The sequence below is a fragment of the Halorubrum wangae genome (assembly GCF_051194135.1).
Lineage (GTDB): Archaea > Halobacteriota > Halobacteria > Halobacteriales > Haloferacaceae > Halorubrum.
This window is the reverse complement of the sequence record NZ_JBLZNH010000003.1, coordinates 167,061-386,349: the sequence shown is the minus strand read 5'-3', so window position 1 is coordinate 386,349 and position 219,289 is coordinate 167,061. Positions and strand designations below refer to the sequence as shown.

Annotated in this window: 222 protein-coding genes, 4 tRNA genes and 1 pseudogene (2 of these 227 only partly in view); 117 read left to right on the top strand and 110 right to left on the bottom strand. The window is 66.2% G+C overall.

Annotated features, from left to right (window positions below):
• Positions 1-319: the final stretch of an anthranilate phosphoribosyltransferase gene (locus ACNS84_RS11975; RefSeq protein WP_435075094.1), read on the top strand. The gene continues 785 nt to the left of window position 1, outside the view; 319 of the gene's 1,104 nt are visible here — the last part of the coding sequence; its start codon lies beyond the left edge, outside the window; it ends in the stop codon at positions 317-319.
• Positions 320-486: 167 nt separating this feature from the next.
• Positions 487-636, top strand: a complete 150-nt coding sequence (locus ACNS84_RS11970; protein ID WP_170938266.1) for a DUF7563 family protein — start codon at positions 487-489, stop codon at positions 634-636.
• 33 nt (positions 637-669) lie between these two features.
• Here ACNS84_RS11970 and ACNS84_RS11965 read toward each other — a convergent pair whose 3' ends face one another.
• The 3 genes from ACNS84_RS11965 to ACNS84_RS11955 all read right to left on the bottom strand — a co-directional run bounded on the left by ACNS84_RS11965 (position 670) and on the right by ACNS84_RS11955 (position 2,639).
• Positions 670-1,503 carry an NAD+ synthase gene (locus ACNS84_RS11965; RefSeq protein ID WP_435075093.1) on the bottom strand — a complete coding sequence of 278 codons (834 nt, stop codon included), beginning with the start codon at positions 1,501-1,503 and terminating at the stop codon, positions 670-672.
• 150 nt (positions 1,504-1,653) lie between these two features.
• On the bottom strand, positions 1,654-2,259 hold the full coding sequence (locus ACNS84_RS11960) for an NUDIX hydrolase (protein ID WP_435075092.1): 606 nt from the start codon (positions 2,257-2,259) through the stop codon (positions 1,654-1,656).
• Positions 2,256-2,639 carry a hypothetical protein gene (locus ACNS84_RS11955; RefSeq protein WP_435075091.1) on the bottom strand — a complete coding sequence of 128 codons (384 nt, stop codon included), beginning with the start codon at positions 2,637-2,639 and terminating at the stop codon, positions 2,256-2,258. The genes ACNS84_RS11960 and ACNS84_RS11955 overlap by 4 nt, the downstream gene beginning before the upstream one ends.
• A gap of 107 nt (positions 2,640-2,746) precedes the next feature.
• Between ACNS84_RS11955 and ACNS84_RS11950 the strand changes: the two genes are divergently transcribed.
• The 4 genes from ACNS84_RS11950 (at position 2,747) to ACNS84_RS11935 (ending at position 6,171) form a co-directional block, all read left to right on the top strand.
• The gene (locus ACNS84_RS11950) at positions 2,747-3,703 is read left to right on the top strand and encodes a DUF5787 family protein (RefSeq protein WP_435075090.1); all 957 of its coding nucleotides are present in this window, start codon (positions 2,747-2,749) and stop codon (positions 3,701-3,703) included.
• Positions 3,704-3,743: 40 nt separating this feature from the next.
• Positions 3,744-4,151 carry a CBS domain-containing protein gene (locus ACNS84_RS11945; protein WP_435075089.1) on the top strand — a complete coding sequence of 136 codons (408 nt, stop codon included), beginning with the start codon at positions 3,744-3,746 and terminating at the stop codon, positions 4,149-4,151.
• Positions 4,152-4,302: 151 nt separating this feature from the next.
• Complete coding sequence (locus ACNS84_RS11940) at positions 4,303-5,679, top strand: LLM class flavin-dependent oxidoreductase (protein WP_435075088.1); 1,377 nt, start codon at positions 4,303-4,305, stop codon at positions 5,677-5,679.
• Positions 5,680-5,796: 117 nt separating this feature from the next.
• On the top strand, positions 5,797-6,171 hold the full coding sequence (locus ACNS84_RS11935; RefSeq protein WP_435075087.1) for a tautomerase: 375 nt from the start codon (positions 5,797-5,799) through the stop codon (positions 6,169-6,171).
• Between the two features lie 64 nt (positions 6,172-6,235).
• On the opposite strand, the gene ACNS84_RS11930 is transcribed toward ACNS84_RS11935, so the two are convergent.
• Entirely contained in the window at positions 6,236-6,709 is a 474-nt protein-coding gene (locus tag ACNS84_RS11930; protein ID WP_435075086.1) for a deoxyuridine 5'-triphosphate nucleotidohydrolase, read from the bottom strand.
• Between the two features lie 264 nt (positions 6,710-6,973).
• Between ACNS84_RS11930 and ACNS84_RS11925 the strand changes: the two genes are divergently transcribed.
• Entirely contained in the window at positions 6,974-8,959 is a 1,986-nt protein-coding gene (locus ACNS84_RS11925; protein WP_435075085.1) for an aconitate hydratase, read from the top strand.
• A 157-nt stretch (positions 8,960-9,116) separates the two neighbouring features.
• Here the strand turns inward: ACNS84_RS11925 and ACNS84_RS11920 are convergent, their stop codons facing one another.
• The 9 genes from ACNS84_RS11920 to ACNS84_RS11880 form a co-directional block, all read right to left on the bottom strand.
• Entirely contained in the window at positions 9,117-9,770 is a 654-nt protein-coding gene (locus ACNS84_RS11920; protein WP_435075084.1) for a 30S ribosomal protein S7, read from the bottom strand.
• Complete coding sequence (locus ACNS84_RS11915) at positions 9,767-10,195, bottom strand: 30S ribosomal protein S12 (RefSeq protein WP_004048726.1); 429 nt, start codon at positions 10,193-10,195, stop codon at positions 9,767-9,769. The genes ACNS84_RS11920 and ACNS84_RS11915 overlap by 4 nt, the downstream gene beginning before the upstream one ends.
• A gap of 219 nt (positions 10,196-10,414) precedes the next feature.
• Complete coding sequence (locus ACNS84_RS11910) at positions 10,415-11,269, bottom strand: hypothetical protein (protein ID WP_435075083.1); 855 nt, start codon at positions 11,267-11,269, stop codon at positions 10,415-10,417.
• Positions 11,270-11,336: 67 nt separating this feature from the next.
• Positions 11,337-11,756, bottom strand: a complete 420-nt coding sequence (locus ACNS84_RS11905) for a NusA-like transcription termination signal-binding factor (protein ID WP_435075082.1) — start codon at positions 11,754-11,756, stop codon at positions 11,337-11,339.
• Positions 11,756-12,970 carry a DNA-directed RNA polymerase subunit A'' gene (rpoA2, locus tag ACNS84_RS11900; RefSeq protein WP_435075081.1) on the bottom strand — a complete coding sequence of 405 codons (1,215 nt, stop codon included), beginning with the start codon at positions 12,968-12,970 and terminating at the stop codon, positions 11,756-11,758. The genes ACNS84_RS11905 and rpoA2 overlap by 1 nt, the downstream gene beginning before the upstream one ends.
• Complete coding sequence (locus tag ACNS84_RS11895; protein ID WP_435075080.1) at positions 12,963-15,884, bottom strand: DNA-directed RNA polymerase subunit A'; 2,922 nt, start codon at positions 15,882-15,884, stop codon at positions 12,963-12,965. The genes rpoA2 and ACNS84_RS11895 overlap by 8 nt, the downstream gene beginning before the upstream one ends.
• A gap of 6 nt (positions 15,885-15,890) precedes the next feature.
• On the bottom strand, positions 15,891-17,720 hold the full coding sequence (gene rpoB / locus ACNS84_RS11890) for a DNA-directed RNA polymerase subunit B (RefSeq protein WP_435075079.1): 1,830 nt from the start codon (positions 17,718-17,720) through the stop codon (positions 15,891-15,893).
• 1 nt (position 17,721) lies between these two features.
• Positions 17,722-19,287: a DNA-directed RNA polymerase subunit B'' gene (locus ACNS84_RS11885; RefSeq protein ID WP_435075078.1), complete on the bottom strand. Its 1,566-nt coding sequence runs from the start codon at positions 19,285-19,287 to the stop codon at positions 17,722-17,724.
• Complete coding sequence (locus ACNS84_RS11880) at positions 19,284-19,511, bottom strand: DNA-directed RNA polymerase subunit H (protein WP_435075077.1); 228 nt, start codon at positions 19,509-19,511, stop codon at positions 19,284-19,286. The genes ACNS84_RS11885 and ACNS84_RS11880 overlap by 4 nt, the downstream gene beginning before the upstream one ends.
• 260 nt (positions 19,512-19,771) lie before the next feature.
• Between ACNS84_RS11880 and ACNS84_RS11875 the strand changes: the two genes are divergently transcribed.
• Positions 19,772-19,844, top strand: a tRNA-Asp gene (locus ACNS84_RS11875).
• 29 nt (positions 19,845-19,873) lie between these two features.
• Positions 19,874-19,946, top strand: a tRNA-Asp gene (locus tag ACNS84_RS11870).
• 574 nt (positions 19,947-20,520) lie between these two features.
• On the opposite strand, the gene ACNS84_RS11865 is transcribed toward ACNS84_RS11870, so the two are convergent.
• The 3 genes from ACNS84_RS11865 to ACNS84_RS11855 all read right to left on the bottom strand — a co-directional run bounded on the left by ACNS84_RS11865 (position 20,521) and on the right by ACNS84_RS11855 (position 23,558).
• Positions 20,521-21,525: a histone deacetylase family protein gene (locus tag ACNS84_RS11865; RefSeq protein WP_435075076.1), complete on the bottom strand. Its 1,005-nt coding sequence runs from the start codon at positions 21,523-21,525 to the stop codon at positions 20,521-20,523.
• On the bottom strand, positions 21,526-21,957 hold the full coding sequence (locus ACNS84_RS11860; RefSeq protein WP_435075075.1) for a histone: 432 nt from the start codon (positions 21,955-21,957) through the stop codon (positions 21,526-21,528).
• A gap of 143 nt (positions 21,958-22,100) precedes the next feature.
• Positions 22,101-23,558 carry a single-stranded DNA binding protein gene (locus tag ACNS84_RS11855; protein ID WP_435075074.1) on the bottom strand — a complete coding sequence of 486 codons (1,458 nt, stop codon included), beginning with the start codon at positions 23,556-23,558 and terminating at the stop codon, positions 22,101-22,103.
• A gap of 342 nt (positions 23,559-23,900) precedes the next feature.
• Between ACNS84_RS11855 and ACNS84_RS11850 the strand changes: the two genes are divergently transcribed.
• Positions 23,901-23,973: transfer RNA gene (locus tag ACNS84_RS11850), tRNA-Arg, on the top strand.
• A gap of 244 nt (positions 23,974-24,217) precedes the next feature.
• Here the strand turns inward: ACNS84_RS11850 and ACNS84_RS11845 are convergent.
• A complete protein-coding gene (locus tag ACNS84_RS11845; RefSeq protein WP_435075170.1) occupies positions 24,218-26,059 on the bottom strand; it encodes a cation:proton antiporter domain-containing protein in 1,842 nt (613 codons plus the stop codon).
• Positions 26,060-26,433: 374 nt separating this feature from the next.
• Here ACNS84_RS11845 and ACNS84_RS11840 point away from each other — a divergent pair, with 374 nt between their 5' ends.
• Complete coding sequence (locus ACNS84_RS11840; protein WP_435075073.1) at positions 26,434-27,111, top strand: DUF309 domain-containing protein; 678 nt, start codon at positions 26,434-26,436, stop codon at positions 27,109-27,111.
• 9 nt (positions 27,112-27,120) lie between these two features.
• Here the strand turns inward: ACNS84_RS11840 and azf are convergent, their stop codons facing one another.
• The 4 genes from azf to ACNS84_RS11820 all read right to left on the bottom strand — a co-directional run bounded on the left by azf (position 27,121) and on the right by ACNS84_RS11820 (position 31,642).
• Positions 27,121-28,008, bottom strand: a complete 888-nt coding sequence (azf, locus tag ACNS84_RS11835) for an NAD-dependent glucose-6-phosphate dehydrogenase Azf (RefSeq protein WP_435075072.1) — start codon at positions 28,006-28,008, stop codon at positions 27,121-27,123.
• A 128-nt stretch (positions 28,009-28,136) separates the two neighbouring features.
• The gene (locus tag ACNS84_RS11830; protein ID WP_435075071.1) at positions 28,137-28,487 is read right to left on the bottom strand and encodes a cell division protein SepF; all 351 of its coding nucleotides are present in this window, start codon (positions 28,485-28,487) and stop codon (positions 28,137-28,139) included.
• A gap of 128 nt (positions 28,488-28,615) precedes the next feature.
• The gene (gene mutS, locus ACNS84_RS11825; protein ID WP_435075070.1) at positions 28,616-31,417 is read right to left on the bottom strand and encodes a DNA mismatch repair protein MutS; all 2,802 of its coding nucleotides are present in this window, start codon (positions 31,415-31,417) and stop codon (positions 28,616-28,618) included.
• A gap of 33 nt (positions 31,418-31,450) precedes the next feature.
• Entirely contained in the window at positions 31,451-31,642 is a 192-nt protein-coding gene (locus ACNS84_RS11820) for a hypothetical protein (RefSeq protein WP_435075173.1), read from the bottom strand.
• Between the two features lie 153 nt (positions 31,643-31,795).
• On the opposite strand from ACNS84_RS11820, the gene ACNS84_RS11815 reads away from it, so the two are divergent.
• Both ACNS84_RS11815 and ACNS84_RS11810 read left to right on the top strand, forming a co-directional pair.
• Positions 31,796-32,593 carry a ZIP family metal transporter gene (locus ACNS84_RS11815; protein WP_435075069.1) on the top strand — a complete coding sequence of 266 codons (798 nt, stop codon included), beginning with the start codon at positions 31,796-31,798 and terminating at the stop codon, positions 32,591-32,593.
• A 74-nt stretch (positions 32,594-32,667) separates the two neighbouring features.
• The gene (locus ACNS84_RS11810; protein ID WP_435075068.1) at positions 32,668-33,336 is read left to right on the top strand and encodes a DsbA family oxidoreductase; all 669 of its coding nucleotides are present in this window, start codon (positions 32,668-32,670) and stop codon (positions 33,334-33,336) included.
• 1 nt (position 33,337) lies between these two features.
• On the opposite strand, the gene ACNS84_RS11805 is transcribed toward ACNS84_RS11810, so the two are convergent.
• From ACNS84_RS11805 to ACNS84_RS11790, 4 genes are all read right to left on the bottom strand, one after another.
• Positions 33,338-34,180 carry a phosphatase PAP2 family protein gene (locus ACNS84_RS11805; protein ID WP_435075067.1) on the bottom strand — a complete coding sequence of 281 codons (843 nt, stop codon included), beginning with the start codon at positions 34,178-34,180 and terminating at the stop codon, positions 33,338-33,340.
• Positions 34,181-34,182: 2 nt separating this feature from the next.
• Positions 34,183-36,033, bottom strand: a complete 1,851-nt coding sequence (locus tag ACNS84_RS11800; RefSeq protein ID WP_435075066.1) for an ABC transporter substrate-binding protein — start codon at positions 36,031-36,033, stop codon at positions 34,183-34,185.
• 83 nt (positions 36,034-36,116) lie between these two features.
• Positions 36,117-37,307 carry a hypothetical protein gene (locus ACNS84_RS11795; protein ID WP_435075065.1) on the bottom strand — a complete coding sequence of 397 codons (1,191 nt, stop codon included), beginning with the start codon at positions 37,305-37,307 and terminating at the stop codon, positions 36,117-36,119.
• A gap of 85 nt (positions 37,308-37,392) precedes the next feature.
• A complete protein-coding gene (locus tag ACNS84_RS11790) occupies positions 37,393-37,695 on the bottom strand; it encodes a DUF7091 family protein (protein WP_435075064.1) in 303 nt (100 codons plus the stop codon).
• A 317-nt stretch (positions 37,696-38,012) separates the two neighbouring features.
• On the opposite strand from ACNS84_RS11790, the gene ACNS84_RS11785 reads away from it, so the two are divergent.
• From ACNS84_RS11785 to lpdA, 7 genes are all read left to right on the top strand, one after another.
• Positions 38,013-38,939: a replication factor A gene (locus ACNS84_RS11785; protein ID WP_435075063.1), complete on the top strand. Its 927-nt coding sequence runs from the start codon at positions 38,013-38,015 to the stop codon at positions 38,937-38,939.
• Positions 38,940-39,590, top strand: a complete 651-nt coding sequence (locus tag ACNS84_RS11780; protein WP_435075062.1) for an RPA family protein — start codon at positions 38,940-38,942, stop codon at positions 39,588-39,590.
• Between the two features lie 128 nt (positions 39,591-39,718).
• Positions 39,719-40,150 carry a DUF8146 domain-containing protein gene (locus tag ACNS84_RS11775; protein ID WP_435075061.1) on the top strand — a complete coding sequence of 144 codons (432 nt, stop codon included), beginning with the start codon at positions 39,719-39,721 and terminating at the stop codon, positions 40,148-40,150.
• Positions 40,151-40,459: 309 nt separating this feature from the next.
• Positions 40,460-41,563 carry a pyruvate dehydrogenase (acetyl-transferring) E1 component subunit alpha gene (gene pdhA / locus ACNS84_RS11770; protein WP_435075060.1) on the top strand — a complete coding sequence of 368 codons (1,104 nt, stop codon included), beginning with the start codon at positions 40,460-40,462 and terminating at the stop codon, positions 41,561-41,563.
• Complete coding sequence (locus ACNS84_RS11765; protein ID WP_435075059.1) at positions 41,564-42,550, top strand: alpha-ketoacid dehydrogenase subunit beta; 987 nt, start codon at positions 41,564-41,566, stop codon at positions 42,548-42,550.
• 48 nt (positions 42,551-42,598) lie between these two features.
• On the top strand, positions 42,599-44,206 hold the full coding sequence (locus ACNS84_RS11760; protein ID WP_435075058.1) for a dihydrolipoamide acetyltransferase family protein: 1,608 nt from the start codon (positions 42,599-42,601) through the stop codon (positions 44,204-44,206).
• Positions 44,206-45,633 (top strand): dihydrolipoyl dehydrogenase, encoded by a 1,428-nt coding sequence (gene lpdA / locus ACNS84_RS11755; protein ID WP_435075057.1) that lies wholly within the window; start codon positions 44,206-44,208, stop codon positions 45,631-45,633. Before ACNS84_RS11760 ends, lpdA begins: the two co-directional genes overlap by 1 nt.
• A 44-nt stretch (positions 45,634-45,677) precedes the next feature.
• Here the strand turns inward: lpdA and ACNS84_RS11750 are convergent, their stop codons facing one another.
• Positions 45,678-45,875, bottom strand: a complete 198-nt coding sequence (locus ACNS84_RS11750) for a heavy-metal-associated domain-containing protein (RefSeq protein WP_435075056.1) — start codon at positions 45,873-45,875, stop codon at positions 45,678-45,680.
• A 130-nt stretch (positions 45,876-46,005) separates the two neighbouring features.
• On the opposite strand from ACNS84_RS11750, the gene ACNS84_RS11745 reads away from it, so the two are divergent.
• Both ACNS84_RS11745 and ACNS84_RS11740 read left to right on the top strand, forming a co-directional pair.
• Positions 46,006-46,620, top strand: a complete 615-nt coding sequence (locus ACNS84_RS11745) for an AsnC family transcriptional regulator (protein WP_435075055.1) — start codon at positions 46,006-46,008, stop codon at positions 46,618-46,620.
• A gap of 153 nt (positions 46,621-46,773) precedes the next feature.
• Positions 46,774-49,407, top strand: a complete 2,634-nt coding sequence (locus tag ACNS84_RS11740) for a heavy metal translocating P-type ATPase (RefSeq protein ID WP_435075054.1) — start codon at positions 46,774-46,776, stop codon at positions 49,405-49,407.
• Positions 49,408-49,576: 169 nt separating this feature from the next.
• Here the strand turns inward: ACNS84_RS11740 and ACNS84_RS11735 are convergent, their stop codons facing one another.
• The gene (locus ACNS84_RS11735; protein ID WP_435075053.1) at positions 49,577-50,626 is read right to left on the bottom strand and encodes a rhodanese-like domain-containing protein; all 1,050 of its coding nucleotides are present in this window, start codon (positions 50,624-50,626) and stop codon (positions 49,577-49,579) included.
• 115 nt (positions 50,627-50,741) lie between these two features.
• Complete coding sequence (locus ACNS84_RS11730; protein WP_435075052.1) at positions 50,742-51,029, bottom strand: PadR family transcriptional regulator; 288 nt, start codon at positions 51,027-51,029, stop codon at positions 50,742-50,744.
• 316 nt (positions 51,030-51,345) lie between these two features.
• Here ACNS84_RS11730 and glmM point away from each other — a divergent pair, with 316 nt between their 5' ends.
• The 3 genes from glmM (at position 51,346) to glmU (ending at position 55,557) form a co-directional block, all read left to right on the top strand.
• The gene (gene glmM, locus ACNS84_RS11725; protein WP_435075169.1) at positions 51,346-52,686 is read left to right on the top strand and encodes a phosphoglucosamine mutase; all 1,341 of its coding nucleotides are present in this window, start codon (positions 51,346-51,348) and stop codon (positions 52,684-52,686) included.
• Between the two features lie 272 nt (positions 52,687-52,958).
• Positions 52,959-54,272: a M99 family carboxypeptidase catalytic domain-containing protein gene (locus ACNS84_RS11720; RefSeq protein ID WP_496923255.1), complete on the top strand. Its 1,314-nt coding sequence runs from the start codon at positions 52,959-52,961 to the stop codon at positions 54,270-54,272.
• 103 nt (positions 54,273-54,375) lie between these two features.
• Complete coding sequence (gene glmU, locus ACNS84_RS11715) at positions 54,376-55,557, top strand: bifunctional sugar-1-phosphate nucleotidylyltransferase/acetyltransferase (protein ID WP_435075050.1); 1,182 nt, start codon at positions 54,376-54,378, stop codon at positions 55,555-55,557.
• A gap of 388 nt (positions 55,558-55,945) precedes the next feature.
• Here the strand turns inward: glmU and ACNS84_RS11710 are convergent, their stop codons facing one another.
• Entirely contained in the window at positions 55,946-57,655 is a 1,710-nt protein-coding gene (locus ACNS84_RS11710; RefSeq protein WP_435075049.1) for an asparagine synthase-related protein, read from the bottom strand.
• 27 nt (positions 57,656-57,682) lie between these two features.
• A complete protein-coding gene (gene glmS / locus ACNS84_RS11705) occupies positions 57,683-59,491 on the bottom strand; it encodes a glutamine--fructose-6-phosphate transaminase (isomerizing) (RefSeq protein ID WP_435075048.1) in 1,809 nt (602 codons plus the stop codon).
• A gap of 367 nt (positions 59,492-59,858) precedes the next feature.
• Between glmS and ACNS84_RS11700 the strand changes: the two genes are divergently transcribed.
• Positions 59,859-60,731: a DsbA family protein gene (locus ACNS84_RS11700; protein ID WP_435075047.1), complete on the top strand. Its 873-nt coding sequence runs from the start codon at positions 59,859-59,861 to the stop codon at positions 60,729-60,731.
• A gap of 444 nt (positions 60,732-61,175) precedes the next feature.
• Here ACNS84_RS11700 and ACNS84_RS11695 read toward each other — a convergent pair whose 3' ends face one another.
• The 7 genes from ACNS84_RS11695 to ACNS84_RS11665 all read right to left on the bottom strand — a co-directional run bounded on the left by ACNS84_RS11695 (position 61,176) and on the right by ACNS84_RS11665 (position 69,080).
• Positions 61,176-63,056: a glycosyltransferase family protein gene (locus ACNS84_RS11695; protein WP_435075046.1), complete on the bottom strand. Its 1,881-nt coding sequence runs from the start codon at positions 63,054-63,056 to the stop codon at positions 61,176-61,178.
• Between the two features lie 137 nt (positions 63,057-63,193).
• The gene (locus tag ACNS84_RS11690) at positions 63,194-64,282 is read right to left on the bottom strand and encodes an ATP-grasp domain-containing protein (protein ID WP_435075045.1); all 1,089 of its coding nucleotides are present in this window, start codon (positions 64,280-64,282) and stop codon (positions 63,194-63,196) included.
• Positions 64,283-64,674: 392 nt separating this feature from the next.
• Positions 64,675-65,700 carry a DUF354 domain-containing protein gene (locus tag ACNS84_RS11685; RefSeq protein ID WP_435075044.1) on the bottom strand — a complete coding sequence of 342 codons (1,026 nt, stop codon included), beginning with the start codon at positions 65,698-65,700 and terminating at the stop codon, positions 64,675-64,677.
• A 9-nt stretch (positions 65,701-65,709) separates the two neighbouring features.
• The gene (locus ACNS84_RS11680) at positions 65,710-66,996 is read right to left on the bottom strand and encodes a nucleotide sugar dehydrogenase (protein WP_435075043.1); all 1,287 of its coding nucleotides are present in this window, start codon (positions 66,994-66,996) and stop codon (positions 65,710-65,712) included.
• A complete protein-coding gene (locus ACNS84_RS11675) occupies positions 66,989-68,377 on the bottom strand; it encodes a nucleotide sugar dehydrogenase (protein ID WP_435075042.1) in 1,389 nt (462 codons plus the stop codon). Before ACNS84_RS11675 ends, ACNS84_RS11680 begins: the two co-directional genes overlap by 8 nt.
• Positions 68,374-68,955, bottom strand: a complete 582-nt coding sequence (locus ACNS84_RS11670; RefSeq protein ID WP_435075041.1) for an acyltransferase — start codon at positions 68,953-68,955, stop codon at positions 68,374-68,376. The genes ACNS84_RS11675 and ACNS84_RS11670 overlap by 4 nt, the downstream gene beginning before the upstream one ends.
• A complete protein-coding gene (locus ACNS84_RS11665) occupies positions 68,952-69,080 on the bottom strand; it encodes a hypothetical protein (RefSeq protein ID WP_435075040.1) in 129 nt (42 codons plus the stop codon). The genes ACNS84_RS11670 and ACNS84_RS11665 overlap by 4 nt, the downstream gene beginning before the upstream one ends.
• Before the next feature lie 306 nt (positions 69,081-69,386).
• Between ACNS84_RS11665 and ACNS84_RS11660 the strand changes: the two genes are divergently transcribed.
• The 3 genes from ACNS84_RS11660 to ACNS84_RS11650 all read left to right on the top strand — a co-directional run bounded on the left by ACNS84_RS11660 (position 69,387) and on the right by ACNS84_RS11650 (position 72,695).
• A complete protein-coding gene (locus ACNS84_RS11660) occupies positions 69,387-70,463 on the top strand; it encodes a DUF1616 domain-containing protein (RefSeq protein ID WP_435075039.1) in 1,077 nt (358 codons plus the stop codon).
• Positions 70,463-71,032 carry a metal-dependent hydrolase gene (locus ACNS84_RS11655; RefSeq protein ID WP_435075038.1) on the top strand — a complete coding sequence of 190 codons (570 nt, stop codon included), beginning with the start codon at positions 70,463-70,465 and terminating at the stop codon, positions 71,030-71,032. The genes ACNS84_RS11660 and ACNS84_RS11655 overlap by 1 nt, the downstream gene beginning before the upstream one ends.
• Positions 71,033-71,180: 148 nt before the next feature.
• Complete coding sequence (locus ACNS84_RS11650) at positions 71,181-72,695, top strand: pectate lyase family protein (RefSeq protein ID WP_435075037.1); 1,515 nt, start codon at positions 71,181-71,183, stop codon at positions 72,693-72,695.
• A gap of 85 nt (positions 72,696-72,780) precedes the next feature.
• Here the strand turns inward: ACNS84_RS11650 and ACNS84_RS11645 are convergent, their stop codons facing one another.
• Positions 72,781-73,464, bottom strand: a complete 684-nt coding sequence (locus ACNS84_RS11645; protein WP_435075036.1) for a helix-turn-helix domain-containing protein — start codon at positions 73,462-73,464, stop codon at positions 72,781-72,783.
• A 166-nt stretch (positions 73,465-73,630) separates the two neighbouring features.
• Here ACNS84_RS11645 and ACNS84_RS11640 point away from each other — a divergent pair.
• From ACNS84_RS11640 to ACNS84_RS11625, 4 genes and pseudogenes are all read left to right on the top strand, one after another.
• Positions 73,631-74,653 (top strand): annotated as a pseudogene (locus ACNS84_RS11640) (glycosyltransferase family 2 protein); the annotation flags it as partial.
• A 267-nt stretch (positions 74,654-74,920) separates the two neighbouring features.
• Complete coding sequence (locus tag ACNS84_RS11635) at positions 74,921-76,558, top strand: right-handed parallel beta-helix repeat-containing protein (protein ID WP_435075035.1); 1,638 nt, start codon at positions 74,921-74,923, stop codon at positions 76,556-76,558.
• Positions 76,559-76,619: 61 nt separating this feature from the next.
• Positions 76,620-77,840: a glycosyltransferase gene (locus ACNS84_RS11630; protein ID WP_435075034.1), complete on the top strand. Its 1,221-nt coding sequence runs from the start codon at positions 76,620-76,622 to the stop codon at positions 77,838-77,840.
• A 222-nt stretch (positions 77,841-78,062) separates the two neighbouring features.
• Positions 78,063-78,326, top strand: a complete 264-nt coding sequence (locus tag ACNS84_RS11625) for a hypothetical protein (RefSeq protein WP_435075033.1) — start codon at positions 78,063-78,065, stop codon at positions 78,324-78,326.
• A 176-nt stretch (positions 78,327-78,502) separates the two neighbouring features.
• Here the strand turns inward: ACNS84_RS11625 and ACNS84_RS11620 are convergent, their stop codons facing one another.
• The 3 genes from ACNS84_RS11620 to ACNS84_RS11610 form a co-directional block, all read right to left on the bottom strand.
• Complete coding sequence (locus tag ACNS84_RS11620) at positions 78,503-81,223, bottom strand: oligosaccharide flippase family protein (RefSeq protein ID WP_435075032.1); 2,721 nt, start codon at positions 81,221-81,223, stop codon at positions 78,503-78,505.
• Positions 81,224-81,349: 126 nt separating this feature from the next.
• Complete coding sequence (locus ACNS84_RS11615; protein ID WP_435075031.1) at positions 81,350-82,315, bottom strand: hypothetical protein; 966 nt, start codon at positions 82,313-82,315, stop codon at positions 81,350-81,352.
• Positions 82,316-82,415: 100 nt separating this feature from the next.
• Positions 82,416-83,459 carry an AAA family ATPase gene (locus tag ACNS84_RS11610; RefSeq protein WP_435075030.1) on the bottom strand — a complete coding sequence of 348 codons (1,044 nt, stop codon included), beginning with the start codon at positions 83,457-83,459 and terminating at the stop codon, positions 82,416-82,418.
• A gap of 115 nt (positions 83,460-83,574) precedes the next feature.
• Between ACNS84_RS11610 and ACNS84_RS11605 the strand changes: the two genes are divergently transcribed.
• Complete coding sequence (locus tag ACNS84_RS11605) at positions 83,575-84,489, top strand: glycosyltransferase family 2 protein (RefSeq protein ID WP_435075029.1); 915 nt, start codon at positions 83,575-83,577, stop codon at positions 84,487-84,489.
• Positions 84,490-84,544: 55 nt separating this feature from the next.
• On the opposite strand, the gene ACNS84_RS11600 is transcribed toward ACNS84_RS11605, so the two are convergent.
• The 4 genes from ACNS84_RS11600 to ACNS84_RS11585 all read right to left on the bottom strand — a co-directional run bounded on the left by ACNS84_RS11600 (position 84,545) and on the right by ACNS84_RS11585 (position 89,195).
• Positions 84,545-85,852, bottom strand: a complete 1,308-nt coding sequence (locus tag ACNS84_RS11600; protein WP_435075028.1) for a helix-turn-helix transcriptional regulator — start codon at positions 85,850-85,852, stop codon at positions 84,545-84,547.
• 349 nt (positions 85,853-86,201) lie between these two features.
• Positions 86,202-86,807, bottom strand: a complete 606-nt coding sequence (locus tag ACNS84_RS11595) for a DUF7344 domain-containing protein (protein ID WP_435075027.1) — start codon at positions 86,805-86,807, stop codon at positions 86,202-86,204.
• Positions 86,808-87,070: 263 nt separating this feature from the next.
• Positions 87,071-88,060, bottom strand: a complete 990-nt coding sequence (locus tag ACNS84_RS11590) for a Gfo/Idh/MocA family oxidoreductase (RefSeq protein ID WP_435075026.1) — start codon at positions 88,058-88,060, stop codon at positions 87,071-87,073.
• Positions 88,053-89,195, bottom strand: coding sequence for a DegT/DnrJ/EryC1/StrS family aminotransferase (locus tag ACNS84_RS11585; RefSeq protein ID WP_435075025.1), 1,143 nt, complete (start codon positions 89,193-89,195; stop codon positions 88,053-88,055). The genes ACNS84_RS11590 and ACNS84_RS11585 overlap by 8 nt, the downstream gene beginning before the upstream one ends.
• 252 nt (positions 89,196-89,447) lie before the next feature.
• Between ACNS84_RS11585 and ACNS84_RS11580 the strand changes: the two genes are divergently transcribed.
• Positions 89,448-90,035, top strand: a complete 588-nt coding sequence (locus ACNS84_RS11580; protein WP_435075024.1) for a DUF7344 domain-containing protein — start codon at positions 89,448-89,450, stop codon at positions 90,033-90,035.
• Positions 90,036-90,266: 231 nt separating this feature from the next.
• Positions 90,267-90,476 (top strand): hypothetical protein, encoded by a 210-nt coding sequence (locus tag ACNS84_RS11575; RefSeq protein WP_435075023.1) that lies wholly within the window; start codon positions 90,267-90,269, stop codon positions 90,474-90,476.
• 127 nt (positions 90,477-90,603) lie between these two features.
• Here the strand turns inward: ACNS84_RS11575 and ACNS84_RS11570 are convergent, their stop codons facing one another.
• The 4 genes from ACNS84_RS11570 to ACNS84_RS11555 all read right to left on the bottom strand — a co-directional run bounded on the left by ACNS84_RS11570 (position 90,604) and on the right by ACNS84_RS11555 (position 97,128).
• The gene (locus ACNS84_RS11570; protein ID WP_435075022.1) at positions 90,604-93,777 is read right to left on the bottom strand and encodes a PAS domain S-box protein; all 3,174 of its coding nucleotides are present in this window, start codon (positions 93,775-93,777) and stop codon (positions 90,604-90,606) included.
• Positions 93,778-94,001: 224 nt separating this feature from the next.
• Positions 94,002-94,550 carry a helix-turn-helix transcriptional regulator gene (locus ACNS84_RS11565; RefSeq protein ID WP_435075021.1) on the bottom strand — a complete coding sequence of 183 codons (549 nt, stop codon included), beginning with the start codon at positions 94,548-94,550 and terminating at the stop codon, positions 94,002-94,004.
• A 71-nt stretch (positions 94,551-94,621) separates the two neighbouring features.
• On the bottom strand, positions 94,622-95,434 hold the full coding sequence (locus ACNS84_RS11560; RefSeq protein ID WP_435075020.1) for a phosphatase PAP2 family protein: 813 nt from the start codon (positions 95,432-95,434) through the stop codon (positions 94,622-94,624).
• The gene (locus tag ACNS84_RS11555; protein ID WP_435075019.1) at positions 95,431-97,128 is read right to left on the bottom strand and encodes an ABC transporter substrate-binding protein; all 1,698 of its coding nucleotides are present in this window, start codon (positions 97,126-97,128) and stop codon (positions 95,431-95,433) included. The genes ACNS84_RS11560 and ACNS84_RS11555 overlap by 4 nt, the downstream gene beginning before the upstream one ends.
• Before the next feature lie 773 nt (positions 97,129-97,901).
• On the opposite strand from ACNS84_RS11555, the gene ACNS84_RS11550 reads away from it, so the two are divergent.
• From ACNS84_RS11550 to polC, 4 genes are all read left to right on the top strand, one after another.
• A complete protein-coding gene (locus ACNS84_RS11550) occupies positions 97,902-98,228 on the top strand; it encodes a DUF5783 family protein (protein ID WP_435075018.1) in 327 nt (108 codons plus the stop codon).
• 95 nt (positions 98,229-98,323) lie between these two features.
• Positions 98,324-98,704, top strand: coding sequence for a NifU family protein (locus ACNS84_RS11545; RefSeq protein WP_435075017.1), 381 nt, complete (start codon positions 98,324-98,326; stop codon positions 98,702-98,704).
• Positions 98,705-98,888: 184 nt separating this feature from the next.
• Complete coding sequence (locus tag ACNS84_RS11540) at positions 98,889-99,308, top strand: PPC domain-containing DNA-binding protein (protein WP_435075016.1); 420 nt, start codon at positions 98,889-98,891, stop codon at positions 99,306-99,308.
• A gap of 16 nt (positions 99,309-99,324) precedes the next feature.
• Entirely contained in the window at positions 99,325-104,373 is a 5,049-nt protein-coding gene (polC, locus tag ACNS84_RS11535) for a DNA polymerase II large subunit (RefSeq protein WP_435075014.1), read from the top strand.
• Between the two features lie 336 nt (positions 104,374-104,709).
• Here polC and ACNS84_RS11530 read toward each other — a convergent pair whose 3' ends face one another.
• Positions 104,710-105,354 (bottom strand): bifunctional 4-hydroxy-2-oxoglutarate aldolase/2-dehydro-3-deoxy-phosphogluconate aldolase, encoded by a 645-nt coding sequence (locus ACNS84_RS11530; RefSeq protein WP_435075013.1) that lies wholly within the window; start codon positions 105,352-105,354, stop codon positions 104,710-104,712.
• A 196-nt stretch (positions 105,355-105,550) separates the two neighbouring features.
• Between ACNS84_RS11530 and ACNS84_RS11525 the strand changes: the two genes are divergently transcribed.
• From ACNS84_RS11525 to rpsJ, 6 genes are all read left to right on the top strand, one after another.
• A complete protein-coding gene (locus ACNS84_RS11525) occupies positions 105,551-107,740 on the top strand; it encodes an elongation factor EF-2 (protein ID WP_435075012.1) in 2,190 nt (729 codons plus the stop codon).
• A 192-nt stretch (positions 107,741-107,932) separates the two neighbouring features.
• The gene (locus ACNS84_RS11520) at positions 107,933-108,055 is read left to right on the top strand and encodes a hypothetical protein (protein ID WP_435075011.1); all 123 of its coding nucleotides are present in this window, start codon (positions 107,933-107,935) and stop codon (positions 108,053-108,055) included.
• Entirely contained in the window at positions 108,052-108,645 is a 594-nt protein-coding gene (locus ACNS84_RS11515) for an amino acid-binding protein (protein WP_435075010.1), read from the top strand. Before ACNS84_RS11520 ends, ACNS84_RS11515 begins: the two co-directional genes overlap by 4 nt.
• On the top strand, positions 108,642-109,628 hold the full coding sequence (locus ACNS84_RS11510) for a homoserine dehydrogenase (RefSeq protein ID WP_435075009.1): 987 nt from the start codon (positions 108,642-108,644) through the stop codon (positions 109,626-109,628). Before ACNS84_RS11515 ends, ACNS84_RS11510 begins: the two co-directional genes overlap by 4 nt.
• A 221-nt stretch (positions 109,629-109,849) precedes the next feature.
• Positions 109,850-111,115 (top strand): translation elongation factor EF-1 subunit alpha, encoded by a 1,266-nt coding sequence (gene tuf, locus ACNS84_RS11505; RefSeq protein ID WP_435075008.1) that lies wholly within the window; start codon positions 109,850-109,852, stop codon positions 111,113-111,115.
• A gap of 3 nt (positions 111,116-111,118) precedes the next feature.
• Positions 111,119-111,427, top strand: coding sequence for a 30S ribosomal protein S10 (gene rpsJ / locus ACNS84_RS11500; protein ID WP_004048854.1), 309 nt, complete (start codon positions 111,119-111,121; stop codon positions 111,425-111,427).
• Between the two features lie 69 nt (positions 111,428-111,496).
• Here the strand turns inward: rpsJ and ACNS84_RS11495 are convergent, their stop codons facing one another.
• Complete coding sequence (locus ACNS84_RS11495; protein ID WP_435075006.1) at positions 111,497-112,057, bottom strand: rhomboid family intramembrane serine protease; 561 nt, start codon at positions 112,055-112,057, stop codon at positions 111,497-111,499.
• A 62-nt stretch (positions 112,058-112,119) separates the two neighbouring features.
• Entirely contained in the window at positions 112,120-112,392 is a 273-nt protein-coding gene (locus tag ACNS84_RS11490; RefSeq protein ID WP_435075005.1) for a DUF7967 family protein, read from the bottom strand.
• Positions 112,393-112,620: 228 nt separating this feature from the next.
• Here ACNS84_RS11490 and ACNS84_RS11485 point away from each other — a divergent pair, with 228 nt between their 5' ends.
• Genes ACNS84_RS11485 through ACNS84_RS11470 form a run of 4 tightly spaced genes read left to right on the top strand, consistent with a single transcriptional unit; the run spans position 112,621 to position 118,411 of the window.
• On the top strand, positions 112,621-113,745 hold the full coding sequence (locus ACNS84_RS11485) for a lysylphosphatidylglycerol synthase transmembrane domain-containing protein (protein ID WP_435075004.1): 1,125 nt from the start codon (positions 112,621-112,623) through the stop codon (positions 113,743-113,745).
• A gap of 22 nt (positions 113,746-113,767) precedes the next feature.
• The gene (locus ACNS84_RS11480; protein WP_435075003.1) at positions 113,768-114,949 is read left to right on the top strand and encodes an alpha-1 4-glucan-protein synthase; all 1,182 of its coding nucleotides are present in this window, start codon (positions 113,768-113,770) and stop codon (positions 114,947-114,949) included.
• Positions 114,950-114,988: 39 nt separating this feature from the next.
• Positions 114,989-116,119, top strand: coding sequence for an extracellular solute-binding protein (locus ACNS84_RS11475; protein WP_435075002.1), 1,131 nt, complete (start codon positions 114,989-114,991; stop codon positions 116,117-116,119).
• Between the two features lie 18 nt (positions 116,120-116,137).
• Positions 116,138-118,411: a DUF7846 domain-containing protein gene (locus ACNS84_RS11470; RefSeq protein ID WP_435075001.1), complete on the top strand. Its 2,274-nt coding sequence runs from the start codon at positions 116,138-116,140 to the stop codon at positions 118,409-118,411.
• A 361-nt stretch (positions 118,412-118,772) separates the two neighbouring features.
• Here ACNS84_RS11470 and ACNS84_RS11465 read toward each other — a convergent pair whose 3' ends face one another.
• The 3 genes from ACNS84_RS11465 to ACNS84_RS11455 are packed head-to-tail and all read right to left on the bottom strand — an operon-like array spanning position 118,773 to position 121,772.
• On the bottom strand, positions 118,773-119,576 hold the full coding sequence (locus tag ACNS84_RS11465) for a dolichyl-phosphate hexose transferase (protein ID WP_496923254.1): 804 nt from the start codon (positions 119,574-119,576) through the stop codon (positions 118,773-118,775).
• Positions 119,577-119,631: 55 nt separating this feature from the next.
• Complete coding sequence (locus ACNS84_RS11460; protein ID WP_435075000.1) at positions 119,632-121,227, bottom strand: GMC family oxidoreductase; 1,596 nt, start codon at positions 121,225-121,227, stop codon at positions 119,632-119,634.
• Positions 121,224-121,772, bottom strand: a complete 549-nt coding sequence (locus tag ACNS84_RS11455; protein WP_435074999.1) for a gluconate 2-dehydrogenase subunit 3 family protein — start codon at positions 121,770-121,772, stop codon at positions 121,224-121,226. Before ACNS84_RS11455 ends, ACNS84_RS11460 begins: the two co-directional genes overlap by 4 nt.
• 114 nt (positions 121,773-121,886) lie before the next feature.
• On the opposite strand from ACNS84_RS11455, the gene ACNS84_RS11450 reads away from it, so the two are divergent.
• The 5 genes from ACNS84_RS11450 (at position 121,887) to prf1 (ending at position 128,479) form a co-directional block, all read left to right on the top strand.
• The gene (locus ACNS84_RS11450) at positions 121,887-123,497 is read left to right on the top strand and encodes an ABC transporter permease (protein ID WP_435074998.1); all 1,611 of its coding nucleotides are present in this window, start codon (positions 121,887-121,889) and stop codon (positions 123,495-123,497) included.
• Positions 123,498-123,588: 91 nt separating this feature from the next.
• Positions 123,589-124,521, top strand: coding sequence for an NAD-dependent epimerase/dehydratase family protein (locus ACNS84_RS11445; protein WP_435074997.1), 933 nt, complete (start codon positions 123,589-123,591; stop codon positions 124,519-124,521).
• A gap of 459 nt (positions 124,522-124,980) precedes the next feature.
• Positions 124,981-126,789 carry an arginine--tRNA ligase gene (gene argS / locus ACNS84_RS11440; protein ID WP_435074996.1) on the top strand — a complete coding sequence of 603 codons (1,809 nt, stop codon included), beginning with the start codon at positions 124,981-124,983 and terminating at the stop codon, positions 126,787-126,789.
• Positions 126,790-126,865: 76 nt separating this feature from the next.
• Positions 126,866-127,126 carry a glutathione S-transferase N-terminal domain-containing protein gene (locus ACNS84_RS11435; RefSeq protein WP_435074995.1) on the top strand — a complete coding sequence of 87 codons (261 nt, stop codon included), beginning with the start codon at positions 126,866-126,868 and terminating at the stop codon, positions 127,124-127,126.
• Positions 127,127-127,228: 102 nt separating this feature from the next.
• Complete coding sequence (gene prf1, locus ACNS84_RS11430) at positions 127,229-128,479, top strand: peptide chain release factor aRF-1 (RefSeq protein ID WP_435074994.1); 1,251 nt, start codon at positions 127,229-127,231, stop codon at positions 128,477-128,479.
• Between the two features lie 34 nt (positions 128,480-128,513).
• On the opposite strand, the gene ACNS84_RS11425 is transcribed toward prf1, so the two are convergent.
• The 4 genes from ACNS84_RS11425 to ACNS84_RS11410 form a co-directional block, all read right to left on the bottom strand.
• A complete protein-coding gene (locus ACNS84_RS11425; RefSeq protein WP_435074993.1) occupies positions 128,514-128,951 on the bottom strand; it encodes a metal-dependent transcriptional regulator in 438 nt (145 codons plus the stop codon).
• Between the two features lie 43 nt (positions 128,952-128,994).
• Positions 128,995-129,480 (bottom strand): ferritin-like domain-containing protein, encoded by a 486-nt coding sequence (locus tag ACNS84_RS11420; RefSeq protein ID WP_435074992.1) that lies wholly within the window; start codon positions 129,478-129,480, stop codon positions 128,995-128,997.
• A gap of 458 nt (positions 129,481-129,938) precedes the next feature.
• Positions 129,939-130,241 carry a DUF7344 domain-containing protein gene (locus ACNS84_RS11415; protein ID WP_435075167.1) on the bottom strand — a complete coding sequence of 101 codons (303 nt, stop codon included), beginning with the start codon at positions 130,239-130,241 and terminating at the stop codon, positions 129,939-129,941.
• A 208-nt stretch (positions 130,242-130,449) separates the two neighbouring features.
• The gene (locus ACNS84_RS11410) at positions 130,450-131,106 is read right to left on the bottom strand and encodes a helix-turn-helix domain-containing protein (RefSeq protein ID WP_435074991.1); all 657 of its coding nucleotides are present in this window, start codon (positions 131,104-131,106) and stop codon (positions 130,450-130,452) included.
• Between the two features lie 154 nt (positions 131,107-131,260).
• Here ACNS84_RS11410 and ACNS84_RS11405 point away from each other — a divergent pair, with 154 nt between their 5' ends.
• The 3 genes from ACNS84_RS11405 (at position 131,261) to ACNS84_RS11395 (ending at position 132,554) form a co-directional block, all read left to right on the top strand.
• Positions 131,261-131,902, top strand: a complete 642-nt coding sequence (locus ACNS84_RS11405; RefSeq protein WP_435074990.1) for a helix-turn-helix domain-containing protein — start codon at positions 131,261-131,263, stop codon at positions 131,900-131,902.
• 122 nt (positions 131,903-132,024) lie between these two features.
• A complete protein-coding gene (locus ACNS84_RS11400) occupies positions 132,025-132,372 on the top strand; it encodes a HalOD1 output domain-containing protein (protein ID WP_435074989.1) in 348 nt (115 codons plus the stop codon).
• The gene (locus tag ACNS84_RS11395; protein ID WP_435074988.1) at positions 132,369-132,554 is read left to right on the top strand and encodes a hypothetical protein; all 186 of its coding nucleotides are present in this window, start codon (positions 132,369-132,371) and stop codon (positions 132,552-132,554) included. Before ACNS84_RS11400 ends, ACNS84_RS11395 begins: the two co-directional genes overlap by 4 nt.
• A gap of 102 nt (positions 132,555-132,656) precedes the next feature.
• On the opposite strand, the gene sufD is transcribed toward ACNS84_RS11395, so the two are convergent.
• From sufD to ACNS84_RS11375, 4 genes are all read right to left on the bottom strand, one after another.
• Entirely contained in the window at positions 132,657-133,871 is a 1,215-nt protein-coding gene (gene sufD, locus ACNS84_RS11390) for a Fe-S cluster assembly protein SufD (RefSeq protein WP_435074987.1), read from the bottom strand.
• Position 133,872: 1 nt separating this feature from the next.
• Positions 133,873-135,303 (bottom strand): Fe-S cluster assembly protein SufB, encoded by a 1,431-nt coding sequence (gene sufB / locus ACNS84_RS11385; protein WP_435074986.1) that lies wholly within the window; start codon positions 135,301-135,303, stop codon positions 133,873-133,875.
• A gap of 52 nt (positions 135,304-135,355) precedes the next feature.
• Positions 135,356-136,273, bottom strand: a complete 918-nt coding sequence (locus tag ACNS84_RS11380) for an ABC transporter ATP-binding protein (RefSeq protein ID WP_435074985.1) — start codon at positions 136,271-136,273, stop codon at positions 135,356-135,358.
• A gap of 134 nt (positions 136,274-136,407) precedes the next feature.
• Complete coding sequence (locus tag ACNS84_RS11375) at positions 136,408-139,191, bottom strand: DNA-directed DNA polymerase (protein ID WP_435074984.1); 2,784 nt, start codon at positions 139,189-139,191, stop codon at positions 136,408-136,410.
• A gap of 102 nt (positions 139,192-139,293) precedes the next feature.
• Here ACNS84_RS11375 and ACNS84_RS11370 point away from each other — a divergent pair, with 102 nt between their 5' ends.
• From ACNS84_RS11370 to ACNS84_RS11360, 3 genes are all read left to right on the top strand, one after another.
• Positions 139,294-139,467 (top strand): DUF7331 family protein, encoded by a 174-nt coding sequence (locus ACNS84_RS11370; protein WP_435074983.1) that lies wholly within the window; start codon positions 139,294-139,296, stop codon positions 139,465-139,467.
• A 161-nt stretch (positions 139,468-139,628) separates the two neighbouring features.
• The gene (locus ACNS84_RS11365; RefSeq protein ID WP_435074982.1) at positions 139,629-140,102 is read left to right on the top strand and encodes a DUF7322 domain-containing protein; all 474 of its coding nucleotides are present in this window, start codon (positions 139,629-139,631) and stop codon (positions 140,100-140,102) included.
• Positions 140,103-140,128: 26 nt separating this feature from the next.
• The gene (locus ACNS84_RS11360; protein ID WP_435074981.1) at positions 140,129-140,575 is read left to right on the top strand and encodes a DUF7346 family protein; all 447 of its coding nucleotides are present in this window, start codon (positions 140,129-140,131) and stop codon (positions 140,573-140,575) included.
• 14 nt (positions 140,576-140,589) lie between these two features.
• Here ACNS84_RS11360 and rad50 read toward each other — a convergent pair whose 3' ends face one another.
• The 4 genes from rad50 to ACNS84_RS11340 all read right to left on the bottom strand — a co-directional run bounded on the left by rad50 (position 140,590) and on the right by ACNS84_RS11340 (position 145,406).
• On the bottom strand, positions 140,590-143,277 hold the full coding sequence (rad50, locus tag ACNS84_RS11355) for a DNA double-strand break repair ATPase Rad50 (RefSeq protein WP_435074980.1): 2,688 nt from the start codon (positions 143,275-143,277) through the stop codon (positions 140,590-140,592).
• Positions 143,274-144,665 carry a DNA double-strand break repair protein Mre11 gene (mre11, locus tag ACNS84_RS11350; RefSeq protein ID WP_435074979.1) on the bottom strand — a complete coding sequence of 464 codons (1,392 nt, stop codon included), beginning with the start codon at positions 144,663-144,665 and terminating at the stop codon, positions 143,274-143,276. Before mre11 ends, rad50 begins: the two co-directional genes overlap by 4 nt.
• Positions 144,666-144,795: 130 nt before the next feature.
• Positions 144,796-145,074 (bottom strand): DUF7966 family protein, encoded by a 279-nt coding sequence (locus ACNS84_RS11345; RefSeq protein WP_435074978.1) that lies wholly within the window; start codon positions 145,072-145,074, stop codon positions 144,796-144,798.
• Between the two features lie 68 nt (positions 145,075-145,142).
• Positions 145,143-145,406, bottom strand: a complete 264-nt coding sequence (locus ACNS84_RS11340) for a MarR family transcriptional regulator (RefSeq protein WP_435074977.1) — start codon at positions 145,404-145,406, stop codon at positions 145,143-145,145.
• Between the two features lie 161 nt (positions 145,407-145,567).
• Between ACNS84_RS11340 and pan1 the strand changes: the two genes are divergently transcribed.
• Entirely contained in the window at positions 145,568-146,785 is a 1,218-nt protein-coding gene (pan1, locus tag ACNS84_RS11335) for a proteasome-activating nucleotidase Pan1 (RefSeq protein WP_435074976.1), read from the top strand.
• A gap of 97 nt (positions 146,786-146,882) precedes the next feature.
• On the opposite strand, the gene ACNS84_RS11330 is transcribed toward pan1, so the two are convergent.
• The 12 genes from ACNS84_RS11330 to ACNS84_RS11275 all read right to left on the bottom strand — a co-directional run bounded on the left by ACNS84_RS11330 (position 146,883) and on the right by ACNS84_RS11275 (position 159,603).
• Complete coding sequence (locus tag ACNS84_RS11330) at positions 146,883-147,014, bottom strand: hypothetical protein (protein WP_435074975.1); 132 nt, start codon at positions 147,012-147,014, stop codon at positions 146,883-146,885.
• A gap of 88 nt (positions 147,015-147,102) precedes the next feature.
• On the bottom strand, positions 147,103-148,278 hold the full coding sequence (locus ACNS84_RS11325; protein ID WP_435074974.1) for a DHH family phosphoesterase: 1,176 nt from the start codon (positions 148,276-148,278) through the stop codon (positions 147,103-147,105).
• An 81-nt stretch (positions 148,279-148,359) separates the two neighbouring features.
• Positions 148,360-149,286, bottom strand: coding sequence for an NAD-dependent epimerase/dehydratase family protein (locus ACNS84_RS11320; protein ID WP_435074973.1), 927 nt, complete (start codon positions 149,284-149,286; stop codon positions 148,360-148,362).
• The gene (locus ACNS84_RS11315; RefSeq protein ID WP_435074972.1) at positions 149,283-149,744 is read right to left on the bottom strand and encodes a DUF5791 family protein; all 462 of its coding nucleotides are present in this window, start codon (positions 149,742-149,744) and stop codon (positions 149,283-149,285) included. The genes ACNS84_RS11320 and ACNS84_RS11315 overlap by 4 nt, the downstream gene beginning before the upstream one ends.
• A 42-nt stretch (positions 149,745-149,786) precedes the next feature.
• Complete coding sequence (locus ACNS84_RS11310; RefSeq protein ID WP_435074971.1) at positions 149,787-153,056, bottom strand: DUF7286 family protein; 3,270 nt, start codon at positions 153,054-153,056, stop codon at positions 149,787-149,789.
• A 2-nt stretch (positions 153,057-153,058) separates the two neighbouring features.
• Entirely contained in the window at positions 153,059-153,766 is a 708-nt protein-coding gene (locus ACNS84_RS11305) for a DUF7284 family protein (RefSeq protein ID WP_435074970.1), read from the bottom strand.
• Positions 153,763-154,203: a DUF7285 family protein gene (locus tag ACNS84_RS11300; RefSeq protein WP_435074969.1), complete on the bottom strand. Its 441-nt coding sequence runs from the start codon at positions 154,201-154,203 to the stop codon at positions 153,763-153,765. Before ACNS84_RS11300 ends, ACNS84_RS11305 begins: the two co-directional genes overlap by 4 nt.
• The gene (locus tag ACNS84_RS11295; RefSeq protein ID WP_435074968.1) at positions 154,184-154,672 is read right to left on the bottom strand and encodes a DUF7283 family protein; all 489 of its coding nucleotides are present in this window, start codon (positions 154,670-154,672) and stop codon (positions 154,184-154,186) included. The genes ACNS84_RS11300 and ACNS84_RS11295 overlap by 20 nt, the downstream gene beginning before the upstream one ends.
• Positions 154,673-154,729: 57 nt before the next feature.
• Positions 154,730-156,550 (bottom strand): type II secretion system F family protein, encoded by a 1,821-nt coding sequence (locus ACNS84_RS11290; protein WP_435074967.1) that lies wholly within the window; start codon positions 156,548-156,550, stop codon positions 154,730-154,732.
• A complete protein-coding gene (locus tag ACNS84_RS11285) occupies positions 156,547-158,472 on the bottom strand; it encodes an ATPase, T2SS/T4P/T4SS family (RefSeq protein ID WP_435074966.1) in 1,926 nt (641 codons plus the stop codon). The genes ACNS84_RS11290 and ACNS84_RS11285 overlap by 4 nt, the downstream gene beginning before the upstream one ends.
• Before the next feature lie 33 nt (positions 158,473-158,505).
• Positions 158,506-159,018, bottom strand: coding sequence for a DUF7311 family protein (locus tag ACNS84_RS11280; RefSeq protein ID WP_435074965.1), 513 nt, complete (start codon positions 159,016-159,018; stop codon positions 158,506-158,508).
• Positions 159,019-159,078: 60 nt separating this feature from the next.
• Complete coding sequence (locus ACNS84_RS11275) at positions 159,079-159,603, bottom strand: DUF7310 family coiled-coil domain-containing protein (RefSeq protein WP_435074964.1); 525 nt, start codon at positions 159,601-159,603, stop codon at positions 159,079-159,081.
• A gap of 75 nt (positions 159,604-159,678) precedes the next feature.
• Here ACNS84_RS11275 and ACNS84_RS11270 point away from each other — a divergent pair, with 75 nt between their 5' ends.
• Both ACNS84_RS11270 and ACNS84_RS11265 read left to right on the top strand, forming a co-directional pair.
• Entirely contained in the window at positions 159,679-160,758 is a 1,080-nt protein-coding gene (locus ACNS84_RS11270) for a tubulin/FtsZ family protein (RefSeq protein WP_435074963.1), read from the top strand.
• Between the two features lie 80 nt (positions 160,759-160,838).
• On the top strand, positions 160,839-161,537 hold the full coding sequence (locus tag ACNS84_RS11265) for a phosphoglycerol geranylgeranyltransferase (protein ID WP_435074962.1): 699 nt from the start codon (positions 160,839-160,841) through the stop codon (positions 161,535-161,537).
• A 33-nt stretch (positions 161,538-161,570) separates the two neighbouring features.
• Here the strand turns inward: ACNS84_RS11265 and ACNS84_RS11260 are convergent, their stop codons facing one another.
• On the bottom strand, positions 161,571-162,173 hold the full coding sequence (locus ACNS84_RS11260) for a riboflavin synthase (protein WP_435074961.1): 603 nt from the start codon (positions 162,171-162,173) through the stop codon (positions 161,571-161,573).
• 140 nt (positions 162,174-162,313) lie between these two features.
• Here ACNS84_RS11260 and ACNS84_RS11255 point away from each other — a divergent pair, with 140 nt between their 5' ends.
• The gene (locus tag ACNS84_RS11255) at positions 162,314-162,586 is read left to right on the top strand and encodes a DUF7533 family protein (protein ID WP_435074960.1); all 273 of its coding nucleotides are present in this window, start codon (positions 162,314-162,316) and stop codon (positions 162,584-162,586) included.
• Positions 162,587-162,601: 15 nt separating this feature from the next.
• Here ACNS84_RS11255 and ACNS84_RS11250 read toward each other — a convergent pair whose 3' ends face one another.
• The 5 genes from ACNS84_RS11250 to ACNS84_RS11230 all read right to left on the bottom strand — a co-directional run bounded on the left by ACNS84_RS11250 (position 162,602) and on the right by ACNS84_RS11230 (position 167,054).
• A complete protein-coding gene (locus ACNS84_RS11250) occupies positions 162,602-163,924 on the bottom strand; it encodes a M24 family metallopeptidase (RefSeq protein WP_435074959.1) in 1,323 nt (440 codons plus the stop codon).
• Positions 163,921-165,765, bottom strand: coding sequence for a UvrD-helicase domain-containing protein (locus ACNS84_RS11245; protein ID WP_435074958.1), 1,845 nt, complete (start codon positions 165,763-165,765; stop codon positions 163,921-163,923). The genes ACNS84_RS11250 and ACNS84_RS11245 overlap by 4 nt, the downstream gene beginning before the upstream one ends.
• 88 nt (positions 165,766-165,853) lie before the next feature.
• On the bottom strand, positions 165,854-166,012 hold the full coding sequence (locus ACNS84_RS11240) for a DUF7563 family protein (protein ID WP_008002314.1): 159 nt from the start codon (positions 166,010-166,012) through the stop codon (positions 165,854-165,856).
• 88 nt (positions 166,013-166,100) lie between these two features.
• The gene (locus ACNS84_RS11235; RefSeq protein WP_435074957.1) at positions 166,101-166,283 is read right to left on the bottom strand and encodes an HVO_0416 family zinc finger protein; all 183 of its coding nucleotides are present in this window, start codon (positions 166,281-166,283) and stop codon (positions 166,101-166,103) included.
• A 105-nt stretch (positions 166,284-166,388) separates the two neighbouring features.
• Positions 166,389-167,054 (bottom strand): plastocyanin/azurin family copper-binding protein, encoded by a 666-nt coding sequence (locus tag ACNS84_RS11230; protein ID WP_435075166.1) that lies wholly within the window; start codon positions 167,052-167,054, stop codon positions 166,389-166,391.
• 161 nt (positions 167,055-167,215) lie between these two features.
• Between ACNS84_RS11230 and ACNS84_RS11225 the strand changes: the two genes are divergently transcribed.
• From ACNS84_RS11225 to ACNS84_RS11215, 3 genes are read left to right on the top strand one after another with little or no spacing between them, the layout of a single operon-like run.
• Positions 167,216-167,566, top strand: coding sequence for a helix-turn-helix domain-containing protein (locus ACNS84_RS11225; RefSeq protein WP_435074956.1), 351 nt, complete (start codon positions 167,216-167,218; stop codon positions 167,564-167,566).
• Between the two features lies 1 nt (position 167,567).
• A complete protein-coding gene (locus ACNS84_RS11220; RefSeq protein WP_435074955.1) occupies positions 167,568-167,867 on the top strand; it encodes a DUF7521 family protein in 300 nt (99 codons plus the stop codon).
• Positions 167,864-168,139, top strand: a complete 276-nt coding sequence (locus ACNS84_RS11215; RefSeq protein ID WP_435074954.1) for a DUF7521 family protein — start codon at positions 167,864-167,866, stop codon at positions 168,137-168,139. The genes ACNS84_RS11220 and ACNS84_RS11215 overlap by 4 nt, the downstream gene beginning before the upstream one ends.
• Positions 168,140-168,159: 20 nt before the next feature.
• Here ACNS84_RS11215 and ACNS84_RS11210 read toward each other — a convergent pair whose 3' ends face one another.
• A complete protein-coding gene (locus ACNS84_RS11210; protein WP_435074953.1) occupies positions 168,160-168,702 on the bottom strand; it encodes a CDP-2,3-bis-(O-geranylgeranyl)-sn-glycerol synthase in 543 nt (180 codons plus the stop codon).
• A 106-nt stretch (positions 168,703-168,808) separates the two neighbouring features.
• Here ACNS84_RS11210 and ACNS84_RS11205 point away from each other — a divergent pair, with 106 nt between their 5' ends.
• On the top strand, positions 168,809-169,648 hold the full coding sequence (locus tag ACNS84_RS11205) for a proline dehydrogenase family protein (RefSeq protein ID WP_435074952.1): 840 nt from the start codon (positions 168,809-168,811) through the stop codon (positions 169,646-169,648).
• Positions 169,649-169,782: 134 nt separating this feature from the next.
• Positions 169,783-170,487 carry a DUF502 domain-containing protein gene (locus ACNS84_RS11200; protein WP_435074951.1) on the top strand — a complete coding sequence of 235 codons (705 nt, stop codon included), beginning with the start codon at positions 169,783-169,785 and terminating at the stop codon, positions 170,485-170,487.
• A 114-nt stretch (positions 170,488-170,601) separates the two neighbouring features.
• Here ACNS84_RS11200 and ACNS84_RS11195 read toward each other — a convergent pair whose 3' ends face one another.
• The 3 genes from ACNS84_RS11195 to ACNS84_RS11185 all read right to left on the bottom strand — a co-directional run bounded on the left by ACNS84_RS11195 (position 170,602) and on the right by ACNS84_RS11185 (position 173,297).
• Positions 170,602-171,531 carry a branched-chain amino acid transaminase gene (locus ACNS84_RS11195; RefSeq protein ID WP_435074950.1) on the bottom strand — a complete coding sequence of 310 codons (930 nt, stop codon included), beginning with the start codon at positions 171,529-171,531 and terminating at the stop codon, positions 170,602-170,604.
• Positions 171,532-171,780: 249 nt separating this feature from the next.
• Positions 171,781-172,518, bottom strand: a complete 738-nt coding sequence (gene ribB / locus ACNS84_RS11190) for a 3,4-dihydroxy-2-butanone-4-phosphate synthase (RefSeq protein ID WP_435074949.1) — start codon at positions 172,516-172,518, stop codon at positions 171,781-171,783.
• Positions 172,518-173,297, bottom strand: coding sequence for a DUF120 domain-containing protein (locus ACNS84_RS11185; RefSeq protein WP_435074948.1), 780 nt, complete (start codon positions 173,295-173,297; stop codon positions 172,518-172,520). The genes ribB and ACNS84_RS11185 overlap by 1 nt, the downstream gene beginning before the upstream one ends.
• 258 nt (positions 173,298-173,555) lie before the next feature.
• Here ACNS84_RS11185 and ACNS84_RS11180 point away from each other — a divergent pair.
• The 6 genes from ACNS84_RS11180 to ACNS84_RS11155 all read left to right on the top strand — a co-directional run bounded on the left by ACNS84_RS11180 (position 173,556) and on the right by ACNS84_RS11155 (position 175,989).
• Positions 173,556-173,627 (top strand) — tRNA-Ala (locus ACNS84_RS11180).
• Positions 173,628-173,793: 166 nt separating this feature from the next.
• A complete protein-coding gene (locus tag ACNS84_RS11175; RefSeq protein ID WP_435074947.1) occupies positions 173,794-174,177 on the top strand; it encodes a hypothetical protein in 384 nt (127 codons plus the stop codon).
• The gene (locus ACNS84_RS11170) at positions 174,174-174,809 is read left to right on the top strand and encodes an SWIM zinc finger family protein (RefSeq protein ID WP_435074946.1); all 636 of its coding nucleotides are present in this window, start codon (positions 174,174-174,176) and stop codon (positions 174,807-174,809) included. The genes ACNS84_RS11175 and ACNS84_RS11170 overlap by 4 nt, the downstream gene beginning before the upstream one ends.
• A 235-nt stretch (positions 174,810-175,044) precedes the next feature.
• A complete protein-coding gene (locus ACNS84_RS11165) occupies positions 175,045-175,494 on the top strand; it encodes a ribbon-helix-helix domain-containing protein (RefSeq protein WP_435074945.1) in 450 nt (149 codons plus the stop codon).
• Positions 175,487-175,714, top strand: coding sequence for a hypothetical protein (locus tag ACNS84_RS11160; protein WP_435074944.1), 228 nt, complete (start codon positions 175,487-175,489; stop codon positions 175,712-175,714). Before ACNS84_RS11165 ends, ACNS84_RS11160 begins: the two co-directional genes overlap by 8 nt.
• A complete protein-coding gene (locus ACNS84_RS11155) occupies positions 175,711-175,989 on the top strand; it encodes a hypothetical protein (protein WP_435074943.1) in 279 nt (92 codons plus the stop codon). The genes ACNS84_RS11160 and ACNS84_RS11155 overlap by 4 nt, the downstream gene beginning before the upstream one ends.
• A gap of 245 nt (positions 175,990-176,234) precedes the next feature.
• Here ACNS84_RS11155 and ACNS84_RS11150 read toward each other — a convergent pair whose 3' ends face one another.
• The 3 genes from ACNS84_RS11150 to ACNS84_RS11140 form a co-directional block, all read right to left on the bottom strand.
• On the bottom strand, positions 176,235-176,609 hold the full coding sequence (locus tag ACNS84_RS11150) for a hypothetical protein (RefSeq protein ID WP_435074942.1): 375 nt from the start codon (positions 176,607-176,609) through the stop codon (positions 176,235-176,237).
• 432 nt (positions 176,610-177,041) lie between these two features.
• A complete protein-coding gene (locus ACNS84_RS11145; protein WP_435074941.1) occupies positions 177,042-177,728 on the bottom strand; it encodes a recombinase family protein in 687 nt (228 codons plus the stop codon).
• The gene (locus ACNS84_RS11140; RefSeq protein WP_435074940.1) at positions 177,721-177,882 is read right to left on the bottom strand and encodes a hypothetical protein; all 162 of its coding nucleotides are present in this window, start codon (positions 177,880-177,882) and stop codon (positions 177,721-177,723) included. Before ACNS84_RS11140 ends, ACNS84_RS11145 begins: the two co-directional genes overlap by 8 nt.
• 163 nt (positions 177,883-178,045) lie before the next feature.
• On the opposite strand from ACNS84_RS11140, the gene ACNS84_RS11135 reads away from it, so the two are divergent.
• Genes ACNS84_RS11135 through ACNS84_RS11105 form a run of 7 tightly spaced genes read left to right on the top strand, consistent with a single transcriptional unit; the run spans position 178,046 to position 182,115 of the window.
• The gene (locus tag ACNS84_RS11135) at positions 178,046-178,339 is read left to right on the top strand and encodes a hypothetical protein (RefSeq protein WP_435074939.1); all 294 of its coding nucleotides are present in this window, start codon (positions 178,046-178,048) and stop codon (positions 178,337-178,339) included.
• Positions 178,326-178,661 (top strand): hypothetical protein, encoded by a 336-nt coding sequence (locus ACNS84_RS11130; RefSeq protein WP_435074938.1) that lies wholly within the window; start codon positions 178,326-178,328, stop codon positions 178,659-178,661. Before ACNS84_RS11135 ends, ACNS84_RS11130 begins: the two co-directional genes overlap by 14 nt.
• Positions 178,658-179,449, top strand: a complete 792-nt coding sequence (locus tag ACNS84_RS11125; RefSeq protein WP_435074937.1) for a hypothetical protein — start codon at positions 178,658-178,660, stop codon at positions 179,447-179,449. The genes ACNS84_RS11130 and ACNS84_RS11125 overlap by 4 nt, the downstream gene beginning before the upstream one ends.
• Positions 179,446-180,123 carry a hypothetical protein gene (locus ACNS84_RS11120; protein ID WP_435074936.1) on the top strand — a complete coding sequence of 226 codons (678 nt, stop codon included), beginning with the start codon at positions 179,446-179,448 and terminating at the stop codon, positions 180,121-180,123. Before ACNS84_RS11125 ends, ACNS84_RS11120 begins: the two co-directional genes overlap by 4 nt.
• Positions 180,120-180,728 carry a hypothetical protein gene (locus ACNS84_RS11115; RefSeq protein WP_435074935.1) on the top strand — a complete coding sequence of 203 codons (609 nt, stop codon included), beginning with the start codon at positions 180,120-180,122 and terminating at the stop codon, positions 180,726-180,728. Before ACNS84_RS11120 ends, ACNS84_RS11115 begins: the two co-directional genes overlap by 4 nt.
• On the top strand, positions 180,728-181,288 hold the full coding sequence (locus tag ACNS84_RS11110; RefSeq protein ID WP_435074934.1) for a hypothetical protein: 561 nt from the start codon (positions 180,728-180,730) through the stop codon (positions 181,286-181,288). The genes ACNS84_RS11115 and ACNS84_RS11110 overlap by 1 nt, the downstream gene beginning before the upstream one ends.
• A gap of 2 nt (positions 181,289-181,290) precedes the next feature.
• On the top strand, positions 181,291-182,115 hold the full coding sequence (locus tag ACNS84_RS11105) for an ATP-binding protein (protein ID WP_435074933.1): 825 nt from the start codon (positions 181,291-181,293) through the stop codon (positions 182,113-182,115).
• A 347-nt stretch (positions 182,116-182,462) separates the two neighbouring features.
• Here ACNS84_RS11105 and ACNS84_RS11100 read toward each other — a convergent pair whose 3' ends face one another.
• Positions 182,463-182,738: a hypothetical protein gene (locus ACNS84_RS11100; RefSeq protein WP_435074932.1), complete on the bottom strand. Its 276-nt coding sequence runs from the start codon at positions 182,736-182,738 to the stop codon at positions 182,463-182,465.
• A 236-nt stretch (positions 182,739-182,974) separates the two neighbouring features.
• Between ACNS84_RS11100 and ACNS84_RS11095 the strand changes: the two genes are divergently transcribed.
• From ACNS84_RS11095 to ACNS84_RS11040, 12 genes are all read left to right on the top strand, one after another.
• Positions 182,975-183,283 carry a hypothetical protein gene (locus tag ACNS84_RS11095; protein WP_435074931.1) on the top strand — a complete coding sequence of 103 codons (309 nt, stop codon included), beginning with the start codon at positions 182,975-182,977 and terminating at the stop codon, positions 183,281-183,283.
• On the top strand, positions 183,283-183,804 hold the full coding sequence (locus tag ACNS84_RS11090) for a hypothetical protein (protein WP_435074930.1): 522 nt from the start codon (positions 183,283-183,285) through the stop codon (positions 183,802-183,804). Before ACNS84_RS11095 ends, ACNS84_RS11090 begins: the two co-directional genes overlap by 1 nt.
• Positions 183,805-184,530 carry a hypothetical protein gene (locus ACNS84_RS11085; protein ID WP_435074929.1) on the top strand — a complete coding sequence of 242 codons (726 nt, stop codon included), beginning with the start codon at positions 183,805-183,807 and terminating at the stop codon, positions 184,528-184,530.
• 63 nt (positions 184,531-184,593) lie between these two features.
• Positions 184,594-184,827 (top strand): hypothetical protein, encoded by a 234-nt coding sequence (locus tag ACNS84_RS11080; RefSeq protein WP_435074928.1) that lies wholly within the window; start codon positions 184,594-184,596, stop codon positions 184,825-184,827.
• Positions 184,828-184,921: 94 nt separating this feature from the next.
• Entirely contained in the window at positions 184,922-185,293 is a 372-nt protein-coding gene (locus tag ACNS84_RS11075) for a hypothetical protein (protein ID WP_435074927.1), read from the top strand.
• 1 nt (position 185,294) lies between these two features.
• On the top strand, positions 185,295-185,639 hold the full coding sequence (locus ACNS84_RS11070) for a hypothetical protein (protein WP_435074926.1): 345 nt from the start codon (positions 185,295-185,297) through the stop codon (positions 185,637-185,639).
• Positions 185,636-186,391: a hypothetical protein gene (locus tag ACNS84_RS11065; protein ID WP_435074925.1), complete on the top strand. Its 756-nt coding sequence runs from the start codon at positions 185,636-185,638 to the stop codon at positions 186,389-186,391. Before ACNS84_RS11070 ends, ACNS84_RS11065 begins: the two co-directional genes overlap by 4 nt.
• 97 nt (positions 186,392-186,488) lie before the next feature.
• Positions 186,489-187,115, top strand: a complete 627-nt coding sequence (locus ACNS84_RS11060) for a hypothetical protein (protein ID WP_435074924.1) — start codon at positions 186,489-186,491, stop codon at positions 187,113-187,115.
• Entirely contained in the window at positions 187,115-187,723 is a 609-nt protein-coding gene (locus tag ACNS84_RS11055) for a hypothetical protein (RefSeq protein WP_435074923.1), read from the top strand. The genes ACNS84_RS11060 and ACNS84_RS11055 overlap by 1 nt, the downstream gene beginning before the upstream one ends.
• Entirely contained in the window at positions 187,720-187,932 is a 213-nt protein-coding gene (locus ACNS84_RS11050; protein ID WP_435074921.1) for a hypothetical protein, read from the top strand. The genes ACNS84_RS11055 and ACNS84_RS11050 overlap by 4 nt, the downstream gene beginning before the upstream one ends.
• Positions 187,929-188,144, top strand: coding sequence for a hypothetical protein (locus tag ACNS84_RS11045; protein WP_435074920.1), 216 nt, complete (start codon positions 187,929-187,931; stop codon positions 188,142-188,144). Before ACNS84_RS11050 ends, ACNS84_RS11045 begins: the two co-directional genes overlap by 4 nt.
• Positions 188,137-188,412: a hypothetical protein gene (locus ACNS84_RS11040; protein ID WP_435074919.1), complete on the top strand. Its 276-nt coding sequence runs from the start codon at positions 188,137-188,139 to the stop codon at positions 188,410-188,412. The genes ACNS84_RS11045 and ACNS84_RS11040 overlap by 8 nt, the downstream gene beginning before the upstream one ends.
• 10 nt (positions 188,413-188,422) lie before the next feature.
• Here ACNS84_RS11040 and ACNS84_RS11035 read toward each other — a convergent pair whose 3' ends face one another.
• The 3 genes from ACNS84_RS11035 to ACNS84_RS11025 all read right to left on the bottom strand — a co-directional run bounded on the left by ACNS84_RS11035 (position 188,423) and on the right by ACNS84_RS11025 (position 190,489).
• Positions 188,423-189,172, bottom strand: coding sequence for a hypothetical protein (locus ACNS84_RS11035; protein ID WP_435074918.1), 750 nt, complete (start codon positions 189,170-189,172; stop codon positions 188,423-188,425).
• Between the two features lies 1 nt (position 189,173).
• Positions 189,174-190,181, bottom strand: coding sequence for a hypothetical protein (locus tag ACNS84_RS11030; RefSeq protein WP_435074917.1), 1,008 nt, complete (start codon positions 190,179-190,181; stop codon positions 189,174-189,176).
• Positions 190,182-190,252: 71 nt separating this feature from the next.
• The gene (locus ACNS84_RS11025; RefSeq protein WP_435074916.1) at positions 190,253-190,489 is read right to left on the bottom strand and encodes a hypothetical protein; all 237 of its coding nucleotides are present in this window, start codon (positions 190,487-190,489) and stop codon (positions 190,253-190,255) included.
• Positions 190,490-190,518: 29 nt separating this feature from the next.
• On the opposite strand from ACNS84_RS11025, the gene ACNS84_RS11020 reads away from it, so the two are divergent.
• A complete protein-coding gene (locus tag ACNS84_RS11020; protein WP_496923253.1) occupies positions 190,519-190,854 on the top strand; it encodes a DUF8156 family protein in 336 nt (111 codons plus the stop codon).
• 20 nt (positions 190,855-190,874) lie between these two features.
• Here ACNS84_RS11020 and ACNS84_RS11015 read toward each other — a convergent pair whose 3' ends face one another.
• Positions 190,875-191,687 carry a hypothetical protein gene (locus ACNS84_RS11015; protein ID WP_435074914.1) on the bottom strand — a complete coding sequence of 271 codons (813 nt, stop codon included), beginning with the start codon at positions 191,685-191,687 and terminating at the stop codon, positions 190,875-190,877.
• Positions 191,680-191,892: a hypothetical protein gene (locus ACNS84_RS11010; protein ID WP_435074913.1), complete on the bottom strand. Its 213-nt coding sequence runs from the start codon at positions 191,890-191,892 to the stop codon at positions 191,680-191,682. Before ACNS84_RS11010 ends, ACNS84_RS11015 begins: the two co-directional genes overlap by 8 nt.
• A 111-nt stretch (positions 191,893-192,003) precedes the next feature.
• On the opposite strand from ACNS84_RS11010, the gene ACNS84_RS11005 reads away from it, so the two are divergent.
• From ACNS84_RS11005 to ACNS84_RS16105, 6 genes are all read left to right on the top strand, one after another.
• On the top strand, positions 192,004-192,201 hold the full coding sequence (locus ACNS84_RS11005; protein ID WP_435074912.1) for a ribbon-helix-helix domain-containing protein: 198 nt from the start codon (positions 192,004-192,006) through the stop codon (positions 192,199-192,201).
• Positions 192,201-192,479 carry a hypothetical protein gene (locus ACNS84_RS11000; protein WP_435074911.1) on the top strand — a complete coding sequence of 93 codons (279 nt, stop codon included), beginning with the start codon at positions 192,201-192,203 and terminating at the stop codon, positions 192,477-192,479. Before ACNS84_RS11005 ends, ACNS84_RS11000 begins: the two co-directional genes overlap by 1 nt.
• Positions 192,476-192,613, top strand: coding sequence for a hypothetical protein (locus ACNS84_RS10995; protein WP_435074910.1), 138 nt, complete (start codon positions 192,476-192,478; stop codon positions 192,611-192,613). The genes ACNS84_RS11000 and ACNS84_RS10995 overlap by 4 nt, the downstream gene beginning before the upstream one ends.
• Positions 192,610-193,617 carry a tyrosine-type recombinase/integrase gene (locus tag ACNS84_RS10990; protein ID WP_435074909.1) on the top strand — a complete coding sequence of 336 codons (1,008 nt, stop codon included), beginning with the start codon at positions 192,610-192,612 and terminating at the stop codon, positions 193,615-193,617. The genes ACNS84_RS10995 and ACNS84_RS10990 overlap by 4 nt, the downstream gene beginning before the upstream one ends.
• A 272-nt stretch (positions 193,618-193,889) precedes the next feature.
• Positions 193,890-194,003, top strand: a complete 114-nt coding sequence (locus tag ACNS84_RS16110; protein WP_496923252.1) for a GIY-YIG domain-containing protein — start codon at positions 193,890-193,892, stop codon at positions 194,001-194,003.
• Entirely contained in the window at positions 194,000-194,176 is a 177-nt protein-coding gene (locus tag ACNS84_RS16105; RefSeq protein ID WP_496923251.1) for a GIY-YIG domain-containing protein, read from the top strand. Before ACNS84_RS16110 ends, ACNS84_RS16105 begins: the two co-directional genes overlap by 4 nt.
• A gap of 46 nt (positions 194,177-194,222) precedes the next feature.
• Here the strand turns inward: ACNS84_RS16105 and ACNS84_RS10985 are convergent, their stop codons facing one another.
• The gene (locus ACNS84_RS10985; RefSeq protein WP_435074908.1) at positions 194,223-194,750 is read right to left on the bottom strand and encodes a hypothetical protein; all 528 of its coding nucleotides are present in this window, start codon (positions 194,748-194,750) and stop codon (positions 194,223-194,225) included.
• 425 nt (positions 194,751-195,175) lie between these two features.
• Between ACNS84_RS10985 and ACNS84_RS10980 the strand changes: the two genes are divergently transcribed.
• The 7 genes from ACNS84_RS10980 to ACNS84_RS10950 all read left to right on the top strand — a co-directional run bounded on the left by ACNS84_RS10980 (position 195,176) and on the right by ACNS84_RS10950 (position 202,940).
• Positions 195,176-195,586, top strand: a complete 411-nt coding sequence (locus ACNS84_RS10980; RefSeq protein ID WP_435074907.1) for a hypothetical protein — start codon at positions 195,176-195,178, stop codon at positions 195,584-195,586.
• Positions 195,587-196,074: 488 nt separating this feature from the next.
• On the top strand, positions 196,075-196,929 hold the full coding sequence (locus tag ACNS84_RS10975; protein ID WP_435074906.1) for a hypothetical protein: 855 nt from the start codon (positions 196,075-196,077) through the stop codon (positions 196,927-196,929).
• Between the two features lie 83 nt (positions 196,930-197,012).
• Positions 197,013-197,144, top strand: a complete 132-nt coding sequence (locus ACNS84_RS10970; RefSeq protein WP_435074905.1) for a hypothetical protein — start codon at positions 197,013-197,015, stop codon at positions 197,142-197,144.
• A gap of 60 nt (positions 197,145-197,204) precedes the next feature.
• The gene (locus ACNS84_RS10965; RefSeq protein WP_435074904.1) at positions 197,205-197,831 is read left to right on the top strand and encodes a MaoC family dehydratase; all 627 of its coding nucleotides are present in this window, start codon (positions 197,205-197,207) and stop codon (positions 197,829-197,831) included.
• Positions 197,828-199,327 (top strand): acetyl-CoA hydrolase/transferase C-terminal domain-containing protein, encoded by a 1,500-nt coding sequence (locus tag ACNS84_RS10960; protein ID WP_435074903.1) that lies wholly within the window; start codon positions 197,828-197,830, stop codon positions 199,325-199,327. Before ACNS84_RS10965 ends, ACNS84_RS10960 begins: the two co-directional genes overlap by 4 nt.
• A 200-nt stretch (positions 199,328-199,527) precedes the next feature.
• On the top strand, positions 199,528-200,577 hold the full coding sequence (locus tag ACNS84_RS10955; RefSeq protein ID WP_435075165.1) for a TAXI family TRAP transporter solute-binding subunit: 1,050 nt from the start codon (positions 199,528-199,530) through the stop codon (positions 200,575-200,577).
• A gap of 44 nt (positions 200,578-200,621) precedes the next feature.
• Positions 200,622-202,940 carry a TRAP transporter permease gene (locus ACNS84_RS10950; protein ID WP_435074902.1) on the top strand — a complete coding sequence of 773 codons (2,319 nt, stop codon included), beginning with the start codon at positions 200,622-200,624 and terminating at the stop codon, positions 202,938-202,940.
• A 30-nt stretch (positions 202,941-202,970) separates the two neighbouring features.
• On the opposite strand, the gene ACNS84_RS10945 is transcribed toward ACNS84_RS10950, so the two are convergent.
• Positions 202,971-204,218: an acyl-CoA dehydrogenase family protein gene (locus tag ACNS84_RS10945; RefSeq protein ID WP_435074901.1), complete on the bottom strand. Its 1,248-nt coding sequence runs from the start codon at positions 204,216-204,218 to the stop codon at positions 202,971-202,973.
• A gap of 142 nt (positions 204,219-204,360) precedes the next feature.
• Here ACNS84_RS10945 and ACNS84_RS10940 point away from each other — a divergent pair, with 142 nt between their 5' ends.
• The 3 genes from ACNS84_RS10940 (at position 204,361) to ACNS84_RS10930 (ending at position 207,533) form a co-directional block, all read left to right on the top strand.
• Complete coding sequence (locus ACNS84_RS10940) at positions 204,361-205,554, top strand: MFS transporter (protein WP_435074900.1); 1,194 nt, start codon at positions 204,361-204,363, stop codon at positions 205,552-205,554.
• A gap of 91 nt (positions 205,555-205,645) precedes the next feature.
• Positions 205,646-206,920 carry an MFS transporter gene (locus tag ACNS84_RS10935; protein ID WP_435074899.1) on the top strand — a complete coding sequence of 425 codons (1,275 nt, stop codon included), beginning with the start codon at positions 205,646-205,648 and terminating at the stop codon, positions 206,918-206,920.
• 160 nt (positions 206,921-207,080) lie between these two features.
• Positions 207,081-207,533 carry a universal stress protein gene (locus tag ACNS84_RS10930; protein ID WP_435074898.1) on the top strand — a complete coding sequence of 151 codons (453 nt, stop codon included), beginning with the start codon at positions 207,081-207,083 and terminating at the stop codon, positions 207,531-207,533.
• A 43-nt stretch (positions 207,534-207,576) separates the two neighbouring features.
• On the opposite strand, the gene ACNS84_RS10925 is transcribed toward ACNS84_RS10930, so the two are convergent.
• The 4 genes from ACNS84_RS10925 to ACNS84_RS10910 form a co-directional block, all read right to left on the bottom strand.
• Positions 207,577-208,974: an MmgE/PrpD family protein gene (locus ACNS84_RS10925; RefSeq protein WP_435074897.1), complete on the bottom strand. Its 1,398-nt coding sequence runs from the start codon at positions 208,972-208,974 to the stop codon at positions 207,577-207,579.
• A 92-nt stretch (positions 208,975-209,066) separates the two neighbouring features.
• The gene (locus tag ACNS84_RS10920; protein WP_435074896.1) at positions 209,067-209,492 is read right to left on the bottom strand and encodes a hypothetical protein; all 426 of its coding nucleotides are present in this window, start codon (positions 209,490-209,492) and stop codon (positions 209,067-209,069) included.
• Positions 209,493-209,575: 83 nt separating this feature from the next.
• Positions 209,576-210,877, bottom strand: coding sequence for an RNB domain-containing ribonuclease (locus ACNS84_RS10915; RefSeq protein WP_435074895.1), 1,302 nt, complete (start codon positions 210,875-210,877; stop codon positions 209,576-209,578).
• Between the two features lie 71 nt (positions 210,878-210,948).
• On the bottom strand, positions 210,949-211,314 hold the full coding sequence (locus tag ACNS84_RS10910) for a DUF7562 family protein (protein ID WP_435074894.1): 366 nt from the start codon (positions 211,312-211,314) through the stop codon (positions 210,949-210,951).
• Positions 211,315-211,411: 97 nt separating this feature from the next.
• On the opposite strand from ACNS84_RS10910, the gene ACNS84_RS10905 reads away from it, so the two are divergent.
• Both ACNS84_RS10905 and ACNS84_RS10900 read left to right on the top strand, forming a co-directional pair.
• Positions 211,412-211,891, top strand: a complete 480-nt coding sequence (locus ACNS84_RS10905) for a cation:proton antiporter regulatory subunit (protein WP_435074893.1) — start codon at positions 211,412-211,414, stop codon at positions 211,889-211,891.
• Positions 211,892-211,952: 61 nt separating this feature from the next.
• Positions 211,953-213,188: a cation:proton antiporter gene (locus ACNS84_RS10900; protein ID WP_435074892.1), complete on the top strand. Its 1,236-nt coding sequence runs from the start codon at positions 211,953-211,955 to the stop codon at positions 213,186-213,188.
• 92 nt (positions 213,189-213,280) lie between these two features.
• Here ACNS84_RS10900 and ACNS84_RS10895 read toward each other — a convergent pair whose 3' ends face one another.
• From ACNS84_RS10895 to ACNS84_RS10885, 3 genes are all read right to left on the bottom strand, one after another.
• Positions 213,281-213,733 (bottom strand): DUF302 domain-containing protein, encoded by a 453-nt coding sequence (locus ACNS84_RS10895; RefSeq protein ID WP_435074891.1) that lies wholly within the window; start codon positions 213,731-213,733, stop codon positions 213,281-213,283.
• A gap of 52 nt (positions 213,734-213,785) precedes the next feature.
• Entirely contained in the window at positions 213,786-214,073 is a 288-nt protein-coding gene (locus ACNS84_RS10890; RefSeq protein ID WP_435074890.1) for a DUF5789 family protein, read from the bottom strand.
• Between the two features lie 357 nt (positions 214,074-214,430).
• Complete coding sequence (locus ACNS84_RS10885) at positions 214,431-215,552, bottom strand: aminopeptidase P family protein (protein WP_435074889.1); 1,122 nt, start codon at positions 215,550-215,552, stop codon at positions 214,431-214,433.
• Between the two features lie 96 nt (positions 215,553-215,648).
• On the opposite strand from ACNS84_RS10885, the gene ACNS84_RS10880 reads away from it, so the two are divergent.
• Both ACNS84_RS10880 and ACNS84_RS10875 read left to right on the top strand, forming a co-directional pair.
• The gene (locus ACNS84_RS10880) at positions 215,649-215,789 is read left to right on the top strand and encodes a hypothetical protein (protein ID WP_435074888.1); all 141 of its coding nucleotides are present in this window, start codon (positions 215,649-215,651) and stop codon (positions 215,787-215,789) included.
• Positions 215,790-215,906: 117 nt separating this feature from the next.
• Positions 215,907-216,137 carry a DUF7543 family protein gene (locus tag ACNS84_RS10875; RefSeq protein WP_435074887.1) on the top strand — a complete coding sequence of 77 codons (231 nt, stop codon included), beginning with the start codon at positions 215,907-215,909 and terminating at the stop codon, positions 216,135-216,137.
• 36 nt (positions 216,138-216,173) lie between these two features.
• On the opposite strand, the gene ACNS84_RS10870 is transcribed toward ACNS84_RS10875, so the two are convergent.
• Positions 216,174-216,560 carry a VOC family protein gene (locus tag ACNS84_RS10870; protein ID WP_435074886.1) on the bottom strand — a complete coding sequence of 129 codons (387 nt, stop codon included), beginning with the start codon at positions 216,558-216,560 and terminating at the stop codon, positions 216,174-216,176.
• 26 nt (positions 216,561-216,586) lie between these two features.
• On the bottom strand, positions 216,587-218,020 hold the full coding sequence (locus tag ACNS84_RS10865) for a TiaS agmantine-binding domain-containing protein (RefSeq protein ID WP_435074885.1): 1,434 nt from the start codon (positions 218,018-218,020) through the stop codon (positions 216,587-216,589).
• Between the two features lie 211 nt (positions 218,021-218,231).
• Here ACNS84_RS10865 and ACNS84_RS10860 point away from each other — a divergent pair, with 211 nt between their 5' ends.
• Entirely contained in the window at positions 218,232-219,203 is a 972-nt protein-coding gene (locus ACNS84_RS10860) for a transcriptional regulator (protein ID WP_435074884.1), read from the top strand.
• A gap of 23 nt (positions 219,204-219,226) precedes the next feature.
• Here ACNS84_RS10860 and ACNS84_RS10855 read toward each other — a convergent pair whose 3' ends face one another.
• On the bottom strand, positions 219,227-219,289 hold the end of the coding sequence (locus ACNS84_RS10855; protein WP_435074883.1) for a nucleotide-binding protein. The gene runs 1,353 nt beyond the window's last position; 63 of the gene's 1,416 nt are visible here — the last part of the coding sequence; its start codon lies off the right edge, out of view; it ends in the stop codon at positions 219,227-219,229.

Sequence of the window (219,289 nt, the reverse complement as noted above, 5' to 3'; positions counted from 1 at the left end):
TGAGGGAGAGGGCGACGAAGACGGCAGCGACGGCGCCTCGTTCGCCGACTTCGATATCGAGACCGCCGAGTACGGGATGGACCTCGAAGAGGCCGACCTCGCGGTCGACGACGTCGCCGCCGACTCCGCGGCGATCACGGAAGAAGTGCTGGCCGGCGAGCGCGCCGACGCCTTCGCCGACGCGGTCGCGGTCAACGCCGCGCTCCGGATCTACGCCCGCGAGGACGCCGACTCGATCGAGGCGGGTCTGGAGACCGCTCGCGAGGTCATCGCCGACGGCTCTGCGACTGCCGTCCTCGAGGAACTGCGCGCGTTCTAAGCGTCGCGGCGGAGCCGCTCCGAGTCTTCGAACCCGACGCGCTGCGGTCGTTTTGGGGGTAATTTGGGCCGGAGTTCGGCAAGCGTACTTACGCGTTCGTCACCAACTGCCATACGCACAGAACACCATGATTCACGACGCCATCTCACACCGAGGGAGTCCCCGCGATGCCGACGTGTGAACACTGCGACGCGCACGTCTCGGACCGCTTCGCCCGCGTGTTCTCGGACGCCCGCGGTCGGATCCACGCGTGCCCGAACTGCTCGGCCAACGCCGGTATCGCAGAGGTCACGAAACAACGGGCGCACGACGCCTGAAGGCGCAGATTTTTTCGCTTCGCTCGACGCCGCCTATCGCTCCGGAGCCGGCGGCATCGCCCGCTTGTGGGCGCTCCCCTCGTGGAGGTCCACGACGCGGTCGACCGCTTCGGCGGGCACGTCGAGTTCGCGGACCGTCGCCGCCCGGGAGAGTCCGCCGTCGACGTGGACCGCGAGGATGGCGTCGACGGTGTCGTAGTCGAGCCCCATCTCGTCGGCGTCGGTCTGCCCCTCCCACATCTCCGCGGTCGGCTCCTGCATCACGAGGTCCCGCGGGACGCCGACGTGTGCGGCCAGCTGGCGGACCTGCTGTTTATAAAGATTCCCGATCGGGTTGCAGTCGACCGCCTGGTCGCCGTACTTCGTGAAATATCCGGTCATCGCCTCGGCGCGGTTCCCCGTGCCGAGCACTACTCGGTTCTCCGCGTTGGCGACGAAGTAGTTCAACACGGCGCGCGTCCGGACGTACACGTTCCCCGCCGCCGTCCGATCGTCCGCGGCCTCCGGGAAGGCGCCGAAGAAGGACTCGGCGATCGGCTGGATCTCGACCACGTCGTACTCGATACCGAGGTCGTGGGCGACGCGCTCCGCGTCGCTCATGACGTCCGGATCGTTGACCTCGGAGGGCATGGTGAGCCCGTGGAGGCCGTCCTCGCCGAGCGCCTCCACGGCAAGGTAGGCGGTCAGCGTCGAATCGATCCCGCCTGAGATACCGAGGGTGGCGCCCTCCGCGCCCGCGTCGTCGACGACGTCCGCGATGAACGAGACGATGCGCTCACGGGTCGCCTCGAGTTCCGACTCCGAGAGTCGGAGGTCGAGCGGCGGGTCGTCCGAGAGCAACACCGACTGGTCCGAGGTCTGGCTCATGCGGATTGATAAGGGTCGAGGCGACTAATATCTCCGCTTTACCGTGATGAACTGGACGTTCGTCGGGTTTCAGCGGGTATCTCTGCTTGCCGATTCGCCGGGTCGTCGCGTTTGACGCCGCGTCCCGTGTTTAAAAGGCGACCAGCGCGCTCACAGCAGGCCCTCCCGGTCCGCGAGCAGCAGTCCCTCCAGCGTCGCGTCGTTCGTCGGAGGCGCGCGCGCGAGTTCGAGCGCCTCGTCGACCGGGACCGTTCGGGGCGAGAGGAACTCGTTGCTGTCGTGGTCGACGCCGACGGGATCGAGCCCCTCGGCGAACACGTACCCGCGCTTGTGACGGAGCACCCCCGTCGAGCACCACACCTCTTGCAGCAGCGAGGTGGAGGAGGGGGCGAACCCCGTCTCCTCGGCGAGCTCGCGCGCCCCGGCGGCGGTGTACGATTCGCCGCGCTCGACGATCCCCGCGGGCAGCTCCAGTTGGGTGTTCCGGACCGTCGGCCGGTACTGCTCGACGAACAGCACGTACCCGTCGGCGACCGCGATGACGACCGTCGCGGGCGACAGCTCCGCCCAGTAGTACTTCTTCTCCGACCCGTCGGGCTGCTCGACCAGGTCGTATCCCCCGACGAACCAGCCGGGGTCGTACTCGACGGCGACCTCCCTGACCGGCCACTCCGGATCGCCGGGCAGCGAATGGTTTCGGCCGTCGGCGAACGCCGGGAGGTCGCGGAGGTCGTCGGCCGGCGCGTCGTCGCTCACGGGCGCATCACCTCCACTCGATAGACCGTGCCCTCGTACTGCACGCGGACTCCACTGTCGGTCGCGGCCTCGGGCAATCGGCGCGTCAGGGCGTCCACCTCGTCGAAGGGCGTGTGCGTGAACGACTCCTTGATCCCGTACGTGTCGGTCTGGTACGGGTCGGACCGCCCCTCGTCGCTCGCGAGCGCGCTCGTCAGGAACGGGTATCGGTGAGCCGAGTCGTTGTTGACGTCCACCGCCGGGGCCTCGGTCTCGATCGGCTCGGCGGTCAGGTAGTAGGGATCGCCGCTGCCGAGGTAGCTCGGGAGGGCGCCCAGCGCGAGGAGGGCGACGACGACCAAGGCGATGGCAACGAAGAGGTTCCGGGTGACCCGGCGCATGGTCGACGTTGGCGCCGCCCGGGAATACCGGTTTCGACCGCGGCGGTTCCCCGCGGGGACGCTCCCCGCGCCGACGCGCTTTACTCGTCGGCGCTCCTTCGCTTCCCATGGAGTTCCGGTTCGAGCTGGCCCTGTGTGCCGCGCTCGAATCGCCGGATAGCGTCATCGCTCGGCAGCTCGGCGCCGGCGTCACGAACCCCGGCGGTCGGATCGTCGACGTCTGCGTGCTGGAGCCCGGACCGGGGTTCGACCGGCGGGCGGCGATCACGCCCGAGCAGATCCCGGCTCCCGCGATCGAAGCGGCGGTCGGTCCCGGCGAGGCGGTTCCCGTCGCGACGGCGTTCGACCTTCCCCCGGACCGAGCGGCCGCGGTCGTCGAGCGCGCGGTCGACATCGGTTACCTCGAACGCGAGCGCCGCAGCGGGCGTCCGGTCGTTCGCGCGACGGCTCGCTACCCCGACGACTGGGTCGGATCGCTGACGGCGATCGAGAACAAGCCCGACCTCGGGACCCCGGGAGACCTCGCGGCGCAGTTACGGTTCGACGCGGCGCTCGGCCTGTTCGACGAGGCGATTCTTGCGACCGAATCGTACGTCACCCGCGCGCATCTCAACCGCATCCCGGACGCGATCGGCGTCTGGCGGTTCGACCCCGAGACGGGGGAGCGCGAGGTCGTCCGGGAGCCGACGCCGCTCGCCCCGGACGCGCCGGGCGTCGAGATCTGCGAGGAGCGGTCGCTCCGCACCGACGTTGCGCTCGTCGATCCGGCGGCGAAGGCCCGAAAACGGCGCCGGATCGCCGAGCGCGCGTACGGCAAGGGCTGGCGGCCGTCGCCGCCGGCGTGTGCACACGCGACCGGGACCGCCGACGGACGGCCCTACTGCGACCGCTTCGATCGGGTGGTGGACCCGGGTCGGGACTGCGGCGCGGGCTGCGACGCGTACGCCCCCGCCGATCCGCCGGCGCTCGGCCGCGACGCGCTCCGCGACGACCGAACCGCGTGGAAGGCCACTCCCGACGGCGACGGGCCGCGCCGGCAGTCGGGGCTCTCGCGGTTCCTCTGACTGTGGGAATCCTTATATCCCGAGCGACAGACCCTCACGTATGAACGATATCGACGACGTGTTCGTCGCGCGACTGATGACGAGCAAACTCCACACGGTCACGCCCGACACGCTGGTCGAGGACGCCGCCGCAGTGCTGCTCGACAACGACGTCAGTTCGGCGCTGGTCGTCGACGACGACGGCTCTCTGGTCGGCATTCTCACCACCACTGACTTCGTCGACATCGTCGCGAAGAGCCAGCCGAAGGCCGAGACGACCGTCGAGCGGTATATGACGCGGGATCCGGTCACGGCCGGCGCGCAGGACTCCGTCTCGGCGGTCGCCTCCCTCATGATCGAGCACGGCTTCCACCACGTGCCCGTCGTCGATGGCGACACGCCGATCGGAATCATCACGACCTCCGACTTCGCCGCGTACGTCTCCTCGCCGGACGCCCCGTCGCCGTAGGTCGCTTTCGCCGCTCACCCCCCCGCCCTCACCGCTCGCCCGCCGGCACCGTTCGTCGGCCCCTCCCGCCACTCGCTTTCTCGCGTCCGCGACGCCGACAAGTGGCGCCCCTTTCTGTGAAGTATTACCCCGGCATCCCGTATCCGCGTCCATGTCCGACCATCTGCATCTCAACCTCTTCACCATGGCCTCCGTCGAGCACGTCTCGCCGGGGTCGTGGACCTACCCGGGCGACCGGTCGCCGGAGTACACGGACCGCGAGTACTGGACCGAGGTCGCCCGGACCGCCGAGCGCGGTGGCTTCGACGCGGTGTTCTTCGCCGACGTGCGCGGGGTCTATGACGTGTACGGCGACGACCGCAGCACGGCCGTCGAGAAGGCGGTTCAGACGCCCGCGAGCGACCCGCAGCTCGTCGTCCCCGCGATGGCGGAGGTCACCGACGAACTGGGGTTTGCCGTGACGCGCTCGACGACGTACACCCACCCCTACCAGCTCGCGCGGGAATTCTCCACGCTCGATCACCTCACCGACGGCCGGATCGCGATCAACGTCGTCACCTCCTACCTCCAGTCGGCGGCCGAGAACCTCGGGCTCGACGAGCGGATGGACAAGGAGACGCGCTACGACCGCGCCGACGAGTTTCTCGACGTCTGTTACAAGCTCTGGGAGGAGTCGTGGGCCGACGACGCGGTCGAGGTGGACCGCGAGGCCGGGCGGTACACCGACCCGGAGAAGGTCTCGGCGATCAACCACGACGGCGAGCACTTCACGGTGCCCGGCCCGCACGGCTGCGAGCCCTCGCCGCAGCGGACCCCGGTCGTGTATCAGGCGGGATCCTCGGACCGAGGCCGGGAGTTCGCGGCCGCGAACGCCGAGGCCGTCTTCGCCAGCCAGCCGACCGAGGAGGGCGTCCGCGAGTACATGACCGACGTGAAGTCGCGCGCGGCCGACCACGGCCGCGACCCCGACCACCTGAAGTTCTTCATCGGCGTCGTCCCCGTCGTCGGCGAGACACAGGCGCTCGCGGAGGCGAAGTACGACGAGTACACGCGTCACGTCGACGTCGAGGCGACCCTCGCGCTCCTCTCCGGGTTCCTCGATATGGACCTCTCTGCGCTCGACCTCGACCAGAAGGTCGAGCATATCGAGACGGACGCGATCCAGGGCACGATGAACGCGTTCACGAAGGCCCAGCCGGACCGCGAGTGGACCGTCCGCGAGGTTGCTGAGTTCTGCGGACTGGGCACGACGTCCCCCACGATCGTCGGCACTCCCAAGGTGATCGCCGACGAGTTGGCGTACTGGCACGAGGAGGTCGGCGTCCACGGGTTCAACGTGAAGGAGGTCGTCCGGCCCGATTCGCTGACGGACTTCGTGGACCTCGTCGTCCCCGAACTGCGCGAGCGCGGACTCGTCCCCGACCCGAGCGACGGCGGGGACGCCCCCCGCGGCGACGGCACCCTCCGTGAGCGACTGCTCGGCCCGGGCCAGCCCCGACTCCGCGACGAACACCCGGCGAAGCAGTAGTCCCCTCCCGTTCCGCAACCGAAACGAGGTCGTCCCTCGCGTGCCCTCTGCCGCCGCGACCTTCGGTCTCGGACGCGCCGGCGACAGACCCAAGGTCCCGTTCGTTGACGGTGCGGTATGCCGCTGTTACAGTTCTCGACGACGCGCTCGCTCTCGCCGGCCGAACGCGAGTCGTTCGTCGCGTTCGTCACCGAGCGATACACCGAGGAGATGGCGACCACGGCGGGTCACGTCGCGGTGACGATCACCGAACACGAGCCGTCGGCGATGGCCATCGGACGAGGCGTCGACGGGCCGTTGCTGTTCCTCGACGCGGAGATCCGGGAGGGGCGACCGTTCGAGTACAAGCGGGCGTTCGCGCTGGCCGTGATGGAACGCGCGGTCGCGGAACTCGACGTCCCCGAGCCGAACGCTAAGGTCGTCTTCACCGAACACGCCGGCGAGGATATGATGGGGCTCGACCGCGTCGGTGGGGACTGGGAGGGGGCGTAACCCGGCGGGAGGTGTCCGGTCGATCATCGTCCCGTCGTCGACGGTGCCTTCGCGAGTCGCCTCCTCAGAGGTTCTCCGCCTGATACGTCCCCTCGTACGTCCCGTCGTGGTCAGCCTCGGCGAGCACCAACTGGGCGATCCGCGCCCCCGGTTCGATCTCGATCGCGTGGCCCACGTCGAGGCGCCCCTCGCCAACGCCCTCGTAGCCGGCGTCCCAGACGGCGGTGTCGAGGGTACAGGAGTTCCGAAGCAGCGTCGATCGCGGGAGTACGAACCCGATCCGCTCGCTCGGGATCCGCACCGGTTCACCGTATCGAACCACGTACGTTCCGGGCTCCAGTCGGTAGGCTCCGTCGCCGATCGGCACCGACTCGCGGTCGCCGACTCGCTTCCCATCGCGACCGATTCGCCCGGGCGCTGTCTGTTTGAAGATCTCCCCCACGGTGAGGTCGACGCCGTTCGGCTGTCGCTGCGCCTCGTCTAGGTCGACGTCGCCGGCTTCCAACGCCGCCGCGACCGCCGCTCCCGAATCGAACATACCCGACCGAATTCGCGGCCGAGACTAAACGATGTCGCACGCCGTCGCGACGCGGACCGCCCCGCCGTCGACCCTCTCAGTTGCGGTGAATTCGGCCGATAACTGCCTTTATCAGCCTTATACTCTCGTTACGTCACTTACTCTCACGGAGGCCACAGTCCGCGAGTTTACCAGCAATAATTGCTTCTTGATCGAATTCTACACGGTCGATCTTTCGGAAAACTCGCGGGTTTTATATCCACGGGAGGGCGACGTGAGCATGATATGGGACAAACGATTACGGAGAAAATCCTCGAGGACCACCTCGTCGAGGGCGAGCTAACGCCCGGCGAGGAGATCGGAATCGAGATCGACCAGGTGCTGACGCAGGACACGACGGGAACGATGGTGTGGCTCCAGTTCGAGGCCTTGGAGCTGGACGAGATCCAGACGGAGCTCGCCGCGCAGTACTGCGACCACCAGACGTACCAGTTCGACTTTAAGAACACCGACGACCACCGCTTCCTCCGCTCTGCGGCCGGCACGTATGGCGCCTACTTCTCTCGGCCTGGCAACGGCATCTGCCACCAGGTTCACAAGGAGAACTTCGCCGCGCCCGGCAAGACGCTGCTCGGGTCCGACTCGCACACCCCGACCCCCGGCGGGCTCGGCCAGCTCGCGATCGGCGCGGGTGGGCTCGACATCGCCGTCGCGATGGGCGGCGGTCCCTACTACGTCGAGATGCCTGAAGTCGTCAACGTCCACCTCGAAGGCGAGCTCCCCGAGTGGGCGACCGCCAAGGACATCGCGCTCCACCTCCTCGGCGAGCTGACCGTCAAGGGCGGCGTCGGCAAGATCTTCGAGTACACCGGCCCCGGCGCCGAGAAGCTCACGATCCCCGAGCGGACCACGATCACGAACCTCGGCACCGAACTCGGCGCCACCTCCTCCATCTTCGCCACCGACGAGAAGACGAAAGACTGGCTCGCGCGCCAGGACCGCGAAGAGGAGTACGTCGACCTCCAGCCCGACGACGACGCGGAGTACGCGGAGACGCTCGAGGTCGACCTTACCGACCTCGAGCCGCTCGTGGCCGCCCCGTCGATGCCCGACAACGTCGCCCCCGTCAGCGAGTTCGAGGGCACCGACGTCGAGCAGGTCATCGTCGGCTCCTGTACCAACGGCGCCTACGAGGACATCCTCCCCAGCGCGAAGATGCTGGAGGGTCGCGAGATCGCCAAGCAGACCGAAATGATCGTCGCACCCGGCTCCAAGCAGGCCTCCGAGATGCTGGCCCGCGAGGGCTGGACCGCGGAGATGATGGCGGCCGGCGTCAACTTCTCCGAGGCGACGTGTGGCGCGTGTATCGGTATCGGTCACGTGCCCGCCTCCGACTCCGTCTCGCTGCGCACCTTCAACCGTAACTTCGAGGGCCGCTCGGGCATCGAGGACGACTCCGTCTTCCTCTGCTCGCCCGAGGTCGCCACCGCGGCGGCCATCACCGGGAAGATCATCGACCCCCGCGACCTCGCGGAGGATCTCGGCGACCTCGAGGCACCCGGCTTGGAAATGGGAACGAAGTACAGTCCCGGCATGGGGAAGGACGACTCCGACATCATCTCGCCCGACGAGGCCATCGACGACAGCCTGATCAAAGGCCCGAACATCGGTGACGTCCCGCTCAAAGACGGGATCGACGTGGACGGCGGCGAGGCGCTCCTCAAGATGGGGGACAACATCACCACCGACCACATCATCCCCGCGACGGCGGACATCCTGAAGTTCCGGTCGAACATCGAGAAGCTCTCCGAATTCACGCTCTCGCGCGTCGACGACACGTTCGCGCAGCGTTCGCTCGACGCCGACGGCGGCGTCCTCGTGGCCGGTGAGAACTACGGACAGGGATCCTCGCGCGAACACGCGGCCCTCTGCCCGATGTTCCTCGGTATCGAGGCCGTCTTCGCGCAGAGCTTCGCCCGCATCCACAAGGCGAACCTGTTCAACTTCGGCATCGTTCCGCTGGCGATCGACGCGGAGACGTACGAGCAGATCGAGCAGGGCGACGACCTCGAAATCGTCGACGACGTGCCCGCGGGCGTCTCCTCCGGTCAGGAGGAGTTCACCGTGAGCGTCAACGGCGACTGGGAGTTCACCGCCGACCTCGACGCCTCCGACCGCGAGCGCGAGATTCTCGCGGCCGGCGGCAAGCTCTCGTGGGTCAAACAGCAGCACACGGACGGCGGCTCCGGCGCGGCGCCGGCCGACGACTGAGGCGACCCGCGGCTCTGCGGCTCTGCGGCTCTCTCTCTCACATTTCATCGACGCTGAGCGCAAGCGCCGTCGCTATCCGATGTGCAACTCGGTATCGCGGCCGCTCGCGGGACAGATCGGTCGAAAAAACGCGACCCGCTTGCCTCGCGACTCGGCGTTAGCGGGCGGCGGCGGCGACGCGTTCGCGCTCTTCCTTCTGCGAGATGGAGTAGGAGCGGTCGGCGTCGTAGTCGGCCGCGGCGATCAGCTCGTTAGCGAGCGCCTCGGCGGCGGAGGTGGTCGACTTGTACGTCGCGCTGGCGACGGCGTCGGAGATGAACAGCAGCGCCTGGTCGACGCGACGCTGGGGTGCGACGTCGACTGCCTTCGGGACGGAGATGCCACCGTATTTCAGGCGAACGGTCTCCTCCCGGGGCGCGGCGTTCTCGACGGCCGTCACGAGGATCTGCACCGGGTTCTCCTCGGTGCGCTCGTGGACGATGTCGAAGGCGTCGCGAACGATCCGCGTCGCCTGCTGCTTCTTGCCCGTGTTCTCATCGGTCTGCATCAGCCGGTTGATCAGCCGCTCGACCAGGGAGATCTCGGACTTCTTGAACTGCTTGGACGCGTGGCGGCCCATCGTGTGGGCGATGGGGGTCACGGTCATGTAGCGCTTCGTCGAGGGATCCTCGTACGCGATCTCGGTGACGTCCCAGACGCCGAACAGCTCGGCGTTCTCGTTGGCGGCCTCACTGGCCGCGGGCGCGTCCGGATCCGGCTCGTCGGCGGCGACGTCCGCGTCGGACTCCGCCTCGGCTTCCTCCCCGCTCATCTGACGGGCTTCTCCGCGTTGCCGCGAACCAGTTCGATCATCGAGACGCCGTTGACCTTCTCGACTTTGTAGTTGACGCCGGAGAGGTCGCCCATCGCGCGACCCTTGGCCCCACCGATCCCAGCGATTGTGACCTCGTCGTGCTCGTCGATGAACGAGATAGCACCGTCACCGGGACAGAACGCGGTGACCTGCTTCCCGTTCTTGATGAGCTGAACGCGGACGCACTTTCGGATCGCTGAGTTCGGCTGCTTTGCCTCAATTCCGACCTTCTCGAGAACGATGCCGCGAGCCTGCGGGGCGCCCTCGAGGGGGTCGGACTTCTTTTTGAGCCCGCGCTCTCGCCGAGCGTACTCGGAGTCGGACCAGCGGCGCTTCTGCCGGTCCTGTTTGAGCTTACGGGCCGCGTATTTGCCGTTCGCCATCGTACATCCACTTCCGAACGGAGCTACTTAAGCGTCGTCTTTCGGCGCGACGAAACGGCCTCAGATCGTACGAGCGGGGCCTCTCGTCCGTTCTGAGGGTGTTTCTCGCGGCGAGACTATCTGAAACAACCGACGCTCGTTCCCGCTGAGCCGGTAAGCCGGCGTGAGCGGCCGTCGTTCGTCGCTGTCAGCGTTCGCGGTGTCGCCGCCGTCTCCGGCTCACTTGTTGGTCGCTTCTCGGGCGTCAGCGACCCAGTCGGGTTCGGTAATCTCCGCGCCGGGGTCGCGGTAGTCGATGTCGACGTCGACCGTCGCCTGCTGTCCGTCGTGTTCGCCGCTCCACGACTGCTCGAGCCGCGGAACGACGCCCGCTTCGTACACGTGCGCCGTCGCGGACGCGGTCTCGACCGTCTCGGGGATGTTTCGATCGGCGGTGAACTCGTCGGCGGTGAACCGGGCAGTCGGCTCGCCGCGAACCCGTCCCTCGCCGTCGCTCATCACGGTCCATTGGTTCAGCCCCTCGTACTGCGTCTCCCCCGACTCGGTCTCGCTCTCGATTCGAATTCCAGTCAGCGCCTCCTGGCGGAGCGAATCCTCGAGATCGGCCGCGGAGCGGTCAACCGACTGGCCGTCGTACTGCGTCTCCCCGTCGGCCCGCCGCCGGAACAGTAGCTCGTCGCCGGCGACATACAGCTCCGTGACCTCCGTTCCCGACTCTCTCGACAGTTCCTGTTTCACGTACTGCCGACCGTTCTCGAGGTCGTACCCGGACTCGTAGGTCTGTGAGGGGAGCCACGGGGTCGGCTCCGCGTCGCCATCGTGGCTCGTCTCCGCCGTCGAGAACAGCGTGAATCCCCCCGCCTCGACGAACGTCGCAACGTGCGACTCGGCCAGCGCGTCAAGCGCAAGCCCGTCGCCGTCGCGCCACTCCGCGTCGGCGAACGGCCGATCGGGGCCGTCATCGGACGAACCCCCGGTCCCGTTGCCGCCGCTGGCCCCATCGTCGTCGGAACAGCCGGCAACCCCGACCGCAGCACCGACCCCGATTCCCGCGAGAAAGCGTCTCCTGTTCATGCGTAATGACACAGCGCGGCGAACAAAAGAACGCGGGTTCACGTCCCCCGCGCCGAGCGACCGCGGCTTACGTCAGCTGGATGTCGTCGACGTCGTGGTGGCGTTTCGCCAGCGTCCGAGCCGTCTCGATGTTGGCGCCGTCGGCGCCGATGGCGACACCGCGGTCCGGCTCCGGTACCTCGACGTACGCGACACGGTCGTTCTGTTCGGATATCGTCACGGCGTTGACCGCCGCGGGCGCGAGCGCGCTCGCGACAAACGCCTCCGGCGTGTCCGCGTCCTCGACCAGTTCGACCGACTTCCCGAGCCGGCGTTCCGCCTCTTCGACGGTCTCGCCGGCCTGCCCGATGGCGGCGGCCATCTCGCCGACGGGGATGAGGAACACGAGTCGGTCGCCCTCCACGAGGCAGTCCTTCGGCGAGACCCCGGTCAGCTCGTCAAAGCGACCGATGTAGCGCCGCGCCTCGTCGGAGAGCTCGACCCGCATCAGTCGTCGCCCACGACGCGCGACCCCATCCGCAGGTCGACGTCGCCAGTACCGAGCGAGATCGGTTTCCCGGCGATGACGTTTTCGATGACGCCGTCGAGTTCGTCGTACTCGCCGTGGATCGCCGCGTCGAGCAGGTGGTTAACCGTCACCTCGAACGCCGCGCGTGCGAGCACGGAGTCCTTCGAGCCCGAGATGCCGTGGCGACCGATCGATTCGATCTCGCCGTTGTTCGTCATGATGTCGGCGACGAGCATCAGGTGACGGACGTTCACGTCGTCGAGCCCCTGCTCTTCGAGCGTGTTCTTCGTCTCGTCGATGATCGTCTCGCGGGCCGCCTCGACGCCGAGGTTGCGATAGATCTCGTGGATGTTGTTACACGTCGTCCGCGACGCGTCCACACCCTCGATGTCGAGGGTGTCGCCGAACGCCGACCCCTCGGTGTAGAGGACGAACTCCTCGTCGCCATCGATCTCCTCTTTCCGGATGACGACACGTTCGATCTCTTCGATCCCTTTGAAGACGATGTCGCGGAGCTGCTCGACGAGCTGGAGTAGCTCGCGGTAGCTGGGCTCGCCCGGGCCGAATTCGATGACGGTGCCCGACTGTCGGGTGTCGACGCCGAGCGAATCCTCGATGGTCTCGGCGATGATCTCGGCGACCTCGGAGGGGTCCGAATGGGTCGGCCACCGCTCCAAGAGCGTGTCGTCGTTCAGGTCGATCCGGACCAGCATGTCGGCGACGTTCGTCGACACGTCACCGAGCGCGAGGATGCGCGTCGCCTCGATGGACCAGACGACCTCGTGGGCCTTCTCGCGGTCCGTCGCGTACTCGCCGTCGAGGTGGACGGTCATCATCGGCGTGTCCGGCGTCTTCCGGGCGTCCACCAGCTCGATGAGCCGGGGGAGCCCCTGCGTGACGTCGATCTCTGCGACGCCGGCGTAGTGGAACGTGTTCATCGTCATCTGCGTCCCGGGCTCGCCGATCGACTGCGCGGAGACGGTGCCGACGGGATCGAGCGGGTCCACGCGCGTCTCGATGTAGCGGTTCTCGACGCCGGTCGCGACCTCGGTGGCCTGCTCGACCGTGATCTCTCCGGTCTCTTCGCCCTTCTTTTCGAGCGCCGCGTACACCTCGTCTTTGAGACGGGTCGGAAGCTCGGTCGCCTCCACGACCGCCTCCATGTCGTCGGTGACGTGTTCGTACTCAGTCATCCGACTCCACCCCCGAGGCCTTGTTCAGGCCGGGTCCGGCGTGTTCCGAGAGGTTCGTCGGCGGCGTACGCTCGCCGAGGAACCGCTCCTTCTCGTCGTCGGACTTGAACTCGGAGTCGACGACGCGGTCGACGATGTCGTCGACGTCGATGCCGTCGCCCTCTCCAGAGGAGACCTTTACCGGCGAGGTGCCGTCCTCGCCGAACTCGAACTGGACGATCCGGCCCGAGGTGTCCCGGACCGTGCCGTCGTACTGCGCCTCCAGCTCGGAGAGCGCGTTGATGAGGCGGCGCTGCAGGTAGCCGGACTTCGAGGTCCGGACTGCCGTGTCGACGAGCCCCTCTCGACCACCCATCGCGTGGAAGAAGAACTCCTCGGGCGTGAGCCCGCCGCGGTAGGAGTTCTCCACGAAGCCGTGCGCCTCCGCTGAGAGGTCGTTCTCCTTGTAGTGCGAGAGCGTTCGGTCTTCGTAGCCGCGGTTGATCCGCTCGCCACGAACCGCCTGCTGGCCGACGGAGCCGGCCATCTGCGTGAGGTTCAGCATCGACCCACGCGCGCCGGAGCGGGCCATCACGACCGCCGGGTTGTCGTCGCCGAAGTGCTGGTCGGCGATCTCCCCGGCCGAGTCGCGGGCCTTTCCGAGCGTCTGCATGATCTTCATCTCCAGCGTCTCGTCGACGCCGCGACCCGGCAGCGATTCAAGCTCGCCGGCCTCGTACGTCGCGATGAGCTCCTGCACGCGCTCGTAGGCGCTCTCGATCGCGTCGTCGACCTGCTCTTCGGCCTCCGGCGGGATCGACTCGTCGTCGATTCCGATCGAGAAGCCGAAGTGCATGATCGCGCGCATCGCCAGCGATGCGATCTCGTTGATGAACACGCGCGAGCGCGTCTCGCCGTACTCCTTGGTGAGGGTGTCGACGACCTCGCCGCCGAACGCGCCGACCGCGTCCTCGTCGATCGTCCCCTCGATCAGCTGGCCGTTCTCGATGACGACGTCGTCGCCGGTCGACGACGTGAAGTGCAGCGAGAGGTCGTCGGGCAGCAGCTCGGAGAACAGCGTCCGGCCGGTCCAGAACTCGCGGCCGTCGTCGTCGACGCCGTCCGCCTCGGGCAGCTCGTCCACTCGAGTCGCCCGGAGCAGGTCCAGCGCCTGTGTCTCGGTGAACTCGGGGTTCGAGTGCGTGAGCAGGTACGTCCCGGAGATGTGGTCCTGGATCGCCCCGATGATGTTCCCGCCGAACCGCGGCGAGAGGATCTGCTCTTGGACGCGCATGAGGACGCGCGCCTCGGCGCGAGCCTCCTCGTTCTGGAGCGCGTGCATGTTCATCTCGTCGCCGTCGAAGTCGGCGTTGTACGGCGGACAGACGACGGTGTTGAGCCGGAACGTCTTGTACGGCATCACCACGACCTCGTGGGCCATGATGGACATCCGGTGCAGCGAGGGCTGCCGGTTGAAGATCACGATGTCACCGTCGACGAGGTGGCGATTGACCTCCCAGTCGGGATCGACCTTCTCGGCGAGTTCCTCGCAGTTCTTCTCGGTCACCTTCAGGCGACGCCCGTCGGGTCGTCGGACGTAGTTCGCGCCGGGGTGCGCCTCGGGCCCGTTACGGACGTACTGGCGCGCTTCCTCGACGTTGCGCTCGGTGACGTTGAGCGTCTGCGTCATTTCCTTGGCGACCCGGTCCGGGACGCCGACCTCGTTCAGGGAGAGGGTCGGGTCCGGGGAGATAACGGTCCGGGCGGAGAAGTTGACGCGCTTCCCGGACAGCGAACCGCGGAAGCGGCCCTCCTTCCCCTTCAGTCGCTGACTGAGGGTCTTGAGCGGACGGCCGGAGCGGTGTCGCGCCGGCGGCGTCCCGCTGATCTCGTTGTCGACGAACGTGGTGACGTGGTACTGAAGCAGCTCCCAGAGGTCCTCGATGATCAGCTGCGGGGCGCCAGCCTCGCGGTTCTCCATGAACCGCTGGTTGATCCGGATGATGTCGACCAGCTTGTGGGTGAGGTCGTCTTCAGAGCGCTGGCCGTTGTCGAGCGTGATGGAGGGGCGCGTGGTCACCGGCGGGACGGGGAGGACCGTCAGGATCATCCACTCCGGACGGGAGTCCTGTGCGTCGATGCCGAGAACCTCGAGGTCCTCGTTCGGGATGTCCTCGAACCAGTCGCGGATGTCCGAGGGCATCAGCTTGTTCATGTCCTCCTCCGTGAGGTCGATATCGAGCGCCTTCTCGATGGCCCGGCGGTCCTCCTTACGCGGGCGGAACTCGCCGGCCATGATCTCGTTGATCCGGTCCAGGGCGATGTCCGTCTTCTCGGCCAGTTCCTGGGGGGACGTGCCCGGATCGTCCTCTTCCTCGTCGGGCTGCATCGCGGCCGCGATGCGCTCGGAGTAGTCGCCCGAGAGCACGTCTTGGACCTCGTAGTACGTGGTCGGCTTCTCGTGTTTGATGTCCGCCTGCGGCTCGCCGCAGAACGGGCAGGTCGACGCCTTCCGAGCCTGTCGAACGGCGGCCTTCAGCACGTCGTGCTCGTCGTCGCCGAGCTCTTTGGCGCGCTCGTAGCGGTCGCGGAACTCGTCGCGCTGCGTCTCGTCCAAGGCAAGCCGACCGCACTCGCGGCACGTCGAGCGGAGCAGCCGCCGGATGAGCTTCGTGAAGCCCACGTGGATGACGGGCGCGGCGAGTTCGATGTGGCCGAAGTGGCCGTTACAGGAGCCGGAGTGGGAGCCGCAGGTTCGACACTCCAGACCGGGGTCGATGACGCCGAGCCGCGGGTCCATCAGCCCCATGTCGATCGGGTAACCGTCGTCGTCGTAGGTGTCGGCCGTGATGACCTTCGTCGCCGACATGTCCCGGTACGTCTCCGGGTCCATGAGGCCGAAGTCGATGCCGCCGAGCACTTTCGGTGTTTGCATTGACATTTAAATTGCGTCCTCCAGTTCGAGCTTCGGTCGAATCCCAAGCGCGATCATCTCGTCGAGGAGGAGCTTGAACGCGTAGCTCACCTCGAGCTCGTGGATGTCGTCTTCGTCGCCCGTGACGGGGTCGTACACGCGGCGCTGCTCGCGGTCCTCGACCGCGACGAGCCCCGTCTTCGCGGAGACGTGCACCGTCTCGGCGTCGGAGGACTCCAAGAGCCGCTCGTTGAGCACCATCGACGCGCCGTGGCCGATGATCGTGTCGCGCTCCATCTCCCCGACACGCAGGCCGCCCTCGCGGGCGCGCCCCTCGGTCGGCTGGCGCGTGAGCACCTGGACCGGTCCGCGCGAGCGGGCGTGGAGCTTGTTCGACACCATGTGGTACAGCTTGTGGTAGAAGATCGTCCCGACGAAGATCTCCGCGTCGATCTTCTCGCCGGTGACGCCGGAGTACATGACCTCCTTGCCGGAGGACTTGAACCCGTGTTCTTCGAGCCCACCGCGGAGCTCCTCTTCATCCTCGCCCTGGAACGGCGTTCCGTCGACTCGCGAGCCGCGCAGCGAACCGACCTTCCCGCCGAGCATCTCCAGCACGTGGCCCACTGTCATCCGCGACGGCAGCGCGTGCGGGTTCATGACAAGGTCGGGGACGACCCCCTCCTCGGTGAACGGCATGTCCTCCTGCGGGGCGAGGTGGCCCACGACGCCCTTCTGACCGTGTCGGGACGCGAACTTGTCGCCCAGTTCGGGGACACGCTGGTCGCGCACCTTCACCTTCGAGAGCTTGGAGCCGTCCTCGCCCTCCATCAGCGTCACGGTGTCGACGACGCCGGACTCGCCCGAGCGCATCGTCACGCTCGTCTCCCGACGCTTCTGCGGCGAGAGCCCGCCCATGTCGTCGGGCTCCTCGAGGAAGCGCGGCGGACTGGTCTTGCCGAGCAGCACCGAGGACTCGTCCACCTTCGTCTCCGGGTTGACGAGACCGTCCTCGTCGAGGTGCGTGTACGCGTCCTCGCCGCGTGCGCCGCGAACGTCCTGTTCGGGGATTTCGAAGCGATCCTCCTGGCCGCCGGGGTAGCGGCGCTCCTCGCCCTCGTAGGTCCGGAAGAAGTGCGAGCGGGTGAGCGCGCGGTCGACGGAGCCCTGGTTCATGACCAGCGCGTCCTCGATGTTGAACCCCTCGTAGCTCATCACGGCGACGACGAAGTTCTGCGCCGCCGGCCGCTTGTCGAAGCTGATCTGGTCGGACGTCTGCGTCTTCACCATCGCCAGCTGCGGGTAGTGCAGGAGGTGCTGACGCGTGTCCGGCCGGATCCGGTAGTTGGCGGAGGGGAGTCCGAGCGACTGCTTCATCATCCCTGCGCCCATCGTAATCCGGGGGCTCGCGTTGTGCTCGGGGTACGGGATCATCCCCGCACCGATACCGAACACGAGCTGCGGATCGATTTCGAGGTGCGTGTGGTCCTCGGTCACGTCTTCCTCGTCGACGGCGACAAGGATGTCCTCCTCCTCCTCGGCGTCGATGAACTCGACGTAGCCGCGGTCGATGAGGTCCTCGAACTCGATGTCGCCGCGCTCGAGCGCTTCGACCTCCTCGTCGCCCAGCAGGGGCTCGCCGTTCTCGACGACGATCAGCGGTCTGCGGGCCCGCCCCGCGTCCGCGTTGACGATCACTTCCTGGGTTCGGTCCTTGACCGAGACGTTCACCATCTCCGAGACGTCGCCACGGCGGCGGGCCTCGCGGATCTGTTCGGCGAGGGCCTCGGGGTCCGGATGGGTCCCGACGAGGCTCCCGTTGACGTACACCTTCGCTTCGCGTTCTGCCTGTGCCATATTAGTCGTCCGCCGTCTGTCGATCGACGCCCTCGATGCCGGGAATCCCCTCGACACCCATCGACGCCAGTTCTCGTTTCAGCCCCTGTTCGTCCTCGACCGTCTGCGACAGCTCCATCGACTGCGCGAAGTTCTTCACGAGTCCGCAGTTCGGTCCTTCCGGCGTCTCGGACGGGCAAATGCGACCCCACTGGGTCGCGTGGAGGTCCCGCGCCTCGAAGTGCGGCTGCGACCGCGACAGCGGCGAGCGCAGGCGCCGCAGGTGCGAGAGCACGCCCATGTAGTCAGTCCGGTCGACGAGCTGGGAGACGCCCGAGCGTCCACCCACCCAGTTGCCCGTCGCGATCGGATGTTCGAGCCGCTCGGTCAACACGTCCGAACGGACGACCGTGTTGACGGTGAGCTGGCGGTTCCGCATATTCGCGCGCTCAAGCTGGTACTTCACGTCGCGTGCCAGCTTGTTCAGCGCGGTCCGGAACAGGTCGCGCATCAGGTCGCCGGAGACCTTCAGGCGCTTGTTGGCGTAGTGGTCTTTGTCGTCGGACTCGCGGCGGTTCAAGGCGAGCTCGAAGCACGCCTCGGCCATCCGACAGAGATAGTACGCCTTGTTGATGCGCACGTCCTCCTCTTCGACGCCCTCCTCGTGGAGGTGCGGGAGCAGGTAGCGGTCGATGACGTAGTTCGCCCGCTTGAGCTGGTAGTTCTTCCCCTGACCGGAGGCGACGCGCTCACCGAGGGTCTCAATGGCCTCCTCGGTCGTCTGCACCTCGGCCTCCTCTAAGTTCTCCAGCATGAACTTCACGATCTCGGGGTCGTCCGAGACGCGGTGGACGATCTCCTCATCCGACTCCAGGCCGAGCGCACGGACGAGCGTCACGAAGTCGATCGAGCCCGAGACGGACGGGAACGACACTTCGAGCAGTCCCTCACGGTTGCGCTCGCACAGCACCAGCGCGCGGTAGCCGCGGCGTTGGGAGAACGTCTTGGCGACCTGAATCTCGTCGCCGTACTTCGAGTCGTACTCGGCGAGGATCTTGTTCGGCGCCAGGTCCTCCGAGGTCATCAGCACGCGCTCGGAGCCGTTGACGATGAAATAGCCGCCGGGGTCGACGGGGTCTTCGCCGATGTCGATGAGCTCCTCGTCGGAGAAGCCGGCCATGTTACACTTGTCCGACCCGACCATGATCGGCATCCGTCCGACCTTCGTCTCGGTCGTGTCGACGACCTGTTCGGGCTCGTCCTCGCCGCCGCGGACGATGGACATCTCCATGAACACGGGCGCCGAGTAGGTGATGTTCCGGAGGCGGGCCTCCTGGGGATACAGCAGTTCCTCGGAGCCGTCGGCCTCTCGGACACGCGGCGTGACCATGCGCACGTCGCCGAGTTCGACGTAGACGGGCTCTTGCCCCTCCTTGTCGCCGATGTCGGTCTCGATCGTCTCCTTCTCGTCGACGACCTCCTGCATGCCGCGGTCCAGGAAGTTGTTGAACGAACGGAAGTGATGTTCGGCGAGCCGTTCGTCTGAGAAGTACTCGCGTGACACCACGCGTCGGTCTTGCCTGTTCATGAGACGACTAGTCGGTACACGACCGCTTCCTCAGTCGTGCGGGAGTTTCGAACGATTTTCACCACGTCACCGACCTCGGCCTCGTCGGGGATCGCGGGATCCGTACGTTTGATCTTCGGTAGGTTCGTCCGTTTCACGTCGTACTCCGCCAGAACCTCGTCGATTTCGTCCTCGTCGAGCAGGACGTGGTTCGGGACGAGTTCGTGTTGGCTTACGTCTACCATGGGTGGTGGTTATTGAGAGAAGCTATCACGAGATACTACAGATTGCTATATGGGCCAACATCATAAGGCTTGCCAACCGAATCCGCCGTGCGCGGCTCACGACGACGGGGCGTGCGATACTCTCACTCATGCGGCTATCACACAAAAGACTACCGCCGTGATCGACGACGACGCCCGCCGATCGCCCTGTCATCAGTCCCCATCGTCGCCGGCGATGACAAGCCTTATTTGCCAGACAGGGGTACGAATGAGTGCGACAAGCCCGGATGGTGTAGTGGCCCATCATACGACCCTGTCACGGTCGTGACGCGGGTTCAAATCCCGCTCCGGGCGTCCCCCTATTCGGGGCGCTGTCGCTGTTTGCCCGGATGGTGTAGTGGCCCATCATACGACCCTGTCACGGTCGTGACGCGGGTTCAAATCCCGCTCCGGGCGTTTTTGTCACCGACTACGAGCGAGGAGTGAAGCAACGAGCGAGCCCGGCGTCGACGAATTCAGACAAGAGGTTTTGAACCCTATCGGTCGCGCGCAGCGACCAGCGGGAGCGAGCACGTCCGATTTCGGTTCAAATCCCGCTCCGGGCGTTTTTGTCACCGACTACGAGCGAGGAGTGAAGCAACGAGCGAGCCCGGCGTCGACGAATTCAGACAAGAGGTTTTGAACCCTATCGGTCGCGCGCAGCGACCAGCGGGAGCGAGCACGTCCGATTTCGGTTCAAATCCCGCTCCGGGCGTTTTTGTCACCGACTACGAGCGAGGAGTGAAGCAACGAGCGAGCCCGGCGTCGACGAATTCAGACGAAGGGATTTTGAACCCTATCGGTCGCGCACAGCGACCAGCGGGAGCGAGCACGTCCGATTCCGGTTCAAATCTCGCTCCGGGCGGTCTATCTCAGCTACTCGACGAGCCGTGAGCACCGCGAGTCGGTCGTCGACCCCGCTCTCGTCGCCTCTCCTCACCTTTGCTTCCCTTACTCGGTACGCAGTTCGCTCACCGCGGTCGACCGTCGGTCACAGTCCGAGTAGTTCCCGCATGTCCGCCACCAGCGACTCCGTCTTCGCGTTCGGCTCTTCCTCGTCCGTGACCGGCGTTCGCCCGTCGTACGTCTCGTGGACCATCGACACGCCCTCGGCGAGGGTGTCGAGTCCGTAGCCGCCCTCCAACACGTAGGCGTCGGCGGCGCCGACGTTGTCGGTGATCCTCTGGATCTGGTTCGTCATCATCGCGTACCCCTCCGAGGAGACGCGCATCCGCGAGATTGGGTCGTGGCGGTGGGCGTCGAACCCGGCCGAGACGATCAGCAGGTCCGGGTCGAATCGCTCGATGGCCGGTGCGATCGCCTCCTCGATGGCGTAGCGGTAATCGGCGTCGCCGGCGCCGGCGGCGAGCGGGAGGTTCACCGTGGCTCCCTCACCGTCGTCGCGCCCGATCTCTTCGAGGTCGCCCGTGTCCGGGTAGAGTCCGTCCTCGTGGATCGACGAGTAGAGCACGTCGCCTCTGTCGTAGAACACGTCCTGGGTGCCGTTCCCGTGGTGTACGTCCCAGTCGAAGATCGCTACTCGATCCGCGGCGCCCTCGTCGAGAACGGTCTGTGCCGCGACGGCGGCGTTGTTGAAAAAGCAGAACCCCATCGCGTCGTCGATCACCGCGTGGTGTCCCGGCGGTCGACCGAGCGCGAACGGGGTGTCTCGTCCGTTGGCCCCGTCGAGTGCGGCTCGGGCCGCCCACTGAGAGAGCCCGGCGGCGGTGAGCGCGGCGTCCCACGTCCCCTCGCTCGCGACGGTGTCGGGGTCCCAGCTCCCACCGCCGTCGTCGACGAACGACTCGAACTCGTCCACGTACGTCGCGTCGTGGACGGCGACGACCTCTTCGCGGGTGGCCGGGGGCGCTTCGACGTACTCGACCCCGTGTCGCTTGGCGAGTCCGCGGCGGATCGCGCGCAGTCGGTCCGGATTCTCCGGATGTCGTTCCCCCGTGTCGTGCGCGAGACACCGCTCGCTGTAGCCGAACTGCATCTACTCAAACAGCGCGAAGTACGTCTCGATATCCTCGGCCTGTACGGTCCGTCGGTCGGCGTGTTCTGCGAGCGTCGCGGCCGCGCTCGCGACGTTGTCGGCGTAATCTTCGAGGATGTCGGCCAGCGCGATTCGGGCGTCGACGCCGACTCGGTATCGGTCGTCGATCCGGAGTCGCGCGATGCGATCGATCGGCGCGACGGGAAGCGTGAGGTCCTCGCGGGCGATCACCTGCTCGACGCCGAAATCCGACGCCATCAGCGTTTTCCGTCCGTCCTCGGTTGCCCGTTCGGCCGCACCGATCGCCAGCTCCGCGCCGTGCGTTTGAATGCGCCGGGCCAACTCCTCGGCGGCGTCGGCGCTGACGCGGAGTTCCCCGGCGTTCCGCCGGATGATCCCGTCGACCGGCGCGAACGGCAACTCGACACTCATACACACAGTCGCGTCCGTGTGCCGTATAACGCTTTCCGTTACCGCCGTCTCCGCGCTCGAGCGCTGGCGTCGCGGCGCCTCGACGCGTCGCTCTCCGTCCGTTCCGAAATCCAACCCGCAGCCTCGGGCGGTGCCCACGACGACTAGAACACGTCTTCCGCCTGAATGGTGCCGTCCCGCTCTGCGCCGCGCACGGTGACCTCCTCGCCGAGCCGGAGGCTCGCGTCAGTCTCGACGCTCTTCGTCCGTTGACCGTCGTCCAGCACGACTGGGTCGCCGGTCTGTACGACAGTCCCCGTGAACTCGACCTCATCCGCGGTCGCCGCCGCGGTCGCCGCGCCGCCGGAGGACTCCGCCGCCACGGCGTCGCCGCCTGCCGCCGTCGACTCGTCATCCCCGTCGCCGGCCGCGCCGTCGGCGAACGCGCCGAGTCCGGCCTCGTCGCCTCCCCGACTGCGCTCGTCCGTCTCTCCCGTGCCGCTCGACGCCTCCGCCCCCTCCTCGAGGACGGTGACCGTCGAACGCCAGTTCGCGGACGCCTCCAAGTCGTCCTGCCAGCCGTCCTGGACCTCCACGTCGGTGAAGACGACGCGGTCCGCCAGATCGATGTCGCGGTCGGCCTTGTCGCCCCACAGCGCGACTCGGATCTCGCCCGTGTCGTCTTTGATCCGGACGTTCCGAACCTGGCCTTCGCTCCCGTCGTCGCGGTCGAACGTACGAACCGGGTCCGTCTCGATGATGCCGCCGCCGATGTCGACGGTCTCACCGATCTCCAGATCGGCGATGTCGGTCGTTTCGGGCACGTACTCGACGTCTTCGTCGACTCGCTCGACGGTGCCCCGATCGCCGACGTGGAGTTCGAGGTCGCCGTCGCGCTCGCGGACGTAGCCGTCGCCGACTTCGACGACCTCGCCGGCCTCGAACTCGTCGGCGAGGTCGGCCTTGTCGTCCCACAGCGTGACGCGCACGCGGCCCGTCTCGTCGCCGACTGTAAGGTTGGACACGCGTCCTTCGCTCCCGTCGTCGCGGTCGAACGTCCGGACCGAGTCGGTGTCGAGGACTTGTCCGACGAGGTCCACGTCGGAGGCGCCGAGCGAGAGGTCCTCCACCCGGTAGGTGTCGAGCACCTGCACGTCGACCTCGGCGTCCTCGTCCGGCTCGACCTTGTCGGCGCTGACCTCGAGGCCGCTGTACCCCTCCTTCGGTCGGCCCATGACGCGGAGCACCTGTCCGACCTCCAACTCATTCACGGCCGCCGCGGCCATGTCGTCCCAGAGCGCGACCCGAACGGAGCCGGAGGCGTCAGCGACGTCGACGTTACAGACGCGGCCCTCCTCGGCGTCCTCGCCGTCGCGCTCGAACGTTTTGACGTCGCCGATGGAGGTCACCTTCCCGAGGAACTTCACCTCGCTCATGCCGGGTTCGATGTCGGCAATCGTGTCGGCCTGCTCGTCGCGCAGCTCGTGGGCGATAAGCATCGCGGCCGTCTCCTCGTCGGCGAGCCCGCCCATCTGCTCGACCTTGTCCTCGACGGCCGCCTCGAACTTCTCGAACTCGACGTCGGTGTCGAGGTCCCCGTAGACGTCCTCTATCACTCCCATACGCGTACCTCCTCGGTTGTCGAGTCCGCGGATAAGCGTTGTCCTTGCGGGGGTCTCGGGGCGGCGCGCGCGTCCTTCGCCGCTCCGCTCTGGGGTGCCGTCGGTCGTCGAGCCCGCGTCGTCGCCGACGGGGATCGGTGTTCCGTCATACCGGTCCCTCGGGCTCCTCGATACAAAAGCTGTGCAATCTCAGTGCGCGGGCGTCTGTGTCGCTCTCACGGAGAGACTCCCCGCGGTCGGTCGACCTCATAGAGGCGCGTCGGCTCGCGTCGCGTGCGACCGTCCGTCACGCGGGCTGCGGACCGTAACCGTCTTAAGTTTCACCGGGGTACGATTGATTGAGTCCTGGTAGGGTAGTGGACTATCCTCTTGGCTTGCGGAGCCAGGGACCGGAGTTCAAATCTCCGTCAGGACGCTCACTTTGCGGCTGCCTCACCACGTTCGGCAGCCGCTGCGTTTCGTCCCTGACGTGCCCTGCGCTCGCGAGCGAGCGCGGACTCCGTCAGGACGTTTTCGGACACAACACCTGTCGAGCACCGCGAGCCGCGCGTGGATTCTGTGCGACACGCTCGCTCGTTCGCGGTTTCGCAGGTATCGCGGCGCGCAACTGCGAGCGACGAGGCCGGGGAGGTTTGAGGCGCGGTCGGTCGATCGGCCCGTTAGTCGTGGGGGTGGAACCGCTTCATCGCTCGCTTGACTGCGCTCGCGTCGCCGATGAAGGTGACATGGTCGCCGTACTCCAGCACGCTGTCCGCCGACGGCACCCGATTCTCTCCGTTGCGGCTGACGACGGCGACGAACGTCCCGTCTGGGATCTGCGCGTTGAGCTCCCGGATCGTCTTTCCGGCGAGGTTCTCCGCGGTCACCTCGACCTCTTGCACGTCGTGACCGTCGCCTAACTCTTTCATCCAGTGCGTGATCGCCGGCCGCTCGATCTCGTCGTCGATGGCCACCGCCGTCGCCGTCGGCGAGTCGATCGCCTTGACGCCGATGCTGTCGAAGGCGCCGACGTTGTCGGTGTCGTTCACCCGAGCGTACAGCGACTCCACGCCGAACTTCGTACTCACGAGTTGGCACGCGAGCAGGTTGATGTCGTCGCTGCCGGTCACCGCGACCACCCGTTTGGCGTCCTCGATGCCGGCGCGGCGCAGCGTCTCCGTGTCGCTGCCGTCGCCCTCGAACGTGGTGAATCCCGCCGCACGCGCCCGTTCGACCACTTCGTCGTCGATCTCGATGATGACGACGTACTCGCCCCGTCGCTCCAGTCGTGTGGCGAGCGCCCGGCCGACCCGACCGCCGCCGATGATTATCGTGCGCATTGGTGACACTCCGAGGACGTCGCCGATCTGTCGCGCGAGTCCAGCCTCGATCGCGACCGTCGCGAAGATGACGGCGAACACGGTCCCGACCAGCAGTTCGCCCTGGTTGACGCTTCCGGCGAGTTCCAGTTCGATCGCGAACAGCGTGGCCACGCTCGCCGGGATGATACCCCGCGGTCCCACGCTCGCGATGAACAGCCGCTCGGGCCAGGTGAACCGCTCGACTCCCGCCGTTGCGATGAAGGCGCCGAGGGGCCGGAGCACGAGCATGATCACGAGGACGAGCGCGATCGCACCGAGACCGAGTTGCAGTATCGCCTCGACGTCGATCAGCGCGGCCAGCGAGATGAACACGAACGAGAGGACGACGAGCGTCGTGTTCTCCGCGAACCGCTCGATCTCCTCTCTGTTGTCGATGTCGAGGTTCCCGAGCAGGATACCGCTCGTCGCCGCCGCCGCGATGCCCGCTTCGGCCGCGACGGCCTCGGCGGCCGCGAACGCGCCCACCGCCGCCGCCAACACGAGGAACTGGGACGACTGCACGTCGCGCTCGGGGACGAGCTCGCTGTTCAACAGGTAGTAGATCACCACGGTGGCGAACACCCCCGCGAGCACGCCGACGCCCAGTCGCTCGACGAACGAGAAGAGGGTCGCCGGAACCCCGAGGTCGTCGAGCAGCAGCGTCTCGAAGATCACCACCGCGACGATCGCGGCCGTCACGTCGTTGACGATCCCTTCCGTCTCCAGCGCGGTGGCGACGTGGTCCCTGACGCGGACGACGTTGAGTATCGGCGTGATGACCGTCGGTCCGGTCGCCACGAGCAGCGCCCCGATCAGCAGCGCGATATCCCAGTCGGCATCCTCGAAGAATCTGACCGCGGCCGCGGTCCCGAAGAACATCACGACGGCGCTGATCGTCACCAGCCGGAGCGACACTCGCGACGCGCCTCGTATCCGCTCGATCCGCAGAGCGAACGCTCCTTCGAAGACGATGATCGCGACGCTGATCCCGACGATGATCTCGAGGCCGGCGCCGAACGTCTCGAGGGTTACGAGCCCCAACACCTCCGGTCCGAGCACGACGCCGATCAGGAGATAGAAGATGACGCTCGGCACTTCCAACTTGTGAGCGACGAGCTGGACGACGAGTCCGGACACGAGTATCGCCGCGATGACCGGCAGTAGGCTCGACACGTCTGTTTGACGTACGTCCGCTTCCCTCGTTAGTGTATTGGTATACCGACACATGATTCACCAACTCACCGCTCCGTCCACCCACTCACCGTGGCACGAGACCGACCCTCCAGACGCACCGTCCATTCCGACCGCTACGCCGGCCCCGACCCCGCCGCGCCCCTTTCGTCACCGCGGACCGCCGCGGTCATTCCGGCGCTGCCCGTCCTGACCGTCGCGGTCGTCTCGTTCCCGATCACGGCCGCGTTTGCGCTGGCACACGTCGTCGACGTCGTCGCCTCTGCGGCGCTCCAGCGGCGGGATTCGAGCCTCGTCGACCGGCGGTCTCGTCTTTTTTATGTTCTCGTCGCCGACGATCGGGTATGCCCGATCGCGACCCGGACTCCCGCGACGTCGACGCTCTCGGGACGGATTCAGGGGGTGACCCCTCCGTTTCCGCGGCCGTCGCCGCCGGCGCCGCCCTGTTCAACGAGGGTCACGTGCTCGCGGCGCACGACCCCTGGGAGGCGGCGTGGCTCCCCCTCGACGAGGGCGACGACGAGCGCCTGCTCCACGGGCTGATCGCGGTCGCCGCGGCGACCCACCACGCGACCGAGCGGAACTGGTCCGGCGCGGCCGGCTGCGCCGCCAACGCCGTCGAGTACCTCGCGGCCGTCGACGACGCGGCTCGCGGCGTCGACGTCCCGAGCGTGCTGGCGTGGTGCCGGCGCCTCGCGGCCGACCCCGAGACGATAGAGCGCGCCGACCCGCCGGTGTTTCTGGTCGACGGAGAGGCGCCGACGTTCGCGGATCTGGACTTCTCGGCCGCGCTCCTCGCCGCGCCCCCGCTCGCCGTCGCAGTCGGTCACAGTGACGAGGCGACGGTCGAGCAAGCCGCGGCGCTGGCGCGCGAGGAGCGCGGCACCGGCCGGACGCAGTTCGCGGAGCTCATCTTCGCGTTCCTCCGCGAGCCCGACGCTCGTCCGCAGGTGGCCGCACGGCTCGCGGATCACGTGGAACGGGCGACGCGCAAACACCGCGACGTCGAGGGTCTCTTTTAACTACTCTCGTCAGGCGCCGTCGGTTGGCGTGTCTGGGTCCGGCGGGAAGTTCGGCTCGGCGGGCGTGTCCTCCGCGGCCGGGCGGTCGGGCTTCTCGTCGTCGGCCGCCCCGGCGTCGTCCTTCGGATCGCCCTCGAAGGTGTAGTCCGCGGAGTTGTCGGCGGGGTCGTAGCCGAGCGCCTCGCGGGCGCGCTCGATCGAGTAATAGCGCCGGTCGTTGTTCGAGATGCCGTAGACGATCTCGTAGCCGTAGTCGGCCTGGAGACAGCGGTCGAACAGGTGCGCGCAGTCACGGTGCGAGAGCCACATCGCCTGCCCGCGCTCGTACTCTCGCGGCGGGTGGTCCTTCGTAAGGTTCCCGATGCGCACGCAGACGACGCTCATGCCGTGTTCGTCGTGGTACAGGCGGCCAAGCGTCTCCCCGGTCGCCTTCGAGACGCCGTAGAGGTTTCCGGGTCGAGGGAGCTCGGTCCCGTCCAGTCGGTAGTCGTCGTCCGGGCGGTACAGATCCGGGGTCCGGTCCTCGGTCTCGTAGCCGCCGACGGCGTGGTTCGAGGAGGCGAACGCGAACCGCTTGACGCCGGCGTCGACGGCCGCGCGCATGACGACCTGCGTCCCGTCGATGTTGTTCCGGAGCACGGAGTCCCACGGCGCGGTCTTCCGCGGGTCGCCGGCGAGGTGAATCACCGAGCCGACGCCCGCCATCGCCTCGCGAACCGCCTGCTCGTCGGTGATGTCTGCGACGTATTGGTCCGCGTCGGTGACGCCGTCGGGCACCTTCGTGGCCGGGAGCGGCTCCCTGTCGAGGAGTCGCCACTCGTAGTCGTCGCCGATGCCGCGGAGGATGGCCTGTCCCACCCGTCCGCCGGCGCCCGTTAGCAGGACCGGCTCGTCCATTCGGTCGTATGTGGGCGGGAAGCGGGCATATAATACACGGTTCGACCGCGAACCAGACGATCAGGAGGAACGCGTGGGTCGGCCCCTCGACCGGCCTAAAACTCGGACGGCTCCGCGGAGGCTCCCGATTACAGCTTCTTCCGCGACACGGAGACGCCCGTCGGCGTGATGACGATCTGGTCGTCGCCCTTCTGGACGATATCGCCGTCGACTTCTTGGGCGACCTGCCGCAACTCGTCGATGATGTGTTCGACCGTTCGGTCCGACGTGGAGTGACGGGTGATGTCGGCGATGACGAAGTCGCCGTCGTAGACGGCGTCTTTGATCGGGATGATGTCGCTCTTGTCGCTGATCTCTGCGATATGTACCTGCATTCCGGTGTCCGCGTGCGCCTCGGCGAAGTCGTCGAGGTTGAGCTCGACGTAGTCGTCGACGGAACGGTTTCCGCCGCCGCCGAGGATCTTGCTCATGATGCCCATACGTATTACACGTTGAGGTCGGACATTAGTTCTTACGTCAGACGCTCAAGTCGCGCCGGTCGCCCGCCGCCCGCGCCGACTCGTTCTCGCGCTCCTCAGCGCTCTCCGCTGAGCGCTCCCGCCGCTTCTCAGCGACCCTCGTCGAGCCGCTCCTGCCACTCCTGCACCCGCGCGAGCAGCTCGACCGGCGCGGTCGACGCGATGTCGACGTCGCTCAGCTCGTCGAGGACGGCGCGGGTCTCGGGGTCGACCGGATCGCTCTCCGGGGACGCCCCGGAATCGCCGGTCGTGGGTCCTGTCGCCCCCGTCGTCGACTCTGCCGCTCCCGTCGTCGATCCCGCTTCGGTCCGGGTCGGGTCGTCCGCCGGGTCGGTCCCCTCCCCGTCCGCCTCGATCGGCTCGGCGTCGCCGTCGTCCGCGAACGACCCTGACGAGAGGTCGAAGACCACCTGCTTCGTCCCGCCGCCGGTCCCGTCCGCGCCTCCGGTTCCATCCTCGGCTCTCCCGCCGCCGCTCCGCGACCCCCTCGCTTCGATAGCCTTCTCTGCTCGGAGCCGGTCGAGGACCACGTCGGCGCGAGAGACGACCGGCGCCGGGACGCCGGCGAGGTCGGCGACGTGAACCCCGTACGAGCGGTTGGTCGGCCCGTCGCGGACCGTCCGGAGGAACGTCACCTCGCCGTCGCGCTCGTCGACGGCGACGTGAACGTTGGCGACTCTGGGGAGATGGTCCGCGAGCGTCGTCAGCTCGTGGTAGTGGGTGGCAAAGAGGGTCCTCGCGCGCACCTCGTTGTGGAGGTACTCGGTCGCGGCCCACGCGATGGAGATGCCGTCGTAGGTGGCGGTGCCACGGCCGACCTCGTCGAGGATGACCAGCGAGTCGGCGGTCGCCGAGTGGAGGATGTTCGATAGCTCCTGCATCTCGACCATGAACGTCGAGCGCCCCTGCGCCAGCTCGTCGAGCGCGCCGACGCGGGTGTAGATACCGTCGACGAGCCCGACGGTGGCCGCCCGCGCGGGCACGAACGAGCCCGCCTGCGCGAGCAGTTGGATCAGCGCCGCCTGCCGCATGTACGTCGACTTCCCGCTCATGTTCGGGCCGGTGACGATCAGGAAGCTACGCTCCTCGTCCAGTCGGAGGTCGTTCGGCACGAAGTCGGTCGTCCGCTCGACCACCGGATGGCGACCGGCCTCGACGTCCAGCCGGCGCTCGTCGGTCAGTTCGGGTCGACTCCAGTCGTTGCCGGCGGCGTGGGTGGCGAGCGACGCGAGCGCGTCGACCTCGGCGACGACTCGCCCGACGTCCTGTAGCAGCTCGGCGTCGGCGGCGACTCGCTCGCGAAGCTCCTCGAACAGTTCGTACTCCAGTTCGCCACGGGTTTCCTCCAACCGGAGGACCTCCCGCTCTCGCTCTGCCAGCTCGTCGGTGACGAACCGCTTGGAGTTCTTCAGCGTCTTGATCTCCCGGTAGTGCTCGGGGACCTGGTCGGCGACCGACTTCCCAACCTGAATGTAGTAGCCGTCCGTCTTGTTTCGGTCGACCGTGACGTGGCTGAGCCCGTACTGGCGCTTCTCGCGCTCGGCGAGGCTATCGAGCCACTCGTTCGCCGCCTCGTGGCTCTCGATCAATTCGTCGAGCTCGTCGTCGTACCCCTTCCGGAGCAACCCTCCCTGCGTCTTCGTCTTCGGCGGGTCCTCGGCGAGCGCGTCGGCGAGCTCCTCGTGAAGGGCTCGGGCGCGCTCTCGGTCGAGGCCCTCCAGCACCGCCGCGACCGGCGAGTCCGCGAGCGGGGTCCCCTCGACCGCGTCCAGCATCGCCGGCACCAGCGCGAGGGTGTCACGCACCGAGAGGAGTTCTCGCGCGCCTGCGCTCCCGCTCGTCGCCCGCGCGGCGAGGCGCTCGAGGTCGTACGCCTCGCCGAGCGTCTCGCGGAGACGGTCGCGTGCGAGGGCTTCCGCCGCCAGCGCCTCGACTGCGTCGAGTCGCCGATCCAGCGCCGTCCGGTCCTGCCGCGGTCGCGTGAGCCACTCTCGGAGCAGTCGCCCGCCGGCCGCGGTGACCGTGTGGTCGATAGTCTCGAACAGCGATCCCTCGCCGTCGCCTCGCATCGTCTCCGTGAGCTCGAGGTTGCGCTGGGTCGTCGCGTCGACGTCGACGTGGTCCCCGTCGCCGTACGCCGTGAGTCGGGTCATCGACGCCAACACGCCGGCGCCCGTCTCCTCGACGTAGCCGAGGACCGCGCCGGCAGCGCGCAGCGCGAGATCCGAGTCGATCCCAACGCTGTCGGCGGTCTCGCGGCCGAACTGCTCGCGAACGGCGTGTTTGGCTCGCCCCGGAGCGAACGACTCCGCGTCGAACACCGACACCGAGCCCGACAGGTCCTCCCGAACCGCGCTGAGCAGCCGGTCGTCGTTGCGGACGCGGGGGCCGGGGAGCACCTCCGCCGGGTCGAACCGGTAGAGCTCCGCCCGGAGGCCGCTCTCGTCGTCGGCCTCGGTGACGAGGAACCGCCCCGTCGTGACGTCCGCGAGCGCGAGGCCGTAGGGGCCGCCCTCCTCGCCCTCGCGGACGACCGCCGCGAGGTACCGCGCGTCGTCGTCGGCGGTTTCGAGGAGGGTGCCGGGCGTGACGACGCGAGTGATCTCGCGGGCGTGGCCGTCGTCCGTCTCGTATTGGTCGGCGACGGCGACACGGTAGCCACGCTCGACGAGCGCCTTCACGTAGGGCGTCAGCTCCGAGAGCGGGACGCCGGCCATCGGGTACGACGAGCCGTGCGAGGACTTCTGTGACACCGTCAGATCAAGCTCGTCGGCGACCAGTTCGGCGTCGTCCGCGAAGAACTCGTAGAAGTCGCCGCACTGCATCGCGAGGATGTCTGCGTCGGTCTCCGCCTTGAGATCGAGGAACTCCCCGACGATCCCCGTTACCATATATCCGTACTGCCGCCGTGGGCGGCTAAAACCCTACGGGTGTCGGTCCGGTGGCCGGTCCTCCAGTACGTGGTTCCGACGCGTCACCGTGCGGTGGATCAGCCCAGCGATTCCGAAGAGCACCGCGAAGAGGATGGCGTACGCGTACCCGGAGACGGATGCGAAGGGGACGGTTCCAGGTGCCCCACCGGAGGGCGAGCCGTCTACGGAGAGCGGATCGACCACGCCGCCGGAGGACGAGTCGACGTCGGCACAGCCCGCGACCTCGGCGTACCCGCCCGGAAACGCGTGTATCTCGGGAATCGCTGACTCCGACGTCCCGAGATCCGTCGCGGACGCCGGTGTTATGTACCGGAGCAGCGAACACTGCTTCGACTGATGGTCGCCTTCGACGCCTTCGCGTTCGTGTTTCTCGCCGGCCTCCTCACGGCGTTCGCGACCGGCATCGGCGCGCTACCGTTCTTCGTTCTCGACTCGATAAGCGACCGCGGGAACGTGGCGCTGTGGGGATTCGCCTCGGGCATCATGCTCGCCGCGTCGCTGTTCGGCCTCGTTCAAGAGGGGCTCGCCGAAGGGACGCCGGTCGAGATCGGGATCGGACTGGCCGCGGGGGTTGCCCTCGTCGTCGTCGCGCACGAGGTGCTGTTAGACGCCGACATCGACCCGCGAGAGTACGAGGAGGCGGACTTCAAGAAGCTCGTCCTGATCCTCGGCGTGCTGACCGTCCACAGCTTCCCCGAGGGGGTCGCCGTCGGCGTCTCCTTCGCCGACCTCGGGCTGGCCGGTGGGACGGAGCTGTTCGGCTTCACCGTTCCGCTGCTCGCCGTGTTCATGACGGTCGCCATCTCGATCCACAACGTCCCGGAGGGGACCGCCATCTCGATCCCGCTGCGGTCGATGGGCGTCTCGAAGTGGAAGATGGTGTGGTGGTCGGTGTTCTCCAGCCTGCCGCAGCCGATCGGCGCGGTACTCGCCTTCGCGTTCGTGCGGTACGCCCGCGATTTCCTCCCGTACGGCTTCGGCTTCGCCGCCGGCGCGATGATCTACCTCGTCGCGACCGAGTTCATCCCGGAGGCGCTCGAGACCGGCGCGGGACTCCCCCGCGGCGGGAAGCCCGTGCTCGTCGGCGGGATCGCGCTCGGCGTCGCGCTGATGATCCCCCTCGCGTTCATCTGATCGACGGCGGCGTCCCATGTCGCGGCGATCGCCGCCGCCGAACGTCCTTTGCCGCTCCCGGACGAAACGGGGGTATGTCGAACGCTCACTCCGACGACACGCCCGGCGCCGACCCGGACGCCGCGACCGAGTCGATCACCGTCTACTCCGACTACGTCTGCCCCTTCTGCTACCTCGGTCGACGGTCGCTCGCCGAGTATCAGGAGACGCGCGAGGAACCGCTCGCGATCGACTGGCACCCGTTCGACCTCCGGGCCGGCAAGCGGAACCCCGACGGCTCGATCGACCACGAGGTCGACGACGGCAAAGGCGACGACTACTACGCGCAGGCCCGCGAGAACGTCCGTCGGCTCCAGGAGAAGTACGGCGTCGACATGGTCCAGGAGATCGCGACCGACGTCGACTCGCTGCCCGCCCAGATAGTCTCCGTCCACGTGAGAGAGACCGCCCCCCAGTCGTGGCACGCCTTCGATGACGCGGTGTTCGAGGCGCTGTGGCAGGACGGCCGCGATATCGGTGACCACGACGTCCTCGTCGACCTCGCAAGCGACGTCGAGGGGATCGACGGCGAAGCGGTCGACGCCGCCCTCGCCGACGAGGACCTCCGCCAGCGCGTGACGGACCTGTTCGACGCCGCGCGACAGCGGGGGGTCACCGGGGTGCCGACGTTCGCGTTCGACGGCCACGCCGCCCGCGGCGCGGTGCCGCCGGAGCAGCTCGAACGACTCGTCGAGGGCGCCTGAGCTACCCGCCGCCGACTCGTTTTTCCCCGACTTCGCCGGCGACCGCGTCCGCTCCGTCGACGATCCGATACGAGAGGGAGACGCAGCCGAACGCCAGAGCGATCCCGCCGATCACGTCGGTGAGCCAGTGGATCCCGAGATACATCGTCGCGATCACCACCGACGTCGAGAGCCAGAGCGCGACCGGCGTCCACCGCGGATACGCCCCGCGGGTCAACACGGCGAAGGTCGCGACGGTCACCGACAGCGACGTGTGGAGCGACGGGAAGACGTTCGCCGCCTCGTTCACCTCGCTCGTCAGCGCCATGAACTCGGGGTTGTACGTGAACAGCAGCGATGTCACAATGTCGGGCATGAGGTTTCGGGGGCCGTGCGCGTACACGACCGTGTATATCACGAGCCCGATCGAATAGTTGAGCGCGTACGCGACGATCAGCCGTTTCAGCGTCGTCGTGTCCGGGAGCGCGAGGTAGGCGACGAACGGGAACGCCAGCAGGAACACGTATCCGTACACGTAGATCCCGGAGAAGTACACCGTCAGCTCCGGGGTGACGAACGTCGCCTGCACCCACGCGACGAAGTCGCCCTCTATCGCGTAGATCAGCCCCGTCAGCCGCAGTCCGAACAGCTCTGATACCGTCTGGAGCGCGCTCCGACCGACGGCGCTCACGAGCAGCACTGCGATCAACCCGGCCGCGGGCCGGCGGACGCTCCATAGCCGTGAGCCGAGTTCGTCCCGCAGTTCGGCGACCCGGCGCGGGCCGACGATCGTCGCCCCCGCGACGAGCAGCGCCGCACCGACCCACAGCACGATCGAGGTGACGACGGACAGGAACGGACTCATGCTTACTGAGAGAGCAGCCGCCCCTCGTCGTCGAAGCGATACCCGGCGTCCCGGAGCCTGTCCCTCGCGCGCTCGGCGTCGAGCGTTCCCGACTCACCGACGAACGGGTGGACTGGATCCCGCTCTCGGTCGTCCCAGCGTAGGTCGTCCGGAACCCACTCGGGTGAGGCGGCCAGGGGCGACGCCGCCGGCTCGGCGTACCCGCTGAACGCCCGATCGACGAGCGTCTCCTTGTCGATTAACGACGCGAGAACGGCCCGGAATCGCGGGTTCGACAGGGGTGCCCGCCGCACGTTGTATCCGACGTGGTAGAAGCCGCCCGAGCGACCGGCCACGAGCCGCGCGTCCGCCTCGCGTCCGATACGCGGGACCGCGTCGGGACCGAGGTTCGAAACGGTCGCGTCCGCGAGCCCGTCGCCGACCGCCGCCACCGCTGCGATGTCCGAGGGCGACACCTCGATCCGCAGTCGATCGAAAGCCGGCTTCCCGCGGAACCGCTCCGGGATTCCCACGGCGGGATCGGCCTCCCCCGAGGTTGAGCCCGCGCGAGCGAGGAAGTGATCTCCGTTCCGTTCGAAGACGACCGACTCCTCCGCCGTCGCCTCGACGAACTGTATCGGACCGCTCCCGATCGGGTTCTCGTTGGTCGACACCACCGCTTCGGTCGTCTCGGCGTCGAATTCGAAGCCGGCGATCGTCGCGACCTCGGTCCGGTCGGCCCAGACGTGCTCCGGGAGGATCGGCACCTGCAGTGCGCGCGTGGCCACCGCGTCGTTCACGTCGCCGGTCGCGAGTTCGACCGTCCGGTCGCCGACCGCCGTCGCCGACTGCACGACCGAACTGCGTCCGCGGAACCGCGGCGTCGGCACCGGCGTCTCGAGCGCCCCCATCGACGTGTCGCGGAGGAAGTCGTAGGTGAACGCGACGTCGCTCGCGCTCACCGGTTCGCCGTCGTGCCACCGGGCGTCCCGAAGTTCGACCGCCACCGTCTCCTCGTCGACGCGTTCCCAACTCGACGCGAGCCAGGGGACGACATCCCCGCTGTCTACCAGCGCGAGCCGGTCGTACAGCAGCGCCGTGAACGTCCCTTCCCGTCGGTATTCGGCGGCGATCGGGTTCCAGTTCTCCGTGATCTGCGCGTCCGTCGTGACGAGTCGGAGGGTGGCGTCGCCGTCGGCGGTCTCCGCGTCCGCGGTGGCGTTCCCGCCGCTTCCGTCGCCGCCCGCCTCGGTCGTCGCCCTCGCGCGGTCCAAGCTCAGCAGCGTCGCGGCCGACAGGGGTTGTCGGTTCGTCCACCCCTCAAACCGCTCCTCGCGGATCGCGGAGAGCGAGTCGGGAAACGCGACGACGGTGAACGGCTGTAGCTCGCACAGCGAGCGCTGGAGGTCCGCCACGACCGCGGGTCGCTCTGTCTCCGTCCGCCGCTGGCGATCGAGCCGTTCGTCCACGCCGTTGACGTCCGTGAACCCGAACGGGTTCTGGCGGCCGGCCTCGGCGGCGAACCGCGAGTGGGTGAAGCCGTACATCGCGTCCGGGTCGAACGGTTTCGACTCCAGAAACTGCCCCACGTAGACGTCGAAATCGCGATTTATGAGGACCTTCCGCCACAGGTCAGTCCGATTGAGGGTGTTGATCCGCGCGTCGATCCCCACCGCGGTCAGGTTCTCCGCGAGATGTCTGGCGACGCGGATCGCGTTCGGGTCTCTGTCGGCGGGCGCGGCCGAGATTTCCAGCGTGAGCTGGGACGCCGCGTTTCGTCCCGCAATGTTGCGGGTTCGGCCGAGACAACCGGCGCTCAAGGCGCCGAGACCGATCTGCGCGAGCGCCGCCCGCCTACTGACGTGGCCGTCCATTCGTCCCCTCCAGTTTCGGCGGCGACGTATATCTTTTCTGTGGTGTCTTCGAGAAGGAACCGATCGGGTCGCCGCCGCCCGACTCAGATCACGTCGGCGAGCGGAAGCGCCAGCCCGACAGCCCACGCGAGGGTCCCCGCGACGAGGACGGTCCGGTCGGTCGCCGCGCGTCCGACGGCGACGACGCCGAGCGCCGCGAGCAGCGCAATCCGGTGACCGAGGAGCGCAGGCGGGACCGCGACGCCGAGCGCGGCGAAGTCGATGACGAACCCCGCACCGAGCCCGAGGACGACGCCGAGACCGGCCGCTCCCGGCTCGCAGCCTCTCGCCCGCGCGACGACGAGTCCCGGAAGCCCGACGGCGAGGACGAGGTACAGCGGGCCGGCGATCGCTTTCGGCGGGAGGGTGGGGTACGCGGTCTCCACCGCGACGCCGGCCACTCGGACGCCGACGACGACGGCGGCGAGCGTCGCCCCAAGAATCGCCGCGTCGGTGTGTCTCTCGGCCTCCGTCCGGAGCCGCCGCGCAAAGTCGACGGCGGCCGTCCGGGTTCGGCGCCGGAGCAACGCGCCCGCGACGGTCGCGACCGACGCCAGTTCGATCACCGAGAGCCAGCCGTCGCTCCACCCGTCGTCGATGCCGCGGTACTCGCGGCGGACCTCCGCGTCGACCGACCCGCGGATGAGTTCGTCCTCCAGTCGGGTCGCCGGCTCGTCTATCCCGGGCACCGTATGACGGAGCCGGAACCAGTCGTAGTACTCCTCGTGAGCCTGTATCGCGGTGTACGCCCCGTCGGGGGACTCGTACGCCCGAAGGTGGTCGCGCACGCCGAGATACGTCCCGTCGTGGAGTTCGAACGTCTCCGTCAGCCAGGTCCCGCCGGACGGCCCCTCGACGTAACTGTATCGCGTCGAACTGCGGGCGTCGGCCCAGTCACGCTCGACGAACGCCCGCACCTGCTCGGCGTCGTCGGTCGTCGCCGATTCGTCCCCGTCGGTCACCTCCCAGTCGGTCTCCGTCCCGCCCTCGATGGCCGCGCGGGTCGCCGCGGCGTCGGCGTGGAACACGACGTTGATCGCGAGCGTCCGCCCCTCGACGGACGCGCTCCGACTCGTGTACGGCCACAGTCGATAGTCGCCGTCGACCGCGACGAGAGACTCCTCCGAGACCGCCGCGGGAGGCTCCTCCGCGGAGGGTCCGGCGAAGGCGCCGGAGAGCGCCAGCCCGACCGCGACGACGACGAGGAGGCCGACGACGACCGTCGTCCGCTTCATGGCCGCACCCACGGAGTCGACATAAAAACGCCTTCGGGTGGTCGGTGATAGCGCTCCTCGCCGGTGCGTCGGCGGCGACCGGGTCTCACCAGGTCTCGACGAACCCGTCGCGGATGTCCTCCGCGCAGCCCTCGCAGTCGGGGTGGTCGGCGTCGAAACACGACGGCCGCCCCTCGGCGTCGACGGCGACCGCGCGTCGCTCCGCGTGTCGGCGGCAGACGATCCGCGCTCGCCCGTTACTGTCGGTCGGGAGGTCGTACCGCTCCGCCCCCGCGGTGTCGTCGTCGGATCCCTCGGCCCCCTCGGCGTACGCGCGTCTCGCCTCCTCGAACTGCTTGCCCGCCTTGCGGAGCTGTTGGCGGATGACGCGTTCGAGTCGGTCGTCCATGGGGAGTGTATTGGTGCGCGGAATATAGGTCCATTGCCGGGAATTCGCGGCCGGTCCTCACCGCGCCGGCGCGCTTTCGGGCACTGCGCCAACGTATCCCGTGGTACCGCTCCACTCGAAATGGCGCCCGCGCATGGCATACGAGGGTCTGACGTTAGTCTGACGCGGCGCTCTCGCGACGGGACCTTAATCGCCGGAAGCGGCCGGAAACGGCCTCGAACCGTTCACTTTCACCGTGGTTGCGGGATTTTTAATACCGTGAGGAACCAACCGTCGTACGCCTCCCATTGAAACACGACCGGAGGCGGAGACACCCCATGAGCGAACTGCGACAGGAAGCGGAAGCGATAGCGGAACAGTTCTCGGACCACCTGAACGTGGACGCCGACGAAGTCGAGGAGCGATTGGAGAACCTTGTCAACGAGTACCGCGTCCCCGTCGACGAGGCACGCCGGAGCGTCACCAACAGCTACCTCGAAGACGCCGGGATGGAGCGCGACGAGCTCGGCCGCGGCGGGAGCGAGTCCGTGCTCGTCAACGAGATCGACGAAGACGAACAGTGGGTCGACCTGCGCGTGAAGCTGGTCGACCTCTGGGAGCCCCGCAGCGACTCGATCTCGCAGGTCGGGCTCCTCGGCGACGAGTCGGGCACGATCAAGTTCGTCGCCTTCGAGACCTCCGACCTCCCCGAGCTGACGGAGGGGCAGGCGTACGAGCTCTCGAACGTCGTCACAGACGAGTACGAAGGCAACTACTCGGTGAAGCTCAACCGGACCACCGGCATCACCGAGATAGACGAAGATATCGAGGTCGGCGACAACGCCGACACCGTCGAGGGCGCGCTGGTCGACATTCAGTCCGGCTCCGGGCTGATCAAGCGCTGTCCCGAAGACGACTGCACGCGCGTCCTCCAGAACGGTCGGTGCTCCGAGCACGGCCAGGTCGAGGGCGAGTTCGACCTCCGGATCAAGGGCGTCCTCGACGACGGCGAGACCGTCACCGAGGTCATCTTCGACCGCGAGGCCACCGAGAATCTCACCGGCATGGGCCTCGAGGAAGCCAAGGACATGGCGATGGACGCACTCGACACCACCGTCGTCGCCGAGGAGATGGCCGACGACGTCCTCGGACGGTACTACCGCGTCACCGGCCCGACCTTCGGCCGGTACGTCTTAGTCGACGAGCTGGAGTATCCCGGACCGGTCGACGTCGAAAGTGCGCTGATCGAAGCGAGGTCGATTTAAATGAGCCAATCTACCCCCACCCGAGAGGTCGCCCGGCGCGTGTTCGCGAGCGAGTTCAACGACGCCGGCTACACGTTCACCGAGTCCGACGACGAACGCGCCCCCGTCTACGCGCTGTTACCGACGGGCGAGTCCTCGAACCGCGTGTTCTTCGTCGGCACCCTCACCGAGAAGGAGGACGTCGGCGAGGACGCCGAGTACTGGCGCGGTCGCATCGTCGATCCGACGGGCACGTTCTTCGTGTACGCCGGCCAGTACCAGCCCGAGGCCGCCTCCAAGCTCCGCGACATGGAGCCGCCCGCGTACGTCGCAGTCGTGGGGAAGCCCCGGACGTACGAGACCGACGACGGCACCGTTCGGGTCTCCGTCCGCCCCGAGTCGATCACCGAGGTCGACGCCGCCACCCGCGACCGCTGGGTCGCCGAGACGGCCAAGCGAACGATCGAACGCGTCGCCGCGTTCGACGACGAGGGCAACGAGTACGCCCGGATGGCCCGCGAAGAGTACGACACGGACCCCGAGACGTACAAGGCCGCCGCGCTCTCGGCGCTAGAGGACCTCGACGGTAGCGCGGGCGACGAGCTCGCCGGCGACGCGCCGGACGAGGGCTCGGACGACGCGGCGGACCCGCCCGGGACACCGGAGCCGTAACCGGCGCCGTCCCGGACGCCCGTTCTCACGAACCGATCGGCCGTGATACGGCCGGAAACCCCCGTTTTCCACCGATCCTGCTACTGTCTGACAAACGCTTAAGTGGCCTGCGATAGGACGGTCTGACAATGGGCAACAAAAACAAGACAATCTCGTTCCGCGTCAACGAGGACGCGTTCGAGACCCTCCGCGACATCGCCGAGGAGCGAGACATCTCGCTGTCAGCGGTCTTCCGAGACTACGTGGACACGCTCGTTGCCCACGACGGACAGGTCCGCGCCGTCCCGGAGGCCGAACTCGAGAGCATGGGCGAACCGGGCGAGTCGTTCCCGCCGCGCGTCGAGGTTCCCAAGAGCTTCATTCGCGAGCACGAGCGGCTTGAGCTGGAAGCCGAGCACCTCCGCGAACAGCTGGAGGAGCACAAGCGGTACGTCAACTACCTCCGCGAGCAGGCCGACGGCGGCGAGGAAGACGTGATCCACTTAGAGGACCTCGACGACGAGCGCGACGAGCGCGGCGAGCGCGACGCGCGCGACGAACCCTCTTTCCGCCTCGGGTGACCGACCGTCGGCGAAGCGACGCCGTAGTTCGACTCCCATTCGACGCCGGTGAGCGACCGTTCCCCTCCCCATCGCAGGGGTCGCTTACACCAGAAACCTTCCCGTTTGTCCGTTACTGTTCGGGGAAACCGCCGAGTCGCCGAAAATATTGCCGGACTCGACGCGAGTTGTTCAAAAACGTCCGATTCTCTGGGAATCTGATGGACAGTTTCTCAGCACGCTCGCAGATTTCTTATCATACTAAATTATTTACGAAAACGATATTACTCGGGCGGTGAACCATTTGCACATGAACAGGTGGGTTCGATCGTGAGCGTATTCGACAGGGCGTACGACGATCCAGTCCGCGTCCTCGACGAGGGCGGCGAGGTCGTCGGCGACCCGCCCGACCTCGACGACGAGGAACTCGTCGACATGTACCGGCACATGCGACTCGCGCGACACTTCGACGGCCGGGCGGTGAGCCTCCAGCGACAGGGGCGGATGGGGACGTACCCGCCGCTGTCCGGACAGGAGGGCGCCCAGATCGGCTCCGCGATGGCGCTCGCCGAAGACGACTGGATGGTCCCCTCCTATCGCGAGCACGGGGCCGCTCTGGTCCGCGGGCTCCCGCTGAAACAGACCCTCCTCTACTGGATGGGCCACGAGGCCGGCAACAAGGCGCCGACGGACGTCAACGTCTTTCCGGTCGCCGTCCCCATCGCCTCGCAGGTCCCCCACGCCACGGGCGCGTCGTGGGCGTCGAAGCTCCGCGGGACCGACGAGGTCTTCCTCTGTTACTTCGGTGACGGCGCGACGAGCGAGGGCGACTTCCACGAGGGCGTCAACTTCGCGGGCGTCTTCGACACGCCCACCGTCTTCTTCTGTAACAACAACCAGTGGGCGATTTCGGTTCCCCGCGAGCGACAGACCCGGAGCGCGACGCTGGCGCAGAAGGCCGAGGCGTACGGCATCGACGGGGTGCAGGTCGACGGGATGGACCCGCTCGCGGTGTACAGCGTCACGACGGCTGCGATCGAGAAGGCGCGTGATCCGGAGACCGACCGCCCGCGTCCGACGCTGATCGAGGCGGTCCAGTACCGGTTCGGCGCCCACACGACCGCGGACGACCCCACGATCTACCGCGACGACGACGAGGTCGCGCGCTGGAAGGCGAAGGACCCGATCCCGCGGTTGGAGGCGTACCTCCGTTCGGAGGGGATCCTCGACGACGAGGGCGTCGCGGAGATCGAGACCGCGGTCGAGAAGCGCGTCGCCGACGCGATCGACGACGCGGAGTCGATGGCGCGACCGGCGCCGAACGAGATGTTCACGCACGCATACGCAGAGTTGCCTCCCGAACTGGAGCGGCAGTACGAGGAGTTCACCGCATTTCGCGAGGCACACGGCGACGAAGCGTTCCTGGAGGAGTAAATGAGCGATACACAGAATCTCACCGTCGTACAGGCGGTGCGTGACGGGTTGTACAGCGAGATGCGCGAGGACGACGACGTCCTCGTGCTGGGTCAGGACGTCGGGAAGAACGGCGGCGTCTTCCGGGCGACCGAGGGCCTCTTCGACGAGTTCGGTGGCGACCGCGTCGTCGACACCCCACTCGCGGAATCGGGCATCGTCGGCGCCGCGGTCGGCATGGCCGCGATGGGGCTTCGTCCGGTCCCGGAGATTCAGTTCTCCGGCTTCATGTACCCCGGCTTCGACCAGATCGTCTCGCACATGGCCCGGTTCCGCGCCCGGAGCCGAGGCCGGTTCTCCCTCCCGATGACGCTACGGGCCCCCTACGGCGGGGGAATCCGCGCGCCGGAGCACCACTCCGAGTCGAAGGAGGCGTTCTACGCCCACGAGGCTGGGCTGAAGGTCGTCATCCCGTCGACGCCGTACGACGCGAAGGGACTGCTCGCGGCGTCGATCCGCGACCCGGACCCGGTGATCTTCCTCGAACCGAAGCTGATCTACCGCGCGTTCCGCGACGAGGTGCCACAGGAGCCGTACACGGTCCCCCTCGGCGAGGCGGCCACCCGCCGAGAGGGCGACGACGTGGCGGTGTTCACCTACGGCGCCATGACACGCCCGACGATGGAGGCCGCCGAAAGCCTCGCCGAGGAGGGGATCGAGTGCGAGGTCGTGGACCTCCGCACCGTCTCCCCGCTGGACCGCGAAGCGATCGTCGACGCCTTCGAGCGCACCGGTCGCGCTGTCGTGGTCCACGAGGCGCCGAAGACTGGCGGACTCGCCGGAGAGATCACGGCGATCATCCAGGAGGAGGCCCTGCTGTACCAGGAGGCGCCCGTGAAGCGCGTCACCGGCTTCGACGTTCCGTACCCACTGTACGCACTGGAGGACTACTACCTCCCGACCGCGGCGCGAATCGAGGACGGAATCTTGGAGGCGGTCGAGTTTTAAGATGGCTCCCACGGATTTTCACCTAATGACCGTCGAGGAGGTCGAGGTATGACCGTCAAGGAGTTCAGACTGCCGGACGTCGGCGAGGGCGTCGCAGAGGGCGAGCTCGTCTCGTGGCTCGTCTCGCCGGGCGACCGCGTGGAGGAGGACCAACCGGTCGCGGAAGTCGAGACGGACAAGGCGCTCGTTGAGGTCCCGTCGAGCTACGACGGAACGGTCGAGGAGCTGTTCGTCGACGAGGGGGAGATGGTCCCCGTCGGCGACGTGATCATCTCGTTCCGCGTCGACGAGGACGACGAGGGGGCCGCGGCCGCCGACGAGGCGGGTGCCGACGAGGCAAGCCCGGACGCGAGCGAACCCGCCCCGATCGAGACGGACGACGGCGTCGAGTCGGAGTCGCAGACGCCCGCCGGACGGACGTTCGCCCCGCCGTCGGCCCGTCGACTCGCCCGCGAACTCGGAGTCGACATCGCGGCCGTCGACGGAAGCGGCCCCGGCGGCCGGGTCACCGAGGCCGACGTGCGGTCGCACGCAGCGAGCGACGACGGAGACGACGAGCCGAGCGACACCGGTCCGGACGAGACCCCCGCGCCAACTCCCACCGACCTCGGTTCCGACGACCTGAAGTCCACCGTGAGCAAGCGCGACGAGCGGGAGGCCGCCGAGGACTCGACGCCCGTCGATTCCGGGTCGGCGCCCGAGCCGGCCGGCCGTGAGACGACGCTCGCGACGCCGGCGACCCGGCAGCTCGCCCGTGAGCTCGACGTCGACATCGACGACGTGCCGACCGACGAGACCCGCGACGGCGAGGCGTTCGTCACGGGCGATGCCGTGCAGGCGTACGCAGACGGGCTGGAGTCGGCGACGGCCGAGTCGGCACCGGAGCCGAAGCCGGTCGACTCGGACGGCACGACGACCGCGACCGCCGCCGACGCGGCGGGGACGAGCGCCTCCGTCGCAGGCGACGAGACCGTCCCCTACCGCGGCGTTCGTCGGACTATCGGGAAGCAGATGGAGCGGTCGAAGTACACCGCTCCGCACGTCAGCCACCACGACACCGTCGCGGTCGACGCTCTCGTGGAGGCACGCGAGGAGCTGAAGCCAAAGGCCGAAAAAGCCGGCGTGAACCTCACGTACATGCCGTTCGTGATGAAGGCCATCGTCGCGGGGCTGAAGGAGTTCCCGTACCTCAACAGCGAACTGCGCGAGGACGACGAGGAGATCGTCTTAAAAAAGGAGTACAACCTCGGGATCGCAGTCGCGACCGACGCCGGGCTGATGGTGCCCGTCGTCGACGACGTCGACGAGAAGGGGCTCTTCGAACTGGCCGAAGAGGTCCGGGACCTCGCGACCCGCGCCCGGGAGCGGAAACTCGAGCCCGCGGAGATGAAGGGGAGCACGTTCAGCGTCACCAACTTCGGCGCCATCGGCGGCGAGTACGCCACGCCGATCATCAACTATCCGGAGACGGCCATCCTCGGACTCGGCGCCATCGAGGAGCGACCGGTCGTCCGCGACGGCGAGGTCGTCCCGGCGCCGACGCTGCCCCTGTCGCTGTCGATCGACCACCGCGTCGTCGACGGCGCGGTGGCGGCCGAGTTCGCGAACACCGTGATGGAACACCTTGAACACCCGCTGCTGCTGTTGACACAATAATGGTCGTCGGAGACATCGCAACCGGAACGGAGGTACTGGTGATCGGCGGCGGACCGGGCGGCTACGTCGCCGCCATCCGCGCCGCACAGAAAGGGCTCGACACCACCTTGGTCGAGAAGGACGCCTACGGCGGCGCCTGCCTGAACCGCGGCTGTATCCCCTCGAAGGCGCTGATTACGGGGAGCGGGCTCGCCCACGAGGCCGGCAACGCGGAGTTCATGGGCATCCACGCGGACCCCGCCGTCGACATGGGGAAGATGGTCGAGTGGAAAGACGGCGTCGTCGATCAGTTGACGAGCGGCGTCGAGAAGCTTTGTAAGGCGAACGGCGTCAACCTCGTCTCGGGGACCGCCTCGTTCGTCGACGAGCACACCGCGCGCGTCGCCCACGGCGGCGAGGGGCAGGGCTCCGAGTCGATCGAGTTCGAACACGCGATCGTCGCGACCGGGTCGCGACCGATTCAGATCCCCGGCTTCGACTTCGCCGCGGACCACGTCTGGACCTCGGCAGACGCGCTCGCCGCTGACTCGGTCCCCGACCGACTCGGGATCGTCGGCGGCGGCTACATCGGGATGGAGCTGGCGACGACGTACGCCAAGCTCGGCGCCGACGTGACCGTCGTCGAGATGCTCGACGATATCCTCGAACCCTACGAGGACGACGTGAAGCGGATCGTCCGCAAGCGCGCCGAGGCACTCGGCGTGGAGTTCTACTTCGGCGAGGGCGCGAGCGAGTGGTCGGAGGGCGCCGACGGCGGCTACCGCCTGCACACGGAGACCGAGGCTGGCGACGAATCGACGTACGGCGTCGACAAGATCCTCGTCGCCGTCGGCCGTCGCCCGGTCACAGACGGGCTCGACCCGGAGAACGCCGGGATCGAGACAGACGATCGCGGCTTCATCGAGACGGACGACCGCACCCGCAGCGCGGTCGATCACATTCACGCCGTCGGCGACGTGGCCGGCGAGCCGATGCTCGCGCACGTGGCCTCGAAGGAAGGGATCGTCGCCGCCGAGGTGATCGCGGGCGAGCCGGCCGCGCTCGACCAGCAGGCGATCCCCGCGGCCGTCTTCACCGACCCCGAAATCGGGACGGTGGGGCTGACCGAAGACGAGGCCGAGGACGCCGGCTTCGACCCGGTCGTCGGTGAGATGCCGTTCAACGCCTCCGGACGCGCGCTGACGACGGGCCACACCGACGGGTTCGTCCGCCTCGTCGCCGACGAGGAGACCGGCTTCGTGCTCGGCGGGCAGATCGTCGGGCCGGAGGCCTCCGAACTGATCGCCGAGGTCGCGCTCGCGATCGAGATGGGCGCGACGCTGGAAGACGTGGCCGCGACAGTCCACACGCACCCCACACTCGCGGAAGCGGTGATGGAGGCCGCGGAGAACGCTCGCGGGCAGGCGATCCACACGTTGAATCGATAGAAAACCGGCCGATCGCGCAGCGGGCTCGGTGCCTGTCTTCTCTGTTAAACTGACGCGTCGTAGCCCGCCTCGCTCACCGCGCTCACGAGGGCGTCCGCGTCGGCGTCGCCCTCGACGGTCGCGGACTCGCTCTCGCGGTCGGCACTCGCGCGCTCAACGCCCTCGACGCCTTCGAGCGCCTCCGTGACGCTCTGTTCGCAGTGTTCACACGACATCCCCTTGACGGTGATCGTCTGATTCATGACGGTGGACGGTACGGGCGGAACCGGTTTGTCGTTTTCTGCTTCGCGATCGCGGTTTAAACGCCTGTCTGACTTTGGAATCTGAACCACATCGGCCAACCGTCTTATATATCGGAGGCCTACGGAGGGTATGCGAGACCTCGACGAGACAGACGTGGAGATCCTGTCGCTCCTGGCCGAGAACGCCCGGCGCCCGTTCAGCGAGATTGGCGAGCGCGTGGGGCTGTCGGGCCCGGCGGTCTCCGACCGCGTCACGCGGCTGGAAGAGAGCGGCGTCATCGAGGGGTTCACCGTCGACGTCGACCGATCGAAGCTCCGGGCGGGCGTCCCCGTGCTAGTCGACGTGGCGCTGCCGCTCGGTTCCGAGTCGGACGACGACCAGACCGCTCTCGACAGAGCGCGACACCGCGTCGGCGAGGCCGACGCCGTGGAACACGTGTTCGTGACGGCCGACGGCGACCTGCGGCTGTACGGTCGGGTCGAGGGTCGCAACGTCCGGGAGTGGGTGCGCGGGCTGTTCGACGGAATCGACGTCGACGACTACGACGTCACGCTGGTCGACGAGTTTCAGTGGACGCCCTCCGTCGAGGGCGTGGAGTTCGCGCTGACCTGCGCCGAGTGCTCGAACACCGTCGACAGCGAGGGGGAGACGGCCCGGATCGACGGCGAGGTGTACCACTTCTGCTGTCCCTCCTGTCTGTCTCGGTTCCGAGACCGGTACCAGCGGCTGGAGGAGGGCGTGTGATTCGGGCTCTCTGTTGACCTCGTCGACCGCGCGGCTCTCTAATCGTCGGGTCTACGCTCGCACCGACCGCTTTGATATCGAAGGTTTCGGCCCCGCCAAAGCCGTGGTCTCGAAGCAGAAAACCGCCTAAGGGTAGACCACGTAGGAGTACGTATGCCAACGAGAACAGCCCATCTGAACGTTACCGGGATGTCCTGTGCCAACTGCTCGGCATCCATCGAGGACGCCCTTGACGACCTCGACGGGGTGATCTCGGCGAACGCCAACTACGCCACCGACGAGGGCTCCGTCGAGTACGACCCCGACGTGGTGTCGCTCGCAGACATCTACGAGTCGATCGAAGCGGCCGGCTACGGCGCGGTCAGCGAGACCGTCACCGTCGCGATCACGGACATGTCCTGCGCGAACTGCGCCGAGGTCAACGCCGACGCCCTCGAGTCGACACCCGGCGTGATCGAGGCGACGGTGAACTACGCGACCGACGAGGCGCAGATCAGGTACAATCCGGCTGACGCCTCCCGGTCCGACCTCTACGACGCGATCGAATCCGCGGGATACTCGCCTGTCCGCGACGGGGCGGGAGACGCGAGTGGGACCGACGCGACGGACGGCGAATCGAGCGGTGACGCCGGGCGGGACGCCCGCGACGCGGCCCGCGAGGCGGAGATACGCAAACAGCTCCGCCTGACGCTCTTCGGGGCGGCGCTCGCGGCGCCCCTGCTGTTGTTCATGGCCGATCACCTCCTGTTCGGCGGCGAACTGTTCCCCGAGACCGTCTTCGGGGTCCGGATAGGGTGGGTGCAGTTCCTGCTCGCGACGCCCGTCCAGGTCGTCTTGGGGCGGCCGTTCTACGAGAACTCCTACAAGGCGCTGGTGACGAACGGGCGCGCCAACATGGACGTGCTGATCGCGCTCGGCTCCACGACCGCCTACGGCTACTCGGTCGCCGTCCTCGCCGGACTGGTCGCCGGGAGCCTCTACTTCGACACGGCGGCGCTCATCCTCGTGTTCATCACCCTCGGCAACTATCTCGAGGCCCGCTCGAAGGGGCAGGCCGGTGAGGCACTCCGGAAGCTCCTGGAGATGGAGGCCGACACCGCCACCCTGGTCGACGAGGACGGCACCGAACGGGAGGTCGCCCTCGACGCGGTCGAGGTCGGCGACCGGATGAAGGTCCGACCGGGCGAACAGATACCGACGGACGGGGTCGTCGTCGACGGGCAGAGCGCGGTCGACGAGTCGATGGTGACCGGCGAGTCGGTCCCCGTCGAGAAGGGGGAAGGCGACGAGGTGATCGGCTCGACGATCAACGAGAACGGCGTGCTCGTCGTCGAGGCGACGAAAGTCGGCGCCGACACCGCGCTTCAGGGTATCGTCCGCACCGTCAAAGAGGCCCAGTCGCGCCAGCCCGACATCCAGAACCTCGCCGACCGCATCTCCGCGTACTTCGTCCCGGCAGTCATCGTCAACGCCCTCCTGTGGGGGGCCGTCTGGTACCTCTTCCCCGAGGCGCTCGCCGGGTTCGTGAACGCGCTCCCGCTGTGGGGGCTCGTCGCCGGTGGGCCGGCGGTCGCCGGGGGCGCCGTCTCCGTCTCCGAGTTCGCGATTGTCGTGTTCGCCTCGGCCGTGCTCATCGCCTGCCCCTGCGCGCTCGGGCTGGCGACGCCCGCCGCGACGATGGTCGGAACCACCATCGGCGCCGGCCACGGCGTCCTGTTCAAGGGCGGCGACGTGCTCGAACGCGCCAAGGACGTCGACACCGTCGTCTTCGACAAGACCGGGACGCTCACCGAGGGCGAGATGGAGCTGACCGACGTTATCGCGTTCGACCGCGACGGCGCCCCCGTCCCCGACGGCGGTGCGACGCAGCAGTCTGAATCGAAGGTCGACCGCGACGCGGAAGACGAGGTGCTCCGGCTCGCTGCAATCGCCGAACGCGGCAGCGAACACCCCCTCGCCCGCGCCATCGTCGACGGCGCGCGAGAACGCGGCCTGGAGATCCCCGAGCCGGACGGCTTCGAGAACGTCCCCGGTCACGGGGTGCGTGCGACGGTCGAGGGCGGCGAGGTGTTGGTGGGCAACCGCAAGCTGCTGGCGGACGAGGGCGTCGACGCCTCCCCCGCGACCGAGACGATGGAACGCCTCGAGAATGAAGGGAAAACGGCGATGCTCGTCGCGTACCGGGGCGACCTGATCGGCGTCGTCGCCGACGCCGACACGGTCAAGGAGAGCGCGGCGGACGCGGTGGCGGCCCTCCGCGACCGCGCTATCGACGTGATGCTGATCACCGGCGACAACGAGCGCACCGCCCGCACCGTCGCCGAGCGGGTCGGCATCGACCCCGAGAACGTCCGGGCGGGCGTCCTGCCCGAGGACAAGTCCGACGCCGTCGAGGCGATCCAGGCCGACGGTCGGCAGGCGATGATGGTCGGCGACGGCGTCAACGACGCGCCGGCGCTCGCCGTCGCGTACGTCGGCACCGCCATCGGGAGCGGCACGGACGTGGCCATCGAGGCCGCGGACGTGACGCTGATGCGGGACGATCCGCTCGACGTTGTGAAGGCGATCCGCATCTCGGACGCGACCCTCCAGAAGATCAAGCAGAACCTCGTGTGGGCGCTCGGCTACAACACGCTCATGATCCCGCTCGCTTCGCTCGGCCTACTCCAACCCGCGCTGGCCGCCGGGGCGATGGCGCTCTCCAGCGTGAGCGTGCTGACGAACAGCCTGCTGTTCCGGCGGTACGAGCCCGACCGCGACTACCGGCTGCTCGGCCGGTTCCGGTAGGCGCCGTCGCGTCTCTCCCCCGAGGCGCCGCCGGCCGCCGTGACCGCCCGACCCGCATTCCGTATTTTCGGACCGTGGCCGGCGCTCTCCGGTTTTCCGCGTATCGAACGAACCTCTCGTGAGAGCGGGTACGAAGGCTCGTCGGTACGACCTCGTCCTCACGGACGCGTTAGAAGTCCCACTGCCACGAATACGAATCGTCCGTCGTGTTCGTGGAGTTGGTGCTCGTGCCGTTCGACGCGGTGGTCGTCGAGTTCGTCGAGTTCGCGGACGTCTCCTTCGTCGCCGTCGCCGGCGACCCGCTCTCGGCGGTGACCGTCCCGCTGGTCAGGTCGCCCAGCGGTGCCTGGATGGCGTAACTCGGCGTCTCGACCTGAATCGTACTCTGCTCCTCGACCTGCACGAACTTGAGTTCGAGCGTGTAGGACCCGTCGGATTCGATCTCGGTCGCCTCGACCTGATCGGTCTCGGGGTGGAACGCCCACGCCGTCTCGCCGGCGTCGAATCGACTGGTCTCCCCGTCGATCGTCCGGATCGTGTAGTCTCGATTCGTGTCGTCGCCGGCGAGCGGGTAGTTCCGGTCGAGCCATCCCTGGAACCCCTCGTCGATGGCGTACACGTTCTCGAACCCGGCCTCCAGCAGCGACGCCGCACGGAGCGACGACAGGTGATGTGGGCAGTGGCAGTACGTCACGACCCGGTCGGACTTGTCCCAGTCGGCGGTGGGGTCCAACCGTCGGCCGTCGGGTGCGGGACTGAGGACCGACCCGAAGATGTGCGAGACGTCGTATCCGGTCTCACTGCGAGCGTCGACGAAGCGCGCCTCCTGACGCGCGTACCAGTAGTACGCGTCCTCGACGGGAACGAGCGGCACTTCGGCGGTCTTGCCGTTGACCTCTCGCGTCAGCGTGTCGTAGGCGCTCGTGTCGATGTCCCGCTCCTCCGGTACGGCGTCGAACTCCGGCGGGTATCCGCTCGACGGCTTCGTGTCTTCCGGCAGGTCGTCGCCCTCGCGGGGGCCGCGGATCTGGTTTTCCGGCGTGCTGGTCGACGACTGCGTGGTCGTCGTGTTGTTCGAGGCGGGTGCCGTCGTGTTGTCCGAGGCGGGTGCCGTCGTGTTCTCGGACTCCGATCCGCCCGAACACCCGGCGAGTCCGGTGAGCGCCGCTGCACCAGTCACGTGGAGGAACCGTCTACGGCTGGACTGTCGGTCTGTCATCAACGAGGCATTGCGGCCTACAGGTGTTTATTATAGACAAAGTAAGCCTCTCAGACCCGCGATCCGCCGTTCGGGGAGTTCAGCGCCTGAGGCGTCCACTGCTGGAAGACCGAGGTCAGGCCGTCTGTTTCACGTAGCTCTGTTCCCAGCGACGCCGGTTTCTCACCGCCTCACGGCCTTTTTCTGTCAGCGAGTATTCGTTTGCTCGTCCGTTCTTACTCCCCTTGTCGATGAGACCTCTGTCGGCGAGTTCATTGAGGTTCGTATACACCCGCCCTTTGACGAGGTCCCGGTCCTGAGTCCTTTCGAGCTCGGACTTGATCGCCGTCCCCGACGAGTCGGACATCCCACTCACGACGAAGAGCAGATCACGTTGGATCGCAGTTAGTTCGTGTACGTCCATACGTCGGGTACACTCCCCCTCCCTACATGAACTACCCAGACCGTTGTGTCGCTAAAGAGGTCCTATACTCCGTGAAACGATCGGGATTCCCGCTCCCGGCCGTGATACCAACCTGATAGTAATATGGGGGTGGGCCGAGTGTCGATCCGGGCCGTCTCGTTCCGTTCCCCCCCCCCCCTCGGAAAGCGACGGCCTGTACTGTCGGTCTGTTTGGGTAGGACGCACCAGCGTGTGGGTCCAGTTGAAGGGCGAATCGCCCCTCTTCTCTTCCGTTACTAATATCATAGTAATCACCACCCCGGCCATGGTCGAGACCATGTTCGGAACCAGCGGGATCCGTGGAGCAGTCGGTGACGACGTTACGGCGTCTCTGGCCCTCTCGATCGGCCGCGCGCTCGGGAGCGAAGGGTACGACACGGTCGTCGTCGGACGCGACGTGCGCGAGAGCGGACCGATGCTCGAACAGGCGCTCACGGCGGGACTTCGAGAGACCGGTGCCGACGTCGTCCGCGTCGGAACTCACCCCACGCCGACGGTCGCCCGCGCCGCGGAGTGGTTCGACGCCGACGCGAGTGTCGTCGTGACCGCCTCGCACAACCCGCCGTCGGACAACGGTCTCAAGCTCTGGAACGAATCCGGACGCGCCTTCGGCGCCGACGAGCGAGAGGCCGTCGCCCGACGGGTCGAGCAGGACGACTACGACCTCGCCGCGTGGGACGGGGTCGGCGGCCAGCGACGCCGCGATATCGGGGACCGACACCGAGAGGCGCTCCGCGAGAGCCTCGACCTCTCGGAGCCGTGTTCGGTCGTCGTCGACGTCGGGAACGGAACGGGCCGGATCACTGCGGACGTGCTCACCGACCTCGGGTGTACGGTCTCGACGCTGAACGGCCAACGCGACGGCCGGTTCCCCGCGCGGCCGAGCGAGCCGACGGAGGCGACCTGCCACGCGCTCGAACAGCACGTCGCCGAAACCGACGCCGACCTCGGCATCGCGCACGACGGCGACGCCGACCGGATGATGGCCGTCGACGACGACGGGGACTTCGTCGAGGGGGACTCTCTCCTCGCACTGTTCGGTCGCGAAGCCGCTACCGAAGGCCAACAGATCGCGGTCCCGGTGAACACGAGCCTCGCCGTCGACGACGCCGTCAACTCGGTCGGTGCGGAGGCCGTTCGAACGCGCGTCGGCGACGTGTACGTCGCCGAAGCGTGCGCCGAGCCGAACGTCGTCTTCGGCGGAGAACCGTCGGGAGCGTGGATCTGGAGCGACGAGACCCCCTGCCCCGACGGTCCGCTCGCGGCGTGCAAACTCGTCGAACTCGTCTCGAAGCGCGGGCCACTGTCCGAACTCGTCGCCACGATCGACACCTACCCGCTCCGCCGAGAGAGCGTCGAGGCGAACGACAAGGCTCGTGTCCTCGAACGAGTCGAAGAGAGCGTTCGCGACGAGTACGACGACATCGACGACCGCGACGGCGTCCGCGTCGCCACCGACGACGGCTGGTTCCTCGTCCGCGCGAGCGGGACACAGCCGCTCGTCAGAGTCACGGCGGAGGCACGGACCGAGGCGAACGCGGACAGACTGTTCGACGACGCGATCGATCGCGTTGAGGCGGCGAAAGCGGCAGTCGAAGCGCCGGCGGCAGAAGCGTAAACGGTAGTCGAATCGTCGGCGGCAGAAGCGTAGGCTGCAGAAGCGCCGGCGGTAGTCGAAGCGCCGGATCGACGGTCCGGAATCGCTGATTTTTCTCCGAGTCGACGGCCGAAATTAAGGGCGTGTCGATCGTTCTCAACCCACCTGAGTACTTGAATGCTGTCGATATGAAGTGAGAACTTTCTGGTGTTCGAGAAAGTCACAACATCCGAAGGATAATGGCTAACCAACTCACTCGTCGTCATTTTCTTGGCGCTACGATAGGATCCTCCTTGATCGGTGCAGCGGCTACGTCATCCGTCGAAGCGGCGTTCGTACCGGGCGAAGTCGGGACGGCACCGTACCTCCCCGATCGGCTCTACCCCACGATGGGAACCGACGAGACGAACCCCACGCTGACTGTGTACGTCAACTTCCTCTCCGACGCCTCACAGTACTTCGTCCAGCACAACCTCGAGGAGATCGTCCGCGAGTACGTCCGACCGGGCCTCCTCAACGTCGAACTTCGGTTCCTCTCGTACCGCCCCGACGCCGTCGACACGTACCTCGTCGGCGACGACGAGGGCGAGGCCCGCGCCGCTCGCGCCGCACACGGCGTCTGGCACGTCGAACCGGAGAACTTCTGGGAGTTCTTCGAGTTCATGTACTGGAACTACACGACCAAGACGTACACGCACGCCCGGTTAGAGTCGTACATGGGGCTCGGTGGGGTCCGAAACACGATGAAGATCGCCAACCGCGCCTACGATGACCGTTACGACAGTCTCGTGCGCTCTGCGACGGACGAGGCCGTCCGATACGGTATCTCGGACGTCCCGCGGGTCCGCCTCCTTCGAGACCACAAACACGGCAACTACGCCGACATTCTGGGCTGGATTCGCACGCGTCTCGACAGGGTCAACGAGGGGAGCGTTCGCATCCACTCGCTCCTTCCGGAGACCAAGTACGAGACGCCGGTGCACGTCATCGACTCGGGGAAACCGGGTCCGACAGCGTTCGTCGTCGGTGGGATCCACGGGGACGAGCCTCAGGGGTACATCAGCGCCGGAGAACTGACGCGCGTTCGCCCGACCGGCGGTAAACTCGTCGTCGTCCCCAAGGCGAACCGGCGGGCCATCCAACGAGGCGCCCGGTACACCGAGAGCGGAGACCTGAACCGGCAGTTCCCCACCGGATCGGCCCCGGAGAGTAAGCTGGCCCGAGCGCTCTGGTCGGAGCTCGTCGCGCACGACCCGGACGTCGTCGTCGACCTCCACAGTTCGAGCGGTATCTACAAGCACGACGGCAGTGTCGGCCAGGCCGTCTTCCCGACCCGTGCCATGCCGGAAAACGCCGTGGACGCGTGCACCCGGGTCAACGACCACTACGTCGACCTCTCGGAGTACCCGTCGTACTACGACTTCGACTGCGGGAACACGCTCGACGGGTCGCGACCGCTCTTCGTTCACAAGGTGTACGGCGACCTGCACCTCCCCGGATACCTCGTCGAGACGACGCGCGAAGGGACGTACCTCGAGGACCAGGTGGTGTGGGGCGTCAACACCGCGACCGACCTGCTCTGGCAGCACGGCTTCCTGTTCGGGTGAGCCGTCGCTATCACAGTGCTAAACGCTTCCGCAACTGACGTTTCAACCCCGCTACACGCTTATTCTGCATATAATAATGCGCATCGTTTGATTACGTCTGGGTATGCAGGCAATCGTTCTCTCGGCGGGCAAAGGCACTCGAATGCGGCCGTTATCGAACGAGGTCCCCAAACCGATGCTGCCGGTCGCCGGACAACCCATCACCGCCCACACCGCCGAGGCGGCAGTCGAGGCCGGTGCCGACGAACTCGTGTTCGTCGTCGGATACGGCGAAGAGATCGTCCGAGACTACTTCGGGTCGTCGTATCGCGGCGTCCCCGTCTCGTACGTCGTCCAGGACGAACAGCAGGGGACCGCTGACGCCGTCCACGCCACCAAAGAACACATCGACGGCCCCTTCTCGGTGCTCTACGGCGACAACCTCTACGATCCCGAGGGCATCGACAGACTGTTCGACGCCGCGCCGAGTATCGCCTCGATTCGGGTCTCGAACCCTTCGAACTACGGCGTCCTGAACGTCTCCGACGGCGCGGTGACGGAGATCTCGGAGAAGCCCGACGTCCCGCAAAACGACCTCGTGAACGCCGGTGCGTACGTCTTCCCCGAGGAGGCACGCGACATGCTCGACGTGTCGCCGAGCGAGCGCGGCGAACGCGAACTCACCGACGTGCTCGACCGAGTCATCTCGGAGTTCACCGTCTCGCCCGTCACTCTCGACCGTTGGATGGACGTCGGCAGACCGTGGGAGCTCCTCGAAGCCAACGAGTGGAAGCTCGGAACGCTCGACCGCCGCGTCGACGGCGAAGTGAGCGACGACGCGACGATTCAGGGATCCGTCGTCATCGAGGACGGTGCGACCGTTCGCGGCGGCAGCGTCGTCGAGGGGCCGGCGTACGTCTCGGAAGGGGCCTCCGTCGGGCCGAACGCGTACGTCCGCGGGAACACGTACCTCGCCCCCGACGTCCACATCGGTCACGCCGTCGAGATCAAAAACAGCGTCATCTTGGAGAACACGAACGTCGGGCACCTCTCGTACGTCGGCGACAGCGTCGTCGGCCGGAACGCGAACTTCGGTGCCGGCACCAACGTCGCGAACCTCCGTCACGACGGCGAGGACGTCGAACTCACGGTCAAAGGCGAGCGCGTCTCGACGGGGCGCAAGAAGTTCGGTGTCGTCGTCGGTGACGGGGTAAAAACCGGCATCAACACCGGTCTCCACCCCGGCGTGACACTGTCGGAGGACGCTCGAACCGACCCCGGTGAGATCGTGGCCCACGACAAGTAACCGACGTGAGCGGCCCGTACCGCTGAAACGGGTGTCGTGCGTCGACCACCACCTGTCCTGTGCTCGACACTCGACGAACCGCGCTCGCCGCGGCGGTTTCGGTTGACCAGTCACCGGCCGTGTGGATCGGACCGATCGGCTGACGCCGCGACCTCCATCGGCGACGGACACGCTCGCGCGCTACGTTGCGACCCAATTTTCAACGCGCTTCCGAGCACTTGCTACGGGGCTCAAGCGCAGTTCGGATCGCTTCTCGGGGTCACCGCACACCTCGCGGTCGGACTCGGCACCGACGCGAGCGGCTACAGACAGGTGTCGAAGCAATAGACAGCCACCGCAACGCGTCGGATCGGACCTTCGCGGCCGACACTGAAACAGACTCGCCGGCTCAGGGTTGCGTGGGAAGCTCCGCCGGCGGACACAGCACGTCGTTCGGCGTGAGGAGGTTCTCGTCGCTGGTCGAGTTCATCCACTTGGTAATGTCGTTGATGCGGAGTTTGACCCGCACCGGCAGCTCGTGGATACTCGGATAGCCGGGGAACAGCTTGCGGTCGAGCTCGTCCTCGTCGTACTGGGCGTCCATGTCCGGCCACGGCGAACTGAACGGGCTGATGATCGGCATCTTCTGTCGCAGGAACTTCTCGATCTGGTTCTTCCGGAACGAGTGATGTGGCCGGTCCGGCGGGCGGTGCCGAAAGATGTCCGGGTTCAGCTGCCGCACCGCCTTCTTCATCGTCTTCGTGTTGCGCTTCTCCGGCGGCGTCTTCAGGTGCCAGTCGATGAGTTCGGCGTCGGCGGCGACGAACGCCTCGATGTACTTGTCGGACAGCTCGTAGTGGAACGGAAGCGTCGGCTGGTTCTGGATGCCGATGAGCTCGATGCTGTCGTAGACGTTGTCGTAGCGGTCCGACCACTTGTCGAGCTGCTCGTTGACCACTTTGTCGATAAAGTCTATGCTCGTGTCGAACTCCTCGTAGCACTTGGGGAAGACGTGGTCGCACGCGGGGTGATAGCCGAACTTCGAGGACAGTACCTCTGTCGGGTTTGGATCCGGTTGTAACCCCTGGAGCGGGAAATTGTTCCCGAAGAACTCGATGGTGTTCCGCGGGAGGAAGTGTCCACGGAGGAACGTGTCGAAGAACAGCCCGTGGAAGATGGTGTCGACGTCCATCTTCTCGTCACACCCCGCGTGGTGGACGTGAATCGACTCGCGGGTCCCCATCGAGTACTCGATGATGTCCTCGTCCACGTTGAGGTAGTCGTCGCCTGCGATGAGCGTCTCGTGGTCAGCTCCGTACTGATCGGCGATGTCGCGTGCGACTTCGACCTCGGGATGGTCGGGTTCCCCGAGCGTGTAACAGACGTCGATGTCCGGGTGTTGGGCGGCGATCGTGCGAGAGTCGTACCCTCCGCTCAGGAGGAGCCCCGTCTTCCCGGGGTAGTTCGACCGGCGGCCGATAGCACGCTCGAGCCGGTCGGCGAGCTCGTCGACGTAGTCGAACGTTTCCGGATCGGCCGGGTCGTAGACGAACCGAGACAGCGTTCCCACCTCGTCGCCCGTCATGTACCCGTCGAACGGAACGGTACTGAGACGGTCGAAGACGGTTCGGTCGTCGACGACGACGCCCATGTGGGCGAATTCGAGCATGCCGCGACTGTCGACGTCCGTGTCCGGAACCGCCGAGAGCACGCGTTGCGGGTTCGTTCCGAAGACCCGGCCGTCGGGCGTGTCCGCGTAGAAGCACTGCCACGTCCGTGCCGGGTCGGTGGCGACGATTGCCTCGTCATCGAGCTCGACGAACGCCAGGAACGACCCGTTGAGCTCGGCGAACGCGTCGGTTCCGACCTTCTCGTATCGGTCGAGCGTGTACTCGGCGGCCTGGGTCGAAACGTCGTCCGGTGGGAAGACCTCACCCCAGAGGATACAGTGGCCACGCTCGTCGCTGTGGGTGGCCGACCGACCGGGGAACCCGATCGCCGGGTCTCGGATCGCGACGGTCGCGCTCTCGCCGTCAGCGACCCAGTCGAAAATCGGCCGCGACGCTAACTCGTCGAACGCGCCGTCGTCGTCGATAACGCCAAACAGTTCCTTGTTCATCATTCTAGGGTCGGTTGCAGATTGGCGTCATTCGACCGTGACGCTCTTCGCCAGGTTACGCGGTTTGTCGATCGCTCGACCCAGCTCGGTCGCGCTGTGATACGACAGCAGCTGCAGCTGAACGTTCGCTAGGAGGTTCGTACAGACGGAGTGCAGGTCGGGCACGTAGAGGTGTTCGTCGGCAGTGTCGACGATGCTGTGGTCGGGCGGCGAGATGGCGACGATCGGTGCGCCTCGCGCCTGCGCCTCCTTCGCGTTCGTCACCGTCTTCTGGTTGTCCTCGGTACAGACCGCGAACACCGGCGTTTTGCTCGTAACGAGCGCGAGGGGGCCGTGTTTGAGTTCGCCGGAAGCGAACCCCTCGGCGTGTTCGTAGGTGATCTCCTTGAACTTCAGTGCCCCTTCCTTCGCGACCGAACAGCCGAGGCCACGGCCGATGAAGAAGTAGGAGTCGCTGTGGAGGAACTCCCGTGCCAATCGGGCGGTGTCGCTCGTCTGGAGGATGTGTTCGACCGCGTCGGGCAACTCCATGAGGTCAGCCACGAGTTCGTCCGCGTCCTCGACCCGACTCCCGGCCTCATTAACGCGAGCGAGATGCTGACTGAGCATCGTGAGCAGCACGGCCTGCGACGAGAACGTCTTCGTCGCCGCGACGCCGATCTCGGGCCCCGCGCGGATGTAGACGGCCTCGTCCGCCTCCCGCGCCGCCGTTGATTGGACGACGTTCGTCACCGCGAGCGTCTCGACGCCCGCCTCGTTGGCTTGCCAGAGCGCGCCGAGCGTGTCGGCCGTCTCGCCGCTCTGGGTGACGGCGACGAAGAGCCTGTTCCCCGGCGCCTTACCGGTGTTGGCCTCGTACTCGCTGGCACGGATCGCTCGCGCGGAGATGTCACAGCGGTTCAGCAGACTCGCTCCGAAGAGGGCGGCGTGGTACGAAGTACCACATCCGACGAGGTGGACGGTGTCGATGTCGGAGAGGTCCTTGTCGATGTCGAGGTTCGTCTCACCGGCCTCGGTGTCGAGACGGCCCTCGACGGTCTTCTGCAGCGAGGTCGGTTGGGTGTGGATCTCCTTGAGCATGAAGTGGTCGTACTGGCCCTTGCCCGTCTCATCGGGTTGCCAGTCGACCTGCTCTATCTCATGTTGGGTCGTCTGATCCTTCTCCTCGATGAAGTTGACCCTGTTCTCTCGAACTTCGACGGTGTCGCCGTCCTCGAGGTAGACGACCTTGTCCGTGTGGTCGAGGAACGCCGGAACGTCGCTGGCGAGGTAGTAGCTATCGTCATCGACGCCGAGGACGAGCGGCGACCCGCTGCGGGCCGCGAAGATGGAGTCCATGCCGTCAATGATCACCGCAATGGCGTAGCTCCCCTCCAGGTCGTCTATCATCTGCTCGAACGCACTGAGCGCCTCGTTCCCTCGGTCCAGGTAGTACGCGACGAGGTTGGGGATGACCTCGGTGTCGGTGTCGCTCTTGAACTCGTAGCCCTCGTCGATCAGCCGCTCCTTGAGGGACTCGTAGTTCTCGATGATGCCGTTGTGCACGGCCGCGACGCGGCCTGAAACGTCCGCGTGCGGATGTGCGTTCTCGTCGCTCGGCGGACCGTGCGTACTCCACCGAGTGTGGCCGATGCCGAGGGTCGCTTTGGATTCCTCGCCGCCGATGGTCTCCTTGAGGTCCGAGACGCGGCCCGAGCACTTCCAGACGTCGAGTCCGGACCCGTTCTTCACCGCGACCCCAGCCGAATCGTAGCCGCGGTATTCGAGTTTCTCGAGGCCGGTGACGATCGGATTGAGCACCTGCTTATCACCGATGTGGGCGATGATCCCACACATATCAGCGCACCTCCCCGCGAGCGGGGACGCGGTGGTGTCGATGACCGGTGTTCGCAGCCGAACTGGTCACTGCAGTCTGGTTCGTCGCAGCCGAGCGTTGAGTCTGCTGTTTCATGGTTGTCGGGGTCCGCGGGCGAATGGGTTGCCCCTGTAAACCCCATGCGCTGAGAGCCCCATTACTATAGATGCGCTAAGGGGCGATACGGACGACAACCGTGATGTCATCGCCGCCGAGTCGGGCGGTTTTCGGACGGATCCCGTCCGCGACCCGTTGTTCCGGGTTTAGGCACGACGGCAGAAGCAAGAACGCCTTCCAGCACGCCTTACACGACCGATAATAATGACGTTCACGCCCGGGTAGTAGTGTATGGACGATAACCCGGTAAGCAGACGACGTTTGCTCGAACTGTCAGCGGTCGCCACAGTGCCGGCGGTCGCCGGCTGTGCGAGCGTCGTCGATCAGAGCGACGCGGGAGCCGAACAAACGCCGACGAACACCCCGGAGCCACAGACCACCGCGACGAACGCGACCGAGAACGACACTGCGACCGACGAGCAAGTGGCCCCGGGCGACCGGCCGGAGACGATCTCCGAACCGGACATCGACGTGCCGAGCAACTCCCTCCTCGAAGAGCAACCGAACCAGCGATACCCGACGCTGGGGACCGCGGACACGACGGTCACCCTCTACGGGAACTGGAAGTGCCCGTACACGCAGGAGTTCGTCAGAGAGCAGTTCGATGACCTCGTCGACGACTTCGTCGCCCCCGGCGACGTCTCCATCGAGTTCCGAAACGTGGCGTACGTCGACGGCGAGCCGTATCTCGGCGAGGACGCGCCGAGAGCGACCGAGGCGGGCCTCGCCGTCTGGGACATCGACCCGACGTCGTTCTGGGACTACTTCGCGTACGTCTTCGCCAATCAGCCGCAGGAGCGCTTCGAATGGGCGACGACCGACAACCTCGTTCGCTTCGCCGAGCACGCAGGCGTCGACGGCCTCGACCAGATCCGACAGGCCATCCGCTCGCGGACGTACAATCGGAGCGTCGAAGAGTCCGCCGAACGCGCCGTCGAACTCGAGATCACGACCGTTCCACGCGTCGCCTACGGCGACTCCGTGACGGCGCCGACCGTCGACCCCGAGTCGACCCGCGAGCAGTTCGAACGGGCGGCCAACGGGGAGTCGGGATCCGGCGACGACTCGTCCAGTAGTAACGGTACCGCGATCGACGGAAACTAGACGCAGTCGCGGACTCCGACGACCCCGAACAGCCGGACGACAGCCGCTTCGCGGAAGCGACGTCCCGTGTTTTTGCAGCGTTTCCCACAGCAGACGCCCAGCGGTTGACTCCTGTACCGTGCCACGCGTCGCGGGCGGATGAGGCAGACCGAGTGCGACCCCCGTCACGCTTCGACTGTGGGTCCCGTCGCTGTCGGTCCTGGCTCGGTCGTATTCTCCTCGTCCCGTCCGGAAATCTCGCGGAAGAACACGCTGACCCCGAGTAGACGGTCGACCATCCAGCGCGGAGCGTCGCCGCAACGCGAAGAACGCACGCCGTGGCGTCGTCGCCGACGGTTCGACCGTCCGTCGAGACGTGCTTACCGATCGTGTCCCGTATTCCGCGCGACGACCGTCAGTCGGCGCGACGGGGACGCGAGATCTGAGAAGAGCGGCCGCGGTCGATCAGGACCCGGGCAGCGTGCAGACGGTGACCTGCCCGTTCGCGTACACGTAGTTTGTCGTCGGGGGACAGACCTCCGTCTTCGACGGGTTGAGGTTCGTCGCCGCCCCGGTCTGACTGTCCATGAAGTACGAGGCGCTCTCGGACTGGTAGTCCCGGTACACCGAGGTCCCTTGGGGCACCGGCCGTCCCGCCTCTGCGGGGAGCGGTTCGGCCGGATACGCGTCTGTTCGTTCCCACACTGTCCCATACGGCAAGTCGGTGTAGATCTCGCCGCCCTCATCGGCCGGACGGGCCGTGCCGTACGTGTCGACCGCGGCGAGCTCCTGGTCGGTGTACGAGAGCCGTTCGTGTTGGTCCGAGAACACCGGACTGTCCATCGCGCCGTCGTTCGACATGATCATCACGTTCGGGTATATCAGCACGACCATGAGCAGGACGACGCCGGCGACCTTGAGCGACGTTCGGTTCGCGAGGTGACGGAACCCGAGGACGCCGATGATGGCGAGGAGCGCGTAGAGGAACCCGATCCAGCGGCCCGGCACGAAGCTCTCGATACCGAACAGCGGGAGGCCGAGGACGACGAACAGCATCGCGACGATGGCACCGACGAAGGTGTACGTCGTCTGCGTCGCACGCGACCGCTTGAGGACGGTGAGACACCCCAAGACGCCTGCGAAGATGAGCAGGAGGAATCCCGCTTCGGTGACGTACGTCGACATCTGCGAGAGCATCGTCTGGCCGGCGCCGCCGGCGACGCCGGAGGCGCCCTCGGACCCCCCGCTTCCACTGACACCGGTCAGGAACCCGGCGTTGAACAGGTTCACGTAGAGGTAGCTGAGGACGGTCTCGAGGAAGGTGGCACCCTTGTACGGGGTCAGCGACCACGTGAAGACGATGAGCCCGAGGTTGAACCCCACGAGACCGATGAGGTTCACCGGGGCCGACCCGCCGCCAGTGAACGACAGGGGGTCCGGTTCCTCGGTGAAGAAGTTGAAATGGAGCAGTATCTGCGCGCCGAGCCCCGCGAAGAGCAACACCAGCATGATGAACGACGACACCTGGTGCGTGAGGATGATGGCGGTGCTGAACAGCACGAGCAGACTGAAGTCGCGCCATCGCTCGCTGGCGTGGGTGATCCGGACGAGACTGTACATGCACGCGAGGAAGAACACGAGCCCCATGCTCGTCGGAATGAGGTGAATTCCCCATCGGATGACCTGGTCGCCCATCGCGTAGAGCGCCGCCGCCGCGAGCGACCACCGGAGCGGCACGAGCAGACGGGCCGTGCCGTAGACGAACAGCGGAATGAGCGGCATCACGACGCCGAGAGAGAGGTACAGCGCGTTCCGCACAGACAGGCCTAACAGATGCGTGGACGTCACGGCGAGCAGATGGTACAGCGGCGACGCGTAGTATTTGATCTCGCTGATGGCCGACAGCGAGTCGGCCCGGAGTATCATCTCGATGAACGTCGTGTGCGACCAGATGTCGATGCCGATGTACCCCGACGTGGTGTAAAGTGCGGCGAACCGGACGACGAACGAGAACAGGATGACTTGCGCGAGGAACACCCCCGGGCGCAACTCCTCGTCCGGTGCGAGCAGTATCTGCCCGAGGAGCAGGACCCCGACGACGCCGCCGACGTCCATGAACAGGATGCTTCGCTGACCCTGTAACGCGGCCAAGAAGACCATCGCGGCGAGGCCGAAGAAGATGCCGACAGAGAGTAGCCTCGTCGCTGACGGCGTCAACGTCGGGAGCCCGTCGGTCGTCCCGGTCCCGCGGGCCGCCGCGAGGTAGAGGAGACAGCCGACCCCCAAAATCGGCGGGAGCGTCACGATGAAAATCTGTGACGACAGGAACCGCAGGGGGAACATCATGAGGGCGAGCGCTAGGCCGACGAACGCTACCAGTACGTCGAGTTCTGCTTGTCGTAACCGTCCGTGTATCGATGAAATCGGATTCATGTGTTGAAGGGTGTGAGTGCCGAGTCAGGGGGTGCCGACTCGGCGGGCCGTTAGATCGTTGCCGACTTCTGACCGGGGCGGAAGACGATCTCCTGCCAGTCGTGGGTGACGTGAGTCCCCCAGTCGACGGTGATCTCCGAGAGATCCCAGCCGAGCGCGTGCTGCACGCTGAGTGAGGGAATGTTCGCGCCTGCACCGACATACGCGGTGACGGACTCGGAGAGGTGCGGGTTGACCTCGACGAGCTTCGGTGTGCCGTCGGCGGCGTACTTGAACCGGAAGTTGGCGTTGTACTCTATGCCGAGGAGCGCGCAGATCTGGCGCGCGCTTTCGATGAGTTCAGGCGCCTCTTCGATCGTCCCCATGTACGAGTGTCCGGCACTGATTTCGTCGTGAGAACGAGAGACGGTGACCGGAACGTCGTCTTCGCGGGCGATGACGTCGACGCTGTACTCGTCGCCCGGGAGATACTCCGTCACGATGAGGTCCGGAAACGGTTCGATCTCCTCGAAAATCGGGAGTACGCCGTCCAGCGTGCTCACCGTGTTGTTCGGCTGCGTATCCAGCAGGACGTTGGAGCCGTCCGCCTCCGAGTCGAGGAAGCATACCTTGTTGCCGTCGGAGCGCTTGAAGCAGACGCGCCGATCGGGGTATCCGAGCGCGCGAACCGCGTCGACGAACTCGTCGCAGGTCGAGACGCGGTAGAACTCCGGTACGATTTGATGGCCGTGTTGAACGAGATGGTCGTACAGCCGCCCGGTGTCCATCGCGATGGACAACGTCTCGGGATCCGAGACCATCACCTCGATACCCTCGCTCTCGAATCTGGGCTTCGCCTCGGAGAGCGACTGGAGGTCCGTCGGCCGGAGCGGGAACACCACGTCGACGTCCTCACGCCGTGCGACGTCAATCACGTCCTGGATGAAGTCGTCGCCCGCGGAGACGGTCTCCGCGGTGTCAACGAGGGGGAATCCGCTCGCGTCGGGGATCGTTTCGACGCCGATGATGTGAGGATCGAACGCATCCGTCCGGCGGATGGCCTTGATGATGCCCACGGCACCGGGCGTGCCGGCACCCGTCACCATCACGGTCACGTTCCGCCCCCGACCGGAACGTGGGGCTGTATCTGGTAGCGTCATCAGGAGAGTACGGGTGCCATAGGCTTCTTATTATATAGCCGATAAATCTACTGTCCCACCGAATTTCAACCGTTTAGCCGGATCGGTGTCTCCGTGCGTGGTCGCACGATTAGCGCGACGGGCCGGACGGGAACTCCCCGAACACGACTCCCGGTGGGGGCCCGGTCCGTCGTCGATCCGCCCGGACTCACACGGGACGACTCGCTCGCTCTCGGACTCACGCGGGACGACTCGATCACGCCCGGGACGATGAACGCGAGAACAGAGACGACGAACGCGAGAACAGAGACGACACCGCCGGCGACGCGTGTCCGCTCGCGACGAGTCGTTCCGAACGTCGTTCGGTCAGTCGACCGGTGACGCATCACGTCCGGCGGACGGCGGATTCGAGGCTACTTGGTGGCCGAGAGCACTCGGTCGACGATGACGTCCGTCGCGTCGACTTTCTGTTCGAGGAGCTTCCGGCGGCGGCGCTCCCAGTCGATCTCCGGCGACTCGAGGACGTCGACCGCTCGATCCGCGGCGAGTTCGTTTCGACGCTCTCCGTGATACCCGAACAGCAGATCGTACGCCGAGAGGTCACGCATGAGACCGGGGTTCGCACTGTGGACGTACACCGACGGCGTGCCGAGGACGGCACTCTCGGACGCCATCGTCCCGCTCTCTCCGACGAAGAGGTCGGCGTACGCGAGGACGTGATGGATGCGGGTCGGGTCGATGTTGATACCGTACCCGTCGAGCCCCGGAGGGAGTGCGTCGTCCTCGGCCGAGACGAGGACTTCCGCCCCCGTCTCCTCGAGGCGTTCGACCAGCTCCGTGAGGTCCGCGAGCCCCTCGTCGCCGACGTCGTGTGCCGCACCCCAACTGACCAATCGAAGGACTGCGTAGGTGTCGTCGGCGTCGACGGGGAGTTCGTCGAACACGGACGGATCCGGGTCGAACCGGTCGGGGTGGAGGTAGGCGAGCTCGTGATAACTCGGGTATCGGTACTGGTCGGGACCGGCGTCGTCCATGTAGCATTCGGGCGTCGCGATCTCGTCCGCGAAGGGGAACGTCAACCGGTTCGACAGCGTCGCGTGCTCGGTGTCGGTGAAGATGACGCTGTTCGCGTCGACCAGCTTCGCGACGTGTGCGGCCTCGATACCGCCGATCGCCGTCATCACATCGGGGTCGATAGCCTTCGCGTCGCGGTACAGGCGGTACTCGATCGCGAGCGTCGACATCGCCGTGCTGGCCAGCGACCCACCGCGAGACCCGATGACCTCGTAGTCGATGTCGTATCCGTCCAGGAGCGACAACGTGACGTCCTTGTCGAGCGCGCGGACGTGGATCTCGTGACCGAGTTCCTCCAGCTCCTCGATGGCGTGCTTGAAGAAGTGGACGTGCGCGGGGTGCTGAACCGTGATGAGGACATCCATGTCAATAACTCACAACTGTGCGTAGTGGAATCCGTGCTCGGCGGCCTCGTCGGCGTCGAACACGTCCGCCACGTCGACCATGACTGGGTCGGAATCGAACTCCGACGCCATCGACTCGAGATCGTAGTCGCTGAACTCCTCGTGGGCCGTCGCGACGACGACCCCGTCGTAGTCCGCGAAGTCGACCGATTCGGTCACCTCGATGTCGAAGACGTCCCGCGACTCCTCCGGGTTCGCGTGCGGGTCGTACCCCACGCATTCGATGTCGAACTCGTCCAACTTCTCTATCATCGACCCGACTTCGGAACTGCGGATGTCGCCAACGCCAGGTTTGTAGGCGAGACCCAGGACCAACAGGCGCGTGTCCTGCAGGACCCGACCGGCGTCGTTGATGGTCTTGACCGTCTTGCGGGCGGCGTGAACGGGGACGTACTCGTTGATCTCGCGCGCCTGCAACACGAGTTTCGGCGAGAACCCGTCGCGCTTCGACTGATAGGTGAGGTAGAACGGGTCGACGGGAATACAGTGCCCGCCAACGAATCCGGGCGAGTACTCGTCGTGGAAGTTCCACTTGGTCCCGGACGCCTCGAGGACGTCTTTCGTCGTCAGTCCCATGTGGTCGCAGGCGATGGCCAGTTCGTTGATCAGGGCGATGTTCATGTCGCGCTGGACGTTCTCGATGACCTTCGATGCCTCTGCGGTCTCGATGTCCGGTGCCCGATGGATACCGGCGTCGACGATGCTCCCGTAGAGGTCGGCGAGGTCCTCGCGGACCTCCTCGGTGTTCGCTCCGACGACTTTGATCACGTCGCTGACGCTCCGTCCGGTGTCACCGGGCGAGGCGCGCTCCGGCGAGTAGCCGACGAAGATGTCCTCGCCGACGGTGAACTCGGACTCGGATTCGAGGGCCGGGACGAGGACGGACTCCGTCGCGCCGGGGTAGACCGTCGACTCGAGGACGACGGTCGTTCCGGGCGAGACGTGTTTGCCGATGGTCTCGGCGGCCGACTCGACGTACTGCAGGTCCGGGTTCTCCATGCTGTCGACCGGCGTCGGCACCGTCACGATGACGTAGTCCGCTTTCTTGATCTGCGACTCGGCGGTCGTGAACGTCACGTCGGAATTCGCGACGCCCTCGTCGGTGACGTCCCCGGTCGGGTCGATTCCGGCGTTGAGATCGGCGATCTTGTTCGGGTCCACGTCGTAGCCGATGACCGACTTGCCGGCGTTGTCGAACTCGATGGCCAACGGCAGGCCGACGTAGCCCAGCCCGACGACACAGACGGTCTCAGTCATGGAGACCGATTCCTTGGTAAGTGACGTCCTCGTCGTCACGGTACTCGGTCGCGGCCTGTCGCCCGTCGACGAACACGACCGGGCGGGAGTCGCCGCCGAGTTCCGGGATGTCGAGATCGTCGAACGACTCGTGAGCGGTCACGAGGACGACGGCGTCCACCGACAGGTCGTGACCGTTCACGTCATCGACGATAGTCGCGCCCGCGTCCTCGAAGACGGTGGTGTCGTTGAGGATCGGGTCGCTCGCGAACACCTCGGCGCCCGCGTCGTCGAGATGCTCGATGACGGGGAGTGCCGGCGTCTTGCGAATCTCCTCGACGCCGGCCCGATAGGTCAGCCCGAGGACGAGGACGGAGGCGTCTTCGGGGTCGACGCCGCGCGTCCGCAACTCGTCGAGTGCCGTCTGTGCCGTGACGTGCGGCATCTCGTCGTTTACGTCGCGAGCGGTCCGCATGAGGGGCGCCTCGGTTTCGAACTGCTTGATCAGGAACTGCGGATAGTACGGGATGCAGTGGCCGCCGACACCGGCACCCGGCGTGTGGATCTCACAGAAGGGCTGGGTGTTGGCCACGTCGATGGCCTCGGTGACGTCGATCTCGAACTCGTCGGCGTGGGTCGCGAGCTCGTTTGCAAGGGCGATGTTGACGTCGCGGTAGACGCCTTCGAACACCTTGACCGCTTCCGCCGTGGTCGTGTCCGAGGTGGTGATGACCTCGTTCGAGGAGATCTGGTCGTAGATGAGCGCCGCGGCACGGGTACTCTCGGCGTCGGCACCGCCGACGACTTTCGGGTACGCGCCGCGGATGTCCTCGAGCGCGCGCCCGGAGGAGGTTCGCTCGGGGCAGAACGCGAGGCCGAACTCGCCCAGCGAGAGGCCGCTTTCGGCCTCGAGCTGGGGGAGGAGGACGTCGCGACAGGAACGCGGCGGGAGCGTCGACTCGAAGATGACGAGGTCGCCTTCGTCGAGTCCCTTGCCGATGTCGTCGGTCACCGCCTCGATGACCGAGAGGTCCGGGCGGTCGTCCTCGTCGACGAGCGTCGGGACGATCACCACGTGGACGGACGACGCTTCGGCGACTTCGCGGGGTTCGGTACTCGCGGTGAGCGCGCCGTCCGTGACGAGGTCTTCCACGAGGTCGCCGAGGCCGGGCTCGCCGACGATGTGGCTTCGTCCGCCGTTGATCTCGCGGACGACGTCGCGGTCGATGTCTGCACCGGTCACGTTGCCGGTGGTGTCGGCGTAGACCGAGGCGAGCGGGAGACCCATCTTGCCGAGTCCGTAGATGCCGACCGGGACGTCACCGGAGGTGAGTGCAGCGATCTGTTCGTCTTCAGAGCGAGTCGAGCCGTAGAGGTTAGTCAGGGATGTTTGTGAACTCATAGGGAATTCTCTGCCTGCAGTTTCGGCGGCATCGGACGGTGTTCAGCGGGCGTTCCGACGGCCAGCGTCTGCGGCGGTACGTCTTCGGTGACGACCGCCCCGGCGGCGACGAACGCGTCCTCGCCGACGGTCACGTCGGGGAGAATGGTCGCGTTGCCGCCGACGGAGACGCCGTCCTCGAGCGTCGGGCCGACCATCTCGACGTCTTGGCGGACCGGATACGGGTCGTTCGTCAGCACCGAGCCGGGGCCGACGAAGACGTTGTTGCCGATGCGGGTGTCGGTGGGCACGTAGACGCGGCTCTGGAGGCTGACGTTCGAGCCGACGACCGAGGTCCCGTCGACGACTGTCTTGGTGCCGACGACGACGTCGTCGCCGAGCCGAGTGTCCTCCCGCACGAGGGCGTCGTGACCCGTGACGAATCCGTCACCGATCTCGACGTCGCTGTAGATGATGGTACCGGAGCGAATCCTCGCGTCGTCGCCGATGACCGTCCGCTCGGGGTCGTCACCGGCGGGATAGCCGACGGTGACGTCGTCGTCGATTTCGCACCCGGTACCCGTGACGTACGAGTTCATGGTGCTGTCGAGTCGACGCCCGCCTCGGTCCCCTTCGGACTCGACCCGTCGTCGTCCGAGCGGAGGGTGGTAGCGAGTACGAGCAGTGCGACGAGTAACGCGGCGAATTTGGTTCTGGTGCGCATCTGTTGATCACTTCGCGGACCGTCGTAGCCCGCGACTTGGACTACCGATCACACGAGAGTGGCATTATTATCGGGACAGTAAGGCCCAGAGCGCCCGTGAGCGTGCCACATTGGGGGTTTCGTAGTGCGGATCCCACCGAAACGCCCCCGGACGACTCGTCGAAATACCGGCGTATCGTTCGCTTCACGGGGGTACGCCTGGCGTTTAGATACCGTCCTTATCGGCTCCGTAAGGCCCACTTTCGCCGGATTTCGGGTGTGAACGATCTCGCCCATTTTTGAGGTGGGGACGACAAGGCGTGTTCGATGAACACGTCTCACCGCCGATGGACACTCGACTTGCTCCTAGTCGTCGTGGGTGCGGTGACCGCACTCGCGGTTATCCTCCTCGGCGTGCCGGGGTCTATCCTGCGAAGCCTCTTCGTCGTCCCGCTCATCGTCCTCTACCCGGGATACGCGGTCCTCGCGGCCGTCTTCCCGGAGCGACGTTCGGACGTCGAATCCGACAGGATGGACGCCGACCAGGCGCTGACGCGCCCGACACAGCACACCGCTGGCCTCCTCTTCTCGGTCCGGCTGGCCCTCGCGGCGACGTTGAGCCTCGCTATCGTCGGCGGCATCGCGCTGATCACGAACGTCCTCGGACTCGGCTTCGCCGCGCCGATCACCGGGGTGGGCGTGTTCGTGGTGACGATGCTGTTCACCGCCGTCGCCATCGTGCGGCGGGCGACGCTTCCGAGAGAAACGCGCGCCGGTCTCCCCCCTCTCGCCGTCGCGCTGGGGGGCCTGCCGAATGCGGTGCGCGACGTCAGATCGCCGCTCTCCGGCGGGTCTCGCGGGTCGTCGGTCTCGGCCGTCGTCCACGTGCTCGTCGTCGTGAGCGTCCTCCTGTTCCTCAGCAGCGTGGGCTTCGCCATGGTCGAGGCGCAATCTCCCGGCGCGGAGTTCACCGAAGTGTACCTCGTGACCGAGAACGGGTCCGAGTACGACGCCGGCGGGTATCCCCAGGAGCTCACGCGGGGTGAACCCACGCAGATAACGCTCGCCGTCGCGAACCAGGAACACCAGACCGAGCGGTACACCGTGGTCAGTGAACTCCAGCGGTTAGACCGGACCACCAACGGGTCGCGGATCGTCCAAGAGCGCGAACTCTGGCGGGCGCAACTGCCGGTGGAGGTCGGGGAGACGGCCTACCTCCAGCGCGACGTGACGCCCACGATGTCGGGCGACTCGCTCCGACTCGTCTTCCACGTCTACCGGGGTGAGGTCCCCGCGAATCCGACCCGCCAGAACGCCTACCGGACCGTCCAACTGATCGTCGACGTCAGCGACGGCGGGACGCCGTCGATTCAGTCGTCGCCCATTGGGGGCGCGACCGCCTGATGTGGCCGTGGGAGCACCTGATATTCGGCTACGTCTGCTACTCCGTCCTGCATCGCATCGCCTGGGGACAGCCCATCAGCGACGCCGAGGGGCTGGCGCTCGCGCTGGCGACGCAGGCGCCTGACCTCGTCGACAAGACGCTGTCGTGGACGCTCGGAGTCGTCTCGTCGGGGTACGGTCCCGCCCACTCGGTGCTGGTCGGCCTGCCGGTCGCGGCCCTCGTCGCGGGCGTGCTGTGGACGCGGAACCGGGCGCGCGTCGCGGCCGCGTTCCTCCTGGCGTACGGCTCGCACCTCGTCGGTGACGCCCTCGCCCTCCGAGCGAACGGTCCGAACCTCGGACGCCTCCTCTGGCCCGTCGTGACGTTCGACGCCTACGAGACTCGCCTCGGGTTCATCGAGCGCTTCGCGGCGTACTTCGGATCGTTCGTTGTGCAGATGACGAATCCCGAGAACCTCGCTCTGATCTTGGGATACGCCGCGGTTTTCGCGTGCGTCGCGGTCCTCTGGGTGCTCGACGGGACGCCCGGGATCCGTCGGGTTCGGCGATTCGTCGACTCGGATCGCTGACTCCGCGACCTCACCTCCCGTACGGTAACGCGCACGTCCCGACCCGGGTGTTCGACACAAACACATGTCTCTCAATCCGTGTTTTCCAGCTGAATAGTCGGCCAAACCCCAGAAATACTCAAGAGGTAGACTCAGTCAGTTCCACCTAATGCGCAAGACGAGCGTAGATGGAGACGGTGAGAGACTAACACGTCGCCGAGCATTACAGGGGATCGGAGGGGTACTCGGGGCGCTCTCGTTCACGGGGACCGCGACCGCCGAGGACGACTGGATAAACGTCGTCGAGCGGGGTGCGGACCCGACGGGACAGGAGTCTATCAACCCGGTCTTGGACGAGATACCGTTCGACGACGGGACGACGCTGTACTTCCCGGAGGGCGAATACCTCATGGACGACACGGTCCGCCACGTCGGCTTCCGCGGGTTCGACCTTCGCGGCGACAACGCGACCATCGTCCCGGCGGCCGACTACGACGGGCAGTGGCTGTTCAAACTGGGAACGTTCGACCAGCCGGGGGAGGACCTCCACGTCGAGGGGTTCGACTTCGACTTCACGGCCGACGACACCGGCCTGCGCGTGCTGCAGGCGCAGGTCAGCGACGACCTGCTCGTCGAAGACCTCGCCGTGCGCGGGGAACACGACAGCGGAAACAAGGGCCCGTTCCTCTTCGACGTCACCGATCCGTCCGGTATCGGCACCATCGCGAACGTCCGGATTCCGGACGGGGGCGAGTTCTCGGCGAACACGCCGGGAGACATCAACGTGGGGCCGTCGGGGATCATCGTCACCTCGCAGCACGACGGCAAACTCTGGGTTCGCGACTGCGAGGTCGGCCCGTGGCCCGACAACGGCCTCTACTGTTCGACCGACGGCGGACGGGTCGTCGTCGACGGCGGCGTCTTCAAGAACAGCAACATCGCGAGCATCCGCCTCTCGGGCGACTACAGTTCGATCCACGACGCGACAGTCGTCGTCGACGACCGACGTGACAGAGACACGAACCAGCGCGGGATCCGCCTCGACGGCGGGAAGTACAACTGGATAGAGAACACGGACATTCACCTGACGGACCCCACCGGCCATGCGATCAGCGTCCTGAACGAGGTCGAGTGGGCGCGAATCCAGAACTCGCGGGTCGTCGTGGACGGCGACACCCCCGCGAAGGCGATCTCCGTCTCGCCGAACGCGGGCAAGATCGACATCATCGGGACCGAGATCGAATTCAACAGCCCCGGCCAGGCGCTCCACGTCCGGGGGCCCAGCAGTGCAGACGCCGATCCGGTGTACATCCTGAAATCGAGCGTCACGGGGAGTGGCGACGGCTCCAACGGTCGTCACGCCGTCCGTATCGAGCGGGGTAACGGGACGTTCGATCGGTTCGACGTCGAGCAGACGGGCGACGACTACCGACGCGGTATCAAGGTCACGGGCGACGGCTCTACCTTCCTCTGGGGCGACCTCGAAACGACGCACATTCCGCTCGTCAACGACGCCGACGGGACGAGGTTCCGCGGAATCACTGCACGGTCGCTCGGCGACTACGAAGGGATGAAGATTCTCAACGAGAGTTCGGGCGTCGAACTCGTCGAATGCGCCCTCTACAACGGCGTCCTGGAGTACGGTAACGTCGACGTCGACTACGACGGCAACTGGTTCCTGTAGTCGGCTCCGGTCGGTCCTCGGCGAACACGCGGAGCGCTCTCTGATCCGCCACCGCCGACAGCGTTACCGCCGACCGACGAGCCTCTCACGGGTCCAGCGTCGCTTCGATAAGACGGTCGATAGAACGTCGGAGACGCTGTGAGACTCCCGATTTCGAGATTCCGAGCTCGTCGGCGACCTCCTCTTGTGAGACGTCCCGGGGGACCTGGAAGTAGCCGTTTCGGTAGGCGACGAGCAGCGCTTCGCGCTGTCCCGGTGGGAGCGCCGTCTCGGCACCGATGTCCGTCTCTCGAGCGATGTGGAGCCGTTTGACGCGGAACGTGATCCCGTGGTCGTGATAGTGGGACTGTATTTCGTGGAGCGTCGAGTGGGTGGGGACGTGCATCAGGATGTTCCAATCCCCGTCGGCGTGCCGAGCGGAAAGGACTTGTACGCCCATCTCGGTCGTCTCTGGAGGAAAGAGCGGGACTCCGTCCTCGAAGCGGAGTTTGAATCGGTTGTCGTCGCCGATCGTTCCGAGATACTCCGCTTCCGTCACTGTGGGGTCATGCTCCAGTTCGGTCCGCAGCCGCTCGATGTCGCTCCCCGCGACGTCGCTCTCCTCGATGGTGACGAACGCGTAGTCCCATCCGAGCCCCTGTGTCGGTTGGAACTCCAGTGTTATCGGACCCTGATGCGACGCGGTGAACGACGATAAGACCAGTTGAGAATCTTCGAGACACACCTCGAGACACATCGGGTGAGAAACACTTTCACGTCCCTCGGTCATCAATACTTCGTCCTACCCGGAGTAGACGGGTTATTATGTAGATAGTAAGGCCGTGAAACTGATCTGTTGACGATTCGTGACAGCTCACAGTCAATTCGGCGCTACATACTACGATGCCGATAATAACGTGCCGTAGGCGCCCACTGACTGATAGCGCACCACTCAAATGTACAAAGACAACTCAATCGCCGTCGTCGTGCCGGCGTACAACGAAGAGGGATACGTCGGGGACGTCATCGACACGATGCCCTCCTTCGTCGACGTCGCGTACGTCATCGACGACGGGTCCACCGACGGAACGTGGAACGAGATCGTCGAAGCCGCCGACGCGTTCAACGACGGTCACACGCCCGAATCGCCGGCTTACGACGACGTCATCGTCCCCGTCAAACACGACGAGAATCGCGGCGTCGGCGGGGCGCTCAAGACGGGCTACCTCCGGGCGCTCGAGGACGAAGTCGACATCACGGCGGTCCTCGGGGGCGACGGGCAGATGGACCCCAACGAACTCGCGAAGTACCTCGACCCCATCGCCGAGGGCGACGCCGACTACTCGAAGGGCAACCGCTTCATGAAGAGCGAAGACCTGGCGGCCATGCCGAGTTTCCGCCTCGTCGGCAACTCCGTGCTCTCGTATCTGACGAAGATTTCGAGCGGGTACTGGAAGACGATGGATCCGCAGAACGGGTACACCGCCATCTCCCACGAGGCGCTGAAGGAGGCGGACATCGAGAACATGTACGAGTACTACGGGTACTGCAACGACCTGCTCGTCAAACTCAACACCGAGAACCTCCGCGTCGCCGACGTCGCGTGCTCGGCCGAGTACCTGTACGACGACGACTGGAAGAGTCACATCAACTACGGCGAGTACATCCCGCGCGTCTCGGGGATGCTGCTCAAGAACTACTTCTGGCGGGTGAAAAACAAGTACATGCTCCGCGACTTCCACCCGCTGGCGGCGTTCTACCTCCTCGGAACCGCTGTCTCAGGCGTCTCGGCCATCGGCCTTGCCGGCTCGGGGCTCTCCGGCGACGGCGACGGGCCGTCCGACACCGGCAGTTGGGCCATCGGACTCCTCTTCGGCGTCGCGTTCCTCCTCCTCGGAACGGTCCTCGACCACGACGATAATCAGGCGCTCGAGATGCAGGTGGACGACGACACGTACGACACGACGATTCCCACCGAAACGGTCCTCGACCACGACGATAATCAGGCGCTCGAGATGCAGGTGGACGACGACACGTACGACACGACGATTCCCACCGAAACGGTCCTCGACCACGACGATAATCAGGCGCTCGAGATGCAGGTGGACGACGACACGTACGACACGACGATTCCCACCGATTAACTGTCACTCTCGTTCGAATATCCAGATTAAAAGACAGTACATATTTAAAGACTGTCCAATTGAAGAGAGAGTAATTGGTCGGGGGAGTCCGTTCGCTCCTCTGTGAAAGAAATCATTCCCAAGTCCGGCTCGGCCCGCGAGGAGGACGACACCACCGGCTTGAACATCACCAGACGAGGCTATCTGGTCGGCGCGGTCGGCGCGGTCGCAGTCGGGAGCACGCTCACGAACCCCGTGGAAAGCGTCCAAGCAAGCACAATGACAGTCGACGTTCCGCAAGCGTATCTCGACCGGTTCTCCAGCGTGGTGAACGTCGTCGAGGCCGGCGCGGACCCGACCGGGAGCGTCCCGATCGACGACGTTCTCTCGGACACCGTCGGCGACGACACCCTGCTCGTCTTCCCAGAGGGGCGATACTTGATGAACAGCCAACTCAGGGAGACCGGGTTCGACAACCTCGGGTTCTACGGCCCGAACGCCACGATCAGCCACGGGCAGATCGACGCGATTGACGGCAACTTGGTGACCGCGGGCGACTTCTCCGGGGCGGCTCGGCTCTTCCGGCTCGGCGTCATCTACTCGCCCGGTACCGACCTCCTCTTCGAGGGGTTCACCTTCGACTTCACTGGCGCACAGTCGGGAGTCCGCGCCATCGAGGCGTACGTCACCGACGGGCTCGAAGTCCGAGACGTCACGATCGAGGGACAGCACGATACCGGTACGCTCGGTCCGGCACTGTTCAGCGTGACCGCGGCGAACGGAAGCGGACTCGTCGAACGGTTCCGCGCGCTGGACGGCGGCGCGTACTCCGAAGACACAATCGGCGACATCAACCTCGGCCCGACGGGGATGCTCATCGACCCGTACAGCGCGGGGACGCTCCGCGTCGTGGACTGTGAACTCGGTCGGTTCCCCGACAACGGGCTGTACGCCTCGGGTGCACACGGAACGGTTCACGTCGAGGGCGGAACCTACAAGAACAGCTCCGTCTCCTCGATCCGCATCAAGGGGTACCAAAGCAGTATTCGCGACGCCACGGTCGTCATCGACGAGATTGTCCCGGGAATCAGTCAACGCGGCATTCGGCTCGACGAGGGGTCTGACCTCCGCGTCGAAAACACCCACATCGAGGTCACCGGACCGGCCGAGAACGGCATCCTCGTCCTCGACGACGTCGAGACGGCGACGATCCAGAACTGTTCCGTCTCGTTGAACGACGACGGCGGGTGCTCTCGCGGCATCCAGGTGACCGACGACGCCGGCAGCGTCGACGTCCTCGACACGACCATCGACATCCACGGCTCGAACTTCGCGGTGTTCGTTCAGGGGAACAACACCTCGAAAGACGCGATGGTCCTCGTGAAGAACGTCACCATCACCGGATCTGCCCCGGGGGATGACCAACGAGAGGCGCTTCGCGTCGAGCGCGCGAACGGCCGCTACGAGAACTTGACAATCGACCAACCCGGAGACGGCTACCGTCGCTGCGTCGAGGTGCTGGCCGACGACAACCTGTTCCTCGGCGGGACCTACGAGGCGACGCACCACCCCTTCATCAACTCCGGGAGCCGGACGCGGTTCGACGAGATCACTGCGCAGTCGTACAGCGGTCGGGAAGCCATCAAACTGTACTCGGAGGGCACCGACGTGGTCATCACGGACTCCGTCCTCTACGGCGGGTACATCGACAAGGGAGCGGAAGGCTTCGTCGTCGACAACACCGAAATGCCGCCCGCCTGAGGCGACACTCGCCTTACGTACCAGATAAGAAAGGCCCCAGGACGAGCACGGGAGGTAACGCATGGACCGAGACCAACTGGCCGACAAGAACCTCCTCGTCGTCTCGCACGGGTACAAACACTTCGTCAAGTCACAGGTCGACGTGCTCGCGGAGTACTTCGACACCGTCACGGTCTGTGTCAGGTACAACTGGTTCGCGGACGTGGCCTCGCGGCTCCCGGGTGACAGCGGAGACGGGTTCGGCAAAGACTCGAAGATAGCCCAGTCGCACGTCCCCGAAAACGTCCACGTCGTCGAGACGCCCCTCCTGTATCTCCCCGTCGACTTCCAGCGCGACCACTTCCTCGGGCAGCAGCACGCCCGGAAGGTTCGAAAGGAACTCGAAGACCACCCGATCTCGTTCGACCTGATCCACTGCCACATGTCGTGGACGTCGGGGTACGTCGGTGCGCGCCTGAAGGAGGAACTCGACGTTCCGTACCTCCTCACCGTCCACGCGAACCGCAACTGGTTCCAAGAACAGCTGGACTCCGACAACGACCGACTGACGCGGGCGTGGACCGACGCCGACCGACTGATCCGCGTCAACCGACGCGACCGCTCGAAACTCGAACCGTACAACGACGACGTCGTCCACGTCCCGAACGGGTACGACACGGACATCTTCGAGCGGGTTCCGACCGAATCGGCACGCGAGCGACTCGGTATCGACGACGAGACGCCGGTTGTGTTCGCCCTCGGGACGCTGAAGCCGCGGAAGGGGTTCCAACACCTCATGCGCGCGATGACGCAAGTCCGAGACGCCGAGCCGGATGCCCGACTCGTCATCGGCGGGCAGGGCGGGATGCGCGACGAGCTCGAATCCCTCGCCGAGGAACTCGGCATCGCCGACCAGACGGACCTCCTCGGCTACGTCGAGTCGGAGACGCTGAACGACTGGATGAACGCCGCCGATATGATGGTTCTCCCGAGCTACAGCGAGAGCTTCGGCGTCGTTCAACTGGAAGCGATGGCCTGTGGAACGCCCGTCGTCGCAACGAAAAACGGCGGCAGTGAAGAGGTCATTACGAGCGACGACTACGGACTGCTCGTCGAGGGCCCGGAGTCACACGACGAACTCGCCGACGCCGTCCTCGAGGCGCTGAACCGAGACTGGGACGCCGACGCAATCGAGGCCTACGCGAGCGAGTTCACGTGGGAGACCGTCTGCGAGGAGATCGCGGACCTCTACGTCGAGGTCCTCGAAGCGCAGCGAACAGAGCCGATTCCGACGGCGCACTGAGGGTCAGCGTCGACCTGTCGGTTCAGCACTCCTCACTACAGGCAGTTTCTCTGCCCTCGCGCAGGCGAGTGATGAATCCACAGAAGAAGGGTCCGCACCCAACACTCCCGGATGGTCGGTGCCAACGCTGCTGATGTCGGCCCGTCGGTAACAACGCGATTCTACCCACCGAAATCGTACAATCCGTCCGAGCCGACCGAACTGGCCGTCGGTGACGAACTCGTGTTCACGACAGAACTCCTCGACGATGTCACGGGTCGGAGTCGCGTCGTCGCGCACGACCAGCAGTCTGGTGAACAGGAGTGTGTGGATGAACCGCCATCAGGTGGCGAGGACACGCCGGACAGCGGACTCGCACGAGTGTTCGACTCACCAGTGATCGCTGATGGTAGAGTCATCGTCGCGAGTGACGGTGCACACAACGACGGCGACTGGGAATACGGCGGCATATTCACATTCGACACCCGGACGGGAGCGCTCGAGTGACTCAATCAAGGCGTCCTCCACTGGCGTAATCCACTGCCGTGACTGTTCTCGGAATCTACGTGAAAGAAACCGGAAATGACCGTGACTCGTCGACGAGACTGTTATCGCTCGCAGCAACTGACAAGGAAATCGGCCCAATCCACCGTCCGAAACAACTGTAGCATTCCTCCTGCGCGCTAAATCGACTGAAACCACGGCGTCCCGCTGGTGGGGGACCACAACGAGAGAAGCCAGTTCCTCGCCTTCGTGGGACGGTCCATCAGGAGCGCCGGCATGTCGCTAAACGTTGTCGTGACGCTCTCGGTTGTTGTGGTTGCTATCGTCGTCAGTAACGACGTTGTGGTGGTATTCTCAGTCGTAGTGTTTTCCGTCGTAGTGTTTTCCGTCGTAGTGTTTTCCGTCGTGGTGGTGTTCTCAGTCGTAGTGTTCTCGGTCGTGCTGCTGTCCTCAGTCGTGGTGTTTTCCGTCGTGGTGTTTTCCGTCGTGGTGTTTTCCGTCGTGGTGTTCTCGGTCGTGCTGCTGTCCTCAGTCGTGGTGTTTTCCGTCGTGGTGTTTTCCGTCGTGGTGTTCTCGGTCGTGCTGCTGTCCTCAGTCGTGGTGTTTTCCGTCGTGGTGTTTTCCGTCGTGGTGTTCTCGGTCGTGCTGCTGTCCTCAGTCGTGGTGTTTTCCGTCGTGGTGGTGTTCTCGGTCGTAGTGTTTTCCGTCGTACTGCTGTCTTCTGTCGTGGTGTTTTCCGTCGTACTGCTGTCTTCAGTCGTACTGCTGTCCTCAGTCGAACTGTCTTCAGTCGTACTGCTGTCCTCAGTCGAACTGTCTTCAGTCGTACTGCTGTCCTCAGTCGAACTGTCTTCAGTCGTACTGCTGTCCTCAGTCGAACTGTCTTCAGTCGTACTGCTGTCCTCAGTCGAACTGTCTTCAGTCGTACTGCTGTCCTCAGTCGAACTGTCTTCAGTCGTACTGCTGTCCTCAGTCGTACCGTCTTCAGTCGTAGTGGTGTTCTCGGTTGCAGTGCTGTTCTCCGTCGTGGTGTTCCCTGTCGCACTGCCGTTCTCCGTCGTGGTTGGCGGATCGTCCGTGGATGAATCCCCGCTCTGGTCCCCCGAGCTATCGGAGGTATTCGACGGTGAGTCCGTGGTCTGCGTCTCGTTCGTCGACGACGGCGCGTCGGTGACCGGTTCGGTGTTGTTCACCTCCGGAATCGGCGAGTCGCCGTCGATGGACGACCCCACGTCGATGCCGGGCACGCCCGCGGCGAGTACGATCCCAGAAAGCGAGAGGAGGATACCGAGAATGAGGAGGGCGCGTTGAAGGGTGTCCGAGTGTCGGTCGGTCCACGACGTGCTACTCCGCGAGCGCCTTCCGATCCCGCCGAGGCTGCCGCCGATGCCGCCGTTGCTCGCGAGGGCGGCGGATGCGCGCGACCCTATGGGGTCCGGAAGCGACTCCATCACGTCCAGCACCTCGTCGACCCCGACGGCGCCGACCAGGAACGCCACCGTCACGAAGACGATGAACCCGATTGGGGGGATGACCGCCAACGCGACGAGGCTGTTCTCGACCGTCACCGAGAGGAGGTAGATGGGGACGACCGCGATGACCCCCGTCGCCAACACCCGACCGATTCGCGCGTCCGAGAACGGGTTGAATCCGAGGTGACGGGCGCTGAGGAGGTTGAACAGCGGCAACGACGAGTAGCCGATGGTCGTCGCGACCGCCGCCCCGAGAATTCCGTATCGAGGGATGAGAACCGCGTTGAGACCGAGGTTCAGAATCGCTGCGGCCCCGGTCGCCGCGATGAGCGGTTTCATGTCCGCCTTCGCGTGACTGATGGCGAGGATCGGTCTGACGATGGCGAATCCGATGGTCCCGGGCAGGAGAATGAGGAGCGGCGTGACGACCGGCATCGCCCCCTGACCGAGATACAGCGGGACGAAGTCCTTCGCGAGCGCCCCGAGCCCGATCGACAACAGCACGACGACGAGCATCCCGTACCGGGTGACTCGCGACGCGATCTCGTTTATCTGGTCGATGCGGCCCTTCGCCCAGAGGTCCGAGACGGACTGGATGAGCATCGACTGAATGGACCGCGGGATCACCCAGAGGAATTGGGTGATGACCAGCGCGGACTTGTAGTAGCCGACCTGCGTCTCGGTGACGACCGAGGCGAGCATCAACACGTCGGCGTGGTACATCGACGTGAGGAACAGCATGTACACCACCGAGAGGTGGTTGAAGCTGAACAGCTCCCTCGTCGGGAACTCGCCCGGCGACCTGGTGACGATGCCGCGGAGCGAGATGTTGGTTCGAAGCCACCACAGCGCGAGCAGGGCGACGAGTCCGTTGACGACGATGAGACCGACCATCATTCCCCCGATCTCGAAGCCGAAGTAGACGATTCCGATGAGTACGATCCGCGAGCCGACCTTGTTGAACACGCGCAGCGGCTCCGAGAGGTGTTCCTGCTTGAGCCCCATCAGCGACCGGCGCGAGAACTCGCGGAACTGCGTCGCGATAGTCAGCCCCGCCAGGCCGTAGAAGCCGACGACGTACTGCTCACCGAGATACTGGGTGACGAGACCGAAGTGCGCCGCGCCGGCGAACGCCAGCGCAGTCAGCACCGCGAGGAGCGTCCCGAGGCGGAAGTAGTAGCCGAAGACGTGCGTCTTCCAGTTCTCAATCGGCCGTTCCTCGGAGAGGAACTTGCGGGCACCGCTGTTGATCCCCGAACTCATCAGAATGGTCGAGATGCCGAACACCGCCGTGAGGGTGCTGTAGCGCCCGTAGAGTTCGAACCCGAGGGTCTTAATGAGAAGCGGGGTGAGAACCACCGACGACAGCACGATGAAGATACGCCCCCCCACGATGGAGAGGAACGCCGTGACCATGTTTCGACTCACGGTCGATGCCCCCGCCCGTCACGCTCGACGAGTGAAACCGGCCGTTTGAGACGCCTCTCTCGGTGGCGTCTCGGGCACTGGTCACGTGCTGTCCGATGGGTCGTATGCATTGATAACGGAGATATCTCAGTCAGACGGTTCGATCGCGATCGTGACGGAGTCGCCGTTTTTGAGGTAGTACTCGTTCGGGTCGACCGACTCACCGTTGACCTTCACGGTGGCCGCTCCGTCCTCGCTGTCGAAGGCGTACGCCGTTCCGTTGTAGGTGATGGCGTCGTCGCTCACGTTGATACCTTCGAGCGTCGACATCGCGTAGCCGACCGTGACGTGCGCGGAGTGTGCGTGCCACGGGCTGGCGTGTCCGCCTTCGAAGTGGAAGTGGTCGTTGTGGCCGGCCTGCTGGTACTTGTCCTGACTGAAGTCGAGCTCCTCACCGTCGACGGTGAAGTCGATAGTCCCGTGGACGTGGAGGTTCTCCGGCGGGATGTACTCGCCCGGCGGGGTGACGTCCGAGCCGTCAGTCTCGACGAGCACCCAGATCTTGTCGTCCGATTCGAGCGTGTACTCCTCGGGGTCGACTTCGTGGCTGCCGACGCGGTAGATGATATTCGTCCCGTCCGTGGACTCGTCGTAGGTCTCACCGTCGTAGGTGAGCGTCGACTCCTCAGCCTCGACGCCGGCGGACCTGAGCGCCTCCGAGAGCGTCACGCTCTCGTTCGTGTACCAGGTGTCGCTGTCGGCCATGTTGATGCCGTCCTCGCCGTCGATGTTCGCCGCGAGGTCGACGCGTTCGTCGCCGACCATCACGGCCATCTCTCCGGTGTACTCCGCATCAATCGCGGTCGACGTGTTCGAGTCGGACTCGTTCTCGTTGCTGTGTGAGTCGCCGTCCGATTCGTTCGACTCCGTCGTCGTATCCGAGGTGTTCGTCGTGTTCGAATCGGCCGTCTCAACCGTCCCTTCGCCGGTCGAGTCGGGTGCTGGCGTTCCTGCATCGCCGCCTGGGAGACCCGCACAGCCCGCAGTCGCCACCAGCAGTCCGACGATGAGCGCCATACTTGCGCGTTTCACTGCTCTCGATTGTCGTTCCATATCCAGTTCGTCCGTCACACCGCCCCCCCGTTATTATCGACCTGGTAGCCCCGACTTATCGGACCGATAAAGCGGCGGACGCGAGCGCGGGCGCGGACGCTCAACGCGGCTCATTCGAACGCTCGGAGGCCGTTTCGGCGTTCGACGAGCGAGTTGTCACGCTCGCAGTCGCGCTGGCGGTGCTTACGCGCGCTTTACCGCCGACCCTCGGGGCCGTGACTTCGGAGAGCAGTTCGTCGACCAGTCGCGTTCGGTCGACGTTGTTCACCGTCGCGGCCGGAACGAGACGGTGTGCGATGGTCGCGTGGGCGACGTCCGTTACGTCGTCCGGGGAGACGAACCCGCGCCCCCGCACTGCGGCCGTCGCTCGGGCGGCTTCGAAGAGATGCTGGCACCCGCGCGGGGAGACGCCGACGGCGACCCGCTCGTCAGAGCGAGTCTGCTGGACGATGTCAACGATGTACTGCTTGATCTCGTCGTCGACGCGAATCATCTCCGGGACCCGTTGCATCACGAGGACGCTCCCCTTCGAGAGGACCGTCGAGACGGAGGGCGTCTGTTCGTCCCGAGCGTCGCGTCGGTCGAGTAGCGTTAGCTCCTCCTCCTCGTCGGGATAGCCGAGGTTGTCCTTGATCAGGAAGCGATCCTTCTGCGCCTCCGAGAGCGGGAACGTTTCCTCGCCCTGTTCGACGCGGTTCTGCGTGGCGATGACGAAGAACGGTTCGGGAAGTGGATACGTCTCACCGTCGATCGTCACCTCTCCCTCGGCCATCGCTTCGAGGAGCGCGGCCTGCGTCTTGGGTGGGGAACGGGTGATCCCGTCGGCGAGGACGACGTTCGCGAACACCGGTCCCTTGCTGAACTCGGTCGATTCGTCTCGTTCGCCGCCGACGTGCGTCCCGGTCACGTCGGCGGGGAGGAGGTCGGGCGTGAACTGGATCCGCGAGAACGAGAGGCCCAGCGCGGTCGCGAACCCCCGTGCGGTCAGCGTCTTTCCACTTCCCGGGACGCCCTCCAGGAGCACGTGTCCCCGTGAGAGCGCGCCCGAGAGGATCCGCCGGAGGACGGCTTGGTCCACGACGACGGCACGGGATATCTCGTTGATGACGCGCGTACTCAGCGTTTGTAACTCGTTGGTGTCCATACCCCCTGCTCGGTCCGTCCGACTATTATTATCGGAGCGATAAGCCGTCGGCCGTCGTCCGCGTTACCAGAGCGATAATAAAGGACTCTCCGCGACGAGTGTCACTCGATTCTGGATGCCAACAGTGAGCGTCATTATCCCCACGTACAACCGAGCAGACGTCCTGCCGCGGTCCATCGACAGCGCACTCGATCAGACGCTGGAGGACGTCGAGGTCGTCGTCATCGACGACGCCTCCGACGACGACACAGCGTCCGTCGTGAACGAATACGACGACCCGCGTCTGACCTTCCTCGAACACGAGACGAACAAAGGCGGCAGCGCCGCCCGCAACACCGGCATCGAAGCCGCGACGGGCGACTACATCGCCCTCCTCGACTCGGACGACGTGTGGGCGGCTACGAAACTCGAACAACAGGTAGAGACGCTCGAACAGCGGTCTGACGAATGGGTCGCCGCCTACTGCGGAACGACCGTCGTCAGCGACGAGGACGCGACTGCCGGGTGGGAACGCCTCAAGTCGTTCCTTGGGGGCCACGGTTCGAGAGAGGGCGCAGAGGGCGGTGAAGCGCTCGTCAAGGAGGTGCTCATGGAGAACCTCCACACCAGCGCCGGGTCGACGCTCATCGTCGAGTCGGACGTCGTGGACCGGATCGACGGGTTCGACGAATCGTTCGACCGGTATCAGGACACCGAGTTCCTCATCCGCGTGCTCAAGCAGGGGAAGTTGGCCTACGTCGACGAACCGCTCCTCTGGCGCTACCCGTCTGGCGGCCCGAGCGCCGATGCCGTCCGAGAGGCGAACAGCCACTTCCTCCGAACGTTCGCCGACGACGTCGTCGAACTGGAGACCGAGGGCTACGACGTGACCGGAATCCACCACTACGCCATCGCGTCGCTGTATCTGCGAGAAGGTCGGTTCGACTCCGGGCTCTCGTTCCTCCGCGCCGGAACGACGCCGTCACCGAGTCAGCTCCCGGGTCTCTGTTTCAACGTGATCAAAGGCGTCCGGACGCGGTTCGGCGCCTGAAATCGCGGTCCTTCGGCAAGCGTCCCGAGAGACGGACCGCGGCCGTCGGTCGCCGTCACTCGTCGAACGGCGACCCGAACCCGTCGGGCATCGACCCCTTCTCGGCGACGACGTTCTGTCGCCCCACGCTGACCTTCTCGATCGTCCCCTCGTCGGCCATCTGGGAGAGCAGGCGGCTCACCTTCGACTTGGACCAACGCGTCTCCTCGACGATGAGACCCTGATACACCCACCCGCCGTTCTCGCGGAGGAGTTGGAGGACTCTGTCCTCGTTAGTCAGCATCGGCTCCGACGACTGCTGACGTTCCGCGTGGTCGATCTCTGGTGGGGGCGTCGACTCGTCCGCGTCGTGTTCGTCGGTCGATTCGTCGTCGATGGACGCCCATGCCGCCCAGACCCACGAGGGAACGTACCGGTCGATCCGGTGGCGCCACGAGGGCCAGGCCCAGCGCGCCACGACCGCGAAGATACCGAAGAGCGTCATACTCGCGAACAGGAGCATCGGCGTGGTGCGGCTGTCGGCCGGATCCGTCCCCAGTCGCACTTCCAACCCGTCGTTCAGTCCGTCGCCGTCGGTGTCCACTTTCGTCGGGTCGATTCCGTGTGCGTACTCGTAGCCGTCTCGCAGGCCGTCACCGTCCGTATCGGCAGTCGCGTCCTTCGGCGCCAATCCGAGTTCCACCTCGACGCCGTCGGGAATTCCGTCGTTGTCGGTGTCCGGGTTCGTCGGCGAGAGCGACATCGATAGCTCGGTCGGGTCCGACAGGTTGTCGTTGTCGGTGTCGACCGACGTCGGTGACGTACCGTAGTTGTTCACCTCGGCCCCGTCGGTGAGGCTGTCCCTGTCGGTGTCCGCCAGGACCATCGAGGTGTTGTACGACACCTCCTCCGCGTTCGAGAGTTTGTCGCCGTCGATGTCGCCGTCCTTCTCGATGACCCTGATACTGATCGTGTCGGAGCCGATCGGCTCGGTCTCCCCCGGAGAACCGGGCCAGAGGACGACGGTGACGTTTCGCGTCTCCCGAAACGCCGAGAGGTCGGCGAAGTTCACGGTCACCGATTCGCCCCCTGCCGCGGATCTCTGGCTGTCACAGACGATCTGCGCCCCGGTTTCGTTCTGCACGCAGACCTTGTAGAGGTTCGACTCGTTAGAAGGGGGGATCGTCACCCTCAGGCCGTTGGGTTCAGACTCCCAGAGGAACACGGATCCGTCGACGCGTTCGACCGGAACCGGGTCGGTGAACTCGGCTTGGACGACCGTCCCGTTCTGCTGTGCGACCGGTGCCGCGGTGGCGGACGCGGGAGCGACGGCCGCGACGAGGACGAACGCGGCCATCACCAACAGGACTCGGGCCTGAGACATGATTAGGACGAATGTGGCTGTATGCGGGTGTCGCTGCTCGGACGGTGGTGTGGAGTTACCTCACAGTCGAGTGTCCAGCCTTCTCGATTCGGTCGGGAACGCACATTTATATCCATCAAATTATCCATTAGATCTAACAGTATGGTATGTCTCTCCATCAGATCTAACAGTGTGGTATATCTCTGGATCACACTCACGCGTATTAATCTCACGGAGGGCAGATCCGGCGACCTCCGGTGATCGTACCGGGTACTCGCCGCGCTAACGTGCTCATATGCCCATTACACACCGCAAGCGGCGTTTATATCGGAACAGTCTGGGCCTGTCTGGGTGTCTGGTGTGGAACGCCTTATTCTTCATCCGCGGCGCCGGAGTCGTCGAGAACTTGCCAGAACGAGAGCGCGGTGTACACGCTCATGACCGCGAGGGCGACGAACAGGTGCGGAACGGAGCTGATCAGGGGGAGCCCCAGTCCCGACGCACCGATCAGGAGCGCGCTCACGCCCGACACGCCGAGGTAGTACGTCCCCCACGCGTGGTCTGACTCGTCGTCGTCGGCGTCCGATTCGTCGTCGCCTCCCGGCTGTTCGAGGTGGGCGATGAGCTTCTGGGCGGCAGGTTTCTTCTCGACGATACCTCGGCTCTGGTTGTAGTCGATGATTCCCTCTTTGTCGAGCTTCGGGAGGTGCGCCTGGTACAGGGCGATGTACACGCGCTGTCGCTGGTCGGACATCAGCGCCTGCAGCGTCGTGTCGTGCTCCCACGCGGCGACCTGCTCCGCGATGTCGCGCATCTGGACCGGCCCCTCGCGGCCGCGCAGATACTCGAGGACGTTCCGGCGCCGCTCGTTCTGGAGGAGATGGTAGACATCGTCAGCGTCGAGATCTGTCGTCTCTTCCTCTTCCACTTGCGGTTCGAGCAGCGAGTCTTCGGGGACGTCTACTTGGACGGTCATCGTTGCTCGTACCCTAACAGGGAGGACAAATAAACCGGGAATATAGTCCCGGATTTTCCAAATGTTGTCGACTGTTTACCCCCGTTTCTAAGGGGTTTCTCTTTACTTTATACGACTGTTTCACACTGTTTCAACCCTCAAAATCACCAGACGGTGGCTTTGTTGGATTTTCAACAGTCGTCAGACGTCGGCAGGATCGAACGTCAATGTAATCCGGACTGTTGCAGCCGGCTACATCGGTTCACGCCGTCGAACGGTGGTGGTCAGTCCGCGCCGGTGGGAATGTTCGGGTTGTCGGCCGACCCCGACTGCGCCGCGCGGTCCAGCGATTTCGTCAACTTCAGCACGCGGAGACCCTGTTCGCCGTCCACGACGGGGTCTTCCCCCGTCTCGGCGGCGTGCGCGAACGAGCTAAGTTCGCTCTTCAGGGGTTCGACCTGCTCGACGGTGAGCGTCTCGACGGAGTTCTCGTGTCGGTGGCGAACGAAGGAGTCGTCGTCGATGTGCGCCGGCACCGACGACCGGTGGATTTCGATGCTCTGGTCGATGTAGTCGACCTTGACGCGGCAGTCCTCCGCGGAGATGGTGAGGCCGCGGACCTTCTCTTGGGTGACGCGACTCGTGGTGAGAGACGCCGTCACGCCGGAGTCGAATCGGAGGTTGGCGTTGGCGTAGCGGCAGTCGGGGGTGCCGACCGAACTGTACGAGTCGACGTCGCCGTCGACGATGTCGAGCACGATGTCGAGGTCGTGGATCATCAGGTCCATCACGACCGAGTCGTCGATGGCGCGGTCTATCGGCGGACCGACCCGTTCGGTCGACACCGCGTAGATGTTCAACTCGTCCACGAGGTCACGAAGCGTCTGGACCGCGGGATTGAACCGTTCGATGTGGCCGACCTGTAACGTGAGGTCGCGCTCGTCAGCGATGTCGATGAGCTCTTGCCCATTCTCGGGGTCGTCGACGAACGGCTTCTCGACGAGCACGTCCACGTCCGCTTGGAGTGCGCGCTTCGCGTTCTCGTAGTGGAACTGGGTCGGCACGGCGACGGAGACGATGTCGGCGGCGTCGAGCAGATCGGCCATCGACCGCGAACTCGTCCCGTACTCCGCGGCAACGTTCGCCGCGTTGTCGTCGTCCACGTCGAAGACGCCGACGAGGTCCGTCTCGTTGAGTTCGTCGTAGACGCGGGCGTGGTTCTGTCCCATGCTGCCGACGCCGATGACGCCCGCGCGGATGGTGTCGTCAGTCATTGGACACCTCCATCGTCGTCCGCGTTGGGTCAGACGGCGGCTTGATGGTCACCTCGTCACGGAGGACGGTCCCGACTCGTTCGACTTCCTCTTCGTCGAGCGCCGGATGGACGGGGAGCGACAGCGCCTGATCCGCGACGCGCTCCGCGGTCGGGGCACTCACGCTGAGCGCGTCGTAGGCTGGCTGGTCGTGGATACATCGCGGGTAGTACACCCCGCTTCCGATCCCGTGGTCGTCGAGCTGCTCGGCGACCGAATCGCGGTTGCCGACACGGACCGTGTACTGGTGGTAGGAGTGTTCACTGCCGTCGGGGATCGCCGGCGTGACGGCGTTCGTCTCCGCGAGCAGTTCGTCGAGTCTCGCCGCGTTCTCACGGCGCCGCTCGATAAACCCGGGTAGCCGTTCGAGCTGCGCCCGCCCCATCGCGGCGGCGATGCTCGTCATTCGGAAGTTGTGTCCCAGCGAGACGTGTCGATACCCGTCGGTCTCGCGGCCGTGGTTGATGAAACTCGCCGTGGCGTCGGCGACGTCTTGGTCGTCGGTGACGACCATGCCGCCTTCGCCCGTGGTCATGTTCTTCGTCGGGTAGAACGAGAAACACGCGGCGTCGCCGAGCGACCCGACCGGGCTGTCGCGGTACGTCGCCCCGTGGGCCTGTGCGGCGTCTTCGATGACAGCCACGTCATACTCGTCCGCGAGTTCGCGCAACCGGTCCATCGGGGCCGGGAGGCCGTAGAGATGGACGACGACCATCGCGTCGACGTTTCCATCGAGTGCCTCGAGCTTCGCCTCGACGTGTTCGGGGTCGAGGTTGAACGTCTCGGGGTCGATGTCCGCGAACTCCGGCCTGCCGCCCGCGAACCGGATCGCGTTCGCCGTCGCGACGAACGAGAACGGCGTGGTGAGTACCGTGTCACCGGGGCCGACGCCGACCGCTTCGAGTGCCGCGTGAAGTGCCGTGGTTCCGTTCGACGTCGCGACGCCCAGGTCGGCGTCACAGTACTCCGCGAACTCGGCTTCGAACTCGCGAACTTCAGGACCGTCGGCTATCATCCCGGACTCGACGACCGACTCGATGCGCGAGACCTCTTCGTCGCCCAGTATGGGGTTGGCGATGCTGACGTCTCCGCTCATCGCTGTCTCCCGTCGCTGTCGTTCGTCGCGCTCGTGCCGTCGGACGGTCGCTCGTATCCATTGTGGAATAGGTGTGATACTCTCATAGCTTAGCGTGCGGTCCCGCTCCCGCTGTCGGGGGACAAGCACTATGCGGGGATTATTATTGGTCAGATAAGCGCTCTCGAAGGCTAATAAGGGGAAATATCCCTCATCAGGGGCCAGCGCCACCACTGGGTTTTATTTTTATAGATCCCATAGTCCAACCCATCAATGGTACCCTGGTCGCCGACCGGATCGGACAATCTCGATGCGAGGTCGGGGCCAACGCTCGACGACAGGCCCGGCCTCGGTGGCGTCACCGAACCGCGGCGCCGGGAAACCATCGTCTCGATCGTCGACGAACGCCCGCAGACCCCCACTACGATCGGTGAACTGACCACCGCCCTCTCGGGGTGGTTCGAGGAGGAGACCGACGGAATGGTCCCCACCGACGAGGAGATCCACAGCGTCCTCTACGACTTCGACCTCCCGCGCCTCGACTCGGCCGGCCGACTCGAATTCGACCAAGAGACCGGTCAGGTGTTCTCCTCGCGTGCTGGCGACGCGGGCGCCGACAGCGGGATGCGGCGACCCACCTCGGCGGCCGCACGGACCGACGACGAACGCACGAGGATCCGGTCCATCGAAGGCGGCGAGATCTCAGTCGAACGGGCCGTCGAGTTGGGGGTGCTCCTCTTCGGCGTCGCCGGCGTCGCCCTCGCCGTCTCGAGCCTCAATCCGTTCGGCACGGCCACCTCGCTCATTCCCGCGGCACTCGTCGTGCTCTTCTTCGGCTATCGAGCGCTCACGCGCGCCTGACTGGCGGGCGCGCTTCCCGTCTCGTCCCGGTCGCGTCGCGCGTCCCGTCTCGTCCCGGTCGCGTCGCGCTTCCAGTCCGTCCGTAACGGCAGTCCGCACTGTCGTGGAGTCACGCGCACCCCGGAGCGGACACCCGAGACCCTCGCCGCGGACTCTCCCAGACCGCTTACACACCTGATAAGTAAATGTCGGTGCGACGATTGGCACTCATGGTCATACAGGAAGCGACAGGTGGCACCGACACCTCACGACGGCGCACCGGAGGCGATGCGTAACCCGATGTTCACTGGTCAGTTCGCGCCGGTCAGCGCGGCGTTCGTCGCACTGGCGCTCGTCTCTTCGGGACTGGGTCACTCGGAATATTTCGACGTCTCGATGGTTCGCGCACGGCAGTTCGTCTCCCTGTTCATGTTCTGCGGGACCGTGTCGCTCGCACTGTAGCGAATCGATCACCGGTACCGACGCCGTGCCCGGGGAGCGCGAACGCGATTTCCGCCACCGTCTCGGCCGCGGTCTGTCTCCGTTACCGTCCCCGACCACGTTCTCGCGGTCGCGGCGGTGCCCGTCGTCACTTCAGCCGATGTTCGACGATGCTCCCGACGACTTTGGCGTGTGCGGAGCGAAAGTGCTGGGACAGCGTTGCCGCCGACACGTTCAGTTGCTCCGCGAGCTCCGTGCCGTCCGTGTCGCGTGGCCACTCGTAGTAGCCGGCCTGATACGCCGTCTCAAGCACCTCGGCCTGCCGACCCGTGAGGTCGTCCGCGACCAGGGTCGCGAGACGCTCCGCCTCGTCCTCCGGCGAAATGAGCCGCTTCGCGATCACCTCGAGGTCGGGGTACAGCTCGCGGAGCCGCTCGATGACGGAACGGATGTTCGTCTCCGTCGGGAACCGCACGTTGATGGAGACCGTTCCGCCCTCGGCGACGACCTCGTTGACGCGACCGCCGTAGACGGCGACCGTCTGCATGAGGGGCGCGGTGTCCGTACTGATCGCGAGCGACCCGTTCGGCGTGCTGTCCCTGAGGACCTCGACGGAGCGAATCCGCTCGTTCTCCTCCAGGATTTCGGCGACGTCGTTGGGGTCGATCCCGTCCGTTCGAATGTACTGTCGGAACGTTTCGTCGCCGGTCTCGACCGAACTGGTGAGCGTCAGGCGGCCGTCGGCGGCCTGCGCGAGGTCGGTGAACTCCGAGAGACTCTCGGTCAGTTCCATCGACATCTCGGTCATCGACTCCTCGACGAGTGCCTGCTTCCGGTCGACGGCGTTGAGCGCGTATCCGACCATCTCTCCGAGTTCGCCGAGCAGTCGCTTTTCGCGCTCGTCGAACGCCTCGGCCTCGCCGCTGTAGACGCAGAGGACGCCGTAGGGGATGCCGCCGTACTCGATGGGGATCGACGCGCTCGATTCGAACCCGTTCGCGAGTGCGTCCTCGCGCCACGGGTCGAACGTCGGGTCGTCGGCGATCCGCTGGACGACCGAGATGGTCCCGGACTCGAGTGACCGCCCGACCGGACCGGCCCCCCGTTCGCCGTCGATTCTCACGTCGAGGTCCTCTACGTAGTCGGTCTTGTCTCCGGCCCATTCGATCGGCGTGACGACGTTACGCGCGTGATCACTCTCACCGATCCAGGCCAGTTCGTACCGCTCGTCGTCAGCAAGCCGCTCACAGATCGTGGTGCGGATCTCTTCGCGAGTCCGCGCCTGAACGAGCGCCCGGTCGATGTCGCGGACGACGGCGTTGATTCGGTTCAGCGTGACGAGTTCGTCGCGCTGGTGTTCGAGCTCTCGTCGCCGCTCCCGCTGCTCGGTCATGTCTCGGACGACGGCGACGAACCCGTACACGTCGCCGCCGTCCTCGTCGGTGATCGCCCGGAGGACCACGCGGGCCCAAAACGGACGGCCGTCGCTGGTCTGTACCCATCCCTCGTCGTACGACTCGCCGGAGAGGGACGCCTCGGTCAGGTGCGACTCGGAGAGACAGCTGTCGTCCCGCTCGGCAGGGGAGAACGACGAGAGGTGCCTCCCGGTCGCTTCCTCCGCGTCGTATCCGGTGATGGCCTCCGCACCGTCGTTCCAGCTCTCGATACGCCCCTCGCGGTTCACGGTGAAGATGGCGTATCCGGAGACGTGCTCGACGAGGGACTGGAACCGGCCTTCCTCCCACTTGAGGCGGTCCTTCGTGTTTCGCTTCTCCGTCACGTCACTGACGAACCCGACGAGACGCGTCCCGTCTCGCATCTCGACGCGGCGCCCGCGCTCCCAGACCCACCGAGTCGTGCCGTCGCGGCGAACGATCCGGTAGTTCACCTCGAACGTGTCGCCCTCTTCGAGTTGCGATCGAACCGAGTCCCAGACGCTCCGTCGGTCTCGCGGGTCCACGACCGTGTCGCCCCACGAGACGGTCGACTGGACCTCTCCGGCGGCGTATCCCGTGAGCGACTCGACGGTTCCGGCGACGAAGTCCATCTCCCACCCTTCGCTTTCGTCTCGGCACCGATACACCATCCCCGGCAATCGCTCGAGGAGCGACTCGCGGATCCATTCGGTCTCGGCCAGCGATCGCTCTGCGGCCACCTCTTCGGTGACGTCTTGGAACACGTGAGCGGTTCCGCCCTCGAACCTGCCGACCTCGACCGGCTCCGACTCGTGTTCGAGCACCCGTTCCGCCCGGTCGTAGCTCTCCGTGACCCGGGCGGTACGGCTCTCCGATCGGTCGTCGTTCGTCGACTCGGAGGCCGAGAGACGCCGCGTGAACTGTTCGGCGTCGGCGAGCACCGGCGCGAGACGGTGTTCGACGAACAACTCGTGGTCGCTGCCGACGATATCGACGGGGTCGACGCCGACGTACTCGGCGAACGAGTCGTTCACCCACACGATGTCGCCGTCGGAACCGACGACGTACGCCCCCGCGTCGACCTGTTCGAAGGTGCCGGCGACCGATCGCCACTTTTCGCGTCGGAACAGATTCTCGACGGCGCACCCGATCGTCTCGGCCACGTATTCGAACAGTGATTCGCACGCGTACGCGCCGAGACTCTCCTCGACGGCGAACGTCGCGACGCCGTAGAACTGGCTCCCGGTGACGAGTGGAATGAACACCAACTCGTCACCGGCGAGCTCCGACCACTCCGCGTTCGTCTGTGCGGTCGACACTCGCGTGACGTCGCGGCTGTCGACGGCGTCGACGAACCCGTCCGGAAGTTCCGAACCGAACTCGAGGTCTCCGACTCGATGCCGTAGGTCGGCCGCAGGCTCCGCGGCGTCGACCTCGTCGATACGAACGGCACGGATCCCGTCGACACGGTGGAAGCGAGCGGTCAGTCGGGTCTGGAAATTCGTGAGGCCCGACGCGTTCGTTCCCAGTTTCGACACGTCGGTGAGGACGTCGTCGAACCGCTCACGGACCGCGAGCCGCGCACGTTCGCGTTCGAGTTCGGCCCGCTGGTCGTGCTCGTCGGTCACGTCCCGGAAGTAGACGGTGAGTCCGGACTCCGAGGGATACGCTCGAACGGAGAACCACGAGTTCAACGGCTCGAAGTACTCCTCGAACGAGACGGATTCCTGCGTGTCGACCGCTCGGCGGTACTCCCGGTAGAACGTCGTGTTGCGGGCCTCCGGGAACTCGTCCCACACCGCCTCGCCGAGGAGGTTCTCCTCCTCGGCATCCAGCACCTCCTCCGCACGGTCGTTGAGATGCGTGAACCGCCATCGGTCGTCGAGTGCGAAGACCGCGTCCGTCATTCGTCCGAGGACCGTTTCCTTCGAATCCTGCGGAACAGATGTGTGAGATGTCATCGGTGTCTCTGTTACCCCCGGTCGCTGTCCCCCCGACGCGTTCCCTCAACGCGTATCGCGGTCAGTCACGAAAGGAACAGCACGTATTGATACACGTCTCTTTCTCGAAGACACCTAATTTCTTTGGGATCGGATCGGCCCTGAGGGCGAACTGGCGTGTCGGGAATCGGTCAGTTCTCCCGGTTCTGTGGGAGGAGAACGAGCTTCCCGATTCCCTCTCGCCGCCGCTCGATTCGTTTCTGAGTCTCCAACCGACAGAGCGTTCGACTGATCGTCGAGTCCGTCCAGCGGGTGCGTTCGACCAACTCCGACTGTTTGACCACGCCGCCCTCGACGATGAGGACCTGGAGGATGCGGCGCTCGGGATTGAGGAGGTCGGGGTCGACACCCACCAGCGGATGGTCGGCGTCCGTCGTGGAAACGGGGGATTCGAAACCGGTTCGACCGGAGTCCGAGCCGGCGGCCACCGCAGACCGCTCGTCCGACTGCGCACCGAGAGCGGCGGACGACGTACGAGACCCCGCACCGCCGGACCGCGTCGCCGCGGCGTTCGATTTGACGAGCCTCCAGAGGGAGAGCACGACGCCGGCGAGCGCACGCTTGAGCGTCAAGAGAGCCGGCGTCCGTGGTGACGGCCGTTGGTTGGGTGAAGACTCTTCCTCGGCCCAATCGGGGTGGAGGGGGGACGAGTGAGCTTCGTCGTCGGTTCGCTTCGCCATATCAGTGATACCGTCCCCACGGTGTTGGTTCTTCCACCAATTATGTTTGGAACTGTCCCGGTCACGGACGGCTATGTCCTGTTCGTGCGGCGGTCGACGAGGTGGTCTCCGATGGCGACGCTCACGACGCCGAGGACGATCCCGGCGGCGACGTCGACGGCCCAGTGGATCCCGAGATACATCGTCGCGAAGGCGACCATGGCCGCGAGGGTCGGAGCAACGACCGCCCACACGGGATACGTCCTCCGCGTCCGCAGGGCGACGATGGCCGTCGTCACCGACAGGGAGGTGTGGAGCGAGGGGAAGACGTTCGTGTTCACGTTCACTTCGCCGGTGAGGATCTGCGTCTGCGGGTACGTCACGTAGAGGAGTGAGTCGACGTGTTCCGGGAGGAGGTTTCGCGGCCCGTACGAGATAAACAGGATGTAGCAGGTCAGCCCGATCATGTAGTTTGCCGCGAACGCCACTGCGGTGAGTTTCAGCGGTCGCCGGTCGTCCGAGAAGAGGTAAGCCACGAACGGGAACGAGAGCAGGAAGACGTAGCCGGAGAGGTACACCGTCGAGAAGACGGCAGTGAGCGTGGGCGTCGCCAACGACTGGACGTGTTCGACGAAGTTGCCCTCGATAGCGTAGATGAGGCCGGTCACGTTCCATCCGATGGCCCACGAGACCTCCGGACCCACGTCGCGAGCGACGTTGTTGACGAGGAGGACCACGGTGAGCAAGCCGAGATACGGCGAGGCGTCCCAAACGCGCTCACGGACGGTGCCGACGGTGCGACGAAGCCGAGCCGGACCGACGACGACGAGCGTCGCAACGAAGAGCGCGAGTGCTGCTCCACTGAGCACCTCGCCCAGTATCGACAGCAAGGGCGAGAGGTTCATTCGTCTATCAGCAGCTCACCGTCTGCCGAATACGGGTATCCGGCCTCCCAAAACATCGACTTCGCTCTTTTGACGTCGAGGGAGTCGCTCCCCCGTTCGCTGAGGTACCGGAGTTCGGCGACTGTGTCGTCCCACTCGTCCCCCTCCGGCGCGTACTGCGTCGTCTCAAGCGGAGACACGACCCCCGTCGCCTCGCCGTCGAACAGCCGGTCCACGAGGGACGACCGGTCCACGAGTCGGGCGACCGCCCGTCTAAAATCAGCATCGTCGAACGGCCGTTTTCGGTGGTTGTAGCCGACGTGATAGCACCACTGCGGGTCTCCAGTTTCCACGGCGAGTTCGGCATCCTCCCTCGCCTTCTCCGCCGGTCCGGGCGACAACGAGTTCGCCGACGCATCGACGGTGTCGTTCGACAGCAGTTCGACGGTGGCTCCATCGGACGGGAGGACGGTGAAATCCAGCGCGTCGAACGAGAATCCACCGTCGAACTCAGCGACCGACTCACCGACAGATCCCGTCGAGAGGAAGTGCGACTCGAACGGTTCCATCGAGAGTGACTCTCCGGGAGCCGCCTCAGTCACCCGAAGTGGGCCGCTTCCGATCGGTTCGAGATTTTGCCGATCGAGTGCCTCCGTGCGATTGCCGTCGTCGAGGCTGGCCACGTTCGTCGGACGCGCGTACTGCTTCCAAACGTGTCTCGGGAGTATCGGGACGGACAACGCGCGCTTGGCGACAGCCTCGTCCACGTCGCCGAACTCCAGCGTCAGCTCCTTCGGCGACTGCGTGGTAATCCCGTCGACGAGTGACGTGCGGCCACGGTACCGCGGCGCCGGGACCGGTTGGTCGAGCGATCCGAGGGCGGTATCGGAGAGGAATTCGAACGTGAACGCCACGTCGGACGCGTTTATCAACGCCCCGTCGTGCCACTCGATGTCCTCGCGGAGGTCGATATCCAGCGCATTGGAGTCGCCATCGTGCCACGTCCACGACGAGGCCATCCACGGCCGAACGGTTCCGTTGCATGGCCGACCGAGCGAGTCGTAGATGAGTCGAACGATCGTTCTGTCGGCACGGAATGACGGCGACAACGGGTTCAGATTCGCGGTCGATCGCGGGTCGGTCAGCGCCATCCGAAGTCGGGTCTCCGGAGTCGATGTCGCTGTCGTCGAATTCGCCGTCGTCGAATTCGCCGTCGTTGAATTAATCGTGGTCGAATCGGAGTCGACCGGTCGGGCCGCGAGGTACGACGAGACGCGGCGCGGTGGTACGTCGTCGGGCAACGCGACCCGATCGGGGCGACTCGCCCACGCCGATTCCGGGACTGCGACGGGGGTGAACGATTGGTTCTCGACGAGGTGGGCTTGGATCTCACGTACCGTCGAGGATCGAGCCGCCCCGTTTTCGGTCCGCTGTCGTTCCAGCAGTTTGTCGAGCGACCGGTCGTCGGAGCCGAACGGATTCTGCCACCCGCTGTCGGGTGCATTCCGGGAGTGGAAGAGTGGACGAAGGAAATCCGGATCTCGCTGGAGCGGGAGGCGGTAGACGTACATCTCGAAGTCGTGATCCAGGAGAACCGACCGGAGGAGTTCCTCGCGACTCATCGGGACGACGGTGGCACCGATCCCGACCCGTTGGAGTTGCGTCGCCAGATATCGCGCGAGTTTCGTCGCTGCCGCGTCCGTGTCGGCAGGCACTGTCTTGATTCGTACTGAGAGCGGTCGCTGTTCGTCGCGCGAGCCCGCGGGCTCGGACCGCTGAGCACACCCGCTCGTCAGCCCGACACCGGCAAGGGCCAGGAGCGACCGTCTACTGAGTTTAAAAGATGACATTTTCGAGCGAGGACAAACCGTTCCAATACGCTCCGTAGAAGGACGAGGGACGTTATTATCGGGCACCTAAGCGTCTATCGGATAGGGAGGTCCACCCCATCACGGCGATCCGCGGTGCGTCGACATCGCGGTCCGCCTCGGCCACGAAGCTCGCGGTCGGACCGTCTCGGCGCTCGGAGTGCGACTCAAGAGTGAGATCGCCGAGACTACTCCCGGAGGAAACGCCGATGGTGAACGGACAACGCACTCTGTTTACCGCAGCGTTGCCCTCGTTGCCTCGGCGTCGATCGCGCGCGACCCGACGAGTCCCCTGGGTCTGCCTCCCAGAAGTGACCGCCCTTCAGTATCGCCGAAAACCAGTGACGCCGTCCGCGCGTCCTCATTCACACGAATCCGAATTCCCAGTTAGCGCGGGCACCGAGCGGACGGAAACTCTGTCACAGCCGACTCGTCCCCCCGAAACTGTGCTCGGGTGCCGATTGCTATTTTGATATAGCCAAATGCAGTTTATGGCCCCCCCGAACGGCCTACAGCCTGGCCATCGGATACGGTCGTCACGCCGCCCGCGTTGTTTGCCGATCTCAGCCGCTCGGCCGGTGATCGACCGCCTTTTTCCCCGTCGTATCCTCGCTCAGAACATGGCCGACGAGTTCGACCCCGAGAAGTTCGAGGACAAGTACGTCCACTACTTCAAGGAGCTCCAGCGAGCGTACAAGAACGCGTTCAACCACATGAACGAGCGCCACGACTCCCAGCTGATCCACGGGATCGACCAGACGATCCTCAACGAGTCCGAACCGTTCTACGAGGACGGCGAGTTCCGCGTTGAGCTCCCCGAAAACCCGCGTGACCGGATCCAGGGCGTTCTCGTCGACGACGAGACGTTCGAGGAGACGTTAGACGAGTACGTCGAGCGGATCGAGGCGGAGCTCCACCGGACGCTTCAGGTCGAGCGGCCCGAGTAAACACCGCCGTCCGTTTACGGTTGGAGACCCCAGTTCTCGCGGCTCGAATCCGGTCGAACCAAAGGCATAAGCCCGCCGACCGCCAATTCGCTGGCATGAGCACGGACACTGCCGACGGGGAAAACGAACTCCGCGAGCGGATCACGAACTTCCTGCGGCGCAACTTCCCGCAGATTCAGATGCACGGCGGGAGCGCGGCGATCAGCCACCTCGACCGCGAGAACGGGGAGGTCACGGTGCAGCTCGGCGGCGCCTGTTCCGGCTGCGGTATCTCGCCGATGACGATCCAGGCGATCAAGTCGCGGATGGTCAAGGAGATCCCGGAGATCGAGACGGTCCACGCCGACACCGGCATGGACGCCGGCGCCGACGGCGACCTCGGCGGAACGAGCAGCGGCGGCATGTCCCCGTCGTTCCCCGGCGAGACGACCGACGACGACGACGGCGCCGACGAAGGCCCGCAGGCTCCGTTCTGAACTGCCGCTCCGGTCGACTTTCCTCGTTCTCCTGCTTTTTAGACGCTGTAGCGCCGAGTCTCTCGACTTCGCTCATCGCACCGATTCCCACCAATGTATTGCATATTGCTATATGAATATCGCCCCGCCGACTCGGGCACCGCGACTGAAGCCTTTTTGCCCCTCGCGAGCGTGGACGGTTCCTATGCACCATCGGGAAGTCGAGACGACGGCGGAGTACGTCGCTCGATTCGAGACCGGCGCGGACTGGCGCGAGGAGATAGAGGACCTCGCCCGCGCGGAGGACGTCGAAGCGGGCTGGTTCACGGCGCTCGGCGCCGTTCAGGACGCGGACGTCTGGTTCTACGATCAGGACGACACCGAGTACCGGTCGGTGACCTTCGACGAACCGCTGGAGGTCGCCGCCTGCGTCGGGAACATCTCGCTGCTCGACGGGGACGTGTTCGCGCACACCCACGCCGTGCTGTCGCGACCGAGCGGGCAGGCGCTCGCCGGACACCTCGACTCCGCGACCGTCTGGGCGGGCGAGTGTCACCTCCGCGCGTTCGACGAGTCGCTAGAACGGTCCCACGACGCAACCACCGACCTCGACTTATGGCTGTGAGGTGGGCCTCGCGGCGATGAGGCCGGACGACGAGCGCTACTTCGCCGGGATCGAAGACCGCCTCGACGAGGCGCTGGAGCTCGCCGAGGCGGCGAAGGCGCAGGGGCACGACCCGGAGCCGGAGGTCGAGATTCCGGTCGCCCGCGACATGGCCGACCGGGTGGAGAACATCCTCGGCATCGACGGCGTTGCGGAACGCGTCCGCGAGCTAGAAGGCGAGATGTCCCGCGAGGAGGCGGCCCTGGAGCTCGTCACCGACTTCGTCGAGGGGACGGTCGGCGACTACGACTCCCGCGCCGGAAAGGTCGAGGGCGCGGTCCGCACCGCGGTCGCCCTGCTCACCGAGGGGGTCGTCGCCGCGCCGATCGAGGGGATCGACCGCGTCGAACTGCTGGAGAACGACGACGGCACCGAGTTCGTCAACGTCTACTACGCGGGTCCGATCCGGTCAGCCGGCGGCACGGCACAGGCGCTCTCCGTCCTCGTCGCCGACTACGCCCGATCGCTGCTGGGTATTGACGAATACAAGGCGCGCGACGTGGAGGTCGAGCGCTACGCCGAGGAGATCGCCCTCTACGACAAGGAGACCGGGCTCCAGTACACGCCGAAGGACAAGGAGTCGAAGTTCATCGCGGAGCACATCCCCATCATGCTCGACGGGGAGGCGACGAGCGACGAGGAGGTCTCCGGCTTCCGCGACCTCGAACGGGTCGACACGAACTCCGCCCGCGGCGGGATGTGTCTCGTCGCCGCCGAGGGTATCGCGCTGAAGGCGCCGAAGATCCAGCGGTACACCCGCGACCTCGACGAGGTCGACTGGCCGTGGCTCCAGGACCTGATCGACGGGACGATCGGGAAGGACGGGTCCGGCGCGAGCGACGCGGAGGCCGACGCAAGCGACGCTGACGGCTCCGGAAGCGACGCCGAGACCGCCGCGGGCGAGGGCGAGAGCGAGCGTGCCGCGGACGCCGACTCCGGAGGGGACGAGCCCGACGGTCCCCCCCGAGCGAAGCCCTCGCAGAAGTTCCTCCGGGACCTGATCGCGGGTCGCCCGGTGTTCACTCACCCGAGCGAGGCGGGCGGATTCCGCCTGCGATACGGTCGCGCGCGCAATCACGGCTTCGCGACCGGCGGGGTCCACCCGGCGACGATGCACCTCGTTGACGACTTCCTCGCGGCCGGCACGCAGATCAAGACGGAGCGCCCGGGGAAGGCCCACGGCGTCGTCCCCGTGGACTCCATCGAGGGACCGACGGTCCGCCTCGCGAACGGCGAGGTCCGGCGGATCGACGACCCGGAAGAGGCGAAGGCTGTGCGCAACGGCGTAGAGAAGGTGCTCGATCTGGGCGAGTACCTCGTCAACTACGGGGAGTTCGTCGAGAACAACCACCCGCTCGCGCCCGCCTCCTACGTGTACGAGTGGTGGGTGAAGGAGTTCGCGGACACCGGCGCCGACGTACAGGCCATGCAGGACGATCCCAACATCGACCTCGAACACCCTGACGTCGACGAGGCGCTCGCGTGGGCGCGCGAGTACGACTGTCCGCTCCACCCCGACTACACGTACCTCTGGCACGACGTGTCGGTCGCCGAGTTCGAGGCACTCGCCGACGCGGTCGCCGCCGGGGACGTGGTCGAGGGTGTCCTCGCCATCGAGCGCACGGAGACCACGCAGACGGCGTTAGAGGCGTTGTTAGTCGAACACGCCGCGACGCCTGACGCGCTCCGGATCTCGACGTGGCGTCCCTTCGCCCGGTCGCTCGGGGTCGACGACGGCCTCAGGAAGACGTGGGACGACGGTGACCTCTCGGCGGCGGCCCGCGAGTGGGACGACGGCGAGAACGCCGTGAAGGCCGTCAACGAGGTGGCTCCCTTCGAGATCAGAGAGCGGGCGCCGACCCGCATCGGGAACCGGATGGGTCGCCCCGAGAAGTCCGAGAGCCGCGACCTCTCACCCGCGGTCCACACGCTGTTCCCGATCAACGAGGCCGGCGGCCCCCAGCGTGACGTCGCCGAGGCCGCGAACGTGATGGACGACTCGGGTCACCGCGGCCGGCTGGAGGTTGAGGTCTCGGATCGGGTCTGTCCCGACTGTGGCGAACACACCTACAAGGCGCGGTGCCCCGACTGCGAGGTCCACACCGAGCCCCACTACGAGTGCGGCGACTGCGGCACCGTCTGCCAGCCCGACGAGGCCGGCCGAGTCGAGTGTCCGCGCTGCGAGTGGGAGGTCCGGGCGGCGACCTACCAGGAAGTCGACGTCAACGACGCGTACCGCTCCGCGCTGGCGAACGTCGGCGAGCGCGAGGCCTCCTTCGAGATCCTCAAAGGAGTGCAGGGGCTCACTTCGCGGAACAAGACTCCCGAGCCGATGGAGAAGGGCATCTTGCGCGCGAAGAACGGCGTCACGTCGTTCAAGGACGGCACCGTCCGGTACGACATGACGGACCTGCCGGTTACGTCGGTCCGGCCCGAGGAGCTCGACGTCACCGCCGACCACCTCCGGGAGATCGGATACGAGACCGACATCGACGGCGACCCGCTGCGCCACGACGACCAGCTCGTGGAGCTCCGCGTGCAGGATATCGTCCTCTCCGACGGCGCCGCAGAGCACATGCTCCGGACCGCCGACTTCGTCGACGACCTCCTCGAACAGTTCTACGGCCTCCCCCGCTTCTACGAGGTGAACGAGCGCGACGACCTCGTCGGCGAGCTCGTCTTCGGCATGGCCCCGCACACGAGCGCCGCAACTGTCGGGAGAGTGGTAGGATTTACGTCGGCCGCGGTCGGATACGCTCATCCGTACTTTCACGCCGCGAAACGCCGTAACTGCTTCCACCCGGAGACGAAAGTGTGGTTCGAGGACGAAGCTGGAACGTGGCACTACGACCCCCTCGAGACGCTCGTCGAGGACCGACTTGACGCCGAAACGGCTGACGAGGACGACTTCGGGACGCTTGCCCAGAAACTCGACGACGACGTGTACGTGCCGTCCGTAACTGAGGATGGCGAGGAAACGCTCCAACGGGTCGAAGCAGTCTCGAAGCATCCTTCGCCCGACCACCTTGTCCGCGTCGAAACGAAGAGTGGACAGGAGCTGACGGTGACACCCGACCACTCGATGCGTCGGTGGACCGGCGATGGAGTCGAGCGCGTGTTGGCCCGGGAGTTAACCACGGAAGATGCGCTCCCCGCGCCGAAACAGATTCCGGTCGACGGGGAAACAGCGACGTTCGACTTGCTCGCGGAATTCCTCGACGCGGACGCCGTTTCGAACGACGACCTGATGATCCGAGGACTCGGCGAATCCGACCTCAAACAACTCCTCGACGACGCGACAGACGCCGAGAACTACCTGAAGCCTGTTTCGGAACTCCTCGATGTTAGTCAGTCGACGGTGTACAACTGGGTGTCTCGCGACAGCATCCCGGCTGGCGTTCTGCTCAAACTGTACGACTGCGACACTGTTGTCGAACGCCTTCCCACCGACGTGACACTTGGAATCCGTCGCGACGGCACTTCGATTTCGCGTCAGTTCGAGGTCGACGAGACAGTCGGCACGATGCTTGGGTACTACGCTGCAGAAGGGTTCACGCGACAGGAGGCAGGGTCGTTCTACCAGACGACCATCTGCACGCCGGACGACGTGCCGCGCGACGAAATCATTGACGTCTTTGACGACGTGTTTGACGTTGAGGCGTTCGAGGAGAACGAGTGGAAGATTACTGTCTCCAGTCGCCTCGTCACGACGTTGTTCTCGGATGTTCTCGACGCCGGGAGTCGTGCCGAGACGAAACGAATACCGGACTGCGTGCTCTCCGCACCGGACTCGGTTCTCCGAACGTTCCTCGCGGCGTACTTCTCCGGCGACGGAAGTACGTCCAGCGAACGTGTCGAAGTTCGTGCACACACGGTGAGCGACGATCTACAGTCCGACCTCGTCGCAGCGCTCAAGCGGTTCGGTATCGCTACGAAAGTCTATCGCGAGGAGCGTACCCCGAAGACGGGTGCAGTAGCCGAGTTCTACGACGACGAGCGGTCGTTCGAATCCTGGATTCTCAAAGTCACATCACAGAACGCCGTGAGGTTCGCCGACCGAATTGGCTTCCATCTCGGCCGCAAGGAGGAGACACTTACTGACGCGCTGAACCGCATCGATACCCGGACACAGCGACTCTTCGGCGACGGTGGCGACGTTTGGGTCGACGAAGTCGTCTCTGTCGAGACGGTCCAGTCCGACACCGAATTCACGTACTGTTTGACTGTCGAAGAGACGAACACGCTCGTCGCGAACGACCTGTACTCCGGTCAGTGCGACGGTGACGAGGACTGCGTGATGCTCCTCATGGACGGACTTCTAAACTTCTCGAAAGAATTTCTTCCCGACCAGCGCGGGGGGCGCATGGACGCGCCGCTCGTGATGTCCTCGCGGATCGATCCCTCGGAGATCGACGACGAGGCACACAACATGGACATCGTGCGCGAGTACCCGCGCGAGTTCTACGAAGCGACGCTGGATCTGACCGACCCGGAGGAGCTGGAAGACCGCATTCAGCTCGGCGAGGACACGCTCGGGACCGACGAGGAGTACCACGGGTTCGACCACACTCACGACACCACGGACATCGCGATGGGGCCGGACCTCTCGGCGTACAAGACGCTCGGCGACATGATGGAGAAGATGGACGCTCAGCTGGAGTTGGCCCGGAAGATCCGCGCGGTCGACGAGACCGACGTGGCCGAGCGGGTCATCGAGTACCACTTCCTGCCGGACATTATCGGAAACCTCCGCGCGTTCTCCAGACAGGAGACGCGCTGTCTCGACTGCGGCGAGAAGTACCGCCGGATGCCGCTGACCGGGGACTGCCGCGAGTGCGGCGGGCGGGTGAACCTCACCGTCCACCAGGGGTCGGTGAACAAGTACGTCGACACGGCAATAGAAGTCGCCGACCGCTTCGGCTGCCGGCCCTACACGAAACAGCGGCTGAAGGTGTTAGAGGAGTCGCTCGAATCGATCTTCGAGGACGACACGAACAAGCAGTCGGGTATCGCGGACTTCATGTGAGGGGTCGGTGAGGTCGCCCGCCGATCCCGCGTACCCGGTGGATCACGAACGCCAACGGGGGGAAGGGTTCCCCGGTGGACGGTGGCAGGGACGTGCCGTTGACTTCCGACCAGCGCGTGCCTCTGACGGGATCGTGGCGGAAGTCACCTGACCGTTGTCGCTCGCGTATCAACAGTATTCGCCATGATACAACATGGCATATATACGATCTGTCCGCTCCAGTGACGAGTGGCCGCTCGGCCGGCTGACCGCTCCACTCCGTCCCGCCCTCTCCGGCCGGTGTTCCGCTCGCGGCGGTCGGCGTTCCGGTCTCCGCTCGCCCGGTTCTTCCCCGGCTCAGTCCCCGGCGCGCGCCTGCTCGACGACCCGCGTAAACTCGCGCGCGGTCTCGGTGATCGCCTCGTAGTCGCCGCGTTCGGCGGCGTCGTAGTCGACGAGCGCGCCGCCGGCGCCGACCGCGAACGCGCCGGCCTCGATGTAATCGGCCGCGTTGTCGGGGCCGACGCCGCCGGTCGGCATCATCGGGATCTGGCCGAGCGGGCCCTTCATCGCCCCGAGGTGGGCGGGACCGACGGTCTTCGCGGGGAACACCTTCACGAAGTCAGCGCCGGCCTCGTAGCCGCGGATCGCCTCGGTCGGGGTCATCACGCCGGGCGCGGTGACGGCGCCGTAGCGGTTGCAGGTCTCGATCACGTCCTCGTGGAGGCTCGGCGAGACGACGAACTCCGCGCCGGCCATCAGGGTCGTCCGGGCGGTCTCGCTGTCGAGGACGGTGCCGGTGCCGACGACGACCTCGTCGCCGAACGACCCCGTCACCTCGCCGAGCTTCCCGGCGACGTCGGGCGTGTCAGCGGTGATCTCGACGGCGGTGACCCCGCCCTCGCGGAGCGCCTCCGTGATCTCGATGAGCTGGTCGGCCTCGACTCCGCGCAGGACCGCGACGACGCCGGTGTCGGCGAGCCGCGAGAGGGTGTCGTTCATACGCTCCGGTTCCGCGCCGCGCATTTAAATCCGCGTGGAGGCGACCGCGGTCCCGCGGCGTCCCTCCGTGTTGTTTGCCCGCTCCGAATCGTGAGACTGTTCGACACGAAACCGGCGGCGATCCGGGGTGTCCCCGGCGAAACGGCCGCGGAGAAACACTACCCTTTTGACCCTGCTGTCGATAACAAGCGGTATAATGGGCCGACGCAAGAAAATCGTTCAAGAGTGCGAGCGGCTGATGGACAACCCGGAGCACATCCGGAACATCGCCATCGCCGCCCACGTCGACCACGGGAAGACGACGCTCTCCGACAACCTGCTGGCCGGTGCCGGCATGATCTCCCAGGACACCGCGGGCGAGCAGCTCGCGATGGACACGAAGGAGGACGAGCAGGAGCGCGGTATCACCATCGACGCGGCGAACGTTTCGATGACCCACGAGTACGAGGACACCAACCACCTCATCAACCTCATCGACACGCCGGGCCACGTCGACTTCGGGGGCGACGTCACCCGCGCGATGCGCGCGGTCGACGGCGCGCTGGTGGTCGTCGACGCCGTCGAGGGCGCGATGCCCCAGACCGAGACGGTGCTCCGGCAGGCGCTCCGCGAGGGTGTGAAGCCGGCGCTGTTCATCAACAAGGTCGACCGCCTCATCTCCGAGCTCCAGGAGGGGCCCGAGGAGATGCAGGAGCGGCTGATGTCCGTCATCGCCGACGTCAACGAACTCATCCGTGGGATGGCCGAGAACATGGACGACATTCCCGAGGACTGGACCGTCTCCGTCGAGGGCGGGACGGTCGGCTTCGGCTCCGCGCTGTACAAGTGGGGCGTCTCCATGCCGTCGATGCAGCGGACCGGCATGGACTTCGGCGACATCATGGACCTCGAACAGGCCGACAAGCGCGACGAACTCCACGACCGGACGCCGCTCTCGAACGTCGTGCTCGACATGGTCTGCGAGCACTTCCCGAACCCGGTCGACGCCCAGCCCCGTCGTGTCCCGCGCATCTGGCGCGGCGACCCGGAATCCTCGCTGGCCGACACGATGCGGATGGTCGACGAGGACGGCGAGGTCGTCTTCATGGTCACCGACATTTCCATGGACCCGCACGCGGGCGAGATCGCCACGGGCCGCGTCTTCTCCGGCACGCTGGAGAAGGGTCAAGAGCTGTACGTCTCCGGGACCGCCGGTAAAAACCGGATTCAGAGCGTCGGGCTCTTCATGGGGTCCGAGCGCGAGGAGGTGGACCGCGTCCCGGCCGGGAACATCGCGTCCGTCACCGGCCTGCGCGACGCCATCGCCGGCTCCACCGTCTCCTCCGTGGAGATGACGCCGTTCGAGTCGATCGAGCACATCTCCGAGCCGGTCATCACGAAGTCCGTCGAGGCCCAGAACATGGACGACCTGCCGAAGCTCATCGAGACGCTCCAGCAGGTCGCCAAGGAGGACCCGACGATCCAGATCGAGATCAACGAGGACACGGGCGAGCACCTCATCAGCGGGCAGGGGGAGCTCCACCTCGAAGTGATCACCCAGCGGATCCGCGACAACCAGGGCATTCCGGTCATCACCGGCGAACCGATCGTCGTCTTCCGCGAGCAGCCTCAGGAGGCGTCCCGCGAGGTCGAGGGACAGTCGCCGAACCGCCACAACAAGTTCTACCTCACCGTCGAGCCGATGGCCCAGGAGATCGTCGACGCGATCCAGCTCGGCGAGGTCTCCATGGATATGCCCGAACTGGAGCGCCGCGAGGCGCTGCAGGACGCCGGCATGGACAAGGATACGTCCCAGAACGTCGAGGACATCCACCGGACGAACATCCTCATCGACGACACGAAGGGGATTCAGCACCTCAACGAGACGATGGAGCTCGTTCTGGAAGGGCTTCAGGAGGCGCTCGACGACGGGCCGCTCGCCGCCGAGCCGGTCCAGGGGTCGCTGTTCCGCCTGCACGACGCGAAGCTCCACGAGGACACCATCCACCGCGGGCCCGCGCAGGTTATCCCTGCGGTTCGCAACGCGGTCCATCGTGCGCTGATCGACGGCGAGGTCCGCCTGCTCGAACCGATTCAGGACGTCCGTATCGACGTCCCCTCGGAACACATGGGCGCCGCGTCCGGTGAGATCCAGGGTCGTCGTGGCCGCGTCGACGACATGTACCAGGAGGGCGACCTGATGGTCGTCGAGGGCATCGCGCCCGTCGAGGAGATGATCGGCTTCTCCTCCGACATCCGCTCGGCCACCGAGGGCCGTGCCTCGTGGAACACCGAGAACGCGGGCTTCCGCGTCCTCGTCGACAACCTGCAGCGCGAGAAGATCATGGAGATCCGCGAGCGCAAGGGTATGAAGCTCGAACTGCCGCAGTCGATCGACTACTTCTAAGTCGACGACGCGGTTCGCGGCCCGCTGCGGTTCGCTTCCGTTTTTGCGTTTTTGCGTCGGTCGGATCGCCTCGCTCCGTCGCCATTCTCGTCGGCCCCATCGATTCGCCGTGTCGTGAGTTCACACGATAGAAGCGAGGCAACGCCTGCCATCGCCGAAGGCTTATACCTGATCCCCCGACTTCTTTCGAGTATGCAGACGGGCACGACTCCCGCTCGGCGCATCGTGACGGAGCCAGCAAGCGACCGCTCCGCCACGCCGACAGGACCGTGCCGGACCGTGATCACCGCGCGTCACACGGAGGTGGCGGCGTGAGCGACGAACGGGACGGCGCCCCCGAAGAGCCGGCCGACGGCGACGACGCGACTCCCGACGGGGGGCACGCGTCGACGGCGCCGTCGACCCACACGGTGCGGCTCGAACTCGCCGACGAGCCGGGCCAGCTCCTCGCGGCGCTCCACCCGATCGCGGACAACGGCGGGAACCTCCTCTCGATCTACCACGAGCGGGGGAACAAGACGCCGCGCGGTCGGATCCCGGTCGAAGTCGACTTCGAGGCGACGCCGGAGCGCTTCGAGGGCATCGTCGAGGCCCTCCGGAACGAGGGCGTGAACGTGGTGCAGGCCGGGACGGAGCGGTACGCCGAGGAGGTGACGCTGCTGCTGTTCGGCCACCTCATCGACACCGACCTCTCCGACACGCTCTCGCGGATCGAGGCGTGCGCGTCCGCGTCGGTCGCCGACGTGTCACTGGCGGCCCCGCAGGGTACCGAGGACGTGTCGAGCGCCAGACTCCGCCTCGAGGCGCGCGCCGGCGAGACGGAGGCGGCGCTCGCGGCGGTTCGGGAGCTGGCCGAGGAGAAGGGTCTTCGGCTGGTCGAGCCGCTCACGGGGGTGGAGGCGTGAGACTCGCCGTCATCGGCGCGGGCGCCGTCGGGCGCTCCGTCGTCGACCTCGCGGGCGAGTACGGCCACGAGATTGTCGCGGTCGCGGACTCCTCGACGGCCGTCGTCGCGGACGGGACGGACGGCCGAGCGACTGGCGTCGACGCCGACGCGGTGGTGGCTCGGAAGGCCGAGCGAGGGATCGTCGGGGACGCCGACCCTGCGGACGCGTTGGCGGCCGACTACGACGTTCTCGTCGAGGCGACGCCGACGACGCTGGGCGACGCCGAGCCCGGGTTCTCGCACGTGACTCGCGCGCTGGAGCGCGACCGCCACGCCGTGCTCGCGAACAAGGGGCCGGTCGCGGAGCGGTTCAGCGACCTGCAGGCGGCCGTCGACGACAGCGCGGGCGAGGTTCGGTTCGAGGCGACCGTCGGCGGCGCGATTCCGGCGGTCTCGACCGTCGAGGATATCGAACCGGGCCACGTCACGGCGGTCCGGGGCGTGCTCAACGGGACGGCGAACTTCATTCTCACCCGCATGGCCGCGGAGGGACTCGACTACGACCACGTCCTCGCGGAAGCGCAGGACCTCGGCGTCGCCGAGGCCGACCCCTCCTTCGACGTCGACGGCACCGACGCGGCGCTCAAATGCGTCATCCTCGCGAACGTGCTCTCCTTCGGTGCGGCCGACGACCCGGCCGACGCCCGAGAGTTCACCCTCGATGACGCCGACGTCTCCGGGATTCGTGACGTGCCGGGATCGGCGCTTCGGCTCGCCGCCGAGGACGGTCGGACCGTCCGCCTTATCGGCGAGGCGACCGGCGAGACGGTCCGCGTTGCCCCCCGGCTCGTCCCTGAGAACGGGACGCTCGCGGTGTCGGGGACGCAGAATATCGTCCAGATCGAGACCTCGCACGCCGGCCGGCTCAACATCTCGGGACGCGGCGCCGGCGGCCCGGAGACGGCGAGCGCGGTGCTCGGGGACGTCGGCCGACTGGAGTAGCGAGCGCCGCCGGCGGCGGGACCCCGGCCGCCTCACCACCGACAGTTTCCCCGCCGAGCCGCGCGACCGCGATCTCACCCCCGATCGTGTGCCCCGCTGCCGTGCCCCGCGTTGTCGATAATCGCCCGACGGCGGCGAGATGCTCTGTGACCCGTATCGAAACCGTTTTAGTGGAATCAACCGAAACCTACTCACAGAGCGCCTTAGCGCGTGATTACCCCATGAGTGACAAACCGCACCAGAACCTGGCCATTATCGGCCACGTCGACCACGGCAAGAGTACGCTCGTGGGTCGCCTCCTCTTCGAGACGGGGAGCGTCCCCGAGCACGTAATCGAGCAGCACCGCGAGGAAGCCGAAGAGAAGGGCAAAGGCGGCTTCGAGTTCGCCTACGTGATGGACAACCTCGCCGAGGAGCGCGAGCGTGGCGTCACGATCGACATCGCCCACCAGGAGTTCGACACGGACAACTACTACTTCACCATCGTCGACTGCCCGGGCCACCGTGACTTCGTGAAGAACATGATCACGGGCGCCTCGCAGGCCGACAACGCGGTGCTCGTCGTCGCGGCAGACGACGGCGTCGCGCCCCAGACCCGAGAGCACGTGTTCCTGGCCCGCACGCTGGGCATCAACGAGCTCATCATCGGCATCAACAAGATGGACCTGGTCGACTACCAGGAGTCCACCTACAAGGAGGTCGTCGAAGAGGTCAAGAACCTGCTCAACCAGGTCCGCTTCGCCACCGACGACACCACGTTCGTGCCGATCTCGGCCTTCGAAGGCGACAACATCTCCGAGGAGTCCGACAACACCCCGTGGTACGACGGCCCCACTCTGCTGGAGTCGCTCAACGACCTGCCGGAGTCCGAGCCGCCGACGGACGCGCCGCTCCGACTCCCCATCCAGGACGTGTACACGATCTCCGGTATCGGGACCGTCCCCGTGGGACGCGTCGAGACCGGGATCCTCAACATCGGCGACAACGTCTCCTTCCAGCCGTCCGACGTGGGCGGCGAAGTGAAGACGATCGAGATGCACCACGAGGAAGTACCCAAGGCCGAGCCGGGCGACAACGTCGGGTTCAACGTCCGCGGCATCGGCAAGGACGACATCCGTCGCGGCGACGTTTGTGGTCCCGCCGACGACCCGCCGAGCGTCGCCGAGACGTTCAAGGCGCAGATCGTCGTCATGCAGCACCCGTCGGTCATCACCGCCGGCTACACCCCGGTCTTCCACGCCCACACGGCGCAGGTCGCCTGTACGATCGAGGAGATCAACCAGAAGATCGACCCGTCGTCCGGTGAGGTCGCCGAGGAGAACCCGGACTTCATCAAATCCGGCGACGCCGCGGTCGTCACCGTTCGCCCGCAAAAACCGCTCAGCATCGAGCCGTCCGGCGAGATTCCGGAACTCGGCAGCTTCGCCATCCGCGACATGGGTCAGACCATCGCGGCCGGCAAGGTGCTCGAAGTCAACGAGCGATAATCGATGCAGCAGGCACGCGTCCGCCTCGCCGGCACGAGCCCCGAGGACCTCGACGACATCTGCGACGACGTCCGCGAGATCGCGGACTCGACGGGAGTCGCCCTGTCGGGCCCGATCCCGCTGCCGACGAAGACGCTCGAGATCCCGTCGCGAAAGTCCCCGGACGGTGAGGGGACGGCGACGTGGGAGCACTGGGAAATGCGCGTCCACAAGCGTCTGATCGACATCGACGCCGACGAACGCGCGCTTCGCCAGCTCATGCGCGTCCAAGTGCCGAACGACGTCAGCATCGAGATCGTTCTCGAAGACTAAGCGCTAGGGCGTTTTCCGCTCTCTTCGTTTTCTTTAATCGCCGCCAGCGACGGCGTTGTCCGTCGATTCTCACCGAGCGTCCAACAGTCCGATCCGTCCCGCGAGAAGGCCGCAGAACGCGCCGACGGCATGGGCGATCAGCGCTACACCGGGCGCCGCGGTCGTCGCGGTGAGCACGACGGCGACGAGTCCGAACAGTGCGAACTGCGCGCGCGGCGGGAGCCGCAGTCGGTCGAACAGCGTCGCCGTCACGATGTTGCCCGCGAGCAGGTACCCGCCGAGCGCGAACACCGCTCCGCTCAGTCCCAAGACGGCGCTCGGCGGGCCGATCAGTCCGCCGAGCGTGACCTGTGCGATCCCGGCGAGCGCGCCGGTCGCCACCACGAACGCGTGGAAGCGGAGCCGCGTCGTCCGCCGCTCGATCAGCGGTCCGACGAGGAGCAGCGCGAGGCCGTTCGCCAGCAGATGGCCGACCGACCCGTGCGCGTACACGCTGGTGACGACCGTCCACGGCGCGACGGACAGCGGGGTCGCGAGCGCGAAGACTCCCGCGAGGTCGACGAAGCGCAGTGCTCCCTGTGCGATCCCGAAGAGCGCGGCGATCGCGAGGGTGTCGAGGGTGGCTCGCATCAGTGTCCTGTTGGGTCCGGATCGGTTTAAGCGCGGCCGCGTCGCCCCGCCGAGTCGGCCGCTCAGATCACGTCGTCGGGGGTGTGAGCCGCTGCCATCCGCTCGGCTTCGGCCGCGTACCGCTCGCGGTCGTCGGGGTCGTCGACGTGGCCGACGTTCGCCGGGTCGGCGTCGACCGCTGCCGTGGTGTCCCGGACGTCCGAAAACGAGGTGAGCGCGCGCTCCTTTCGGAAGTAGCGCGTGCCATCGGGCGTGGCGTACGTGAGGATCACCATGTTCTGCTCGTCGTCGGAGTACGTCCGTTCAACGAGCCACATGCGAACCGAATCGGACATGTACGATATTTTGTGAGCCGTACAAAAACGGCTTTCGGCGGTCTGCGGTTCCCGAGAACGCGGGTCGGTTCGCTCTCGACGGAATTCGTCGAATCGATCGAACCGTCAGGGTTATGTGTTTTAGGGCAACCTAAATAACTACATGACCGTCGAACGCCCCCTCGAACGCCCTCGAATCGGCACGTCGGCCGGCAGACGCCGGTCGATCCGGCGCGCCGGGTCACGGCCGTGACGGGCGACGGGATCTTGGGACGCGTCCGTGCCGGCGTCTCGCGCGGACGGCTCACCGTCGTGTCGACGCTCCTCGTCCTCGGCATCGGCGCGGCGATCCTCGCCCGGAGCGTCGACGCGGACGCGATCGTCGAATCCGTCACGGCGGCCGATCCGACGGCGCTGACGCTCGGTCTCGTCGCCTACCTCCTCTCGTGGCCGATCAGGGGACGGCGGTACGGCGACGTGCTCTCGGCGATGGGTCGTCGCTGCGGGACCGGCTTCCTCACCGCGACCGCATTCGCCAGTCAGACCGCGAACCTCGTCGTCCCGGCCCGCGCCGGCGACGGCGTCCGCGCGTACCTGCTCAAGGAACGCCGAGGGGTGCCGTACCCGACCGGCGTCGCCTCGCTCGCCGTCGAACGCGCGTTCGACCTCGTCGCGATCGGCGCGCTCGGCGGGGCCGCGCTTGGCGCACTGCTCCTGACCGGTCGCTCGCCCGGTTCGGGAGCGTCGATCGGCGCGGTCGGCCCGTCGACTGCGGTCACGGCCGCGGCCGGTATCGCCGGCGTCGCGCTGATCGCGTCGCTCGCGACCGTCGCGGTCGCGCGAAGCGATCGGGAGTTCGGTCCCGCGCTCCGTGCTCGGATCGAGCGCCCCCGACTCGCGCGGGCCGTCGACGCCGCCGTCAGGTTCGGCGCGTCGATCCGGGTCGTCGCGGCCTCCCCTCGACGTCTCGGCGCAGTGTTCCTCTGGAGCCTCCTGATCTGGGCGCTCGATATCCTCACAGCCGTGTTCGTGCTCGCCGCGCTCGTTGGCGGCGTCGGAGGTCTCCTGTCGGCACCGACGCTGGTCGTCGTCGGGACGCTCGCGGTCAGCGTCGGCAACCTCGCCAAGGTGCTCCCGCTCTCGCAGGGCGGAATCGGGCTGTACGAGGCGGCGTTCACCGGCCTCGTCGTGAGCGCGACGGGCCTTCCGGTCGAGACGGCCCTCGCGGCGGCGATCCTCGATCACGCGCTGAAAAACGCCGTCACGCTCGTCGGCGGCGGAGTCGCGGCGCTCGCGTTCGGGCTCTCGCCGACGATCGCCTCCGCGACGGGCGGCGAGGGCGAGGCGTCGAACCCCGGACCGTCAAACTTTTAGGCCAACCTAAAAAGTGTGCAGTATGGAAGAACGCCACCCGTCGGCCGCGAGCGGGGACGTCTGCGTCATCGTTCCCACGATTCGTGAGTACGAGTGCCTCCGAGAGTACGTTGCGAACGCCAGAGAGCACGGATTCGATACCGACCGGCTCCACTTCGTACTCGTCACCGAGGACTTCTGTGACGTCGACGAGATGCGCGCGATGCTCGCCGACCTCGACGTCTCCGGCGAGGTGTTCGACGGGAGCCGCCGCGAGGAGTGGTACGAGTCGAACGGGGTCGCGGAGTACGGTCACGTCGTTCCGGCCGCGAGCCACGCCGAGACGAGTTTCGGACTCCTCTACATGTGGGCCGACGACTCCTTCGAATACGGCCTCTTTATCGACGACGACACGCTCCCGCACGACGACGAGGACTACTTCGGGCGCCACATGGAGAACCTCGCCTTCGAGGGCGAGGTCGAGTCCGTCGGCTCCGACGAGAACTGGGTGAACGTCCTCCACCGGAACGCCGACGAACACGGCCTCTACCCCCGCGGGTACCCGTATTCGGCGATGAACGAGACGGTCGAGACGGACGCGGTCGAGGTCGAAGTCGGCGAGGTCGTCGCCTCTCAGGGGCTGTGGACGAACGTCCCGGACCTCGACGCGGTCCGAATCCTCATGGACGGCGACCTGGAGGGGCAGGCTCAGACCCGCACGACCGCGGACGACTTCGGCGAGGACTTCGTCGCCGCGCGCGGCAACTACCTCACGGTCTGCTCGATGAACCTCGCGTTCCGCCGCGAGGTGATCCCCGCGTTCTACCAGCTCCCGATGGACGACAACGAGTGGGAGGTCGGCCGGTTCGACGACATCTGGTCGGGCCTCTTCCTCAAACGCGCTTGCGACGTACTCGACAAACGCATTTATAACGGCGGTCCGCTGTGTGAACACAACAAGGCCCCGCGGTCGACGTTCGACGACCTCGCGAACGAGGTGGCCGGGCTGGAACTGAACGAACACGTCTGGGAAGTCGTTGACGAGGCGGGCGAGGACGCCGACTCGTTCGCGGCGGTGTTCGGGGAGACGGCCGACGCGCTCGCGGAGGGTGACTTCTCCGAGTGGAACAACGGCGCGTTCCTCAACCACTGCGGCGAGTACATGCGCGACTGGCTCGACTGTCTCGACGCGATTCGCCGGACGCCGATGGTCGCGGACGACTGAACCGACACGACTAAACCTGTTTAGGTAAGCCTAAAACACATGATGGACCACGACTCTACCGGACGCGAGGTTCGGCGACGCCGGTTCCTCGCAGCCGCGGGCGCGCTCGGCGTCGGCGGGCTGGCGGGCTGTACGGGCAACGACGACGACGACGGCGACGACTCCCAGTCGCCGATCGGCCAGATCGGCTCGGGCCGCGAGGGGCGCGACGCTCCCGGCGGCACGTCGATGGCCGACATGCCCGACCTGTCCGGCGAACTCACCGTCTACTCCGGCCGAGGCGAGTTCCTCGTCGGCGAACTCGTCGAGTACATCGACGACCTGTACGACGACTTCGACCTGACGGTTCGGTACGCCGGCTCCACCGACCACGTGAACGCCATCGTCAACGAGGGCGAGGGGTCGCCGGCCGACGTGTTCTACTCGGTCAACGCGGGCGCGCTCGGCGCGCTCGCTAACGAAGGGCGAACGCAGGCGCTCCCCGCGGAGATCACCGACATGGTCCGCGAGGAGTTCCGGACCGAGCAGTGGATCGGCACGTCAGGGCGCGCCCGAACCGTCCCGTACAACACCGACGAGTTCTCCGGCGACGACCTGCCGGACGACATCATGGCGTATCCCGAAGAGTTCGCCGGAAGCCTCGGTTGGGCCCCCTCGTACGGCTCCTGTCAGGCGTTCATTACTGCGATGCGGCTCATTGAGGGCCCCGACGCGACGCTTGACTGGCTGGAGGCGGTCGTCGACTCCGGCATCAGTAGCTACGCGGACGAGTTCGCCGCCTGTCAGGCGATCGCCGACGGCGAGATCGACGCGGCGTTCACGAACCACTACTACATCCAGCGTGTCCTCGACGGCAACCCCGACGCGTCGATCGGCACCGCCTTCACCAGCGGCGACGCCGGCGCGGTGTTCAACGTCGCCGGCGCCGCGGTCGTCGACACCGCCGCCGACGCGACCCTCGCGCAGAACTTCGTGCGGCACCTGCTGTCGGCCGAGGCGCAGGACTACTTCGCTCGGACGACGTTCGAGTACCCGCTCATCCCCGAGGTGGAGCCGATCGGCGACCTCCCGACGATCGACGAACTCGACGTCCCCGACATCGACCTGACACAGCTGTCCGATCTCGAACCGACGATCGACCTCATGCGCGAGGCCGGCGTCGAGGTGTAGGGCGCGCCGTCGACTCCCGTGTCGTCACCCTCCGCCGCTCGTCGTTCCCGCCGACTCGCGTCTCGATTCGCGAGCGGCGTCCGCGCCCGGCTGCGTCGCGCGGACCGCCTCACGCTGGCCGCTGCCATCGTCGCCGCCGCGGCGGGCGCGCTCACCTTTCTGATCGCCGCGACGGTGTTCCGCTACCACTCGGTCAACCACGACGAGGGCGTCTACCTCATGCAGGCCGCGCTGCTGCTCTCCGGCCAGTTCGAGATCCACGCCGGCGCGCTGGCAGACGCCGTCCATCCGTGGTTCTTCGTCGAGGACGGCGGACGGCTCTACCCGAAGTACAACCCATTTCCCGCCGCGATGTACGCCCTCTCGATGGCGCTGTTCGGCGAGCCCCGCGTGACGCTCGCGGCGGTCGCCGCCGGCAACGCCGCGCTCGTGTACCTGCTCGGGTCGACCGTCTTCGATCGGCGGGTCGGTCTCGCGGCCGCCGTCTGCTTCGCGGCCTCGCCGCTCGCGGCCGTCACTTCCTCGGTGTTCCTCCCGTACGCCCCGACGACGTTCCTGAACCTGCTGTTCGCGGTCGCGTACCTCCGGAGCGTCCGGGACGAATCGCTCGCGCTGGCCGCCGTCGCCGGGGTCGCGACCGGGCTCGCCTTCTTCGCCCGACCGTACACCGCGGTGCTGTTCGCCGCACCCTTCATCCTGCACGCGCTGATCCGAGTCGCCGTCGCGGTCCGAGACGCGGTCTCGCTGCGGGAGGCCGCGCTCCAGTCCCGTCTCGGGCCGGTCCGTCGGCACGGACTCACCGCGCTCCTCGGTACCCTCTTCGTCGGCGTCACCCTCGCGTACAACCTCCGGATGACCGGCTCCCCGCTGACCTTCCCGTACGAGGCGTTCGCTCCGATGGACGGTCCCGGATTCGGCGAGCGTCGGATTCTCGGCCACACGGAGGCGTACACGCCGGAACTAGCGCTCCGCTCCAACGGGTATGCGCTGTGGTACCTCGCCACGCGCTGGGTCGTCGCCGGGCCGCTCGGCACCCTGCTCGCGCTCGCCGGCGGCGGCTTGGCGGCGCGGCGCTGGCTGTCCGGACGGCACGCGCTCGGCACCGGCTTCGGCGACGAGTCTCCCGGTGGTGACCACGCTTCCGAGACGCTCGCCGGCCGTCGCTTCGAGCGCACCGCCGGGCTCCTCCTCGTGGGCGTCGTCGTCGCCGTCGTCGTCGGCAACCTCTTCTTCTGGGGAACGAACAACCTCCTCGCGACGCTCTCGGACCCGACGGACGGACTGGTCGCCGGCTTCGGTCCCTTCTACCACTTCGACCTCCTCGTCCCGCTGTCGGTGTTCGGCGGTCTCGCGCTCGTCGCCGGCGGCCGAGGCCTCTCCGGGCTCCGCTCGCGGCTCGCGTCGCGAGTCTCTCCGGGGACGGCGCGGACGGCGGTTCTGGCGGTCGCGGTGCTCGTCGTTCTCGGCGGGGCGCTCGGGGCGGCCGCGGCGGTCGAAGCGCCGCTCGACCGGCACTCTGCGCACGCCGACAAGTACGAGACGGCCTACGAACCGATCGAGGCGGCCGAGTTCGAGGACGACCTCGTGTTCGTCCCCACGCCGTACGGCGACTGGCTCCACCACCCGTTCCAGCCACTTCGGAACGATCCGGGACTGGACGGCCCGGTCGTGTACGCGCTCGACCGCGACCCGGCCGAGGACTTCGCCGTGATCGATTCCTACCCGGACCGCGACCTCCGCCGCTACGCGTATCAGGGGACGTGGACGCCCGACCCGGATCGGCACGTCGCCCCGAAGCTCGAATCGCTCGCCGTTCGAGAGGGTTCTCGGATCGACGCAGAGACTGCGGTCGGGGTCCCCGACCGCGTTCAACGCGCGGTCGTTCGGCTGGAGACTGCCGGCGGCGACCCGTCCGGCGCCGGGGAGAGCGCGGCCGTCGAGTACGACGTGCGCGACCCCGGCGACTCGCTCACGGTCGACTGGTCGCTGACGCCCGCCGGCGCGCGGCTGGCCGGCGCACCGAACGCGACCGTTCCGGTCGACTCCGCGGGCGACGAGGTGATCGTCACGGTGACGCTCGTCGACCCCGCGGGCTCGACGTTCACCTACCGACAGGAGGCGACGGTCCGGGCGTCCGGGGGACGAGTCGAAGTCGTCTGGCCGCCGGAGCGCTCGGTGTGTCGACTCACGACTGAGTGTGGGACGGCCGGAACGTATCTGCCCGACGACCCGGACGCGCACGCCGAGTGGGTCGCCTTCGAGACGGAGGCCGAAGGGAACGAGGAGCGGTGAGTCGCCGGCGGTCGCTTATAAATAGTTGACCGCGGCCCGACGGAGACCGTCTCCACCGATTCAATCGCTCGTTTATAAGCGGTTACTAACGGATTGTCGGTGAACACCTCCAAAGCTCCACTCGCACAGCGCCCGCACAGCGCCCGCACCTCACGCCTCCCCAGCCTCGTCGCTCCCTTCGGTCGCGACTCCCTCGCACGCGCTCCTCGCGGCCACCTTCGGCGGCCGCTCGGAGGCGCGCGCCATCGCGTTTATCAATAAATGGCCGTCGCGACCGCAGTTCTATTTATACGGTGTCGCTTCCGGCGGTCCGCGTCGTCGGTGCATAATGTGACCTCAGGGTTCCGGAGCCGTCCCGAGCTCAGAGTCGTCGCAGCCGCTCCTCGAGACAGACGGTGACGATGGACTTCGCGATGGCGACGCCACCCTCGATCGGGTCGAGTTTCGTCTCGCCGAGGCGCTCGGCGTACTCGATCGGTCGCTCGCGTACGTCGTGACCGCGCATCAGCGGGCGGATGAGGAGTTCGGCCGAGAGGCCGGTGTTCTCGGTCCAGTCGATGCCCTCGACGACCCCGCGGCGGTACGCGCGCATCCCGGTGGTGGTGTCGTGGACGCGCTCGCCCATCAGGACGGACGCGAGGAGCGCGAACGCGTGGTTTCCGAGCCGGTTGAACGCGGGCATCGTGTCGGCGCCGTGGTAGAGGCGGTCCCCGCTGACGACGTCGGCGCCGTCGTTGATCGCCTCGAGGAACTCCGGGAGCGCCTCCATCGGGTAGGTGTCGTCGCAGTCGGTGGTGACGACCACCGGACGATCGGGCGCGAGGACCGCCTCGCGGACGGCGACGCCGTACCCCTGGGGCTCCTGCTCGATCACCGTCGCGCCGTGCTCGCGGGCGATGTCCGGCGTTTCGTCGGCAGAGCCGTCGACGCAGACGACCTCGGCACGCCCGTCGGTGATCTGGTCGATGTCGTCGAGGACCGTTCCGATCGCCTCCGCCTCGTTGTAGGTCCCCATCACGACGCTGACGTCGTCGAAGGTGTACTCGTCTCCGCGTCCTGCGTCCCCGTTCCGGTCGGCGACCCCCGCGTCGACTGCATTGGTCGCCTCGTCGTCGGTCTCGTCGACCTCCTCGGTCGCGCCGTTCGTGGCGAGTGATCCGCTCATTACCTCGAACGGGCCGCTCCACCCACTTGAGTTTTTAGGTTTGCCTAAAAAAGTGTCATATTTGGCGATCGACGTCGTCGGCGACGCGCAGCGCCAGCGCGGCGATGGTGAGCGTGGGGTTCATCGCGCCGCTCGTGGGGAACACCGAACTGGACGCGATCCAGCAGTTGTCGAGGTCGTGGGTCCGACAGTCGGCGTCGACGACGCCCGCGTCTGGGTCGTCGCTCATCCGCGTGGTGCCCATGTGGTGGTACGCGGGGCCGGTTGCGTCGGGACCGACGACCCACTCGATATCCGCGCCGAGTGCCTCGAGGATTGACCGCTGGATTTCGTTCGCGCGCTCGACGGTCCGGAGCGCCCGGTCGCCGACGCGCCAGTGAATCTCCGGGACGGGGTTGCCGCGGTCGTCGGTCCGGTCCGGGTCGAGTCCGATGTAGCTGTCGGCGCGCGGGAGCTGCTCGACCAGCCCGCCTATCGCGACGTGGGTGCCGTAGCCGTCGCGGAGCCGCGCCAAGAGGTCGTCCCCCCAGTCGTCGCCGGTCAGCGCCTCCTCGACGGGCGACGGGCCGGCGTAGTTGAAGAACTCCAGCTTGAACGGGGCGGTCTCCGCGTCGGCCTCGTCGTAGAACTGGTCGCAGGCGCTGGTGTAGAAGCCGACGTGGTTCTGTCTCGTCGGTTCGTCCAGGGTGCCGCCGACGCCGGCGAACAGGTGGTCCATGAAGAACTTCCCGACGGTCCCGCTGGAGTTCGCTAAGCCGTCCGGATACTCGTCGGACTCTGACAGAAGCAGGAGCCGCGGCGTCTCCACCCCGCCGCAGGCGACGACGAAGGCGTCGGCCGCCTGTCTGTGCACCGTTCCGTCCGGCGTCTCGTACACGGCGGCGGTGACGCGGTCGGCGTCGTGCTCCAGTCGGTGCACGGGAGCGCGGTCGATGACGGTCGCGCCCTTCGCTTCCGCGCGCTCGGCGTGGACGGTCGCGTCGTACTTCGCGCCCGCCGGGCAGACGGGCTGGCAGGTCCCGTAGCCGACGCAGGCGGAGCGGTCGTCGTACGGCTCGGAGTTGCGCGCGTTCGGCACCGAGTGCATGTCGATCTCCAACTCCTCGCACGCCTCCGCGAACAGCGAGTCGCTGTAGGAGGGCTCGAACGCGGGCATCGGATGCGGCTCCTCGCGGGGCGGCGCGTAGGGGTTGTCGGAGGCGCCGGCGACGCCCAACTCGCGTTCGGCCGCGGCGTAGTAGGGTCGGAGGTCGCCGTAGTCGACGGGCCAGTCCGCCCCGACGCCGCGCTCCGTCTCCGAGTTAAAATCGTCCTCGTGAAGCCGCATCACCATCCCCTGCCAGTGGAGCGTCGACCCGCCGACCCCCTTGACGCGAGCGTGGTTCAGCGGGTAGAACCGCTCCCCGGCGTTGCTGTAGGCGTCGCGCTCCCCGTCGCCGTCCCAGACGTCGGGCCGGTCGTGGCTCGGGCGGATCGCCCGTTCCTGTCGCGCGAGGCGGTCTGCGGGGTCGAACCGGGGCCCGGCGTCGAGGACGACCACCTCGTGGTCGTCGGCCAGCCGGTCGGCGATGAGCGCGCCAGCGGGACCGGCGCCGACGACGCAGACGTCCGCGTTCGTTACGGAGGTCCGGTCGACGTTCCCTGCGCTCATTGCGGTCCTCGCCGATAGCTCTCCGTCCCGCCGGGGTGGCCCTGCGGGTTCTCCAGTCCGACGAGTTCGCCGCCCGTCGGCGAGGCGTACAGCGCCAGCAACAGCTCATTGACCACGTAGTATCGCACCCGCTCCGCGAGCGTGCCGGTCGAATCCTCGTCGGTGACATCGGCACCGACTTCTCGAAGAAGCCGGTCGCGGTCGCTCTCGGAAAGTTCCGCGACCGGCGCGTCGTGCCACGCCCGGGCCACGTCGTCGAGTTCGGTGACCGTCGCGCGGAGCCCGTCGGCGTGTGGCGAGCCGTCGAGTCGCCCGTCGAGGAAGCGGTCGACGAACGCCCCGATGCCGTCGACCTCGCTCGGGTAGACCACCGCCGCGACCGCGACCATCGACGCGCGGACGGCCGCGTCGGGGAGCGCGCCGTCTCGCGGCCCGTCTCCGCCGTCGCCCCGTCCGTCGGCGCCTTGACGTGCCGCGAGCGCGACCCCGCCGGTCGCGCCGACAGCGGCGAGCGCGGCCACAGCGTCGCGCCGCGTCAGTTCCATGCTGAATTTAGGCCTCCCTAAACTATTATATCCGTCGGAGCCGGCCGACGGTCGGATCGGAACTGCTAACGGTCGGTGTCTCCTTCGTCCGGCACACATCCTCCCTCTCGGACCATGAGCCTCACACGCCGGATCCGTAACCTCCTGACAGACGGCGACGACCGTCTCCCGCTGGGGCTGACGCTGCTGTCCGCGGCCATCGCCGCGACGATGGTGTTCCCGCTCGCTTGGCTGGTGATCGAGGCCGTCACCGTCGAGCGGTCGCGCGCGATGGAACTGCTGTTCAGCGTCGGGACCGCGGAGGTGCTGGGAAACAGTCTGCTGTTGATGGCGGGCGTCACGTCGCTGTCTATCCTGTTCGGCGTCCCGCTGGCGTATCTCACGGCTCGGACCGACCTCCCCTTCCGCCGGTTCTGGTCCGTCGTCGCCGCGCTCCCTCTCGTCGTCCCGAGCTACGTCGGCGCGTTCGCGTTCGTCTCCGCGTTCGGCCCGCAGGGGGAGTTCCACGACGTGCTCGCACCCCTTGGTATCGGCCAATTCCCGGAGGTGTACGGGCTTCCGGGCACGATTCTCGTCATCACGCTGTACACGTACCCGTACGTCTACCTGACGACGCGGGCGGCGCTCCTCTCGCTCGACACGACGCTGATCGAGGCCGCACGGACGCTGAACCACGGGCGGTTCGAGGCGTTCCGCCGGGTCACCCTCCCCGTCATCCGACCGGCGGTCGCCGCCGGCTCGCTGCTGGCGGCGCTGTACGCGGTCTCAGACTTCGGCACTCCGTCGATCATGCGACTCCCCGTGTTCACCCGGCAGATATACGTCGAGTACAACGCGTTCGGCCGCGACTACGCCGCCCTGCTCTCCCTCCAACTCCTCGTGGTCGTGCTCGTCGTGCTCACGCTGGAGTGGCTGGTGCGGTCGAACCGGGACGCCGCGGGCGACGACGCGGGCACGACCGACCGCCTCGTGCGCCTCGGACGATGGCGCTGGCCGGCGACGCTTCTGCCGGCGTCCGTGGCCGGCGTCGCGCTCGTCGTCCCGCTCTGGATCCTGCTCCTGTGGCTCCTCCGCTCTGAGGCCGGGCGCCGTCCTTCGATGGCGTTCGAACCGATTCAGGTCGTCAACAGCGTCTCGGTCGCGGCCGCCGCCGCGGTCGCCGCCGCGCTGGCCGCGCTCCCCATCGCCTACTTCGCCGCGAACCACGAGTCGCCGCTGTCGACGCTGTTCGAGCGGGCGACGTACGTCGGGTTCGCCGTCCCCGGCATCGTGCTGGCGCTCGCGCTGGTGTACTTCGGGTCGGGGTACGTCCCGTGGCTCTACCAGACGCTCCCGCTGTTGGTGTTCGCGTACGTCGTCCGGTTCCTGCCGCAAGTCGTCGGCTCGACGCGGACTGCGATCCTCGGGGTCGACCCCAAACTCGTCGAGGCCGGGCGGACGCTCGGGGAGTCCTCGATGGGCACGTTCCGCCGCGTGACGTTCCCGCTCACTCGGTCCGGCATCGTCGCCGGCGCCGCCCTCGTCTTCCTCACGACGATGAAAGAGCTCCCGGTCACGCTCATCCTCCGCCCGTCGGGGTTCGAGACGATTGTCACGCAGATCTGGCGGGCACAGGAGACGGCGCTGTACCAGTACGCGGTCGTCCCCACCCTCATCCTGCTCGTCATCTCCGGGCTCTCAATGGTCGTCATCCTCGCGCAAGAAGGCGGCAGAGAGGGGCTCTGAGCGGGCGACGAACCGCGGGAGCGCCGCGGATCGGCCGTCGCGTGTCTCGATCGACCGACGCGTACTTATTACCCCGTGCTGACACACGTGTATGCTCAATGACTCGAACGTGCTCGTGACGGGCGGCGCAGGGCTCGTCGGGAGCCATCTCGCGGCTCGACTCCTCGACCGCGGCGCGAGCGTCCGCGTCGCCGACGACCTCTCGAAGGGGGCCCGCGACCGCGTCCCCGACGGCGCCGACTTCGTTGAAACAGACCTGACCGACGCCGACGACGTCGCCAGAGCGGTCACCGGCGACCTCGACATCGTCTTCCACTTCGCCGCGTTCACCGACACGAACTACGACGACGACCGAGAGCTGTTCGAGGACAACACGACGATGACGTACAACGTCTTAGAACGGATGCACGAGGTCGGCGTCGACCAACTCGCCTTCACCTCCTCCTCGACGGTGTACGGCGAGGCGCCCCGCCCGACGCCCGAGGACCACGGCCCTCTGGAACCCATCTCCATCTACGGCTCCTCGAAGCTCGCCGACGAGGCGCTCATCTCGACGCACGCCCACTCCTACGGGGTCCAATCGTGGGTGTTCCGCTTCGCGAACATCGTCGGCCCGCACCAGCGCGGCAACGTGATCCCCGACTTCATCCAGAAGTTGGACGACGACCCGAGCGAACTGGAGATCCTCGGCGACGGGCGGCAGGAGAAGTCGTACATGCACGTCTCGGAGTGCGTCGAGGCCATCCAGTACGTCGTCGAGCACGCCGACGAGGATCTGAACGTCTACAACCTCGGCACCCGGACGACCACGTCGGTCACCGACATCGCCGACATCGTCGCCGACGAACTGGGAGTCGACCCCGACTACGCGTACACCGGCGGCGACCGCGGCTGGACCGGAGACGTGCCGAAGATGCGCCTCTCGATCGAGCGGCTCGTCGACCTCGGCTGGGAGCCGTCGATCGAGAGCGACGAGGCCGTCCGGCGGAGCGCGAGCGAACTGATCGACGAAATCGTCGAGTAGACCGGGGACCGCTACGCCTCCGGACTGATCTCGTCCGGAGTGAACTTGTTGAAGCACCTGAAACACCGGTAGAGCCGCGCCGCGCCCGGACCGTCAGCGGATCGCGGATACCCGTGAGTCCGCAGTCTCACCACGAGATACGTGCTTCCGCACTCGGGGCAGGAGGGGCCATCGAACACGCCTCTGGAATCGACACACACGTATAAAAAATCGGGCTCGCGGATCGGACGAAGAGGAGCCGGTCGTTCGCCACGACGCGATCGATTTCGACGCGACCGCTTTCACCGAGACCGATTTGCTGACTGAGGCCCTAGCCTCGTCGGTCGCGCGGCATTCCTCGTGGCCTGTCGGCCGCTCGGAGGCGCGCGCCACCGCAGGTCGGTCGCTCCGATCTCCACCCGCCGTTCCCCCCCGCGCCGCTTCGGAAGGGCCTTTTATGCCGACCGACGAACGGACGGTATGTTCAGGCAGTTCCGGTCGGAGGTCGAGTCGGCGCTCGGCGACGCGCTCGACTCGCTCGACCTCCCGACCGACGACCTCGGTATCGAACGCCCGCCCGACGACATGGACGCGACGCTCGCCTCCAGCGTCGCCTTCCGACTCGCGGGCGAGGTCGGCGCCGCACCGCCGAGCGTGGCCGCAGACGTCGCGGCCGCGGTCGACGTCGCCGGCTACGACTACCTCGCCGCAGTCGACACCGCCGGGCCGTACGTCAACTTCCACGCCGGCGAGCGCTACCTCGTCGACACGCTCGACGCGGCCGCCGCCGACGCGGGCTACGGCGCGCTCCCCGACCGAGACACCACCGTCGTCGTCGAGCACACGAGCGCGAACCCGACCGGCCCGGTCCACGTCGGTCGAGCACGGAATCCGATCGTCGGCGACGCGGTCGCGAACCTCCTGTCGTACGCCGGCTACGACGTCGACCGCCACTACTACGTCAACGACGCGGGCCGCCAGATGGCGGTGTTCACGTGGGCGTACGAGCGGTTCGACGAGTCCGACCTCGACGAGGAGCCCGCCCGCGACCGCGCCGAGTACGACCTCGTGCGTTACTATCGGAAGGGGAACGCGTACCTGGAGGCGGCCGATCCCGACGAGGCCGAGGCCGCGGAGGCGGAGATCGCCGCCATCCTCCAGGGTCTCGAAGCGGGCGACGAGGAGACGTACGAGCGCGTCGGCGAGGTCGTCGACACCGTCCTCGACGGGATGAAAGAGTGTCTCGCGCGGCTCCCCGCGGAGTTCGACGAGTTCGTCAAGGAGACGCGGTTCATGCGCGACGGCTCCACCGACGACATCGCCGCGCGGCTGAAGGAGACGGAGCAGGCCGTCTACGAGGAGGACGCCTGGCAGTTAGAGCTCGACGAGTGGGGGATCGAGAAGAACCTCGTCTTCCTTCGCTCGGACGACACCAGCCTCTACACCACGCGCGACCTGGCCCACCACGAGTGGAAGTTCGCCAACTACGACCGCGCCGTTACCGTGCTCGGCGAGGACCACAAGCTGCAGGCAGACCAGCTCGACGCGACCCTCGAACTCCTCGGCAACGACACGGACCGGCTCGGTCACGTCATCTACTCGTACGTCAACCTTCCCGACGGGAAGATGTCCACCCGACAGGGGACCGGCGTGATGCTCGACGACCTCCTCGACGAGGCCATCGACCGCGCCCGCGAGGCGGTCGAAAGCCGGATGGACGACCGCATCCGCGACGACGACCTGTCGGCCGAGGACGTCGAACGCATCGCCCACCAGGTCGGTATCGGCGCAGTCCGGTACGACATCGTCTCCAAACAGCCCGCGAAGGCGATCACCTTCGAGTGGGAGGACGCGCTCGACTTCGAGGCGCAGTCCGCCCCGTTCGTCCAGTACGTCCACGCGCGCTGTGCCGGCATCCTGGGCGAGGCCGCCGCGGCCGGCGTTGACGTGCCGGGCGTGACGGCGGACGCCGACGGCGCCGTCGACACCGACGCCCTCGACGTCGACGCGAGCGCGCTGGAGACCGATGCGGCCCGCGAACTCCTCCGGGAGATCGCCCGCTTCCCCGCCGTCATCGAGGCGGCGGCCGACGACTTGGAGCCGCACACGGTGGCGACGTTCACCCGCGAGTTCGCCGACGCGTACAACGCCTTCTACCGGGAATGCCCTGTCGTGACCGCCGAGGACGACGACCTCCGGGCCGCCCGGGTCGCCGTCGTCGCGGCCGCGAAACACACGATGGCCAACGCGCTCGACGTGCTCGGGGTCGAGGCGCCCGAGTCGATGTAGGGCACCGCTGTCCCGCTCCGACGGTGTGGGAGTGGGCGCAACTGATTTTGTTTCGAACACCGCATGAGTAACTGTCATGTTGGAGCTCTACCAGTCGGAAGGCTGCCCGTACAGCGCGAAGGTCCGCGAGAAGCTCTCCGAGCTCGGCGTCTCCTACGTCGCGCACAACCCGCGGCTCCCGGGCGATGTCGGCGGCGACGTGACGAACGAGACGATCCACGACCGGCTCACCGCGGGCGGCGAGGACCGGATCCCGTGCCTCGTCGACACCGACCGCGGCGTCACGATGTACGAGAGCGACCAGATCGTCGCCTACCTCGACGAGCACTACGCCTGAACGCGGCGGTTTCCAGACCGGTGAGCGGTCGCCTTCGCGGCCGAGGCGCGCCGTCTCGTCAGGTCAAAGCTTACTTACACGCACGCCGCCGTAGTTCGGGTAATGAGTAGCGACGCCCAAGCGGCGAGCGAGGACCGGCGGAAGTACGAGTTCCGCAAGGTCATCGAGGAGCTCAAGGACTTCGAGGGCTCCGGCACGCAGCTCGTCACCATCTACATCCCCGAGGACCGGCAGATCTCCGACGTGGTCGCTCACGTCACTCAGGAACACAGCGAGGCGTCCAACATCAAGTCCAAGCAGACCCGGACGGCCGTGCAGGACGCGCTCACCTCGATCAAGGACCGCCTCCGCTACTACGACACCTTCCCGCCGGAGAACGGGATCGTGATCTTCTCGGGGGCGATCGACGCCGGCGGCGGCCAGACCGACATGGTCACCCGGACGCTGGAGTCGCCCCCGGAGCCGGTCCAGTCGTTCCGCTACCACTGCGACTCCGCGTTCCTCACCGAACCGCTCGAACACATGCTGGAGGACTCCGGGCTGTTCGGGCTCATCGTCCTGGACCGCCGCGAGGCCAACGTCGGCTGGCTGAAAGGCAAGCGGATCGAGCCCGTCAAGTCCGCCTCCTCGCTCGTCCCCGGCAAACAGCGGAAGGGGGGTCAGTCCGCCCAGCGATTCGCCCGCCTCCGGCTCGAAGCGATCGACAACTTCTATCAAGAGGTCGCGGGGATGGCGAACGACCTGTTCGTCGACAAACGCCACGAACTCGACGGCATTCTCGTCGGCGGCCCCTCACCGACGAAAGACGAGTTCCTCGACGGCGACTACCTCCACCACGAGCTCCAAGACAAGGTGCTCGGCAAGTTCGACGTGGCCTACACCGACGAGTCCGGCCTCAAGGACCTCGTCGACAACGCCAGCGAGGCGCTCGCCGACCAGGAACTCGTCGAGGATAAGCGCCACATGGAGGAGTTCTTCGAGAAGCTCAACACCGGTGAGGAGGCGACGTACGGGTTCGAGCAGACCCGGCGGAACCTGATCATGGGCTCGGTCGACCGACTCCTCATCTCCGAGGACCTCCGCTCCGACGTCGTCGTCTACGAGTGCCCGAACGGCCACGAGGAGTACGAGGTGGTCGACTCGCGACACTCGACCCCCAAGCACGAGTGCGCCGAGTGCGGCGAGCCGGCCGACGTCGAGGAACGCGACGACGTCATCGAACACCTGATGAACATCGCCGAGCAGCGCGGGACGGACACGAAGTTCATCTCGACGGACTTCGAGAAAGGCGAACAGCTGATGGACGCGTTCGGCGGCATCGCTGGTATTCTGCGGTACTCTACGGGCGTCTGAGGCGACGCGGACCGCTCCGCGTCTCCCGATCAGATCAATCCGACTCGGCGGGGGCCATCGCGACTTCCAGACACGCACAGGCGTCGGTCTCCGGGTCGAAGCAGTCCGGACACTCCGGCTGTCGGTCGATGATCGTGTCGAGGCGGTCGGCGACGGTGTCGTCGATCACGGCCTCCAACTCGCGGGCCTCCTCGCGGAACTCCTCGACGCCGAGGACGTTCGTGAGGAAGCGCTCGATGATACAGTAGGTCTGGAGGGCGTCTCGCGCTCGGACAATCCCCTCGTCGGTGAGCCGGACTCCCTTGTACTTCTCGTGCTCGGCGAGGCCGCGCCCCTCTAGCTTACCGATCATCTCGTTCGCGCTCGCCGGGCTCACGTCGAGGGCGTCGGCTATCGATCCCGTCGAGGCCGGGCCGTCCTCCTGTTTCTGTACGACGTATATCGTCTTGAGGTACTGGTCTGCGGTGTTCACGGCTCTCCTCCGTCGGGGTTTGTCCTCCGTTCGGTGCGCCGGTTCATCGTCGCTCCATGACGTCCGTGACCTCGCTGACGCCCGCCGCCTCCTCCTCTCGGATCGTTCGCAGGGTCTTCAGGAGGCGCTCCCGATCGATCGAGAACTCGGCGTCGGACGCCTCGATCGCCTCGATGAGGTCGTCGTAGAACTTGTACGCCGTCTCCTCGTTACACAGCTGATCGTACAGGATCCCGTCGAAGTCCTCGGGCTTGGTCCGTCCGTAGCGGGCGTCGACGAGTGATTCGATCTCGTCGAAGGGGACGCTGTCCACTCCGAGTCCGGCGATGAGCGACTCCAGCCGCTCGCGGTGGTCTGCGGACTCCTCGGCCGCATCCGCGAGCAGCGTCTCGATCTCGTCGTCGAGGTCGGCGTCGACGCCCTGATAGTGGTGATGCGCTCGCGCCTCCACCACCTCCTCTAACACGATCCCTATCTGCAACAACCGGGCGAGTTGGTCGTCGGAGGCGATCCGCTGGCTCACGCTCACGGCGACCACCTGTCACCGTCCGATACACCCGTTCGCATACACTCGGACTCGGGCGTAGTCCGACTTAAGGAGTTCCCCTCCGGCCGGAGACGCGTTCGGACGGACCGACGCCGTGGACGAGCGGGGATTTCGATCACTCCGCGATCGATGCGACGAACGGCACCGATCGAACAGTCGACGCGAGAGGCCTCGGCTGACGACGCCCGCGCTTCGCCCGTGACCCGATCCGTCTGCGGATCTCGACGCCGGGGCCGCCGGCATCGGCGGGAGATCGGTCACTCATCTGCCGAGTCAATCGTCGCTCCGGATCTGGTGTCCACCCCGGCGGCAGACCTTCGTCGCCGTCTCTCGTCCCTCTCTGTCGTCTGTCATCCGCTTCTCTACGACTTCCGAATATCTGTTTCTGCAGGAACGGGGAAGGTGTAGATCTCTCGAGATATCGAACGTTCGCCGTCGGCCTATCCGTTCCGAGTCTCTCCCTCGTACTCATCGACCACCGATCGCAGTCGTCGGGTGAACGCTCCCTCGACGCTTCGAACTCGCTTCGCGTCGGCATCGTACTCGATGAGGCCGACCGCCGCTAGTTTCGGCAGATCGACGTGGGTCACCCTGATTTGGATCCGTTGCCGCTCGTCGGCCGTCAACGCGTCTCCGCGTCGCGTTTCGTCGTGCACGGCGTCGACGAGCGCGTCCACTCCGGAAACGGAGTCGTCGTCTCGGTCCAGCGTCCGCAGAATTGCCCGGCGTCGTTCGTCGGCGATCGTCGAGAGGATCGCGTCCGGACCGTAGCCCGCCTCTTTGGTCGCCCCCCGGAACCTGGGTCCGAGTTCATAAGCCGGCCCGTCCGACGGACCACGGTCTCGCCCTCGGTGGTGCGCACATATTCCTCTCTACTCGGTTCTCCCGGGAGACATTTCTCCATGCCACACCATGATACCTTTATAGGAAACTTCGCGGACGAGGCGACGATTACTCTTCCCCCTCGTCGATGGGGAGCGTGTCGGTGACGAGCGCCACGATGGCGCGCCGGAGCCGTTCGGTGACGGCCTGGTCGGAGATACCGAGTTCGTCGGCGAGTTCCTTCGTCGTACACCCTCTCGGAATGTCGTAGTATCCCATTCGGATCGCGAGCGTGAGCGCCTCGAACTGCGGCTCGGTGAGCCCGTACCGCGGCTGGACGTCCGGGTTCGAGGGGCTGTACACGCGCGTCACTTCCAGATTGATCCCCTCGTCGTCGCAGTCGGTCGAGAACGCGCTGAGCGACCCGTGGCTCGGGAACCGAACTTCGAACTTCCACGTCGACGGGTTCCCGACGGCGTTCAGGATCTGCCCCCCGTTCCCCTGTATCGCGCGGATAAGGCGGTCCTGGTCCGCGTTCCATTCCAGCGTGAAGAGGGTGCGATCTTCGAACACGTCTATCGGAGTGGCTTCGTCGACAGTCGGGTGCCGTCGGACTCCGTCCACGAACGACTCGCGCGAGGTGTTGTGGATCCAGAACAGCGGAACGGTGGCCTCTCCGAGGGGGACGAGCGTCTCGAGTTCGACGGTGGAGTTCCCCTCGACCGAGAGTATCTGCCCGAGCTCGAAATCCTCGGACGACGCACGAAACTCCACGATCACACTCATCAATCAGGTCTGGTTCGTTACTTCTCGACCCTCCTATAAATACAGAAAGCATGGGATACCATGCTATCGGCCGTTCGAAGGCTTCTCCCGCCCGAGGACGGCTACTTGGTACACCATACTCGTGCATTATACCGATCCGGAGCGATCGGCCGTTATGGCCACGGTTATGGAGTTCACGAGCCCGGCGGACGAGTTTCCGCTGGGGACGGTGTTCGAGAACCTGCCGGAGGTGACGGTCGAACTGGAGCGACTCATCCCGGCCGATTCTCTCATCATCCCGTACTTCTGGGTGCGCGGTGCGCGCGCGTCGGACATCGAGGCCGCCTTCGAGGCGCACCGAGGGGTCGTGAACATCAAACTCATCGACGAGGTCGAGGGCGAGTACCTCATGCGCGCCGAGTGGGAAGACGACTACTACGGCGTCCTGTCCGCCCTCGCGTACGCCAACATCGTCGTGCTCTCGGGTATCGGAACCAAGGACGGGTGGCAGTTCGAGGTCCGCGGTGAGAGCCGCGACCAGATCGGCGAGTTCCGGACGGACTGCCAGTCTCACGACATCCCGATCAAGATCACTGCCGTACACTCGCTACTGCCAATCCAGGGCGACGGGTACGATCTCACGGAGGCCCAGCGTGAGGCGCTGGTGTTGGCGTACGAGATGGGCTACTTCGACTCTCCGCGAACGGCGTCGCTGGAGGATATCGCGGCGGAGATCGGCATCTCACAACAGTCGCTGTCCTCTCGACTCAGACGCGGCCACCGTCGACTGATCGCGAGGGCGCTGATCGCGGAGTGACGCGTCGCCGCCCCCGCCGGGATCCGGCGACGCCGCTGGCCCCCGCTTCTGTAGTATATATATATAAACCTCCTGTATTATCAGTACTACACTTGAACCGGCGCAGAGTGTTACACGTTTATATGACTCTCAGAGGATCTGGAATCATTCTCGAATCGTTTACTTTCTATTCTAACTCCGAGACATATCTGGCGCGATACGACCAGGCGGAGACCCCGGCCAGCATGGCAGTTATTTCGACCCTCGCAGAAATTTTAGACGTCGATCCGACGGATATGGACCCACTGTTCCACTCGGTCGACACCGAGTCGCTCGACGCCCTTCTGGGGAAGGCGACCGACGGCGACGTTCGTGTCACCTCCACGCTCGCGGGACACGAAGTCACCGTCACCGGTAATTCCGTGAGCGCGAGCCGTGCGCCCGACGACGACAACGAGCCCGTCGTGATCGAGAAGGTCTCGCCCACATGACCTCCGAAGACGAGACGCCGTCCGACGAGACGGCGTTCCACGACGAACTGCGGTCCCTCCTTCGCCATGCTCACGAGCAGGACGTCGACGTCGAGGGCGGGTGGGAGTGCCGGAACGGCGCCGAGCACCCGGACTGGGACGTCATCGTTTCCGAGGTGCAAAAGCCGGACGACTCCGCGTAGCCGCACCGACCTCTCTTCGCGTCGAGGTGTCTCGAACACGCCCGAGAGCGGGCGCTTCGGCTCCACGGACGCTCCATTCCGCAAAAAAACCCGACGAATCCGCTACTGGAGGCGTTCGAGGACGAGCTCCTCGACGTCGTCGCGGAACTCGTCGACCGCTATCTCCTCTAACACGGGGACGAAGAAGCCCTCGACGAGCATGTTTCGCGCCGTGTGCGAGTCGATCGAACGGCTCTCGAGGTAAAACAGGTCCTCGGCGTCGACCTGTCCGACCGTCGCGGAGTGCGACGCCTCGGTGTCGTGGTTGTGGATGATCAGCTTCGGCGACGCGTCGGCCTCGGCGTCGTCCGACAGCATCAGCGTGTTCTCGCGCTGGTAGCTGGACGTGTTCCACGCGTCCTCGCCGACGTCCTGGACGCCCTCGTAGACGGAGCGGGCCACGTCGTCGAGCACGCCGCGCGTGACGAGGTCGGCCGTCGTGTGCTCGGCCTGGTGCCAGACGCGGGCGTTCAGGTCGAAGTGCTGGTCGTCGATGCCGAAGAACGTCCCGACGATCTGGGTCTCGGAGCCGTCGCCGTTCAGTTCGGTCTCGACGTCGGAGCGCGTGAGCTTCGAGCCGAAGTTGCTCTCGATCCAGTCGATCGTCGCGTACGGGTCCGTCACGCCGCGCTTCAGCGAGTAGGTGTACGAATCGTCGTCGAGGTTCTGGAGCGAGCCGAACTGAACGTTCGAGTTCTCGCCCGCGGCGATCTCGACGAGGTTCGAGAAGTACCGGTCGCCGTCGACCTTGCTGTCACCGCTCTCGATCGACTCGAGGATCGTCACCGACGACGACTCCTCGGCGACGACGAGCGTCTGGCTGAACAGCGAGCGGGAGTTCATCTCCGCGCGGATCGTCACGTCCTCGACGTCGACGCCCTCGGGGACGTAGACGAACGTACCGGTGGTAAAGAGCGCGACCGACAGCGCCGTGAGGTAGTTGTGTTCGGGGTCGAGCACCGAGCCGAAGTTCGCCTCGATGATGTCGCCGTACTCCTCGAACGCCTCGGTGAAGGGGAGGACGACGACCTCGTCGTCGCCGGCCGCCCGCTCCGTGGTGTCCGACTGGTTCAGCGGGTCGACGAGCGCTTCGAAGTCCAGCGCCTCCAGGTCGGTCCAGCGACGCCCCGGCGTCTGGATGACGTCTGGCAGGTCGGCCGTCTCCAGCGCCGAAAGCGCGTTCAGACGGGTCTGTAAGAGCCACTCGGGCTCGTCGCGTTCGTCGGCGATGCGTCGTACCGTGTCCTCTGAGAGGCTCTCGATTGCTTGCGTGCTCATATTATCCGAGCGAGCCCTCCATCTCGAGTTCGACGAGCCGGTTCAGCTCGACCGCGTACTCGATGGGCAGCTCTTCCGTGATGGGCTCGATGAAGCCCGAAACGATCATCTGCTTGGCGTCGTCGTCGTCGAGGCCGCGCGACTGCAGGTAGAAGATGTCCTCGTCGCCGATCTTTCCGACGGTCGCCTCGTGGGCGACGTCGACCTTCGACTCGTTGATCTCCATGTACGGCATCGTGTCCGACGTCGACTGGTTGTCGAACATCAGCGCGTCGCACTCCACGGCGGTCGAGGAGTTCTCGGCGCCGTCTGCGATGTGAATGAGGCCGCGGTAGTTCGTGCGGCCGCCGTCCTTCGCGATCGACTTCGATTCGACGGTCGATTTGGTATCCGGCGCGTTGTGGTACACCTTCGCACCGGTGTCGATGTCCTGACCCTCGCCCGCGAAGGCGATGGTGATGTGGTTGTCGGAGGCACCGCGCCCCTTCAGGATCGTCGAGGGGTACAGCATCGTCGCCTTCGACCCCATCGACCCCGAGATCCACTCCATGCGCCCGCCCTTCTCGGCGATGGCGCGCTTCGTGTTCAGGTTGTACGTGTTCTTCGACCAGTTCTGCACGGTCGAGTACTGAACGTGTGCGTCTTCGCCGACGAACACCTCGACGCCGCCGGAGTGGAGGTTGAACGCCGAGTACTTCGGCGCGGAACAGCCCTCGATGTAGTGGACTTCCGAGCCCTCCTCGGCGATGATGAGCGTGTGCTCGAACTGGCCCATCCCCTCGGAGTTCATCCGGAAGTACGCCTGCACCGGCATGTCGACGGTGGTGTTCTCCGGGACGTAGACGAACGAGCCGCCGGACCAGATGGCGCCGTGGAGCGCCGCGAACTTGTTGTCGCTCGGGGGGACGCACTTCGTCATGAAGTGCTCGCGGACGATGTCCTCGTGCTCTCGGACGGCTTCGTCCATGTTACAGAAGATGACGCCCTTCTCCTCCCAGCGCTCCTGCATGTTCTGGTAGACGACTTCCGACTCGTACTGGGCGCCGACGCCGGAGAGCGCGTTCTTCTCGGCCTCCGGGATGCCCAGCTTGTCGAAGGTGTCTTTAATCTCGTCCGGGAGTTCCGTCCAGTCGTCGACGCCCGCGCGGACGTCGACGTCAGGTCGGATGTACGGGATGATCTCGTCGATGTCGACTTCGCTCAGGTCCGGCTGGCCGGGCCAGTCGGTCGGCATCGGCATCTCCTGGAACTGCTTGAGCGCGCGCAGGCGCCGCTCCAGCATCCACTCCGGTTCGCCCTTATCCTCCGAGATGACGCGGACCGTCTCCTCGGTGAGACCCTTCTCGGTCTGGAAGGCGGATTTTTCCTCCTTCTTGAACTCGAAGCGGGCCTCGGTATCTGTCTCTTTGAGGTCGTCTTGTTGTGAACTCATGGTAATGTGTTACGTCTTGCCGCGTTTATCCCTGTTGCGTGACCATCTGTGGTTACGCCGCCTCGAATGCGTCCTCGCGGACCCAGTCGTACCCCTCGTCCTCGAGCTTCTCGGCAAGCTCCGGGCCACCGCTCTTGACGACTTCGCCGTCGAGCATCACGTGCACGTGGTCGGGCTCGACGTAGTCGAGGATCCGCTGGTAGTGGGTGATCTGGAGGACGCCCGTGCCCTGTTCGTCACGGAGCGCGTTGATCCCCTTCGAGACGTCCTGGAGTCGGTCGATGTCGAGCCCGGAGTCGATCTCGTCGAGCACGGCGACCGACGGCTCCAGCATCGCGGCCTGCAGGACCTCGTTCTGCTTCTTCTCGCCGCCGGAGAAGCCGGCGTTGAGGTAGCGCTGCATGAACTTCTCGTCCATGTCGAGCAGTTCCATCTTCTCCGAGAGGATCTGCTGGAACTCGGCGACGCCGATGTCGCCGTCGTCGGCGGGACCCTCCATCGGGGAGGTGTCGTAGCCGCTGTCGTCGTCCGCGTCGGCCTCTTCGGCGTCCTCGTCCTCGAACAGCTCCTCGCGCTCGTCCGCCTTGGCGTTGAGCGCCTGTCGGAGGAAGTTCGTCATCGTGACACCCTCGATCTCCGCCGGGTACTGGAAGCCGAGGAAGATGCCGAGCGCGGCGCGCTCGTTCGGCTCTAGCTCCAGCAGCTTCCAGTGATAGTCCTCGTCATCGAGTTCGGCGTCGATGTCGGCGACGTCCTCCTCGTCGAGATGCAGGAGGATTTCGCCATCGGTGACCTCGTACGCCGGGTGGCCGGCGATGACCTTCGCGAGCGTCGACTTACCGGAGCCGTTCGGCCCCATCAGCGCGTGGATGTCGCCGGACTTGACGGTCAGATCGACTCCGCGAAGAATGCGTTCACCGCCCTCTTCCGCCACTCGTGCGTGAAGATCGTTGATTTCGAGAGTAGCCATATGTATTCTCGTGCCTCGTACGTTGACCGTGGTGATTGAGGGGGTTAATGGTTACGCATCTGCCCTGTAGAAACTCACGAATCCGATAAGAATTTTTCCAAGAATCAAAAACTGCTTTCTGAGCTGCGACTCAACTACATAAACGATCCAAGGCCAGTCTGTTCTTGCCCGGTCTTGACTTCCTCCCAGGACATCCCGAGCGCCTCGATGATGCGCTCTATCGGCCCTTTCAGCGTCTTGTCCAGCATCTTCTCCCAGTCGACCTCGAACTCCTCGGGGACCTGGTCGGCGTACTCGAAGCAGATCACGTCCGGGTCGCGTTTGAACTCCCCGTACAGGTGGTCCCGCTGCGGGTCCAGCCCCTCTTGGTCTTCCATCCGTCGCCAGAAGTCAGGGTGCACCTTCTCGATGTAGAGCCGCTTCGGCTTCGACCCGCTGCCGAAGTTGGTCCCGAGCATGCGGTTCGCGTACTTCGCCCCGCGGACCTGCGCGGTCGGGGTGTCGTAGGCGTCCAGTTTCTTGCCGATTCCGCCCGGTATCCCGATCTCATCGAGGTCCATGTCGCCGTCGAGGACGCGCGCGATGACGTCCACGAGATACGCCTTCACCTCCTCCATATCCTCGTCGATGTCGTCTCCCGTCACGATCGTCTCGATGACGTTCTGCTGGACCTCCTTCGTGATGCCCGCGATGTCGGAGCGCTTGTACTCGAAGCCGGTGATATCGATGTCGTCGACGTCTTTGCCCTCCTTCCAGATGATGTGGCCGGCGTACCGCTTCTTCTTGCCCGCTTGGAAGAACCGCCGGTAGAGTTTCTCGAACTCGATCTGGAAGCGATGGGCCTCGGCGTTCAGTTCGTCGCGTGCGAAGTCGTCATAGCGCTCGTTGATGTGGTCCTCTATCTCGAAGGAGGTCTCTATCGCCTCCTCCTTCGACATGTCCGACAACGCGAGCATGACTGAGTCGGTGTCGCCGTACGCGACCTCGTAGCCGAGTTCGCTGGCCGCCTCTTCGGTGAAGTCGATCACTTCGCGTCCGGTCGCCGTGACGGCCGCCGCACCCTCCTTGTCGTACAGCCGGAATCGATCCCACCCCGTCACGCCGTAGAGCGAGTTCATAATGACCTTGACGGCCCCCTGCTGTCGGTCGTACTGCTCGTACGGTTCGGTGCCGGGGTCGTGGTCGTTCCGAAGCGACTTCTTCTCTTCGCGCTCGGAGAGGAGTTCGTCGACCATCTCGCGCATGATCCCGTCCGGCTGCTTCCGGAAGTGGGTCCCGTTGGGCGCGACGTACATCTCGTCGTCGTACTCCGCGGGGTCGACCTTCGTCTCCGGTCCGGCGTTGATCGTCACCATGCACATCGGGTAGAGGCTCTTCAGGTCCTGGACCGTCACCATCTCCTTGACGCCCGTGATCGGGTCGAAGACGGCGCCGCCCTCGAAGTCCTCCGACTCCTGTTGCCCCTTCGTCGGGAGCGCGAACTTCCCGAACGCCTTGTGCAGGACGTACATGTCGACCGTGTCGCCGGGGGTCGGCGCGTCCTCGATCTTGCAGCCGACGAAGGTGCGCACCTCGTCCCAGAAGGCGATCACGTCCTGTTTCCGGTCGATCTCGACGCACAGCTCCACGTCGCGGATGCTGTACTCCAAGAGGCGCTCGGGGTCCTGCTCCCAGAGGTCGCCGATGTCGCCCGTGTACCGCTCTTTCCCGACGCCGAGTTCGCGCTCGCCGACCGCGTCGAGACGGTACGACTCCAACTCGGTGAACATCGTCCGCTTGTACGCGTACAGCAGGTCGAAGACGACTCGCCCTTTGATGTCGGGTCCGCCCCAGCCGGAGCGCCACACCTCTCCGATCCGGGAAAGCCGGTCGATCGAGAGGTCGTACTGGCTCTCGTCGTCGAGCAGTTCCAGCCTGTCGAGGACGTACGGCGCGTCGAAGTCCTCGAAGTTCCACCCCGTCAGGAGGTCGGGGTCGGTGTCGTCGATGTACTCGATGAACGCGTCGAGCATCGCGGCCTCCGCCTCGAACGTTCGCACCCTGAAATCGACCGCTCCGCCGTCGCCGACGATCCCCTCGTAGTCGGGGAGGTCCTCGGGCGGCGGAATCTCGGCGTCGGGAGCGTCGTACAGCCAGACGACGTACTCGTCGTCGTAGGAGTCGTGGCTCGTGAGACAGATAATCGGCTCCTCGCCGTCTTCGGGGAAGCCCCGGCGGTCGTCGACCTCGATGTCGAAGGTGTTCACGCGGAGATCGGCCTCGACTTCGGCCGGCTCCAACTGGCCTTCGTGGACTTGCATGGTTCCGGAGCCGTCGTCGAGCCGACGCTCCTCGACTCGCATCCCGCCGTTGAGCCCGTTGTCGATCAGAAAGCGGTTCGGAAAGAGGATGTCGGCCTCGAAGCTGGTCTCGAAGTCGTCGCGGATGGACCCGACGTCGCGGGGCGTCCGCGTCACGATCCGGGTGAGCGGCTCGCCGCGAATGCTCTGGTACCCCTCGCCGTCCGGGTTCTCCTCGCGCGTCCCGATCACGACGTCGTACTCCTCGACGGGGTCGCGATCGAGGTCGGCGGTGGGGACGTAGAAGTACGGCTCGACGCCCAGCACGCGGACGTGCTCGCGAACGTCGTCGCCGTCCTCGACGGGCCGTCGCCCGAAGACGTGGACGACGGGATACTCGTCGCTCCCGTACCCTTCCACGGCGTAGTCGATCTGGGTGATCATCAACTCGACGGTCCCGGTCGACTCCGGGAACTTCGCCTCGTCGACGTCGACGACGTCGCTGACGTGGCCCCGCCCGCCGCCGGCGACGACGGCCGCCTCCTGCGCTGCGAGGTCCTCTCGTTCGGTTTCCGCGCCGTCGCTCTCCCCGTCGCCCGCGCCGGCCGACGAGAAGTCCGACAGCCCCGACTGAGTCATATCTGCTCTTCGGCGGCACCGGGCTAAAAAACTCGGCTTTCGGGTGCGGCGAGGACTCCCGCCACGGAAAGGGCTTTAATGTGTGATGTCTTACCACGGTCTATGTCTTCGGACCCACGTTCGGAACCCCAGGGTGCTCGCCCGGCCGGTCGCGACGCGGTCGACGCCGAGGTGGAGGTGTACGAGGACGGCGGGAACGTGGTGCTGTTCGACGCCGCGAACCCCCTCGCGTGGGTCGAAGCGAGCCAAACGGTCCGGCTCGCCGACGCGATCTGACGCGGTCGCTTTTGCGTATCTCGCCTCCTCGGAGCCACGCCGTCCGTATCGTTCCGACCGCGCCGTACGCCTCGCGAGCGGGAGACCGACGCCGTTTCGACTCCGCGGCGCGGACCCAGCCGGACGGAACTCCTTTGCCGCGCCCCGACGTACGGATGACCGTGTTCGGGTTAGACGAGGATGACGAGGGCGAGGTCTCCTTCGGCGAGAGCTCCGACGCCGAGCGGAAGATGACGCCGGACATCCCGAAGGCGCCCTCGGTCAAAACGTTCGACGACGGCGGGGATTTCGAGGGCGCGAGCGACGTGGATTCCGGTACGCTCCGCGCGTTCGTCGTCGCCGTGATCTACGCCAACGCCGCGGTGCTGCTCGTCGCGCTCGGCCCCATGGTGTGGTACTTCGAGGGTTGGTCGCGGGTCGGACCGCTCCTCCTCGCCGGCGGACTCGTCGCCGGCGTCCGGACCTATCAGACGTACCGCGCCTGGGATCGCTCGCGATCGGAGCGGGGCACTGACGACACGTCCGAGGCCGACGCGGGCGACGACTCCTCCGTCGATGACTCCACCGTCGACGACGCGGCCGCATCCGACGAGTCCGACGACGACGCCAGCGACCCCGCTCGCCCGGAAGCGTAATACTCCGCCGGGACTCCCTCCTACCCATGCAGACGGTCCGCGACGCCGACGGCAAGACGTACCTTCTCGTGAAGCACTCAGCCGAGTCGAGCCGCGTCCGCGACCCGGCCACGGGCGCAGAGCGGTACGTCGACAACGACGACCTCAGTGTCGTCGACGGGGAATCGCCGCTGGCGACCGCGGCCGGCGGACTCCCCGAGTCGGTCCGGCGGATCATACGGGCGGTCCACGACGACCGGTCGCTGGGGCTGCTCATCGTCGTCGCTGACGAGGGACCGCTCTCCGCGATCGAACTGCTCGATACGACCGACCTGTGCGAGTCCGACCTCCACGGCACCGTCACCGAACTGCGCGCGGCCGGCCTCATCGACGAGGTCGACGTCGCCGGGCGACGAGGGTACGCGGCGACGGACGTCGCGACCGACGCGCTCGACCGCCTCCGGAGGCGATCGGTCGCCGACGAGACCGCGTAACCGGTCGCGTCTCGTCAGTCGTCCGCGAGCGAGGCGATGTCCAGTTCGGTGGCGTCCGCACGGCGCGCCGTCGAACGGTTCGAGCGCGGCTCTTTCTCGACGGTGACCAGTTCGTCGGCGGCGCCCACCAGTTCGTCGTCGTGGCTCACGATGAGGATCTGTGACACCCCGAAGCCGCGCATCTCCTCGACGAGCCGGACGAGCCGGGAGACGTGTCCGGAGTCGAGGAAGACGGTCGGTTCGTCGAGGATGAGGGGTGGGGTCGGCGCTGCACCCTCGATCCCCTCGGAGAGGAGCCGATAGATCGCACACCGCAGCGAGAGGTTGAACAGGGCGCGCTCCCCGCCCGAAAGCTGCTCCGGGTCGAGCGACTCGCCGTCTTTCTGGTAGACGGTGAGGGCGTACTCGCCGTCAAGCTCGATGTGCGAGTAGGCGTCGTTGCCGTACACCAGGTCGAACGTCTCGTTGAGGGTGCGCTCCAGTTCGGCGACGTTACGCTGCCGGAGCTCCGCGCGGAGGTCGCCGTACATCGCCTCCAGCTCGCTCGTTTCTCCGTGGAGGCCGTCGAGCGCCTCGACGGTCGCGGCCAGCTCCTCGCGCTCCGAACGGAGGGTCTCCAGCTCTCGTATCTCGCCGTTCACGCTTCCGATCGCGTTGTCCAGTTCCGTCCGGCGGTCCCCGAGCCGTTCCAGCTCCCCGTCGACGCGTTCGAGATACTGCTCGGCCTTCTCCTTCCGTTCCTCGGCCTCCTCGACCGCCGTCTCGTCGACCGCGGCCGCGAGCTCGTCGCGCCGCTCGCGCTTGTCGGCGAGGCGGTCGCGCCGCTCGTCGTTCAGCTCCGCCAGCGTCTCCCGCTTCTCTCGGCGGCGCTCGATTGTCGCCTCCGCGTCCGCGACGGCGTTCGCTCGCTCTTCGACCGCGTCGACCGCCTCTCGGGCCTCGTCGACCTCGCTGAGCGCCGCTTCGAGCTCTGTCACCCGCTCCGCGGCCGACTCGGCCTCCTGACGCTTCTCTTCGGCGATCTCTCTGGTCTCCTCGGCGGTCTCGCGCTTCGCTTCGGCCTTCTCGCGCCGTTCGGCGGCCGCCTCGCGTTTCTGCTTCGCCTCTGCCCGCCGCTCCTCGACACGCTCCCCGAGCATCTCGGTGGTTTCGTCGATCTTGTCGAGTCGGTCCGCGGCCTCGGCGAGCTCATCCAGCTCGTCGATCCGGTCGTCGAGCGTTCCCTCGCGCTCGCGGGCCGACTCGAGTTCGGCTTCCAGCTCGGCGACGCGCTCGCGGTCGTCCTCGATCCCGGTCGCGTGCGGCGAGTCCTCCACGGGCTGGCCGCACTCGGGACACTTGCCGGCCTCGAGCAGTTCCTCGGCCTCGGCGACGCGTTCGCGGGCGTTCTTCAGCTCCGCGGACAGCTCCGCCACCCGCTCGCGGACCTCGCCGCGTTGCTCGCGGAGAGTGGTTCGCTTATCCTCGACGCTCTCTCGGTCGACGTCGGCGGTCGCGAATCGCTCGCGGAGCCCCTCGGCCTCCTCGCGAAGCTCCTCGATCGAGGACTCGCGCTCGTCGGCCTCCGCCGCCGCCGCCTCGGCCTCGTCCGCGAGGTCGTCGGCTTCGGCGTCGAGCTCCGCGGCGCGCTCGGCGAGGTCGTCCGCCTTCCCGGTGAGGTTCGTCGCCTGATTCCGGAACGCCTCGGCGCTCACTCGTTCGTCGTCAAGCGTCTCCCGAATCTCGGCCTCCCGCTTGTCGAGGGCCTCGCGACGGGCTTCGATGACGTCGTCGTCGGCCGAATCGAGACCGGCGTCGTCGAGTCGGTCGTCGATCGCGGCCTCGATATCGGTCATCCGCTCGCGGACCTCCGCGATCGCGTCTCGGTGCTCGTCGCGCTCGCGCTCCGCCTCGCGGACCGCCGTCTCGATCTCGTTAATCGTCGATTCGACCGCCTCCAGCTTCTCGCGCTTTTCCGCGTGGGTCGAGAGCGTCTCCGCCGCGGCTTCGCGCGTCTCCGTCGCCCGCTCGCGCTGCTCCTCGTACCGCTCGATCTCGTCGGTGACCTCTGAAAGCTCGCTTTCGAGCCCGTTGAGCCGCTCGTGGAGGTCACGGTCCTCCTTCGCCGCGATCTGCTCGTCGAGCTGATCGAGTCGGCCGCGGCGATTCTCGAGGACGTCCTCGACGCCGAGCCGCGCGTCGCCGGCGCGCTTCCGGTACTCCTCCAGCTTCCCGAGTTGGAGCAGGTCGTCGATCGTGTCCTGCCGCTCGCGCGGGGTGGCGTTGATCAGCTCGTTCACCTCTCCCTGTCGGACGTACGCGCAACTGACGAACGCCTCGGCGTCCATCCGCAGTAGTTCGGTGACGAATTCGCGCACCGACCGGGCGCCGTCGCGAGCCACGTCGCTTCCGTCGGTCGATTCGAGCGTACACTGGTGGTCGATACGGTCGTCGTACACCCGGAGCGTGCGCTCGATCCGGTACGGCGTTCCGTCGTGAGTGAACCACAGCTCGACCGTCGTCTCCTCCTCGCCCTTCGTGACGACGTCGTCGAGGGTCCCGTCGAGCGCCTTCGACCCGTACAGCGCGAAGAAGCACGCCTCCAGCAGCGACGACTTGCCGCTGCCGTTGAGTCCGTGGATGACCGTGACGCCCTCCGTCAGCCGGAGGTCGGCGTCGCCGTACGGCTTGAAGTTCGAGAGGCGAATGCGGTCGAAGTTCACAGGTAGTCCTCCATGGACACTTGGCTGTCGTCGGCCGATCGTTCCGGTTTCGTCTCGTCCGGTGCGTCGGTGTCGGTCTGCTCGTCGGTGTTGGTCTCCTCGTCGGTGTTGGTCTCCTCGTCGGTATCTGTCTCCTCGTCGGTATCTGTCTCCTCGTCGACGCCACCGTTCCGGGCGCTGTCGCGCTCGTCGTCGCCGTCTCCGTCGACGTCGGCGTGTTCCTCTGTCGACTCTGATTCGTCTCCGTCTCCGTCGACGCCGCCTCGATCAAACGCGTCGAGGTCGTCGATCTGCTCCTCGATCCGTCCTTTCACCGTCTCCCGGACGTTGCTGTCGGGGAGGGTGTCGGCACGGACCGCCTCGTCGACGTCGCGGGCGGCCTCGGAGAGGGACATTTCCTCGATCCGCTCGCGAACGGCGTCCTCCGGATCGGCGAAACTCACGTCGACCTCGGCGTCGGTCTCGACCTCGCGGCGGTCGGTGACGCGGGCGATGAGCGCCCCCTCCTCGGTCGCGAACTCCTCGATTGCGGCCGGGGTGACCGGGTCGCCGTCGCCGGTCACATCGACGAGGACGACGGCGTCGTCGAGGTCGTGCTGGCGGACTCGCTCGCGCACTCGCGCCGCGCCCTCGCCCTCGCGAAGGTCGGCCTCCACGAAGACGAACGGGCGGGTGTCGAGCGCGCGCCGCCGGATCTCCACGCGGTCGTCGCCGCCGGCGGCGTCGGCGTCGAAGGTCACGAGGTTGTAGCCGCGTCCCTCGCGCTCGCTCGCGCTCGCTCGCTCCGTAGATCCCGGGTAGGTGACCCACGTGTCGTCAACTTCGGCGACGTCGGGCGTGTGGTTGTCGCCGAGGAGCATCGCGTCGAACGCGACCGTGCTCTCCGCGAGCACGTGGCCCGTGTCCCAGTCGGCGTACCCGAACGGCTCGAAGAGTCCGTGAGCTACGAGGGCGGCGTAGTCGGCGTCGTGGTCGGCGAACGCGTAATCGAGGTCGTCGCGCCGAGAGACCGGGACGTGGTCGAGCCCGTAGAAGGCCGTGTCGCCGACGACGGTCGGCTCGTCGCCGAGGCGGGTCGCGAGCCCCAGTCGCTCGAACAGGTCGAGCCACTGGCCGCCCCGCGTCGACTCGTGGTTCCCCACGACCGCGAGCAGGGGAATGTCGGCGTCGTCGAGTCGGCGGAGCGCGGAGATGGTGCCCATCAGGTCGACGAGTTCGGGCCGCCTGTCGTGAAAGAGGTCGCCCGCGTGAACCACGGCGTCGACGTCGCCGTCGATGGCGTCGTCGATCACCGCCTCGAAGGCGTCGAGGAAGTCCTGGCGTCGGACCGGCGAGTGGTACTGCGCGTACCCGATATGGGTGTCGCCGGTGTGGATCACCCGTGTCATCTGTCCGGGTGTTAGCCGGTGTCGGGTTTAGGGATTCCGGGGCCGGAGTGAAAGTAGTCACCGAGACGCCTGCTCAGAGTCACGCCGCCACGCCGACAACCGGGTGTTACCGCCTCCTCGCCACTGCCGCTCAGTCCGCTCCGTTCGCGGCCGCCTCGCGGTATCTCCGGTAGGTTTTGAGCGCCGTGCGGCCCCGCTCGGCCGCGGCTTCGTCGCCGGCGCGCTCGGCGGCCGCGACCGCCTCCGACAGCCGGTCGAGCCCCACCGAGTCGACGAACCCGGCGGCGCGCCGCAGATCGGTTCGCGCGGCCTCGGCCTCGTCGATCACGGCGACGTACGGCCGGGTCGCGGTGTCGGTGCGCGTCGCCAGCGCGGCCAGCGCCCGTTTGACGGCGGTAGTCGAGACCACGGCGACGCTGCGTCGGCATCCGGGATAAGGAGGGTGCCCCGTTGGCCTGACGCGGCGCTCTTGCCGGCCTACACCGCCAGTGTATACAGCCGCTTCCGGGCGTCGGTGAAGGAGAACCGCGAGTCGACCACGTCCTCCTCCTCCAGCCGCGAGAGCGCGTACCTGACCGTTCGGGACGGAAGCAGCGTCTCCTCGGCGAGTTCGCTCTGCGTCAGCGTCTCGTTGTAGTCGAGGACCTTGGCCACGAGCTTCGCGCTCGGGGGCATCTCGCGGACATCGTTCCAGCGGTCCGTGACGTCCTCGTCGGCGGTGACGGTGTCGGTGGTGCTCATGCGTGTCTCACCATTGCTCATGCCGTTAGATAATATTTACTATCCTAATTTATTACTGAAGGGAATTACGCTGCCACGTACACCGCCCGTCTCTCTCCCCCACCCGCCGTCTCTCTCCCCCACCCGAAACCTCTTACGCGCGAGACGCCTTAATACGGACAATGACTGACACCGTCGACGACGTCGATATGCCCTACGATGAGGGCGCGGCGTCGAGACAAGAAAAGATCGAGTCCCTCCAGGACGAACTCGACGTGCTGGAGTCGCAGAACGAGGAGATGCGGGACAAGCTCCTCGACGCGAACGCGGAGAACAACAAATACCAGCAGAAGCTTGAACGGCTCACTCACGAGAACAAGAAGCTGAAGCAGTCCCCCCTGTTCGTGGCGACGGTCCAAGAGATCACGTCCGACGGCGCCGTGATCAAACAGCACGGCAACAACCAGGAGGCGCTCACGGAGATCACCCCAGAGATGCGCGAGAAGCTCGACCCCGACGACCGAGTCGCGGTCAACAACTCCCTCTCTGTCGTGAAGAAGCTGGAGAAGGAGACCGACGTCCGCGCCCGCGTGATGCAGGTCGAGCACTCGCCCGACGTCACGTACGCCGACATCGGCGGCCTCGAAGACCAGATGCAGGAGGTCCGCGAGACCGTCGAGATGCCCCTCGAACACCCGGACATGTTCGAGGACGTCGGGATCACGCCGCCGAGCGGCGTCCTGCTGTACGGCCCGCCGGGGACCGGGAAGACGATGCTCGCGAAGGCCGTCGCCAACGAGACCGACGCGACGTTCATCAAGATGGCCGGCTCCGAGCTCGTCCACAAGTTCATCGGCGAGGGCGCAAAGCTCGTCCGCGACCTCTTCGAGGTCGCCCGCGAGAACCAGCCGGCCGTCCTCTTCATCGACGAGATCGACGCTATCGCCTCGAAACGGACGGACTCGAAGACCTCTGGCGACGCCGAGGTCCAGCGGACGATGATGCAGTTGCTCTCCGAGATGGACGGCTTCGACGAGCGCGGCGAAGTCCGGATCATCGCCGCGACCAACCGCTTCGACATGCTCGACCCCGCCATCCTGCGCCCCGGTCGGTTCGACCGCCTCATCGAGGTGCCGAAGCCGAACACCGAGGGTCGGGAGATCATCTTCCAGATCCACACCCGGAAGATGAACCTCGCGAGCGACATCGACTTCGACGAACTCGCCGAGATGACCCCGGAGGCGTCCGGCGCCGACATCAAGGCCATCTGCACGGAGGCCGGGATGTTCGCGATTCGCGACGACCGCACCGAGGTCACGCTCGCCGACTTCCTCGAGGCCCACGAGAAGCTTCAGCAGGATGACGAGAGCGGCGCCGACGACTCGCTCGCGTTCGCCTGATGCGGCGCTTCGCCGTCGACTGACGCCGCCGCGTTCTTTTCATCGCCGTCTTCACTGCTCGGTCCCGTTCGCCCTCTCGATCGACCGCTCGCCGCCGCTACAGCGCCCGCACGATCAGGTACGGGACCACGAACAACAGGACGAACACGAGCCCGGTCGCCAGCGCGTACCCGACCCCGACGCCCGCGAGCGCTCGCCAGCCGTCGTCAGTCGGGATCTCGACGTTCATACGACTCCTCTGTGGTCCAGTACTGTAAATTGATGCCCCGACGCCGAGTTTGCTCGCGAATCGGTCCGTATTCGCGTCCCGGTGATGGTCACACGTCGCCGGCCATCGCACGGAACAGCGCGTCGGCGAGTTGATCCCTGTCGATCGGTATGGTCTCTCCGTCGCCGGCCGGATCGATCCGTGGTTCGATGGTCCCGCCGCCCATTCGCGAATGGCCGCCGTCGTTGCCGTTCTCGACGCCCGTGAGGACCGATTCGATCGCGTTCCCCATGTGGACTCGGTCGTCTCTCGAACGCCCGGAGAGGTGTACGGTCCCGTCTCGCTCGCCGATCACGACGACGGCGCTGACGCCTTCGAGCTGAATCAGCTCGTCGGCCGCCTGCGGAATCGCGTCCACGTTGTTCACGCCGCCGACGTCGGCGACCGCGAACGACCCCTCGATGCGGCGCCCGGCGATGGCTCTGGCCTTCACTTCCAGCACCTCCGCGTCGACCGCGGGGTTGGCGATTCGGTCGAGACTGTCCTGGTCGACGCCGGGGTAGACGTAGGAGGCGGCAGCGAAGTCCGCCTCGCTCGCACCGACTGTCAGGTGTTTGGTGTCGGCGAGGATGCCGTACATCAGCCCGGTCGCGGTGGCCGTCGGAAGCGTGAGGTCGCTACCCGTCTCGCTCGCGTGCTTGTCCGGCGGGACCGGCGTCGCGTTGTTCTCTTTAAAATACTCCGCAACGACGGACGCGGTCGCCCCGTAGTCGGTGCGAACGTCGGTGAACCGCTCGCCGGCACCGTCGCCGGGGTGGTGATCGACGACCGCGACGGGGAGCACGCCGTCCGCGCCGGCGAACCCTCGCGGCTCGTTGTGATCGACCAAGATGACGGACTCCGCGGCGAGGTCGCTCACGTGCGAAATCGGCTCTAAGTCCAGATCGAGCACCGTGCGGAACGCCCGATTCTCCTGATGTCGGATCTGTCCGGGATACTGCACCGTTGCGTCGACGCCGACCTGTGATGCGAGCGAGGCGACCCCGAGGGCGGCCGACATCGCGTCCGGGTCGGGGTTCGGGTGCATCAGCACCGCAATTTCGTCCTGATCGGCGAGTAGCCGCCTGAAGCGTCCTCCGGCCGTCCAGCGGCCGCGCAGGGCGAGGTACCCTCCGCCGATCACGAGCAGCGCGAAAACGAGCGCGACGGCCGTCGCCTCAGGGTTCTCCTGGACGACTGTCCCTGCCCACGAGAGCCGCTCGCTGACCACGCTTAGGCTCCGCATGTGTCACTGAGACACCCTCCCGACATATGAAGCTTCGTCACTGCTTCGGCCGAACACCAACGGCGCGATCCGTCCCGACGGTCACCTCTCGGCCGCTCGGAACGACTGCACGGCGTCGCGGTACCCCTCGCGGAACGTCGGGTACGCGAATCTGTAGCCGAGCGCGCGCAGGCGGTCGTTCGAGCAGCGCTTACTCGTGCGGATCCGCCGTTCCGCGGCCGCGGAGAGATCGCCGGCCGCTATCCGCTCGTCTTTCGACTGCTTCGCCGGCCGCGGGACGCCGCACTCGTCAGCCAGCCAGTCGGCGAACGTGTGCTTGTCGACCGGCTCATCGTCGACCACGACGACGGTCTCGCCGCGACCGCGGTCCGCCTCGAGGAGATGCCGGACCGCCCCCGCCGCGTCGTCCCGATGGACCATGTTGAGGTACCCGGCGGTGACGGGGCCGGTGAGGTATCGGTCGAGGCGGTATCGATCGGGACCGTAGAGCCCTGCGAATCGAGCGACGGTCCCATCGATGCCGGCGTCTGCGGCCGTCTCCAGCCCGATCCGCTCTGCCTCGGCGAGGACTCGCGTTTTATCCGTCGTGGGGTCGATCGGGGTCTCCTCGTCGACCCACCCCCCGTCGTGATCGCCGTACACGCCCGTCGAAGAGGTGTAGACGAGCCTGTCCGGCGTTGACGGCCGGCCGGCGTACGCCTCGATCACGTTTCTGAGGCCGTCGACGTACACCTCACGGGCCGCCTCGGCCCCGCGACCACCGGAACTGGCGGCGAAGACGACGGCGTCCGCGTCCGGAAGCGCGTCGAGAGACGACGGATCGGTCACGTCCGCGCGCACCGCGTCGACAGACCCTCCTCCGTCGCCGTCGATCTGTTCTCCGACTTCCGCGATAGCGTCGAGTCCTGCGTCCGACCGCCGAACCCCTGTCACTGCGTGACCGCGCGTGGCGAGTTGTGCCGCGAGTTCCAGGCCGACGTAGCCGCAGCCGACGACGACGACCCTCATGGCTTGCGGCGCTCGATGACCGCCATGACCTCCGCGAGCTGTTCCAGCGTCATCTCGGCGCGCCCTTCGAGGGCCTGTTGGACCTCCTGCCCGGTGAGATCCGCGTCGATTCCCGCGGCGATGGTGTCGACGTCCAGCACCGCGGTCGCCATCCCCATCAGCAGGTGGTCGCGAAGCTCTGCGACGATGGTCTCGGCGTCTCGGTCGGCCGTCACGCCGACGATCGCCGCCCCGTCGGTGACGCTGAGCCCGCCCACGTCACCGGCGGCGACCGCCTCGATGGACGCATCGTCGATCCCCGTCTCGTCGGCAACGCGTTCGGGGCCGGCTTCGACCACCGATTCGCTCAGCAGCGCCTCGAACGCCGCGAGTAGCGCCGTCGACGTGACTTCGTCTCGGTCGAGCGCCGCTCCGGCGTCGCGGGACACCGTGCCGCCTTCGACGACCTCGTGAAACATGGTCACCCTCGGTCGGCGTCTCTCAAAACGGCTGCGGTCGATTCACGCGGCTGCACACTCCCAGTTCGTCCTCTCCGGGGGCGCCGTCGCTCCCGGGCACGGCCATCCCGGGGCGGTCTCGTCGCGAGTCCCGTCCACGTCGCCGACGCCCGGCGGACCGGCCGGTACCGCCACGACGACGACGGTCTGCGTCTCGAAACGTATCGGCTCCGTCGAACCGAGCCGAACGGTCTCGCCGTCGAGTTCGATCGTCACGTCGCCCTCCTGGCGGACGTACTCGAACGGCTCCGCTGGCGTGCCCACGTCGGCGTGCAGCACGAATCTGGGATACTCCCCCCGAACGTGAACTCGCCAGGCGTTCACCGTCGTCACCCAGTATCCGGGCACCGGCGCGACCGGTAGTCCCGCGCCGACGGTCCGGACGGGCTTCAGCGACCACTTGTCACCGAACTCCTTGGCCGCTCGTTCCCCGAGTTCTCTGGTCGCCGTCTCACCCGTTTGCGCAGCCTTCGTCTCAATCGCGCTCTCCATGCGGTCTCTGAGCAGGAGGCGCGCGCCCTTCGTCGCCGGCTCAACGAGCCGAATCGGGACGCGAGTGGCGTCTCGCCCGGCCGCGTTTCGCGTCGCGACACGGAGGTGGGCGGCCAGCGACGCCTCCGCCGCGGTCGAGAGTCCACCGGCGGCCGCGGCCTCGGTGGCGACTCGCTCGGCGTACTCGCCGTCTCCGACTGCGGCCGCTCGTTCACCCGCCGATCCGTAGGACGCGGCGACCTCGCTGATCGCGTCGGTTCGCTCCTCGCGCGTCAGCGAGGTCCGAGCCCGCAGGACGTTTTTGAGATTTCGATCGACGGTACGCAGCGACCGTTCCACTCGGTCCGCGAGCGCGTTCCGATCGGCACGGAGGGCCGAATCGTCCCCCGACGCCAACGCCTCGTCGGCGAGCAGGAGCGCACGTCCGGCGGTGCTGACCCGAACCACGTCGCCGCCTCCGAAGAGACGGTCAACGATCCCGCTCGACGCCTCCCCGTACGGGACGGTGGCGTAGTTCACGTTCCGGACGGCGAGCGGCCGCGTCGACGCAACGTCGACGCCCTCGATTCGCTCTCCCTCGACGGTCGTCCGCGGGAGGTACCCCGGCGACCCCCGCGGCGAGAATGTCACCGCTCCGCCGGGGCCGTCGGTGCCGACCGCGTAGGTACCCGGATCCTTCGCGGCTTCACGGGCGGCGATTACCTCACCGACGGCGGGGCCGCCGAAGGCGTCGCTCACGCCGTCGAGAACGCGTTCCGTCGCGTGTTCGCGCTCCGCGGCGGCACTCTCCAACTCGGCGATCACGGCGTCCACGTACGCCGCACGGGCTGCGATCCGCGCGCGATCGGTGGCGCTATCGTACGTCGCGGGCGCGTCGACGAGTGCCTCACGGCGGTCGCGAAGCGCGTCGGCAAGTTCGGCATACGGCTCGGCCTCGCCGACGGCCGCTGCCTCCATCGATGCGTTCGTTTCGAACTCTCTGACCGTCGCGGCGAGCGAGGCGACGTCTGTCGCTACGCGGCCTCGTTCGGCGTTCGACGGCGATCCCCAGACGACCGTCGAGTCGCCGATATCACCGCTCCGGACCGCCTCACGAGCGAGGCGATCGACACCGTTTGCCGTGCCGACGCCGAGCGCCGTGCGTGCGGCTCCCGGCGTCGCGCGCAGGTCCGTGACGTCGTCTGGGCTCCCCGAACCGAACGTCGCCGCCGGCCGGTTCGGCGCGTCGTCCCTCGGCGCGTGACGACCGCGTACCGAAACGCGGACGCGATAGCGGTCGGTCGCCTCGTCGGACGTCGTCGTCCGGTGGACCGTGCGATCGACAACGCTCCCGTTCGGCCCCCGTTTCACGACTTCGCGCTCCCACGTCGCCGTCGCGGCACGTTCGACCGCTACCTCGCGGGTCGCGTCTCCGAAGGGGACCGATTCTCCCGGCTCAACGACGCCCGATGGAACCTCCCGGGGGACGTCGCTCCCGGAAACTCCCGCCACGCGTTCCGACCGCGACACGGAGACTCGCTTCCACTCCCCGTCCGTCTCCGCGTCCGGGGTCGGTGGCGAGAGCCGCCCACCGTCTGCGACTTGCGCCGTCTCGGTCTCCAGGTCGGCCTCGACCCGATACGCGCCCTTGATCACCTCGTCGAGGTCGTCGTGGACCCGGGTCGCTCCGACGTCCGCGGCGTGTCCGATCCGGACCGGCGTCTCCTCGTCGGTCCGGTCTCGCTTCGGCTCGAAGGCGGCGTCCTCGCTCCCTTCGTTCCGCGTGGCCGTTCCGGCGCTCGATCGTCTCGCGGGCTCACCCGAATCACCGGGCGTCGGTGTTCCGAGCACCGCGTCGGTCCACGAGGCCTCGTGCACGCCGGTGGGCGCGAGGAGGTCACGCACTCCGGTGCGCGCCGTCGCCCGTGCGACCCCGCCGCGTGCCGCCGGATCGCTCGTGCCGAACACCGCTCGCTGGCTCCGGACGATTCCCGCGTTCGTCGACAACTCGACGTGTCGGTTCGCGATGACGTTCTCGACCGGCGCTCCGCCGTACTGCGCGTAGCCTCGCGCCCATGCCATCGGGTAGAGGCTTGCCGTGAGCTGTCGACCGAGCCCCGGGCCAGCGACCGGTCCCCGCCCCAGCCGCTCCTCAAACTGTTCCGTCCGCTCGTGGGCGGCGAGCGTCGGCACGGCGACCACGACGGTCCGGTTTCCGGTGCGGTTCACGACCGTCCGTCCGCTCCGAGTCGCGGTCGTCGTGACCTCCTCGAAGGTCACGCGCGTCGCCGTTCCGTTCGCCGCCGGCTCGACGTGCACGCGGTCGCGAGCCGCCGAGAGGTCTGTTCGGTCGTCGACCGCTGGTAGCGACGCCGTAGCCGTCACCATACCCACCTCGGTGTCGACCGTGGAGAGCGCGTCGGCGCCGGCGACCGCCAGCCGGATTCGAAGCGCGTCGGTGAACGCCGACCCGTCGCGCACTGCCTCGGTTCCGGTGCCCGTCTCCGGCGCACGAGTCACCGGCTCGGCGGCGGCGGCGTGTGTCGCCTCGCGCGCCGCGGTCCGCAGCGCGCTGGTGGCGTCCGCGTCGACGCGTTCGACGGCTCGCTCGACGCTCCGGTCCTCGCCGACGAGCCCTTGATCCGCGAGTCCGGCGGCGTACGTGGTGCTCGTCACGAGAAGGAGCACGCCGATTAGTGCGAAGGGGACACGTGCACGCTCGTCAACGGTGAAGCGCCGCCCGGCCCGCTCGCTACGGCTTCCGAGCCCCTTCTCGGACTTTCGTTGGTCGTCTCCCGGCACGCTCACCACCTCCTCACGACGATTCGGACTGACGTTCCCGGCTCGGTCCCGTCCGGCATCGGGTGGGTGACGACCGCCGTCGCGACGTCGGCGCTCCGCGGCGGCTCGGCGCCGATGACGACCGCGGCTCCCGTCTCAGTCGCCGCCGAGCGGCTCGCGTCGCTCTCTTTCGAACTGTCGTCTTCCGTGCGACCCTTCCGTCGCGGCGGTCGCGGCGTGTTCGGCGTTCCGGAAACGGCTATCGGACCGGTCGCTCCCCGACCGCCGGCGTACTCCGCGGCGCGGCGGTCGACCGCCGACCACGACGTGGGACGGTTCCGGGTCGCAGCCGTCGGAACCATCGCGTCGATCCGCGTCCGTTCGCCAATCCCCGCGACGACCGCGTCCCGTGTTCGCAACTCGAACGAGCTGCCGTCCGTGCCGTTACGGCCCCCGGCTGAGTCGAGTCCGACACCTGACCGCTCCCCGTCCGCGACGAGCAACGCGATCAACTCGGTGCGCGTGGCGTGCACCGTCCGGGTGCCGTTGGCTGCCTCGGGGGCTCGGTAGCGAACGGTCACCGTCTCGGTTGACAGTCGGTCAGCCACTTCGTCGGCGGTCGGCCCCCGAACGTTACCACCGCTCCCGACGTCCTCGGCACCGCCGAGTGCGACGACGCTCGCCGACACGCATAAGAGCAGGACCGTCACGTCGAGCACGGTACTCGTCATCGACGGACCACCACGCGAAGCGTTCCGCGGGCGTTTCGACCCGGGCCGACTCGAACCGTCACCGGTCGCTCCGAGACTGAGATAGCCCCGTGACGCTCCGCCGCAGCCACCGTGGGAGCGTCCTCGCCCGACTCGATCCGCCACGTCTTCCCGTCGGCCGCCACCGTCACGGTCGTCGGAGACCGAAACTCCTCAACGTCGCGGAGCCGGCTCGGTTCCACGACGCCCCCCACCGTCGCCGTTCGCTCGACGCGGTCCAGAGTCGCCTCGGCACCCGGCCGATGTTGACCGGCGGTCGCGTCACCGAGCACACCGACGTACAGACCCAACGCCGCACCGACGACCAGTACCGCGACGAGCGCGGCGAGCGGTTCGACCGCGGCGCGGTCTCCGGTCGCGTCCCCGGCACCGAGAAACTCACCCGACGAGTGTGACATGAACCCCTCCGTAGTGAATTCGTCGTACCGTGAGCCGCTCCGGCGCCGCCCGCCAGCCGTGGTCTGCGGCCCGCGCACGCCTCGCCGCCGCCGCCAAGGCGTCAGGGTCGTCGAACACGGCGTCGGGGGGAACGCCATCGAGCACCCGGCGGAGGCGACGGTCCCTAGCCCCGCTTCCTTCACCCGGTACAATCGGTGTTATCCGTGCTCCGCGGAGCGATACTCTGGCGCGTCCGCCGTCTCCGGCGAGCGAAACCGACCTGGGCGTGAGGCGGAGCCGATCTGCGGCGATCCCGTGCTCCGCCGTCGCGGGATACTCTCCGGTCGCGACCGTTTCGACCGTGTGGGCGACGCCCGACGCGTCCGGCGGCGGCGACGCAGGTAGCGTCGCGGCGACGCCGGCCGTCGCGACGCTCACAACGGCGAGGCCGAGCCAGGCGTACGTCGCGTCGACGTGAGTCTCGAACACGGGGCGGCTGGTCGCGGCTTGGTATTTAAACAGTCACCTCCCCGAGCGGATCCGTGGTTACAGTAGCGCCCCCGCACCGGCGAACGCGACGAGGTAGGTCGCCGTCGCGGTCGGCAGCGCGATTCCCACGCGGTAGGCCACCAGCGTCCGATCGAAGCCGCGCTCCAACCCGGTTGCGAGCGCGGTGAGCAGCGCCGCGAGGATCAACACGTAGGCGCCGACGATCCGGCCGAGCACCGGTACAGCGATCGCTCCGGTCCCACCCGACCCGTTCCCGGAACTCCCGACAGCCCCGGTCGTTCCGGCCCCTGCGCCGCCGGTGCCGCCGCCAAATCCGAGTGCGTCGGCACCGGCGGTCGCTCCGGCGCCCAGCCCGCCGGCGTCAACGGTGTCGACTCCCGTCGCGAGGGCGACCGTCGCGCCTCCCACGAGTGGCGCGAACACCGCCGCGGTGTTCGTCAACGTCCCCGTCACGGTCGCCAGCTGACGGCGCGCGTCGGTTTCGAGCGCCCGGAGCTCCTCCAGTTGATCCGCGAGTTCGAGAAGCACGTCGCCCGCCGGGCGACCCTCCCGCGCGGCGACGGCGAGCAGGGCGATAGCCCCGCGAACTCGCGGCGACGGGACCGGAACGGCCGGGCCGCCCCGACCGAGAAACGCTTCCCGGACGTCAACTCTGAGGCTGTCGCTCCGGCGTCCGGCGCGTTCGAACAGGTCACCCGTCGCGCCGTCGAGCCGCTCGCCGGCGTTCGCAATCGCCGTCTCCACAGCGACGCCTTCGGCGACGTCGCCGCCGATGACGGTCATGGCATCGGGCAGCCCCCGCTCGACGGCGCGGACCTCCGAGAGCACCGAACGTCGGTGTCGTGCACCGACGAGGAGCGCAGTCCCCGCTCCGACGCCGACGCCGGTCACGGGTGCAACCCACCCGGCAATCAGTCGCGTGGCCACGACGGCCGCGACGGCCCCCGAGGCGACACCGGACGCGGCGGCGTGCCACCTCCGATCCGGTACGTTCGGATGGTCGCTATCGATCGACGGCGGTGCGAACGCGACCGGTCGGCGCGCGAGCAGCCACGCCGACGCGGCGAGTAGCCCGACGGGAAGGACGCCGAGGTACACGATCGCAACGACGCTCGCCCTGATCGGGACGCCGGACGCGGCCGCCGCGGGAAGCAGGGCGATCAGCGCCAGCGGAAGCAGTACCCCGAAGGCGTACAGCGCCGAAACGGGCGCTCGAACGTCGCCGACGAACGCGGCGAGCCGGTCCGTCGTCCCGGTGATGGTCGCGTCGAGCGCGCGGTCAAGACAGCGGCCGCGGCGCTCCGCCGGCGCCGACGCGGCCGTTCGGATCAGCGCTGCCGCGCGGTCGATCGCGGGAAACCACGGCTGCCACTCGCGGGCGAACGCGCGGAGCCCGCTCGTCGGCCCGTCGGCACTCCCGCGCTCGTGGCGCGCCAGCCCGTCGGCGAGCGGTCCGTCTCCGGTGCGCGCGGCGAACCGAACGGCACGCTCCGCCGACGGGTCCAGTCGCATCCGAAGCACCAGCCGCCCCACGAGGCCGGGGGCCGCTCCGAGCGCCCGCGTTCGCCGGAGTTCGGCGAGCCACACCGGTGCCCGATGGACCGCGTGCGTCGCCGCCAGCCCCCCGACGATACCGGCGAGCGCCCCCGGAATCGGGCCGACGCCGACAACGAACGCGACCACACAGAGCAGTCCGGCGCCGATTCCGACCCGATACCCACACTCGACGACTCGTCCGGCCGAGGTCTCCCAGCCGAGGAAGGCGATCGCTCGTCGCAGCTCCGCCGAGCCGTTCTCATCGTCGGGCGTTCGTCGGTAGGACGAGCCGCCGGCCGTCTCACCGGTTACGCCGGTCATTCGAGGCCACCACCGCTCCCGACGAACTCCGCGTACCGTTCCGGCTCCGTCCGCCCGGCAACGACCGCGTCGCGGACGCGCTCACCCCGTTCCTCCACCGCTGCCCTGGCCGCGGCGTACGATTCGTCGGTCGCTGCGAGACCCTCCACGAGCCGGCTCTCGCCGCGATCGATTCGCCCCGTCGGCGCCAACCCCTCGCCCGTGCGCTCGAACAGCGGCTCGAACGCGCTCCCGTCGCCGCGGGCGGTGACCTCGGCGATACAGTCGACGCGGTGGTCGTCGAGCAGCACGATCAGGTCGGTCGCGGCGAACGACGACGACGCTACGCCGAGATCCGACACGACCCGTTCCCGAACGGCCTCTGGATCCTCGCCGTGGATCGTCCCGAGCACCGTCTCGCCGGCCGCGCCGACGCGCATCGCCTCGTAGAGGGCCTGCGCCTCCTCGCCGCGGACCTCCCCGACGACGATGGCGCCGCCGCCGAGTCGAAGCGCGGTCCGGACCGCGTCGCTCGGCGACGGCTCCGCCCCGTCGCCGACGCGGAGTCGCTGTACGTCTCGGCCGGCCTCCGTCAGAGCGTTCGCGGGGAGTTCCGGGGTGTCCTCTATCAGAATCGATCGCGTCTCCGCGGGGAGTTCCCAGAGGAGCGCGCCGAGCGCGGTCGTCTTGCCTGCCCCGCGGCCGCCCGCCACAAGCCCGGTCACGCCGCGCTCAACGGCCATGGAAAGGAGGCCGGCGGCCGCGGGCGTGATCGTCCCCGCGTCGACGAGCCGCGCGAGGGTCCACGCGTCGGGGTCTCCCCGGCGGAACGCGAACGAGAGCCCGTCGCTGGCGGGGTCCGTCGTCGCGGCGACGCGAACGCGCCCGACCGCCGTCTCCAGGGTCGCATCGAGCGTGGGACTCGCCCGGGAGAACCCCCGTCCGCTCGTCCGGCGCAGCCGCGACGCGAGCGTGGCGGCCCCCTCCGGCGGGAGCCTGACGTTCGTCCGACAGCGTTCGCCGTCGACGACGACCCGAAGCGGGTTCTCCGTGACCGGTGCCGACAGCGTCGCGTCGCTCACCCGCTCGTCGGCGAACACGTGTTCGAACGCACCGTATCCCCGCGTATGGCGTCGGAGCGCCTCGGAGAGCGTCGACACGGGATCGCCCTCCTCGGCGACCGCCCTGGCCGCTCGACCGGGGGCCCTGTCTCCCCCGACTGTTCCGTCGAGGAGTCGTCGCTTGGCGTCGTCGAGCCGTTCGACAGCTCCGTCGTCGAGCTCTCGGACCGGGGGCGTGAGGTGGTACGTTCGGAGCGGTCCCGAGCCATCGTACAGCCGGACGGTCGCTCCGGTGTCGACCTCCCAGCGATCGACGAGCGCGGCCTCCGGCGGCGGCGTGGTCGCGATCCGCGCGGCCGCGATCCGGGGCCCAACGTGGGCCCGTAGCACGTCCCCGACCTCATCGGCCCCTCGTACGACCGCCGACAGTCCTGTCTCTGCGACGATCCGGGCCGGCGGTCCCTCGCGGCCCGCTGCTTCCCGAGCGGCGCCAACCGGGTCTCGCAGGACGCGGTCGGCGAGCCTCGTCTCGTGGAAACCGACGCGGTCGCGGAACCGGCCGGCCGCGATCAGGCACGCGGCGGCTCGTCCGGCGTAGGCCCGCTCCCGTCCTCGGTGCCGGGTTCGTACCACGTCGGCGTCGCGCTCGGTGAGCGCCTCGACGACGGTCGCCAGACAGGACGGACTCTCCGCGAGATCGCCCCGGCCGGGACACTCCTCGGCGTCGACGGCGAGCACGACTCGGTCGCCAACGCCCGTTCCGACCGGTTCGCGGAACGACGGCTCGCATCGACAGTCGCGCTCGGTGTCGGTCCACGGGAGCGATCGCAGGGCGGCTCTGCCGTCACCGATCCGCGGGAGCGAGGAGAGATCGAAGTTCACGGCGGGCGTGCTCCCGTCATCGGGTATAAACGCTCACCCGACTCTGGCGATCCGGACGGTCGGCCCGCCGTCGTCGACGAGTCTGAGCCGGAGCCGGCTCTCGCCCCCCGGCCGGAGCGCGACCGCGCCACCGTCGACAGCGACGGCCGCTTCCGCGCCGCCGGGAGCGATCGCGACGGTCCGCTCTGGTCCGCCGTCGATCCGATACCGGAGCGCGACGCTCGCCTCATCGAAGGGTTTCGATGCCGTCTCCGCCGCCGGGGAGTCCGCCCCGGCGATCGCGGAGGTCTCGACGAGTGCGAGCCGGTCGATCGGTGCCGCTCCGAACCCGCTCGGCGCCCGGACGGTCACGGTCGTCCGCGCGGCGAGCGCGGGGTCGGCGACACCGACGGAGCCCGCAACGAGCCCCCCGATGGCTCGTTCGACGCGGTCCGCCTCGGTGTCGAGCCGCTCGGCGGTCGTGGCGGCTCTGGCGTCTTCGAGCGCCGGTGTCGCCGCCGCGAGGAGGCTCACGGCGACGAGGACCGTGAGGACGACGCGGATCACGCGCGCTCGCCCTCTCGATCAGCCCGTGTCACGCGGCTCGGTTTGGCCGCGTGCCCCGATCTACAGAGACTCACGGAGCCGATCCAGCGCCTCGTCTCGCCACGACCCGTCCGCGTCGCCGCTCGCTCCCGTCTCCGGCGCAGTGGTCGTCGACGGCGCGGCGGTTTGAGGGTCCTCGTCCGTCGGAACGGCGGCGTCGAGGGCGCTCTCGATCGGAACCGCGTCACCATCGGCACGACTCGCTCTCGCTAGCGCGAGGTCGGCCCGTTGCTCGACCTCGCGGTTGACGGCCCTGACCGATCCCACGTACCCCCTGATCGACTGCGTCGCGGCTTCCAACTCCTCGACGCGGGATTCGAGATCGGTCACGCGCTCGGCGAGTGCCTCGCGTTCCGCCGTTGCCGCCGCGCTATCGCCGATGTCCGCGACCGCCGTGTCGGACCCGGTCAGCGCGCGTTCCACTGCTTGCAGGCGTTCGTCGAGCCGATCGACGTCGCTCTCCCCATCCGACTCGCTGGTCTTGTTCGGAGCGCTTCGCGCTGTGCGGTCCGTCGTCCGATCCTCCTCGTCGGTGACGTTCGACATACTCCCGACTGCCCGCGATATCGCACTTAAACCTCGGGGGAAAGCGTAATACATCGGATCGGGTACGTGTCGATCATGAAGGCAGTCCTCCTCGGAGTCGGGCAAGCGGGCGGGAAACTCGCGACCGCCATCGCGCAGTTCGACGCCGACGCCGGATACGGCGCGGTGCTCGACGCACTCGCGGTCAACACGGCCGCGACGGACCTCGACCCGCTCCCGCTCGACACGGTCCTCGTCGGGCAGTCGCGGGTGAACGGCCACGGCGTCGGCGGCGACAACGAACTCGGGGCCGAGGTGATGGACGAGGACGCCGTCGAGGTGCTGGACGCGCTCGCGCCGAAGGTGACGGCGAACGCCGAGGCGCTGTTCGTGGTCGCCGGTCTCGGCGGCGGCACCGGTTCGGGCGGCGCGCCCGTGCTCGTCCGAGAGCTCAGCCGGGTGTACGACGTCCCGGTGTACGTTGTCGGAATCTTACCCGGTCGCGACGAGGGGGCGATGTATCAGGTGAACGCGGGCCGGTCGCTGAAAACGCTGGTCCGCGAGGCGGACGCGACGGTCCTCCTCGACAACGACGCGTGGCGCTCCTCGGGCGAGTCCGTGGAGGGCGGCTTCGCCGCGGTCAACGAGTCGATGGCGAGACGGATCGGCCTCCTGCTCGCTGCCGGCGAGTCGGTCGAGGGCGTCGCCGAGTCGGTCGTCGACACCAGCGAGGTGATCAACACGCTGCGGGCCGGCGGGATGGCGGCGGTCGGGTTCGCGTCGGCGCCCGCCGCGGAGGACGCCGAGGAGAACGTTACGACGGTGATGAGTACCGTCCGGAGCGCGGTGATGGCGGGGATGTCGCTGCCGAACGCGACCGAGGCCGACGCCGCCCTCGTCGCCGTCGCCGGCGACCCCGACCGAATCTCTCGGAAGGGCGCGGAGAAGGCGCGCAAGTGGCTGCAGGAGGAAACCGGCTCGATGCAGGTCCGCGGCGGCGACTTCCCGCTGGAGTCCGACCGGATCGCGGCGCTCGTGCTGCTCGCCGGCGTCGAGCGCTCGCGGCGGGTCGAGGCGTTCCTCGAACGCGCCCGGCAGGCGGTCCGTGACGAGCCGGAGGAAACCCCGGACCCCGCCGACGCGTTCCGGAACGACGAACTCGACGACCTGCTCTGAACGAGCCCTCGGTCGACCGGGAGCCGAACGGCGGAGCAGGTTCCGCACCTTTTTGGTGCCGCCCGGTGGAGTCGTTGCCGATGAACAACCCGTGGGACGACTGGGACCACGTGCTGAAGGTCGATCCCGACAAGGAGCTGCGGGACGGCGAGACCTTCGAGGACGTTTGCCGCACCGGAACCGACGCGATCGAGATCGGCGGGACCCTCGACATCACCGCGGAGAAGATGACGCGTGTCGTCGACGCCGCGTCCGAGTACGACGTCCCGCTGTACCAGGAGCCGTCGAATCCGGGCGTCGTCGTCGACTCGCCTGCGCTCGACGGGTACCTGATTCCGACGGTGTTCAACGCCGGCGGCCCGTTCTGGATCACCGGCGCGCACAAGGAATGGGTCCGCATCGACGACCTCGACTGGGACCGCACGCACACGGAGGCGTACATCGTGCTCAACCCGGACGCAGCAGTCGCGCAGCTGACGGACGCGAACTGCGACCTCACGGCCGACGACGTGGCGGCGTACGCGAAGGTCGCAGAGCGAATGTTCGGGCAGGAGATCATCTACATCGAGTACTCGGGGATGTACGGCGACACGGAGAAGGTCTCGGCCGCCCACGACGCGCTCGACGAGGCGACCCTCTTCTACGGCGGCGGTATCCACGACTACGAGTCCGCGAACGAGATGGCCGCGCACAGCGACGTGATCGTCGTCGGCGACCTGCTCCACGACGAGGGCGTCGACGCGGTCCGCGAGACGGTAAACGGCGCGAAAGACGCCTAAAACTCGGTATCCGTCCCAGTCGCCAGCAATCGGTCAGTACCCGTCGACCATGTTCTCGACGTACTTCGCGATCACGTCCACCTCCAGGTGGACGGGGTCGCCGACGGATTTCTCCGAGAGCGTCGTGAGATCGTACGTCGTCGGAATGATCGCCACGTCGAACTCTCCCTCGCGCTTCTCGGCGACCGTTAGCGAGATACCGTCGAGCGTCACCGACCCCTTGTCGACGAGATAGTCGGCGTGCCCCTCCGGGATCGCGAACCCAAAGCGCCAGTCCTCGCCGACGCGCTCGATTCCCGTCACCTCTGCGACGGTGTCGACGTGGCCCTGCACGACGTGACCGTCGAACCGCCCGTCGGCCGGCATCGCGCGCTCGACGTTGACCGCGTCGCCCTCGCGCACCTCGCCGAGGTACGTCTTCGCGACCGTCTCGCTCGCGAGGAACACCTCGAACCAGTCGCCTCCGCCGGCGTCGACGTCGTATTCCTCGACGGTCAGGCAGACGCCGCTGACGCTTATCGATTGACCGTGATGCAGGTCTTCGAACCCCTCGACGCCGATCCGAAGCCGGAGCCCGTCAGCGGTCTCGGTCCGTGATCGGATCGTCCCGGTGCCCTCGACGATGCCGGTGAACATACCGGATCTGGGCGCGCGCGACACATATCGGTTCGGTGTTCGCGTTCGGATCGAGCGTCGCCTCTGATCCGCAACGCCCCGGGGGTGACTTCGCGTCGCCGTCGCGCCCCTTTTCAATCCCGGACGCCAACTCGACTCCGATGACCCTCGGGCTGATGGACATGATCGGACTGGCGGCGTCGCTTGTGTTCGCGCTGCCGCTCGCGAACTACGCCGTCCTTCGGCTGGCCGCCGGCGAGGTCGCCCTCGGCGGTGGACTGCTCGTCGTCGCCGTCGCGATGGTCGTGCTCCCGCAGTACTTCCTCGATCCGGCCCGGATCCTCCGCGGGCTGATCTCGGGGCTTCTCCCGCGACGGCTCCGGGGCGGCGAGGACTCCGCCGCGGACGCCGAGCGGGAGTCCACGGAGCGATAAGGGCCGAGCGATCCCCTACTCGCGCCGCTCGGGAGCGATGCCGAACGGGTACTCGGCCAGAATCTCGTACCCGTCGTCGGTGACGACGACGAGGTCCTCCAGCCGCACGCCGCCCACGTCCGGATCGTAGACGCCCGGCTCTATCGTCACAACGTGACCCGGCCGCAGATCGCCGGCGGCCGACAGCGACGGCGACTCGTGGAGGCTCACGCCGACGCCGTGGCCGGTGCCGTGGGTATACCCGGTCTCGCCCTCCCCGGCGTTCGGGTCGAACCCGTAGGCGGCCAACTCGGCGGCCGCCTCCCCGTGGACGGTCTTCGCCGGGACGCCCGGCTCTATCTCCGCGAGCGCGGCCTCGCGGGCGGCCTCGACCGCGACGTACGCGCGCCGCTCCCAGCCGCCGTCGCCGTCGACGACGAACGTCCGGGTCATGTCGCCGTAGTAGCCGTCCGGACCGCGCGGCGAGATGTCCAGCAGGACCGTCTCGCCCGGGCGGATCGGTTCGTCGCCGACGAAGTGTAGGTCTGCGGCGGACGGGCCCGCTCCGATCACGGTGTTGCCCGCGTCGCGGACGCCGCGCGCGGCGAGGACCGCGTTTACTGCTCGACGGAGCCGCTCGGTCGTCAGCGGGTCGCCGTCCCAGCGGACGGTCGGTCGCCCCGCCTCGTCTCTCCCGACCTCGCTCACCGCCAGCACGGTCTCTGCGCGCGCCATCCCCGCCGCCGTCGCCCGTTGCACTCGACGGAGTCGCCCGAGTTCAGCGTCGGTCTTTCGGGCTCGCGCCGTCGTCACCGCGTCGGTCGACCTAAGCTCGTTGCCGGCGCGTTGGAGGTAGACGGCCGCGTCGTGCGGGATCGACGGCGGGACGAGAAGCGTGGGGTCGTCCGCGGACGTCCCAAGTAGATCCGCAACCGCCGCGGCCGCGCGCTCCCCCGCGTGGTCGCCGACGTCCTCGGTTCGCACTTCGCGGGCGACGCCGTCGTGAAAGCTGTTGGCGCTCTCGCCGTCGTCGATTCCGTCGTCGCTCCCGACGCGCGCGCCGGCGACGAACTCCCGTTCGGCCTGTTCGGCGAACAGCGTCGGCGCACAGCAGACGGCCCGGCTGGCGTCGCTCCCGTCGTCGCTACCGGGGACGACCGCGAGCGCGTACGCTCGGTCCGGTCCCGAAAAGCGGGTGAGATAACGCAGGTCGTCGTCGAACCGGTCGCCGACCGCGACGAACGCGTCGGCGCCGGCGCCCTCGACCGCCTCGACGATCGGAGCGAGATCCGTCCGAAGGGCTCGGAGCTGAGAGCCAGCTCCTGCAGACCCGTCGTCGGCGTCGTCCCCGTCGGTCACGGATCCGGTTCGGGGACCGCGAGCTCCGCCTGTACCTCTTCGATGAGTTCCTCCGGCGTCTCGTCCCGGAGCTCGTTGAACAGCAGGACGCTGATCGGTAGCGTCGGCGCGCCGCTGATGAGGCTCTCCATGATCACGAGACGTTCGCGGGCGCGGGACATCCCGACGTAGAACACCCGGCGCTCGTTGTCCGTGAGAACGGGCACGGGACTCGTCGACTTCGTGAACTCGTCGACGCCGTCGACGTCGGTCGGATCGTCGATGGAGGCGGCCATCTGTTCGACGACCTTCTCCGTGAGGTCGGTCGCGACGAACACGTGGTCGGCCTCTCGCCCCTTCGCGGAGTGGATGGTGCCGACGCGAACGCGGGTCGGGTCCATCCCGTCGTAGTCGCCGTCGAAGTACGCACCCATCGACTTTCGCTGGAAGCTTGTGACCTTCCGGACCATGTCGTCGGCGCTCGCGGTGTCCGGCATGAACGGGATGTGATCGCTGATCTCGTCGGGGGTCACTTCGAGCAGCGAGACGTCGTCGGCGTCGGCGGCCTCCTCGCGGTCGTCGAGGAAGTCGTAGAACTCGTCGCGCTCGTGGGTCCCGAACGCGGAGTCTTGGAGCATGTCGGCGAGCCGTCGCGCCTCCAAGCCGTTCACGGGGTCGCCGGCCTCCGTCTTCTCGACAGCGCTGACGTAGTCTTGGACGCGGTCGGTCCACATCCGGCCGTCGGTCAGCATGGTGAACGGAATTCCGTGGTCGATGAACTCGTCAATGAAGTCGAACATCTGGTACCGGGCGCGGAACAGGCACATCACGCTCCCCTCGTCGTCGTCGACCGTGTACCGGACGTTTCGGACGAGTTCGAGCATCGACGGCGACTGGATCGCCTCGACGCTACCGCCCTCTTTCCGCGGGTGGAGGTCCTTCTCCTGCCGCTTGTCGATGTGACGGATCTCCGCGTTGACCACGTTGAGGATCTCCGAGGGGAGCCGGTAGGAGTTCGGGAGGACGACGTCCTCGTCGACGTCGGTGTCGAGAAGGAGGTCGGGGTCGGCACCCTGCCACGCGTAGACGACCTGGTCGTCGTCGCCGGCGATGAGCACCTTCTCCATGTGCGGGCGCCACTCTTGGAAGACGTTGTACTGCAGCGTCGTGATGTCCTGAAACTCGTCGATGATCAGGTAGTCGACGCTGGGGACGAGCGAGCGCTGCGCGACCCGTTCGAGCATGTCCGCGAAGCCGACGAGGTCGTTGTCGCCCTTGTACGCCCGCCACGCGCGGATCGTTTCGGGGATGTCGATGCGGTCGTCGTCGGAGGGCCACGTCGGCGTGTACTTGTTCCCCTGTTGGGCGTTCGGGTCTTCTTCGGGCGGGAGCCGAACCTCCTCGACGTTCCACTGGAAGGGAACGTCGTACCAGTCGGCGACGTCGCGCTCGGTGCGCTGAAGCCACTGGGAGGTGGCGATGATCTTGTTCCCGATCGTCGTCGACCGGGCGGTCCGGCGGCCGGCCCCGCCGTGCTGGTCCTCGAACTCGATGCCGTACTCCTCGCAGAACGCCTCCTTGTCGTCCTCGCCCACCACGTCCCCCCGGGAGAGGTCCAGCAGTTCGTACGCCTTCGCGTGCATGGTGCTGACGTTCCCCTGGAGGCTGCGTGGGGAGACGTCGAGCCGCTCTGCGAGGCGTTCACGGATCTCGGCCGCGGCCGCGCGAGTGTACGAAACGACGAGTACGTCTCGGACCTCGGCGTCGTCGTCCTCAAGAATCCCTTCGACGCGGTCCAGCAGCGCTGTGGTCTTCCCGCTGCCCGGACCGCCGAACAGCCGCGTCACCGTGGGCTCGGTCATTGTGTACTACTGGTCCCGGTTCTCCTTAAACGACGTGGCTCGGGCCCTTCCGGAGGGAACGCTCTACTCGGGCCGCGAGCCGGACTACTCAGTTGCTTCGCGTCGCGCGTGCTTCTCGGACGTCGGCGCCGTCGCGGACGAGGTCCTCGCAGGCAGGGCAGACGCGAGGACGGTCGACCTCGTTCGGGGTGAACACCCGAACGTAATCGGTCGTGACGAACGAACCACAGTTCTGGCAGGTCGGCATGAATATCCCTCTCGATTGATACCACATAACACTGCCGCCGCTCTCAGTCGAAAGAAAACCGCGAATCACCCGTGCGGCGATGTCGACGTCAGGTCGGGCGCCAATCGCAGACGTCACACCGCGCCGATCCCTCGGGGTGGAGTGCACTGCACTCCGGACACTGAAGCTTGTTATAGGATCGCTCCCAGCGTATGATCTCGGTCTCGTGGCCGCGATCGGACAGGAACTCGTCAAGCACGTCGTCGTCCGAGCTGGGTGCACTACTGGACATGCATGGTAAACAATGACACGCCAGTATAAATATCTTCCCACGGTTCCCGACCGCTCGGTACCACGCGCCCGGCCGAGGGGCTAACCGAACGGTTGACGGGGCCGCTCAGTCGTGGCCGTGTCCGAGGGCCTCGTTACACATCTCGTTGAGTTCCGTGATTTTCTCACGGACGGCCTCCGGCTTGTCAGCCGGCGGGCCCTCGAGTGCGGGCTGCCCGTGGGCGTCCGGTTCGCCGACGATGACGCTCCCGATCATCCCGGTGCTTTCGTGTGGCATACAGTAGTAGTGGTACACGCCCTCCGTCTCGAACGTGTGCTCGAACGTCGCCCCGTGCTCAGAGATCATACCGCTGTCCCACGGTTCGGCCCCGTCTGGCACGAGCTGCGGCTGGTCGTTGTCCGGGTGGTACGCGGCCGCGTTGTGACTCCCGCTCTCGAGGGTCCACGTGACGGTCCCGCCGGTCTCGACCCTGGCAACGTGCGGTGCGAAGTGGGTTCCGCCGTCGTCGGTCGTTATCATCTCGACCGCGGCGGTCGCGGTCGGCTCACCGACCGCCCCGTGCCCGTCGTCGTCGTGTCCGTCGTCGCTGTGCTCGTCTCCACCGTCGTCGCTGTGCTCGTCTCCACCGTCGCCGTGGCCGTCCTCATCTCCGCTATGATCCGCTCCTTCCGACGTACCGGTGGGGTCCGAGTCTGACTCACCGCTGTTCGTCAACGCGTTCGAACAGCCCGCGAGACCGACGGCTGCAGCAGCACTTGACAGCTGTACCATCCGCCGACGCGTGTAGTGTGCTCGGTTTGTCATTGTCGGATACCTCTCCACCTGAGAGTACAGGCGAGTGTATCATAGACGGCCACCCTGTTTTGCACGCGACGCAAAACGGCTCTTATATTACAATTCGACGGTCAGTATCGGTATCTGGAGGAATCTCCGTGTCAACAGACGGTCGCAACGACGAACTCCTCGAACTCCTCGGTCAAGAACTCGTCCGACAGGTTCTGGCCGCGACGAGCCGCGAGCCACTGTCTGCCAAGGAGCTCAGCGACGAGTGCGACGTCGCGCCCTCGACCATCTATCGCCGAGCCGAGGAGATGGTCGCCTGCGACCTCTTAGTCGAACGGACACAGATCGAGTCGGACGGGAGCCACCACAGCGTGTTTGCGGCGAACATCGACCACCTCGATATCGACGTCGACGACGGCACGATCGATGTCGACGTTCACATCCGCGAGGACGCCGCACAGCGGTTTTCACGCATCTGGAGCGACATCAGGGAGCTATAACATGCACATCGAACTCGTCATCGCGAAGCTCGTCACGGTTGGCTTAGGGCTGTTAATAACGAAACAGGCGTACAAAGGATACAGAGCCTACGACAGCGAGCCAATGCTGTACGTCGCCGTCGGCTTCCTCTTCATCACTGTCGGCTCGGTGCTCGAAGGTATCCTCTTCGATGTGCTCGGTCTGTCTATCTTCTTATCGGGGACGATCCAGACCGGTCTCGTCGCCGTGGGGATGCTCGTCATCCTGTACTCGTTGCACGGTCAGTTCCCCGACCGGCCGCGGGAGGATGAGACACCATGACGGGCGACTGGGCGACCGTGCTAACGCTTACCCGCGTCCTCCTCCTCTCCTTGGGACTCGCGACGACCGCGATCAGTTTTCGCGCCTATCTCCGCGAGGGAACACGCTATCTTCGCGACGCGACGATCGGATTCGCGTTCATCACGTTCGGCGTTCTCGTCGAGGGGTTCCTCTATCAGCTCACCGACCTGACGCTCACTCAGGTCCATATCGCGGAGTCCGTCGCGCTGGCTTGCGGCTTCCTCGTCTTACTTCGGTCGTTTCTCCGCTGACCTAGATCCCCGCGTTACGCCTACCACGGCTCGTTTTTCACGCCGAGGAGGTAGGCGCCGACGTTCGTGACCACGTGGAGCACGGGCGTCATCACGATGACGACCGCGAGGACCGCGGGGGTGAACGTCGCCAGCGCCCAGTCGGGGTCGACGACGAAGACGGCCAGCAGCGCCCCGACGACGAAGTCCAGTTGGTCGAGTCCGGGGAACGCGGCGCCGCGTTCGCGGCCGGAGCGGCGCTTGAGGAAGGAGGCGCCGATGTCGCCGCACATCGCGCCGAACGCGAGTGCGACCGCCGCGGGGAGCGCGAACGTCGGGAGGTCCACGCCGAGGGCGGCGCTCGCCGGGTCGTTGAGACGGTTGAGCGCGAGCGCGAGGACGACGCCGACGAGGGTGCCGACCGCGGTGCCGCGCCACGTCTTCCCATCGCCGAGCAGGCGCGCCCCGCGCCACTCGCGGCCGCCATCGATGGGGCGACCGCCTCCGGCGAGGACCGCGGCGTTGTTGGGCACGTACGCGGGCACCATGGCCCAGAACGCCGTCGCGACGAGCGAACCGATCATACGCGGTCCACAGCCGTCGTCGGTTTATAAACCACGGATCCCCGCCGACCGTCCTCGAACCCCTTGGTTCAACAACAGTAAAGTCGCCGCCGCCCGCAGGGCCGTTATGATCCCGCCGATCGCGCGCCGGTTCGTCGCCGGCGAGAGCGTCCCGGAGCTCCTCGATCACGTTCGAGCGTGCAACGCCGACGACGTCGCCGTCATCGCCAACCTGCTCGGCGAGCATTACGACGACCCCTCGGCCGCCCGCGAGGACGTCGACACGTATCTGACGCTCATCGACGACATCGCCGACAGCGGTCTCGACGCCTGCGTCTCGGTGAAGCCGTCGCAGATCGGACTCGACGTCTCCGCCGACCTGTTCGAGGACAACTACCGCGAAATCGTCGCCCACGCTCACGACCGCGACGCCTTCGTCTGGTGCGACATGGAGGGCGCCGACACCACCGACGCCACCCTCGACGCCTTCGAATCGATCGCCGAGGAGTACCCGTGGAGCGTGGGCCAGTGTCTCCAGTCGAATCTCATGCGGACGCACGAGGACCTCGATCGACTCGTCGATGTCCCGGGGAAGATCCGCCTCGTGAAGGGGGCGTACGACGAGCCCGCGTCGATCGCGTACACCGACCGGTCGCGCGTCGACGAGGCGTACCGTGAGGACCTCCGCCTCCTCTTCGAGCGCCGAGATCGGGGGGTTGCCGTCGGCAGCCACGACCCCGCGATGATCGCGCTCGCCGACCGGCTCGCACAGGAACACGGCACCGACTACGAGGTTCAGATGCTCATGGGCGTCCGGGAGGACGCTCAGCGCGACCTCGCCGCGCAGGGTGTCGACGTGGTCCAGTACGCGCCGTTCGGCGACAAGTGGCTCTCGTACTTCTACCGGCGCGTCCGCGAGCGTAAGGAGAACCTGAGATTCGCCCTGCGGGCGGTCGTGGGACGATGATCCGAACCGACGCCGGGGCACCCGGTGCGCGCCCCTCGACGAGTACGTGCCGGCGTCTTCCGACGAGCATGCGCCAGCGTCGCTCGTCGCGTAGAAGCCCTCTTAAGCGTCGCCGTCACATACCCACTCGATAGATGTCCACGTGGAAACGCGACTTCGCCAGCGGGCTCATCGTGTTGGCCCCCCTCCTAGTCCTTCTCCTCGTCATTCAGTGGATCTACCGGTACATCGCCTCGATCCCGCTCATCGAGGGGTTACAGCCCGAGATCATCCCCGCTCCGCTCGAGCCGATCTCTCGCGTGATCATCGCGCTCGCGGTGTTCGCGACGGTCGTTCTCGCGGTCGGCTACTTCATGCGAACGACGTTCGGACGGCTGGCGGAGTCCGCGGTCGACGGCGCCATAAACCGCATCCCAGCGCTGCGCGTGGTGTACAACGCCTCCAAGCTCGCCATCGAGACGGCCGTCTCCGGGACCGACGAACTCCAGAGCCCGGTGTACATCGAGACGTGGCCGGGGATCCGTATGACGGCGTTCCGGACAGGGAAGAAGACCCGCGACGGGAAGATTGTCCTGTTCATGCCGACGGCGCCGAACATCACCACCGGCTTCGTCATCGAGGTCGAGCCCGACCGCATCGAGGAGACCGGTGAGACCGTCGAAGAGGGGATGACTCGGGTCCTCTCCGCTGGGTTCGCCGAGTCCGCTCATCAGGTCCCCGTGCAGGAGGAGCGCCCGCCCGAAGGGGGCAACGGACGCTCCGGCGACATCGGCGGCGTCCGGACCGACGGGACGCCCAGAGAGCGCGAGCGCCATTCGGCGGACGGCGGGAACGACTGACGCGGCTCGCGGGGGCGACCTGCGAGCGCCGTTGATATACTCGCTCGATGCGAGCGCGGCGTATTTATTCCAAAACAGCAGCGAAGCCGCTCGATCGTTGCAGTGAGTCGCTCGTTACAGGTACGAGAACCACTCGCCGTGGTCGTCCGTCCGCCGTTCGACGAGATCGAAGAAGGCCTGCTGTAGCTCCTCGGTGACCGGGCCGCGGGTGCCGGTACCGATCTCGGTGTCGTCGACGGAGCGGATCGGGGTGACCTCGGCCGCGGATCCGGTGAAGAACAGTTCGTCGGCGGTGTACAGCTGGCCACGGGAGATGACGGCCTCGTCGTGGACCTCGTAGCCTCGCTCCTCCGCGAGCGTGATCAGGGTGTCGCGGGTGATCCCCTCGAGGATGGACTGCGCCAGCCCGGTGGTGTATATCTCGCCGTCGTTCACCATGAAGATGTTCTCGCCCGGCCCCTCGGCGACGTTCCCCTCCTTGTTCAGGACGATAGCCTCGACGTAGCCGTTCCGGCGGGCCTCCTCACCGGCGAGCATGGAGTTGACGTACAGGCCGGTGGTCTTCACGTTGGTCGGCACCTGCGAGGAGGCGTGTTTCCGCCACGAGGAGACCATCACGTCGACGCCGTCCTCCAATGCCTCCTCGCCGAGGTACGCGCCCCACGGCCACGCCGCGAGCACGAGGTCGGTCGGGCAGTCCTGCGGCGAGACGCCGAGGGAGTTGTACCCGAAGTAGGCGATCGGGCGGATGTACGCGGAGTCGAGGTCCTGCCGATCGAGGAGTTCGAGGGTGGCCTCGGTGATCTCCTCTCGGGTGTGTTCGATCTCCATGTTGTACATCTTCGCGGAGTCGAACAGCCGATCGAGGTGTTCTTCCCACCGGAACACCGCCGGGCCCTGCTCGGTGTCGTAACAGCGGACGCCCTCGAACACGCCGCTGCCGTAGTGGAGCGCGTGGGTCAGAACGTGGGTCGTCGCGTCCTCCCAATCGAGGAACTCCCCGTTCTTCCAAATCGTGTCGACGTCCATCTCGTCGAATCCCATAGTCGAGCGTTGCGGTCGGCGGGCTTAAATCTGTGACATGCGGAGAACGCGGTCACCCCCGGGGACGTCGCTTGCTCACTCATCGGTAGTCGGTTATCCGTACACGAACGCGAATCGAGGGAAAACACCACTACAGCCCCATCCTCGTCGCTCCTTCCGGTCGCGACTCCCTCGCACGCGCACCTCGCGGTCGCCACGGTCGCCGCGGCCGCTCGCTCGGAGGCGCGCGCAGACGGCTACCGTGGTCGGTTATTGCAGCGCCTCGACGAGCGCAGCGCCCTCGACGTAGGGAATCCCGCGGCGAGTCGCGTACGCCTCGGCGTCGCCGGGCGTCAGCGCGGCGCCCGTCTCGTCGTCGAGCATCTCGCAGACCACGGCGGCGGGGGCGGCGCCGACCGCCTCGGCCATCGCGAGGCCGAGTTCCGTGTGGCCGGTCCGCCCGGCGAGCCCCTCACGGTCGCCCCGGAGCACGTGGACGTGGCCGGGCGCGCGGAACTCCGCCGCGAAGTCCTCCGGGCCGTACCCGTCGGGGTCGTCGTCGACCGCGGTGGCGGACGCCGCCAGTTCGACGATGGTTCGTGCGCGGTCCTCGTCGGTGATTCCCGTGAACGTCTCGCGGTGGTTCACGGGTAGCGAGAAGGAGGAGCGGTCGTCGTAGTCGGGGTCGTCGTCGACCGCGGGGTGGTCGAGTGCGTCCGCCAGGAACGGGAGGCCGAACGCGTCCGCGACGCGGTCTCCGACCGCAACGCAGATCAGGCCGCCGGCGTCGTTGCGCATGTGCGCGACGGCCGCCTCGTCGACGGCGCCGGCCGGATACACGATGTCCGTCTCGCCCTCGCGGTCGGCGAAGTCGTGGACGCAGACGGGGTCGCCCGCGCGGAACGCGTCGAGCGCGCGCTCAACCGGCTCGGTCGTGTCGGCGGTCGGTCCGGGTTCGGCAGCGACCTCCGCGTCGGCGTCGCCGTCGTCCGCGGCGTCGGCGCGCATCAGGCCACCTCCGTCTCCGCGGTGTCGCCGTCGTCCGCGGCGTCGTCGAGGGTCTCGTCGTCCGGGTCGTCCACTCGACTCGTCGCGGCCACGCGCACTTCGACCTCGTCGCCGTCGTCGAGCGCGAGCGCGTCGCGGAGCCGGTCGGGGGCGATGAGCTCCAGCTGGTCGTCGTCGTGGTGCGTCCGGTCGGGAACGATCGCGTGGACCTCCTCGTAGCGGTCGCCGCCGGCGACGAGGGTGACGCCGTAACACGAGGCCGCGCCGTAGGTACGGTCCTCGTCCTCCCACGCCTCGATGGGGACCGCGTCGATTCCGGCCATCTCGCCGCGGCGCCGGACGCTCTCCTCGCTCAGGTCGACGTTGAGCGTCCCCGGGAACGGCTCGTACCCGAGCCGCGACCGAAACTGCTCGGCGTAGCCGGGCAGGGTGATGTAGTGGCGTCCCTCGCCCATTCCGCCGGTGACGGCGCCGCGGAGGACGAGGTCGACCTCGCTCTCGAACAGCCGGCGGTAGTCGGCGTACTCGGCGCGGAGGGCCGCCTCGCCCGCGTCGGTCACGCGCACCCACTGCCCGTCGCCCACCACGTCGCGTTCGATGTAGCCCGCGGATTCGAGCGTTTGGAGTCGGCGCGAGGCGGTCTGCGTCGAGGCGTCGAGCCGGTCGCCCAGCGCCGCGCACGACACTTTCGTCTCGGTGAGGCCGCCGACGAGCCCGACGTGTTTCAGGGCCGCTATCGCCGCCGGGTCGGGGTCCGTCGTCGCCGTCGCTTCTGCCATACGTCACACTCTGCCGTCCGCAGGCAAAAGAGTAACGAATATGGGATACATCTCAAAAACGTTAACCGGGTTTCGATTGGGTATCGAGTGCTCGACACCCGTCCGCTTCGACTGGAACTCGGACCGACGGCTACCTAATCCCGTCGGTATCGGCGGAGTTCGTCGCGAGCCGTGACGACCGCCGCTGCCTGCGAACCACTCGCGTGCGGGTCGTCGAAAGGTAAGGTACAAATACGAACGGTGATTGATTCCGGGTAAGGGCTCGTAGATCAGCGGCAGATCGCTTCCTTCGCAAGGAAGAGGCCCGGGGTTCAAATCCCCGCGAGTCCATAGCAGTCCCTCGCTTTTGCGAAGGTAGCAGAACACCAAGAAGAAGAGATTTCGCTGTCGTTTCGAGAAGACGAAGGCCGGAAAGAAGAGGATCGCCGAATCGAATTAAACAGGCCGCCGACTCATCCCCCAGCCGTCTGGCGAAGGAAACGCGAGGTGGTCAGGCGTGAGAAGAGACGGCGACCGTGAGACGGAGACGAACGTCGACCTCGGCGAGGAAGAGATCGAGGTTGTCCAAACCGAGCGGCGCACCTTTTCCGGGCTGTTCGACGAGGACGGCGAGCTGCCGTTCTGGTGCGATAACTGCGGGTGGTCCGGCTACCTCCGCGAAGACGGCGCCTACTACCGCGTCAACGTGATGGCGGACGGCGAGATCGTGGAGAAGGCCGAGGTTCAGGAGTCAGATGTCGTCGAGTCGATCTGCGACCACGTCAACGACCCGGCCGCCGGGTCCGTCGGCACGTTCATCCGCGGCGCGAATCCGCCGTTGGACAAGTGTGAGCCGCCGGAACTGGTGCAGAACTACTACGCCGACGGGGGTCAGCGATGAGCCAGACGCACAGCGCGCTCGAGGCGGCCGGTCGCGTCGACACGCAGATCGGCGAGTCGATCAACTTCGAGCGGCTGGCCGGCACGGACGATACGAGCTGGAAGAAGGCGATCCCCTACGAGTCGGACATCAAGACGATCAGCCGGCTTGCGTTCAAGGTCAAGAGCCCGAACGGCGAGGAGTGGCATCACGTCGTCCTAGCCCGCGAGGGAGGGCATCACGTCGGTCTCTGCGACTGCAAGGGCTGGGAGTACAACGACGGCCCCTGCGTCCATCTCTGCGCCGTCCGTAAGGCCGCGTGGACCGGCGTCACGCCGGAGCGGGACATCAACGGGCGAGTGGTCCGGATCTGTGACCTCGACGCCGTTGACCCGGCCGAGCGCCGATACCCGTACCTCACAGACAAGCAGCGAGAGGCGTATCTGGCGTGCGAACTTGGCGACAAGGGCGTCCGGGAGTTCCAGCGCGAGAAGGGCTACAGCAGTCCCGGCACGGTCTCGAACCGGCTCCGGGTTGCTCGCGAGAAGGTCGCCGAGCACGAACAGCAACTCCGCGCCGACGGCGGCACCGCAGCCCGCCGCGACGGGCTCACCGACGATCGTCGCCTGCTCGGCGAGGGGGTCGATCGATGAACGCCGTGATCTGTGTGACAAACGCCGGTCGTGTCATACACACCGATCCCGGAGTCTTCGGAGGTAACAAAGGCTCTACTGCCGGAAACGAACTTTGTCACACACATGGGGGTACCCTCTCAAATCGGTCTCTCCCGTTGCGTGCGTGCAGTGTGCGTGCGTACTTGGAGGCGGCGCGCGCGCCGCAGCGCGTGGCTGGCGTGTCGAGCACCGTCACCGGAAGCGAGGTGAGTCGATGAGCGCCGAGACGGGCGGGACCCGACTGACGGCGCGAGTGACTGACGACAAGCTGCTCGACGCGATCGACGAGGCTGCCGAAGAGTACGGATCGAAGTCGGAGGCGATGCGGCACGCGATCCGGACGGCGTTCATCGACGACGAGAGCGCCGCCGACCGCGACAGCGACGAGGTGATGGCCGCGGCGCTGGCCGGGCTCCCGCCGACCGCACAGAGCGGGTACAAGACGCTGCGAGAGGCGACCGGAGACGATCAGATGGTCGAAGTCGGTGCCGCGAAGGCGATGGTTGCGAGCCAGACGAACGTGCCGAGCGACTCGGTGCGGTCGATGGTGTTCTCGCCGCTGAAGAAGGCCGGGCTAATCGCGGTGACACCGCACATCCGGGCGGTGTTCGTTACCGTCCACCCGCCGGAAGCCGGCCTAAGCGACGAGGTGAACGATGCGTAACGAGGTGAGCGTCGTCGGCGCGGCGCCGAACGTCGATCTCCGCGGGAAGCGCGACGTCGAGGAGTCGGCCGACCGGCGGCGACACCGGATCTACGAGGTGACGTGCCTGTCGTGCGACCACAGCGAGCGGATCCACGTCGAACCAGGCGAAGATCGGTTCGTCGACCACGACGAGCAGAACGCCGCGCACTACGTTGAATACGTCGAGGTAGGCCGATGAGCAACACCGATAGCACCGACCGCCACAGTCTGAAAGGAGGAAGGCGGGGATCGCCTCTGACAGGGAGTGGCTATCACTCCACTGAGACAACATTTTGGCATAATATTATAGATAAAAAACCCGGCAATACTCTCCTAGTTACTGACGGTGGTGTTGATCAGGACGACGGAGAAGTAAATCGCTGTCCGGTCTGTGTGACCGAGATCGACGACGGTGAGATACTCTGCGAAGAGTGCGGGAAGGTTTGGATCGTGGAGGAAGAAAATGCCGTCTGATAAACTCGGAGACAATGTCTCTCAGATGCCGGCTTCTTCCCTAAACAACGCAATCATCAGGATCACCACGCCGTACAAGCTGAACGCGAGGTACATCTCGGAACTCATGCCTGTGAATACGGGGTTCAGCTATATATCTGTCATCAAAAGCACGACTTTACTCACTAATCTGGCCCCATGAGAAAGGTTCCGATGAGTTTTGGATTCTCTATACAGAATCCAAAAGAACGGACTGAGTCAGCTTTTTAATCGGTGAAAGTTTCGTCTTCCCTACTCTCACCGGCAAATGATATTCTATCTATGCTATCAAAAGATATGAATATTCTCTCGTGGTGTTCTCCAGTCAACGAACGCCCATCTATTGGTATTCCGTATTGCCCTGTCTCAAATGTCTCTGTATTGTAGAACTCATCAGCATCCTTGAGAATGAATCCGGGGGGTACTGATTGGACTTCGTCAACTGTTCCAGTAATACCATGTTTAATCCGGCCTTCCATCTCAAAAAACTCTACAGACTGGATTATTATCTCCTCACCGCTGTAATTCTTCCAGTAATCGTAGGACTTCTTCACGTCCTTAGCTAACGAGAGAAGCGATGACAACTCACCAAATATTGGCATAAGTAGATTCCCAAAGTCAGCTAACTTATTCTTTGTTGGCTCTGTTGAAATCCTTAGAAATTGGTAGAATCTGCGTGCGAGATACAGAGGCTGAGTTCAGCAGAAGGACATCAATAAGAAGTGGATTGCCTTTCAAACACCCTCCATGCGGAAGACCCTCTATCGAACTGGTATCGGATTGTACATTCTGTGGTTAATAGCGACGACGCTGCTCATTCTCGGTCGGTACACGCCGTTTCCGTCGTATAAAATCGTCCACTCTGCGGTTGTAACTGGTGCAGCGATACTTGCTATCGTAGGTGTGGGGCAAATCCTCCGGAAAGGCTATCGAAAGGTCATCTCTGGATAGATACGCGCTCTGTATTCAGCAGAACGCTGGGAACATATCACCGGTTAAGGATTTCAACAGAGCCTCTTTGTTCCACACCGATTCTACACAACCGTTTCAGCTTCGTCAAGATACCTTCCCCGTCGCTCGAAAACGCTTCGGGCGGTTGAACGCGGAACGCCGGCACTCTCGGCGACACTCCGCCACGACTCTCCTTTTTCGCGTAGTCGGATCACTTCGAGGGCGGTCGCGAACTCGCCGGATCCATGATCGGCGACCCACCGGCGCCCGTCGTCGTCGTACTGGAGACCGAACGGCGGGCGGCCCTGGTCGTCTCCGCGCTCTTCGCGGGCAGTGAGGGCGGCCTGCGACTTCTCTATCTCTCGCCGCTTCACGTCGCTCTCTACGGCTCGCTGAACACGGAATGTGAGTTCATCGTCCGGTGACTCCTGCACGAACGAGATCTTTGCGCTGCCGACGATCGCCGCCCGCTTGATCTCCCAGTAGAACTGATCCCGAGCGAGGCGAGTGTCGTCGTAGGCGACGAGGTGGTCGTACTCGCCGGCTCGCAGGTCGTCGAGGAGCTGGCGGACCTCCGGATGCGCGTCGATCCGTTCGTCGTCCGCGCACTTCATGTGGATGCTGAAGCCGGTGTGTACTCCGAGGTCGACCGTCTCCACCTCCTCGGCGAGCGACTCGGCGAGCGCCGGGACTTCCTCTCGCTGGATCGAGAGCGACACGTCGTCGTCGCCGCCCTGCGACTTCCGGATGAACGCGGCGGCCCTACTCATCGACTTTTTCTAGCGAGAGCTTCGTCGACGACTCGATCCCCCATTCGACTTCTTCGCCGCCGAGCTCGAGGGCGTCGCCCATCGCCTTCGGGATCGTCACCTGATACTGTCCGTTGCTGTTCTGGGACACCGTTGTAGTGGTCCGTTTCGGCATGTGCCTCAACAACGTTGTTCTACGTGTTAGTTCTAACGTTAATTAGGTGGGTGTGTGATATGGGGGTTTCTCAGACACCAGCATCGGTTTGTCTCCTCTTCTTACTTTGTTCAGTTATTCAATCAGTAATAAAAATCATACAGCGTCGGGGTGATGTGCAGGTATGGTCTCAACTGACCTACCGACGCCTGAAGAGTTCGAGGAAGCACAGGAAGTAGTCGAGAACGACGATCCGGAGCTGGCCTCACACTTCGACTACTGGCACCGTGTCGACGAGTTCGACGACTACTACGCGTTCATGGCCTACGTCGCGGCGGAGCGCGCGGGCCGGAGTGCACAGTCGGCGTCGTCAGCCGAGACGACGCTGGAGAGCTACGAGGCCGCGGCGAAGGGACTGCTGCTCGGTATCGGAGCCGTGGCCCTCGTCGAGGCGGTGATCGGCGATGCACGCTTCTGAAGCTGGTGCCGCCCTCGCGCTCCAACCGGAGGATGAGGGCGAGAAGACGGCGCTTTCGCGGCTCCGCGACATCTACCGCCGGGCGACACAGTACCGCCTCCCGGCGCCGTACTGGGACGAGGAGCCGGGCCGCTACTGCGACCTCAATCCGACCGGTGAGAACGCCCTGGTGCTCCGCGACGGGATGGGCGCGGACGCCGCCGACGGAGAGGACACTGAAGGGGTGCTCGCCGAGGACTACACGCATCTCCAAATCGAACTGGACCGCGAGCCGGATCTGGACCTCGATGCGAGCCGGTTAGTCACGGAGGGCAGTGCGTGACCGAGATCGTGGAGTTCGGCACGCGCTCCGACGCCAACACGGTTCGGGAAGAGCACGCCGAGCATCTGACCGGCCGGTTCGATCGGCGGTTCGCGAAAGTCGAGCTCGCCGACGACATCCCCGACGACGTCGAGGCCGATATCCGCGGGATCGCCGCTGACGGCCGCGCCGATCGTGAAGGCGGTGCCGGCCACACCGAACTCACGGACGGCGAAAAACGGCGTGTGGGGCCGTTCACGGGATCGAACAACTATCGGAAGGTGACCGCGGTCAAGGCCGCGTTTCTCGACGCCGGGATCGACGACTGGGAGGCGCACTACGATCCGGAACTCACCGCCGATGAGAACACGGGGCGGATTGAGGAGGTGCGCCAGCAGCAGACGGGCGCCGACGTGAACGACGGGCCGACCGAAACAGAAGCCCTCCAGAAAGAGGCGGACGCCGCCGCCCGCGTCGAGGGCGAGGAGTGCGGCCACGCCTTCGACTACTGCGAGAGCGGCGATTGGGACGCGTGTGAGTTTTTGGTCGAATCATGCGGGCTCGATCAAGATGAAGCCGAGCAACTCACCGAAACTGCCGACGAGACGGTGGGCGAGGACCCGCAGGCGATGACCGGGGAGGCCTACGGGGCCCTCTCGAAGCTCTGGGACCAGTATCGAACCGGAATCGCGGAGTCCAAAGAGGCCGCCGCCGGCATCAACGAGGTTCGTCGCCAGTTCGGTCAGGAGGCGCTCTCGTTCGACGAACTCGGCGGGCGTCCAATCACCGCAGGAGAAATCGAAGCATGACAGAACTCGCCTGTAAGATCGACGGGTGCGATTACGCCGGGACGCCGCAGGGGCTCCGGTCGCACCTCCACGGACGGAAGGACGACAAGCACGTCACCGCCGCGACCGACCGGAGCCATCACGACTGGTACCCGGCGGCCTACGGCCTCGACGAAGAGGGTATCGACGACGAAGGGGACGAGACCCCCACCGAGACCCCCTCCGAAGGGGCCGATCTGGACCCCACTGAGGAGGGTACCGACCAAGAGGGCGCGGATACCCTCGATCCGGACCCCTCCGACGGGGGTACCGAATCGCCCGACGAGGAGGACGAATACGCCGCGCAGTGGGAGGGCGCAGATGCCCCCGACGAGGGCCCCTCCGAAGGCGCCAATCCGAACCCCTCTGAGGAGGGTACCGACGAAGAGGACGCGGATACCCCCGACGAGGACCCCGCTGAAGGGGGCGGAATGGGCCTCGGCACGGCCCTCGTGCTGGGTACTGGCGCCCTCGCCGTCGCAGTGCTGGTCGGTTCACGGGGATCGGACCCCTCCGAATCGCCCGACGCGACCAACCCCGACGAGACCGCCGAAGAAGGCGGACGTGGGGGCACTGGATGGGGGCAAGATGGAGGATCTGACCCCTTCGAGGGCACCGACACGGACGACATGGAGTTCACGCCGACCGAAACATGACTGACGACCCCACCAACGACGACGCCGACCCTGACGAATCGCACGACGACGATACCCCTGCCGAGGGAGACGAGACCCCCGCCGAGGGGGGCGACGAGGGGGACGAACGGCCGCCGATCGACGACGACGAGCGGGCCGACGTGGACCTCTCGGCGGTCACCGAGGAGATCAACGCCGAAGAGGAAGACGATACCCCCACCGAAGAGGGGTCCGAATCGCCCGACGCGACCAAGGACAGCAATACCCAAGACGAAGGGTCCGAAGAGGGGGGCGATACCCCCTCGACGACCCCCTCGGACGGCAACTCGTGGGGCGAGATGTATGTCGAAATCCTCGCCGTGCTGCTCCCCGAGATCACCGAGGAAATGAGCGGTGAGCCCTCGGAGATGACCTCGGAAGATGTCTCCGAGCTGGCGACGAAACCGCCAGTCGAACTGGACGCGAAGTTCGACGCGGTCGTAGAGGACATGGGCGGGATGGAGGAGATGAGCGACAAGCAGGCGCTCCTCCTGTCGACGGCGATCGTCTGCGGGACCGTGCTGGTCAAGGAGGGCGACGTAGCCGGCGACCTCGTCGGCACGGTCCGTGAGGGGGTGAGCGCCTGATGTTCGGCGGCATGCAGGAGAAGGCGCTGAAGCAGATGATGCAGAAGGAGATCGAGACCTACGCCGCGACCCTCGCAGCGATGGAGAACGACCAGCGCGAGGCGATGCGGACGCTGGCCGAGGCGACCGACGCCGACCCGGACGCGCTCGGCCTCGACGAACCGCCGGCCACCGAGGAGCGCGTCGCCCAGCTCGTCGACGCGATCGTAGCCCAGCAGACTGGCGACCTCTGGGGACTCTACGTCGATCACGTCGCGCCGGAGGCGCTGGAGAACACCGACAAAGCGCGAGAGTTCGCCGATGTCGACGCCGACGAATGGAGCGCCCAGATCGAGGCGTGGGCTCAGAAGTACCGCGACAAGGCCGGCGACAGCGTCGCAGACCGCACCGACCGGGACCTCGCCGACGTGTACACTCGGGAGACGTTCGGGCTCGGCCTCGACGAGTTCGAGGCAGAGGTGGTCGACCGCGACCCGGCGCGGCTATTGCAGTCGCTCGTCGCCGGCCCGATCGAGACGCACACTGAAGGGATCCGCGCCCTCGCAGAACAGGAGGAGTAACCATGCACATGCTGGTATCGGCGGTTTCGGGATGGGGCAAAGGCTGGCTGGCGCACGCCCTCGCCGAGAAGAACATCAAGGGCGACACCTACGATCGGGTGGTCGTGCTGGACACGTCCGACGAGTTCCGCGGTCTCGTGAGCAAGGAGACCGGACCGGGACTCGCGGCGCACTGGTTCGCCGGCCCCCGAGAACGAGACCACTTCGGGCCGGACGTTTGGGGCGACATGGTCGACCAGAACGAGGCGCTCGTCGTCGGCCGCCACGTCTCTAAAGACGACTGGCAAGAGGTCGCTCGGGATGTGATCCTCGCATGCCGGCAGTCGGATCACGACGTGTTGATCGTCATCGACGAGGCGCACGGAATCGCCCCGGAGGGAGAGGGCTATCCGGACGAAATCAAGGATCTCGCGACGGACGGCAGGACCGAGGGCGGCTCGGCCACGTCGTCGATCTGGGTGACCCAGCGGCTCGCGCAGCTCTGCAAGAAGGTGGTCGGCAACTGTACCGCGCGGTTCCTCGGCGGCTACCAGTCCGGGAACGACCTCAACGCCGTGAAAGACGTGCTTGAGTACCCGAAGGAGGCGCACAACACGGGCGGGCAGGAGGTGCCGAATCTCCCGGCAAAGCTGCACGCTCCCAACGAGGGCGCGATCTCCGTCCGGAAGTGGGTCGACGAAGGCCCCGACGGTGACCCTCAGACGGTCAACTCGGAGTGGATCTACTCCGACGACTCGGGGAAGATCGAGCGCGTCGAGTCCAACCGCTACGACCCGGAGTGTGAGCACGTCGGGGCAGAAGGGAAACGCATTGAGGTAGGGTTATGAGCCGACCGAGCGAAGAAGTAGGACTCTACGGAGAACGAGCCGATCGTTTCCGAGATATAAAACAAGAAATCGAAGACGTGAGGGGACACGAGGTAGCAAACGCAAGAGTGTTTGAGGATCTATTACTCCTTTATCGGCAGTATGGGCTTCCCTACGAAGACCCACGAGAACGCTAATTTTCTCTATTGAGGCAATTGAAACCCGATATCTAAGAATTCTGGTGGCATTTCTTGACTCACAGTGGGTTATAAGCAGGTCAGCGATTATCAGAGGAAATGAGCGTAGGATGATGCAAATCTATCTCTGAATCAGGCATTATAATCATGCGTACCAGTGGATGAATTATATTATTTATTCACGAAGGCCAGTGCTGCAATACCGAGCGCACCAGGTACTACTATGAAAATCAAACCTCCAGTCAAACACTCAATATACGAGGTGATCTCAAAGCCAACAATTCCCCCCGTTACAATGTCCCAGAGCACAGTTGGACACTTACTGATAAGTGGTGCTGCAGCCTCGTTTCGTGCCTCACTCACTCTTAGTCCAACAGTAAAAAAGAGAAAAATTGCAAGCGGAATACCAAACACTGCCGTTATTGGGTCAATATCAACCATTCTCATTCGCATATAGGTTCGCGTTTATGATATATCCTTTCCCGAAACATTCCCAACAAGTAAGGGGAATTTCGATGACTGAAATCAACCCTGTATTGAGTGAAAATTGGTGAAGTATCAAACAAAAACCAGTTGTCACGGCGCTTTTCGCCTCGGTCTGCGAGAAAACCTCACCTAAGCCCGATAGAGGCCGACTTAGCGGGTCACCCTCTTACAGTCGGACTCCGTTTTGCTCCGGTCGCATGCCCTACGATGTAACGGCTGGCTTCGACAAGCTGGCTGATACGCAGTTCGCGATGGACGCCGGTGCGGTCGGCGGAGGCGTCCTCGCGGGAGAATCGCTCGGCTACCTCGCTGACGGTCACACCGTCGGCGGCTTCAACACTCCCGCCGAACTCGGCGGGGTCGCCGTGATCGCCGGGGCTGAGTATGCCCCGATGATCGACGGTCGGACGAAGCGACACATGCAGGTCGGCGGCGGCGTCGCGATCCTGCTCGCGCTGATGGAGCGCTTCGGCGTTCGTGACTCCCTCACGGAGGTGCTCGCCTAATGGTGGACGTCTACCTGTCGAACGGCGACTCTGCTGAGGAAGTCGTGGAGCACACCAACGCGTCCGGCATTGAGCGGGCGACGCCGATCCTCGAAATCGACCCGGACCGCGGCACGTTCATCCGCCTCCTGAATCAGGTCGACCGCGGATCTGAGACTGGGATCCCGATCTACATGAAGCTCCGCGACTCGAACGGAGACCCGCTCCCGACGAACACGCGGGTGAAGTTCGAGCTCCGCCGAGCTGGGGACGACGACACGCACAAGGTGAGCGAGCAGATCGAACAGATCTCGTTCTGGAATCAGAACAGCCTCACCGTGCAGCGCGACGTGGACAACATCGACAACGCGAAAGTCGTGCTGGAGTACCCCGAGGCGGCCTCCAACACGGGCGCAGCGCCGTTCCACGACGTGCGGGACATCGACGCATTCTACGTGTCGATCGAGTCGGCAGCAGTCATCGACTGGTCGCAGTCGGAGTTCTACATCGACAACGCCGCGGTGAAGGAGGGTTCGCGGTAGATGGTCGACGTGATGGACCGGCTGCGGGAGGCGGGCCGTCGGAACACGACGCTCTCGCCCCGGCAGTTCGAAACGTCGACCAACTCGCAGGGGTCGCTCTCTGAGATCGCGGCGCTCGTGGCCGACACGGCACTCGCGCTCCGGACTGGCCGGCGCAACCCGTTCCGGGTCGCGATCCCCGCTTACCAGTCGTTCACCACGGCCGGGGACGGGACCGATCAGACGTTCACCGTGACGCACGACCTCGTCGAATCGCCGGATACGCAGGACGTGGTGATCTGGTTCGACGGCGCCTATCAGGGATCGCCGAAGTCGATCGACCACGACGCCAACGAGTTCACCGTCTCCGGGCCGGGGTCGGCCGTCACCGTTCACGCCTACTACATCAGTGGGAAAGCGGCCACGTTCCAGCTCCGGAAGAAGACGCCGAGCGCGAAGCAGTCGTCGAGTGCGAAGCTCTACGAGGCGAATCTCGGGCTCGTGCATCAGGCGAATCAGTCCGAGCAGCCGGAGTACCTCACGCTCGACGAGTCGCCCCTGGAGCGGTTCGTCGCGAGCGACATGGAGCTGACCGCTCGGATCAAGGCACCGTATCAGGTCCGTTGGACCGACCCGGACGGGGACGAGACGGAGCCGACGAACGTGCTCCTTCAGGCCCCGGCCCAGAAGGCCAACGGCGAGATCGAAGGGCTCCGGTCGGCCATCAGCGCCGACATGGGCCAGTAGCGGGGTTCTACCATGCCCGATTTTTCGACGACAGTCAACGGCGACCCGTGGCAGAGCCCGTCCATGAGCGACGGCCCCGTGACGACGATGGGGGCCGGCGGCGCGGGCGGAACCGCTGCCGAGAGTAGCAACGGCCTCGCGACCGACGTGGACGTGAGCAACATCGAGAGCCCGCTTTCTGTGTGGCTTGCGAACTCGCGATGGTCACGGCGTGATCTGGAACTCCTGACCGACCTGATCGGCGCGATCGGGACGCTCGGGTTCCTCTACCTCGCGCTGAACGGGGTGGGCGCATGAGCGAGCGCGTGGAGACCTTCGTCGAGGTGGAGGACCTCTCCGATGGAGAGCGCGCCCGGCTCGAAGCGGAGATAAAGAGCGACGGGGGTGACGCGTGACCGACGTGGTGCCGGCGCCGAGCGCGAACGACATCCCGGTCAATGAGCCCGTGACGGTCGACATCGGCGCGGGTCAACAGGCGACCGTGACCTACACGGCCCGCCAGCGGACCAACGAAGGGTTCGTACTCCCGACGGTCGCGGTCTCGAAGCGCTCGCAGTCGAGCTATGAGATCGCGACGGACGACGAGCAGATCTACGGTCCGGCGGGGATCCCGCCGACCGACATCGACGATCTCGCGGTCTGTTTCGTACCGGCCTACGAGTTTGAGCAGGAGCTGGAGGTGCAGGTGACGAACCTGTCTGATACGCAGCGAGAGTACCACATCCAGCCGATCGGCTACGAGCGCGTAGGAGGAGGTGAGTGAGATGGGGCTTGACGCAGAGGTGGAGAAGATCAAGGCCCGCGGAGCCTCTCGCGAGTCCCTCACGGACGGACCCGAGGACATCTCGGGGGGCGTCAAGGCGAGCCTGTCAACTGCGACTGGGGCAGCGTCGACGGCCACGCTCTACGTCGACACGCAGGGCGCTCTCGACCTCAAGATCGAGTTTTCCCCGGACGGTGTGAACTGGTACGAGCCGATGGTCGGCTCCCCGGTCGGCTACGATCAGGCCGATAGCGACGTCATCTTCATCGAGTACGACGCGGCAGCGGTGCGCGTCACCGGATCGAACAGCACGCCGGTCGACCTCGACCTGCGGGTGACAGCATGACGCGCTTCCCGCCGGCCGCAGGTGGCTCTCAGAAGGCGTATACCTACGTGCAGGACGGATACCCGACTGAGGCCGTCGAGGAGGGGCAAACGCTCTATCACGTCACAGAAAACCGGGCATACGTCTACGACGGCGGGAACTGGATCGAGCAGACAGTTACCGACCACTCCGAGTTATCGGGGATCACGGCGGCGGACCACCGATCGGATGCGAATATAGAGTCGGTGATCGACGGCTCGGCCGTTTCCGTAGCCTCCGCCGCCGACGCCGGATCGTTGGGTGGCGTAGATGCGGATCAGTACCCGAAGGCGGGCGAGACAGTGGTTTACGAGGGTAGCCAGCCGGAAACGACGCAGGCGGTAAACGAGTCGTTCACCGAGTACATCCCGATATTCGATGGCACCAGCGGCACCCTGTCGGGGACGATTCCGGCGACGTCCTTCGACCGCGTAGAGTATGACATGGACGTGACCTACAACGGCCCGAACATCAGTAGCGGGTCGATCACGTTCACGGCAACCTGCGGCGGCGTCGAGGTCGTGAACGATTCGGTCCCCGCAGACACGGACTCGGCCGATGGCGGTGCAACGAGGATCGACGGCGCAGTGAACTTTCCCGATTGGGTGTCAGGCGAGATGGTGCTCGCCTTTGACTACAACTTCGGGACGGGCGGGGCTGACGGGGACATCAATGTGACAGCCACGGCAAACGCGACGTCGGTGAAAACGCCGTACATCGAGATAACGCTGTGAGGCTGTCGGAGAACATCACTCAAACAATGATAAACACGGATAGAGCAGTCACGAAGGGCGAACTGAGCGGTCTGAACAGCGGCGCGGGGGCTGCCTGATGGCAGTTTACAACTCGTGGGCGGATGACGTCGAGAGCGACGACGACGGCGGCACGGTCGACGCTGGCACGGTCAGCCCGTGGGCCGACGACAGCGACGACGACGACGGCGACGACGGCGGCACGGTCGACCTGAGCGGCAGCAACATGGGCGGCGACCTGCTCGACGCCTACGACGACGACAGCGACGACACCGGGAGCACGACGACAGACCTCACCACGACGGACGACGGGAGCGGTTCGGACTCGGGGGCCGACGACGAAGGGGACGACATCGCTGGGACGATCGATAACGACCGCTCGACCGACTACGGCCTCGACGACGACGAGGATCTGCCGGGCGGAAACCTCGCTGGGGGCTCCAACGTCACCGAGCAGTGGAACGAGGCGACCGGGTTGGACTGGGGCTCGTCTGGTGACGGCAGTGAGGGTGACGTGCAGCTAGACGACGTGCTCGCCGAGCAGCAGGCGGCCTACGAGGCGCGCATCGAGTCGCTGATGAACGACCTCCCCATCCCCGACCGTCTCGGTGGGTCCATCGATGGCGGCGGTCTCTCGCCGACTCTCGGCGCCGTGGCGCTGCTCGCAGTCGGCGGCGGGGCGCTCTACTACTCGGAGGCGAGCTGATGGCAGGAGCGCAGGGAGTTCAGATCGAGGATGTCGATCTGCCGGATTCGCTTAATCCGGGCGACCAGGCAACAGCCCGGATCGACATGACGAACACGAGCAACTGGATCAACCCGTGGAACGCTCAGCGCTGCAATCAAGGGAACAACTACGGGCTACTCACCGAGGGAGTGCTGGTCGGCCCGGACGGTGAGGAGTACGTCGGTGACACCGTGTGCGCCAAGCAGCACGACATTGGGGTCTCTTACGAGGCAACGTCGGAGGTGAGCTTCGAGGCGCCACAGACGGAGGGCACGCATCGATACGAGGCGTATGTCCGGATGGCTGAGACCGGTGAGGAGTCCAGCCGGCTCTCTGAGTCGATCGATGTCTTCAGCGACCCAGACGATGCGCCCGAGGAGGCACCCGACGACGGAGGGGGAAGCTGGTTCGGCGACGACGTGGACTTCGGAGGCGACGACGGAGACATGCGCCTCTCGCTGCTCGACCGGCTCTGGGAGATCGTACCGACGTGGGCGTGGGGCCTCGGCGCGGTCGTGCTCGTCGGGGTCGCCTACACCTACACGCGACCGCTCTGGTCGATCGCCGCGGGGGTGGTTCCGTCGTGACGCCGATCGTGCAGTGGATCGTCTCAGCGGCGGCGATCATCACGGCGGGTGCGACGACCGGCACCTTCGCGGCGGCGCTGGCGGTCTGGCAGCTCGCGAAACAGCACGAGCGAACCCTGCACGGGACCGAGCGAAACGACGAGTGGAACGGGCTCGTCGAGATGGTCGCGACACACCGCGAAGCGCTCGAAGCGGAGGGCGCGTTATGACGGGCGTCGAGGCCGTCGGCGCGGCGCTGTCGGGCAACACGCAGACGCTCGCGCTGATGCTCGTCGCGTTCATCGCGGGAGCCATGTGCCCGGCCTACTTCGCGCAGGAGCGGTTTCGTGGGTTTGGTCGGCTCGTGCTGGCGAAGCTCCCGTACCGTCCCCCGCCGGGCATGGACGAGGAGACCGCGATGGAGGAAGCCAGCGATGAGTGAGATCTTCGACCCCGAGGAGGAGCCGGATGGAGACGCGCTCGCGCCGCACCACTTCTACGTCGGCGTGGCGCTGGCGCTGTTCGGCTTCGCGTCGATCTGGCCGTACTACCCGGCGACGGGCGCTGGCTTCGCGTTCATCGGCCTGCTGGTCGCTCTCGACGACGTGATTGAGCATATGACCGGCTTTCCGACGCCGCTCGATCAGCTGTGGAAGCGTTTGCTCTATCCACTAATACGGAAAATCGAAACCTACGCCAGCTCAGGATAGTGAATTAAACTCAGAACTCTAGTCGCAGTTCAACCTCTTCCTCGCGGGAGGCGCCTTCAAAGTCGATATTTACTGTAAGAACATCGCTCCGTCGGGTTTCTGAACTGTGCGATAGCTCAAATGATTCCCGGAATGCTCTGTGAGGCTCTAATACACCTTCTCTCGTATTATTTGCATTCAGATTAACATCTTCGGGAGTCTCTACTGAGAGTTCCCACGGAATTGGTTCCTTCCCATCGTTTTCGATCTTGATCGTGAGTGGTTGCGTAGTCGCTCGCGATTGGAAGACTCTGATTGAGTTGGGGATAACCTTGGTGTTGACGTCTTCATATTTTTTTATTGGGCCAACGACAAACAGATTTATTACCAAGGTTATCACCCCTATAGGAGCAATTGGAACACCGTACTTAATAATGATTTGCTGCGTAACGGATGTGGAAACTCCAGTTAATAACGAACTATCTAGAGCAACCGCTAAGATGGTGTGAACGACAAAATATGCGAAGCTCGCCGATAATAGTAGTAATACAGGCCTAGCATATCTGTTCATTTTACTGATGAAGTCTACCTCAATAGACGTAGATTGCTCAAAAGAATACAAAATATTGAAGAGTGAAAAATAAACTGCTAAGAGTAGAACAACACTCAACCCAACCCAGTTATTTACAGAGCGACTGATCGCGTTGGCAGACAACAGTCCAAATATGACGAGTGTCAGTGAAAGCAGGTACTGTACCTCAAACTGGAGATCTCTCGCCATTCTAAATGTCTACGAAGTAGTCCTCGTAGGATTCAAATAAAAAGTCAAACGCTTTCTCAACCAATTCAGGTGCTTCCTCAATCTTGCCTTTTTTCTCAACACTCACTTGACCCATACTATCCGAGTATCCGCTTTTGAATGAGTACCATTTTCCGTCCAACAAGAATTCACCCTCCAATCGAACTATTCTTGAATCATGGTCGTCTCTAAACCGTCGAACTTCTTTATTTTCTATTATATCTGTTCGACCTCCAATCTTCACATCTTTCAGATTGGCTTCATCCAGCAAGAGATTCACCAAATCAATCTCCAAAACAAGTGGGTCATCGGCCCCAACTGTTCGCTGACTATGCTTTTCAACTAATCTCTCATTGAGATCGTCTACAAAATCCTGGACCAGGTCATTTGCCAGAGAGTTGGTGAAGTCACTATGGCCAACAGAAGTTGTTTCTATGCCTAGTGATTCGAATTTGCTGAGTAGTCCAGACGCTTTTGCAGTTCTTGTACAGTCGACAAAGACAGCTTCATTTTCAAAGTTAATTTCAAAACCGGTTTCGTAGAGTGTTTGCTGTTTTTTGATCTCGTTCCGCGGGGTCAAGGAGTAATTGATGGATTCTGTCCAGTGAATCCCTTTCACGAATTCCTCGCTGACCTCAGAGATCTCGAAACCCGGCTCAACTAGCTGATTATCATCATCAAAGTCAGATTCTTGATTTGATAAGACCTGTTCAACCCGTTCGTGTTCAGGGGCATCCTCTAGCCCTGAAGTTATATGATCCAACTCAGATACGTATCTACTGTAAGGTTGCCTTTCGAGCTCTATCTTTGCGAGTCTGTGTTTCAAATCCTCAAACTGCTCGTCAGTCCAGCCGTCTTGTAGAAGCTGTTCAATTAACTCACTTGATTTTCTGCTTGTGAAATTAATCTCGCGCTCATCGATGATCTTCCGTATAATGTGAATTGGAACCATCTCAAGCGCTGTCCGGACTTCTTCACTGCGAGGAGGCATTATAATAACAAAACTGAGGAGAGGGTTATATTAGTTATTATAAAACACCAGAAATATTGAGAATTACTCTGCTACAAAAACGCCTGAGTCCGCTCCTCCGTATGCTCGCTAACGACCTCCTCGACGCCCTCCCGATCCACCATCGCCTCGTGTAACGCCTCACCGGTACGCATCAGATCGGCCATCTCGTCGGCCTCCTCGATCCCCTCGTCCCACGCTTCACGTTCACCCGGTCGGAACACGCCGTGATCGTCGAGGGCGGCGACCAACTCTCGCAGATCCGCGCGATAAGCCTCCATCAGGGACATGTTTCACTTTTACTCTCCGTCCATGGCTTATGTCTTTATTTAAACACCCGATAGAGCGAGGTGTGCCGCCAAGTAGGACGCAGCAGACGATGGTGGAGCAGCGCACGAAGGAATTGGAGGATTTCAGGCGGATGTTGAGACCAGAGGCGGAGCAGGCGTTCGGCGAGGTACTGGGGATGATGGGTGCCAACGCTGGCGCTGCTGACTACCTGGAGCCGGCGACGCCGCGGCGTGGGATGGATCTCTCGCTGTACATCGAGGCGGAGCTGGAGCGCCAACAGTTGAGGGAAGAGGTTGTCAGACTGGAAGCTGAGATCGACCAGATCAAAGAGTACCTCGCCCGGGAGGCCGTCCCGCTCGAGTAGTTGTAGACAGTAAGTTTGGCTCAGTCTGGTTTATATCTAAACCAATTCAAAGTTTCCCAATAGTTTATTTTTGGTGAATTATTGTGGGATGCAACATACTCTTCTGCTCTATCTATATCTGTAAGCCAGATTTTATTATTTTGTTTTTCGACAGGTAAGTCAGGATCTTGTTCTAGGTGCAAGAGAACCTCGTTCAGATTCACAGATATTCTTCTATCGCCCTCTATATTTAATGAATATCGGTCTGATAGTTCAGAGACCTTTACTGGCCTTTCTCTCGTCGCTTCTTTTTCTATCAGGCTAGAAACAATTTTTGTAATCCCAAATTCAATAGCAATACTGTCATGCGCTTCCTTCTTCTCAGTCACAAGTTTGTAAGTACGATATCCTGCAGTCACTATCGAGAGCAACGATATCGCAAACGTGACGATACCGTCTGATTCAACCTGCCCGAGTGTGGCGCCAATGATTGTTCCAAAAATTAACAATAGCGGGGAAAATGTGTATAAAAATGGGGTTACAATATCATGAAACCAGTATAGATATTTATTTGAACTGAATGGATATATTGTTATTGTTACAACTTTTATAGTGATAAATGCGATTGTTACATATATGAAATATCTGAAAATCTGCCTTACATATGAGACCGAAGCCACAGATTCCAACAACGGGAACTGGATCATATCATTCACATAGAGTGTACCAGCAACAGTCAAGATGCCAATAGCAACAACTATTTGCAGATTTTCTGCCCGGCGTAAGGCTCTGGGACTTACCGTTCTCTCACTGTCCCCACTGGTAGAATTCTGTGGATCTGGATTACTACTCATTGCCTGACTGTTCAGAAATAAGAGATGGATCTTCTATAGCCGAGGCCATCAACTGACGGATCGCTTCCGCTCGTGTCATGTCCATTGGTACTTTTCCCTCAATTTGGGCTTTTTTCAAAGCACGGTCGAATTCCTCGAGAAACTCGTCGTTTACACGCGCTGTTACCGTCGTTGACTCCGCATCAGGATCATATGTATCGCTCATTAGCCAGTCACAGTATTTAATGAATTAATAAACTCTGGATTTTATTCCTGGAATACCGTAATACAGAGTTCCCAGAACTATTAAGTCAATCAATACTATATTCCAACCTGCATGGCGCTATCAGTCAATGTGACCGTCAACATGCCGATGGAGATGGTCGACGACGTGACCGAACAGGCCGACGAGCACGGAATGAGCCGTGCTGAGTACATCCGCTTCCTGATCCGTCAGGCGGACGACTCTCCCTTCGCGGTGCCGGAGCAGTCGCTCACCTCGACGGACTGCGAATCGAAGAAGGGCCCCGCGTGATGACCCTGACCAAAGAAGCCACACAGGGGCCCGCCGGAGACAACGAGAGCGACCGTAAAAAGCGTGCGGAGCGCGCCGCCACGTTCAGCGTCCCCGACGTGCGCAGACGGCCCGACTCAGTCGTCCGCGCCGTCGAGCTGCGCACGACGCACGGAACGGGAACGGTCGAGGTGGCCGTCTCGCCGCTCGCGACCGACACCGCGGCCGTCGACCTCGCGCGGCACCGCGCCGAGATCTCGCCCGCCGACTTCAGAACGGGGGAGGTGCTACCGGCGTGACCCGCGTGCATGTGGTCTGCCGCGACTGCGACTTTGAGACGTTGAAGACCGCGAAGACGATCGCAGTCCGGGCCGCAGGGCGTCACGAGGACGAGACCGGCCACGAGACCGATTACGAGGTGGTGGCCGAGTGACCGACGACCTGATCCCGCTTGAACCGGAGGAGGGCGTTGACCGGTTCCTCTCGCATCGCGGCCCGAAGTGGCGGGACGCGACCTACGACAACGCTGTGCATCGGATGGGCGTGTTCCTCGACTGGTGTGAGGAGCAGGGTGTCGACGACCTCAACGCCCTCACGGGGCGCGACCTGTCCGACTTCGTCGCGTGGCGTCGCGACGACGTGGCGCCGATCACGCTACAGAAACAGCTCTCGACGGTCCGCGTGTTCCTGCGGTGGGCGGCCAACACCGACGCGGTCCGCGACGGACTCGCTGAGAAGCTGCAAGCTCCGGAGCTACCCGACGGTGCCGAGTCGTCGGATGTGGTGATCGAGCCGGAGCGCGTCAAGGAGATCCTCGCGTATCTCGACCGTCACGACTACGCGAGCCGGCAGCACGCGATGGTTGCGCTGTTGTGGCGCACCGGGATGCGCCGCGGTGCGCTGCACTCCCTCGACGTGGACGATCTTCGACCGGAGGACGACGCGATCGTGCTCCGGCACCGCCCGGACCAGGGCACGAAACTCAAGAACGGCAGCGACGGCGAGCGCTGGGTCTACCTCGGTCCGCGCTGGTACCAGATCGTCGCGGACTACGTCTCTGACCGTCGCGTCGAGATAACCGACGAGCACGGCCGCGAGCCGCTGCTCACGACGCGCTACGGTCGCATCGCGAAGACGACGATCACCGACAACTGCTACCGGGTGAGCCGTCCGTGCGGCCTGTCCGGCGAGTGTCCGGTCAGTCGCGACATCGAGGAGTGCGAGGGTACCCGCGATCCGGGCCACTGCCCGGTGAAGCGCGGTCCGCACGCCTTCCGCCGGTCCGCGATCTCCGAGCACCTGCGCCTCGGAACCGACCCCGACGTGGTCAGCGAGCGGATGAACGTCTCGCTGAAAGTGCTGTATCGACACTACGACGTGCGAACGAACCGCGAGAAAATGTCGGTCCGCAAGGACCAGATACCCCGTCAGTCATGAACGCAATAATCGACACCACTGCTGATAAGTTACAGAGAAGTTACGAAAAACCTGCCTGTGACCTTCCCCGCGAGTCCACTTCTTCACTCACTTCGTTCGTTCAGGCGTTCCCTCGCGTGGTCCCGTTCGCTATCGCTCACGGGACCCCCGCGAGTCCATGAGAGGACCTCGGTAAGTCGAATGACCATCCGGCGGCGGGTTTTATGTATTCCATCTCCCCTTAGCTGCAGGAGTCGACGCGGGTTACCGGCAATCCCCGTCATCGGGAGTTGATGAGGAAACATCCCAGGGGATTCACACGTCTCGGAACATACGCCGTCTCGACGGGATCGAGGACATTGCTGTGGAACAGGTTGCGGACGCATCGCGGAGCTAACAGTGGGTGAAGGTAGATGACGAGCCGAGTCCAGAAAGTGATCGAGCATATATCGAGCGCAACACAGTCGCACTCGTCAGCGAGCCACCGACCCATGACTCTATATTCGGCCGTTGGAGTCGGCTATCGCTACGACGATTCTCAGGCCTCTCAACACATGCTCTGGAAGTACGGAAGTGGTAGTTAGAAGGGCCCGTCCGTGTCGATCGGGCGTGGCTTTCTCCTATTTTCACCGACTGAGCCACCAGCCTAGCACGACCAATACGAGTCCTGGTAACCCGCCAAGTACGATCACGCCAAACAGATCACTCATTGGGTACGGGTTGTTCCGCAAGACGACAGTCACGCCGGCGGCCACCACCGCGAGGACGACGGTGCCGACGGCCCAAGCCCACTGTTGCTCACGCAGGCTGACACCCAGCGGGTAGCCCAAAAGGGTGATCGCGAGCGCACCCGCCGGGACCAACGGGCGGGGTCGGCCAGTGCTGACGAACAGGCCGATCGTACCGACCAGCCAGACGGCGGCGGCAATCCCGACGGCCCGCGGTGGCGTTGGCCGTCCAGCACGGTAGACGGATGCACCAACTGCGAGTAAGAGGAGTCCAGCGCCGATGAGGACGATTCCGACCAGCGGCAGGAGGAAGATAGGCAACGAGACTAGAATCGCCCCCACAACGAGTAGGATCAGGCCGCCGCCGCCAAGGCGCCGAACTGTCACGGTCAGCTCCTCGCCCTTTCGCGCTGGCTCCAGAACCATAATTCAGTTAGAGACAGTCATTGCTTAGTTATTATCCACACTTGAACGGTCACACCCGGTCTTGGGGTCACCGTTGTCTCGACCGATGACGAGCCAGACCTGCAATGAGACAGATGAATCGCGCTTCGAAGTCGTGTGGCGCTGGAAGCGTCGAACACGCTTCTAGCAGGAGTTCGAACTGACGGTCGGTGAGAACATCCTCATGAGTGTGCCGGAGAGTAAGGACCTGCAGATAACGATCCGTCCACTCCATCGCCGGTTGTGTATGAGACAGCCGTAGCCATGATCGTGCTGGTGGATTGGAAGTACCGCAATCCATGCTGTATAGAGGACGTGAATCGACCGCTTCACACCTTGAGCCAAGTCTCGACCGGTGAATCACCGCGTCACCAAACGTTGATTATCATCCATGTCGAGAAGCTGGTATGGGTGCTCGCCCGACACTGATTCTCGTGGGGATGCTCATGATTGCGGGCTGTACCGCTCCTTTGAGTGGCTCGTCGCCCCCCGAGCAGAAGCCGTTCCCCACCTACCCCGAGGAGGTCACCGCCGAGAGTGTGGGTACGTACGCGAGTCAGTACGAGGCGGTCTATCGACACAATACGATTCTTGCCACGGCCGACGTAGAGACGGTGACGTCGATTACCGCGGGCTGTTCCGCGAGAAATGTGACTGAAATGGATGGCGGGTTTCGGGTCACCGTTGGATGTGAATTCGGGTGGACGTACACGGACGAAGGGAGCGAAGCTGTCGCCGACGGACGACCTTACGAGGCCACGTACTGGGTAGGGAACGGCCTCGTCGAGCGGATCGGATCGACTCTTGTCGAGGATTGAGTGACGGAGCCTTTAGATCTTGCACTACGGTCCTGACTGCAATTCGGCCATTTGTCGAGACACTGCAAGATACACCCTCTGTATTGGTCACGCCGTCGAGGCGCAGCCGAGGGGGCGAATGGACGAGCATGGGTACAGAACTCCGCGTGACTTGCGCTTCTCGAAGTCTGAGCGAGGCCGAAGGCCGAGCGAAGCTTTCAAGCAAGGAAGAGGCCCGGGATTCAACATCCCCGCGAGTCCACATCTTCACTCACTTCGTTCGTTCAGGCGTTCCCTCGCGTGGTCCCGTTCGCTATCGCTCACGGGACCCCCGCGAGTCCATCTGGATTTTACTCGACTCCTCACGACCACGGAGACGGTTGACCGCTTCCTTTTCACTCACGTTGACCCCCAAGACACCGATACTAGTACAATCGACCCCGACCAGCCTACCGAACCGCCCCGCCCACACCCCAACGCTTTCGTTCCGCGTCGCTGTCATCTCTCGCATGCGACGCCGCGAACTCCTCGCGAGCGGAACCGCCCTCCTCTCCGTCGCTCTCGCCGGCTGCGGCCATCCTCCGGTCGTCCTCGACTTCGAGGAAGCGACGACCGAGACCGTCGCGGAGTTGGTGTCGACGACGCCGGAGCCCGGATCGGAGGCGTACGAGGTCGTCGCCTCGGCCCGCGACAACGGCTCGGCGATCCGACGCGGCCGGCGCGAACTGTTCGACCGGACGAACGCAGTCCGGGTTGACGGGCGCTTCTACGAGGTCTCGGAGACGGCGATCACGAGCAGCGAAGTGACCGTCTATACGGTCACTGTCGAGGCGGCCGAGTCGAACTCCACCGCGGGGCTCCGCGAGGTCGCGTACGAGGACCTCCCCGAGACCGACCGCGAGCAACTCGGTCCGATCCTCGCCGAGGGCGAACCGCCGGACCCCGACACGGCGATCGGCGTCGACTACGGCTCCGCCGAGGAGGTCGGGAACGACTCCGTCTTCGTCCCCGAGCGACAGTACGACGTGATCGTCCGCGACGGGCGGCGGTACCGCGTCAGGGTCTCCTCGCGCACCGCCGACGAGGCCGAGTACCGCTACGCGGTGACCGAGGTCGCGCCCGACGTCGAGACGTTCGCCGACCGCGTCCGAGACCGATACCTGTTCGCGCTCACCGGGCTCTCCGCGGCCGAGCGCGCCGTCGTCGAGGAGGCCATCGAGGGGGCGTACTTCGACGAGGACGACGCCTTCCGGTCCGTGGTCGACCGACTCCGATCGCACGCGGGAGTCGACGTGACGGACTCGTACGGCACGTGGCTCCTCACGTACGAGGGGGTGGAGTACCGCGCGTACGCCGAGTGGTAGTCACCCGGTCGATCCGCTGGTCCCCCTATCGATCCGCCCGTTCCTTGGAAGCCATTAAATACTCTGAGCGAATCGCCCCGGTTATGGGCGTTTCTGACATACTCGAGGGAAACCTCACGCATCGCCAAATGGGCGCGATCATGATCGGCTGGTTGGTGCTCGTCACCATCGTCGCCGTCGGACTGTTAATCTACACGTCGATCAACTTCACGTAGTCGGGGCGACAGGGGCCGCGAACGCAACCCTCTTTTGGGCCGTGGTCATCGGTAGCCAGTATGGTTCGCGACAGCGATACACATGACCTGGACGACTCGCGGGCGACGGGCGGGGACGACGCCGACACCGCGACCGACGGGGGGACGGATCGTCGCCTCGTCGGCGGGTGGGAGGGTCGGTACTACGAGGACTTCGCGGTCGGCGACGTGTACAAACACCCGTACGGCCGGACGGTGACCGAGACGGACAACGTCTGGTTCACCAACCTCTCGATGAATCTCAACCCGATGCACTTCAACGAGGCGTACGCCGCCGAGACGGAGTTCGGCGAGCGCCTCGTCGACGGCACCTTCGTCATCGCGCTCGCGGTTGGGATGAGCGTCATCGACGTGAGCGCCAACGCCACGGCGAACCTCGGCTACGACGACATCCGCCACCACGCGCCCGTCTTCCACGGCGACACGCTGTTCGCGGAGTCCGAGGTGCTCGACAAGCGCGAGTCCTCCTCCCGCGACCACGTCGGCATCGTCACCACCGAACTGCGCGCGTACAACCAGAACGACGAGCTCGTCCTCTCGCTGGAGCGCACGCCGATGGTGCTGAAACGGTCGCACGCCAAACCGAGCCCCGCGCAGCCGACGGGTTGGCCCGAGGGGATCGGTACGCAGCCGGAGGACGTGGAGTGACTCCGTCGCCCGGACCCGACGCGCCGACCGCGAGCGATCCGCTCCCTGACGTCCGCCTCGGTGGAGACCTCCCGATCGCCTCGCCCGAGTCGGCGGCCGCGCTCGTTCCCGAAACGGCGACGCTGCTCGTCTCCGGCTTCGGCGGGGTCGGTTACCCGAAGCTCGTTCCGGAGGCGCTGGCGGCGGCCGACGACACCCGCGAGCTCACCGTCGTCTCCGGCGGCGGCGTCGGCGACGAGATCGACCGCGCGCTCGTCGAGTCGGGGGATATGGCTCGGCGGTACCCGTTCGTCCCCAACGAGACCTCGCGCGCGGCCGCAAACGACGGACGGATCCAGTTCCACGACCGTCACATCTCGCGGCTCGCGGACGAGGTGCGCTTCGGTGGGCTCCGCGCCGGTATGCGCGGCGAGTCGGTCGCCGTCGTTGAGGCGGTCGCCGTCGGCCCCGACTGGCTCGTCCCGTCCACCTCGGTCGGGCACACGCCGGCGTACGTGGGCGCCGCGGACCGGCTGATCGTCGAGGTGAACCGCGCACAGCCGGTCGAACTCGCGCGCGTTCACGACATCCACGTCCGCGACGACCCGCCCCACCGAGACCCGATCCCGCTGGACGATCCCCTCGGCGAGACCGGCGGCCCGGCGGTCCGGTTCGCTCCCGAGAAACTGGCGGCCGTCGTCGAGACCGACCGTCCCGACGACCCGTACGAGTTCCGCGAGGTCTCCCCGACCGACGAGGCGATCGCTGCCAACCTCGGCGCGTTCTTAGAGGCGGAACTGGATCGCAACCCGCTGTTCGACGAGGCGGCGAACCTCCAGTTCGGCGTCGGAAGCCTCGGCAACGCGCTGATGGGCGCGCTCGCCGACGTCGACTTCGGCGACCGCCCGGTGTCGTACGTCGGCGAGGTCGTCCAGGACGGACTCCTCGACATGCTCGACGCCGGCGACCTCCGCGGCGCGAGCGCCACGTCGCTGGCGCTGTCGGCCGAGGGGCAAGCGCGCCTCTTCGACGACGTCGAGCGCTACGCCGAGGACGTGGTGTTGCGACCGGCGGACGTCTCGAACGCCCCCGAACTGATCGACCGGTTCGGCGTGGTCGGGGTGAACAGCGCAGTCGAAGTCGACCTCTACGGCAACGTGAACGCGACGCACATCGGAGGCACCCGCGTCGTCAACGGGATCGGAGGCGGTGGCGACTTCGCGCGGAACTGTCGGCTCGGTGTCGTCGCGCTCCCGTCGACCGCGGTCGGCGGGGATGTCTCCCGGATCGTCCCGCTGACTCCCCACGTCGACCACACCGAGCACGACGCGAGCGTTATCGTCACCGAGCACGGGGTCGCGGACCTCCGGGGGCGCTCGCCTCGCGAACGAGCCGAGGCGCTCGTCGAGGTGGCCGACCCGGCGTTCCGCGAGGCGCTCGACGACTACCGCGACCGAGCCGCGGCCGAGGGTGGGAACACGCCGCACGACCTCGACACGGCTTTTTCGTGGCAGTAATCTGATCCCTTTTACCGTCTCCCGTTTATTTCTGAATTTAAAACAAGTATCTTATCTTTGATTGACTCGGTTCGTAGTTAGAACCGGCGTACTTCGGCCGCCTCACGTGATAATTCTGACTCTGACGATACCCTTTTATCAATTGGCGAGAAGAACCGATTCACATGATAGATGGTGACAACACGACGCGACGCGACGTAGTGAAAGGCGCGGCGACGCTCGGCGTCGTCGGCCTGGCGGGCTGTTCGGGTGACGGCGGGGACGGGGGGGACGGCGGAGACGGCGGAGATGGCGGAGACGGCGGCGGTGACGTCACGATCACGATCGGCGGCACCTCGACCGGTAGTTCCACGCAGGCGGCCGGACAGGCGCTCGCCCGTGCGGCCTCACAGCACAGCGACTTCCTCAACATCTCCGTCCAGGAGACGCAGGGCTGGACCGCGAACCTCTACGAGTACGACAACGGCCAGATCCCCGCGATGGGCGTCGACAACAACTCGCTGTCGAAGGCGCTCAACGAGGAGGGCCCGTTCGCCGAAGACCCCGTCGAATCGCTCCCGAACCAGGGCTTCCTGTTCACGTCGCTGCAGATCCACTGGGTCGGACTGGACGGCAGCGGGGTCGAGTCCGTCTCCGACCTCCGGGAGGGCGGCTACACGATCTACCCGATCCAGCCCGGCTTCGGGACGCGACTGCTCACCGAGGAGATCCTCAAGGAGGCCGGCATGTGGGAGCCGAACGACATCCTCAACGTCGACACGGGCGACATCCCGGGTGCCGTCGAAGAGGGACGCGTCGACGCGCTCTGTCTGTACGGTGCCAACGGCGTCAACCTCTCCGGTTGGTGCCAAGAGGTGGACGTGCGCAGTGGCGGCGGCCTGAATCTGCTGGAAGTCGACGACGAGTTCCGTCAGGTGATCGATGACCACCCCGGTGCGATCCTGGAGGAAGTCGAGCCGTATGGGTACGAGCAGGACGTCACCGCCTACACCGACACGCTGACCGCTTGGTCGCTCGCCGGCCAGTGGGCGTTCAGCCCGGAGATCTCGGCTCGTGCGACCCATGAGGTCTGCCGACTCGCGCTCGAGCACGAAGATACGCTGCGGGAGTCCGACCCGACGACGCTGGAGTACTCGCCCGAAGCGATGACTCAGACGGTCATTCCGGAGATAGATGTCCACGCCGGCGTCGCCGACTTCTTCGATGAGAACGGCGTCTGGAACGACTCTTGGAGTCGCGGCGACGAGTAGTACCGACCGCGTAACCACCTCGACACCCCGATCTTTCACGACGGATGGCCACCAACTCCGACAACCCGACCGATCCGACAGACCCGTCCGAGGAACCGGACCAAGGACTGCTCGCCGACCAGGAGTCCCTTGAGCTCGCCCCCGGCGACCGCGGGCGGAAACAGCTTTGGCTGTACCTCCTCTCGCTGCCGTTCTGGTTCCTCGTTATCTTTCTGCCGACCCTGATCGTCCCGAACTTCCTGACCGGGGCGTACGGCGCCGCGCTCCCGGCGCTCCTGTTCGACGATCCGGTCTCGATCGCGACCGCGATAGAGGAGTCCGCCACCGCGATCCTCGGCGTCGGCGCGGTGCTCGGCGTCGCTGGCGTGTCGGCGCTCATCCTCCGACTCGGGTCCGGGATAGAGGAACGCCTTCGGATGGCGCTCATCTCTTTCTCGATCCCGTTCTGGATGATCGTGATGTGGTACTCGTACACCCAGCTGATGCCCCGCGGCCAGTACGCGGTCGCGTTCCTCGGCGGCATCCTCGGGCTGTACGTGCTCTCCGAACTCGACGAGCCGCTCATCGAACGCAACTGGGGTGAGGTGGCGCTTCTGGTCGGCTCCGGGCTCATCTCGCTCGGAACCAGCGGGTACCTCTTCGTGAACTACCAGGAGGTCGCGATCGACACGGTCGGGCGCGCGACCGAGCCGCAACTCGCGCTGGCGTTCGCGTTCACGCTTGCGATGATCTATCTGACGTGGCGGTCGTTCGGACTCACGTTCCTCGCGGTCGTCCTCATCGGGATCGGTTACGGGTTCGCCGGCCCGTTCATGCCCGGCGCCCTGAGCCACGGCGGGCTCTCTGGCACGCGCATGCTTCGTATCCTCGTGGTGAGCGTCGACGGGTTCTACGGGTTCCTCACTCGCCTCGTGGCGGCGTGGATCGCCCTCTTCCTACTGTACGCCGGACTCCTGAAGGCGTACGGTGCGTTCGATCTCATCCTCCGGCTCGCGGTGCGCTCGGCGAAGTACGTCGACTCGGGTATCGCCCAGACCGCCGTCGTCGCCAGCGCGGTCATCGGCTCCGTCAACGGGAGTCAGACCGCGAACGCCGGCATGACCGGTTCGTTCACCATCCCGCTGATGAAAGAGAACGGGATCAAACCGGAGACGGCGGGCGGCATCGAAGCGGTCGCCTCCACGTCCGGGCAGGTGCTCCCGCCCGTGATGGGCGCCGGCGCGTTCATCATGGCGTCGCTTATCACGGGAATCACCTACGTCGACGTGATCATCTCCGGGCTCATCCCGGCGGCCGTGCTCGTCGTCTCGATCACTATCGCGGTCCACTACGTGGCCGCGCCCCAGATCGAGAACCCGGAGATGGACGGGCTCATCGGCGACCAGATGGCGCGGCGCACGATGGTCCTGGAGTCGTTCAAGTACGGGGTCCCGCTCCTGATCCTGATCTACATCCTCGGTGTCCTGCAGTACACCGTGATGACCGCCGCGCTGTACACGGCGGTGTCGATGATCGTCTTCGGGATCGGCATTCCCCAGATACAGGCGGCACTCGACGGAGAGAGCAACACGGAGGCGCTGTTCAAGACGCTCGAACAGACGGTGGACGGGTTCCGCGAAGGCGTCATCGTCGTCGCGCCGGTGACGATCATCCTCGCGGCGATCAACGGGGTCGTCGACATCCTGATGGCGACCGGCGTGCCGACGGCGATCTCGCTCACCCTGCTCGACCTGTCTGGCGGGGTCCCGATCATCGCGTTCGTGCTGGCGATGATCATCTGTATCATCCTCGGACTCGGCATGCCGACGACCGCGGCGTACACCGTCGTGGCGCTGTTGGTCGCGCCGACGCTCATCAGCCAGTTCGCTGTCCCGGAACTCGCGGCTCACTTCTTCGTGTTCTACGCCGCGATCCTGGCCGGGCTGACGCCGCCTATCGCGACCTGTGTCGCGGTCACCTGCGGTATCTCCGGTGGAGGCTTCTGGGGGAGTTGTAAGGAGGCGCTGCGCATCTCCGCACCGCTGTTCGTGCTCCCCTTCGCGTTCGTCTACCATCCGGAACTCGTCTCCGGGACGTTCAATTACGCCTCCCTGTCCGCCGGCGCCACCGCGATGGTCGGCGCGCTGGCGATCATCCATGGCATAAACTACCAGTTCGTCTTCGCCCGGGGGCAGACGTACGGGCTCCGGGTCGCCTTCTTCATCGCCGGCGTGTTGGCGATGGTCCATCCGATGCAGAGCGTACAGCTCGGGGCTATCGCCGCGGTCGGGGCGCTGTACGCCCTCCAGACTGTCGTGGGACGACCGAACCCGGTCCGCACCATCCGCGGCGCGGCCGGGATCCTCTCCGGACGGAAGCGATAGCGGCCACCGCAGACGGCGGTTCTTTCTTTCTCAGTACGACCGCGGGAGCCCGAGCACGCGCTCGCCGAGGTAGTTGAGCGCGAGCTGCTGGGTCACGGGCACGAGCCGCGTGAGCCGCGCCTCTCGGAAGTACCGTTCGACGTCGTACTCGCGGGCGACGCCGAAGCCGCCGTGGGTCTGGACCGCGGCGTCGGCGGCATCGAACGCCGCCTCGGCCGCGAGGTACTTCGCGACGTTCGCCTCGGCGCCCGCGGCCGTCCGGTCGAGGTCGTCGAGGCGGTCCGCGGCGTCGTAGATGACCTTCTTCGCGGCGAGCAGGTCGGCGTACGCCTCCGCGAGCGGGTGCTGGATCGCCTGATTCGCGCCGATCGGGCCGCCGAACACCTCCCGCTCGTTCGCGTAGTCGATCCCGCTTTGGAGCGCCGTCTCGCCGAGCCCTAAACACTCCGCGGCGATCACGAGCCGCTCCTCGTTGAGCCCGTCGAGCACCTGGTAGAACCCCTCCCCCTCCTCGCCGATCAGATTTCGCACCGGTACGTGGACGTCGTCGAAGTAGAGCTGATACGAGTGGACCGCCCGGCTCGCCGTCTTCGGAATCCGCTCGATCTCGAGCCCGTCGGCGTACGCGTCCTCCAAGTCGACGAGGATCATCGATATCCCGCGGGTTCGTTTGTCGACCTCCGCCCGCGGCGTCGTCCGGGCCATCAGCACGAGGTAGTCGCTGTTCTCGACCCGCGAGATCCACACCTTCTCGCCGTTGATCACGTACTCGTCGCCCTCGCGCTCCGCGGCGGTGCCGCTCGGGTCCGAGCCGCTCCCCGGCCGTCGCTCTGCCCGCGTCTCCATCGCCGTCGAGTCGGAGCCCGCGTTCGGTTCCGTGAGCCCGAACGCCTGAATCATCTTCTCACCGGCGGCCACCTTCGGGAGCAGTTCCGCTTTCAACTCCTCGTCGGCGTACTTCACGATCGGCACCGAGTTGTAGATCCCGCCGTGGATCGACTGAGGCGCGGCGAAGCCGCCGCCGCTCGCGGCGATCTCCTCCATCATCACCACCGCCTCGCTCGTCGACATCCCCACCCCGCCGTACTCCTCGGGGATCAACATGCCGAGCCAGCCGTCCGCGGCCAGTTGATCGACGAATTCCTGCGGATACGTCGCCGTGCGGTCGCACTCTCGCCAGTACTCGTCGTCGAACGCCGAACAGAGGTCGCGGATGCTCCGTCGCACGAGCGACTGCCGCTCGGTGAGATCGACGGAGTCGCGCCAGTCAGATGGCATGCGTTCACGTGGACTGTCCCGTCGCATAAGGATTCGCGTCGTGGTGATCGCTGCCCGGAGTCGACGGACCGCCATCGCCCTCGCGTCCGTCGGTTGCCGAGAGCGGACCGCTTATACAACGGGCTGCGGTGGCTGATGGTGGATGGACCGCAGCTACTGGCGCGCGGTGTCGCTCGTCACGCTCTGGCAGGTGTCGGCGAGCATCTGTTACTACGCCGTCTTCGCGGCCACGCCCTTCTTTCGGGACGAGTTCGGCCTCTCTCGGTTTCGCGTCGGGATCATCGTCACGACGCTCACGCTCGGCTACGCGATTTTCTTGCTCCCCGTCGGGGCGCTCACCGATCGATTCGGCGAGCGGCGCACCCTCTCGCTCGGCCTCGTCGGGCTCGCTGCCGGGATGCTACTCGTCGCGGGAGCGGGGTCGTACGCGCTCCTGCTGGCGGCCGTGTTTCTCCTCGGCTCGGTGTACAGCACCGCGATGCCCGGAACGAACAAGGCCGTCTACGACAGCGTCTCGCCCGGCAAACAGAACACTGCCATGGGCGTCAAACAGGTCGGTGTCACGGGCGGGAGTGGGATCAGCGCCCTCCTCGTGACGGGGCTCGCGGGGTACTTCTTCTGGCAGATTGGCTTCCTGATCGCCGCCACGCTCGGGATCGTCGTCGCGGTCGGATTCTACGCACTCTACCGCGGCGAGAGCGGCGGCACGACCAGCTACCCCGATCTCCGCGGCCTGGCGAACAACCGGGCGTACCTGCTGTTGGCAGTCTCCGGGCTGTTCCTCGGCGCCGCGCTGTTCACGACCACGGGGTACACCGTGCTGTACGTCGAGGAGTCGATCGGCGGGTCGGTCGCCTTCGGCGGCGTCGTGCTCGCGGTCGTGCAGCTGTTCGGGAGCGGCGGCCGGCTTCTCGGCGGGTGGCTCTCCGACGCGCTCCCCGGCGATCCCCAGACCCGGATCGGGGGTATTCTCCTCGTACAGATCCTCGCCAGCGCGGGCCTGTTCCTCGTCGTGGCGCGGACGACGACGCCGGCGAACGCGGCCGTCGCTTTCGCGGCGCTCGGCTTCTTCGTCCTCGGGTTCACGGGTGTCTACTACTCCTGTATGGCGACGCTCGTCTCCGCCGACCGCATGGGGAGCGCGACCGCCGGCTGCCAGCTGGCGTTGACCTCGGGCGCGCTGTTCGCGCCCCCGGCGTTCGGCTACCTGGCCGACACCGTCGACTACCGCGCGAGCTGGACGCTCCTCGCGGTCGTCTGTCTGGTCGCGGCCGGACTCGTCGCGATCGCCGTCCGCACCGACCCACCGGTCGGCGAGACGGCGATGGCCGAGTGACGCCGCGGCGAGTCGGCTCGCCGTCGGCGACTCGCGGCAACCCCGGCAGCTACCCCCGAACCTTTGGCGACCCACCGCGAACGCCGGCGTAATGGATCCCGCCGAGCGACGGATCGTGGCGTTCACCGCCGGCTCGCACGGGCTCGTCCACACCTACGAGCTCTCCATTCCGATCCTGTTGACGGTGTGGATCGCCGAGTTCTCGACGACGGCCGCCACCCTCGGACTCGTCTCGACGATCGGGTACGGCCTGTTCGGCGTGGGCGCGCTCCCCGGCGGCATCGTCGTCGACCGGTTCGGCTCCAAGCCGGTCATCCTCGCGTGTCTCGCCGGGATGGCGGGCTCGTTCCTCCTCGTGAGCGTCGCACCAAACCTCCTCGCGCTCGCGCTCGCTATCGGCGTCTGGGGCCTCACGGCGAGCGTCTATCACCCCGCGGGGCTGTCGCTGATCTCGAAGTCGGTGGAACAGCGGGGGACAGCGCTCGGCTACCACGGGATCGGGGGTAACCTCGGTATCGCGCTCGGGCCGCTGGCGACCGCGCTGCTCCTCTTGGCGTTCGACTGGCGGGTCGTCGCGGCCGCGCTCACGGTCCCCGCGGTCGTCGTCGCCGTCTACGGAACCACCGTCGACGTCGACGCGGCCCTGGCTGATCCCGCGGCCGCTGACGGTGGGAACGCGGACTCGGACCCCACCGAGGACAACCGTGCCAAGGGAGAGGTCTCGCTGTCGACGGTCGTCGACGACACGCGCGTCCTGATCGCGGGCGGGTTCCTGATCGTGTTCGCGTTCGTCGCGTTCAGCGGGCTCTACTATCGGACGTTCCTCACGTTCCTCCCGGACCTCCTCGGCGACGTCCTCGGCGGACTCATCGACGTCCAGTTCATCGACCCGGAGAGCCCGTACGCCGAGGAGTTCGACGTCGCCCGGTACCTCTACGTCGCGGTCCTGATGGTCGGCGTGTTCGGGCAGTACCTCGGCGGCCGCATCGCCGACCGGATGCCGCCGGAGCGAGGGCTGATGGTCCTGATGAGCGTGTTGACCGGGCTCGCGCTCCTCTTCGTCCCCGCCAGCGGGGGTACGGTGACGTTCCTCCTCGTCTCGCTCGCGCTCGGCGTCACGCTGTTCACGGTCCAACCGCTCTCGCAGGCGACGATCGCAGCCTACTCTCCGAGCGAGGCACGCGGGATATCGTTCGGCTACTCCTATCTCGGCATCTTTGGCGTCGGTTCGCTCGGGGCGGCGCTCGCGGGCTGGATTCTCACCCGCGCCGGACCGCGGGAACTGTTCGTCGTCCTCGCGGGGATCGCCACGCTGGGCGCGCTCTCGGCGGCCGCCGTCTCCCGGTTCGCGACGCGGCAAGACTGAGCGGTCGGCTCGGCCGCGGTGTATTCGTCGTCGCGGAACGGCCTCGGCCGCCGTGTGAGCACTCTCCGACCCGCCGGAGACGTGATCCGCGCCGAGATCCCGAGACGGAAGCGCCGTCTCGACGTGATCTTTTAACACCCACCGCGATCAATTCTCGGCCATGTACCACGTCCTGTTGCCGATCGACATCGAGGCCGACCGCGCGCTGTCCCAAGTCGACCTGTTGGAGTCGCTGCCGATCGAGCCGGACGGCATCCGCGTGACGGTGTTACACGTGTACGAGGAGGTCGACGCGCCGGCGGACGAGGCGGGGTCCAGCATCATTGATGAGGTCAACGAGTCGATCGAGGACCTGCGCGGGATCCCGGAGTCGCTGAAGGCGGTCGAGGCGCGCCTCGACGACCTCGGGATCCAACACGACCGCGAGATCCACGTCGGCGACGCGGCCGAGGCGATCCTCACGGTCGCGACGGAGGCGGACGTCGACGCGATCGCCATCGGCATGCGGAAGCGCTCACCGGTCGGGAAGGCGCTGTTCGGCAGCGTCAGCCAGACCGTCCTCCTCAACGCCGATCGACCGGTGATCGTCGGGAAACCGAACAAAAAGGAGTAGCGCCGCGCGGCGCGAACGGGCGGCGGTCCGAACTGATCGATTCTTACGAGACGGTCGCCGCGTCCACGAGCGACGCGAGCGAACCTTCCCCTGCCCTTCCGTCGGTGAGCGACGCCACCGCATCGGTGAGTCGCTCGGGATCGATCTCGGTGTCGGCGAGAAGTCCGGTCACCTTCGCGCGACTCTCCGCGTCCGACATCGGCTTCGCTGGCTCGCCGAGCGGGACTCGGACCGATCGCTCGTGCGTCTCGCCGCCGGCGGTCACGCGCACTTCGGCGCCCCACTCGTCGGGGAAGCGCCCCTCAATCTCCTCGTCGGTCGTCACGCTGGTCGCGTCCATCAGTCGCCGGAGCGCCGGGTCGTCCCACCGCGGCGACCCGTCGAGCCGACCGACGGCCCGGAGGAACGGCTCGGCGCCTGCCGACCCCTCGGTCAGGACGAGTGCGGCGACGAACGGCGCCGAGAACTGGCAGTCGACGAAGCTCTCCGGGCGGCGTTTCGACTCGATAGGGTCGCCCGTGAGCCGGACGCCCGCGCTCGGGATCGCGATCCGGACCGAGTCGACGGCGGCGGGGTCGACAGCGGGTGCGATTTCGCGGAGGGCGTCGATCGCCGGGTGGAGGTACCGACAGCAGGGGTACGGCTTGCGGCCGGTCTCCGCGACCGCATCACGCTCGTCGAGGCGGTCGAACGCCGCCGGGTTCGGGTCGTCGCTGTACCCCGCGAGAAAGCCGTACTCACCGTCGAGGGGGTCGGCCGCGCCGACGACCCCCGCGGCCGCGAGATCGGTCGCCTCGATACCCCTGCGGGCGGCCAATCCGGGGTGGAGCCGCTTGTTCCAAGCGCCGTTCGAGAGGAACTGGAGCGACCCGGCCGCCTGACTCCCCGCGATCCCGAACGCGTCGCGGAGCGCGTCCGCGTCGAGGTCTCGGACCACGCCGGCGGCCGCCACCGCCCCGAAGGTGCCGCAGGTGGCGGTCACGTGGAAGCCGCGGTCGTAGTGGGAGTCCGGCCCGATCGCCTCCCCGACGGTGCAGGCCACGTCGTAGCCGGCCGCGACGCCGGCGAGGAATCGATCGGCGCTCGCGCCGGCACCCTCGGCGGCCGCGAGCGCGGCGGCGATCGTTGGTGCGCCGGGGTGCAGCGAGGAGGGGAGGTGCGTGTCGTCGAAGTCGAGGCTGTGCGCGAGCGCGCCGTTCGCGAGCGCGGCGTCGGCCGGGGTCCGGCGCTCGCCGCTCGGGAGGACCGTCGCGGCCGCGTCGGTCTCCGGGTCAGGAGTCGGGCCGGCGATCCGGTCGATCCCGTCGAGCACCGCCGGCGAGGAGTCGGCGTGTGCCGCCCCGCCGATCGTCACCGCGAACCAGTCGAGGACGTGCTCGGAGATGGCGGGTCGGTCGCCGGCGGCGGCCTCGCAGTGGGCGACGAGGCGGTCGGTTACCATGCCCTCACGTCGACTGGGTGCCTCATCAAGGTTCGGCTCCCGGTGGGCGGGGCGGCCGCCGGCGGACTCAGTGCCCCCGCTTCGCCGATGGGTCACTCCTCGTCGTCGGAGTCGTTGCGGTGGCTTTCGTCGTCGCCACGGCCCTCGGCGGCCGAGTCGTCGTCTTCTTCTCCGACCTCGATCCTGACCGGGCCGTCGTCCGATTCGGAGTCGTCGTGCGAAGTGTCGCCCGACGCGTGACCGCGGTCGTCCTCGGTCGCGTAGTCGTCGAGCGTCGTCTCGCGGGGGTCGTCCCGTTTCCCCTCCAGTTCGCTCAGCGCGTAACCGACGACGTAGCCCGTCGATCCGCCGAGGAAGGCCCCGATCCCGGCGCCGACCGGGCCGCCGCGCGCGCCGAGCACCGCTCCGGTGAACCCGCCGAGCGTGGCGGCCCGCTCCGCGTCTCGCTCGACTCGCGTGCGGTCCCGGTCGGCGATCCGATCGGCTGCGCGGCGCTCGTCGTAGTTGTGAGCGGTCATACCGGTCAGTAGGGACTCTGGCGGCCTATACGCTTCGGCGGTGCGCGACGCTCGACGACCGGAACGCCGACCGAGAGCGGGGATCAGACCGTGTGTTTCGCCTCTTCGGCGTCGTCGACGACCTCGATCCCGCGGTTGTTCACCGCGTGGGGGTCGAGCCCCTGCTCCTGGAGGAACTGCTTGTACAGTCGCTCGACGGTCTCGCCGTCCTTCTGCCGGTCGCTGGCGTGGTCGCACAGTTCGACGAGGTTCTCCGGCACGTCGTTCTCGTGGACGATCCAGTGGTTGATCGTGTCCGAGAGCCGACGGATGGGCGAGGTGAAGTGGCCGTAGATGTCGAAGTTGAGCGCGTGGTGGCCGCCGAACGGGTCGTTCATGTACTTCGCGCGGGGCATCACCTTCAGCACGGCGCGCTGGATCTTGTTGAGCTGTCGACTGGGGGACTCCTCTAAGGCGGCGTTGACTGCCTTCCGCGGGTCGTCGCCCCACGCGCTGCCGGGGATGGAGACGCCGTCGAGCTCTTGGATCTCTTTGAGCGCCTCGCTCCACTGGTCGGGGGTCGGCTGCGGGTGGACGCGGTACATCGCCTCGACGCCGCGGTCCCACATCAGGGTGTGCGTCACTGCCTTGTTCGCCTTCAGCATCGACTCTTCGATGATGGTGTGCGCCCGATCCCGCCGCGGGTTCAACACGAGCGAGCCGTCCTCCTTGCGCTGCTCGTGCATCCGGTCGGCGAGTTCGAAGGCGAGCGCGTTCTCTTCACCGAGTGGGAGCGAGGGATCCTCTAACCGCTCCTCGCACTGCTTGTAGGTGAGCCGCTCGTCGGAGTTGATGACCGATTTGTAGATGTCGATATTCTCGAACGAGAGCGTCTCGTCGTCGATCTCCATCTCGACGGTGTGTGCGAGCCGATCCTCGTTGGGGACGAGCGAGCAGACGGTCTCGGCGAGCACCGGCGGGAGCATGTGGATGGTGTAATCGGGCAGGTAGACGGTGTTCGACCGCTTCACCGCCTCGTCCCACATCGCGGTGTCGGGGTTGACGTAGTGCGTGACGTCGGCGATATGGACCCACAGCCGATAGGCGCCCTCCTCGCGCTCGATGGAGATCGCGTCGTCGAAGTCCTGCGCGTCGACCGGGTCGGTGGTCCACGTCGTGAGGTCGCGGAGGTCCGCTCGGTCGTCGATCTCGGCTTCGATCTCGTCGTAGACGCCTTCGGTCCGGGCCTCGGCCTCGCGGAGGACCTCGTTCGGGAACTCGTCGGGTATCTCGAACTCCTCGAACAGGTCCGCCCGCTTCTCGGCGAGTCGGTCCGCCAGCTCCGCCGTGATCGTCACGGGGCCTTGGTCCTCGGCGGACCCGGGTTTCGGCTCGTCATCTGACATACCGGTTCCAACGCGGGTCCGTTAGAAAGGCCTGTCGGGCGGGTGACCGAGCCGTCCGAAACGACGGCGGACTATCGGTCGCGGTCGGACGGTCCACGGTCGCGGTCAGACCGATCCTGGTTGCGGTTCGACCGGCGGCGGGACTCGGGTGCGTCGGCGCCGTCGTCGGGCACGACCGCGTCGGTGTACCGCGAGAGGAACTCCTCTCGCGAGAGCCCGTCGGCTTCGATAGTGCAGATCAGCGATTCGAGCCCGTCTCGAGACTGGTGGCAGATATCGTCGTCGCAGTCGGTACAGAGGTACTCGAACTCCTTGTCGCGCCGGTCCCAGCGGTCCCCCTCCTTGTCGTACTCGCGCGCGTCCTCCCGCAGCAACGACTCCCCGCACGCGATGCACGTCACCGTCCGTCGGTCCCGGCCTCTGCGGGGAGTCCACATATCACGTACCTCGTCCTCATTCCACTTAGCGTTTGGTACGCGATAGTCTCGCCCGGCGACGTGTACATCTATAAGCCGGGCCGCGCTCTCTCCCGGTATGACGATCCGCGAATCCGACCTCCCGGGCGTCGGGAAGAAGTTCGAGATCGAACTCGACGACGGCGAGATGGTCGTCGTCATCCACAACACGGGGAAACGCGAGGTGTTCCGCCGACCCGACCCGGGCGCCGACTCGGAGAAGGTGTTCGAGTTCAGCGACGACCTCGCCCGGACGATCGGTTCGATCATCGAGGGCGCGTACTTCCAGCCGGTCGAGCCCGACACCCAGGAGACGACGCTGCCCGGCGGCATCCTCCTCGAGTGGTACGAGATCCAGCCCGGCTCACCGCTGATCGGCGAGACGCTGGAAAGCGCGGATGTCGGCAATCAGACCGGGATCGCCGTCGTCGCGATTCAGCGCGGCGACGGCGTCGTCGACAGTCCGTCCGCCGACACCAGGTTCCGCGAGGGCGACACCGTCATCGGGGTGGGGACGCCCGAGGACTGCGCGGCGTTCGAGGAGCTTCTCACCGGATGAGCGGTCGCGACGACGCTGTCAGATCGAGCGTCACAGGCGCCGTTTCCGGAGGTAGCCGGTAGTGGCGCTGCTCGACGTCGGCGTCATGTTCGCCGCGGTCGCGGTCGCCGGCTGGACCGCGAACCGCGTCGGTCAGTCCGTGATCCCCTTCTACATCGTCGCCGGGATGCTGCTCGGAGAGTTCGTCCTCGGACGGCTCTCACTGCCGGCGGTCGGGACCGTCTACGTCCCCGAGACGGAGTTTATCGCGCTCGGCGCGGAACTCGGTATCGTCTTCCTCCTCTTTTTCCTCGGCCTGGAGTTCAACCTCGGTCGCCTGCTCGCGCGCCGGCGACAGATCGGGACGGCGGGCACGATCGATCTCGCGAACTTCGGGGTCGGCCTCGTTCTCGGTTGGTTCGTCTTCGGCGCGCTCCTGCCCGCCGTGTTGCTGGCCGGGATCGTGTACATCTCCTCGTCGGCGGTGATCACGAAGTCGCTGCTCGACCTCGGGTGGATCGCCAACGACGAGGCCGAACCGCTGCTCGGGACCTTAGTGTACGAGGACCTGTTCATCGCCGTCTACCTCTCCGTGACCTCGGCGCTCGTGCTCGGCGGTGGCGACGTCGGCGCGGCCGCAGTCGACGTCGGCATCGCGATCGGATTCATCCTCGTGCTGCTGGCCGCGGTTCAGTTCGGGACGCCCTTGTTCGACCGTCTGGTCGCGACCGACAAGCCGGAGTTCATCGTGCTCCGATCGATCGCGGCCGTGGTGCTCGTCGCGGGAGCGGCGCTCGCGCTCGGCGTCAGCGAGGCGGTCGCCGCCTTCTTCGTCGGGATGGCGTTCGCGCCGACCGACTACACCCACGAGATCGAGACGCTCCTCGAACCCGTCCGCGACACGTTCGCGGGTGTGTTCTTCTTTTGGATCGGGTTGGTCACCGACCCGCTGCTGTTCGGCGGCGTGGCTGCGCTGATCGCGCTCGCGGTCCTGGTGACAACGCCGACGAAGCTCGTTACCGGCTTCTTCGCCGGACGCGCCTTCGACCTCGACACCAAGCGATCGACCCGCGTCGCGCTCGGGATGACGACCCGCGGGGAGTTCTCGCTGATCATCGCGACGGTCGCCGTCACCGGGGCCGAGGCCGGGACGTTCGATCCGGCGCTCGCGCAGACGATAAACGCCTTCGCGGTCGGCTACGTGCTCGTGATGGCGATCCTCGGCACGACGCTGATGCAGTACTCCGCGCCGTTCGAGTCGATCGCTGTCTCGTGGCTGGAGCGGTCTCCGGAGGCCGACCCCGTCGCCGGGGACTGAGGCGCGGTCGATCGGGCGCTCGGTCGATTCGCCGCCGACCGCTCCCGCGACACCACCGTCTCAAAAAACGTCGCCGCCGAAACGCTCGCCGCTCACTGCTCGCCGTTCAGCTCCGCGAACACGGCGTCGACCATCTCGCCGGTGTCCTCGATGATCGCGTCCATCTCTTCGTCGTCGACGGGTAGCCCGAGAAGCCTCGCTATCTTCATGATCGAGACGTGGTAGACCACCTGTTCGTCGGGCGACTCCTCCCAGATGATCATGTTACACGGGAACAACCCGCCGATGCGTTTATCCGTCGCGTCGAGCGCGCGGTCGGCCATCGACGGGTTGCAGGCGCCCAGCACGTAGTACGGGTCGCGATCCGCGTCGATCTTCTCGTTCAGCATCTCCGACGGGGAGAACTCCACCGGGATGCCGAAGCCGGCGTCGGTACACACCTCGCGGACGCGCTCGACGGCAGATTCGTGGTCCGTCGAAAGGGACGCCCGTTTCTCGCCGTACTCCTCGGGATCGATCTCGTTCGGGTCGAACGGAAGAGCCATGCGCTCACTCCGCGACGGCGACGCAAAAAGGTCGTGCCCCGGGGTCCGGACCCTACTCGGTCGCGACCGGACCGCGACCAACGAGCTCCTCTACCTCCGCGACGAACTCGCTACGGCTCTCGAACAGCGGGACCTCGGAGTCCGCGAGCACGTCGTCGAGGTCGCGCGGGCCGTCCGGGGATCGGACGGCGGCGTCGCCCTCCTGTGCCACCACGTCGCTGCGCTTCGCGGGCCACGTGAGCCGCGACGCGACGCGGACGATCGGCTCGCCGGCCACGTCCGGCCCGTCGCCGAGCTCGACGGCCGGTTCGCTCTCTTCGGCCTCCTCGTTGTCGCTCATACCCCGCGGTTCCGGTCCGGCGACACTAATGGTTTCGATGCGAATCGGCCGCCGACCCCCGCGACGGACGGTCGGAGACAGGGTGGAACCGCTCCGCGGTGACGGCCGCCGTTCGACCCCGGAATAATTCGGTGTCAGAACTATACTATTCGGTAATAAATTCCGCTTGGGGAGAAGGCACACGATTCCCGCATCTCGCGTCGGACGTTCGACGCGTCGGTTTCCGGGATCTCTCACCCGTTTTATCGCTGCGGCTCGACCGGTCCTTGGCGCCGATCTTTTCCCGCTCTCGCGCCGTCGACCGCCACTCTCGGAGCCGCCGCCGGGTGCGGTTCGGGCCCCGAACGCCTCCGCGGACTACCGCCAGCCGCGGTCGGTGTCGTTCAGCCGTTCGCAGCCGTCCGCCGTGACCACGACGAGGTCCTCGATACGGCAGCCGAACTGCCCGTCGAGGTAGACTCCCGGTTCGACGGAAAAGACCATCCCCGGTTCGAGTTCGCGATCGTTGCCCGCCACGATGTACGGCTCCTCGTGGACGTCGAGCCCGACGCCGTGGCCGGTCCGGTGGACGAACGCGTCGCCGTACCCCGCGGCCTCGATCACCCCCCGCGCGGCGTGGTCGACCGCCGCGGCCGTGACCCCCGGCTCCACGGCGTCGACCGCGGCCGCCTGCGCCTCGCGCACCGCCTCGTGGACGCGTTCGTACGCCGGCGGCGGGTCGCCGTCGAAGACGAGCGTGCGCGTCTGGTCGGAGGGGTAGCCGTCCACCCGCGTCCCGAAGTCGAGCACGACTGGCTCACCGGCCCGAATCTCACGGTCGCCGTGGCCGTGGTGCGGCTTCGCGCCGTTCGGGCCGCCGCCCACGATGGTCCCGAAGGAGACGCCCGTCCCGCCGTGAGCGGCCAGCCGGTCGCCGATCCAGTCGGCGAGTTCTCGTTCGCTCATCCCGACGGCGTCGGCGCCCAACTCGCGGAGGTCACGCACGGTCGCGTCCGCGGCCTTGGCCGCCTCTCGCAGGGCTGTTAGCTCAGCGTCGTCCTTGCGTATCCGGAGGTCGGCGAGGACTTCGCTCGCGAGTCCCCACGTCACGTCCGGCGCTGCCGCGCGGAGGTCCTGCGTGAACGTCGCCCACATCGTGTCGTCGACGAGCAGGCGCCCCTCGCGGAGACCGAGGTCAGCGAGCAGGTCTCTCGTGGCGGCGACCGGATCCTCGCCGTCGGCCCACGTCCGGACGGCCGCGACCGTCGTCTCCTCGCGGACCTGCGTCTCGTAGAGCGCCGGAACGAGGAGGGTCGCCGCGTCGTCTCCGTGTGCCGCCGCCGGCACCGCGAGCAGGAAGTGCCGCTCGCCCGGCTCCTCGTCGAACCCGGTGAGATACTGGAGGTTCCGACTCGGGAAGCAGACGAGTCCGTCGGCGTCCGCGTCTCGAAGCCGCGCGGCGGCGCGCCGCCGTCGGTCCGCGTGAGTGTCGTCGGTCATGACCGATCTCGGCTCGGCGGCCGCTTATAAGTAGACCCTCGTTGACGGGGCGGCAAGCGACGCATAACCATATAGGTCGCCGTGCTACGGGGAATCATGAGCATCGAGAACGCGTCGACGTTCGACTGCCCGGAGTGCCACGTGAGCGCTCCATCGGCGTCCGTCCCGTACGACACATTCGGCTACGCGGTCTGTCCGGTCTGCTCTCACACGAGAGGACCGACCGGGGGCGCCTGAGTCGCCGTCGCTGGCCGAAGCCCGGGCCGGCGTCTCCGGCCGGTTCCGCCGACCGTACGGTTCTGCCGACCGCGTCCGAACCGCGTCGTTTTACCCGCCGGGGCCACCCCGTGAGGTATGAGCTGGTCACTGGGACGCGAGGACGACACGATCACCGAGTGGGAGCGGTCCGACGGCTACGCGACGGTCCGGCTCCGCGAGCGCAGGGACGGCGGGTTCATCGTTCGACTCGACGTGATGGAACAGGCCGCCGACGAGTCGACGTATGAGCGCGAACGCTTCGACGACCGGGACGCCGCGATCGCCCGCGCCGAAACGTGGCGCGAGGAGCGCACCATCGAGGACTGAGCCGACCCGTCTGACCTGTTCGCTCCGTATGGCCTTTTAAACTGATTCTGCGTCGTCGCCGAGGAACGTCTGACACTCGACGGTCCGGCCGTCCGGGTCCTCGGCGAAGAACTGGTAGATGTCGTACCGCTCGTTCTCTCGCGGCGCCTCCACCGCACGCGGCGCGCTCGCTTCGTCACGGCGGCGGCTTGATTCGGCGAGTCGCTCGCGGACCGCGTCGACCGCGTCGCGGTCGGGGTAGACGAACGTGAGCGTCCCGCACGTCTCGGTCACGTCGCGGTCACAGAAGCCGAACAGGAGGTTGTCGTACCGCAGAATCGTGCAGTCCGGCTGTTCGAGCCGCGTCTCGGCGTCCAGCACCTCGCGGTAGCAGTCGACGACGCCGCCGCGGTTCCCCGTTCCGTAGAAGACGATTCCGGGCATACGCGAGCGGTCGCTTCCCGCTTACTTCACCGCTCCGGGTGGATCGCCGCGTCGAACCCGCCCCTGACGAGCGGCTTCGCGACGTGACGGCGGGCGCTCGGCGGAACCTCGTACCAACCGGGCTCCACGTCGCGGTCCACCTCGCGGTCGACCTTCCCGGGCGCGGCGGTGTCGCAGTCGCGGCAACGGTACCCCTGCCCTCGGCCCGCGGACGACATCGACCGGCCGCAGTCCGGGCACGTCGGCACCGCCGGCTCGGTCCGTACGAGGTCGCGCACGGCGAACTTCTCCAGTTTGAGCGTCGCTGTCGGGCCGTTCGACTGCTCGCCTCGCCCGTCTGTACCCCTCGTCTCCCGACGCTCGTGCTCGCCGCACAGCGTCACTCGGTCGCCCGGTCGGAGGGCGCGAACGTGATCACGGAAGCGACCGGTCGGCGCGAACGCGACGCAGCGGAGGCGTGCCGGGTCATCACTCCCGTCAGCTCCGTCAGCCGCGACGTCGAGGTGGACGTGCCCCCCGCGTTTCGTCTCCGGTTCGGTCGCGACCACGCCCGCGACGCGGTAGCCCGCGCCGTCGCGGAGCGCGCCGATCTGTCCCGGCGCGAGGTGGGCGTCGGTGCCCTGATTCGTGCGGAACGTCGCAGCGCGCTCGACTGGTTCGCTCACTATCGCCGCCGCGACCTCCCGGCACGCGGTCGGGTCGTCGCCGCGGATCCCGTGGAGGATCGGGCCGGGCGCGTTGGGGACGCAGACGGCCGCCCCCGTCTCGCGGTCGACGGTGTCCCAGACGGTCGGGTAGCCGGCGTCGGCCGCCGCGAAGACGCTCTCGACGTCGACGTCGCGCGGCGTTCCGCAGCGGTCCAGTTCGCGGTAGGAGATGCGCTCTGTCGTCCAGTCGTCGAACGCGGCCGGGGCGCCGACCGCCGCGAGCGCACCGATCCGGCCGCGGCCGGCGACGGCCGACCCGTCTTCTCCGCCGGTCCCGAACGCGGCGTGGCGGTAGCCGTGCGCCTCGGCGAGCGACAGCGCCTCAGCGAGGTCAAGGCGGTGCCGGAGCGCCCGTCTGGCGAACGCGGCCACCTCGTCAGGGATCGGCGGGTCGGTCGCGGGGGCGTCGCCCGTGGTACTGACGGGGCCGTCCGGGTCGAACAGGTCTCTGGTGACGTCGACGTCGGCGACCACGACGCCCGGCGAGGTCCGCGGGTCGTCGGCGGCGGCGAACTCCCGGACCGTCGCCGCGGCGAGGTCGAAAGCCGTCTCGGCGTCGACGCCGGCGACGTGGACCGCGACGGCGGCGTTCCCACGCGTCTTGTGTTTCACGGCGGGGTTCAGCCGGACGAGGAGGCGGCGACGGACCCGGCCGCCGGCCGATTCGAGCCGCTCGGCGAGCCGCGCGCCGACGTACGTCGTGCACATCCCGCGCTCGCGCGAATCGGTGTCGTCGACGGCGACGATGGGCATACGCGTCCTTGCCCGCTGGCGAACAAACCGGTTTCGCCCGGGCGTTTCGTCGGGCGCTCGGCCTCGTTCACGGCCGGTGGGTCACCACTGGCTCGAACGACAGTATATAACTGATCCGGCGCTCTCGACGGGAAAACCGCAAGCGGGCGGCGCTTTTGTTTGGATACAACTGACACAACGCATATATACGGCGAGCCGCTTATTTTTGGGCATGTCCCGGACTGCGCTGATCGAAAACATCACTGCGATGCTGGAGGACGCGGGATTCCTCGTGAGCGACCAGTGTGCGGTCCGGCCCAAGAGCTTCGACGTGGCAGCACGGCGCGACGAGGACCTCCTCCTGTTGAAGATCCTCGGCAACGTCGACGCGCTGGACGCGGAGACCGGCGCGGAGATGCGCCGGCTCGGCGAGTACCTGCAGGCGACGCCGATGGTGCTCGGGATCCGGACCCGCGACGAGGAGCTGAAGCCCGGCGTGGTCTACTTCCGTCACGGCGTCCCGGTCATCAATCCCGACACGGGGTACGACTTGTTCGTCGAGGGGATGCCGCCGCTTATCTACGCGGCCCCCGGCGGGCTCTACGTCAGCCTCGACGGCGACCTCCTCGCCGACGAGCGCGAGGAGCGCGGCTGGTCGCTCGGACGACTCGCGACGGAGTTGGGGGTCTCCCGACGGACCGTCTCGAAGTACGAGGACGGGATGAACGCCTCTATCGAGGTCGCGATCCAACTCGAGGAGCTGTTCGAAGAGCCGTTCTCCAGCCCGGTCGACGTGCTGGAGGGCGCCGGCGAGGTGCGCGACGCCGACCCGACACCCTCGGCGCCCGCGACCGACCCCGACGACGAACACGTCCACCACGTCCTCACCAACGCCGGCTTCACGGTCCACCCGACCGCCCGCGCGCCGTTTAAAGCCGTCTCCGAGGACGATCAGCACGCCGAGACCCGCGTACTCACCGGCCACTCGGCGTTCACCCCCGCCGCGGAGAAGCGCGCGCGGATCATGTCTTCCATCGGCGAGGTGGCTCGCACGCGATCCGTCTACTTCACCGAGGAGAACGAGAAGCGTGAGTCGGTCGACAGCACCGCGCTGGTCTCCTGCGAAGAGCTTGCGGACATCACCGACCCCGAAGAGATCCGCGAGCTCATCTGGGACCGGGCGGAGCCGCCGTCCGAGGCCTGACCGACCGACCGAACCCTGCCTTCTCAGCGGCCGAACAGCCGACTGAAGAAGCCGCGGCTGCGCTTCTCGTCTGCCTCTTCCGCATC

What these genes read in the sequence shown, in the direction of transcription:
- ACNS84_RS11800 (WP_435075066.1), bottom strand. Translation starts at nt 36,033, where the DNA reads ATGGACGGCCACGTCAGTAGGCGGGCGGCGCTCGCGCAGATCGGTCTC.
- ACNS84_RS11750 (WP_435075056.1), bottom strand. Translation starts at nt 45,875, where the DNA reads ATGAATCAGACGATCACCGTCAAGGGGATGTCGTGTGAACACTGCGAA.
- ACNS84_RS11025 (WP_435074916.1), bottom strand. Translation starts at nt 190,489, where the DNA reads ATGTCCCTGATGGAGGCTTATCGCGCGGATCTGCGAGAGTTGGTCGCC.
- ACNS84_RS11645 (WP_435075036.1), bottom strand. Translation starts at nt 73,464, where the DNA reads ATGACCGAGGGACGTGAAAGTGTTTCTCACCCGATGTGTCTCGAGGTG.
- ACNS84_RS11300 (WP_435074969.1), bottom strand. Translation starts at nt 154,203, where the DNA reads ATGTCACACTCGTCGGGTGAGTTTCTCGGTGCCGGGGACGCGACCGGA.
- rpoA2 (WP_435075081.1), bottom strand. Translation starts at nt 12,970, where the DNA reads ATGACTGAGTACGAACACGTCACCGACGACATGGAGGCGGTCGTGGAG.
- ACNS84_RS11880 (WP_435075077.1), bottom strand. Translation starts at nt 19,511, where the DNA reads ATGGTAGACGTAAGCCAACACGAACTCGTCCCGAACCACGTCCTGCTC.
- ACNS84_RS11045 (WP_435074920.1), top strand. Translation starts at nt 187,929, where the DNA reads ATGACGGGCGTCGAGGCCGTCGGCGCGGCGCTGTCGGGCAACACGCAG.
- azf (WP_435075072.1), bottom strand. Translation starts at nt 28,008, where the DNA reads ATGGACGAGCCGGTCCTGCTAACGGGCGCCGGCGGACGGGTGGGACAG.
- ACNS84_RS11065 (WP_435074925.1), top strand. Translation starts at nt 185,636, where the DNA reads ATGACGCGCTTCCCGCCGGCCGCAGGTGGCTCTCAGAAGGCGTATACC.
- ACNS84_RS11410 (WP_435074991.1), bottom strand. Translation starts at nt 131,106, where the DNA reads ATGAGTGTGATCGTGGAGTTTCGTGCGTCGTCCGAGGATTTCGAGCTC.
- ACNS84_RS10890 (WP_435074890.1), bottom strand. Translation starts at nt 214,073, where the DNA reads ATGAGCGACAACGAGGAGGCCGAAGAGAGCGAACCGGCCGTCGAGCTC.
- ACNS84_RS11290 (WP_435074967.1), bottom strand. Translation starts at nt 156,550, where the DNA reads ATGACCGGCGTAACCGGTGAGACGGCCGGCGGCTCGTCCTACCGACGA.
- ACNS84_RS10870 (WP_435074886.1), bottom strand. Translation starts at nt 216,560, where the DNA reads ATGCCCGGAATCGTCTTCTACGGAACGGGGAACCGCGGCGGCGTCGTC.
- ACNS84_RS11650 (WP_435075037.1), top strand. Translation starts at nt 71,181, where the DNA reads ATGCGCAAGACGAGCGTAGATGGAGACGGTGAGAGACTAACACGTCGC.
- ACNS84_RS11735 (WP_435075053.1), bottom strand. Translation starts at nt 50,626, where the DNA reads ATGACAGACCGACAGTCCAGCCGTAGACGGTTCCTCCACGTGACTGGT.
- ACNS84_RS11570 (WP_435075022.1), bottom strand. Translation starts at nt 93,777, where the DNA reads ATGACGGACGCGGTCTTCGCACTCGACGACCGATGGCGGTTCACGCAT.
- ACNS84_RS11605 (WP_435075029.1), top strand. Translation starts at nt 83,575, where the DNA reads ATGCCAACAGTGAGCGTCATTATCCCCACGTACAACCGAGCAGACGTC.
- ACNS84_RS11185 (WP_435074948.1), bottom strand. Translation starts at nt 173,297, where the DNA reads ATGGCAGAAGCGACGGCGACGACGGACCCCGACCCGGCGGCGATAGCG.
- ACNS84_RS10920 (WP_435074896.1), bottom strand. Translation starts at nt 209,492, where the DNA reads ATGACCGCTCACAACTACGACGAGCGCCGCGCAGCCGATCGGATCGCC.
- ACNS84_RS10950 (WP_435074902.1), top strand. Translation starts at nt 200,622, where the DNA reads ATGGCCACCAACTCCGACAACCCGACCGATCCGACAGACCCGTCCGAG.
- ACNS84_RS11925 (WP_435075085.1), top strand. Translation starts at nt 6,974, where the DNA reads ATGGGACAAACGATTACGGAGAAAATCCTCGAGGACCACCTCGTCGAG.
- ACNS84_RS11230 (WP_435075166.1), bottom strand. Translation starts at nt 167,054, where the DNA reads ATGGTACAGCTGTCAAGTGCTGCTGCAGCCGTCGGTCTCGCGGGCTGT.
- ACNS84_RS11810 (WP_435075068.1), top strand. Translation starts at nt 32,668, where the DNA reads ATGTCGAACGCTCACTCCGACGACACGCCCGGCGCCGACCCGGACGCC.
- ACNS84_RS11260 (WP_435074961.1), bottom strand. Translation starts at nt 162,173, where the DNA reads ATGTTCACCGGCATCGTCGAGGGCACCGGGACGATCCGATCACGGACC.
- ACNS84_RS11110 (WP_435074934.1), top strand. Translation starts at nt 180,728, where the DNA reads ATGTTCGGCGGCATGCAGGAGAAGGCGCTGAAGCAGATGATGCAGAAG.
- ACNS84_RS11495 (WP_435075006.1), bottom strand. Translation starts at nt 112,057, where the DNA reads ATGCGAGCCACCCTCGACACCCTCGCGATCGCCGCGCTCTTCGGGATC.
- ACNS84_RS11690 (WP_435075045.1), bottom strand. Translation starts at nt 64,282, where the DNA reads ATGACGCTACCAGATACAGCCCCACGTTCCGGTCGGGGGCGGAACGTG.
- ACNS84_RS11765 (WP_435075059.1), top strand. Translation starts at nt 41,564, where the DNA reads ATGAGCGATACACAGAATCTCACCGTCGTACAGGCGGTGCGTGACGGG.
- ACNS84_RS10970 (WP_435074905.1), top strand. Translation starts at nt 197,013, where the DNA reads ATGGGCGTTTCTGACATACTCGAGGGAAACCTCACGCATCGCCAAATG.
- ACNS84_RS11160 (WP_435074944.1), top strand. Translation starts at nt 175,487, where the DNA reads ATGCGTAACGAGGTGAGCGTCGTCGGCGCGGCGCCGAACGTCGATCTC.
- ACNS84_RS11405 (WP_435074990.1), top strand. Translation starts at nt 131,261, where the DNA reads ATGGCCACGGTTATGGAGTTCACGAGCCCGGCGGACGAGTTTCCGCTG.
- ACNS84_RS11115 (WP_435074935.1), top strand. Translation starts at nt 180,120, where the DNA reads ATGACTGACGACCCCACCAACGACGACGCCGACCCTGACGAATCGCAC.
- ACNS84_RS11815 (WP_435075069.1), top strand. Translation starts at nt 31,796, where the DNA reads ATGGTCGCCTTCGACGCCTTCGCGTTCGTGTTTCTCGCCGGCCTCCTC.
- ACNS84_RS11080 (WP_435074928.1), top strand. Translation starts at nt 184,594, where the DNA reads ATGAGCGACGGCCCCGTGACGACGATGGGGGCCGGCGGCGCGGGCGGA.
- ACNS84_RS11475 (WP_435075002.1), top strand. Translation starts at nt 114,989, where the DNA reads ATGATGGACCACGACTCTACCGGACGCGAGGTTCGGCGACGCCGGTTC.
- ACNS84_RS11035 (WP_435074918.1), bottom strand. Translation starts at nt 189,172, where the DNA reads ATGGCGAGAGATCTCCAGTTTGAGGTACAGTACCTGCTTTCACTGACA.
- ACNS84_RS11865 (WP_435075076.1), bottom strand. Translation starts at nt 21,525, where the DNA reads ATGCAGTTCGGCTACAGCGAGCGGTGTCTCGCGCACGACACGGGGGAA.
- ACNS84_RS11895 (WP_435075080.1), bottom strand. Translation starts at nt 15,884, where the DNA reads ATGCAAACACCGAAAGTGCTCGGCGGCATCGACTTCGGCCTCATGGAC.
- ACNS84_RS11700 (WP_435075047.1), top strand. Translation starts at nt 59,859, where the DNA reads ATGGACGATAACCCGGTAAGCAGACGACGTTTGCTCGAACTGTCAGCG.
- mre11 (WP_435074979.1), bottom strand. Translation starts at nt 144,665, where the DNA reads ATGACACGGGTGATCCACACCGGCGACACCCATATCGGGTACGCGCAG.
- lpdA (WP_435075057.1), top strand. Translation starts at nt 44,206, where the DNA reads ATGGTCGTCGGAGACATCGCAACCGGAACGGAGGTACTGGTGATCGGC.
- ACNS84_RS11270 (WP_435074963.1), top strand. Translation starts at nt 159,679, where the DNA reads ATGAAGGCAGTCCTCCTCGGAGTCGGGCAAGCGGGCGGGAAACTCGCG.
- ACNS84_RS11920 (WP_435075084.1), bottom strand. Translation starts at nt 9,770, where the DNA reads ATGAGCGGGGAGGAAGCCGAGGCGGAGTCCGACGCGGACGTCGCCGCC.
- ACNS84_RS11665 (WP_435075040.1), bottom strand. Translation starts at nt 69,080, where the DNA reads ATGCGCACCAGAACCAAATTCGCCGCGTTACTCGTCGCACTGCTCGTA.
- ACNS84_RS10925 (WP_435074897.1), bottom strand. Translation starts at nt 208,974, where the DNA reads ATGGTAACCGACCGCCTCGTCGCCCACTGCGAGGCCGCCGCCGGCGAC.
- ACNS84_RS11610 (WP_435075030.1), bottom strand. Translation starts at nt 83,459, where the DNA reads ATGGACACCAACGAGTTACAAACGCTGAGTACGCGCGTCATCAACGAG.
- ACNS84_RS11455 (WP_435074999.1), bottom strand. Translation starts at nt 121,772, where the DNA reads ATGGAACTGACGCGGCGCGACGCTGTGGCCGCGCTCGCCGCTGTCGGC.
- argS (WP_435074996.1), top strand. Translation starts at nt 124,981, where the DNA reads ATGTTCAGGCAGTTCCGGTCGGAGGTCGAGTCGGCGCTCGGCGACGCG.
- ACNS84_RS10860 (WP_435074884.1), top strand. Translation starts at nt 218,232, where the DNA reads ATGTCCCGGACTGCGCTGATCGAAAACATCACTGCGATGCTGGAGGAC.
- ACNS84_RS11210 (WP_435074953.1), bottom strand. Translation starts at nt 168,702, where the DNA reads ATGATCGGTTCGCTCGTCGCGACGGCGTTCTGGGCCATGGTGCCCGCG.
- ACNS84_RS10940 (WP_435074900.1), top strand. Translation starts at nt 204,361, where the DNA reads ATGGACCGCAGCTACTGGCGCGCGGTGTCGCTCGTCACGCTCTGGCAG.
- ACNS84_RS11085 (WP_435074929.1), top strand. Translation starts at nt 183,805, where the DNA reads ATGGTCGACGTGATGGACCGGCTGCGGGAGGCGGGCCGTCGGAACACG.
- ACNS84_RS11785 (WP_435075063.1), top strand. Translation starts at nt 38,013, where the DNA reads ATGAGCGAACTGCGACAGGAAGCGGAAGCGATAGCGGAACAGTTCTCG.
- ACNS84_RS11595 (WP_435075027.1), bottom strand. Translation starts at nt 86,807, where the DNA reads ATGACCGTCCAAGTAGACGTCCCCGAAGACTCGCTGCTCGAACCGCAA.
- ACNS84_RS10930 (WP_435074898.1), top strand. Translation starts at nt 207,081, where the DNA reads ATGTACCACGTCCTGTTGCCGATCGACATCGAGGCCGACCGCGCGCTG.
- ACNS84_RS11130 (WP_435074938.1), top strand. Translation starts at nt 178,326, where the DNA reads ATGCACGCTTCTGAAGCTGGTGCCGCCCTCGCGCTCCAACCGGAGGAT.
- ACNS84_RS11840 (WP_435075073.1), top strand. Translation starts at nt 26,434, where the DNA reads ATGCCCGATCGCGACCCGGACTCCCGCGACGTCGACGCTCTCGGGACG.
- ACNS84_RS11945 (WP_435075089.1), top strand. Translation starts at nt 3,744, where the DNA reads ATGAACGATATCGACGACGTGTTCGTCGCGCGACTGATGACGAGCAAA.
- ACNS84_RS11015 (WP_435074914.1), bottom strand. Translation starts at nt 191,687, where the DNA reads ATGAGTAGTAATCCAGATCCACAGAATTCTACCAGTGGGGACAGTGAG.
- pan1 (WP_435074976.1), top strand. Translation starts at nt 145,568, where the DNA reads ATGACTGACACCGTCGACGACGTCGATATGCCCTACGATGAGGGCGCG.
- ACNS84_RS11145 (WP_435074941.1), bottom strand. Translation starts at nt 177,728, where the DNA reads ATGAGTAGGGCCGCCGCGTTCATCCGGAAGTCGCAGGGCGGCGACGAC.
- ACNS84_RS10880 (WP_435074888.1), top strand. Translation starts at nt 215,649, where the DNA reads ATGAGCATCGAGAACGCGTCGACGTTCGACTGCCCGGAGTGCCACGTG.
- ACNS84_RS11545 (WP_435075017.1), top strand. Translation starts at nt 98,324, where the DNA reads ATGAGCACGGACACTGCCGACGGGGAAAACGAACTCCGCGAGCGGATC.
- ACNS84_RS11670 (WP_435075041.1), bottom strand. Translation starts at nt 68,955, where the DNA reads ATGAACTCGTACGTCACGGGTACCGGGTGCGAAATCGACGACGACGTC.
- ACNS84_RS11135 (WP_435074939.1), top strand. Translation starts at nt 178,046, where the DNA reads ATGGTCTCAACTGACCTACCGACGCCTGAAGAGTTCGAGGAAGCACAG.
- ACNS84_RS11380 (WP_435074985.1), bottom strand. Translation starts at nt 136,273, where the DNA reads ATGGCTACTCTCGAAATCAACGATCTTCACGCACGAGTGGCGGAAGAG.
- ACNS84_RS10915 (WP_435074895.1), bottom strand. Translation starts at nt 210,877, where the DNA reads ATGTCAGATGACGAGCCGAAACCCGGGTCCGCCGAGGACCAAGGCCCC.
- ACNS84_RS11525 (WP_435075012.1), top strand. Translation starts at nt 105,551, where the DNA reads ATGGGCCGACGCAAGAAAATCGTTCAAGAGTGCGAGCGGCTGATGGAC.
- ACNS84_RS11465 (WP_496923254.1), bottom strand. Translation starts at nt 119,576, where the DNA reads ATGAGCGGATCACTCGCCACGAACGGCGCGACCGAGGAGGTCGACGAG.
- ACNS84_RS11205 (WP_435074952.1), top strand. Translation starts at nt 168,809, where the DNA reads ATGATCCCGCCGATCGCGCGCCGGTTCGTCGCCGGCGAGAGCGTCCCG.
- ACNS84_RS11600 (WP_435075028.1), bottom strand. Translation starts at nt 85,852, where the DNA reads ATGTCTCAGGCCCGAGTCCTGTTGGTGATGGCCGCGTTCGTCCTCGTC.
- ACNS84_RS11490 (WP_435075005.1), bottom strand. Translation starts at nt 112,392, where the DNA reads ATGTCCGATTCGGTTCGCATGTGGCTCGTTGAACGGACGTACTCCGAC.
- ACNS84_RS16110 (WP_496923252.1), top strand. Translation starts at nt 193,890, where the DNA reads ATGAGGAAACATCCCAGGGGATTCACACGTCTCGGAACATACGCCGTC.
- ACNS84_RS11915 (WP_004048726.1), bottom strand. Translation starts at nt 10,195, where the DNA reads ATGGCGAACGGCAAATACGCGGCCCGTAAGCTCAAACAGGACCGGCAG.
- ACNS84_RS11320 (WP_435074973.1), bottom strand. Translation starts at nt 149,286, where the DNA reads ATGAGGGTCGTCGTCGTCGGCTGCGGCTACGTCGGCCTGGAACTCGCG.
- ACNS84_RS11370 (WP_435074983.1), top strand. Translation starts at nt 139,294, where the DNA reads ATGTCTTCGGACCCACGTTCGGAACCCCAGGGTGCTCGCCCGGCCGGT.
- ACNS84_RS10965 (WP_435074904.1), top strand. Translation starts at nt 197,205, where the DNA reads ATGGTTCGCGACAGCGATACACATGACCTGGACGACTCGCGGGCGACG.
- ACNS84_RS11695 (WP_435075046.1), bottom strand. Translation starts at nt 63,056, where the DNA reads ATGATGTTCCCCCTGCGGTTCCTGTCGTCACAGATTTTCATCGTGACG.
- ACNS84_RS11540 (WP_435075016.1), top strand. Translation starts at nt 98,889, where the DNA reads ATGCACCATCGGGAAGTCGAGACGACGGCGGAGTACGTCGCTCGATTC.
- prf1 (WP_435074994.1), top strand. Translation starts at nt 127,229, where the DNA reads ATGAGTAGCGACGCCCAAGCGGCGAGCGAGGACCGGCGGAAGTACGAG.
- ACNS84_RS11095 (WP_435074931.1), top strand. Translation starts at nt 182,975, where the DNA reads ATGCCCTACGATGTAACGGCTGGCTTCGACAAGCTGGCTGATACGCAG.
- ACNS84_RS11550 (WP_435075018.1), top strand. Translation starts at nt 97,902, where the DNA reads ATGGCCGACGAGTTCGACCCCGAGAAGTTCGAGGACAAGTACGTCCAC.
- ACNS84_RS11745 (WP_435075055.1), top strand. Translation starts at nt 46,006, where the DNA reads ATGCGAGACCTCGACGAGACAGACGTGGAGATCCTGTCGCTCCTGGCC.
- polC (WP_435075014.1), top strand. Translation starts at nt 99,325, where the DNA reads ATGAGGCCGGACGACGAGCGCTACTTCGCCGGGATCGAAGACCGCCTC.
- ACNS84_RS11685 (WP_435075044.1), bottom strand. Translation starts at nt 65,700, where the DNA reads ATGGATGTCCTCATCACGGTTCAGCACCCCGCGCACGTCCACTTCTTC.
- ACNS84_RS11790 (WP_435075064.1), bottom strand. Translation starts at nt 37,695, where the DNA reads ATGGACGACCGACTCGAACGCGTCATCCGCCAACAGCTCCGCAAGGCG.
- ACNS84_RS11120 (WP_435074936.1), top strand. Translation starts at nt 179,446, where the DNA reads ATGACAGAACTCGCCTGTAAGATCGACGGGTGCGATTACGCCGGGACG.
- ACNS84_RS10910 (WP_435074894.1), bottom strand. Translation starts at nt 211,314, where the DNA reads ATGTGGACTCCCCGCAGAGGCCGGGACCGACGGACGGTGACGTGCATC.
- ACNS84_RS11305 (WP_435074970.1), bottom strand. Translation starts at nt 153,766, where the DNA reads ATGACGAGTACCGTGCTCGACGTGACGGTCCTGCTCTTATGCGTGTCG.
- rpoB (WP_435075079.1), bottom strand. Translation starts at nt 17,720, where the DNA reads ATGGCACAGGCAGAACGCGAAGCGAAGGTGTACGTCAACGGGAGCCTC.
- ACNS84_RS11630 (WP_435075034.1), top strand. Translation starts at nt 76,620, where the DNA reads ATGGACCGAGACCAACTGGCCGACAAGAACCTCCTCGTCGTCTCGCAC.
- ACNS84_RS11195 (WP_435074950.1), bottom strand. Translation starts at nt 171,531, where the DNA reads ATGGGATTCGACGAGATGGACGTCGACACGATTTGGAAGAACGGGGAG.
- ACNS84_RS11905 (WP_435075082.1), bottom strand. Translation starts at nt 11,756, where the DNA reads ATGCGGGTCGAGCTCTCCGACGAGGCGCGGCGCTACATCGGTCGCTTT.
- ACNS84_RS11255 (WP_435074960.1), top strand. Translation starts at nt 162,314, where the DNA reads ATGACCCTCGGGCTGATGGACATGATCGGACTGGCGGCGTCGCTTGTG.
- ACNS84_RS11170 (WP_435074946.1), top strand. Translation starts at nt 174,174, where the DNA reads ATGAGCCAGACGCACAGCGCGCTCGAGGCGGCCGGTCGCGTCGACACG.
- ACNS84_RS11090 (WP_435074930.1), top strand. Translation starts at nt 183,283, where the DNA reads ATGGTGGACGTCTACCTGTCGAACGGCGACTCTGCTGAGGAAGTCGTG.
- ACNS84_RS11060 (WP_435074924.1), top strand. Translation starts at nt 186,489, where the DNA reads ATGGCAGTTTACAACTCGTGGGCGGATGACGTCGAGAGCGACGACGAC.
- glmS (WP_435075048.1), bottom strand. Translation starts at nt 59,491, where the DNA reads ATGTGTGGGATCATCGCCCACATCGGTGATAAGCAGGTGCTCAATCCG.
- ACNS84_RS11100 (WP_435074932.1), bottom strand. Translation starts at nt 182,738, where the DNA reads ATGAGAATGGTTGATATTGACCCAATAACGGCAGTGTTTGGTATTCCG.
- glmU (WP_435075050.1), top strand. Translation starts at nt 54,376, where the DNA reads ATGCAGGCAATCGTTCTCTCGGCGGGCAAAGGCACTCGAATGCGGCCG.
- ACNS84_RS11315 (WP_435074972.1), bottom strand. Translation starts at nt 149,744, where the DNA reads ATGTTTCACGAGGTCGTCGAAGGCGGCACGGTGTCCCGCGACGCCGGA.
- ACNS84_RS10935 (WP_435074899.1), top strand. Translation starts at nt 205,646, where the DNA reads ATGGATCCCGCCGAGCGACGGATCGTGGCGTTCACCGCCGGCTCGCAC.
- ACNS84_RS11805 (WP_435075067.1), bottom strand. Translation starts at nt 34,180, where the DNA reads ATGAGTCCGTTCCTGTCCGTCGTCACCTCGATCGTGCTGTGGGTCGGT.
- sufB (WP_435074986.1), bottom strand. Translation starts at nt 135,303, where the DNA reads ATGAGTTCACAACAAGACGACCTCAAAGAGACAGATACCGAGGCCCGC.
- ACNS84_RS10975 (WP_435074906.1), top strand. Translation starts at nt 196,075, where the DNA reads ATGCGACGCCGCGAACTCCTCGCGAGCGGAACCGCCCTCCTCTCCGTC.
- ACNS84_RS11245 (WP_435074958.1), bottom strand. Translation starts at nt 165,765, where the DNA reads ATGACCGAGCCCACGGTGACGCGGCTGTTCGGCGGTCCGGGCAGCGGG.
- ACNS84_RS11530 (WP_435075013.1), bottom strand. Translation starts at nt 105,354, where the DNA reads ATGAACGACACCCTCTCGCGGCTCGCCGACACCGGCGTCGTCGCGGTC.
- ribB (WP_435074949.1), bottom strand. Translation starts at nt 172,518, where the DNA reads ATGCGCGCCGACGCCGCGGACGACGGCGACGCCGACGCGGAGGTCGCT.
- ACNS84_RS11165 (WP_435074945.1), top strand. Translation starts at nt 175,045, where the DNA reads ATGAGCGCCGAGACGGGCGGGACCCGACTGACGGCGCGAGTGACTGAC.
- ACNS84_RS11235 (WP_435074957.1), bottom strand. Translation starts at nt 166,283, where the DNA reads ATGTCCAGTAGTGCACCCAGCTCGGACGACGACGTGCTTGACGAGTTC.
- ACNS84_RS11740 (WP_435075054.1), top strand. Translation starts at nt 46,774, where the DNA reads ATGCCAACGAGAACAGCCCATCTGAACGTTACCGGGATGTCCTGTGCC.
- ACNS84_RS11275 (WP_435074964.1), bottom strand. Translation starts at nt 159,603, where the DNA reads ATGTCGAACGTCACCGACGAGGAGGATCGGACGACGGACCGCACAGCG.
- ACNS84_RS11930 (WP_435075086.1), bottom strand. Translation starts at nt 6,709, where the DNA reads ATGTTCGATTCGGGAGCGGCGGTCGCGGCGGCGTTGGAAGCCGGCGAC.
- ACNS84_RS11950 (WP_435075090.1), top strand. Translation starts at nt 2,747, where the DNA reads ATGGAGTTCCGGTTCGAGCTGGCCCTGTGTGCCGCGCTCGAATCGCCG.
- tuf (WP_435075008.1), top strand. Translation starts at nt 109,850, where the DNA reads ATGAGTGACAAACCGCACCAGAACCTGGCCATTATCGGCCACGTCGAC.
- ACNS84_RS11070 (WP_435074926.1), top strand. Translation starts at nt 185,295, where the DNA reads ATGGGGCTTGACGCAGAGGTGGAGAAGATCAAGGCCCGCGGAGCCTCT.
- ACNS84_RS11220 (WP_435074955.1), top strand. Translation starts at nt 167,568, where the DNA reads ATGCACATCGAACTCGTCATCGCGAAGCTCGTCACGGTTGGCTTAGGG.
- ACNS84_RS11435 (WP_435074995.1), top strand. Translation starts at nt 126,866, where the DNA reads ATGTTGGAGCTCTACCAGTCGGAAGGCTGCCCGTACAGCGCGAAGGTC.
- ACNS84_RS11680 (WP_435075043.1), bottom strand. Translation starts at nt 66,996, where the DNA reads ATGACTGAGACCGTCTGTGTCGTCGGGCTGGGCTACGTCGGCCTGCCG.
- mutS (WP_435075070.1), bottom strand. Translation starts at nt 31,417, where the DNA reads ATGGTAACGGGGATCGTCGGGGAGTTCCTCGATCTCAAGGCGGAGACC.
- ACNS84_RS11520 (WP_435075011.1), top strand. Translation starts at nt 107,933, where the DNA reads ATGCAGACGGGCACGACTCCCGCTCGGCGCATCGTGACGGAGCCAGCA.
- rpsJ (WP_004048854.1), top strand. Translation starts at nt 111,119, where the DNA reads ATGCAGCAGGCACGCGTCCGCCTCGCCGGCACGAGCCCCGAGGACCTC.
- ACNS84_RS11140 (WP_435074940.1), bottom strand. Translation starts at nt 177,882, where the DNA reads ATGCCGAAACGGACCACTACAACGGTGTCCCAGAACAGCAACGGACAG.
- ACNS84_RS11940 (WP_435075088.1), top strand. Translation starts at nt 4,303, where the DNA reads ATGTCCGACCATCTGCATCTCAACCTCTTCACCATGGCCTCCGTCGAG.
- ACNS84_RS11105 (WP_435074933.1), top strand. Translation starts at nt 181,291, where the DNA reads ATGCACATGCTGGTATCGGCGGTTTCGGGATGGGGCAAAGGCTGGCTG.
- ACNS84_RS11400 (WP_435074989.1), top strand. Translation starts at nt 132,025, where the DNA reads ATGACTCTCAGAGGATCTGGAATCATTCTCGAATCGTTTACTTTCTAT.
- ACNS84_RS11480 (WP_435075003.1), top strand. Translation starts at nt 113,768, where the DNA reads ATGGAAGAACGCCACCCGTCGGCCGCGAGCGGGGACGTCTGCGTCATC.
- ACNS84_RS11000 (WP_435074911.1), top strand. Translation starts at nt 192,201, where the DNA reads ATGACCCTGACCAAAGAAGCCACACAGGGGCCCGCCGGAGACAACGAG.
- ACNS84_RS11005 (WP_435074912.1), top strand. Translation starts at nt 192,004, where the DNA reads ATGGCGCTATCAGTCAATGTGACCGTCAACATGCCGATGGAGATGGTC.
- ACNS84_RS11010 (WP_435074913.1), bottom strand. Translation starts at nt 191,892, where the DNA reads ATGAGCGATACATATGATCCTGATGCGGAGTCAACGACGGTAACAGCG.
- ACNS84_RS11885 (WP_435075078.1), bottom strand. Translation starts at nt 19,287, where the DNA reads ATGAACAGGCAAGACCGACGCGTGGTGTCACGCGAGTACTTCTCAGAC.
- ACNS84_RS10945 (WP_435074901.1), bottom strand. Translation starts at nt 204,218, where the DNA reads ATGCCATCTGACTGGCGCGACTCCGTCGATCTCACCGAGCGGCAGTCG.
- ACNS84_RS11445 (WP_435074997.1), top strand. Translation starts at nt 123,589, where the DNA reads ATGCTCAATGACTCGAACGTGCTCGTGACGGGCGGCGCAGGGCTCGTC.
- ACNS84_RS10875 (WP_435074887.1), top strand. Translation starts at nt 215,907, where the DNA reads ATGAGCTGGTCACTGGGACGCGAGGACGACACGATCACCGAGTGGGAG.
- ACNS84_RS11150 (WP_435074942.1), bottom strand. Translation starts at nt 176,609, where the DNA reads ATGCCAATATTTGGTGAGTTGTCATCGCTTCTCTCGTTAGCTAAGGAC.
- ACNS84_RS11030 (WP_435074917.1), bottom strand. Translation starts at nt 190,181, where the DNA reads ATGCCTCCTCGCAGTGAAGAAGTCCGGACAGCGCTTGAGATGGTTCCA.
- glmM (WP_435075169.1), top strand. Translation starts at nt 51,346, where the DNA reads ATGTTCGGAACCAGCGGGATCCGTGGAGCAGTCGGTGACGACGTTACG.
- ACNS84_RS11860 (WP_435075075.1), bottom strand. Translation starts at nt 21,957, where the DNA reads ATGAGTGTCGAGTTGCCGTTCGCGCCGGTCGACGGGATCATCCGGCGG.
- ACNS84_RS11855 (WP_435075074.1), bottom strand. Translation starts at nt 23,558, where the DNA reads ATGGGAGTGATAGAGGACGTCTACGGGGACCTCGACACCGACGTCGAG.
- ACNS84_RS11730 (WP_435075052.1), bottom strand. Translation starts at nt 51,029, where the DNA reads ATGGACGTACACGAACTAACTGCGATCCAACGTGATCTGCTCTTCGTC.
- ACNS84_RS11240 (WP_008002314.1), bottom strand. Translation starts at nt 166,012, where the DNA reads ATGCCGACCTGCCAGAACTGTGGTTCGTTCGTCACGACCGATTACGTT.
- ACNS84_RS11055 (WP_435074923.1), top strand. Translation starts at nt 187,115, where the DNA reads ATGGCAGGAGCGCAGGGAGTTCAGATCGAGGATGTCGATCTGCCGGAT.
- ACNS84_RS11615 (WP_435075031.1), bottom strand. Translation starts at nt 82,315, where the DNA reads ATGGAACGACAATCGAGAGCAGTGAAACGCGCAAGTATGGCGCTCATC.
- ACNS84_RS11040 (WP_435074919.1), top strand. Translation starts at nt 188,137, where the DNA reads ATGAGTGAGATCTTCGACCCCGAGGAGGAGCCGGATGGAGACGCGCTC.
- ACNS84_RS11660 (WP_435075039.1), top strand. Translation starts at nt 69,387, where the DNA reads ATGAACACGTCTCACCGCCGATGGACACTCGACTTGCTCCTAGTCGTC.
- ACNS84_RS11655 (WP_435075038.1), top strand. Translation starts at nt 70,463, where the DNA reads ATGTGGCCGTGGGAGCACCTGATATTCGGCTACGTCTGCTACTCCGTC.
- ACNS84_RS11265 (WP_435074962.1), top strand. Translation starts at nt 160,839, where the DNA reads ATGAACAACCCGTGGGACGACTGGGACCACGTGCTGAAGGTCGATCCC.
- ACNS84_RS11830 (WP_435075071.1), bottom strand. Translation starts at nt 28,487, where the DNA reads ATGGGCATCATGAGCAAGATCCTCGGCGGCGGCGGAAACCGTTCCGTC.
- ACNS84_RS11395 (WP_435074988.1), top strand. Translation starts at nt 132,369, where the DNA reads ATGACCTCCGAAGACGAGACGCCGTCCGACGAGACGGCGTTCCACGAC.
- sufD (WP_435074987.1), bottom strand. Translation starts at nt 133,871, where the DNA reads ATGAGCACGCAAGCAATCGAGAGCCTCTCAGAGGACACGGTACGACGC.
- ACNS84_RS11970 (WP_170938266.1), top strand. Translation starts at nt 487, where the DNA reads ATGCCGACGTGTGAACACTGCGACGCGCACGTCTCGGACCGCTTCGCC.
- ACNS84_RS11780 (WP_435075062.1), top strand. Translation starts at nt 38,940, where the DNA reads ATGAGCCAATCTACCCCCACCCGAGAGGTCGCCCGGCGCGTGTTCGCG.
- ACNS84_RS10885 (WP_435074889.1), bottom strand. Translation starts at nt 215,552, where the DNA reads ATGACCGACGACACTCACGCGGACCGACGGCGGCGCGCCGCCGCGCGG.
- ACNS84_RS10895 (WP_435074891.1), bottom strand. Translation starts at nt 213,733, where the DNA reads ATGGCTCTTCCGTTCGACCCGAACGAGATCGATCCCGAGGAGTACGGC.
- ACNS84_RS10865 (WP_435074885.1), bottom strand. Translation starts at nt 218,020, where the DNA reads ATGCCCATCGTCGCCGTCGACGACACCGATTCGCGCGAGCGCGGGATG.
- ACNS84_RS10980 (WP_435074907.1), top strand. Translation starts at nt 195,176, where the DNA reads ATGGGTGCTCGCCCGACACTGATTCTCGTGGGGATGCTCATGATTGCG.
- ACNS84_RS10985 (WP_435074908.1), bottom strand. Translation starts at nt 194,750, where the DNA reads ATGGTTCTGGAGCCAGCGCGAAAGGGCGAGGAGCTGACCGTGACAGTT.
- ACNS84_RS11675 (WP_435075042.1), bottom strand. Translation starts at nt 68,377, where the DNA reads ATGAGTTCACAAACATCCCTGACTAACCTCTACGGCTCGACTCGCTCT.
- ACNS84_RS11375 (WP_435074984.1), bottom strand. Translation starts at nt 139,191, where the DNA reads ATGACTCAGTCGGGGCTGTCGGACTTCTCGTCGGCCGGCGCGGGCGAC.
- ACNS84_RS11580 (WP_435075024.1), top strand. Translation starts at nt 89,448, where the DNA reads ATGGTACCCTGGTCGCCGACCGGATCGGACAATCTCGATGCGAGGTCG.
- ACNS84_RS11585 (WP_435075025.1), bottom strand. Translation starts at nt 89,195, where the DNA reads ATGAGCGGAGACGTCAGCATCGCCAACCCCATACTGGGCGACGAAGAG.
- ACNS84_RS11560 (WP_435075020.1), bottom strand. Translation starts at nt 95,434, where the DNA reads ATGAACCTCTCGCCCTTGCTGTCGATACTGGGCGAGGTGCTCAGTGGA.
- ACNS84_RS11965 (WP_435075093.1), bottom strand. Translation starts at nt 1,503, where the DNA reads ATGAGCCAGACCTCGGACCAGTCGGTGTTGCTCTCGGACGACCCGCCG.
- ACNS84_RS11460 (WP_435075000.1), bottom strand. Translation starts at nt 121,227, where the DNA reads ATGAGCGCAGGGAACGTCGACCGGACCTCCGTAACGAACGCGGACGTC.
- ACNS84_RS11565 (WP_435075021.1), bottom strand. Translation starts at nt 94,550, where the DNA reads ATGGCGAAGCGAACCGACGACGAAGCTCACTCGTCCCCCCTCCACCCC.
- ACNS84_RS11710 (WP_435075049.1), bottom strand. Translation starts at nt 57,655, where the DNA reads ATGAACAAGGAACTGTTTGGCGTTATCGACGACGACGGCGCGTTCGAC.
- ACNS84_RS11330 (WP_435074975.1), bottom strand. Translation starts at nt 147,014, where the DNA reads ATGAACGTCGAGATCCCGACTGACGACGGCTGGCGAGCGCTCGCGGGC.
- ACNS84_RS11795 (WP_435075065.1), bottom strand. Translation starts at nt 37,307, where the DNA reads ATGAAGCGGACGACGGTCGTCGTCGGCCTCCTCGTCGTCGTCGCGGTC.
- ACNS84_RS10905 (WP_435074893.1), top strand. Translation starts at nt 211,412, where the DNA reads ATGACGATCCGCGAATCCGACCTCCCGGGCGTCGGGAAGAAGTTCGAG.
- ACNS84_RS11360 (WP_435074981.1), top strand. Translation starts at nt 140,129, where the DNA reads ATGCAGACGGTCCGCGACGCCGACGGCAAGACGTACCTTCTCGTGAAG.
- ACNS84_RS11910 (WP_435075083.1), bottom strand. Translation starts at nt 11,269, where the DNA reads ATGAACAGGAGACGCTTTCTCGCGGGAATCGGGGTCGGTGCTGCGGTC.
- ACNS84_RS11935 (WP_435075087.1), top strand. Translation starts at nt 5,797, where the DNA reads ATGCCGCTGTTACAGTTCTCGACGACGCGCTCGCTCTCGCCGGCCGAA.
- ACNS84_RS11450 (WP_435074998.1), top strand. Translation starts at nt 121,887, where the DNA reads ATGAGCCTCACACGCCGGATCCGTAACCTCCTGACAGACGGCGACGAC.
- ACNS84_RS11775 (WP_435075061.1), top strand. Translation starts at nt 39,719, where the DNA reads ATGGGCAACAAAAACAAGACAATCTCGTTCCGCGTCAACGAGGACGCG.
- ACNS84_RS11155 (WP_435074943.1), top strand. Translation starts at nt 175,711, where the DNA reads ATGAGCAACACCGATAGCACCGACCGCCACAGTCTGAAAGGAGGAAGG.
- ACNS84_RS11020 (WP_496923253.1), top strand. Translation starts at nt 190,519, where the DNA reads ATGTCTTTATTTAAACACCCGATAGAGCGAGGTGTGCCGCCAAGTAGG.
- ACNS84_RS11325 (WP_435074974.1), bottom strand. Translation starts at nt 148,278, where the DNA reads ATGCGGAGCCTAAGCGTGGTCAGCGAGCGGCTCTCGTGGGCAGGGACA.
- ACNS84_RS11760 (WP_435075058.1), top strand. Translation starts at nt 42,599, where the DNA reads ATGACCGTCAAGGAGTTCAGACTGCCGGACGTCGGCGAGGGCGTCGCA.
- ACNS84_RS11340 (WP_435074977.1), bottom strand. Translation starts at nt 145,406, where the DNA reads ATGAGCACCACCGACACCGTCACCGCCGACGAGGACGTCACGGACCGC.
- ACNS84_RS11590 (WP_435075026.1), bottom strand. Translation starts at nt 88,060, where the DNA reads ATGACTGACGACACCATCCGCGCGGGCGTCATCGGCGTCGGCAGCATG.
- ACNS84_RS11200 (WP_435074951.1), top strand. Translation starts at nt 169,783, where the DNA reads ATGTCCACGTGGAAACGCGACTTCGCCAGCGGGCTCATCGTGTTGGCC.
- ACNS84_RS11955 (WP_435075091.1), bottom strand. Translation starts at nt 2,639, where the DNA reads ATGCGCCGGGTCACCCGGAACCTCTTCGTTGCCATCGCCTTGGTCGTC.
- ACNS84_RS11215 (WP_435074954.1), top strand. Translation starts at nt 167,864, where the DNA reads ATGACGGGCGACTGGGCGACCGTGCTAACGCTTACCCGCGTCCTCCTC.